The sequence below is a fragment of the Pseudomonas sp. Van50 genome (assembly GCF_055390755.1).
The window spans coordinates 4529417-4760102 of sequence record NZ_AP024343.1; the positions used below are offsets into that span (position 1 = coordinate 4529417).

The 230686-nt window shown below is 61.2% G+C and carries 202 protein-coding genes and 13 pseudogenes (1 of these 215 only partly in view); 108 read left to right on the top strand and 107 right to left on the bottom strand.

Features of this window, described 5'->3' with window-relative positions; translation table 11 throughout:
- Positions 1-259 precede the first annotated feature (259 nt).
- From ACZ5M5_RS19020 to ACZ5M5_RS19075, 12 genes and pseudogenes are all read right to left on the bottom strand, one after another.
- Positions 260-1281 (bottom strand): annotated as a pseudogene (locus ACZ5M5_RS19020) (ABC transporter permease).
- 149 nt (positions 1282-1430) lie between these two features.
- On the bottom strand, positions 1431-2984 hold the full coding sequence (locus ACZ5M5_RS19025) for a sugar ABC transporter ATP-binding protein (protein WP_060741740.1): 1554 nt from the start codon (positions 2982-2984) through the stop codon (positions 1431-1433).
- Between the two features lie 74 nt (positions 2985-3058).
- The gene (locus tag ACZ5M5_RS19030) at positions 3059-3985 is read right to left on the bottom strand and encodes a sugar ABC transporter substrate-binding protein (RefSeq protein ID WP_060741739.1); all 927 of its coding nucleotides are present in this window, start codon (positions 3983-3985) and stop codon (positions 3059-3061) included.
- A 51-nt stretch (positions 3986-4036) separates the two neighbouring features.
- Positions 4037-4189 carry a hypothetical protein gene (locus tag ACZ5M5_RS19035; protein WP_177431741.1) on the bottom strand — a complete coding sequence of 51 codons (153 nt, stop codon included), beginning with the start codon at positions 4187-4189 and terminating at the stop codon, positions 4037-4039.
- 142 nt (positions 4190-4331) lie between these two features.
- A pseudogene (locus ACZ5M5_RS19040) lies at positions 4332-5383 on the bottom strand (Gfo/Idh/MocA family protein).
- Between the two features lie 266 nt (positions 5384-5649).
- Positions 5650-6660, bottom strand: a complete 1011-nt coding sequence (iolG, locus tag ACZ5M5_RS19045) for a bifunctional inositol 2-dehydrogenase/D-chiro-inositol 1-dehydrogenase (RefSeq protein ID WP_207282997.1) — start codon at positions 6658-6660, stop codon at positions 5650-5652.
- Between the two features lie 29 nt (positions 6661-6689).
- Positions 6690-8621 carry a 3D-(3,5/4)-trihydroxycyclohexane-1,2-dione acylhydrolase (decyclizing) gene (iolD, locus tag ACZ5M5_RS19050; RefSeq protein WP_464737811.1) on the bottom strand — a complete coding sequence of 644 codons (1932 nt, stop codon included), beginning with the start codon at positions 8619-8621 and terminating at the stop codon, positions 6690-6692.
- Between the two features lie 151 nt (positions 8622-8772).
- Positions 8773-9594: a TIM barrel protein gene (locus ACZ5M5_RS19055; RefSeq protein ID WP_060741735.1), complete on the bottom strand. Its 822-nt coding sequence runs from the start codon at positions 9592-9594 to the stop codon at positions 8773-8775.
- A gap of 33 nt (positions 9595-9627) precedes the next feature.
- Positions 9628-11130, bottom strand: coding sequence for a CoA-acylating methylmalonate-semialdehyde dehydrogenase (locus ACZ5M5_RS19060; RefSeq protein ID WP_464737812.1), 1503 nt, complete (start codon positions 11128-11130; stop codon positions 9628-9630).
- 28 nt (positions 11131-11158) lie between these two features.
- Positions 11159-11968 carry a 5-deoxy-glucuronate isomerase gene (iolB, locus tag ACZ5M5_RS19065; RefSeq protein ID WP_103310799.1) on the bottom strand — a complete coding sequence of 270 codons (810 nt, stop codon included), beginning with the start codon at positions 11966-11968 and terminating at the stop codon, positions 11159-11161.
- Entirely contained in the window at positions 11965-12855 is an 891-nt protein-coding gene (gene iolE / locus ACZ5M5_RS19070; RefSeq protein WP_103310801.1) for a myo-inosose-2 dehydratase, read from the bottom strand. The genes iolB and iolE overlap by 4 nt, the downstream gene beginning before the upstream one ends.
- A 159-nt stretch (positions 12856-13014) precedes the next feature.
- Entirely contained in the window at positions 13015-14952 is a 1938-nt protein-coding gene (locus ACZ5M5_RS19075; protein WP_464737813.1) for a bifunctional 5-dehydro-2-deoxygluconokinase/5-dehydro-2-deoxyphosphogluconate aldolase, read from the bottom strand.
- 313 nt (positions 14953-15265) lie between these two features.
- Here ACZ5M5_RS19075 and ACZ5M5_RS19080 point away from each other — a divergent pair, with 313 nt between their 5' ends.
- Both ACZ5M5_RS19080 and ACZ5M5_RS19085 read left to right on the top strand, forming a co-directional pair.
- Positions 15266-16189 (top strand): MurR/RpiR family transcriptional regulator, encoded by a 924-nt coding sequence (locus tag ACZ5M5_RS19080; RefSeq protein WP_003202885.1) that lies wholly within the window; start codon positions 15266-15268, stop codon positions 16187-16189.
- A gap of 29 nt (positions 16190-16218) precedes the next feature.
- Positions 16219-16830, top strand: a complete 612-nt coding sequence (locus tag ACZ5M5_RS19085) for a glutathione S-transferase (protein WP_464737814.1) — start codon at positions 16219-16221, stop codon at positions 16828-16830.
- A gap of 225 nt (positions 16831-17055) precedes the next feature.
- On the opposite strand, the gene hcnC is transcribed toward ACZ5M5_RS19085, so the two are convergent.
- From hcnC to hcnA, 3 genes are read right to left on the bottom strand one after another with little or no spacing between them, the layout of a single operon-like run.
- A complete protein-coding gene (gene hcnC, locus ACZ5M5_RS19090) occupies positions 17056-18315 on the bottom strand; it encodes a cyanide-forming glycine dehydrogenase subunit HcnC (protein ID WP_464737815.1) in 1260 nt (419 codons plus the stop codon).
- Positions 18308-19717: a cyanide-forming glycine dehydrogenase subunit HcnB gene (gene hcnB, locus ACZ5M5_RS19095; protein WP_060741728.1), complete on the bottom strand. Its 1410-nt coding sequence runs from the start codon at positions 19715-19717 to the stop codon at positions 18308-18310. Before hcnB ends, hcnC begins: the two co-directional genes overlap by 8 nt.
- Positions 19714-20037, bottom strand: a complete 324-nt coding sequence (gene hcnA, locus ACZ5M5_RS19100) for a cyanide-forming glycine dehydrogenase subunit HcnA (RefSeq protein ID WP_072404983.1) — start codon at positions 20035-20037, stop codon at positions 19714-19716. Before hcnA ends, hcnB begins: the two co-directional genes overlap by 4 nt.
- A gap of 276 nt (positions 20038-20313) precedes the next feature.
- On the opposite strand from hcnA, the gene ACZ5M5_RS19105 reads away from it, so the two are divergent.
- Positions 20314-20997 carry a response regulator transcription factor gene (locus tag ACZ5M5_RS19105; protein ID WP_053122824.1) on the top strand — a complete coding sequence of 228 codons (684 nt, stop codon included), beginning with the start codon at positions 20314-20316 and terminating at the stop codon, positions 20995-20997.
- Positions 20975-22366 (top strand): sensor histidine kinase, encoded by a 1392-nt coding sequence (locus ACZ5M5_RS19110; RefSeq protein ID WP_464737816.1) that lies wholly within the window; start codon positions 20975-20977, stop codon positions 22364-22366. The genes ACZ5M5_RS19105 and ACZ5M5_RS19110 overlap by 23 nt, the downstream gene beginning before the upstream one ends.
- 26 nt (positions 22367-22392) lie before the next feature.
- Here the strand turns inward: ACZ5M5_RS19110 and ACZ5M5_RS19115 are convergent, their stop codons facing one another.
- The 4 genes from ACZ5M5_RS19115 to ACZ5M5_RS19130 all read right to left on the bottom strand — a co-directional run bounded on the left by ACZ5M5_RS19115 (position 22393) and on the right by ACZ5M5_RS19130 (position 27395).
- A complete protein-coding gene (locus ACZ5M5_RS19115; protein WP_060741725.1) occupies positions 22393-22638 on the bottom strand; it encodes a DUF1652 domain-containing protein in 246 nt (81 codons plus the stop codon).
- 240 nt (positions 22639-22878) lie between these two features.
- Positions 22879-24363: a PAS domain S-box protein gene (locus ACZ5M5_RS19120; protein ID WP_060741724.1), complete on the bottom strand. Its 1485-nt coding sequence runs from the start codon at positions 24361-24363 to the stop codon at positions 22879-22881.
- Between the two features lie 118 nt (positions 24364-24481).
- Complete coding sequence (locus ACZ5M5_RS19125) at positions 24482-25765, bottom strand: Zn-dependent hydrolase (protein WP_060741723.1); 1284 nt, start codon at positions 25763-25765, stop codon at positions 24482-24484.
- A gap of 151 nt (positions 25766-25916) precedes the next feature.
- Positions 25917-27395: an NCS1 family nucleobase:cation symporter-1 gene (locus ACZ5M5_RS19130; RefSeq protein WP_060741722.1), complete on the bottom strand. Its 1479-nt coding sequence runs from the start codon at positions 27393-27395 to the stop codon at positions 25917-25919.
- A 608-nt stretch (positions 27396-28003) separates the two neighbouring features.
- Between ACZ5M5_RS19130 and hydA the strand changes: the two genes are divergently transcribed.
- From hydA to preA, 3 genes are all read left to right on the top strand, one after another.
- Complete coding sequence (gene hydA, locus ACZ5M5_RS19135; protein WP_060741721.1) at positions 28004-29443, top strand: dihydropyrimidinase; 1440 nt, start codon at positions 28004-28006, stop codon at positions 29441-29443.
- 181 nt (positions 29444-29624) lie between these two features.
- Complete coding sequence (locus ACZ5M5_RS19140; protein WP_103310400.1) at positions 29625-30992, top strand: NAD(P)-dependent oxidoreductase; 1368 nt, start codon at positions 29625-29627, stop codon at positions 30990-30992.
- On the top strand, positions 30993-32267 hold the full coding sequence (preA, locus tag ACZ5M5_RS19145; RefSeq protein WP_192261074.1) for an NAD-dependent dihydropyrimidine dehydrogenase subunit PreA: 1275 nt from the start codon (positions 30993-30995) through the stop codon (positions 32265-32267).
- Between the two features lie 75 nt (positions 32268-32342).
- Here preA and ACZ5M5_RS19150 read toward each other — a convergent pair whose 3' ends face one another.
- The 4 genes from ACZ5M5_RS19150 to ACZ5M5_RS19165 form a co-directional block, all read right to left on the bottom strand.
- Positions 32343-33179, bottom strand: coding sequence for an IS3 family transposase (locus ACZ5M5_RS19150; RefSeq protein ID WP_464737817.1), 837 nt, complete (start codon positions 33177-33179; stop codon positions 32343-32345).
- Complete coding sequence (locus tag ACZ5M5_RS19155) at positions 33176-33433, bottom strand: transposase (protein ID WP_237140769.1); 258 nt, start codon at positions 33431-33433, stop codon at positions 33176-33178. The genes ACZ5M5_RS19150 and ACZ5M5_RS19155 overlap by 4 nt, the downstream gene beginning before the upstream one ends.
- Positions 33434-33658: 225 nt before the next feature.
- On the bottom strand, positions 33659-34279 hold the full coding sequence (locus tag ACZ5M5_RS19160) for a TetR/AcrR family transcriptional regulator (protein ID WP_060741719.1): 621 nt from the start codon (positions 34277-34279) through the stop codon (positions 33659-33661).
- Positions 34280-34545: 266 nt separating this feature from the next.
- Positions 34546-34881, bottom strand: coding sequence for a DUF6124 family protein (locus ACZ5M5_RS19165; protein ID WP_060741718.1), 336 nt, complete (start codon positions 34879-34881; stop codon positions 34546-34548).
- Between the two features lie 865 nt (positions 34882-35746).
- On the opposite strand from ACZ5M5_RS19165, the gene ACZ5M5_RS19170 reads away from it, so the two are divergent.
- The 7 genes from ACZ5M5_RS19170 (at position 35747) to ACZ5M5_RS19200 (ending at position 42869) form a co-directional block, all read left to right on the top strand.
- Positions 35747-36976, top strand: coding sequence for an OprD family porin (locus tag ACZ5M5_RS19170; RefSeq protein ID WP_219739276.1), 1230 nt, complete (start codon positions 35747-35749; stop codon positions 36974-36976).
- Positions 36977-37121: 145 nt separating this feature from the next.
- The gene (locus ACZ5M5_RS19175; RefSeq protein ID WP_060741716.1) at positions 37122-37943 is read left to right on the top strand and encodes an NAD-dependent epimerase/dehydratase family protein; all 822 of its coding nucleotides are present in this window, start codon (positions 37122-37124) and stop codon (positions 37941-37943) included.
- Between the two features lie 42 nt (positions 37944-37985).
- A complete protein-coding gene (locus ACZ5M5_RS19180) occupies positions 37986-38891 on the top strand; it encodes an SMP-30/gluconolactonase/LRE family protein (protein ID WP_060741715.1) in 906 nt (301 codons plus the stop codon).
- Between the two features lie 58 nt (positions 38892-38949).
- Complete coding sequence (locus ACZ5M5_RS19185) at positions 38950-39918, top strand: TRAP transporter substrate-binding protein (protein WP_060741714.1); 969 nt, start codon at positions 38950-38952, stop codon at positions 39916-39918.
- Positions 39919-39993: 75 nt separating this feature from the next.
- Entirely contained in the window at positions 39994-40521 is a 528-nt protein-coding gene (locus tag ACZ5M5_RS19190; protein ID WP_060741713.1) for a TRAP transporter small permease, read from the top strand.
- Positions 40521-41801: a TRAP transporter large permease gene (locus ACZ5M5_RS19195; RefSeq protein ID WP_060741712.1), complete on the top strand. Its 1281-nt coding sequence runs from the start codon at positions 40521-40523 to the stop codon at positions 41799-41801. The genes ACZ5M5_RS19190 and ACZ5M5_RS19195 overlap by 1 nt, the downstream gene beginning before the upstream one ends.
- Positions 41802-41999: 198 nt before the next feature.
- Positions 42000-42869 carry an aldose 1-epimerase gene (locus tag ACZ5M5_RS19200; RefSeq protein ID WP_464737818.1) on the top strand — a complete coding sequence of 290 codons (870 nt, stop codon included), beginning with the start codon at positions 42000-42002 and terminating at the stop codon, positions 42867-42869.
- A gap of 127 nt (positions 42870-42996) precedes the next feature.
- On the opposite strand, the gene ACZ5M5_RS19205 is transcribed toward ACZ5M5_RS19200, so the two are convergent.
- Entirely contained in the window at positions 42997-43797 is an 801-nt protein-coding gene (locus tag ACZ5M5_RS19205) for a sulfite exporter TauE/SafE family protein (protein WP_192261069.1), read from the bottom strand.
- Between the two features lie 207 nt (positions 43798-44004).
- On the opposite strand from ACZ5M5_RS19205, the gene ACZ5M5_RS19210 reads away from it, so the two are divergent.
- Positions 44005-44868, top strand: coding sequence for an MBL fold metallo-hydrolase (locus tag ACZ5M5_RS19210; RefSeq protein WP_464737819.1), 864 nt, complete (start codon positions 44005-44007; stop codon positions 44866-44868).
- Positions 44869-44995: 127 nt separating this feature from the next.
- Here ACZ5M5_RS19210 and bkdR read toward each other — a convergent pair whose 3' ends face one another.
- On the bottom strand, positions 44996-45484 hold the full coding sequence (gene bkdR, locus ACZ5M5_RS19215) for a Bkd operon transcriptional regulator BkdR (protein ID WP_245139237.1): 489 nt from the start codon (positions 45482-45484) through the stop codon (positions 44996-44998).
- Positions 45485-45676: 192 nt separating this feature from the next.
- Here bkdR and ACZ5M5_RS19220 point away from each other — a divergent pair, with 192 nt between their 5' ends.
- From ACZ5M5_RS19220 to ACZ5M5_RS19240, 5 genes are all read left to right on the top strand, one after another.
- Positions 45677-46912: a 3-methyl-2-oxobutanoate dehydrogenase (2-methylpropanoyl-transferring) subunit alpha gene (locus ACZ5M5_RS19220; RefSeq protein ID WP_060741704.1), complete on the top strand. Its 1236-nt coding sequence runs from the start codon at positions 45677-45679 to the stop codon at positions 46910-46912.
- Between the two features lies 1 nt (position 46913).
- Positions 46914-47972, top strand: a complete 1059-nt coding sequence (locus ACZ5M5_RS19225; protein ID WP_060741703.1) for an alpha-ketoacid dehydrogenase subunit beta — start codon at positions 46914-46916, stop codon at positions 47970-47972.
- Positions 47973-49253, top strand: coding sequence for a dihydrolipoamide acetyltransferase family protein (locus tag ACZ5M5_RS19230; RefSeq protein ID WP_464737820.1), 1281 nt, complete (start codon positions 47973-47975; stop codon positions 49251-49253).
- A gap of 3 nt (positions 49254-49256) precedes the next feature.
- Complete coding sequence (gene lpdA, locus ACZ5M5_RS19235; RefSeq protein ID WP_464737821.1) at positions 49257-50642, top strand: dihydrolipoyl dehydrogenase; 1386 nt, start codon at positions 49257-49259, stop codon at positions 50640-50642.
- Between the two features lie 257 nt (positions 50643-50899).
- The gene (locus ACZ5M5_RS19240) at positions 50900-51919 is read left to right on the top strand and encodes a branched-chain amino acid aminotransferase (RefSeq protein WP_192261066.1); all 1020 of its coding nucleotides are present in this window, start codon (positions 50900-50902) and stop codon (positions 51917-51919) included.
- Between the two features lie 83 nt (positions 51920-52002).
- On the opposite strand, the gene ACZ5M5_RS19245 is transcribed toward ACZ5M5_RS19240, so the two are convergent.
- Positions 52003-52932, bottom strand: a complete 930-nt coding sequence (locus ACZ5M5_RS19245; protein ID WP_464737822.1) for a DMT family transporter — start codon at positions 52930-52932, stop codon at positions 52003-52005.
- A gap of 109 nt (positions 52933-53041) precedes the next feature.
- On the opposite strand from ACZ5M5_RS19245, the gene ACZ5M5_RS19250 reads away from it, so the two are divergent.
- Entirely contained in the window at positions 53042-53833 is a 792-nt protein-coding gene (locus ACZ5M5_RS19250; protein WP_060741698.1) for an AraC family transcriptional regulator, read from the top strand.
- Positions 53834-53899: 66 nt separating this feature from the next.
- Here the strand turns inward: ACZ5M5_RS19250 and ACZ5M5_RS19255 are convergent, their stop codons facing one another.
- Together ACZ5M5_RS19255 and ACZ5M5_RS19260 are read right to left on the bottom strand one after the other, a co-directional pair.
- The gene (locus ACZ5M5_RS19255; RefSeq protein WP_464737823.1) at positions 53900-54667 is read right to left on the bottom strand and encodes an ArsR/SmtB family transcription factor; all 768 of its coding nucleotides are present in this window, start codon (positions 54665-54667) and stop codon (positions 53900-53902) included.
- 44 nt (positions 54668-54711) lie between these two features.
- Positions 54712-55053, bottom strand: coding sequence for an FKBP-type peptidyl-prolyl cis-trans isomerase (locus ACZ5M5_RS19260; RefSeq protein ID WP_060741696.1), 342 nt, complete (start codon positions 55051-55053; stop codon positions 54712-54714).
- 145 nt (positions 55054-55198) lie between these two features.
- Here ACZ5M5_RS19260 and ACZ5M5_RS19265 point away from each other — a divergent pair, with 145 nt between their 5' ends.
- Entirely contained in the window at positions 55199-56260 is a 1062-nt protein-coding gene (locus tag ACZ5M5_RS19265) for a M4 family metallopeptidase (RefSeq protein ID WP_464737824.1), read from the top strand.
- Positions 56260-56583, top strand: coding sequence for a protealysin inhibitor emfourin (locus ACZ5M5_RS19270; RefSeq protein ID WP_053122893.1), 324 nt, complete (start codon positions 56260-56262; stop codon positions 56581-56583). Before ACZ5M5_RS19265 ends, ACZ5M5_RS19270 begins: the two co-directional genes overlap by 1 nt.
- A 4-nt stretch (positions 56584-56587) precedes the next feature.
- On the opposite strand, the gene ACZ5M5_RS19275 is transcribed toward ACZ5M5_RS19270, so the two are convergent.
- Entirely contained in the window at positions 56588-56896 is a 309-nt protein-coding gene (locus ACZ5M5_RS19275; protein WP_060741694.1) for an RcnB family protein, read from the bottom strand.
- Positions 56897-57147: 251 nt separating this feature from the next.
- Between ACZ5M5_RS19275 and ACZ5M5_RS19280 the strand changes: the two genes are divergently transcribed.
- Complete coding sequence (locus ACZ5M5_RS19280; RefSeq protein ID WP_464737825.1) at positions 57148-58248, top strand: DNA alkylation repair protein; 1101 nt, start codon at positions 57148-57150, stop codon at positions 58246-58248.
- A gap of 6 nt (positions 58249-58254) precedes the next feature.
- Here the strand turns inward: ACZ5M5_RS19280 and ACZ5M5_RS19285 are convergent, their stop codons facing one another.
- Complete coding sequence (locus ACZ5M5_RS19285) at positions 58255-60333, bottom strand: putative bifunctional diguanylate cyclase/phosphodiesterase (RefSeq protein WP_060741692.1); 2079 nt, start codon at positions 60331-60333, stop codon at positions 58255-58257.
- A 570-nt stretch (positions 60334-60903) separates the two neighbouring features.
- On the opposite strand from ACZ5M5_RS19285, the gene pncA reads away from it, so the two are divergent.
- Positions 60904-61557: a bifunctional nicotinamidase/pyrazinamidase gene (gene pncA, locus ACZ5M5_RS19290; protein WP_103310361.1), complete on the top strand. Its 654-nt coding sequence runs from the start codon at positions 60904-60906 to the stop codon at positions 61555-61557.
- A 41-nt stretch (positions 61558-61598) separates the two neighbouring features.
- Positions 61599-62240, top strand: coding sequence for a DUF1345 domain-containing protein (locus ACZ5M5_RS19295; RefSeq protein ID WP_060741690.1), 642 nt, complete (start codon positions 61599-61601; stop codon positions 62238-62240).
- 56 nt (positions 62241-62296) lie between these two features.
- Here the strand turns inward: ACZ5M5_RS19295 and ACZ5M5_RS19300 are convergent, their stop codons facing one another.
- From ACZ5M5_RS19300 to ACZ5M5_RS19325, 6 genes are all read right to left on the bottom strand, one after another.
- Complete coding sequence (locus tag ACZ5M5_RS19300) at positions 62297-63598, bottom strand: ATP-binding protein (RefSeq protein ID WP_060741689.1); 1302 nt, start codon at positions 63596-63598, stop codon at positions 62297-62299.
- 4 nt (positions 63599-63602) lie between these two features.
- Positions 63603-64304, bottom strand: a complete 702-nt coding sequence (locus ACZ5M5_RS19305; RefSeq protein ID WP_103310362.1) for a response regulator — start codon at positions 64302-64304, stop codon at positions 63603-63605.
- Positions 64305-64632: 328 nt separating this feature from the next.
- Positions 64633-68382 carry an Ig-like domain-containing protein gene (locus tag ACZ5M5_RS19310; protein ID WP_464737826.1) on the bottom strand — a complete coding sequence of 1250 codons (3750 nt, stop codon included), beginning with the start codon at positions 68380-68382 and terminating at the stop codon, positions 64633-64635.
- 116 nt (positions 68383-68498) lie between these two features.
- Positions 68499-71645, bottom strand: coding sequence for a hypothetical protein (locus ACZ5M5_RS19315; protein ID WP_464737827.1), 3147 nt, complete (start codon positions 71643-71645; stop codon positions 68499-68501).
- Between the two features lie 117 nt (positions 71646-71762).
- Positions 71763-75149: a hypothetical protein gene (locus ACZ5M5_RS19320; RefSeq protein ID WP_464737828.1), complete on the bottom strand. Its 3387-nt coding sequence runs from the start codon at positions 75147-75149 to the stop codon at positions 71763-71765.
- Complete coding sequence (locus ACZ5M5_RS19325) at positions 75146-75349, bottom strand: hypothetical protein (protein WP_464737829.1); 204 nt, start codon at positions 75347-75349, stop codon at positions 75146-75148. Before ACZ5M5_RS19325 ends, ACZ5M5_RS19320 begins: the two co-directional genes overlap by 4 nt.
- Positions 75350-75560: 211 nt before the next feature.
- Here ACZ5M5_RS19325 and ACZ5M5_RS19330 point away from each other — a divergent pair, with 211 nt between their 5' ends.
- The gene (locus ACZ5M5_RS19330; protein WP_464737830.1) at positions 75561-79469 is read left to right on the top strand and encodes an Ig-like domain-containing protein; all 3909 of its coding nucleotides are present in this window, start codon (positions 75561-75563) and stop codon (positions 79467-79469) included.
- A 149-nt stretch (positions 79470-79618) separates the two neighbouring features.
- On the opposite strand, the pseudogene ACZ5M5_RS19335 reads toward ACZ5M5_RS19330, so the two are convergent.
- From ACZ5M5_RS19335 to ACZ5M5_RS19375, 9 genes and pseudogenes are all read right to left on the bottom strand, one after another.
- Positions 79619-80922: pseudogene (locus ACZ5M5_RS19335) on the bottom strand (autotransporter outer membrane beta-barrel domain-containing protein); the annotation flags it as partial.
- Positions 80923-82203: 1281 nt separating this feature from the next.
- Positions 82204-84174 (bottom strand): hypothetical protein, encoded by a 1971-nt coding sequence (locus tag ACZ5M5_RS19340; RefSeq protein WP_464737831.1) that lies wholly within the window; start codon positions 84172-84174, stop codon positions 82204-82206.
- A 103-nt stretch (positions 84175-84277) separates the two neighbouring features.
- Positions 84278-85222, bottom strand: coding sequence for a hypothetical protein (locus ACZ5M5_RS19345; RefSeq protein WP_464737832.1), 945 nt, complete (start codon positions 85220-85222; stop codon positions 84278-84280).
- Positions 85219-86235 (bottom strand): hypothetical protein, encoded by a 1017-nt coding sequence (locus tag ACZ5M5_RS19350; RefSeq protein WP_464737833.1) that lies wholly within the window; start codon positions 86233-86235, stop codon positions 85219-85221. The genes ACZ5M5_RS19345 and ACZ5M5_RS19350 overlap by 4 nt, the downstream gene beginning before the upstream one ends.
- A gap of 289 nt (positions 86236-86524) precedes the next feature.
- On the bottom strand, positions 86525-87706 hold the full coding sequence (locus ACZ5M5_RS19355) for a pyridoxal phosphate-dependent aminotransferase (RefSeq protein WP_464737834.1): 1182 nt from the start codon (positions 87704-87706) through the stop codon (positions 86525-86527).
- A 41-nt stretch (positions 87707-87747) separates the two neighbouring features.
- Positions 87748-88611: a methyl-accepting chemotaxis protein gene (locus ACZ5M5_RS19360; protein WP_371919228.1), complete on the bottom strand. Its 864-nt coding sequence runs from the start codon at positions 88609-88611 to the stop codon at positions 87748-87750.
- Positions 88603-89373, bottom strand: a pseudogene (locus ACZ5M5_RS19365) (MCP four helix bundle domain-containing protein); the annotation flags it as partial. The pseudogene ACZ5M5_RS19365 and the gene ACZ5M5_RS19360, both read right to left, overlap by 9 nt.
- A gap of 188 nt (positions 89374-89561) precedes the next feature.
- The gene (locus ACZ5M5_RS19370; RefSeq protein WP_060741681.1) at positions 89562-90698 is read right to left on the bottom strand and encodes a glycerate kinase; all 1137 of its coding nucleotides are present in this window, start codon (positions 90696-90698) and stop codon (positions 89562-89564) included.
- A gap of 284 nt (positions 90699-90982) precedes the next feature.
- Positions 90983-92106 (bottom strand): annotated as a pseudogene (locus ACZ5M5_RS19375) (sugar diacid recognition domain-containing protein).
- A gap of 184 nt (positions 92107-92290) precedes the next feature.
- Here ACZ5M5_RS19375 and ACZ5M5_RS19380 point away from each other — a divergent pair.
- The 3 genes from ACZ5M5_RS19380 to rarD all read left to right on the top strand — a co-directional run bounded on the left by ACZ5M5_RS19380 (position 92291) and on the right by rarD (position 95840).
- A complete protein-coding gene (locus tag ACZ5M5_RS19380) occupies positions 92291-93601 on the top strand; it encodes an MFS transporter (RefSeq protein WP_464737835.1) in 1311 nt (436 codons plus the stop codon).
- Between the two features lie 194 nt (positions 93602-93795).
- Positions 93796-94830: an aldo/keto reductase gene (locus tag ACZ5M5_RS19385; RefSeq protein ID WP_060741678.1), complete on the top strand. Its 1035-nt coding sequence runs from the start codon at positions 93796-93798 to the stop codon at positions 94828-94830.
- A 125-nt stretch (positions 94831-94955) separates the two neighbouring features.
- Positions 94956-95840 (top strand): EamA family transporter RarD, encoded by an 885-nt coding sequence (gene rarD, locus ACZ5M5_RS19390; protein ID WP_060743174.1) that lies wholly within the window; start codon positions 94956-94958, stop codon positions 95838-95840.
- 177 nt (positions 95841-96017) lie between these two features.
- Here rarD and hppD read toward each other — a convergent pair whose 3' ends face one another.
- Together hppD and ACZ5M5_RS19400 are read right to left on the bottom strand one after the other, a co-directional pair.
- Entirely contained in the window at positions 96018-97094 is a 1077-nt protein-coding gene (gene hppD / locus ACZ5M5_RS19395) for a 4-hydroxyphenylpyruvate dioxygenase (RefSeq protein WP_060741677.1), read from the bottom strand.
- Positions 97095-97344: 250 nt separating this feature from the next.
- Positions 97345-98289: a DMT family transporter gene (locus tag ACZ5M5_RS19400; protein ID WP_464737836.1), complete on the bottom strand. Its 945-nt coding sequence runs from the start codon at positions 98287-98289 to the stop codon at positions 97345-97347.
- Between the two features lie 245 nt (positions 98290-98534).
- Between ACZ5M5_RS19400 and ACZ5M5_RS19405 the strand changes: the two genes are divergently transcribed.
- The 3 genes from ACZ5M5_RS19405 (at position 98535) to ACZ5M5_RS19415 (ending at position 101764) form a co-directional block, all read left to right on the top strand.
- Positions 98535-99398, top strand: coding sequence for a LysR family transcriptional regulator (locus ACZ5M5_RS19405; protein ID WP_060741675.1), 864 nt, complete (start codon positions 98535-98537; stop codon positions 99396-99398).
- Positions 99399-99629: 231 nt separating this feature from the next.
- The gene (locus ACZ5M5_RS19410) at positions 99630-101174 is read left to right on the top strand and encodes an EAL domain-containing protein (RefSeq protein ID WP_464737837.1); all 1545 of its coding nucleotides are present in this window, start codon (positions 99630-99632) and stop codon (positions 101172-101174) included.
- Positions 101175-101398: 224 nt separating this feature from the next.
- A complete protein-coding gene (locus tag ACZ5M5_RS19415; RefSeq protein ID WP_058544518.1) occupies positions 101399-101764 on the top strand; it encodes a histone-like nucleoid-structuring protein, MvaT/MvaU family in 366 nt (121 codons plus the stop codon).
- A gap of 108 nt (positions 101765-101872) precedes the next feature.
- On the opposite strand, the gene ACZ5M5_RS19420 is transcribed toward ACZ5M5_RS19415, so the two are convergent.
- Positions 101873-102409, bottom strand: coding sequence for a DUF4946 domain-containing protein (locus ACZ5M5_RS19420; RefSeq protein ID WP_192261041.1), 537 nt, complete (start codon positions 102407-102409; stop codon positions 101873-101875).
- A 195-nt stretch (positions 102410-102604) separates the two neighbouring features.
- On the opposite strand from ACZ5M5_RS19420, the gene gloA reads away from it, so the two are divergent.
- Positions 102605-103126, top strand: coding sequence for a lactoylglutathione lyase (gene gloA / locus ACZ5M5_RS19425; protein WP_464737838.1), 522 nt, complete (start codon positions 102605-102607; stop codon positions 103124-103126).
- A 169-nt stretch (positions 103127-103295) separates the two neighbouring features.
- Here gloA and ahpF read toward each other — a convergent pair whose 3' ends face one another.
- The 4 genes from ahpF to galU form a co-directional block, all read right to left on the bottom strand.
- Positions 103296-104858, bottom strand: a complete 1563-nt coding sequence (gene ahpF / locus ACZ5M5_RS19430; protein ID WP_060741671.1) for an alkyl hydroperoxide reductase subunit F — start codon at positions 104856-104858, stop codon at positions 103296-103298.
- 124 nt (positions 104859-104982) lie between these two features.
- Complete coding sequence (ahpC, locus tag ACZ5M5_RS19435) at positions 104983-105546, bottom strand: alkyl hydroperoxide reductase subunit C (RefSeq protein ID WP_464737839.1); 564 nt, start codon at positions 105544-105546, stop codon at positions 104983-104985.
- Positions 105547-105785: 239 nt separating this feature from the next.
- Positions 105786-107141: a glutathione-disulfide reductase gene (gene gorA / locus ACZ5M5_RS19440; protein WP_103311381.1), complete on the bottom strand. Its 1356-nt coding sequence runs from the start codon at positions 107139-107141 to the stop codon at positions 105786-105788.
- 304 nt (positions 107142-107445) lie between these two features.
- Positions 107446-108285 carry a UTP--glucose-1-phosphate uridylyltransferase GalU gene (gene galU, locus ACZ5M5_RS19445; protein ID WP_003182953.1) on the bottom strand — a complete coding sequence of 280 codons (840 nt, stop codon included), beginning with the start codon at positions 108283-108285 and terminating at the stop codon, positions 107446-107448.
- A 234-nt stretch (positions 108286-108519) separates the two neighbouring features.
- On the opposite strand from galU, the gene ACZ5M5_RS19450 reads away from it, so the two are divergent.
- Together ACZ5M5_RS19450 and ACZ5M5_RS19455 are read left to right on the top strand one after the other, a co-directional pair.
- Positions 108520-108732, top strand: coding sequence for a hypothetical protein (locus tag ACZ5M5_RS19450; protein WP_060741669.1), 213 nt, complete (start codon positions 108520-108522; stop codon positions 108730-108732).
- A gap of 115 nt (positions 108733-108847) precedes the next feature.
- The gene (locus tag ACZ5M5_RS19455) at positions 108848-109129 is read left to right on the top strand and encodes a hypothetical protein (protein WP_060741668.1); all 282 of its coding nucleotides are present in this window, start codon (positions 108848-108850) and stop codon (positions 109127-109129) included.
- A 30-nt stretch (positions 109130-109159) separates the two neighbouring features.
- Here ACZ5M5_RS19455 and ACZ5M5_RS19460 read toward each other — a convergent pair whose 3' ends face one another.
- Together ACZ5M5_RS19460 and ACZ5M5_RS19465 are read right to left on the bottom strand one after the other, a co-directional pair.
- Positions 109160-109390, bottom strand: a complete 231-nt coding sequence (locus tag ACZ5M5_RS19460; RefSeq protein WP_060741667.1) for a hypothetical protein — start codon at positions 109388-109390, stop codon at positions 109160-109162.
- A gap of 109 nt (positions 109391-109499) precedes the next feature.
- On the bottom strand, positions 109500-109850 hold the full coding sequence (locus ACZ5M5_RS19465; protein ID WP_053122953.1) for a hypothetical protein: 351 nt from the start codon (positions 109848-109850) through the stop codon (positions 109500-109502).
- 202 nt (positions 109851-110052) lie between these two features.
- Here ACZ5M5_RS19465 and ACZ5M5_RS19470 point away from each other — a divergent pair, with 202 nt between their 5' ends.
- The 5 genes from ACZ5M5_RS19470 to ada all read left to right on the top strand — a co-directional run bounded on the left by ACZ5M5_RS19470 (position 110053) and on the right by ada (position 113303).
- Positions 110053-110355 (top strand): DUF1883 domain-containing protein, encoded by a 303-nt coding sequence (locus tag ACZ5M5_RS19470; RefSeq protein ID WP_003182962.1) that lies wholly within the window; start codon positions 110053-110055, stop codon positions 110353-110355.
- A 28-nt stretch (positions 110356-110383) separates the two neighbouring features.
- Complete coding sequence (locus tag ACZ5M5_RS19475; protein ID WP_177431748.1) at positions 110384-110554, top strand: hypothetical protein; 171 nt, start codon at positions 110384-110386, stop codon at positions 110552-110554.
- Positions 110555-110743: 189 nt separating this feature from the next.
- Positions 110744-111472: a 2OG-Fe(II) oxygenase gene (locus ACZ5M5_RS19480; protein ID WP_060741666.1), complete on the top strand. Its 729-nt coding sequence runs from the start codon at positions 110744-110746 to the stop codon at positions 111470-111472.
- Entirely contained in the window at positions 111462-112142 is a 681-nt protein-coding gene (gene alkB, locus ACZ5M5_RS19485; protein WP_371919232.1) for a DNA oxidative demethylase AlkB, read from the top strand. The genes ACZ5M5_RS19480 and alkB overlap by 11 nt, the downstream gene beginning before the upstream one ends.
- 87 nt (positions 112143-112229) lie before the next feature.
- Positions 112230-113303, top strand: a complete 1074-nt coding sequence (ada, locus tag ACZ5M5_RS19490; RefSeq protein WP_060741665.1) for a bifunctional DNA-binding transcriptional regulator/O6-methylguanine-DNA methyltransferase Ada — start codon at positions 112230-112232, stop codon at positions 113301-113303.
- Here the strand turns inward: ada and ACZ5M5_RS19495 are convergent.
- Positions 113267-113755: a GyrI-like domain-containing protein gene (locus ACZ5M5_RS19495; protein WP_060741664.1), complete on the bottom strand. Its 489-nt coding sequence runs from the start codon at positions 113753-113755 to the stop codon at positions 113267-113269. The genes ada and ACZ5M5_RS19495 overlap by 37 nt on opposite strands.
- Positions 113756-113903: 148 nt before the next feature.
- On the opposite strand from ACZ5M5_RS19495, the gene ACZ5M5_RS19500 reads away from it, so the two are divergent.
- The 8 genes and pseudogenes from ACZ5M5_RS19500 to ACZ5M5_RS19535 all read left to right on the top strand — a co-directional run bounded on the left by ACZ5M5_RS19500 (position 113904) and on the right by ACZ5M5_RS19535 (position 120563).
- Complete coding sequence (locus ACZ5M5_RS19500) at positions 113904-114977, top strand: NAD(P)H-dependent flavin oxidoreductase (protein WP_464737840.1); 1074 nt, start codon at positions 113904-113906, stop codon at positions 114975-114977.
- A gap of 223 nt (positions 114978-115200) precedes the next feature.
- Positions 115201-115953 (top strand): molybdate ABC transporter substrate-binding protein, encoded by a 753-nt coding sequence (modA, locus tag ACZ5M5_RS19505; protein WP_464737841.1) that lies wholly within the window; start codon positions 115201-115203, stop codon positions 115951-115953.
- Positions 115954-116634 carry a molybdate ABC transporter permease subunit gene (modB, locus tag ACZ5M5_RS19510; protein WP_060741661.1) on the top strand — a complete coding sequence of 227 codons (681 nt, stop codon included), beginning with the start codon at positions 115954-115956 and terminating at the stop codon, positions 116632-116634.
- A 3-nt stretch (positions 116635-116637) separates the two neighbouring features.
- On the top strand, positions 116638-117717 hold the full coding sequence (gene modC, locus ACZ5M5_RS19515) for a molybdenum ABC transporter ATP-binding protein (protein ID WP_060741660.1): 1080 nt from the start codon (positions 116638-116640) through the stop codon (positions 117715-117717).
- A 195-nt stretch (positions 117718-117912) separates the two neighbouring features.
- Positions 117913-118949, top strand: a pseudogene (locus ACZ5M5_RS19520) (DNA topoisomerase IB).
- Positions 118950-119082: 133 nt separating this feature from the next.
- Entirely contained in the window at positions 119083-119646 is a 564-nt protein-coding gene (locus ACZ5M5_RS19525; protein ID WP_060741658.1) for an ATP-dependent Clp protease proteolytic subunit, read from the top strand.
- A gap of 125 nt (positions 119647-119771) precedes the next feature.
- Positions 119772-119951, top strand: a complete 180-nt coding sequence (locus ACZ5M5_RS19530; protein WP_060741657.1) for a con-10 family general stress protein — start codon at positions 119772-119774, stop codon at positions 119949-119951.
- A 141-nt stretch (positions 119952-120092) separates the two neighbouring features.
- Positions 120093-120563: an arsenate reductase ArsC gene (locus ACZ5M5_RS19535; protein WP_464737842.1), complete on the top strand. Its 471-nt coding sequence runs from the start codon at positions 120093-120095 to the stop codon at positions 120561-120563.
- Positions 120564-120567: 4 nt separating this feature from the next.
- On the opposite strand, the gene ACZ5M5_RS19540 is transcribed toward ACZ5M5_RS19535, so the two are convergent.
- Positions 120568-121101: a DUF3087 family protein gene (locus ACZ5M5_RS19540; RefSeq protein ID WP_464737843.1), complete on the bottom strand. Its 534-nt coding sequence runs from the start codon at positions 121099-121101 to the stop codon at positions 120568-120570.
- Between the two features lie 217 nt (positions 121102-121318).
- Between ACZ5M5_RS19540 and ppnN the strand changes: the two genes are divergently transcribed.
- On the top strand, positions 121319-122692 hold the full coding sequence (gene ppnN, locus ACZ5M5_RS19545) for a nucleotide 5'-monophosphate nucleosidase PpnN (RefSeq protein ID WP_025213122.1): 1374 nt from the start codon (positions 121319-121321) through the stop codon (positions 122690-122692).
- Positions 122693-122875: 183 nt separating this feature from the next.
- On the opposite strand, the gene ACZ5M5_RS19550 is transcribed toward ppnN, so the two are convergent.
- Positions 122876-123544, bottom strand: a complete 669-nt coding sequence (locus tag ACZ5M5_RS19550) for an HAD-IA family hydrolase (RefSeq protein WP_060743172.1) — start codon at positions 123542-123544, stop codon at positions 122876-122878.
- Between the two features lie 171 nt (positions 123545-123715).
- Positions 123716-125062, bottom strand: coding sequence for an MATE family efflux transporter (locus tag ACZ5M5_RS19555; protein WP_464737844.1), 1347 nt, complete (start codon positions 125060-125062; stop codon positions 123716-123718).
- Positions 125063-125650: 588 nt separating this feature from the next.
- Here ACZ5M5_RS19555 and ACZ5M5_RS19560 point away from each other — a divergent pair.
- From ACZ5M5_RS19560 to ACZ5M5_RS19625, 14 genes and pseudogenes are all read left to right on the top strand, one after another.
- Positions 125651-126598 (top strand): annotated as a pseudogene (locus ACZ5M5_RS19560) (methyl-accepting chemotaxis protein); the annotation flags it as partial.
- A gap of 11 nt (positions 126599-126609) precedes the next feature.
- Positions 126610-126978, top strand: a complete 369-nt coding sequence (locus tag ACZ5M5_RS19565; RefSeq protein ID WP_464737845.1) for a response regulator — start codon at positions 126610-126612, stop codon at positions 126976-126978.
- 15 nt (positions 126979-126993) lie between these two features.
- Entirely contained in the window at positions 126994-127278 is a 285-nt protein-coding gene (locus tag ACZ5M5_RS19570) for an STAS domain-containing protein (RefSeq protein ID WP_060741653.1), read from the top strand.
- A gap of 28 nt (positions 127279-127306) precedes the next feature.
- Positions 127307-129409 (top strand): chemotaxis protein CheA, encoded by a 2103-nt coding sequence (locus ACZ5M5_RS19575; RefSeq protein WP_103310609.1) that lies wholly within the window; start codon positions 127307-127309, stop codon positions 129407-129409.
- Between the two features lie 33 nt (positions 129410-129442).
- Complete coding sequence (locus tag ACZ5M5_RS19580) at positions 129443-131101, top strand: methyl-accepting chemotaxis protein (protein ID WP_103310599.1); 1659 nt, start codon at positions 129443-129445, stop codon at positions 131099-131101.
- 39 nt (positions 131102-131140) lie between these two features.
- Positions 131141-131677 carry a chemotaxis protein CheW gene (locus ACZ5M5_RS19585; protein WP_060741651.1) on the top strand — a complete coding sequence of 179 codons (537 nt, stop codon included), beginning with the start codon at positions 131141-131143 and terminating at the stop codon, positions 131675-131677.
- A complete protein-coding gene (locus ACZ5M5_RS19590; RefSeq protein ID WP_464737846.1) occupies positions 131674-132510 on the top strand; it encodes a CheR family methyltransferase in 837 nt (278 codons plus the stop codon). The genes ACZ5M5_RS19585 and ACZ5M5_RS19590 overlap by 4 nt, the downstream gene beginning before the upstream one ends.
- The gene (gene cheD / locus ACZ5M5_RS19595; RefSeq protein WP_464737847.1) at positions 132507-133004 is read left to right on the top strand and encodes a chemoreceptor glutamine deamidase CheD; all 498 of its coding nucleotides are present in this window, start codon (positions 132507-132509) and stop codon (positions 133002-133004) included. Before ACZ5M5_RS19590 ends, cheD begins: the two co-directional genes overlap by 4 nt.
- 2 nt (positions 133005-133006) lie before the next feature.
- Positions 133007-134080, top strand: coding sequence for a protein-glutamate methylesterase/protein-glutamine glutaminase (locus ACZ5M5_RS19600; RefSeq protein ID WP_060741648.1), 1074 nt, complete (start codon positions 133007-133009; stop codon positions 134078-134080).
- An 865-nt stretch (positions 134081-134945) separates the two neighbouring features.
- Complete coding sequence (locus ACZ5M5_RS19605; protein ID WP_464737848.1) at positions 134946-136694, top strand: ABC transporter permease; 1749 nt, start codon at positions 134946-134948, stop codon at positions 136692-136694.
- 10 nt (positions 136695-136704) lie between these two features.
- Entirely contained in the window at positions 136705-138009 is a 1305-nt protein-coding gene (locus tag ACZ5M5_RS19610) for an ABC transporter ATP-binding protein (RefSeq protein WP_060741647.1), read from the top strand.
- Positions 138010-138067: 58 nt separating this feature from the next.
- Entirely contained in the window at positions 138068-139126 is a 1059-nt protein-coding gene (locus ACZ5M5_RS19615; RefSeq protein ID WP_103308640.1) for a sensor histidine kinase, read from the top strand.
- Positions 139113-139751 (top strand): response regulator transcription factor, encoded by a 639-nt coding sequence (locus ACZ5M5_RS19620; RefSeq protein ID WP_060741645.1) that lies wholly within the window; start codon positions 139113-139115, stop codon positions 139749-139751. The genes ACZ5M5_RS19615 and ACZ5M5_RS19620 overlap by 14 nt, the downstream gene beginning before the upstream one ends.
- 75 nt (positions 139752-139826) lie before the next feature.
- Positions 139827-140369 carry a hypothetical protein gene (locus tag ACZ5M5_RS19625; RefSeq protein ID WP_060741644.1) on the top strand — a complete coding sequence of 181 codons (543 nt, stop codon included), beginning with the start codon at positions 139827-139829 and terminating at the stop codon, positions 140367-140369.
- 164 nt (positions 140370-140533) lie between these two features.
- On the opposite strand, the gene ACZ5M5_RS19630 is transcribed toward ACZ5M5_RS19625, so the two are convergent.
- Positions 140534-141457: a DMT family transporter gene (locus ACZ5M5_RS19630; RefSeq protein WP_464737849.1), complete on the bottom strand. Its 924-nt coding sequence runs from the start codon at positions 141455-141457 to the stop codon at positions 140534-140536.
- 110 nt (positions 141458-141567) lie between these two features.
- Between ACZ5M5_RS19630 and ACZ5M5_RS19635 the strand changes: the two genes are divergently transcribed.
- The 3 genes and pseudogenes from ACZ5M5_RS19635 to ACZ5M5_RS19645 all read left to right on the top strand — a co-directional run bounded on the left by ACZ5M5_RS19635 (position 141568) and on the right by ACZ5M5_RS19645 (position 144367).
- Positions 141568-142434, top strand: coding sequence for a LysR family transcriptional regulator (locus tag ACZ5M5_RS19635; protein WP_158454741.1), 867 nt, complete (start codon positions 141568-141570; stop codon positions 142432-142434).
- A 779-nt stretch (positions 142435-143213) separates the two neighbouring features.
- A pseudogene (locus ACZ5M5_RS19640) lies at positions 143214-143459 on the top strand (helix-turn-helix domain-containing transcriptional regulator); the annotation flags it as partial.
- Positions 143460-143866: 407 nt separating this feature from the next.
- Complete coding sequence (locus ACZ5M5_RS19645) at positions 143867-144367, top strand: HIT family protein (RefSeq protein WP_464737850.1); 501 nt, start codon at positions 143867-143869, stop codon at positions 144365-144367.
- 135 nt (positions 144368-144502) lie between these two features.
- Here ACZ5M5_RS19645 and ACZ5M5_RS19650 read toward each other — a convergent pair whose 3' ends face one another.
- Both ACZ5M5_RS19650 and ACZ5M5_RS19655 read right to left on the bottom strand, forming a co-directional pair.
- On the bottom strand, positions 144503-145735 hold the full coding sequence (locus ACZ5M5_RS19650; protein ID WP_464737851.1) for an NADH:flavin oxidoreductase/NADH oxidase family protein: 1233 nt from the start codon (positions 145733-145735) through the stop codon (positions 144503-144505).
- A gap of 54 nt (positions 145736-145789) precedes the next feature.
- Positions 145790-146289: pseudogene (locus ACZ5M5_RS19655) on the bottom strand (MerR family transcriptional regulator).
- Between the two features lie 149 nt (positions 146290-146438).
- Here ACZ5M5_RS19655 and ACZ5M5_RS19660 point away from each other — a divergent pair.
- The gene (locus ACZ5M5_RS19660; RefSeq protein ID WP_060741638.1) at positions 146439-146819 is read left to right on the top strand and encodes a c-type cytochrome; all 381 of its coding nucleotides are present in this window, start codon (positions 146439-146441) and stop codon (positions 146817-146819) included.
- A 92-nt stretch (positions 146820-146911) separates the two neighbouring features.
- Here ACZ5M5_RS19660 and ACZ5M5_RS19665 read toward each other — a convergent pair whose 3' ends face one another.
- Both ACZ5M5_RS19665 and ACZ5M5_RS19670 read right to left on the bottom strand, forming a co-directional pair.
- Positions 146912-147544 (bottom strand): pyridoxamine 5'-phosphate oxidase family protein, encoded by a 633-nt coding sequence (locus ACZ5M5_RS19665; RefSeq protein WP_464737852.1) that lies wholly within the window; start codon positions 147542-147544, stop codon positions 146912-146914.
- A gap of 91 nt (positions 147545-147635) precedes the next feature.
- Entirely contained in the window at positions 147636-148595 is a 960-nt protein-coding gene (locus ACZ5M5_RS19670; protein WP_464737853.1) for a hypothetical protein, read from the bottom strand.
- Positions 148596-148935: 340 nt separating this feature from the next.
- Here ACZ5M5_RS19670 and ACZ5M5_RS19675 point away from each other — a divergent pair, with 340 nt between their 5' ends.
- Complete coding sequence (locus tag ACZ5M5_RS19675; RefSeq protein WP_192261009.1) at positions 148936-149208, top strand: hypothetical protein; 273 nt, start codon at positions 148936-148938, stop codon at positions 149206-149208.
- Positions 149209-149710: 502 nt separating this feature from the next.
- Entirely contained in the window at positions 149711-150361 is a 651-nt protein-coding gene (locus tag ACZ5M5_RS19680) for a hypothetical protein (protein ID WP_464737854.1), read from the top strand.
- A gap of 1013 nt (positions 150362-151374) precedes the next feature.
- Here the strand turns inward: ACZ5M5_RS19680 and ACZ5M5_RS19685 are convergent.
- The 3 genes and pseudogenes from ACZ5M5_RS19685 to ACZ5M5_RS19695 form a co-directional block, all read right to left on the bottom strand.
- Positions 151375-151935, bottom strand: coding sequence for a hypothetical protein (locus tag ACZ5M5_RS19685; RefSeq protein ID WP_103308657.1), 561 nt, complete (start codon positions 151933-151935; stop codon positions 151375-151377).
- 433 nt (positions 151936-152368) lie between these two features.
- Positions 152369-152730: pseudogene (locus ACZ5M5_RS19690) on the bottom strand (AraC family transcriptional regulator).
- Positions 152731-152952: 222 nt separating this feature from the next.
- Entirely contained in the window at positions 152953-153639 is a 687-nt protein-coding gene (locus ACZ5M5_RS19695; RefSeq protein ID WP_060741634.1) for a hydrolase, read from the bottom strand.
- Between the two features lie 274 nt (positions 153640-153913).
- Between ACZ5M5_RS19695 and ACZ5M5_RS19700 the strand changes: the two genes are divergently transcribed.
- The gene (locus tag ACZ5M5_RS19700; protein ID WP_060741633.1) at positions 153914-154375 is read left to right on the top strand and encodes a RidA family protein; all 462 of its coding nucleotides are present in this window, start codon (positions 153914-153916) and stop codon (positions 154373-154375) included.
- Between the two features lie 19 nt (positions 154376-154394).
- Here ACZ5M5_RS19700 and ACZ5M5_RS19705 read toward each other — a convergent pair whose 3' ends face one another.
- The 4 genes from ACZ5M5_RS19705 to ACZ5M5_RS19720 form a co-directional block, all read right to left on the bottom strand.
- Positions 154395-155354 carry a LysR family transcriptional regulator gene (locus ACZ5M5_RS19705; protein ID WP_371919213.1) on the bottom strand — a complete coding sequence of 320 codons (960 nt, stop codon included), beginning with the start codon at positions 155352-155354 and terminating at the stop codon, positions 154395-154397.
- Between the two features lie 276 nt (positions 155355-155630).
- Positions 155631-155936: an NIPSNAP family protein gene (locus tag ACZ5M5_RS19710; protein WP_103308658.1), complete on the bottom strand. Its 306-nt coding sequence runs from the start codon at positions 155934-155936 to the stop codon at positions 155631-155633.
- A 214-nt stretch (positions 155937-156150) separates the two neighbouring features.
- Entirely contained in the window at positions 156151-156564 is a 414-nt protein-coding gene (locus tag ACZ5M5_RS19715; RefSeq protein WP_464737855.1) for a nuclear transport factor 2 family protein, read from the bottom strand.
- Positions 156565-156704: 140 nt separating this feature from the next.
- Positions 156705-157622: a LysR family transcriptional regulator gene (locus ACZ5M5_RS19720; RefSeq protein WP_464737856.1), complete on the bottom strand. Its 918-nt coding sequence runs from the start codon at positions 157620-157622 to the stop codon at positions 156705-156707.
- A 109-nt stretch (positions 157623-157731) separates the two neighbouring features.
- Here ACZ5M5_RS19720 and ACZ5M5_RS19725 point away from each other — a divergent pair, with 109 nt between their 5' ends.
- Both ACZ5M5_RS19725 and ACZ5M5_RS19730 read left to right on the top strand, forming a co-directional pair.
- Positions 157732-158484 (top strand): SDR family NAD(P)-dependent oxidoreductase, encoded by a 753-nt coding sequence (locus ACZ5M5_RS19725; RefSeq protein WP_060741629.1) that lies wholly within the window; start codon positions 157732-157734, stop codon positions 158482-158484.
- Positions 158485-158541: 57 nt separating this feature from the next.
- Positions 158542-159108 (top strand): VOC family protein, encoded by a 567-nt coding sequence (locus tag ACZ5M5_RS19730; protein ID WP_464737857.1) that lies wholly within the window; start codon positions 158542-158544, stop codon positions 159106-159108.
- A 420-nt stretch (positions 159109-159528) separates the two neighbouring features.
- On the opposite strand, the gene ACZ5M5_RS19735 is transcribed toward ACZ5M5_RS19730, so the two are convergent.
- The 7 genes from ACZ5M5_RS19735 to ACZ5M5_RS19765 all read right to left on the bottom strand — a co-directional run bounded on the left by ACZ5M5_RS19735 (position 159529) and on the right by ACZ5M5_RS19765 (position 166999).
- Positions 159529-161232, bottom strand: coding sequence for a hypothetical protein (locus ACZ5M5_RS19735; protein ID WP_464737858.1), 1704 nt, complete (start codon positions 161230-161232; stop codon positions 159529-159531).
- Between the two features lie 11 nt (positions 161233-161243).
- The gene (locus tag ACZ5M5_RS19740) at positions 161244-161702 is read right to left on the bottom strand and encodes a hypothetical protein (protein ID WP_464737859.1); all 459 of its coding nucleotides are present in this window, start codon (positions 161700-161702) and stop codon (positions 161244-161246) included.
- Between the two features lie 218 nt (positions 161703-161920).
- Positions 161921-162352, bottom strand: coding sequence for a bleomycin resistance protein (locus ACZ5M5_RS19745; RefSeq protein ID WP_060741626.1), 432 nt, complete (start codon positions 162350-162352; stop codon positions 161921-161923).
- Positions 162353-162645: 293 nt separating this feature from the next.
- Positions 162646-165045 carry a TonB-dependent siderophore receptor gene (locus tag ACZ5M5_RS19750; protein ID WP_464737860.1) on the bottom strand — a complete coding sequence of 800 codons (2400 nt, stop codon included), beginning with the start codon at positions 165043-165045 and terminating at the stop codon, positions 162646-162648.
- Positions 165046-165176: 131 nt separating this feature from the next.
- Positions 165177-166103, bottom strand: a complete 927-nt coding sequence (locus tag ACZ5M5_RS19755) for a FecR family protein (protein ID WP_464737861.1) — start codon at positions 166101-166103, stop codon at positions 165177-165179.
- Positions 166100-166606 carry an RNA polymerase sigma factor gene (locus tag ACZ5M5_RS19760; protein WP_060741623.1) on the bottom strand — a complete coding sequence of 169 codons (507 nt, stop codon included), beginning with the start codon at positions 166604-166606 and terminating at the stop codon, positions 166100-166102. Before ACZ5M5_RS19760 ends, ACZ5M5_RS19755 begins: the two co-directional genes overlap by 4 nt.
- 147 nt (positions 166607-166753) lie before the next feature.
- A complete protein-coding gene (locus ACZ5M5_RS19765; protein ID WP_464737862.1) occupies positions 166754-166999 on the bottom strand; it encodes a hypothetical protein in 246 nt (81 codons plus the stop codon).
- 40 nt (positions 167000-167039) lie between these two features.
- Here ACZ5M5_RS19765 and ACZ5M5_RS19770 point away from each other — a divergent pair, with 40 nt between their 5' ends.
- A complete protein-coding gene (locus tag ACZ5M5_RS19770) occupies positions 167040-167192 on the top strand; it encodes a glutathione binding-like protein (RefSeq protein ID WP_263864930.1) in 153 nt (50 codons plus the stop codon).
- Here ACZ5M5_RS19770 and ACZ5M5_RS19775 read toward each other — a convergent pair.
- From ACZ5M5_RS19775 to ACZ5M5_RS19785, 3 genes are all read right to left on the bottom strand, one after another.
- The gene (locus ACZ5M5_RS19775) at positions 167186-167311 is read right to left on the bottom strand and encodes a hypothetical protein (RefSeq protein WP_464737863.1); all 126 of its coding nucleotides are present in this window, start codon (positions 167309-167311) and stop codon (positions 167186-167188) included. The genes ACZ5M5_RS19770 and ACZ5M5_RS19775 overlap by 7 nt on opposite strands.
- Positions 167312-167529: 218 nt before the next feature.
- Positions 167530-168306 (bottom strand): SDR family oxidoreductase, encoded by a 777-nt coding sequence (locus ACZ5M5_RS19780; RefSeq protein WP_464737864.1) that lies wholly within the window; start codon positions 168304-168306, stop codon positions 167530-167532.
- The gene (locus ACZ5M5_RS19785; protein ID WP_464737865.1) at positions 168300-168632 is read right to left on the bottom strand and encodes a nuclear transport factor 2 family protein; all 333 of its coding nucleotides are present in this window, start codon (positions 168630-168632) and stop codon (positions 168300-168302) included. Before ACZ5M5_RS19785 ends, ACZ5M5_RS19780 begins: the two co-directional genes overlap by 7 nt.
- Before the next feature lie 105 nt (positions 168633-168737).
- Between ACZ5M5_RS19785 and ACZ5M5_RS19790 the strand changes: the two genes are divergently transcribed.
- Positions 168738-169646, top strand: coding sequence for a LysR family transcriptional regulator (locus tag ACZ5M5_RS19790; protein WP_464739426.1), 909 nt, complete (start codon positions 168738-168740; stop codon positions 169644-169646).
- Positions 169647-169667: 21 nt separating this feature from the next.
- On the opposite strand, the gene ACZ5M5_RS19795 is transcribed toward ACZ5M5_RS19790, so the two are convergent.
- Positions 169668-171107: an HD domain-containing phosphohydrolase gene (locus ACZ5M5_RS19795; RefSeq protein WP_464737866.1), complete on the bottom strand. Its 1440-nt coding sequence runs from the start codon at positions 171105-171107 to the stop codon at positions 169668-169670.
- A gap of 86 nt (positions 171108-171193) precedes the next feature.
- On the opposite strand from ACZ5M5_RS19795, the gene ACZ5M5_RS19800 reads away from it, so the two are divergent.
- The 3 genes from ACZ5M5_RS19800 (at position 171194) to ACZ5M5_RS19810 (ending at position 175833) form a co-directional block, all read left to right on the top strand.
- A complete protein-coding gene (locus tag ACZ5M5_RS19800) occupies positions 171194-171967 on the top strand; it encodes an alpha/beta hydrolase (RefSeq protein ID WP_060741621.1) in 774 nt (257 codons plus the stop codon).
- 63 nt (positions 171968-172030) lie between these two features.
- Positions 172031-173596, top strand: a complete 1566-nt coding sequence (locus ACZ5M5_RS19805) for a GMC family oxidoreductase (protein ID WP_464737867.1) — start codon at positions 172031-172033, stop codon at positions 173594-173596.
- A 209-nt stretch (positions 173597-173805) separates the two neighbouring features.
- Positions 173806-175833, top strand: coding sequence for a hypothetical protein (locus tag ACZ5M5_RS19810; protein WP_464737868.1), 2028 nt, complete (start codon positions 173806-173808; stop codon positions 175831-175833).
- 101 nt (positions 175834-175934) lie between these two features.
- Here ACZ5M5_RS19810 and ACZ5M5_RS19815 read toward each other — a convergent pair whose 3' ends face one another.
- Positions 175935-176669 (bottom strand): substrate-binding periplasmic protein, encoded by a 735-nt coding sequence (locus ACZ5M5_RS19815; protein WP_060741606.1) that lies wholly within the window; start codon positions 176667-176669, stop codon positions 175935-175937.
- A 282-nt stretch (positions 176670-176951) separates the two neighbouring features.
- On the opposite strand from ACZ5M5_RS19815, the gene ACZ5M5_RS19820 reads away from it, so the two are divergent.
- A complete protein-coding gene (locus ACZ5M5_RS19820) occupies positions 176952-177185 on the top strand; it encodes a hypothetical protein (RefSeq protein ID WP_060741605.1) in 234 nt (77 codons plus the stop codon).
- Positions 177186-177406: 221 nt separating this feature from the next.
- Positions 177407-178360, top strand: coding sequence for an alpha/beta fold hydrolase (locus tag ACZ5M5_RS19825; protein ID WP_464737869.1), 954 nt, complete (start codon positions 177407-177409; stop codon positions 178358-178360).
- A 180-nt stretch (positions 178361-178540) separates the two neighbouring features.
- Here the strand turns inward: ACZ5M5_RS19825 and ACZ5M5_RS19830 are convergent, their stop codons facing one another.
- The gene (locus ACZ5M5_RS19830) at positions 178541-178933 is read right to left on the bottom strand and encodes a GFA family protein (RefSeq protein WP_060741603.1); all 393 of its coding nucleotides are present in this window, start codon (positions 178931-178933) and stop codon (positions 178541-178543) included.
- 33 nt (positions 178934-178966) lie between these two features.
- Complete coding sequence (locus tag ACZ5M5_RS19835; RefSeq protein ID WP_464737870.1) at positions 178967-179893, bottom strand: LysR family transcriptional regulator; 927 nt, start codon at positions 179891-179893, stop codon at positions 178967-178969.
- 133 nt (positions 179894-180026) lie between these two features.
- Here ACZ5M5_RS19835 and ACZ5M5_RS19840 point away from each other — a divergent pair, with 133 nt between their 5' ends.
- Complete coding sequence (locus tag ACZ5M5_RS19840; RefSeq protein WP_103310784.1) at positions 180027-180428, top strand: RidA family protein; 402 nt, start codon at positions 180027-180029, stop codon at positions 180426-180428.
- 188 nt (positions 180429-180616) lie between these two features.
- Here the strand turns inward: ACZ5M5_RS19840 and ACZ5M5_RS19845 are convergent, their stop codons facing one another.
- From ACZ5M5_RS19845 to ACZ5M5_RS19860, 4 genes and pseudogenes are all read right to left on the bottom strand, one after another.
- Positions 180617-181096 carry a VOC family protein gene (locus ACZ5M5_RS19845; protein WP_060741600.1) on the bottom strand — a complete coding sequence of 160 codons (480 nt, stop codon included), beginning with the start codon at positions 181094-181096 and terminating at the stop codon, positions 180617-180619.
- A gap of 68 nt (positions 181097-181164) precedes the next feature.
- Entirely contained in the window at positions 181165-182466 is a 1302-nt protein-coding gene (locus ACZ5M5_RS19850; protein WP_060741599.1) for an Nramp family divalent metal transporter, read from the bottom strand.
- A gap of 153 nt (positions 182467-182619) precedes the next feature.
- Positions 182620-182856: a hypothetical protein gene (locus tag ACZ5M5_RS19855; protein WP_060741598.1), complete on the bottom strand. Its 237-nt coding sequence runs from the start codon at positions 182854-182856 to the stop codon at positions 182620-182622.
- Positions 182849-183636, bottom strand: a pseudogene (locus ACZ5M5_RS19860) (MlaA family lipoprotein). The gene ACZ5M5_RS19855 and the pseudogene ACZ5M5_RS19860 overlap by 8 nt, the downstream one beginning before the upstream one ends.
- 343 nt (positions 183637-183979) lie before the next feature.
- Here ACZ5M5_RS19860 and ACZ5M5_RS19865 point away from each other — a divergent pair.
- The 4 genes from ACZ5M5_RS19865 (at position 183980) to kefC (ending at position 188559) form a co-directional block, all read left to right on the top strand.
- Entirely contained in the window at positions 183980-184690 is a 711-nt protein-coding gene (locus ACZ5M5_RS19865; protein WP_092197771.1) for a response regulator, read from the top strand.
- On the top strand, positions 184687-186033 hold the full coding sequence (locus tag ACZ5M5_RS19870) for an ATP-binding protein (RefSeq protein ID WP_464737871.1): 1347 nt from the start codon (positions 184687-184689) through the stop codon (positions 186031-186033). The genes ACZ5M5_RS19865 and ACZ5M5_RS19870 overlap by 4 nt, the downstream gene beginning before the upstream one ends.
- 176 nt (positions 186034-186209) lie before the next feature.
- Complete coding sequence (kefF, locus tag ACZ5M5_RS19875) at positions 186210-186731, top strand: glutathione-regulated potassium-efflux system oxidoreductase KefF (protein WP_464737872.1); 522 nt, start codon at positions 186210-186212, stop codon at positions 186729-186731.
- 1 nt (position 186732) lies between these two features.
- The gene (kefC, locus tag ACZ5M5_RS19880; protein ID WP_060741594.1) at positions 186733-188559 is read left to right on the top strand and encodes a glutathione-regulated potassium-efflux system protein KefC; all 1827 of its coding nucleotides are present in this window, start codon (positions 186733-186735) and stop codon (positions 188557-188559) included.
- A 108-nt stretch (positions 188560-188667) separates the two neighbouring features.
- Here kefC and ACZ5M5_RS19885 read toward each other — a convergent pair whose 3' ends face one another.
- Positions 188668-189531, bottom strand: a complete 864-nt coding sequence (locus ACZ5M5_RS19885; RefSeq protein WP_464737873.1) for an aldo/keto reductase family oxidoreductase — start codon at positions 189529-189531, stop codon at positions 188668-188670.
- A gap of 100 nt (positions 189532-189631) precedes the next feature.
- Between ACZ5M5_RS19885 and ACZ5M5_RS19890 the strand changes: the two genes are divergently transcribed.
- From ACZ5M5_RS19890 to ACZ5M5_RS19905, 4 genes are all read left to right on the top strand, one after another.
- Positions 189632-190585: a LysR family transcriptional regulator gene (locus tag ACZ5M5_RS19890; RefSeq protein ID WP_060741592.1), complete on the top strand. Its 954-nt coding sequence runs from the start codon at positions 189632-189634 to the stop codon at positions 190583-190585.
- Positions 190586-190813: 228 nt separating this feature from the next.
- Entirely contained in the window at positions 190814-191194 is a 381-nt protein-coding gene (locus ACZ5M5_RS19895; RefSeq protein WP_060741590.1) for a RidA family protein, read from the top strand.
- Between the two features lie 267 nt (positions 191195-191461).
- A complete protein-coding gene (locus ACZ5M5_RS19900) occupies positions 191462-192013 on the top strand; it encodes a thioesterase family protein (RefSeq protein ID WP_464737874.1) in 552 nt (183 codons plus the stop codon).
- 241 nt (positions 192014-192254) lie between these two features.
- Entirely contained in the window at positions 192255-194018 is a 1764-nt protein-coding gene (locus ACZ5M5_RS19905; RefSeq protein WP_464737875.1) for an L-lactate permease, read from the top strand.
- 164 nt (positions 194019-194182) lie between these two features.
- On the opposite strand, the gene ACZ5M5_RS19910 is transcribed toward ACZ5M5_RS19905, so the two are convergent.
- Positions 194183-194518 (bottom strand): hypothetical protein, encoded by a 336-nt coding sequence (locus ACZ5M5_RS19910; protein WP_060741587.1) that lies wholly within the window; start codon positions 194516-194518, stop codon positions 194183-194185.
- A 245-nt stretch (positions 194519-194763) separates the two neighbouring features.
- Here ACZ5M5_RS19910 and ACZ5M5_RS19915 point away from each other — a divergent pair, with 245 nt between their 5' ends.
- Positions 194764-195420, top strand: a complete 657-nt coding sequence (locus ACZ5M5_RS19915) for a polysaccharide lyase family 7 protein (RefSeq protein WP_103310624.1) — start codon at positions 194764-194766, stop codon at positions 195418-195420.
- An 18-nt stretch (positions 195421-195438) separates the two neighbouring features.
- Here ACZ5M5_RS19915 and ACZ5M5_RS19920 read toward each other — a convergent pair whose 3' ends face one another.
- The 3 genes from ACZ5M5_RS19920 to ACZ5M5_RS19930 form a co-directional block, all read right to left on the bottom strand.
- Complete coding sequence (locus ACZ5M5_RS19920) at positions 195439-196671, bottom strand: nucleoside permease (protein WP_060741585.1); 1233 nt, start codon at positions 196669-196671, stop codon at positions 195439-195441.
- Between the two features lie 219 nt (positions 196672-196890).
- Positions 196891-198003: a sugar phosphate isomerase/epimerase family protein gene (locus tag ACZ5M5_RS19925; RefSeq protein WP_464737876.1), complete on the bottom strand. Its 1113-nt coding sequence runs from the start codon at positions 198001-198003 to the stop codon at positions 196891-196893.
- Positions 197967-199142, bottom strand: coding sequence for a Gfo/Idh/MocA family protein (locus ACZ5M5_RS19930; RefSeq protein ID WP_464737877.1), 1176 nt, complete (start codon positions 199140-199142; stop codon positions 197967-197969). The genes ACZ5M5_RS19925 and ACZ5M5_RS19930 overlap by 37 nt, the downstream gene beginning before the upstream one ends.
- Positions 199143-199309: 167 nt before the next feature.
- Here ACZ5M5_RS19930 and ACZ5M5_RS19935 point away from each other — a divergent pair, with 167 nt between their 5' ends.
- Positions 199310-200314 carry a LacI family DNA-binding transcriptional regulator gene (locus tag ACZ5M5_RS19935; RefSeq protein WP_464737878.1) on the top strand — a complete coding sequence of 335 codons (1005 nt, stop codon included), beginning with the start codon at positions 199310-199312 and terminating at the stop codon, positions 200312-200314.
- A gap of 173 nt (positions 200315-200487) precedes the next feature.
- Here ACZ5M5_RS19935 and ACZ5M5_RS19940 read toward each other — a convergent pair whose 3' ends face one another.
- Together ACZ5M5_RS19940 and ACZ5M5_RS19945 are read right to left on the bottom strand one after the other, a co-directional pair.
- Positions 200488-201579, bottom strand: coding sequence for an SMP-30/gluconolactonase/LRE family protein (locus tag ACZ5M5_RS19940; RefSeq protein WP_103310630.1), 1092 nt, complete (start codon positions 201577-201579; stop codon positions 200488-200490).
- 96 nt (positions 201580-201675) lie between these two features.
- A complete protein-coding gene (locus ACZ5M5_RS19945) occupies positions 201676-202806 on the bottom strand; it encodes a sensor histidine kinase (protein ID WP_060741580.1) in 1131 nt (376 codons plus the stop codon).
- A 395-nt stretch (positions 202807-203201) separates the two neighbouring features.
- Between ACZ5M5_RS19945 and ACZ5M5_RS19950 the strand changes: the two are divergent.
- A pseudogene (locus ACZ5M5_RS19950) lies at positions 203202-204091 on the top strand (EamA family transporter).
- Between the two features lie 212 nt (positions 204092-204303).
- The gene (locus ACZ5M5_RS19955; RefSeq protein ID WP_464737879.1) at positions 204304-205164 is read left to right on the top strand and encodes a CAP domain-containing protein; all 861 of its coding nucleotides are present in this window, start codon (positions 204304-204306) and stop codon (positions 205162-205164) included.
- Positions 205165-205224: 60 nt separating this feature from the next.
- On the opposite strand, the gene ACZ5M5_RS19960 is transcribed toward ACZ5M5_RS19955, so the two are convergent.
- Together ACZ5M5_RS19960 and ggt are read right to left on the bottom strand one after the other, a co-directional pair.
- Entirely contained in the window at positions 205225-205758 is a 534-nt protein-coding gene (locus tag ACZ5M5_RS19960; protein ID WP_060741577.1) for a cysteine hydrolase family protein, read from the bottom strand.
- Positions 205759-205798: 40 nt separating this feature from the next.
- Positions 205799-207525 (bottom strand): annotated as a pseudogene (ggt, locus tag ACZ5M5_RS19965) (gamma-glutamyltransferase).
- Between the two features lie 164 nt (positions 207526-207689).
- Between ggt and ACZ5M5_RS19970 the strand changes: the two are divergent.
- Complete coding sequence (locus ACZ5M5_RS19970; protein WP_060741575.1) at positions 207690-208118, top strand: GNAT family N-acetyltransferase; 429 nt, start codon at positions 207690-207692, stop codon at positions 208116-208118.
- Positions 208119-208247: 129 nt separating this feature from the next.
- On the opposite strand, the gene ACZ5M5_RS19975 is transcribed toward ACZ5M5_RS19970, so the two are convergent.
- On the bottom strand, positions 208248-208598 hold the full coding sequence (locus ACZ5M5_RS19975; RefSeq protein WP_060741574.1) for a hypothetical protein: 351 nt from the start codon (positions 208596-208598) through the stop codon (positions 208248-208250).
- A gap of 139 nt (positions 208599-208737) precedes the next feature.
- Here ACZ5M5_RS19975 and ACZ5M5_RS19980 point away from each other — a divergent pair, with 139 nt between their 5' ends.
- The 8 genes from ACZ5M5_RS19980 (at position 208738) to ACZ5M5_RS20015 (ending at position 213040) form a co-directional block, all read left to right on the top strand.
- Positions 208738-208998 (top strand): hypothetical protein, encoded by a 261-nt coding sequence (locus ACZ5M5_RS19980; RefSeq protein WP_072406776.1) that lies wholly within the window; start codon positions 208738-208740, stop codon positions 208996-208998.
- Between the two features lie 2 nt (positions 208999-209000).
- Positions 209001-209336, top strand: a complete 336-nt coding sequence (locus ACZ5M5_RS19985; protein ID WP_060741572.1) for a DUF6388 family protein — start codon at positions 209001-209003, stop codon at positions 209334-209336.
- 233 nt (positions 209337-209569) lie between these two features.
- Entirely contained in the window at positions 209570-209962 is a 393-nt protein-coding gene (gene tusD / locus ACZ5M5_RS19990) for a sulfurtransferase complex subunit TusD (protein ID WP_060743167.1), read from the top strand.
- A complete protein-coding gene (gene tusC / locus ACZ5M5_RS19995; protein WP_192260955.1) occupies positions 209962-210324 on the top strand; it encodes a sulfurtransferase complex subunit TusC in 363 nt (120 codons plus the stop codon). Before tusD ends, tusC begins: the two co-directional genes overlap by 1 nt.
- On the top strand, positions 210324-210617 hold the full coding sequence (gene tusB / locus ACZ5M5_RS20000) for a sulfurtransferase complex subunit TusB (RefSeq protein WP_103311329.1): 294 nt from the start codon (positions 210324-210326) through the stop codon (positions 210615-210617). Before tusC ends, tusB begins: the two co-directional genes overlap by 1 nt.
- Positions 210614-210949: a TusE/DsrC/DsvC family sulfur relay protein gene (locus ACZ5M5_RS20005; protein WP_464737880.1), complete on the top strand. Its 336-nt coding sequence runs from the start codon at positions 210614-210616 to the stop codon at positions 210947-210949. The genes tusB and ACZ5M5_RS20005 overlap by 4 nt, the downstream gene beginning before the upstream one ends.
- Positions 210946-211947 (top strand): glycosyl transferase family protein, encoded by a 1002-nt coding sequence (locus ACZ5M5_RS20010; protein WP_207282863.1) that lies wholly within the window; start codon positions 210946-210948, stop codon positions 211945-211947. The genes ACZ5M5_RS20005 and ACZ5M5_RS20010 overlap by 4 nt, the downstream gene beginning before the upstream one ends.
- Before the next feature lie 88 nt (positions 211948-212035).
- Positions 212036-213040, top strand: a complete 1005-nt coding sequence (locus ACZ5M5_RS20015; RefSeq protein ID WP_103311335.1) for a glutathione S-transferase family protein — start codon at positions 212036-212038, stop codon at positions 213038-213040.
- A 473-nt stretch (positions 213041-213513) separates the two neighbouring features.
- On the opposite strand, the gene cysG is transcribed toward ACZ5M5_RS20015, so the two are convergent.
- From cysG to ACZ5M5_RS20045, 6 genes are all read right to left on the bottom strand, one after another.
- Entirely contained in the window at positions 213514-214908 is a 1395-nt protein-coding gene (gene cysG / locus ACZ5M5_RS20020) for a siroheme synthase CysG (RefSeq protein ID WP_464737881.1), read from the bottom strand.
- Complete coding sequence (gene serS / locus ACZ5M5_RS20025; protein WP_025213005.1) at positions 214909-216189, bottom strand: serine--tRNA ligase; 1281 nt, start codon at positions 216187-216189, stop codon at positions 214909-214911.
- Between the two features lie 15 nt (positions 216190-216204).
- Positions 216205-216579: a fluoride efflux transporter CrcB gene (gene crcB, locus ACZ5M5_RS20030; protein ID WP_018608522.1), complete on the bottom strand. Its 375-nt coding sequence runs from the start codon at positions 216577-216579 to the stop codon at positions 216205-216207.
- Positions 216576-217901, bottom strand: a complete 1326-nt coding sequence (locus tag ACZ5M5_RS20035) for a replication-associated recombination protein A (RefSeq protein ID WP_046064131.1) — start codon at positions 217899-217901, stop codon at positions 216576-216578. The genes crcB and ACZ5M5_RS20035 overlap by 4 nt, the downstream gene beginning before the upstream one ends.
- Positions 217902-218069: 168 nt before the next feature.
- Positions 218070-218693, bottom strand: a complete 624-nt coding sequence (gene lolA, locus ACZ5M5_RS20040) for an outer membrane lipoprotein periplasmic chaperone LolA (RefSeq protein WP_192260950.1) — start codon at positions 218691-218693, stop codon at positions 218070-218072.
- Between the two features lie 58 nt (positions 218694-218751).
- On the bottom strand, positions 218752-221157 hold the full coding sequence (locus ACZ5M5_RS20045; protein WP_060741564.1) for a DNA translocase FtsK: 2406 nt from the start codon (positions 221155-221157) through the stop codon (positions 218752-218754).
- Between the two features lie 261 nt (positions 221158-221418).
- Here ACZ5M5_RS20045 and trxB point away from each other — a divergent pair, with 261 nt between their 5' ends.
- From trxB to infA, 4 genes are all read left to right on the top strand, one after another.
- Positions 221419-222378: a thioredoxin-disulfide reductase gene (trxB, locus tag ACZ5M5_RS20050; RefSeq protein ID WP_060741563.1), complete on the top strand. Its 960-nt coding sequence runs from the start codon at positions 221419-221421 to the stop codon at positions 222376-222378.
- A 79-nt stretch (positions 222379-222457) separates the two neighbouring features.
- The gene (aat, locus tag ACZ5M5_RS20055; protein WP_060741562.1) at positions 222458-223138 is read left to right on the top strand and encodes a leucyl/phenylalanyl-tRNA--protein transferase; all 681 of its coding nucleotides are present in this window, start codon (positions 222458-222460) and stop codon (positions 223136-223138) included.
- Between the two features lie 57 nt (positions 223139-223195).
- Positions 223196-223903: an arginyltransferase gene (locus tag ACZ5M5_RS20060; protein WP_053123176.1), complete on the top strand. Its 708-nt coding sequence runs from the start codon at positions 223196-223198 to the stop codon at positions 223901-223903.
- A 122-nt stretch (positions 223904-224025) separates the two neighbouring features.
- On the top strand, positions 224026-224244 hold the full coding sequence (infA, locus tag ACZ5M5_RS20065) for a translation initiation factor IF-1 (protein ID WP_002553999.1): 219 nt from the start codon (positions 224026-224028) through the stop codon (positions 224242-224244).
- A 235-nt stretch (positions 224245-224479) separates the two neighbouring features.
- Here the strand turns inward: infA and clpA are convergent, their stop codons facing one another.
- Both clpA and clpS read right to left on the bottom strand, forming a co-directional pair.
- Positions 224480-226750, bottom strand: coding sequence for an ATP-dependent Clp protease ATP-binding subunit ClpA (clpA, locus tag ACZ5M5_RS20070; protein WP_024616766.1), 2271 nt, complete (start codon positions 226748-226750; stop codon positions 224480-224482).
- Positions 226751-226779: 29 nt separating this feature from the next.
- Positions 226780-227142, bottom strand: a complete 363-nt coding sequence (gene clpS, locus ACZ5M5_RS20075; protein WP_003180089.1) for an ATP-dependent Clp protease adapter ClpS — start codon at positions 227140-227142, stop codon at positions 226780-226782.
- A gap of 228 nt (positions 227143-227370) precedes the next feature.
- On the opposite strand from clpS, the gene ACZ5M5_RS20080 reads away from it, so the two are divergent.
- On the top strand, positions 227371-227646 hold the full coding sequence (locus tag ACZ5M5_RS20080; RefSeq protein ID WP_103308485.1) for a cold shock domain-containing protein: 276 nt from the start codon (positions 227371-227373) through the stop codon (positions 227644-227646).
- Between the two features lie 80 nt (positions 227647-227726).
- Here the strand turns inward: ACZ5M5_RS20080 and icd are convergent, their stop codons facing one another.
- Positions 227727-228983, bottom strand: coding sequence for an NADP-dependent isocitrate dehydrogenase (gene icd, locus ACZ5M5_RS20085; RefSeq protein WP_060741560.1), 1257 nt, complete (start codon positions 228981-228983; stop codon positions 227727-227729).
- 482 nt (positions 228984-229465) lie between these two features.
- Between icd and ACZ5M5_RS20090 the strand changes: the two genes are divergently transcribed.
- Positions 229466-230686, top strand: the 5' portion of a protein-coding gene (locus ACZ5M5_RS20090) for an NADP-dependent isocitrate dehydrogenase (RefSeq protein WP_103308484.1). 1005 nt of this gene lie beyond the right edge of the window; 1221 of the gene's 2226 nt are visible here — the first part of the coding sequence; it begins with the start codon at positions 229466-229468; the stop codon falls past the right edge of the window.

Consider the following 230686-nt stretch of genomic DNA (forward strand, 5'->3'; position numbering starts at 1 on the left):
CATCGGGAAAGGCGCCGTCTATTCCAAGCGCCACCCGGCACTCAATTTACGAGGGGCGGCAGTCTAAGGCCGAGTCGAGGCCTCAGCAACTGAAAACATAGGGAAAATGTCCGACAACCCCCTCAAATGTTCTCTGACAGGCTTTTGGCAGTCATCGGAGTGCGTTTATAACAAGAAATTCGGTGCAATGGCTGTATTAAGAAGACAAATGGCAACGCCACGCGGGTCAGGCGTGGCGCTTTGTCGCAACCTCAGGGGATCAACGCTTGAGTTTGCGCTTGTTCCGGTACTGGTCGATGACCACTGCCACGACGATGATCAAGCCCTTGATGATGTCCTGGATATAGGCATCGACACCGACGAAGGTAAAGCCGCTGGCCATCACCCCCAGGATCAGCGCCCCGATCACGGTCCCGGTGATGCGCCCCACCCCGCCCGCCAGACTGGTGCCGCCGATCACCGCCGCCGCAATCGCGTCCAGTTCGTAGGACATGCCCATGCCCGCCTGCCCGGTCGCCGCTCGCGCCGAAGCCACCACGCCGGCCAAGCCCGCCAGCAACCCGGCAATGCTGTAGACGATCACCAGGTGGCGCTTGACGTTGATGCCCGAGGTCCGCGCCGCCTGCATGTTGCCGCCAATGGCGTAGGTGTACTTGCCATACTTGGTGTAGCGCAGGGCAATGTGGAAGATCACCGCCACCACCAGGAAGATGATCACCGGCATGGCACCATGGCCGATCGCGGTGTAGGAATCGGACAACATGCTCACCGGCTGGCCTTCGGTGTAGTAGCGCGCCAGGCCACGGGCCGAGACCATCATGCCGAGGGTGGCGATGAATGGCGGGATGCCGGTAATGGCAATGATGCTGCCGTTGATCGCCCCGGCCAACAGCCCCACCCGAGCCCCGCCACCACCGGGATCCACACCGGCAAATCCGTCAGTGAGGGAAACACCGCCCGGGCGAAGTCCGAGGTCTGGGCCAGGCTGGCGGCGATCATCGCCGACAGCGCCAGCACCGAGCCGGACGACAAGTCGATACCGGTGGTGATGATCACCTGGGTCACGCCGATGGCCAGCAGGCCGATGATCGACACTTGCAGGATCATCAACACCAGGCGCTGGGAGTTCATCAGGAAACTCTGGTCACGCATGATCCAGCCGAACATTTCGAACACCAGGCCGATGCCGATCAGCACCAGGAAGATGCTCAGTTCCGTCGGCAGGCGCCGCCGGGACCGGGTCGGTGCTGCCGCGGGTTTATTTTCCAGTATCGCGTTCATAGCCATTCACCTTTTTATTCTTTGTCCAGGGCGCTCGTCGCCGCTGGGCGCCGCCGTTGCTCTTGAACAGGGCCGCTTCGCGCCCCAGCGGGAGCAAGCTCCCTCGCCACGGGAATATTGCTCGATGTCACTTCTCTACCAGCAGGCAATCAGGACAAGCCCGAAGCCAGTTGCATCACTCGTTCCTGGGTCGCTTCGCTGCGGTCGAGGGTGCCCATCAGGTCACCTTCGTGCATCACCATCACCCGGTCGCTCATGCCCAATACTTCCGGCAGTTCCGAGGAAATCATGATCACCGCCATGCCTTCGCTGGCGAGGTAGGAAATCAGCCGATAGATCTCGGCCTTGGCGCCCACATCGATGCCGCGGGTCGGCTCGTCGAGAATCAGGATGCGCGGGTTGGTCATCAGCCAGCGCGCCAGCAGCGCTTTCTGCTGGTTGCCGCCGGACAAGGTATCGATGCACTGTTCCAGCGACGGGGTCTTGACCCGCAGCTTCTTGCACATGTCCTCACACAAGGCGCGCAGGGCTTTCTGCTGGATGAAACCGTTGCCGACGTAATGGGGCAGCACCGCCATCTCCATGTTCTCCAGCACCGACAGGCACGGGAACAGGCCGCTGAGCTTGCGGTCCTCGGTCAACAGCGCGAAGCCCTTCTCGATGGCCATGTGGGGGTCACTGATGCGCACGGGTTGGCCGTCCAGCCGGATCTCGCCGCCAGTGCTCGGGGTCACGCCGAAAATCGCCTCGGCCACGTTGGTCCGGCCCGAGCCCATCAACCCGGCGATGCCCAGGATCTCCCCGGCATGCAGGTCGAAGGACACGCCTTTGAAAATGCCGTCCAGGCTCAGGTCGCGCACCGACAGCACCAACTCACCGATGGGTTGCTCCCGCACCGGGAACAACTGGCTCAGTTCGCGCCCGACCATCATCGAAATCAGGCTGTCGCCATCCATGCTGTCGGCCCGTTGCAGGCCGATGTAGGCACCGTCGCGAAACACCGCCACTTCATCGGCGATGGCGAACACTTCGTTCATCTTGTGGGTGATGTAGATGATGCCCTTACCCTGGGACTTGAGGTCGGCAATGATCGAGAACAGGTGGGCGACTTCGGTCTCGGTGATGGCTGAGGTCGGCTCGTCCATGATCAGGATGTCGGAGTCATACGAGACGGCCTTGGCAATCTCCACCATCTGCCGCTCGGCGATGCTCAGGTTGCCCACCTGCTCCTCGGGATCGAGCTTGATGCGCAGGCGTTCCAGCAGCCGGGCGGTGCAACGGTGCATCTCGCCATGGTCGACCATGTGCAGGCCGTTGAGCTGCTCGCGGCCGATCCAGATGTTTTCGGCGATGCTCATGTGGGGCATCAGGTTCAGTTCCTGATGGATCATCGCGATGCCGGCCTGCAACGCCGCCAGCGGCGTGTCGAACGTCACCGGCTTGCCGCGCAGGCGCAGTTCACCGGCGTCGGGCTGATAGATGCCGGCGATGATCTTCATCAAGGTCGATTTGCCCGCACCGTTCTCGCCCATCAGGGCCAGCACGGAACCGGGGCGTACCCGCAATTGAACATCGGACAGGGCCACCACACCGGGAAAGCCCTTGCTGACATTGACGACTTCCAGCAGGTACGGCTCATCAAGTGATACATCCGGCTGGAAAGTCATGGCCGGGGCGCTCGAAGCAGTCGCTGAAGCGAACATGATCAGGTACTCCCTCGGCAAGGTCGGCGTTGCAACCTTGCCTGCTTATTGTTGTGGTGGGACCGGGTTGAACGTCACTTGAACTGATCGACGTTTTCCGGCGTGATCAGGCGGTACGGCACCCAGACAGCCTGCTCGACCGGCTGCTTCTTGACCATTTTCACCGCCGTGTCGATCGAACCATCGGCCTGGCCCTTGGCGTCCTGGAACACCGAGACCGCCATTTCGCCTTTCTTGATCGCGTTCAAACCGTCCGGCGTGCCATCGACCCCGGCAATCAACACGCTTCCTTTCTCGGTGCCCGCTTGCTTGAGTGCCATCGCGGCGCCAATGGCCATCTCGTCGTTGTTGGCCACCACCGCCTGGAACTCGCGTCCCTGGGTCAGCCAGTCGTTGACCAGGGTCATGCCCTTGTCGCGCAACCAGATGCCGGTCTGTTCCTGTTCGATCTTGATGCCCGGGTACTTGGCCAGCACGTCCTTGACGCCCTTGGTGCGGTTGGCGGTGGAGTTGTTGGCCAGGTCACCCAAGAGGATCACGATGTTGCCCTTGCCGCCCATTTTTTCAGCCAGGTATTGCATCTGCATGCGACCGGCTTCCAGGTCGTCGGAGGCCACGGTGACCACGCCTTCCGGTAACTTAGGATCGTCCGGGCGGCGGTTGACGTACACCAGCGGGATGCCGGCCGCCACGGCGGCCTTGGTGATGCGCTGGGTCGCGGCGGTGTCCACCGGGTTGACGATGAGCGCATCGACCTTCTGGCTGATGAAGCTTTCCACCTGGCTCAGCTGCTTGACCACGTCGCTGCGGGCATCTTCGAACTGCAGGGTGACGCCGTCCGGCAGGGACTTGGCTTTCTTGTCCATGGATTCGCGCAGGTAGGTCAACCAGGTGTCATCAAACTGGGACATGCTGACGCCGATCTTCAGGTCCGCCAGGGCAGCGCCGCTGGTGAGCATCAACGACAGGGCCAGCGAGGCGATACGGGTCTTGGTCTTCATGAACGGTCTTTCTCCACTTTTTTGTTGGTTTTATGGATAAGGCGTAGCGGATCAGGAACGGGGCAAGCGCACGATGGGCGCGCCGGGCATGCAACAGACCACGGCGCCGTTGCGCTGGATACACAGGGATTCGAACAGAGGAAAGGCTGCGGACAGGCGCAGCAGACGTGGCAGGTGAAACGCAGAGCGGCTGAAGGTTTTCATCGACGGTACCTAGCTGTGTTTCTTGTTTTTGTTTCGTCTGTCATCCGTTCAAGGCTGGCTTGGCGGAAGACAAACAGGGTTGTCGGTAACCTGGAATCGACTTTATTGGAAAATATTTTCCATATCAACTGATTTTAGAATTTTATTCGTTTTTTATTCCATGACCCACTGGCGTGGACAACCGCACCACTTCGCCCTGCCCGGCACTCTGCCTGGCGGCGTCGAGGATGCGGGTGGTCGCCAACGCATCACGGGCCTCCACCGGCAGCGGGCCAGCGCCCTGCAACGCGGTTTGCAAGTGTTGGTAGAACGTCAGCCAGCAGCCACGCTCCGAGGTCACTCGCTCGCGCTCGGTGCCGTGTTCGAACCAGCCCCAGCGCCGATGCTCTTCAGCCCCCAGCGCTCGCCCTCGGTTGCCGGGCTCAACCCGGCCAATGCCTGAGCCTCCTGCCCGTCCAAGCCGTCGACGGTGTAGCAGCCCTGGGTGCCGTTGACCCGAAAGCGCGGGCGCGGTGCGTTTTGCACGCAATTGCCGCTCAAGTGGGAGACTACGCCGCTGGCATGAGTCAAGGACATGAAGAAACCGTTGTCGAACACCTGGTCCGGCTGTCGGTAGTCCAGCTCGGCGTAGACCCGCACCACCGGCCCGAACAGTTGCAGCGCCTGGTCCACCAAGTGGCTGCCCAAATCGCGCAGGAACCCACCACCGCTGCCTTTGCCTACCGAGGTTGGCGAATAACGTTCGACACTCGACTCGAAACGAATGACTTGCCCGAGCGCCCCGGAGGCCAATAGTTTGCGCAGGGTCAGGAAATCCGAATCCCAGCGGCGGTTCTGGTACACGCTCAAGGGCACGTTGCGACGTTCGGCGGCCAACACCATCGCCTCGGCCTGCGCGGCGTCAGGGGCGAACGGTTTGTCGCTGACCACCGCCACGCCGAGTTCGATGGCCTGCATCACAATGGCCGGGCGACCGTCCAAAGGCGTGGACACCACCACCGCATCGACACCGGCCGCTACCAATTGTTCGAGGGTGTCGAAGGCCTGGGCCTGCGGGTGATCGCTGGCCAATTGTTGGCGGCGCTCGGCGGACCGGGTCACCACGCCGACGAACGTAGCCCCCGGCAGACTGCTGATCAGCGGCGCATGAAAGAACCGCCCACCCTTGCCGTAGCCGACTAGTCCGATTCGCATGAAAGCTCCTTGTTAATCACTGAATGAATGCAATCCCTGTGGGAGCTGAGCTTGCTCGCGAAGACGGCGATACATTCAACATTGATGTCGACTGACACTACGCCATCGCGAGCAAGCTCAGCTCCCACCATTTGACCGAGTACCTTTGAGGGAACGCAGTCGACTGTGGGAGCGGGCTTGCTCGCGAAGACGGCGGTACATTCAACATTGATGTCGACTGACACTACGCCTTCGCGAGCAAGCCCGCTCCCACAAGGGATTGCGGGTTAGCCATAGAAGGGTGGGCGCTCGGGCAGCTCGACCTTGACGATCTGCCCGCTCTGCTGCGCTTCGACACAGGCATCCGCCGCCACCGCCGCCGCAAACCCATCCCAGGCCGATGGCCCACCCACTTGCCCGGCACGCACACCGTCGATGAAGGCCTGCAACTCGACGTCATAAGCGGCGATGAAGCGGTCCTTCCAATCCATCAGGATCGCATTGGACAGCTTGGCGCCGCTGCGCAGTTGCACCTGGGACGGTTCCGGCAGCTTGGCGATGCCGGTCTCCCCCACCACTTCGCACTGGATGTCATAGCCGTACTGGCAATTGACGAACACCTCGACGTCGATGCGCGTGCCCCGGGCGGTTTCCAACAGGACGATCTGCGGGTCCCGCAAGTGAGCCAGGGCCTTGCTGGTCTTGCGTGGGAACACCACCTGCACCGACACGTAGTCATCGGCCAACAACCAGCGCAACACATCCAGCTCGTGGATCAAGGTGTCGGTGATCGCCATGTCGGTCTTGTAGTTCTCGCCCACGCTCGGGTTGCGGTGGGCGCAGTGCAGCATCAGCGGCTCACCGATCTGGCCACTGTCGATCACCGCCTTGAGCGCCCGATAGCCTTCATCGTAGGGGCGCATGAAACCGACTTGCACCAGGCGCTTGCCATGGGCCACTTCGGCCTCGACGATCTTGCGGCAACCTTCGGCCGTGACCGCCAGGGGTTTTTCACAGAACACAGGTTTTCCCGCCGCAATCGCCGCCAGCACGAATTCTTCATGGCTCGGGCCCCAGGAGGTGACAAGGATCGCCTCCACGTCCGGCGCCTTGATCAACGCATGGCCGTCAGGGTAGACCTCGGCGGTCAGCTTGAGATCGGCCACGACCTTGGCCGCTTGTTGCAGGTTGATGTCGGTCACCGCCACCACCTGGCTGTTGAGCAAGGTCTGGCTGCAACGACGGATATGGTCCTGGCCGATGGCCCCGGTGCCGATGACGCCCAGCTTCAAAGACATGTGGAACTCCTTTCGTAGGGTTGGGGCAATCAGTATTGACGGGCCTTGGCCAGTCGTTCATTGAGGGTCTTGGCGACGGCATCGGTGCGGGCGCTGGTGGAGACTTGCGCCACGCCCACACGCCACCACGACAGGTAGCTGTGAATCATGGTCTTGGGCAGGACCTTGATGTCGATCAAGGTGGAGACCGTCTGGCGCCGCGCATCCGCCAGGGCCGCGCGCAGCTCCTCCAGGGTCGTCGCCTTGTAGGTCTTGCAGCCGTAGGCCGCGGCACTCATGGCGAAGTCCACCGGCACGAAGGCGCCGTCGAGCTTGCCGGTGTCCGGGTTGCGGAAACGGAACTCGGTGCCGAAGCTGTCCATGCCATTTCCCATCTGCAGATTGTTGATGCAGCCGAAGGCCATGTTGTCCAGCAGCACCACGTTGATCTTGCGGCGCTCCTGGATCGAAGTCGCCAGTTCCGAGTGCAGCATCATGTAGGAGCCATCGCCCACCAGGGCGTACACCTCTTTATCGGGCTCGGCGAGTTTCACGCCCAAGGCCGCGTTCACCTCATAACCCATGCACGAATAGCCGTACTCGACGTGATAGGTGTTCACGCCCTTGCTGCGCCAGGCGCGCTGCAAGTCGCCGGGCAAGCTGCCGGCGGCGGCGACGATAATCGCATCGTCGGCCAGAGTTTCGTTGAGGGTGCCCAGCACGCGGCTCTGGGTCAGGCAGGAACCGGTGAGTTCGATGAATTCGCGAAACACCGCCGGGTCCATGTGGTCGTCGATTTCCGGGAGGAACTCCTCGGCTTGATAATCGGCCTGGTAGATCCGATCGACCTCGGCGCCCAACTGGGCCTTGGCGTCGGCGATCTGCCCGCCCCATTCAGCGCGATAGTCGCCCAGCGCGGCGGACAGTGACTCCAGGCCCGAGCGGGCGTCGGCCAGCAGCTGCACGCCGTCGAGCTTCAAGGCGTCGCAGGGGCTGATGTTGAGGTTGAGGAACTGCACATCCGGGTGCTGGAACAACCATTTGGAGCCGGTGGTGAAATCGCTGTAGCGCGTGCCGATGCCGATGATCAGGTCGGCTTTCTTGGCCAGCAGGTTCGCCGCCAGGCAACCGGTCTCGCCGACGCCGCCGACGTTCAGCGGGTGGCTGGACACCACGGCGCTCTTGCCAGCCTGGGTCTCGGCGAAGGGAATGTCGAAACGCTCGGCGAAGGCCTGCAACGCGGCGTTGGCACCGGAGTAGCGCACCCCGCCGCCACAGATGATCAACGGTCGGCGCTTGCCCTTGAGCAGCGCCCGGGCGTCGCCGAGCATTGCCTCGGTGGCCGGACGGCGGTCAATGCGGTGCACGCGTTTTTGCAGGAAGTAGTCCGGATAATCGTAGGCTTCGGCCTGTACGTCCTGGGGCAGCGCTAGAGTCACCGCGCCGGTTTCAGCCGGGTCGGTGAGCACGCGCATGGCCTGGATCGCCGCGGTCATCAACTGCTCGGGGCGGTTGATGCGGTCCCAGTATTTGCTCACGGCCTTGAAGGCGTCGTTGGTGCTGATGCTCAGGTCGTGAAACTGTTCGATCTGCTGCAGCACCGGGTCCGGCTGGCGGCTGGCGTAGACATCGCCGGGCAATAGCAGCAGCGGAATGCGATTGGCCGTTGCGGTGGCCGCGGCGGTCAGCATATTCGCCGCACCAGGGCCCACCGACGAGCTGCAGGCGTAGATCTTGCGCCGCAGGTGCTGCTTGGCGAACCCGATGGCGGCATGGGCCATGCCCTGCTCGTTGCGGCCCTGATGGACCACCAGGTCGCCGCTGTCCTGCTCCAGCGCCTGGCCCAGGCCCAGCACGTTGCCGTGGCCAAAAATGGTAAACACCCCGGCGACGAACTTGCTCTGGACGCCATCGACCTCGACGTACTGATTATCGAGGAATTTCACCAGGGCCTGGGCCATGGTCAGTCGTGTTGTGGTCATGCTTGCACCTTTTCAAACGCAACTCGGTCAAGTGTGGGAGCGAGCTTGCTCGCGATAGCGGTGTGTCAGGCGACGCATGCATTGATTGGGGCGCCGTCATCGCGAGCAAGCTCGCTCCCACAAGGGGTTCTCCATCATTCAGGAAGTCGGGTCAGGCCTGTGAGCTTTGCAGGTGATTCATGCTCGCCCCCAACGCCTGGCGAATGTCGGCCAATTCATGGACGCTCTCGGCAAACGGTTCGAAGGACAGGTAGCCCTCGTAGCCCCCGGCCCGCAGCGCCTCGATCTGCGCGGCATTGCCAAGAATGTCAGCCGCGCCCACCAGCACCCGGTGACCGTCGCGAATCGTCGCCAAGGGCGCCTGGGCATCCTCGACCCCGGAGATGTGCACCAACCCGGTCAGTTCGGGAAAAAACGCCTGCTCCCCCGCCAGATGATGGTGAAAGGTGTCGTGCACCAGGCGGAACACATCCAGCCCGCCGATGGCCTGGATCGCGTCCACTGCCGTGCGCTTGCGCCGCAGCGAGCACTCTTCGAACCCCAGAGGCTCGATGAAACCGTAGATGCCAAAGGCGCGCAGGATCGGCGCCAGTTCGCTAAGGGCCGTACGCAGCCCTGCGGCGCGCTCGGCTTCGCTGCGCGGGTCGGCGCGGTCATTAAGCGGGCACATCACCAGCCCTTCGGCGCCGCATTCGCGGGCGTAGTCGGCCAACCTCACCGCTTGGGTCCGACGCTCCTCGTTCCACACGTCGAAGGGGTAAAGGGCATTGATCGACAACACCTTGATGCCCCTTTCCTCACATAACTCGCGCACCCGACCGGGCGGCATGCCGTCTTCGATCTCGACACCCTTCAGATCGTTGCGGATCTCGATGGCATCGGTTCTCAACGCCAGCGCCAGGTCAATGAATTCGGGCAGTGACAGGCGCGGTGCAACCATTCGGTTCAAGGCAAAACGCAGGGGCTTGTTCATTGTTATTCTCCCTCCGGCACTGTAAAAAACGGGTTATTGAGCAGTCGGCATGCTGAACTCGGGCCCCTTGGCGATGCTGTCGGGCCAGCGCTGCATCACGCTTTTGTAGCGGCTGTAGAAGCGCAGCCCTTCTTCGCCGTAGGCATGGTGATCGCCGAACAGCGAGCGCTTCCAGCCACCAAAGGAGTGCCAGGCCATGGGCACCGGGATCGGCACGTTGATGCCCACCATGCCGACCTTGATGCTGCGGGCGAACGCCCGGGCGATGCCGCCGTCACGGGTGAAGCACGACACGCCGTTGCCGAACTCATGGGCGTTGATCAGCGCCACCGCCGTGGCGAAATCCGGTACACGGACAATCCCCAGCACCGGCCCGAAAATCTCTTGCTGGTAGATGCTCATCTCGGCGGTAACCTGGTCGAACAGCGTCGCCCCGACAAAGAACCCCTGCTCGGCCCCCGGCACCTTGAAACCACGGCCATCGACGATCAGACGCGCGCCCTCGGCCACGCCGGCGTCGATGAAACCTTCCACCTTGGCCTTGTGCTCGGCGGTGACCAGCGGCCCCATGTCGGTGCCGGGCTGCTGGCCGTTGCCGATCTTCAGTTGATCAATACGGGGCAACAGTTTGGCAATCAATTCATCCCCCACATCACCCACCGCCACGGCGATGGAAATCGCCATGCAGCGTTCGCCGGCCGAGCCGTAGGCCGCACCGATCAACGCGTCTGCCGCCTGGTCGAGGTCGGCATCGGGCATGACGATCATGTGGTTCTTCGCCCCGCCCAGTGCCTGGACGCGCTTGCCGTGCGCCGTGCCTTGCTGGTGGATGTACTCAGCGATCGGTGTGGAGCCGACAAAGGAAATCGCTTCGATGTCCGGGTGCTGCAACAGCGCATCCACCGCCACCTTGTCGCCTTGGACGACGTTGAACACGCCATCCGGCAGGCCGGCTTCCGTCAGCAAGCGAGCCATCAGCAAACTGGCGGACGGGTCGCGCTCCGAAGGCTTGAGGATGAAGCAGTTGCCGGCGACCAGCGCCAGGGGAATCATCCACAAGGGCACCATCACCGGGAAGTTGAACGGCGTGACCCCGGCGCAAACACCCAGGGGCTGGCGCAGGTTCCAGTTGTCGATGCCACCGCCGATATTGTCGCTGAAATCGGTCTTGAGCAGGTTCGGCGCACCGCAGGCGTACTCGACGATCTCGATGCCCCGGGTGACTTCACCGTGGGCGTCGGACAGCACCTTGCCGTGTTCACGGCTGATGATCTGCGCCAGTTCGTCGTGATGCCGATCGAGCAATTCCTTGAACTTGAACATCACCCGCGAACGGCGCAGGGACGACTGCTCGGACCAGGCCGGGAACACCGCCAGCGCCGAAGCCACCGCTGCGTCAACGGTACTCGGTTCGGCGAGGGCCACCCGGGCCTGCACCGCACCGGTGGCCGGGTTGAAGACATTGCTCAGGCGCGCGTTGTCGCTGGCCTGAATTCGACCGTCGATGTAATGGCCTACTACCGGGGCGTCGCTCATTGCTTGTTCTCCCTGCGTATGTGTGGGGTCAGAGATCCAGCAGCCAGCTGTGCTGCGGATCGTTATGGAATTGCCAGACCCGCTTCGGGCCGGCCATGACGTTCAGGTAATACGACTCGTACCCGTAGGGCACACTGACCGGGTGATAACCCTTGGGCACCACCACCAGGTCACTGTTTTCCACGGCCATGGCCTGGTCGATGCTGCGGTCGTCGGTGTAGACCCGCTGGAACACGAAGCCTTGGGACGGGTTGACCTGGTGGTAATAGGTCTCTTCGAGGAAGCTCTGGTGTGGCAGGTCGTCGGTGTCGTGCTTGTGCGGCGGGTAACTCGAGGAGTGCCCCGACGGCGTGCGCACTTCCACCACCAGCAGCGAGTGGGCCGGTTCGCTGTCCGGCAGAATGTCGCAGACATAACGGGTGTTGGCGCCCTTGCCGCGCACGCTGCGCTTCATGCTCTCCGGGTGGATCAGTCGTGGGCCGTATTCGTTACGCGCCGAACCCGGCGCGGCACACACCGCCACCTGCACATCGCTCAGGGCAGTGACCTGGGCCTGGCTGCCCGGTGGCAGGTAAGCGGCATAGGGTGACTTGTCCTCGAACACCGACTGGCGATCACCCAGGTTGTCCCAATCGAAGGCGCCCTGCCCCGGCGCTTCGCCCTTGAGGCTGATGCGCCCGCTGAGCAGCACCAGGCACAATTCCTTGTCGCCAGCGGCCACCGGTAGGGTTTCACCGAGGCTCAAGCGATAGGCGGCGAAGCCGACGTACTCCAGTTCTCCACGGGGCAACTGGACCATGGTCTGGCCCTCTGGATGGCTTTTGATCAACAGGCTCATGACGCACTCCTTTCCAGCAAGGCACGCAGGGTGTCGTAGCCCTTCTTGGCGTAGGCATAACTCGGCGCTACGGCAGGATCCTGCTCGGCTTCCACCACCAGCCAACCTTGGTAGTCGGCGGCCAGCAGCACATCGAGCAACGCGGCGAAATCGATATCGCCATCCCCCGGCACGGTGAAGGTGCCGTTGATGATGCAGTCGGGGAAGCTCCAGAGGTTATTGCGCGCCAGTTGCACCACTGGTTTGCGCACGTCCTTGAAGTGCACATGGCAGACCCGTTCGATGTGTTTGCGCAGCACCTGCAACGGTTCGCCACCGCCCATGTAGCAGTGACCCGAATCGAACAACAGGCCCACTTCGCTGCCGGTCAGGGCCATCAATTTGTCGATGTCCGCGGGTGACTCGACATAAGCGCCCATGTGGTGGTGGTAGGCCAGGCGCACGCCTTGGGACAAGGTGAAGCGCGCCAGTTCGGTGAGTTTGTCAGCGTAGGCTTGCCAGGCTTCGTCGGTGTGAAAACGCGGCCGCTCGACCAATGGAATGCGTTGGCCTTGAATGGAATCGGCGACCTCGCCGTACACCAGCACGTTGGCGCCGTTCTGCGCCAGCAGCTCGACGTGGCTGGCGATCGCATCGATCTCCTGCGCCGCCGAACGCCGGGCCAGGCGACTGGAATACCAGCCGGAGACCAGCGCCAGGTCGTACGGCCGCAGCACATCGCCGACGCCCTTGGCGTCCTTGGGGAACTTGCCGTTGAGCTCGAAGCCTTCGTAGCCGATGGCTTTGCCTTCACTCAGCGCGGTACTCAACGGCGTCTCGCCGCCCAATGATGGCAAGTCGTCGTTGCTCCAGGAAATCGGGTTGATGCCAATTCGAATAGCGGGCATGGCTGCACCTTTTATTGTTTTTTCATAACCATTGAAGGCGGCAATGAACCCTGTGGGAGCGAGCTTGCTCGCGATAGCGGTGGGTCAGGCGACTGATTGTCAACTGTCAGTCCGCTATCGCGAGCAAGCTCGCTCCCACAGGTTCAGTATTCACAATGTCTAACTTCGCGCAGCACGCCAGGCCTCGATCAATTCCACAAACCGGCCCTGCACCTGTTGGATCAGCGTTTCATCATCGATTTCCCCGGCCAGCCAGGCCCGGCTCGGTTCCTGGAAGATCGTGCGGCCCACGGCGAAACCGCGGCAGGTGCTGCTCTGGCTGGCCTGGCGAAACCCTTCGGCCAACGCGGCGGCCGGGGCGTTGAGGCCCAGCAGGACCACGCCACGGCAATACGGGTCGCGCTGTTGGATCAGCTCATCGAGCTGCTGCCATTCATCCGCGCCCTGGGCTTCGATCTTCCACCACGCCGGGAAGATGCCCAGGTTGTAGAGGCGCTTGAGGGCGCGATAGAGCACGTCCGGGTGCGGCGATGGATGATCCTTGGGCGGAATGACTTCCAGCAGCAATTCATGGCCGCTGGCCTGGGAGGCCTTGTACAGCCCCATCAATTGCGCCTCTTGCTCCAGGCGCAGCAGCGGTTCGTCGTCCGGGTGAAATTGCACCAGGCACTTGATGATCTGCTCCTGTGGCCAGGCGATCAGGTTGCTGCCAATGGAGCGCCCATGCTCGAAGGCCAGTGGCCGCGAACCCTGCACTTCCACCGGCCGCGCCACCCACCAGCCGCGGCCGGTGGCAGCGTTCAGCGAATCCTGGCCGAAGCGCTGGTCGGCCAGCAGACCGACGTCGGCCTCGATGCCCTGGTGCCGCAGGTCGGCTTCGACCCGTGCCACCGCCTGGATGAACAGCTGCTTGAGTTCGCCGATGCTGCTCAACTCGCGGCCACCCTTCTGGGCCAGTTCCACCAGTTGTCCACGATGGTCGAAGGCGAAGATGAACAGCTGTTTCCAGGTCTTGCGGGGCACGCTGACCTGATGCAAGCGTTGCAGCACGACATCCTGGTCCGGCCGGGTGATGGGCACCGGGCTGTCGAACAAATAGTCGAGTTCGGCCCGGGTCGGCATTGCCGGGGCGCAGGCATGGCGCGACACCACCAGCCCACCGCAAGCATTGGCCAACTGGCAGCAGCGTTCATCGCTGGCGTCCTCCAGCCAGCCGGCAAGAAATCCGGACATGAACGCATCGCCGGCGCCCAGTACATTCAAGACTTCGACCCGCACGCCAGGGTAAATGGCGCCGTCTTCGAGCCGGGCCGGAATGGCACCATGGATCACCGTGCAGCCCTGGGGGCCGAGCTTGACCACCAGGGTCGCCGCCGTCAGCGAGCGCACGGTACGCAGCGCGGTCAACAGGTCTTCACTGCCGCCGGCGATGAGGAATTCTTCTTCGGTGCCGACGATCAGATCGAAACGCGGCAGGATGCTCTGCACGTGCTGGCTGACTTTCTGGTCGGCCACAAACCGCGTTTCGCCATCGGCCTTGCTCGCCAGGCCCCAAAGCACTGGTCGGTAATCGATGTCGAGGACCCGCTTGACCTGATGTTTTTGCGCATAGTCCAGCGCCTGGATACTGGCCTTGTAGACGCCGTCGGTGGAGAAATGCGTGCCGGTGATCAGCAAAGCCTTGCTCGAAGCAATGAAGGTTTCGTCGATGTCTTCGGCGCGCAGCGCCATGTCGGCGCAGTTCTCCCGGTAGAACACCAGGGGAAAGGTTTCCCGGTCCTTGATCCCCAGCAGGACCATGGCCGTCAGACGTTCGGGATCGACCTTGATGCCCCTGACATCGCAGCCTTCGCGGGCCAGGGACTCCACCAGGAAGCGGCCCATGTGGTCATCGCCTACCCGGCTCAACATCGCCGACCTGAGGCCCAGGCGCGCCGTGCCGAACGCGATGTTGGCCGAGGAACCGCCAAGGTACTTGGCGAAGCTCGAAACATCTTCCAGGCGCGCGCCGACTTGCTGCGCGTAGAGGTCGACGCCCAGGCGTCCCAGGCAGATCACATCCAATTGACGCCCACTGGCAAAACGAGTCTGGCCCATGCTGGCTCCTGTTATTTTTATCAGCCTGCGCTTGTCGCCGACACCGGCGCCAACGCTGTTGGTGAGTGCAGACTAAAACGAGCAGCGCGCAATAATCAATAATTATTCTATAAATTTTTTACGTGGAATATTTTTTCCAATACGCTATGACCCAAGCGAACCAGACGCAGTGCATCGTTTCAGCACCTGCTGCAACATTTGTCCGCCCATGATTTTCCCTGCGCCTACGCTGTAGACTGCGACCAGCCAACCTATTGTCGAGGGCCGGCCTTTTTTCGGGCCGCCCTATAAGAACAAGCCAGAAGGATTTTCTATGACCCGCCCCGATGATCTGCCGGCGCCGTCCGAGAGCGCGTCCGAACCCGCCCTCCCGAGCCCTCCGATCAATGCCGAGCGCCTGCTGCAACTGATCACCGACGAATACGAAAGCCTGCCGCGCCAGCTCAAACGCATCGCCAGCTACATGAGCCAGCAGAGCGACCGGATCATGGTCGACCGCATCAGCGACATCGCCCGGGAATGCGAAGTGCACCCCTCGGCCATCGTCAGGTTTTCCCAGCGCTTCGGCTTCAGCGGGTTCAGCGAAATGCAGGCGTTGTTCCGCGAGGCCTACACCCACAAGACCACGCCGGTGCAGAACTACCAGCAGCGCATCCGCAGCATGATCGCCAACAAGTCGCAGAAAGCCAGCGGCGGCGACCTGGCCCGCGAGTGCGTCAACGCGACCCTGTCGGGCATCGAGCGCCTGGGGTTGGAGCTGGACGACCAGGCGTTCGAAAAGGCCGTGGACCTGGTGGTCAACGCCGACAACATCTATGTGGTGGGCGTACGCCGCTCGTTCGCGGTCGCCGATTACCTGGTCTACAACCTGCAACACACCAACAAACGCATTCACCTGGTGTCCGGCCTGGGGGGCAGCTACCGCGAGCAGATGCGCAGTGTGCGGGCCAACGACCTGGTCATCGCCATCAGCTTTACGCCCTACGGCAAGGAAACCCAGCACTGCCTGCGTATTGCCCAGCATCACCAGGCCAAGACCCTGATCATCACCGACAGCAACCTCTCGCCCCTGGCCAAGCGGGCCAACGCCGTGTTGCTGGTGAACGAAGGGAGTTCGTTCGCCTTTCGTTCGTTGAGCGCCACGTTGTGCCTGTGCCAGGCGTTGTTCATCGCCGTGGCTTACCGGCTGGAACTCAAGGTCGATGAAATCCATGAACAGGTCGGGTTCGAGGACTAACGCCCACAGAATTTTCTGAAGGAGACGTCATGAAACTGATCGGCATGCTGGACTCGCCCTACGTACGACGCGTCGCCATTTCCGCCAAGTGCCTGGGGGTTGCCCTGGAACACGAGTCCGTTTCGGTGTTCAGGCATTTCGAACAATTCCAGCGCATCAACCCGGTGGTCAAGGCCCCGACCCTGATGCTGGACGATGGCAACGTGCTGATGGACTCCACGTTGATCATCGACTACCTCGAGGCCTTGGCCGCGCCGGGCAAAAGCCTGATGCCGGTCGACAGTGGCCAACGGCTGCGCGCCCTGCGCCTGATCGGCCTGGCCCTGGCGGCGTGCGAAAAGTCGGTGCAGATCTACTACGAACGCAACCTGCGGCCGACAGAAATCCAACACGCCCCTTGGGTCGAACGCGTGGAAGGCCAACTGGCGGCGGCCTATGGCATGCTCGAACAGGAACTGGTGAAACAGCCCCTGGCCACCGATGGCACACTCGATCAGGCGGGCATCACCGTGGCAGTGGCCTGGAGCTTCACCCACCTGGTGGTGCCGGACCAGGTGCAGGGCAAGTCATTCCCATCGATCAGCGCGTTCACCGCCTATGCCGAAGGGTTGGAGGCGTTTGTCAGCACGCCGATGGAATAAGCGCAGGATTCCGATTCACCCTGGATCCCTGTGGGAGCGAGCTTGCTCGCGATAGCGGTGTACCAGTCAACAGGGATACTGCCTGACCTGACGCCATCGCGAGCAAGCTCGCTCCCACAGTTTGTTCCCGGATGCCTGCTGGATAGGCACTCACCACAACTCCCACAGTTTGTTTCGGGGTGACTGCGGGATATGTATTCAGCACAGCCCCCACGCAGGATTTGCTCAGGCCAGCTCCATTTCCTTGGGCTCTACCACCGGTGCCACCTCGAAGCGGTCCGCCAGGAATGGCTTGATGTCCAGCGGCAAGGGCTCGTTGTTCACCAGTTTGTCCAGCAACACGCCGGTGATGGCCGAGGTCAGGATACCGGTGCGGAAATGCCCGCACGCGTTGAGATAGCCTTCCACCCCGCGCATCGGTCCCAGGATCGGTAGTTCATCAGGCGAACCCGGGCGCAGGCCGGCCCAGGTTCGTTTCAGGTTGATGTCGACCAACTGCGGAATGCAGCGCACCGCACCTTGCACCAACCCTTCGATCTCCGGATAAGTCGTGGTCACGTCGAAACCTTTGTCTTCGGTGGTGCTGCCGATGAGGATTTCACCGTTGTCTTTCTGCGCCACATAGCAGTCGCTGGTGGTCAGGCAGCCGTTGAGGATTTTCGGCATGCGCTCGGTCAGCAGGATCTGGCCCTTGACCGGCTTGACCGGAATCCGCACGCCGGTGGCCTGCTCGCTCAGGTCCGCCGCCCAGGCGCCGGCCGCGTTGATCAGGGTCCGGCAGTGGAAGGTCCCCGCCTCGGCGGTTTGCACCCCGGTCACCCGCGTGCCGCTGCGCAACACCTCGGTCACGTTGGTGTTGAAGAACAGGTCGACGCCGTTCTGCCGGGCGCCTTCAGTGTAGGCGTCGGCCAGGCGGAACGGGCTGAGCTGGTGATCGCAGAGAAACTCCAGGGCGCCCTGGGCCTCATGGCTCACATTCGGCTCTGCCTCGCGCAAGGCCGCCTGGTCGAGCCAGCGTACCTGGTCTGCCAGGTGGGGAATGCAGGCGACGATGTGCTCGGCGTACAAACGGTCTTCGTCGTCGTAGATCACGAACTTGAGCCCGGTCTCCTCGAACTTGAAATCCATACCATGGCGGTCGATCAATTCGCGGTGCAACTGCGGGTACATCGCATTGGACTGCAAGGCGAACTCGAAGAACGACTGCGGCAGGATGTGCGGCGTGCTGGCATCCACCGCCACGGCGGCGCCCTGGGTCTGGCGCTTGCGGTTGGCCGACATCATGCGAAAGAAGATCACCCCGCAACCCAGGCCCACCGACTCACCGATGGCCCACAGCCCACCCGCCGAGGCGCGGGTCGCGTTACCGGGGCGCTTGGCGTCGATCAGGGCGATCTTCAGGTGTTTGCGCTTGGACAGTTGATAGGCACACGAGGCCCCGATCACACCGCCCCCGGCGATGACCACGTCGTAGTCCTTAATCATGGGAAACCGCCTCCGTGCCGGCATTCTGGAACGCTGAAAAGGGAATCGGATCGATGGGGAAACGCGGCCGCAGCCAACCCACGTCGGCGCGCCCGGTGGCTTCGCGCAAGCGGTCGCTGCAGTAGCCGACGCACATCCGCCCCTGGCAATCGCCCATGCTCACGCGAGTGCGCATCTTCAGGCTGGCCATGTCTTGCACGCCTTGCTCCAGCGCCCGGTCGATGTCGGCGCGGGTGGCGTGCTCGCAGCGGCAGATCACCGTGTCGGCGGCAGGCAACGCGGTTTGCCCGGCACCACGCTGGGTGTAGCGATCCACGGCGGCGCGAAAGCGAATGATCCGCGCCAGTTGCGCCTGGTAACGCTCCCGGTGGGCCAGGGCCGTGGACGGATCCAGCACGTTGCGTTGCATGAGGATCGACAACGCCGCGATGCGCCCGCTGAGCATGGCCGCTTCACCGCCACGGATCCCGCCCATGTCGCCGGCCAGGTGAATGTGCGCTTCGCTGCTTTGTTGCCAGGCATCGGACACGGCCCGCAAATAGCCGTCGTCGCTGAAACCGTGCTCCAGGCCCATCTGCTGGCTCAATTGAGTCCGCGGGATAAACCCGTAGCCCACTGCCAGGGTCTGGGCCGGCACCTGTTCGGCGCGTTTGAGGTCCGGCTCCCAGGTCGTGGAGTACGGCGCGACGGTGACGTGGCTCAACTCACCCTCGCCGTCAGCCTGCACCACGCCCCAGCCATAGCGCACGGGAATGCGATTGAGCTTGAGGTAGGCCAGCATGCTCAGGCCGTCGAGGAACAACTGCGGCTTGTTCAGCAACGCCAGGCTTTCCTTGGCGATCCGGCCGAACCCACAGGCTTCGAAGACACCCGCCACCGCCACGCCTGAAGCGTGCAGCTGGCAGGCCACCAGTGGCAGCAACGGCCCCGTGCCGGCGATCACCACCGGGCTCGGCGGCCGGACCACGCCGCTCTTGATCTGCAATTGCAGGCCCCCGAGCATCATCACCCCCGGCAGCGTCCAGCCAGGAAACGGCACGCTGCGTTCGTGACAACCGGCCGCCAGGACCAGATGGGAATAGGCGACCTCGCCCAGGCGCTCGTCGGCATCCAGCAGCATCAACGCCCGGAAGCCTTCGGCACCGATGACACGGTTGCCCAATCGCACCTCGATCAACCCGGCATGGCGCTGGTATTCTCCGTGGAGTTTTTCCAGGGCTTCGCTGTAGCGCGGCCCCAGGTAATCCAGGCTGACGCCATCGCGCAGCGGCCCGCGGTACACGACGCCGCCGAGGCGCGGCGCCTCTTCGAGCAAGGTGCAACGCACCCCGTGGGTGGCCAGCTCGATGGCCGCAGCCATGCCCGCCGGCCCACCGCCGACAATCACCGGATCGAGGCTCATGGCGCCTCCGTTTCGGTCATGCGGTTGGCCCGGGTTTCGATCTGCATGCCAGGGCGCACCAGGGTCTGGCAGGCGCGGCGCTTGTGGCGGCCGTCGATCTTGACCAGGCAGCACTGGCACACGCCCATGCCGCAGTAGGCGCCACTGATCTGGTCGTGGTCGTTGCGGGCGACCTGGCGTTGCCCCAGGGACTGGATGACGGTGAGGACGGTTTCCCCGTGGGCGGCGTTGACGGCTTGCCCGTCCAGGCGCACCGTCATGTCGGCGCGGGTCAACGGCTGGATATCGAATGTTCGGCGTAGAACGTCTTGAGGTTGCATCATGCTGCTCTTCCTTGAAGGTTCAGTGAAGTTTCGGCTCCTTGCGGCACACATCCACCGGTTCGCGTCGGTACCCGGCAACAGCGCACCGAAGCGGGGCAACAGACGCAACATGATAGTGCGCGCGAAATTCATGTTAGGGATAATTTGTGACCAAGTGTTGATCCAGGCCAGCGAATCGGCGTGCCGGTCCATGAACTTTTTTTCAGAAAGCCGACAGGTAATTTTTGGCAGAATGCTGTGCAATCGCTCCAACTTCCCCACACGGTACCGCCCATGAACCGCATCCTGACCATCGAAGACGACGCCGTGACCGCCCGTGAAATCGTTGCCGAGCTGACCCGCAACGGCCTGGACGTCGATTGGGTCGACAACGGCCGCGAAGGCCTGGAACGGGCGGTCAGCGGCGACTACGACTTGATCACACTGGACCGCATGCTGCCTGAGCTCGACGGCCTGGTGATCGTCACCACGCTGCGCACCATGGGCGTGGCCACACCGATCCTGATGATCAGCGCCCTTTCCGATGTGGATGAACGCGTGCGTGGCCTGCGGGCCGGCGGCGACGATTACCTGACCAAGCCGTTCGCCACCGACGAAATGGCCGCCCGGGTCGAAGTGCTGCTGCGGCGCAACAATGGCACCCGCGAGCCGGAGACCGCGCTGCGGGTGGCCGACCTGGAACTGAACCTGATCAGCCGCGAAGCCAGCCGCAACGGGCAACTGCTGAGCCTGTTGCCCACCGAATACAAGCTGCTGGAATTCCTGATGCGCAACAGCGGGCAAATCCTCTCGCGCATGATGATTTTCGAGGAAGTCTGGGGCTATCACTTCGACCCCGGCACCAACCTGATCGACGTCCACATTGGCCGCCTGCGCAAGAAAATCGACCCGCCGGGCCTGGAACCGCTGATTCGCACGGTACGGGGTTCCGGCTATGTCATTGCTGAACCCCGCTAAGGGCTGGCGTTCCTCCAGCAGCCGCCTGCTGGCGCTGTACAGTTCGCTGTTCGTGATCTGGAGCGCGATCCTGATGGGGGTGATGTATTACGAAGTGTTTGGCTACCTCGACAGCCTGGCCAAACACTCCCTGATGCAGCGCCAGCATCTGTTCGCCCGGATCCACGGCGACCAACTGGAAGATGCGCTCATGGCCAGCCTGACGCTCGACGAACGCGGCGTCGACGCCTACGGGCTGTTCGATCCGCAACTGCGCCATTTGAGCGGGCCGATCCTGCGCGTGCCCACCGACCTGCCCCTTGACGGCAAGATCCACATGCTCGGCGGCTGCGTCGACTCCGATGACCCGGGCGTGCCTTCCGACAGCTGCGACGCGGTGGCGACCCGGACCCAGGACGGCCGCTGGCTGGTCCTGGCCCGGGACAACGGCTCGCTGTTCGCGGTGACACGGATCATCTTGCACGCGCTGTTCTGGGGCGTATCGCTGACCATCCTGCCGGGCATCGCTGGCTGGCACCTGCTGCGCCGCCGACCGCTACGCCGGATTCGCCAGTTGCAGGCCAGCGCCGAAGCCATCGTCGCCGGCGACCTGACCCATCGCCTGCCGCTGTCGAGCCGGCGCGATGAACTGGACATGCTGGCGGCAATCGTCAATGCCATGCTTGAGCGCATCGAGCGCTTGATGAACGAGGTCAAGGGCGTGTGCGACAACATTGCCCACGACCTGCGCACCCCGTTGACGCGCCTGCGTGCCCAACTTTATCGCATCCAGCAGCAAGCGCCGGACGGTTCCCCCGAGGCCTTGCAGATGGACCAGGTGATCGCCGAGACCGACACCCTGATGGCGCGGTTTCGTGGTTTGTTGCGGATTTCCGAACTGGAAGACCAGCAACGGCGCTCGGGCTTCGTACGCCTCGATCCGTTGCAGTTATTGCAGGAGCTGCATGATTTTTACCTGCCCCTGGCCGAGGAAGGCGAACTGACCTTCATCCTGGAGGCGCCCGACGCCCTGCCCCTGCTCAACGGCGACCGGGCCTTGCTGTTCGAGGCCGTGTCGAACCTGCTGAGCAACTCCATCAAGTTCACCCCGCCGGGGGGCACCGTGATCCTGCGTGGGGTCGACCAGGGCGACAGCACGCGCATCGAAGTGCTCGACTCCGGCCCGGGCATCCCCGAGGCGGAGCGCAAGGCGGTGTTCCGCCGTTTCTACCGCGCCGAGGGCAGCAGCCAGCACGGCGGATTCGGCCTGGGCCTGTCGATCGTCGCAGCGATCGTCAACCTGCACGGGTTTACGTTGGAGGTGGGCAGCAGCGAACACGGCGGCGCACGGTTGGTGCTCGATTGCCGGGGGACATTGTTGCAGCCGTAGGGCGTGGCGTGCTCGAGCTTTATCTATCAGGACTCACTGCGATGCAGCGGGGTGTTTTGCAGTTCATAGCGCAGCTCATCGATCAGCTTCGCGATACTTTCTTCCGAGCGGACGCTGTCGACACTCATGCCGCTCACTACCAAGTCCACCTCGCCGCTTTCACGGTGATACAGACGCACGGTGAGGGTGCCGTCGCCATTGAGGCTGCATTCGCAGGCCAGCGGCGTAAAGCTTTCTTCGAGGCGGGCACGCAAGGGGGCCAGATGGGTCATGGGATGCACCTCAGCCCTGAGGGGACAAATGAACGGGGGACAGCGCCGACCTCCTGGTCCAAATAGATATCCTGTCACGCTCGTATCGGGTTCGTTCACTGCACATCGTGGCGTATTCCTTGTGTGTTTCGTGGGGGACGCGACATCAAAAACGATGTCGCACACCCATAGCCTAAGGAACCGTCCCCCCGTGCAAAACCCGAATTTGCACCAGCACACCCGGTGCATTTGCACTGGCTATCATGGTGCCTTCATTCGCCATTCGCTGGCGAACAAACCCCGCTCTCGCGCCCAGACAATCGCCTCGCTGCGGCTGTGGACATCCAGTTTCGAATACAGTGTCGCCACGTGATTGCGCACGGTGTTGGGCGCCAGCTTCAGCCGCGCGGCGATTTCCTTGTCTGCCAGCCCCTCGCAAATCAGCCCCAGCACATCACGCTCCCGGGCCGTCAGCTCGGTAAATGATGCGCTGGGCACCTGGGCATTGATGCTCTTCACGTTGGCCAGTTTTTCAATCAGGGTCCGGCTGAACCAGGACGCGTCTTTCATCACCTCCTCGATGGCCGCCACCAGCTCCAGTTCCGAGCGCTTGCGTTCAGTGATGTTCATCAGCACCAACAGGTAACAGGGCTTGTCCTGGATGAGCACCGTGTCGGCGGCGACCTCGCAATCGATGAGTTCACCGCCTTTCTTGTGCACCTTGACGTCGATACTGGAGACTGCGGCAGCCTTTTCCAGCCGGGCAAACAGCGCGGCGCCGGCGTCCTTGTCGAGAAAACCGATCTCCTCCACGGTTTTACCCAGCAACTCTTCGCTGGCGTAACCGGTGGTCTGGAGAAACGCCTCGTTGATTTCCAGCAATTGCTGTTCGGCGCTGCACACCAGGGTGGGCACGGGCGACAGGCGGAACGACTTGGCAAAACGCTCCTCGCTCTGGCGCAGCGCCGTTTCTGCCTTGCGGCGTGGCTCCATGTCCATGAAGGAAAACAGCATGCAGTCTTCGTCGTGCAGATCCAGGGGCTGGCCGGCGACGATCACCTGCTTGGTGGTGCCATCGGGCAATTTCAACTCGGCCTGCATTTGCGGAATCGTCGCGCCCTGCCCCAGGCGCTCGACGGCCAGGTCGCGTTTTTCGGCGGCCTCGAGCACATCCAGTTCATACACCGAACGCCCGATCACCTGCTCGCGACTGTAGCCGGTCATCTCCAGGAACCCCGGGTTGACCTTGATGTAGCGCAGGTCGCTGAGGCGACAGATCACCGCCGGCGCCGGGTTGGCCCCAAAGGTTTTCTCGAAGCGCTGCTCGGCGCTGGCCCATTCGGTGGCATCGCTGAGGATCAACACGAGCAGCTCCGGCTCGCCGTTGCGGTCGGCCAGGACCATGCTGCGGATCCGATGCACCCAGGTGCGATCCGGGTCAGCCTTGGGCGTGACCTCCACCAACACATCGCTGAACTCATCGCCACGGGCAACCCGGGCGATAGGGTAATTGTCTTCCGTCAACGGATGGTTGTTGCGGTAACGCAAGTTGAACCGCCGGGCATATTGCCGGGCCGTGGTGCCCAGCTCAGAGAGGTCCTGGACCCCGTGCATGGTCAAGGCCGCTGCGTTGGCCCAGGCAATGGTCTGGTCAACCTCGATCAACATCACCCCGTCGGACAGTCCGGCAATGATCTGCAGCAATTGACGACGGTTGGTATCGGTGGTCGGGACTTGCTGATTCATTGGGTCTCCATGTGATTCAGGCGCGCATGGAAGTTACGACCACCCCCAGTGATGACACGTTCCCCGTAACAGCGGTGTAGGAGCTGTCGAATGCAACGAGGCTGCGATCTTCTACCCTTCACGCCGCCATGCGCCCCTCGGCAATCGCCTGGGAGGCCGCCAGCATCGCTCGCAGCAACACCGCGCAGCCGGCGGCGAGGTCATCCGGGGCGGCGTTTTCGATTTCGTTGTGGCTGATGCCGCCTTCGCAGGGCACGAAGATCATCCCGGCCGGGCCCAGTTCGGCGAGGAAAATCGCGTCATGGCCGGCACCGCTGACGATGTCCAGGTGAGACAGGCCCAGCCCTTGTGCGGCGCCGCGCACGGCGTCGACGCAGCCCTGGTCGAAATACAGCGGCGGGAAGTCGGCGGTGGGTTTCAAATCGAAGGTCAGGCCGTGCTGCCGGCAGGTGTCTTCGATCACTTGCTTGACCTCGGCGATCATCGAGTCCAGGCGCGCCGGTTCCAGATGACGGAAATCCAGCGTCATGCGCACCTCGCCGGGAATCACGTTGCGCGAGCCCGGATAGGCCTGCAGGCAACCGACCGTGCCGCAGGCATGGGGCTGATGACCGAGGGCGGCGCGGTTGACGGCGCCGACGATGACCGACGCGCCCACCAGGGCGTCCTTACGCAGGTGCATCGGGGTCGGACCAGCGTGAGCCTCGACACCCCGCAAGGTCAGGTCGAACCACTTCTGCCCCAGCGCGCCCATCACCACGCCGATGGTCTTGCCCTCATCTTCGAGGATCGGCCCCTGTTCGATGTGCGCCTCGAAATACGCCCCCACCGGATGCCCACTGACCGGGCGCGGGCCGGCATAGCCGATGGCATTGAGCGCCTGGCCCACGCTGATGCCCTCGGCGTCGGTCTTGGCGAGGGTTTCTTCGAGGGTGAATTTCTCGGCGAACACCCCGGAGCCCATCATGCACGGGGCGAAGCGCGAGCCTTCTTCGTTGGTCCAGACCACCACCTCCAACGGCGCTTCGGTCTCGATGTTCAGGTCATTGAGGGTGCGCAGCACCTCCAGCCCGGACAGGACGCCAAAGCAGCCGTCGAACTTGCCGCCGGTGGGTTGGGTGTCGATGTGGCTGCCGGTCATGACCGGTGGCAGGTTCGGATTGCGCCCCGGGCGACGGGCGAAAATATTGCCCACCCCATCGATGCTGACGGTGCAGCCCGCCGCCTGGGTCCATTGCACGAACAGGTCGCGGGCCTGGCGGTCGAGGTCGGTCAGCGCCAGCCGGCACACACCGCCTTTGACCGTGGCACCGAGCTGGGCCAGGTCCATGAGCGATTGCCACAGGCGGTCGCGGTTGATGTGCGGCTGGGTGGATTGCAGGACGTCGATGGCTGCGTTCATGGGGATCTCCATTTTTTCAGGCATGTTTTCGGTGTACTTGAGGCCGCTATCGCGAGCAAGCTCGCTCCCACAGGGGATCTGCTGTGAACACAGACTTTGCATCCACCCAAATCCAATGTGGGAGCGAGCTCGCTCGCGATGAGGCCCTCCCTCACACCGCGGTTTTAGCGACGGACGGGCTCGCTCGCATGCTGCACAACCCGTAATAAATCACCCCACCCAGCGCCGAGCCGGTGAACCAGCCGTAGCTGTAGAACCAGCTGAACGCGTCGCTGCCCAGGGACAACAAGGTCAGCACCACCGGCACGCCAAAGGCGATGAAGCCGTTCCAGTTCCACGCCGGGTAAATGTCGTCGCGGTACAACCCGGCCAGGTCCAGTTGCTGTTTCTTGATCAGGAAATAATCCACCACCATGATCCCGGCAATCGGCCCCAGCAGGCTTGAATAGCCCAGCAACCAATTGGAATAGACCGACTCGAGGCTGACCTCGGAGACGATCAGGCCGAGTTTCTTCAACAGTTCGTGGGCCATCAGCGCCAGCCCCACCAGCCCGGTGAGCATCACGGCCTTGGTGCGGCCGATCAGTTTCGGCGCCAGGTTCTGGAAGTCGTTGGTCGGCGAAACGATGTTGGCGGCGGTGTTGGTCGACAGCGTGGCGACGATGATCAGCACCATGGCCAGCGCCACCCACACCGGGCTCTGGATGTGCCCGATCAAGGTCACTGGGTCGGAGACGGTCACCCCCACCAGTTTTTCCGAGGCGGCAGTCATGACCACGCCGAGGGAGGCGAACAGGAACATGGTCAGCGGCAGGCCGATGATCTGCCCCACGACTTGGTCTTTCTGGCTCTTGGCATACCGGCTGAAGTCCGGAATGTTCAACGACAGGGTGGCCCAGAAACCGACCATGGCCGTCAGCCCGGCAAGGAAATAGCCGGTCACCCCGGCACCTTCGGGCCGCTTGGCCGGGACCGCCATCAGTTCAGTCAATGAAACGTTGGGCAATGCCCACACCAACAGACCGACGCCCACCAGCACCAGCAGCGGCGCAGACAAGGTTTCCAGCCACTTGATCGACTCGGCGCCGCGCAACACCACCCACAGGTTGATGACCCAGAACACCATGAAGCCGATCACTTCGCCGGTGCCGCCCAGGCTCTTCCAGCCGTCGAACACCGAGCCGAGAAACAGGTGGATCGCCAGCCCGCCGAACATCGTCTGGATGCCGAACCAGCCGCACGCCACCAAGGCGCGGATCAGGCACGGCACGTTGGAACCGATGACGCCAAAGGACGAGCGCAACAGCACCGGAAACGGAATGCCGTACTTGGTCCCGGCGAAGGCGTTCAGGGTCAGGGGGATCAGCACGATGATGTTGGCAAACAGGATCGCCAGCAGCGCCTCGCCCACCGTCAGGCCGAAATAGGCGGTGAGCACGCCGCCAAGGGTGTAGGTCGGCACGCAGATCGCCATGCCCACCCACAGCGCGGTGATGTGCCATTTGTTCCAGGTTCGCTCGTGCACCTTGGTCGGCGCGATGTCGTGGTTATAACGGGGGCTGTCGAGGACGTCGCTGCCGGCTTCAAGCTCGAACAATCCGTCGCGCTCGGTCACTGTTGATCTGGTCATGTCCGCTCCACTGTTTTCATTATTTTTGCTCATCGACGGGCGATGGCCGGAGTACTTGCACGCGTGCTACCGACCACCCCGCCAGCCCCACGACAGCACTCAATAACCGTGCCGGATAATGCGCCGAGCTGACCGGATGATCGATATAACCCTTTCAACCTTTTGATGTTTAACGTTTTAACGCCACGTTATTGCCTTGTGTCACTCCCTGCTTACCGCCCTTGAGGCTAGATGACCTTCACGCCCTGTCGAGGGGGAGATTCAAAGTGGTGCACCCCGGATCGACGCGAGGTGTCTAGACCGCACTTGCAACGCTTTCAAGCCGCTGATTTACCATGACAAATCTCGCTCAAATAACGATCCTGTCAAGTGCGTCAAAATGGTGAGCAGGCTCACCATTTTGGTGAATCAATAAATTAATACTTTAATTTCAATAAGTTAATTAACGCATAAGCTTATAAAAAATAATCTTGCTCATTTCAAAAACTCCAGCTAGCGTCTAATCCTGACAGTTGTGACAAGAACATAAACCGGCACGACTTTACCTACCGTGATCGATAAAACATAAAGAACCGGCAACAGTCGGTCATGCCTGCGAGGAACTCGGAATGTCTCTGTTGATCCGTGGCGCCACCGTTATTACCCATGATGAAAGTTATCGCGCCGATGTGTTTTGCGCCGACGGCGTGATCAAGGCCATCGGTGACAACCTGGATGTTCCGGCCGCTGTCGAAGTGCTCGATGGCAGCGGTCAATACCTGATGCCCGGCGGCATCGACCCCCATACGCATATGCAGTTGCCGTTCATGGGCACGGTCGCCAGTGAAGACTTCTTCAGCGGCACGGCGGCGGGTCTCGCCGGTGGCACCACGTCGATCATCGACTTCGTGATTCCCAACCCCCAACAGTCGCTGATGGAAGCCTTTCATCAGTGGCGGGGCTGGGCCGAGAAAAGCGCCAGTGACTACGGTTTCCACGTGGCGATTACCTGGTGGAGCGAACAGGTCCGCGAAGAAATGGCCGAGTTGGTCAGCCATCACGGCGTGAACAGCTTCAAGCATTTCATGGCCTACAAGAATGCAATCATGGCCGCTGACGACACCTTGGTCGCGAGTTTCGAGCGCTGCCTGGAATTGGGCGCGGTGCCCACCGTGCATGCCGAGAATGGCGAACTGGTCTACCACCTGCAACGCAAGCTGCTGGCCCAGGGCATCACCGGCCCCGAAGCCCATCCCTTGTCACGCCCTTCGCAAGTGGAAGGCGAAGCCGCGAGCCGCGCCATCCGCATCGCCGAAACCCTGGGCACGCCGCTGTACCTGGTGCACGTGTCCACCAAGGAAGCCCTGGACGAAATCACCTACGCCCGCAGCAAGGGCCAACCGGTCTACGGTGAAGTACTGGCCGGGCATCTGTTGCTGGACGACAGTGTCTATCGCGATCCCGATTGGCAGACCGCCGCCGGCTACGTGATGAGCCCGCCCTTCCGCCCACGCGGGCATCAAGAGGCACTCTGGCACGGCTTGCAGTCCGGCAACCTGCACACCACCGCCACCGACCACTGCTGCTTCTGCGCCGAACAGAAGGCTGCCGGGCGTGACGACTTCAGCAAGATCCCCAACGGCACCGCCGGGATCGAAGACCGCATGGCGGTGCTCTGGGACGAGGGGGTCAACAGCGGCAAATTGTCGATGCAGGACTTCGTCGCCCTCACCTCCACCAACGCCGCGAAGATTTTCAATCTCTACCCACGCAAGGGGGCGATCCGCGTCGGCGCCGATGCGGACCTGGTGCTCTGGGATCCCCAGGGCAGCCGCACGATCTCAGCCAAGACCCACCACCAGCAAGTGGACTTCAACATCTTCGAAGGCAAGACCGTGCGCGGCGTGCCCAGCCACACCATCAGCCAGGGTCGGCTGGTGTGGGCCGACGGCGACCTGCGGGCCGAGCGCGGCGCCGGGCGCTACATCGAACGGCCGGCGTACCCGGCGGTGTTCGATTTGCTGAGCAAGCGGGCGGAGTTGCACAGGCCGGTTGCCGTGAAGCGCTGAACCCAGGCCTTCGGCCTATCGCGAGCAAGCTCGCTCCCACACTGGATTTGGGTGGATGCGAAAGCCATGGGCACTGCAGATCCCCTGTGGGAGCGAGCTTGCTCGCGATGAGGCCAGTCCAGACACCGAAAAAACCACTGCCCACCAGAGGCAGCACCTCAAACACCGTGAGGCCCACTCCATGATCCAGCCCTTGAGTCACCTCCCCCATTCCCAGGAAGACCCGGCCACCCTCGCCGCCCGTTTCAGCGACCTGGCGCCGCCGCTCAACGCGCGCCAGGCCCACCTGGAAGCGTCCCGCTGCCTGTACTGCTACGACGCGCCCTGCGTGAACGCCTGTCCGAGCGAGATCGATATTCCGTCGTTCATTCGCAACATCCACCAGGACAACGTCCAAGGCGCGGCGCAGAAAATCCTCTCGGCCAACATCCTCGGCGGCAGTTGCGCCCGGGTCTGCCCCACGGAGGTCCTGTGCCAGCAAGCCTGCGTGCGCAACAACGCCCATGAGTGCGCGCCGGTGTTGATCGGCTCGTTGCAACGCTACGCGGTGGACAACGCCCACTTCAGCGAACACCCGTTCAAGCGTGCCGCCACCACCGGCAAGCGCATCGCCGTGGTCGGGGCCGGGCCGGCGGGGTTGGCGTGTGCGCACCGCAGTGCGATGCATGGCCATGACGTGGTGATTTTCGAAGCCCGGGACAAGGCCGGCGGCCTCAACGAATATGGGATCGCCAAGTACAAACTGGTGGACGATTACGCCCAACGCGAGCTGGATTTCCTGCTGGACATCGGCGGCATCGAAATCCGTCACGGCCAGAAACTCGGCGAGAACCTGAGCCTGAGCGACCTTCACCAGCAGTTCGACGCAGTGTTCCTCGGCCTCGGCCTGGCCGCCAGCAAACAACTGGGCCTGAGCGACGAGCAGGCGCCGGGGCTGCTGGCCGCCACCGAGTACATCCGCGAACTGCGCCAGGCCGACGACCTCAGCCAGTTGCCGCTGGCCGACCGTTGCATCGTGCTCGGTGCCGGCAACACCGCCATCGACATGGCCGTGCAGATGGCTCGCCTCGGCGCCCGGGACGTCAACCTGGTCTACCGTCGTGGCCTTGAAGACATGGGTGCCACCTTGCATGAGCAAGACATCGCCAAGGCTAATCAGGTGCGTCTGCTGACCTGGGCCCAACCGCAACAGGTGTTGCTCGATGACGCCGGGCATGTGCGCGGCATGCGCTTTTCCCGTACCCATCTGGAAAACGGTCGACTGGTCATCGGTGCCGAGACCTTCGACCTGGCCGCCGACGCCGTTTTCAAAGCCATCGGCCAAGCCTTCGATGACCACGCACTGGTGGACCCGCTGGCCCGGGAGCTCAAGCGCCAGGACGGGCGAATTCTGGTGGACGAACACCTGCGCACCAGCGTTCCCGGTGTCTACGCCGGCGGCGATTGCACCAGCCTGGACCAGGACCTCACCGTGCAGGCGGTGCAGCACGGCAAGCTCGCCGCCGAGGCGATCAACGCTCAACTGATGCTTAACGTGGAGGCTGCGTAAATGGCCGATCTGTCGATTGTCTTCGCCGGCATCAAAGCCCCCAACCCGTTCTGGCTGGCCTCCGCACCACCCACCGACAAGGCCTACAACGTGGTCCGCGCCTTCGAGGCCGGCTGGGGTGGCGTGGTCTGGAAAACCCTCGGTGAGGATCCTGCGGCGGTGAATGTGTCCTCGCGTTATTCGGCCCACTACGGTGCCAATCGCGAGGTCTTGGGCATCAACAACATCGAGCTGATCACCGACCGCTCCCTGGAGATCAACCTGCGGGAAATCACCCAGGTGAAAAAGGACTGGCCGGACCGGGCGTTGATCGTGTCGCTGATGGTGCCCTGCGTCGAAGAATCCTGGAAACGCATCCTGCCCCTGGTGGAAGCCACCGGCGCCGACGGCATCGAGTTGAACTTCGGCTGCCCCCACGGCATGCCGGAACGGGGCATGGGCGCGGCGGTCGGCCAGGTGCCGGAGTACGTCGAGCAAGTGACCCGCTGGTGCAAGACCCATTGCTCGCTGCCGGTGATCGTCAAGCTCACGCCGAACATCACCGACATCCGCGTCGCCGCACGGGCGGCCCATCGCGGCGGCGCGGACGCGGTGTCGTTGATCAACACCATCAACTCCATCACCAGCGTCGACCTGGACCGCATGGTCGCCCTGCCCAGCGTCGGCAGCCAGAGCACCCATGGCGGTTACTGCGGTTCGGCGGTCAAGCCCATCGCCCTGAACATGGTCGCCGAAATCGCCCGCGACCCGCAGACCCAAGGCTTGCCGATCTGCGGCATCGGCGGCATCGGCAGTTGGCGCGACGCGGCGGAATTCATCGCCCTGGGCAGCGGCGCGGTGCAGGTCTGCACGGCGGCGATGCTGCATGGGTTTCGCATCGTCGACGAGATGAAGGACGGCTTGTCGCGGTGGATGGATGAGCACGGCCACGCCAACCTCCAGGCGTTCTCCGGTCGCGCGGTGGGCAACACCACTGACTGGAAGTACCTGGACATCAACTACCAGGTCATCGCCAAGATCGACCAGGAGGCGTGCATCGGTTGCGGGCGCTGCCACATCGCCTGCGAAGACACTTCACACCAGGCTATTGCCAGTTTCAAGCAGGCGGACGGCACGCGTAAATATGAAGTGATCGATGAAGAGTGCGTGGGCTGCAACCTGTGCCAGATCACCTGCCCGGTGCAGGACTGCATCGAGATGGTGACGGTGGACACCGGCAAGCCGTTTCTGGATTGGAACCATGATCCGCGCAATCCCTATCATGTAACAGCTTGAAGGTAGGGGTGTCTGGACTGGCGCCATCGCGAGCAAGCTGAACTGGTCAACTAATTTTGGACACCAGTTACGGTTTCATGCTGCCAGTTTCTCCATAGCTACCGGCGACCGGTAGTCGTTGTAGCTATGGAGTCTGACGTTGTTGTAACGCATCACATAACGCTGCACATCCACGCGGGCTTCATGCTCCGAGCTGTAGCCATCTTCTGGCACCCACTCTGACTTCAGGCTCCCAAAGAAACGCTCCATCGGGGCGTTGTCCCAGCACTCACCTTTGCGACTCATGCTTTGCAGGAGTCCATGCTTGCGCATTTCATTCCTGAATTTGTGGCTGGTGTATTGGCAGCCTTGATCGGAATGAAACAGCACCTCTTTTGGGCAACCTCGCAATTGCACCGCCATTCGCAACGCTTCGCAGGTCAGCGAGGCATCGGAAATCATTGAAAACGACCAGCCCACGATCCGGCGAGCAAACAGATCCAGCACCGCCGCGAAATACATCCAGCGCTTGCCGACCTTGATGTACGTCACATCGCCACACCACACCTGGTTGATCGCCGTGACATCAAACTTGCGCTTGAGCACGTGCGGCGCCACCAACGCTTCCACGCCGGAAGATTTGTACCTGTGCCGCCGGCGCTGACGACTGGCAACACCGGCTTCGCGCATCAAGCTGCGAGCCATATGCCGCCCGACACGATGTCCCTTTGCTTGCAGCTCCTTGGAAAGGGTGCGAGACCCCGCGGATGCTCTGGACTCCTTGTGATGCTCGACCAGCACGGCTTTAAGTTTCTCCCGCTCGGGCTTCACTTTGCCTTGGCGCTGACGCCAGGCGTAAAAGCTGCTGCGGTTGACTCCAAACGCCCGACAGCAATTGTTAACGCCGTACTGCTCGTCCAGCTCATTGATCAACGAGAATGATCTTTGGAGTCCAAAAGCAGGAGAGCACTGGCCTTTTTTAGGATTTCAATGTCCAGGTCTTTTTGCCTGAGCAACGCTTTGAGCTGCTGAATTTCACGCTGATCAGCGGTAATCGCCTTGGCGCCCACCGGGGTCGAACCCAAGCGTTCCTTGCGAACCTGATCGACCCAGCGGCGAAGCGCCGTGGGCCCAATATCCAGGCTGGCGCAGACTTCGGGAACCGACTGTCCCTCGTCCAGCACCATGCTGGCCGCTTTGAGTTTGAACTCACTGGAGTAAGATTTACGCATAACCAAAACACCTCAGATTTGGGCGCCATCATAGCGCCCGATTGAAGTGTCCAAAATCATTAGGCCAGTTCAAGCTCGCTCCCACAGTGGATCGTGTCGTTCACAAATGTTGTGTACAGCAGAGATCCAATGTGGGAGCGAGCTTGCTCGCGATGAGGCCATCAGCCTCACCAAAAATTCTCAAGGCTCCAACCCGATCCCCCGCAAAATCACCCCGGTCACCGTCTGCACCGCCCGTTCGAATTGCATGTCGGACAGCGGCTGGTGGTCGTTGAGGATATTGATCTGGTGGTCGAAGTCGGCGTAGTGCTGGGTCGAGGCCCAGATCATGTAGAGCAGGCTTGAGGGCTCCACCGGGAGGATGCGTTTGTCCTCCACCCACTGGCGGATTTTCGCTTCCTTCATCTTGGCCCAGTCATAGAGGCTGGCATCCAGCGCCTGGCCCAGGGTCGGGGCACCGTGGATGATTTCGTTGGCCCAGACCTTGGAGCCGTAGGGCCGGCTGCGGGAGTGGTTCATCTTGGCGCGGATGTAGCTGCTGAGCACCACCCGCGGGTCGTCGAACATTTCGAAGCACAAGGCATCCTGTTTCCACACCTCCAGCAGATCGAACAGCACGGCGCTGTACAGTTCACTCTTGGTGCTGAAGTAGTAATGCAGGTTGGAACGAGGCAATTGCACTTCGGCGGCGATGTCGGCCATGGCGGTGCTGCCGAAGCCTTTCTCGGCAAAGACCTTCTCGGCGGCCAGCAGGATTTTCTCGACGTTACTGCGACGAATCTCGATCTTGTGATTGCCCATGAGGGCTCCCTGACGACAGCGTTGCTCAAGACTAGCATCCGCCCACTTTCGAAAACACTGGGGGCTCGCTTCCCATTGACCGTGCACGTTCAGGCGGATGTACACAGTGCCCTTGCGGCGAGGGAGCTTGCTCCCGCTCGGCTGCGCAGCAGTCGTAAAACCGGCTGGAGCGATGTTCCTGGAAGAACCGCGTCAGTCCATTTTGGGGCTGCTGCGCAGCCCAGCGGGAGCAAGCTCCCTCGCCACAGGGGGTTGTGGTGAGTCGGCTAGCGTGCTTCGACGTTATCCAGCGCGCGGTTCGCCAATAATCCGCTCAGTTCGATCAATTGTTGGATGCCCAAGGCGATGTGACGCCTGGGACCTTCCAGGTCGAAGGCCAGGTCATTGACCATGGCATTGGCCGAGGCCAGGTTTTCGCTGAGGTTGGCGAGCAGGGTTTCGGTGTCGACGCCATGGGCGACGGTGAACAATTGGCCGGGATCGGCCTCGGGTTTGCCGGGTTTGGGCTTGAGGTAGGAGTCGAGGATGCGGTCGGCGGCTTTGTCGAATGCCTTGGCGTTGGATGGATCTGTATCGGGTGGGTTGGGGGTTACTTTGAACATAGTTGAAGCTCCGATGCTGTAGAAGGGAGCCAACACCCTCTCGCTACCAAACGAATTAGGGTGGCGGCCATACGAAGGTTGGTAGACCGGGCATCGGAGCCGGCGCCTCCGAAGAGGCCCTGCGCATGGCCACCAAAAAGCGAAGTGCATGATTGCACTCGCAAGCGATGACGCTATGCACCGACAGCCCGGGCTACCAAACCCGATCGCTGATTCCTCAGCGACCCGGAAACGATAAAACCCGACCGCAAGGCGCACAAGCCGGCGGATTCTGGCGCAGGTGTAGGCAATGGCGCAAGACAACGTAGCCCGATCCCGAACGTTCCTACATCTGAATAAACACGGTTTCCCTGATGGACTGGGAGCCTGGGTTAACAAAACACCTGTGGCGAGGGAGCTTGCTCCCGCTGGGTGGCGAAGCCGCCCCCAAAAATTGTGCTGAAACAAAGCACTTGGGCCTGCTGCGCAGCCCAGCGGGAGCAAGCTCCCTCGCCACAAGAGACCTCACCGTCCATGAGCGCGCGGGCATTCGACTAATGTCTTAGACCAGTCATCGCACAACCAAGCACTCTCCCCGCTATCTTAAAACCACAAATCTGCCCGGCGCCACGGCCTGCGATCTTGACCTCGTCCAGCAACAGCCATTGAATCGCCTCATTTTGAAGCACGACCGAGTTGGATAATTCCGATAATGGCCAGTTGACAATGAGCAGCCGCTTCCAAATAATCCCCTCAATGTTGTACGACGACGTATGACAAAAATAAAAACAACAAAAAAGTAGGGAGCGTCATAGTGAGCACACGTGTCCGTTTTTCGCCCGACCACCGTCCAAACCGCCGTACCCTTCTCAACGCCAGCCCCGCCCTGATCCTGCTCGGTTGCAGCAGCCTTGCCGCGTTTCTGCCAACCGCCGCCAGTGCCGAAGGCTTCGTCGATGACGCCAAGGCCACGCTGAACCTGCGCAACGCCTATTTCAACCGCAACTTCACCAACCCGAACAACGCCCAGGGCAAGGCCGAAGAGTGGACCCAGAGTTTCATCCTCGACGCCAAGTCCGGGTTCACCCAGGGTACGGTCGGTTTCGGAGTGGACATACTGGGGATGTACTCGGTCAAGCTCGACGGCGGCCGTGGCACGGCGGGTACGCAATTGCTGCCGGTGCATGACGACGGTCGCCCGGCCGATGACTTTGGGCGCCTGGGCGTAGCCCTGAAGGCCAAGGTGTCGAAGACCGAGCTGAAGGTCGGCGAGTGGATGCCGGTGCTGCCGATCCTGCGTTCCGACGACGGCCGCTCCCTGCCGCAAACCTTCCGTGGCGGCCAGGTGACCTCCACCGAAATCAACGGCCTGAGCCTCTACGGCGGCCAGTTCCGTGGCAACAGCCCGCGCAACGACGCGAGCATGGAAGACATGTCCATGAACGGTCGCGGTGCGTTCACCTCCGACCGTTTCAACTTCGGCGGTGGCGAATACGCCTTCAACGAAAAACGCACCCAGGTTGGCGTGTGGTACGCGGAACTGTCCGACATCTACCAGCAGCAATATTTCAACCTGACCCACAGCCAGCCCATCGGCGACTGGACCCTGGGCGCCAACCTTGGCTACTTCATCGGTAAGGAAGACGGCAGCGCCTTGGCCGGCGACTTGGACAACAAAACCGCGTTCGCCATGCTCTCGGCCAAATACGGCGGCAACACCTTCTACGTCGGCCTGCAGAAAGTCGGCGGCGACGATGCCTGGATGCGCGTCAACGGCACCAGCGGCGGCACCCTGGCCAACGACAGCTACAACTCCAGCTATGACAACGCCAAGGAAAAATCCTGGCAACTGCGCCACGACTTCAACTTCGCCGCCGTCGGCGTGCCGGGCCTGACCCTGATGAACCGCTACATCAGCGGTGACAACGTGCACACCGCCACAGTCGACGACGGCAAGGAATGGGGCCGCGAAACCGAACTGGCCTACACCGTGCAGAGCGGTGCGTTGAAGAGCCTCAACGTGAAATGGCGTAACTCGACGATGCGCCGGGACTACAGCACCAACGAATTCGATGAGAACCGTATTTTCATCAGCTATCCGATCAGTTTGTTGTAAGGCGGTTGGGTGGGTCTGCTGGTGAGGGGGCGGCTGGGCTGGCGCCTTCGCGAGCAGGCTCGCTCCCACAAGGAAAGGTCACCCTTTGCCCGCGGTCATATGGCCTATACAACGGATATCACTCACTGTTTGCTCAGGTAATGCCATGACGACGACACCGATTCGCCAACCCCTCAATCGCCTGCTGCTGACCGGCGCCGCCGGCGGCCTGGGCAAAGTCCTGCGCGAGCGCCTCAAGCCTTTCGCCCGTCACATCCGGCTGTCGGACATCGCCAACATGGCCCCGGCCATCGATGAAAGCGAAGAAGTGGTGCCGTGCGACCTGTCTGATAAGCACGCCGTGCACCAACTGGTGGAAGGTGTCGATGCCATCCTGCATTTCGGGGGTGTTTCGGTGGAGCGCCCGTTCGAAGAGATCCTCGGCGCCAACATCAGTGGCGTGTTCCACATCTACGAAGCCGCCCGCAAGCACGGCGTCAAGCGCGTGATCTTCGCCAGTTCCAACCACGTCATCGGCTTCTACAAGCAGGACGAGGCCCTCGACGCCCTCTCCCCGCGCCGCCCGGATGGCTACTACGGCCTGTCCAAGTCCTACGGCGAAGACGTCGCCAGTTTCTACTTCGATCGCTACGGCATCGAGACCGTGAGCATCCGCATTGGCTCGTCGTTCGCCGAGCCACAGAACCGCCGGATGATGAGCACCTGGCTGAGCTTCGACGACCTCACCCAACTGCTCGAATGCTCGCTCTACACGCCCAAGGTCGGCCACACCGTGGTCTATGGCGTGTCCGCCAACCGCGACGTCTGGTGGGACAACAGCCACGCCGCGCACCTGGGTTACCAACCCAAGGACACTTCCGAGATTTTCCGCGACAAGATCGAAGCCCAGCCAATGCCAGCCGCCGACGACCCGGCCAGGATCTACCAGGGCGGTGCCTTCGTCGCAGCCGGCCCGTTCGACGACTGATTGGCCTGTTTCCATGGGATACGAACGGACAAAGGAATCACCATGCAAGCCGAATTGATTGTCGATGCACGCAACGCCGTCGGGGAGAGCCCGGTGTGGGTCCCCGAGGAAAACGCCCTGTATTGGGTGAACATCCCCAGCGGTGGCCTGCAACGCTGGAATGCCAGCAGCGGAAAAATCCAGGGCTGGGAAGCCCCCGAAATGCTTGCCTGCATTGCCCGTCACCAGGACGGCGGCTGGGTCGCGGGCATGGAAAGCGGTTTCTTCCGCCTGCACCCCCATGACGACGGCAGCCTCGACAGCGAACTCTGTGGGAGCGTCGAGCACAGCCGCGTCGACATGCGCCTCAACGATGGCCGTTGCGACCGCCAGGGCCGCTTCTGGGCCGGCAGCATGGTGCTGAACATGGCCGCCAACGTCGACGAGGGCCGGATGTACCGGTATGAAGCCGGGCAACGCAGCCCGGTCGAGGCGCAACTGAGCGGTTTCATCGTGCCCAATGGCCTGGGCTTCAGCCCGGACGGGCGGACGATGTACCTCTCCGATTCACACCCGTTGAGCCAGCAGATCTGGGCTTTCGATTACGACATCGACAGCGGCACCCCATCCAACCGGCGGCTGTTCGTCGACATGCTGCCCCTGGCCGGTCGCCCGGACGGCGCGGCAGTCGACGCCGACGGTTGCTACTGGATCTGCGCCAACGACGCTGGGCTGATTCACCGTTTCACCCCCGATGGACGTCTCGACCGTTCGCTGGAAGTGCCGGTGAAAAAACCCACCATGTGCGCCTTTGGCGGCAGCCGCCTGGACACCCTCTTCGTCACCTCGATCCGCCCCGGCGACGACAACGACCCACAGTCCCTGGCCGGTGGTGTGTTCGCCCTCAAGCCCGGCGTCAAGGGCCTGGCTGAACCGGTTTTCGGAGGGCTGAAACACGCCGCGAAATGATCTGCTTCACCGCTTTGCTGAATGAGCCATAAAAAAAACAACAAACTGGAGATTGACCATGAATTTCAAACGCACGCTTCTGATCGCAGCCCTCCCCCTGGCTTTCCTGGCCCAGGCGGCCCATGCCCTTGAACTCAAGATCGCCGACATCCATCCCAAGGGCTACCCCACCGTGATGGCCGAAGAAAGCATGGGCAAGACCCTGACCAAAGAGACCAACGGCGAGCTGACCTTCAAATACTTCCCAGGCGGTGTATTGGGTTCCGAAAAGGAAGTCATCGAGCAGATGCAAGTCGGCGCGATACAGATGTCCCGGGTCAGCCTGGGTATCGTCGGTCCTGTGGTACCGGATGTGAACGTGTTCAACATGCCGTTCATCTTCCGCGACCAGGCCCACATGCGCGCCGTCATCGACGGTGATGTGGGCGATGCGATCCTCGACCGGATCACCAACTCCGAGTTCGGCCTGGTGGCCCTGGCCTGGATGGACGGCGGCACGCGCAACATCTACACCAAGAAGCCGGTGCGCAAGCTCGAAGACCTCAAGGGCATGAAAATCCGCGTGCAAGGCAACCCGATGTTCATCGAGATGATGAACGCCATGGGCGCCAACGGTATCGCGATGGACACCGGTGAAATCTTCAGCGCCCTGCAGACCGGCGTGATCGACGGCGCGGAAAACAACCCGCCGACCCTGCTCGAACACAACCACTACCAAAACGCCAAATACTACAGCCTCACCGGACACCTGATCCTGCCAGAGCCGATCGTGATGTCGAAAATCACTTGGGAAAAACTGACCCCGGATCAACAGACAATGGTCAGGAAAGCCGCCAAGGCCGCCCAGGCCGAAGAGCGTGCGCTGTGGGACCAGAAGTCCACCGCCAGCGAAGAAAAACTCAAGGCTGCGGGTGTCGAGTTCATCACGGTCGACAAAAAACCCTTCTACGACGCCACCGCACCGGTACGGGCCAAGTACGGCGCGCCCTATGCCGACCTGATCAAGCGTATCGAAGCCGTTCAGTAACGCCTCCCGTTCTGTACTCATGAAAAGGCCCGGCACGCCTGATGCCCAAGGCGTGCCCGGTTACGGTGGAACCCGATGAAGAATTTGCTGCTGCGTATCAACGATAAGATCTACATGACGTGCATCTGGGTTGCCGGCCTTTCCGTCCTGGCGATTTCCCTGATGATTCCCTGGGGCGTGTTCGCCCGCTACGTGCTGGGCTCCGGCTCGAGCTGGCCCGAGCCCACGGCGATCCTGCTGATGATGGTGTTCACCTTCATTGGTGCCGCCGCCAGTTACCGTGCCGGTGCGCACATGGCCGTGGCCATGCTCACCGACCGCATGCCACCGCACCTGAAATCCGCGGCGTCGATCTTTTCCCAATTGCTCATGGCCCTGATCTGCATCTTCATGACGGTCTGGGGCTTCAAGCTGTGCATGTCCACCTGGAACCAGTTCATGGCTTCCCTGCCCGGCCTGCGAGTTGGCGTGACCTATTTGCCGATTCCCCTGGGCGGCTTGCTGACGCTGGTTTTCGTCCTGGAAAAACTCTTGCTCGGTGACCAGAGCAAACGGCGGGTCGTGCAGTTCGACCTGGTTGAAGAAAGTGAAGGTGCCGCTTAATGGACGCTCTGATACTGCTGGGCAGTTTTATCGTGTTGATCCTGATCGGCATGCCGGTCGCCTACGCCTTGGGCGCTGCCGCCCTGATCGGGGCGTGGTGGATCGACATCCCGTTCCAGGCCGTGATGATCCAGGTGGCGGGCGGGGTGAACAAGTTCTCCCTGTTGGCCATTCCGTTCTTCGTGCTGGCCGGTGCGATCATGGCCGAGGGCGGCATGTCCCGCCGCTTGGTGGCGTGTGCCGGGGTGCTGGTGGGTTTTGTGCGTGGTGGCCTGTCACTAGTCAACATCGTCGCCTCGACCTTCTTCGGCGCGATCTCCGGTTCGTCAGTGGCCGACACCGCGTCGGTGGGCTCGGTGCTGATTCCGGAAATGGAACGCAAGGGCTATCCACGGGACTTTTCCACCGCCGTGACCGTCAGCGGTTCGGTGCAAGCCCTGCTCACCCCGCCAAGCCATAACTCGGTGCTCTACTCCCTGGCTGCCGGCGGTACGGTCTCGATTGCCTCGCTGTTCATGGCGGGCATCGTGCCAGGCTTGCTGATGAGCGCGTGCCTGATGGTGTTGTGCCTGATCTTCGCGAAAAAGCGCAACTACCCCAAGGGCGAAGTGATCCCGATGCGCCAGGCGTTGAAAATCGTCGGCGAAGCCCTGTGGGGCCTGATGGCGATGGTGATCATCCTCGGCGGCATCCTCTCGGGCATCTTCACCGCCACCGAATCGGCGGCCATCGCGGTGCTGTGGTCGTTCTTCGTGACCATGTTCATCTACCGCGACTACAAGTGGCGTGAACTGCCGAAGCTGATGCACCGCACCGTGCGCACCATCTCCATCGTGATGATCCTGATCGGCTTCGCCGCCAGCTTCGGCTACATCATGACGCTGATGCAGATCCCGGCGAAGATCACCACGATGTTCCTGACCCTGTCGGACAACCGCTACGTGATCCTGATGTGCATCAACGTGATGTTGCTGCTGCTGGGCACCGTTATGGACATGGCGCCGCTGATCCTGATCCTCACGCCGATCCTGATGCCGGTTATCGTCGGCATCGGCGTGGACCCGGTGCAGTTCGGCATGATCATGCTGGTGAACCTGGGCATCGGGCTGATAACGCCACCCGTGGGGGCGGTGCTGTTCGTCGGCTCCGCCATCGGCAAGGTCAGTATCGAAAGCACGGTCAAGGCACTGCTGCCGTTCTACGCCGTGCTGTTCCTGGTGCTGATGCTCGTGACCTATGTGCCAGCCCTGTCGCTGTGGTTGCCGCACCTGGTGTTGTAACCATTCCATCAGCAAGCAAGCACCCTTGTGGCGAGGGAGCTTGCTCCCGCTGGACTGCGAAGCAGGCCCAAGTTATTTGTTTCAGCACAAATTTTTGGGGCGGCTTCGCCACCCAGCGGGAGCAAGCTCCCTCGCCACAACAGCGTCCACACAAAATCTGCATTTCCTCACTGCTTTTCAATCCAGCAGACAACCACCATGACCCCACCTCTTCTGCATCTCGAAGACGAACTGACCCGCCTCACGCTGGCCCCGCATCTGGGCGCCAGCCTGGTGGACTGGACCTTGCGCAGCAGCGGCGCCCCGCTGCTACGCCCGCCCGCGCCGCAAGCCCTGGAAAACGGCCTGCCCGGCAAGCTCGGTGGCTTCCCATTGATCCCCTGGTCGAACCGGATCGCCCACGGCGGTTTCGATTGCCCTGGCGGCTGGCTGGCCCTGGAGGCCAACAGCCCCAACGACCCGTTCCCCATCCATGGCAGCGCCTGGCAGCAACCGTGGCAAGTGACCGAACAGAATGCCCAGGAAGCGCTGCTGCAACTCGACAGTCAGCACCCGTTCGGTTACTGCGCCAGTTTGCGTGTCCGCTTGCGCGGCGGCCAGTTGCAGATCGCGATGCTCGTCACCCACACGGCGAAACAGCCGGCGTGGCATGGCCTCGGCCTGCACCCATACTTCCCGCGCACCGCCGGCACGCGCCTGCAAACCCGGGCGAGCGAAACCTGGCTGTGCGACGCCACGAAACTGCCGACGGAACGGATCGACCTCCCCGAACACTGGAACTTCCAGGAGGCCCGCTTACTGCCAGAGACCCTCGTGGACAACGGCTTCGGTGGCTGGGACGGGCATTGCCTGATCCAACAGCCGGACCTGGGTTATGAGCTGGAGTGCCAGGCCAGCGGCTGCGATTACTTCCTGCTCTACTGCCCCGTGGGCCTGGATTTCTTTTGCATTGAACCGGTCAGTCACCCGGTCAACGCCCACCACCTGCCTGGGCGGCCAGGGTTGCGCCTGCTGGAGCAAGGGCAATCGGTGGCGCTGGGGTTTTCGATGCAGTGCCGGTTGCTGTAGACACACACCCGTGGCGAGGGAGCTTGCTCCCGCTCGGCTGCGAAGCAGACGCCCTGGAGACCGTAGGGGCCTGCTGCGCAGTCCAGCGGGAGCAAGCTCCCTCGCCACAGATTGTGTCCAGCCGGGACTACGCCCGCACCCACATGAACAACGCCACCCCCAGGCACACCCCGGCGAACCCCACTTGCAGCGCCCGGGCCGGAACCTTGGCCGCCACTCGCCGCCCGAGCACCATCCCGACGATGCTCGCCGCAATGAACGCCATCCCTACCCGGTCGATGCTCACCCCGGCATGAAACGCGCCCACCACGCCAATCAACGAAATCAGGCTGATGACCATCAAGGACGTCGCGACGATCCCGCGCATCTGCACATCGGTCAGTTGCTTGAACGCCGGCACGATCAGGAAGCCGCCCCCCACGCCCAGCAACCCCGAGACCAGGCCAGTCACCGCGCCCAATGCCGACAGCGTGGCGGTGCAACGGGGCGTCCAGGCCAGGCGGCCGGTCTGGCGGTCGAGCATGCAGTTTTTCTGGCCCCAACTGGCGGCGCCATGATCGCTGGGCCCCACTTGCGGCGTTTCGCGACGCAACATGCGCGCCGCCACCAGCACCATCAGCAGGCTGAACAGCATCATCAGGATTTTTTCCGAGAGCTGGTGGGCGAGGTAGATGCCCAGCGGCGAAAACACCGCGCCCAGCAGTGCGATCAGCAGGGCCGCACGGTAGCGCACCAGGCCATGGCGCAGCCCGTCGATGGCCCCCACCGCCGCCGCGCTACCCACCGCGAACAACGCCACCGGCGCGGCCTGGGTCATGCTCCAGCCCAGGCCCAACACCAACGCCGGCACCGCCAGGATGCCGCCGCCCGCCCCCGTCAGGCCAAGGAGCAAGCCCATGACCACACCAAAAAAACTTGCCAGTAACATTCAGGTTCTCTCAAGCCGCGCACACCTGTTGGCAGGTGCGATCGCATTTGCAGGACGCCTTGGCCCTCACTAAGCTGCGGACCATATGTTGTAAGTCCCAAGCGTTGCAACAAGCTATTTTAGATTGGTATGTGGCGAGGGCGCTTGCTCCCGCTGGGCTGCGTAGCAGCCCCCTTTCATGAGCTCTTCCCGCACAGGTTCGCTGTCATGCCCGCGCAGATCCAAAGCTTTCTCGACCCCGCCTCAAAGACCTATACCCACGTCATTTTCGAGCACGACGATGGGCAATGCGCGGTGGTCGATCCAGTGCTCGACTACGACCCGACGTCGGGACGCACCGCCACCGAACAGGCCGACCGGGTGATCGCCTTCGTGGGCGAACACCGATTGAACGTGCAATGGCTACTGGAAACCCATGCCCACGCCGACCACTTGTCGGCCGCGCCCTACCTGCGCCAGAAACTGGGCGGCAAGATTGCCATCGGCCAGTCCATCAATCAGGTCCAGAGCGTCTTCAAGGCGCTGTTCAACCTCGAACCGCAATTCGCGGTGGACGGCTCGCAGTTCGATCACCTGTTCGCCGCCGACGAGTCCTTCTTCATTGGCAACCTCAAGGCCACCGCCCTGCACGTGCCCGGCCACACCCCGGCGGACATGGCCTACCTGATCGATGGCGACGTGATCCTGGTGGGCGACACGCTGTTCATGCCCGACGTAGGCACCGCCCGTTGCGACTTCCCTGGCGGCAATGCCCATCAGCTCTACGCCTCGATCCGCAAGCTGCTGGCCTTCCCCGCCGGGGTACGGCTGTATGTGTGCCACGACTATCCACCGGAGGAACGCGAGCCCCACTGCATGAGCACTGTGGGTGAGCAGCGCCAGCACAACATTCATGTCCGCGATGGCATCGATGAAGCTTCGTTCGTGGCCATGCGTACCCAGCGCGACAAGACGCTGGGCATGCCGACGCTGCTGTTGCCGGCGATCCAGGTGAATGTGCGGGCCGGCCATCTGCCGCCGGCCGAGGACAATGGCGTGACGTACCTGAAGATTCCGATCAATCAGCTTTAGAAGCTTGTACTGAATGTGATGGCCTCATCGCGAGCAAGCTCGCTCCCACAGGGGATTGATTAACACCACCAATCCAGTGTAGGAGCGAGCTTGCTCGCGATGGCAGTGGATCAGGCAACAATGAGCCTCAGGCTCCCAAGGTCAGCCCATTGGCCGGCAACGGCAGCGCGGTCTTGTAGCGCACCTGCTTGAGGGCAAAGCTCGAACGGATGTTCGCCACCCCCGGGACCTTGGTCAGGAAGTCCATCATGAACCGCTCCAGCGACTGGATGGTCGGCACCAGCACGCGGATCAGGTAGTCCGGATCGCCGGCCATCAGGTAGCACTCCATCACCTCCGGCCGGTCGGAAATCGCCTCCTCGAAGTGCTGCAACGCCTCCTCCACCTGCTTCTCCAGGCTCACATGGATGAACACGTTGACGTGCAGCCCCAGCAGGTCGGCATCCAGCAGCGTGACCTGCTCGCGGATCACGCCCAACTCCTCCATCGCCCGGACCCGGTTGAAGCACGGCGTCGGCGACAGATTGACCGAACGGGCGAGATCGGCGTTGGTGATGCGGGCGTTTTCCTGAAGGCTGTTCAGAATGCCGATATCGGTGCGATCCAATTTACGCATGAGACAAATAATCCTGTTTTTTATCGTTGTGCAGATTTTTTATCTGCAAATGATCTGAACAGCAAGCTAACAGAGAAAAATATTCTTCTTCGTCGAGCCTATGATTGTTGTAGGACAATTTCCCCTACCCGGGGACATTCGTCAGCTAGCGCGCCCACTACAAGAAATTCACAAGATCGAGCGTAGAAAGCCATGAACCCAGCGTACGAACCGCTACGCCTGCACGTCCCCGAACCCTCGGGCCGTCCCGGCTGCAAGACCGACTTTTCCTACCTGCATCTGTCCGATGCCGGCACAGTGCGCAAACCTCCCATCGACGTCGAACCCGCCGACACCGCCGACCTGGCCCGCAGCCTGATCCGCGTGCTCGATGACCAGGGCAATGCCTTGGGCGACTGGGCGGCGGACATTCCCGTCGAGATCCTGCGCAAAGGCATGCGCGCCATGCTCAAGACGCGTATCTACGACAACCGCATGGTGGTCGCCCAGCGCCAGAAAAAGATGTCGTTCTACATGCAAAGCCTTGGCGAAGAAGCCATCGGCAGCGCCCAGGCCCTGGCGTTGAACATCGACGACATGTGCTTCCCCACCTACCGCCAGCAAAGCATCCTGATGGCCCGCGAGGTGCCGCTGGTGGACCTGATCTGCCAACTGCTGTCCAACGAGCGCGATCCGCTCAAGGGCCGGCAATTGCCGATCATGTACTCGGTCAAGGACGCCGGTTTCTTCACCATTTCCGGCAACCTCGCCACGCAATTCATCCAGGGCGTGGGCTGGGGCATGGCCTCGGCGATCAAGGGCGATACCAAGATCGCCTCGGCCTGGATCGGTGACGGCGCCACCGCCGAATCGGACTTCCACACCGCCCTCACCTTCGCCCACGTCTACCGGGCGCCGGTGATCCTCAACGTGGTCAACAACCAGTGGGCGATTTCCACCTTCCAGGCCATTGCCGGCGGTGAAGCCACGACCTTCGCCGGACGCGGCGTCGGTTGCGGCATCGCCTCCCTGCGTGTCGATGGCAACGATTTCATGGCGGTCTACGCCGCCTCGCGCTGGGCCGCCGAACGCGCCCGCCGCAACCTCGGCCCGGCGCTGATCGAATGGGTCACTTACCGCGCCGGCCCGCACTCCACCTCGGACGATCCCTCCAAGTACCGCCCCGCCGACGACTGGAGCCACTTCCCGCTGGGCGATCCGATTGCCCGTCTCAAGCAGCACATGGTCAAGATCGGCCAGTGGTCCGAAGAGGAACATGCGGCGGTCAGCGCCGAACTCGAAGCCGAGGTGATCGCCGCGCAGAAGGAAGCCGAACAGTACGGCACCCTCGCCGGCGGGCAGATTCCCAGCGCCGCGACCATGTTCGAAGACGTCTACAAAGAGATGCCGGAGCACTTGAAGCGCCAGCGTCAGCAGTTGGGGATCTGACATGAACGATCACAACAACAATATTGCGTTGGACACCGCCATGACCACTACCACCATGACCATGATCCAGGCCCTGCGCTCGGCCATGGACGTGATGCTCGAACGCGACGACAACGTCGTGGTGTTCGGCCAGGACGTGGGCTACTTCGGCGGCGTGTTCCGCTGCACCGAAGGCCTGCAGAACAAATACGGCACCTCGCGGGTGTTCGACGCACCGATTTCCGAAAGCGGCATCGTCGGCGTGGCGGTGGGCATGGGCGCCTACGGGCTGCGGCCGGTGGCCGAGATCCAGTTCGCCGACTACGTCTACCCGGCGTCGGACCAGATCATTTCCGAAGCGGCGCGCCTGCGCTATCGCTCGGCCGGCGAGTTCACCGCGCCGATGACCCTGCGCATGCCCTGCGGCGGCGGCATCTACGGCGGCCAGACCCACAGCCAGAGCATCGAGGCGATGTTCACCCAGGTCTGCGGCCTGCGCACCGTGATGCCGTCCAACCCCTACGACGCCAAGGGCTTGCTGATCGCCTCCATCGAAAACGATGACCCGGTGATCTTCCTCGAACCCAAGCGCCTGTATAACGGCCCGTTCGACGGCCACCACGACCGCCCGGTAACCCCGTGGTCGAAACACCCCTCGGCCCAGGTGCCGGACGGTTACTACACCGTGCCGCTGGACGTCGCCGCCATCACCCGTCCGGGCAAGGACGTGACAATTCTCACCTACGGCACCACGGTCTACGTTTCCCAAGTGGCGGCCGAAGAAACCGGCATCGACGCCGAAGTCATCGACCTGCGCAGCCTCTGGCCGCTGGACCTTGAGACCATCGTCAAATCCGTGAAGAAGACCGGCCGTTGCGTGGTCGTCCACGAAGCCACCCGCACCTGCGGTTTCGGCGCCGAACTGGTGTCGTTGGTGCAAGAACACTGCTTCCACCACCTGGAAGCGCCCATCGAGCGTGTCACCGGTTGGGACACCCCCTACCCGCATGCGCAGGAGTGGGCGTATTTCCCTGGGCCGTCCCGAGTGGGCGCGGCGTTGAAACGGGTCATGGAGGTCTGAATGGGCACGCACGTTATCAAGATGCCGGACATTGGCGAAGGCATCGCCGAAGTTGAATTGTCGGTGTGGCACGTCAAGGTCGGCGACATGGTGGTCGAAGACCAGGTACTCGCCGATGTCATGACCGACAAGGCGATGGTGGACATCCCTTCGCCGGTGCATGGCCGGGTCATCGCCTTGGGCGGCGAGCCGGGTGAAGTCATGGCGGTGGGCAGCGAACTGATCCGCATTGAAGTCGAAGGTGCGGGTAACTTAAAAGAATCGGCACAACCGGCTCCCGCCGCGGCGGCTGCGCAGGCGCCGAAGCCGGCGCCGAAGCCGGCGCCAGTGGCCACGCCTGAACCGGTGCTGGAAAAGACCGCCGCCCCTCGCCCGGCGCCGCAAGCCCCGGTGGCCCGCGATCCCGACGAGCGTCCTCTGGCCTCGCCGGCCGTGCGCAAACACGCGCTGGACCTGGGCATTCAATTGCGTCTGGTCCAGGGCAGCGGCCCGGCCGGACGGGTCCTGCACGAAGACCTCGAAGCCTACCTGGCCCAGGGGCCGTCGTCCCAGGCCAAGGGCGGTTCGGGTTATGCCGAACGCCACGACGAGCAGCAGATCCCGGTGATCGGCATGCGCCGCAAGATCGCCCAGCGCATGCAGGAAGCGACCCAACGCGCGGCCCATTTCAGCTACGTCGAGGAAATCGACGTCACGGCCCTGGAAGAGCTGCGGGTTCACTTGAATGAAAAACACGGCGCCAGTCGCGGCAAGCTGACTTTGCTGCCGTTCCTGGTCCGCGCCCTGGTCGTGGCCCTGCGGGACTTTCCGCAAATGAATGCGCGCTACGACGACGAAGCCCAGGTCATCAATCGCTCAGGCGCGGTGCATGTGGGCGTCGCCACCCAGAGCGACGTTGGCCTGATGGTGCCGGTGGTGCGTCACGCCGAAGCCCGCAGCCTGTGGGACAGCGCGGCGGAAATCGCCCGCCTGGCCACAGCAGCGCGCACGGGCAAGGCCAGTCGCGATGAACTGTCCGGCTCGACCATCACCCTGACCAGCCTCGGTGCCCTCGGCGGCATCGTCAGCACGCCGGTGCTGAACCTGCCGGAAGTGGCGATTGTCGGCGTGAACAAAATCGTCGAGCGGCCCATGGTTATCAAGGGTCAGATCGTGATCCGCAAGATGATGAACCTCTCCAGCTCTTTCGATCACCGGGTGGTCGACGGCATGGACGCGGCGCAATTCATCCAGGCCCTGCGCGGCCTGCTCGAACAACCCGCCACCCTGTTCGTGGAGTAAGGTATGCAACAGACTTTGAACACCACGCTGCTGATCATCGGCGGCGGCCCCGGCGGCTATGTGGCGGCGATCCGCGCCGGGCAATTGGGCATCTCGACCATCCTGGTGGAAGGCCAAGCGTTGGGCGGCACCTGCCTGAACATCGGTTGCATCCCGTCCAAGGCGTTGATCCATGTGGCCGAGCAGTTCCACCAGACCCGACATCACAGCCAGGGCTCGGCCCTGGGCATCACGGTGGCGGCGCCAACGCTGGACATCGGCAAGAGCGTGGAATGGAAGGACGGTATCGTCGATCGCCTGACCACCGGCGTCGCGGCATTGCTGAAAAAGCACAAGGTCCAGGTCATTCATGGCTGGGCCAAGGTGATCGATGGCAAGACGGTCGAGGTCGGCGATACCCGCATCCAATGCGAACACCTGCTGCTGGCCACCGGTTCGAAAAGCGTCAACCTGCCGATGCTGCCACTGGGCGGGCCAATCATTTCCTCCACCGAAGCCCTCGCCCCCACCTCGCTGCCCAAGCACCTGGTGGTGGTCGGTGGTGGCTACATCGGCCTGGAGCTGGGCATCGCCTATCGCAAGCTCGGCGCCGAGGTCAGCGTGGTCGAGGCCCAGGAGCGGATCCTGCCCGCTTACGACGGCGAGCTGACGCAACCGGTGCACGAGGCGCTCAAGCAACTGGGCGTGAAGCTGTACCTCAAGCATAGCGTCGAAGGGTTCGATGCCCAGGCCAGCACCTTGCAAGTGCGCGATCCCAATGGCGACACGCTGAACCTGGACACCGACCGGGTGCTGGTAGCGGTCGGGCGCAAACCCAACACCCAGGGCTGGAACCTTGAAGCGCTGGACCTGGCGATGAACGGTTCGGCGGTGAAAATCGACAGTCGTTGCCAGACCAGCATGCGCAACGTCTGGGCCATCGGCGACCTGAGCGGTGAGCCGATGCTCGCCCACCGGGCCATGGCCCAAGGCGAAATGGTCGCCGAGCTGATCGCCGGCCAGCATCGGGAATTCAACCCGACCGCCATCGCCGCGGTGTGCTTCACCGACCCGGAACTGGTGGTGGTCGGCAAGACGCCGGACGAGGCCAAGGCTGCCGGGCTGGACTGCCTGGTTTCGAGCTTCCCGTTCGCCGCCAACGGTCGGGCCATGACCCTGGAATCAAAAAGCGGTTTCGTCCGGGTCGTGGCGCGCCGAGACAATCACCTGATCGTAGGCTGGCAAGCGGTCGGCGTCGGCGTGTCGGAGCTGTCCACGGCATTCGGCCAGTCCCTGGAAATGGGCGCGCGCCTGGAGGACATCGCCGGCACCATCCACGCCCATCCGACCCTGGGCGAGGCCGTGCAGGAAGCGGCGTTGCGGGCGTTGGGGCATGCGTTGCATCTGTGATTCAGGAGAGTTGATGGTGTGAGTGAGGGCCCTATCGCGAGCAAGCTCGCTCCCACATGGGATTACGTTCCCATGAACGACCGTTATCACCTGTGGGAGCGAGCTTGCTCGCGATTTTCAAGAACACCATCATTTATCTGTCTGCACCTTGTCGTGCGGGCTGCGAAACAGCCCCGGAATGAAGTATTGTTGTCCCCATCCAAAAAACGTCAGAAGCCTTGAACCGTTTCGACGGTTGTTAAGAAATAGAGGGTGTCATGGGTAACGAGAGCATCAATTGGGACAAACTGGGCTTTGACTACATCAAGACCGACAAGCGCTACCTGTCGCACTGGCGCGATGGCGCCTGGGACGCGGGCACCCTGACCGACGACAACGTGCTGCACATCAGCGAAGGTTCCACGGCCCTGCACTATGGTCAGCAGTGCTTCGAAGGCCTGAAGGCCTATCGTTGCAAGGACGGTTCGATCAACCTGTTCCGCCCGGACCAGAACGCCGCCCGCATGCAGCGCAGCTGTGCTCGCCTGCTGATGCCGCAGGTCGAGACCGAGCAGTTCGTCGAAGCCTGCAAGCAAGTGGTCCGCGCCAACGAGCGCTTCATCCCGCCGTACGGCACCGGCGGCGCGCTGTACCTGCGCCCGTTCGTGATTGGCGTGGGTGACAACATCGGCGTGCGCACCGCACCCGAGTTCATCTTCTCGATTTTCTGCATCCCGGTCGGCGCCTATTTCAAGGGCGGCCTGACTCCGCACAACTTCCTGATCTCCAGCTTCGACCGTGCCGCCCCGCAAGGCACCGGTGCGGCCAAGGTCGGTGGCAACTACGCCGCCAGCCTGATGCCCGGCTCCCAGGCCAAGAAGGCCAGCTTCGCCGACTGCATCTACCTGGACCCGATGACCCATTCGAAAATCGAGGAAGTCGGCTCGGCCAACTTCTTCGGCATCACCCACGACGACAAATTCGTCACCCCAAGATCCCCTTCGGTCCTGCCGGGCATCACTCGCCTGTCATTGATCGAACTGGCCAAATCGCGCCTGGGCCTGGAAGTGATCGAAGGCGACGTGTTCATCGACAAGCTGTCGGACTTCAAGGAAGCCGGTGCCTGCGGTACCGCGGCGGTGATCACCCCGATTGGCGGCATCAGCTACAAGGACAAGCTGCACGTGTTCCACAGTGAAACCGAAGTCGGCCCGATCACCCAGAAGCTCTACAAAGAGCTGACCGGCGTGCAGACCGGCGACGTGGAAGCGCCGGCGGGTTGGATCGTCAAGGTTTGACCTAGGCAACCGCCTGCTCAGTGCATGCATAAAAAAGCCCACCCCTGCCTCGGCAAGGGTGGGCTTTTTACTGGCGGCTTCGGCTACCCCCGCCGCAATACCAACCATCGCCCCCAGCGCTGGTGAAACCAGCCGTAACCGCTGACCAGCAAGATCCCGCCCAGCACCAGGACCGCGCCAACGATAAAGTTCGGCTCCAGCGGCTCGTCCAGCAACCAGACACCAAAACCGATGCCAAACAGCGGCGTCATGAACGACAGCACGCCCAATTGCGAGGCGAGGTAACGGCGCAGCAGCGAGAACCAGATCAGGAAACTGGCGAAGGACACCAGCAACACCTGGAACGCCAGGCTGGCAATGAGTTGCGGCGTGGGGTTGATCGTCGTTTGCGCCAACGCCACGGACATCCCGATCAACAGCACCCCGGCGCCCACCAGTTGATACAGCAGTGTCTGGCTGGCCGGCACGTCGGTCAGCCGCGAACAGCGTACCGTCACCGTGGTCGCGCCCCACAGCGCGCCGGCCAGCAAGCCCATGCCGTCACCGAGCAACGAGCTGCCGTTCGCCGCCTCCGAGCCGCCACTGAAGGCCACCACGATCCCGCCGAAGGCAACCGCGATGCCCAGCCATTGCGCCGGCTTGAGGCGTTCGCTCGGCAGTTTCCAGTGCAAACCGAGGGCGGCGAACATCGGGGCGGTATACAGGAAAATCACCATGTGCGAAGCCGTCGTATGACGCAGGCCTTCGCCCACCATCACGAACTCCAGGGCAAACAACAACCCCACCAACAGGCCTGGACGCCAACTGCCATCGGCCAGGGACAGGCGTTCACCCCGCGCCAGCACCAACAGCCAGACCAGTACCGCGGCAATGGCCGAGCGCACGCCCAGTTGCAGCATCGGCGCCATGTCGGCGGCGCTGGCCTTGATCGCGACTTGCTGGAAACCCCAGATGGCACAGAGTCCAGTCATCAGGGCACTGACCTGGCCATCCAGGGCGCGGCGGGTGGTCATGGGAAAGATCCTTGGGCAGAAATGGATGAAAGGATTGTCTGCCTGACACCTTTGCTGGATATAGTGATTACCCGACAAGCCATCCCGGTAATCCGCCATTGCGGTCGATATGCAGCCTCCAGCCCAACATCTGAAAATGCCTCCGTTCGACGCGGCCCTGCCCTCGCCGATTTTCTTTCGCAGCGCCTGCATGCCGGCCCACGCCACTTACCCCCGGCATCGACATGCCTGGGGTGAGTTCGTCTACTCCTACAGTGGAGTGATGGAAATCGAGATCGCCCAGCACCATTACCTCGCGCCACCGCAGTACGGCATCTGGCTGCCGCCGGACATGGAACACGTTGGGTTCAATCGGCATGAGGCCTGTCATTGTTCGTTGTACTTGGCGGCCGAACTGTGCGCTGCGCTGCCGGCCGTCCCCTGCGCGCTGACCTTGAGCCCACTGATCCGCGCGTTGCTGGAAGAGCTGCGCAACGAACCGCCGAGCCAACCGCAGACACCCGAGCAGCAGCGCTTGTTGCAAGTGCTGGTGGACAAGCTGACTCAGGCGCCCCATGCCGGTAGCTACCTGCCCTCCTCGGATGATCCACTGCTGGGCCCTGTATTGCGGGCCCTGGAGGCGAATCCCAGCGACCCGCGCTCCTTGCCGCAACTGGCCCGCGCCGCCAACACCACCGAACGCACGCTGATGCGCCGGGCCCAACGGGACCTGGGCATGTCCCTGGTGGAATGGCGCCAGCGCCTGAAAGTCATCGAGGCCCTGGCCCTGCTCGAACGTGGCCAGAGCGTGGAAACCATTGGCCTGGACCTGGGCTACAGCAGCGCCTCGGCGTTCATCAGCATGTTTCGCAAAATGATGGGCACCACGCCGGATGAATATCGACGCAGGCATATGGCTTGATGATGGGGGTGATGCTGAGATGGCTATCGCGAGCAAGCTCGCTCCCACAGGGTTTGTCGGTGGGTATCAACCTTGTGTTCGGCGCTGGCCCACTGTGGGAGAGAGCTTGTTCGCGATAGCGCCAGTGGGTTTGCCGTCGATTTCGACACTGACCCCAAACCGCCGCGCCAGCTCCCGGCGCCCACTGGCCGTCAACCCCAGGGCCCGGCTATCCAGGTCCTGGACCAGCCATTTGCGCTTGATCGCCAACTGCAGCAAGGCCGCCCCCAGTGCGCCGCCCAGGTGCGAACGGCGCATGCTCCAGTCCAGGCACGGGCAGGCGAATCGGCGCCGTCGCGTGGCGAGTGATTGGACGTCGATGCCAAAGCCCTCGAACAACGCCTCGCCGGACTCACTCAGGCGATAGTCCTGGCCTTGCACCGCCTCCAACCATCCGGCCTCGATCATCCGATCATGCAGCCGCACCGCCAGGGTGCCAGCCATGTGGTCGTAGCAGGTGCGGGCGAATTGCAGGCGATCCGGAGTACGTGGCGTGAAGGTCGGCGCGGCGTTCTGGCCGATCACCATCAGTGCTTCGAGGGCCTGGGCGACGCGTGGGTCCGCCAGGCTGTAATAGCGATGCCGGCCCTGGACATGCAGGCGCACCAAGGCCAGGTCCTTGAGTTTCGCCAGGTGGGCGCTGGCGGTCGAGGCGCTGACCTCGGCGATGCTCGCCAATTCGGTGCTGGTGCGGGCATGGCCATCCATCAAGGCGCAGAGCATTCGGGTACGGGCCGGCTCGGCAATCGCTGCGGCCACTTGAGACACGCCTACGTCATGACGTTCTACGTTCATCGTTCACTCCACAATGGAACAAGCGCACCGAGCGGTTTCTGCCCTCAATCGTCCCGGGTCAGCACTTCCAGCAACTCGATTTCAAAGATCAGGTTGGCGTTGGGCTTGATGTGTGCGCCCATGGACCGTTCACCGTAGGCCAGGTGGGCCGGCACCAGCAACTTGCGCTTGCCACCGACTTGCATGCCCATCAGGCCCAGGTCCCAGCCCTTGATGACACGACCGGTGCCGATCACGCATTGGAAGGGCTTGCCGCGACTGTAGGACGAATCGAATTCGGTGCCGTCTTCGAGGGTGCCGCGGTATTGGGTGGTGATCAGCGCACCTTTGACTACGCTTTTGCCGTCGCCCTGGTGCAGGTCGATGATTTGCAGTTCTTCATTCATGGCGTATCCCTCGTGTGATCCAGGCGCGAGGTTTTCGCAGAAATCAGGACGCATGGCAAACGTTGTCTGCCCTGCATCAGGGAACCGCAACGGCCTATTCGGTTCACATGGGTATCGACCCTGCATTTCAGATAAGGACTTTCTGATGATCGACTCTCGTCCGCACCACGGTTTCATTCCCCCGTACATCCTCAACCGCATCATCGCCCACGGTTCCGAACAGCAACGTTCCAGCGCCCTCGGCACCTTGACCCACGTGCGCAACCTACGACACAACCCTGGCCCGCCCAGCACTCCGCCCGTCGCGGCGGCGCTGCCCAAGTCCGGCAAGGCCGGACACCCGCAACGCAGCGTGCACGACGCCCAGAACAGCATGGAACTGCCCGGCCAGCCGGTACGCCTGGAAGGCCAGCGGGCCAGTGGCGACCCGGCCGTGGACGAGGCCTACGATGCATTGGGCGCCACCTGTGATTTTTTCTGGAAGGTCCTGGGGCGCGATTCCATCGACAACAAAGGCTTCGCCCTGGTGGGCAGCGTGCATTACGGCCAGGGCTATGAGAACGCCTTCTGGAACGGCGCACAGATGGTATTCGGCGACGGCGACGGCGAAATCTTCCAGCGCTTCACCCGCTCCCTGGACGTGGTGGCTCACGAACTGGCCCATGGCGTCACCGAAAGCGAAGCCGGGTTGATCTACGCCAACCAGTCCGGTGCGTTGAACGAGTCCATCTCCGACGTGTTCGGTGTGCTGGTCAAGCAGTTCGTGCTCGAACAGACCGCCGACCAGGCCGACTGGCTGATCGGCGCCGACCTGCTCACCGACAAGATCAACGGCGACGGCCTGCGCAGCATGTCCAACCCCGGCAGCGCCTACGATGACCCGCTGCTGGGCAAGGACCCGCAACCGGCGCACATGCGCGAATTCGTGATTACCCGTGAAGACAACGGTGGCGTGCACATCAATTCCGGCATTCCCAACCGGGCCTTTTATCTGGTGGCGACCACGCTGGGCGGATTTGCCTGGGAAAAGGCCGGCCGGATCTGGTATGAAACCTTGTGCGACCGAAGACTGGCCAATGACGCGTCCTTCAGCGCCTTCGCCCGCCTGACCGTCGAGCATGCCCGCCAGCGCTTCGGCACGCGGGAAGTGCAAGCGGTGCAGAACGGCTGGGCCCAGGTCGGCGTCGACCTGACACAGGAGAGCTGATGAAAACCCTTCCAGACCTCGACGACAAAGCCGTGGTACGGCTGTCGCGCCAGGGCGGCGTGGCCGCCATCCATGCGTTGACCCGACCACGGGAAATCGAGTTCGCCCAGTGCGACCTCGACCAGCGCACTCGCATCTGTTCGGTTCTGGAGGGCTGCCTGCCGCTGACCTCCTCCACGCCCGGGCGCGGCGACCAGCGGTTTTTCCAGATCGAGGTGCGTTATCGCGCCAACGACCAGGACGACGAGATGGTGCTGCAGGTGCCCGAGGACCGGGCACCCGGCGAGCTGGTTCACCTATGGGACAAAGGCGAAGTGCTCTGAAGATTTAACGTGTGGCCGGCACGATCTTGACGATCGCGCCGGACACGGTTTCGATCAGCAGGTACTTGTCGTCGATCTGCACCCATTGCTGCTCGCTTGTCGGCTGTTCGAGCTTCTTCTGTTTCCAGTCTTTCATGGCCCTGTCCGCGCGCTGGTAGTCCGCCGGTACCCGGTCGTTCTCCACCAGCCTGCGGCCATTGCTCGGCGAATGCTCCAGGGCGTCTCCGGTTTTCTCGACCGCTTGCGCAACAGGCCCAAGGGCTCCAAGGCCGGCAATCAGGACCAGGCTGGCGATCAGGGTGGGTTTGCGCATAGAAAAAACTCCAGTTATTCGAGGGACTGAATCTGGGACTTCGCGGGCGGCAAATCATTCCTTAATTCCTGGAAACTGTACCCCGTGGCGAGGGAGCTTGCTCCCGCTGGGCTGCGCAGCAGCCCCAATCCAGGCGACGCGGTCATTCAGTGATACGGCATTCACGGGGGGTACGACTGCTGCGCAGCCGAGCGGGAGCAAGCTCCCTCGCCACGGGATATAGTGACAAGCCCTGCACGACGGACCCAGCCATGACGACCCCGACCACTGCCTCCCCTGCCCTCAAGGAAATCTTCAACAACGCCCGCCTGGAACACATCGCCAGCGAAATGCGCGCGGTGTATCCGGCCTTCGACGCCAAGGCATTCTTGCGCATGGCCAACGACGGGTTGGCCGAGTTGTCGGTGATGCAGCGCATGGCCCGGGTCAGCGAGTGCCTGCACGCGGTGCTGCCTCTCGATTATGAAGCGTCGCTAGAGGTGCTGCGCGCCCTGGCCCCGCGCCTGAACAGCATGTTTGTCAGCATGTTCCTGCCGCACTACGTGGCGTCTTACGGCCGCAATCACTTCGACGTGTCGTTGGACGCACTGCAGTATTTCACTCGGTTCGGCTCGTCGGAGTTCGCCGTGCGGCACTTCTTGCGGGACGACCTGGAACGCACCCTCAAGGTCATGCACGGCTGGGCACTGGACGCCAACGAGCACGTGCGCCGCCTGGCCAGCGAAGGCAGCCGGCCGCGCCTGCCGTGGTCGTTTCACCTGGAGCCGATCCAGGCCAACCCCGACCTGGCCGCCGCGATCCTCGACACACTCAAGGCCGACGACAGCCTTTATGTGCGCAAATCCGTGGCCAACCACCTCAACGACGTCACCAAGCAGCATCCCGACTGGGTGCTGGACCAGATCGAAGGCTGGCCATTGCAAGACCGCCACACCGCGTGGATCGCCCGGCATGCGCTGCGTAGCTTGATCAAACAAGGCAACCCCAGGGCGCTGGGGGTCATCGGCGCCGGCGGCAAGGCGCAGGTCCAGGTGCTGGATTTGCAGGTGACGCCGGCGGTGATTCGCTTGGGAGAACAGGTCACGCTGTCCTTCACGGTGCAATCAACCCTCGGGCAGAGCCAGCGCCTGGTGATCGACTACGCCGTCGACTACGTGAAAGCCTCGGGCGGCACCTCGGCCAAGGTCTTCAAACTCAAGACCTTCGATTTGCCCGCCCAGGGGCGCGTCAACCTCAGCCGTTCGCAACATATTCGCGAGCTGACCACCCGCAAACACTACGCGGGCCGGCATGCCGTGCACCTGCTGGTCAACGGCGAGCGGCTGGGCAGCACGGCGTTCGAGATCGTCTGAGGGGCGTCAGGCTATCGCCACGGCTTTCGCCTGGCGGATTTCCTGCAGGAAACGCTCGGCCGGCAGCGGATGGCCCAACAGATAGCCCTGCAGCGAATCGCAGCCCAACTGGGTCAGGAAGTCTTGTTGCACATCGGTCTCCACGCCTTCGGCGACGATCCGCAGGCCCAGGGCCTGGCCGAGGGCGACGATGGCCGAGACGATGGCCGCGTCATCGCTGTCATGCTCCAGGTCCCGCACGAAGCCGCGATCGATCTTCAGCTCGTTGGCCGGCAGGCGCTTGAGGTACATCAGGCTCGAATAGCCAGTGCCGAAGTCGTCGATGGACAAATCCACGCCCATGTCCGAGAGCAGTTGCAACACCGTCATGCTCGCGTCCGCATCGCTCATGGCGGTGGTTTCGGTGATTTCCAGGGTCAGGCTGTTGGCCGGCAGCTTATGCGTTTCCAACGCCTTGGCCACGCTCTGCACCAGACCGGTGTGGCAGAACTGCAAGGCCGAGAGGTTCACCGCGATGCGCCAGTCGGTATAACCGAGCACGTACCATTCGCGCATCTGCCGGCAGGCTTCGTTCAACACCCATTCGCCGATGGGGATGATCAACCCGGTCTTTTCCGCCAGGTCGATGAACGTGTCGGGCATCAACAGGCCTTGGGTCGGGTGGGTCCAGCGCAACAAGGCTTCGGCCCCGACCGGACGGCCATTGGCCGCATCGAACTTGGGCTGGTAATGCAGGCTGAACTGCCGCTGTTCGACGGCCATGCGCAAGTCTTGCAACAGCTGCAATTGCTTGCGGGCGTTGCTGTTCATCGAGGCGTCGAAAAAACTGTAGCCGTTTTTGCCGGCGCCCTTGGCGTGGTACATCGCCGCGTCGGCGTTCATCAGCAGCTCTTCAGCGCTCTGGCCGTTGCCGGGGTAAAGGGCGATGCCGACGCTGGCGGAGATCTGCAAGTCATGTTCAGACACCCGGAACGTGCGCCCGATCAAGCCGACCTGGCGTGCCGCCAGTCGCAGGGCATCGTCGGGTTCGGCCAGTTGCACCAGCAGCACGAACTCATCACCACCGATCCGCGCCAGGGTGTCCTGGCTGCGCAGGTCTTCGCGCAGGCGCAGGGCCACGTCCCGCAGCAACAAATCGCCCATGTGGTGACCAAAGGCATCGTTGACCGGCTTGAAACCATCGAGGTCGATGAACATCAAGGCGAAGCAGCCGCCCTGCTCTTGCACCCGATGCATGGCCTGGTCGATCCGGTCGGCCAGCAGCACACGGTTGGGCAGTTCGGTGAGGGGGTCGTGCAGGGCCAACTGCGTCAGTTCCCGGTTGGCCCGGGTCAGGGACTGGGCCAGCTCGGCAGTGCGGGCTTCCAGACGCGCATCAAGAATCGATGTCAGCAAGGCAATGGCCAGCACCGCCAGGGTGGTGATCAACACCAGATTGTCCAGGCCCTTGCCGCTCAAGCCGTCCAGGGAACCACAGAAGCTGCCCTCGCTGAAGCGCGCCCCGGCCATGCCGGTGTAGTGCATGCCGACGATGGCGATGCCCATGACCACCGCGGCGCCCGCGCGCGCCAGACGCACGTGGGGGGTGTTCTGGCGCAGGCGAAAGGCAATCCACAGCGCCGCCGCCGAGGCGCCGACAGCAATCACCAGCGAAGCCCCGAACAGCGTCGGGTCGTAATCGATGCCCGGCTGCATCCGCAGCGCGGCCATGCCGGTGTAATGCATGGCGCTGATCCCGGCGCCCATGATCAGCGCACCGAAGGCCAACTGCCAAGCCGGCAATCGCGGCTGGCTAACCAGCCACAGGGCAAAACCGCTGGAAAGAATCGCGGTCAGCAGTGACAGCGCGGTGATCGAAATATCGTAGCCAAGCTCAACCGGCAAGGTGAACGCCAGCATGCCGATGAAGTGCATGGACCAGATACCCACCCCCATCGCCAGCGCGCCCCCAGTCATCCACCAATGCGCGGCGCGCCCCTGGGCGGTCGCGATACGCCCGGCCAGATCCAGCGCGGTGTAGGAAGCCAGCACGGCAACAAACAAGGAGATCGAAACGAGGGCGGGGGAATAACTGCCGATGAGCATGGTTTTTTCTCGTAACTGGAGAACCGGACTGCTTCCATGCCCGGTTGGAGGCCGGCGATTGTACTGAATCGTGACAGGGACGCACGAACCAAATGTCAAAAAGCCATCAAACCTGGAATATTTTCGACGAAAGACACGACCCCGCGCAGGGAGATTTTTTCTGCAAGCCATCCATCATGCGTTCACCGCAGTTCCATTGTGGGAGCGAGCTTGCTCGCGATAGCGGTGGATCAGCTTGCATCAATGTTGAATGGGCCGCCGTCATCGCGAGCAAGCTCGCTCCCACAGTGGGATTTGGGCCGGGCACAGGTTTTAGATTCACTGGAGATCCAGTTTGGGAGCGAGCTTGCTCGCGATAGCGGTGGATCAGCTTGCATCAATGTTGAATGGGCCGCCGTCATCGCGAGCAAGCTCGCTCCCACAGTGGGATTGGGGTCGGGCACAGGTTTTAGATTCACTGGAGATCCAGTGTGGGAGCGAGCTCGCTCGCGATAGCTGTGGATCAGTCTGCACACCGGCCCCGGGGCGTTCAGCTACTCTCGAAGAACCACTTCAAGGAGGATTCCACTCATGAGCGTTCCAGCCAACCGAGCCTTGACCACCGCACTCGTGGTGATCGATGTACAGAACGACTTCATCCCCGGTGGCCAACTGGCCGTGCCAGGAGGCGATGAGATCGTGCCGTTGATCAACCAGCTCGGCCAATCATTCAGGCACGTCGTCCTCGCGCAAGACTGGCACCCGGCCGGGCACGCCTCGTTTGCCTCCAGTCACCCGGGCAAGCAACCTTTCGACACCGTCCAATTGCCCTACGGCGAGCAGACACTCTGGCCCGACCACTGCCTACAGGGCAGCCACGGTGCCGCGCTGCACCCGGCACTCGGGCTTGACCATGCCAAGCTGATCATTCGCAAAGGCTGCAACCCGGACATCGACAGCTACTCGGCCTTCCTGGAAGCGGACCACCAGACCCCGACCGGTTTGACCGGCTACCTCAAGGAACGCGGCATCGACACCGTCTACCTGGTAGGCCTGGCCCTGGATTTCTGCGTGATGTTTTCGGCACTGGATGCCCGGCTGGCCGGGTTCAACGCGTTTGTGGTGCTGGACGCCTGCCGGGGCATCGACAGGGAGGGCTCGATGGAGGCGGCGATCCAGCGGATGCAGGAAGCGGGCGTGCAATTGATCGAATCCAGCGCGATAGACGGTCGCCCCTTCGCTTGATGGCCCATACTAGGCGCCTCTTTTCCGGACAGTGAGCCTCCATGCCCTTCCTCGCCCGCACTCACCCGCGCCTTTCCAGCGCCACGGTCCTTGGCCTGGCGGTGGGTATCCTGGCTCCCGTGGACTCGATCATCAGCAAGATCCTGATCGGCTGGAATGCCGGGGTCTGGACCTACCTGGTGCTGATGTTCTGGCTGACCGTGCGGGCCAAGGCGCCCGATGTGAAGCGCATCGCCGAAATCGAAGATGAAAATGCCGGGCTGGTGCTGCTGACGGTCTGCGTCGCGGCCTTGGCCAGCCTGGCGACCATCACCTTCGAGCTGGCCGGCAGCCGCGACCTGCAAGCCGCTGGCAAGCTGTTGCACTACGGCTTCACGGCAATGACCGTGATCGGTTCATGGTTGCTGATCGGAGTGATTTTCAGCGTTCACTACGCACGGCTGTATTACACCTGGGAGGGCAAGGAGCCGGCGCTGCGCTTTGCCGAAGGGCTGACCACGCCCAACTATTGGGATTTCCTGTATTTCTCTTTCACCATCGGGGTCGCGGTGCAGACGTCCGACGTGGGGGTCGCCACCCGGCAACTGCGCAAGATCGTATTGGCGCAGTCGTTGATCGGGTTTGTGTTCAACACGGCGATCCTGGGGTTTTCGATCAATATTGCGGCGGGGTTGTTTGGGTAAGGGGCCATTGGGACCGCTTCGCGCTCCAGCGGGAGCAAGCTCCCTCGCCACAGGATTCAGGGCGGTGTTGGCAGCCATAGCCTGAAACGTGCCCCGCCTAGCGGCGAGGCTTCCACCGTCAAGGTGCCGCCCTGGGCTTCCAGGGCCCGGCGGCTGATGGCCAGGCCGAGGCCGAAGCCGCCCGTGGCGCGATCGCGGCTGCGGTCCAGGCGGTAGAACGGCTCGAACACCCGCTCGCGTTCGCTGTCGGGAATGCCGATGCCGTCGTCGTCGACCCAGATCTCACAGCCTTGACCACCCACCAGCACGCCGATCTGGATGTGCTTTTCGCAATACCGCATGGCATTGCGCAGCAGGTTCTGCAACGCCCGTGCGGTCAACCGTGGGTCCAGCACAAAACGCTCCAGCGTCCCATGCAACAACACGTCGATCACCACGTCCGGCGCCGCCAGGTCCTCGTCGACGCTGCCCAGGATGCTGTCGATGAATTCGTCCAGCGCCACTTCGACCCGTTCGGGCAAGTGTTGCGGGTTTTGCAACCGGCTGTAGGACAACAGCTCCAGCACCAACTCATCCAGCTCGCGAATGTGCGCCACCAGCCCTTGCAGTCGCTCGCGGCTGGGTGCCGGCAGATCATCGGACAGCGCCAGGGCCAGGCCGAAGTCGAGCCGCGTCAGGGGCGTGCGCAGTTCGTGGGACACGGCGTTGAGCAGATCCCGCTGTTGGTTGAGCAGGTTCTCGATGTCCCCCGCCATCGTGTCGAACACATGGGCCAGGCTGCCGATGTTCGAACTGGAGGCGATGTGCGTACGCTCCCCCAGATGACCTTTGCCGAAACGCTCGGCGGTGCGCCGCAGGCGTTCCAGGTCGCGCCAGTGAGGCCGCAACCAGAGCAACAGGCAAGCCAGCATCGTCGCGCCGATCAACACGTTGATGCTCCAGTACAACCAACTGACATCGGCCGGGTCCGGCGGCACGACCATCTTCACCGCCGTGTGCTCATCCAGCGGTGCCGCCGCCAGGGTTCGCCAGGCCCAGTCGCCGAGGCGCACCACATTCTCGCCGCGCTTGAGACGCGCCTGCTCCTCGGCGCTGAAACCGTTGTCATCGATGGCGGCCAGTTCGATGCGCAGCGGGTCGAATTCCTTGTCCATCTGCGCCGCCAGCGTCGGCCACTGTGCGCTGGGCACAGCGCGGAACTGCTTGACCAACAGGGTTTGCAGGCCCCGGGAATAATCGAGGTTGTAGGTCAGGAAACGCTCGTGGAACAGGCGGACCACCAGTTCCGGCATCAGGTAGATCGCCGCGCTGTAGGACACGATGGTGACCAGGTAGAGGCGAATCAGCAGCTTCCACATCGGCTCAGCATTCCCACTCGGAACGGCTGAACAGGTAGCCCTTGCCCCACACGGTTTTGATCTTGCGGGCTTCGTCGGCGTTGTCGTCGAACTTGCGCCGCAACTTGGAAATCGCCACGTCTACCGAACGGTCGGTGCCGTTGAATTCGATACCCCGCAGGCGTTGCAGGATCTGGTCGCGGCTCAGCACTTCGCCGGAATGCCGGGCCAACACCACCAGCAGATTGTATTCGCCGCTGGACAATTCCACCGCCTGCCCGCGCCAGGTCACCGTGCGCTCGGACAAGTCGATGCACAGGTTGCCCACCAGGATGCGGTCGTTGGCCGTCTGCGGCTCGATGAGGCTGCTGCGCCGTAACAAGGTGCGCACCCGCGCCAGCAACACCCGAGGCTCGCACGGTTTGGTGACGTAGTCGTCAGCGCCCATCTCCAGGCCCAGGACCTGGTCGTGGCTGTCGTCCCGGGCGGTGAGCATCAGGATCGGCAAGGTCGCCGAATCGGCCCGCAGCAAGCGGCAGACCTGCAAGCCGTCCAGCCCCGGCAGCATCAGGTCGAGGATCACCAGGTCCGGCGGATCGACCCGCGCCCGTTCACGCACATGATCGCCACGGCTGAGGACGCTGACCTGATAGCCGTTGCGCTCCAGGTAACTGGCGATCAGTTCAGAGAGTGCGGGGTCGTCTTCGACCAGGAGGATGTTGGGCATGGTGTTTCCAGAAAGTGCTGTGGCGCCGGCAATGCCGCAATCGCGAGCAAGCTCGCTCCCACAAGGGTCGAGGGGACGACACAAAACCACTGTGGGAGCGAGCTTGCTCGCGATGAGGGCCTGCCAGACGCAGAGAATCTCAAGCGGCCAAGGATATACGCCCTCACCCACCCAGAGCCAAACCCCTTACACAATTTCACACACTGTCTACAAAGCTTTACCGGATTACCCCCTGAGATACTGAAATCGATAGCCCGCCAGAGAGCACCGCTCGCGCACGGTGTTCTCCAGAGGGGCTATGGTCCATGGGGTGTATCGGCTAGGTGGATCAACGTTGGTCAGTGTCCGGTTGCGAGTCAGGAATACTCACCAGCACCTGGCCCGCGTTGTAGGGGATCCGACAGTAGGCGCCCAGATAATCCTGAATCGCCTGCGTTCCAATCTCCCCCGTGTAGGGGTTCGCCCAGAGTGGCCACAGGGGATTGCCATTCTCGAACGCGCCGGTCCAGTGCCTGTAGTTGAACCCCGTGGGCACCACGTAATAAGTGCGAATGGCTTCCATGGTGCCGCCGTCCGGACGTGGGGGCTGGGCAAATGAGTTCGCGGCCCCTTGGGAGTTTGCCCAGTTGGCCGCCTCCCCCCCTGTGATGGTACCGATCATTGCCATCTGCCAGGCGTTCGAGCGGATCACCGAATAAGACGCTGTTTGCCCCGAAGCGTCGGCGACTGTGATCGTCGCCTGTCCGTTGGCCCACCCTTCGACCGTACCGTAGCCATCCACACGGGCGACATTACCATTCGACGTGTAGTAAGCGTATCCAGGGTTCCCCGATAGAGGGGTACGATTGAATGTTGTGCCGGCTGGCATGGGGGTGCCGTTTCGCGGCTGTCCGATGTACAGGAAAAACCCGCTGAGGTACACGGGGCCGGTATCGACCACCAACTGCTTGGCTACATTGAATCCCCGATAATCAGACTCTGGTTGATTGCTGTACAGCGCCTTGGCGTTGACGATATGGGGCCCCTCGGCGAGCCCGCTCAGCGGCAGGCTCCAGTCACCATAACCGTCGACATCGGCGATGCCCTTCAGGTCGGCACCCTCAAAGATCTGTACTTGCATACCCAGGGAGGCCCGACCGTGCAAAGTGACGCTGGTGGAGAGGGTATAACCGCCGTTGGGGATGTCGGCATTGTTGGGATCCTTGATCGCTGTAATCGTCGGCTGCACGACGGCAACCACATTAATCCCCCAGGCATCGGATATTGGATTGTTACCGTAGAGCGCCTTCGCGGTGAAGATATGAGGCGCCACGCTGAGCCCGCTGACTGTCAGGCTCCAGACACCATCGCCGTTGACATCGGCGGTGCCCTTCAAGTCGTCGCCTTCGTGAACCTCCACCTTCTGGCCCTTCGTCGCCCTGCCGCCCAGGGTGACGCTGGTTTCGACGGTATAGCCGCCATTGGTGATTGGAGCCTGATGCGGGTCCTTGGCGGAGTCGATGGTCGGCCTGATCAGTTCGAGGGTTTTGACCGTATAGGTGCGCAACGGAAAGGTCACCGCCTCACTCTGGTTACTGCTTCGGTTGAAGGTTACCTCCAGCACAACCTTGAGCTCGGAACCATCGCGCAGTTTCTCAAGCTCGACCCGCTGGATCGCCTTCGACAGCCCGGGACCCACTTCGCTCGGGATCACCTCTGAGCCGGTGTAAAGCGTAATCGTGTGGTTCGAGCCATCGCTGGCAGTGCCCTCGCAGCGCAACCAGACCCGCTGGCCGGCGGCGATCAGTGGCCAGGGCGCTGCCGTGACACGGGCATCGCCAGTAAAGCTGCCCAGATTCAGTTCGCTGCCAATGCCGCCCTGTGCCGCCTCGCGAATCAGTGGCATTGCCAGGCTGGACTCGGGCATTGCCTGCACCGCCAGCGTCAGCGGCGCCGACGGTGGCCCATCGCTGCTGTTACGGGTCACGGTGTAGGTCACCGTCACCGATCGCGCCAGGTTATAGGCGAGCACGCTGACCGGAAGATCGATCTCTCGGCTGGCAGGCAAATCGCCTGCCGGCGTGGTGTAAGACCCCCCTCCTGCAGTGCCGGCCCAGGTGACACTGACCTTATCTCCAGGCTGGATACCGTAATCAGGAATCACCACGGTCAACGCATCCTTGGCCGCCACCGGGTTCAGTTGCTGGGTCGGTGAGTTGCCGGTGGCCTGCCTGACGCTGGGCGCAGTCAACTCCATCCCCGCACCAATCCTCATCTGCAAGATTTCTGACGGACTGGTCCTGCCGTCATGGCGTCGAACCCAATACATCGCCCGCACCGTGCCGTCACGGTTGCCCTCGATCAACGGAGCGCCGATGGTGAACGGGATGTTTTGAGTCTCGGTGATTTCAGTGACCCGAATCGAGTCCCGATACCGACCGGTGTTCGACCCCCACCACAGGATATGTACCCGGTCACCAGCCTTTTGCCCACCGTATTGGCGAACGATCAGGCGCGTGCCGTCCGGTTTGTCCGCCGGGTCCAGCACGCCGTCGCTCTCGCCCTCAACCACCGGCACGGGCAATTCGGCCAGGGGGGTACCGATACGGAGCGGGTCGGCGTGCAGCGATTCATCTTCGATGACTTCCCGGCTCACTGCATCGCGCAGCAGCTTGTAGTACAGATCGAGCGTGCCCCCATTAATGGCGGTGAGGTGCTCGCCGGCCACGACGATTTCGATCGGTACAGTACCGTCCGCTTCGTTCTGGCTGAGGGGATGCAGGGGCAAGTCCGGCGTATAAGCGCTGCCGGTTTCGGTGATGCCGTTCCAGACCAAGGCAATGGCGTTGCCCTCTTCCATGGCCGGGTCCAGCGGGATTTCGATGGTCGTGCTCAGCAGTTGGGGATCGAGGGTGCCGGCGATCTCGTCCAGGGGGATCGGCGCTGCCAGGGGATTGGCCCGGCCCACGATCCGTGGGGAGAATATCTTGGAGGTCAGGTCATCACTGCCATCGGCCTTGATCAGCCGATAGAAAAAAGCCGCATGAGGACCGCCCGCCAACTGTCGTACCTCGGCGCTGGGGCGTTTGAATTCGAGGACACTCGGGACGCTGAGGATTCTTTCGGGCGTATAGATGACTTCGTCGATCTTTACCCCCTCCGCCGTGATGCCCGTCAAATGCATCTCGACCTCATCACCTACCTCGAAGTTGGCATCCACCGCGATTATCTGAAAGGTCAGGTCCGCCTCGCCGAGCCGGTCCACGTCCAGCACCAGGTTGGTCGCCTCCTTGATCAACGGCGCCACCACACGCGAGTTATCGGTCTTCACGATTACCCGCACTTCGGCACTGAAGTCTTCGGATTTGTTGTCCACTACATCATAGATTTCAAAGACCACCTTCAGGCCGTTGTCATCGGTGTCCCCAGCCCTCTCGATGATGGTTTTATCGACGGTGATCACCAGGGGCGTGTTCTGTGGCGGCAGGTGTTCTTCTTCTACCGTTTTCCAAACCTCTTCACCGCCCCAGAACAGCCTGATCCGGTCCCCTTCGACCATGATCGGGTAAGGCTCGATGGTCACCTCGACCCCTTGCTCGGCGGCTTCCTGGTCCACGTAGCCGGGGGGCAGAAACTCGACTGGGATCGTCAGTCTCAGTTCGGAGTGACCGGGCGTATCACCGTCCTGATCCTTGCCACCGGGCGGGGCATTTTCGATCTTGACGTGGATCTTCGTCACCGCTGAAGGCCCGTAGTCGACTTCCCCGAGTATTTTCACGTCATAGTTCAGGTTGAAGTCGCCATCGACCAGCCCGCCGACCGGGATGTACCGCTCAACCCACTGGCCCACCTCGGTCTCTTCATTGATAGAGCCGGTCAACACGGGGATACCGTTCAAGTTGATCCTGTAGGCATCCCCCCGCCCCATGATGTCGCCCCAGGGCGGTATACGCAACTTTAACCCCTTGAGCGGGAAAACCTGCGTAGCCGCGGCGATGTTGATGCCCACGCTACCGGCGGGAACCGGCGGATACGCCGGGTTGCCGTCGGGAATATCCAGTTCGTCATATACCAGGGGGGTGTTGTCGGCAGTGTCCATGGCAGGGTCCCAGTCGGATGAGGTCTGGGGTTATTCAATGCCTGAAAGGGGAAAGTGCCTACTGTCAGAGTTGACAGTAGGCGCACCTTTCTACCACTTGTTCATTCGGCGCGGGATCATCTCAACGTAAAATTATCGAAATGGGCTTCACCGCGTCCATGCATTAAATCAATGCGTTTGAAGGGCCTTGGGGCCGTGTATTCAACCCAACGTTTTCCACCCGTTTCAAGTGGATCAGGGACCAAGAAGCTCACGATCTGCACATCCTGCTCATCGTACAACCAGACCACAGACTGAAGCGCATAGTGATAGTGGCCGACACGGAAAAAGCTCGCAGCCCTCTCCAAATCGATTCGGACCTTTCCCCCTTCGCCGCCAATATGGAGGGCGTGATTTACGATCTCGGGCGCTTGAGTAAAGTTTCTGATTTCCACAGGCCCCGGGTACCCCTCTTTTATAGCAGTGATCGTGGCGCGCCCTGGCAACTCTAGCGATGAACCCACCGGGATGACGCCTAGTGGAACGTCCTCGAAGTCGATAAAGACTTCGCGAATAATCGTAAAGCTGCGTGCCCATGACACCGGCTCAGGTCCATAGATGCCCTTGGCGGTAAAGCTGTGGAAACCCTCTGCCATCCCGTTCTGGTGCTGGCTCCAGTCACCATCGCGGTTGACGTTGGCAAGCCCTTTTGAGGTACCGCTGTCGAAGATTTCAACCTTCTGGTTGATCGAGGCCTTGCCGAACAGCGTGACATTGACCTGGTCAGTTACGCTGCCGTCAGGCACTTCCGTGCCTGTAGCTGTTTTCACATTCGTGATCGTTGGCGTCACGATGGCGGTCACCGTCAGGGTACGTGCGGCCGAGACAGGTTCGGTACCATAGAGACCTTTTGCGGTGAAGCTGTGGCCGCCGATGGCAAGTCCGCTGATCTCCTTGTCCCAATCGCCGCTGGCGTTGGACGACGTGGTGCCCTTCGAGGTGGTGCCGTTGTCGAAAATCTCGACCTCCTGGCTGTTCGACGCTTTGCCACTGAGGATTACAGTCGTCGCGGTGGTCGTGGTGCCGTTGGGAATCTCGTTCTGCGGATCCTTCACCGAGGCGATGGTTGGCGTCATGGCCACTCCCACCGTGAATAACCGTACATTCGAATAAGGTGTCCCTGCGGTGTTGTAAAGCGCCTTGGCATAAAAACGATGCCCTCCTTCAGCAACCGCGATGTTCGCGAGCGACCAGATCCCCGTCACGGAGTCGGCTGTTGCGGTGCCTTTCAATACGGCACCTGAACCGCTGCCATCGTAGATCTCGACATCACGCCCTTTGCTGGCCGTTCCGTTCACAGAAACGGTCGTCGTGACCGTTTCTGTGCCCTCCGGAATTTCGGCGCCGTTGGCGTCCTTGACGTTATTGAGAGTCGGTATTGCCTGCACGCCGATGGTGATGTGCAAGGTCTCTGATGCAGAAGTCCCACCTCCGATCCGCCGAACCCAGTACATCGCCCGCACCGTGCCATCCCGATTGCCCTCGATCAACGGAGCGCCGATGGTGAACGGGATGTTTTGATTCTCGGTGATTTCAGTGACCCGAATCGAGTCCCGATACCGACCGGTGTTCGACCCCCACCACAGGATATGTACCCGGTCACCAGCCTTTTGCCCACCGTATTGGCGAACGATCAGGCGCGTGCCGTCCGGTTTATCCGCCGGGTCCAGCACGCCGTCGCTCTCGCCCTCCACCACCGGCACGGGCAATTCGGCCAGGGGCGTGCCGATCCTCAGCGGGTCGGCGTGCAGGGATTCCTCTTCGATGACTTCCCGACTCACCGCATCGCGCAACAGCTTGTAGTACAGGTCCAGTGTCCCCTCTTCAATGGCGGTGAGGTGCTCGCCGGCCACGACGATTTCAATCGGCACGCTGCCGTCCGCTTCGTTCTGGCTGAGGGGATGCAGGGGCAAGTCCGGTGTATAAGCGCTGCCGGTCTCGGTGACACCGTTCCAGATCAAGGCAATGGCATTGCCCTCTTCCATGGCCGGGTCCAGCGGGATTTCGATGGTCGTGCTGGGCAGTTGTGGATCGAGGGTGCCGGCGATCTCGTCCAGCGGGATCGGTGCCGCCAGGGGGTTGGCCCTGCCCACGATCCGCGGGGAGAATATCTTGGAGACCAGGTCATCACTGCCATCGGCCTTGATCAGCCGATAAAAAAAAGCCGCATGGGGACCGCCGGCCAGCTGCCGTACCTCGGCGCTGGGGCGTTTGAATTCGAGGATACTCGGGACGCTGAGAATTTTTTCCGACGCGAAGATGACTTCTTCGATCTTTTCCCCCTCCGCCGTGGTGCCCGTCAAATGCATCTCGACTTCATCGTCCACCTTGAAGGAGTCGCCCACCGCGATGATCTGAAAGGTCAGGTCCGCCTCGCCGAGCTGGTCCACGTCCAGCACCAGATTGATCGTCTCCTTGATCAGCGGCGCCTCCAGGCGCGAGTTACCGGTGTCCACGATCACCCGTACTTCGGCACTCCAGTCTTCGGATTTGTTGTCCACCACGTCGTAGACTTCAAAGACCACCGCCAGCCCATTGGTATCGGTGTCCCCGGCCTTGAGAATGGTGGCTTCATCGACGGTAATGATCAACGGCGTACTCTGCGGCGGCAGGTGCTGCGGCTCTACAGTCGCCCAAAGAATTTCGCCGCCCCAAGACAGCTTGATCCGATCCCCTTCGACCATGATCGGGTAAGGTTCGATGGTCACTTGGACACCTTGCCGGGCGGCGTCCTGGTCCACGAAGCCGGGTGGCAGGTAGTCGGTGGGGATCGTCAGTCGCAGTTCCGAGTGACCGGGCGTATCACCATCCTGATCCTTGCCACCGGGCGGAGCGTTGGTGATCTTGACGTGGATCTTCGTCACCGCTGAAGGTCTGTAGTCGGGTTCCCCGAGTATTTTCACGTCATAGTTCAGGTTGAAGTCGCCATCGTTCAGCCCGCCTACCGGGATATACCGCTCGACCCACTGACCCACCTCGGTCTCTTCATTGATAGAGCCCGTCAACACGGGGATATTGTTCAAGTTGATCCTGTAGGCATCCCCCCGTCCCATGCTGTCCCCCCAGGGCGGTAGAAGCAGCCGTAACCCCTTGTGGGGAAAGACCAGCATGGCAGCGGCGATGTTGATGCCGACGCTACCGGCGGGAACCGGCGGATGCGCCGGGTTGCCGTCGGGAATCTCCAGCTCGTCATATACCAGGGGGGTGTTGTCGGCAGTGTCCATGGCAAGGTCCCAGTCGGAGGAGGTCTGGGTTTATTCAATGCCTGAAAGGAAAGTGTGCCTACTGTCAGAGTTGACAGTAGGCACACCTTTCTACCGGTCGATCATTTCGGCGCGAGATCATCTCAAGGTAAAATTATCGAAATATGTTTCACCGCGTACATGCTTTAAATCAATGCGTTTGAAGGGCCTTGGGGCCGTGTATTCAACCCAACGTTTTCCACTGATATCAAGTGGATCAGGGGAAAAGAAGCTCACGATCTGCACGTCCAGCTCATCGTATAGCGTGATCAAAGACTCAAGACCAAAACTATAGTGTCCGACACGGAAAAAGCTCGCTGGCCTCACCAAATCGATTCTGACCTGCCCCCCTTCGCCGTCAATGCGCAAGGCTTGGTTTACGATCTCGGGCCCCAGACTAAGGCTTTTAATTTCCACAGGACCCGGGTATCCCGCATTGACAGTAGTGATCGTGGCGCGTCCCGGTAACTCTAGCGATGTACCCACCGGGATGGGTCTTAACGCAACGTCCTCGAAGTCGATAAAGAGTTCTCGAACAATCGTAAAACGCCATGGCAATGACACCGGCCCAGTGCCATAGATGCCCTTGGCGGTGAAGCTGTGAGGGCCCTCGGCGAGTCCGCTCAGCGGCAAGCTCCAATCACCATAGCCATCGACATCGGCGATGCCCTTCGGGTCGGTGCCGTCGTCTAAGATCTGTACTTGCATGCCCAGGGAAGCCCGACCGTGCAAAGTGACGCTGGTTGCGAGGGTATAACCGCCGTTGGCGATGTCGGCATTGTTGGGATCCTTGACCGCCGTGATCGTCGGCTGCGCGACGGCAACCACATTAATCCTCCAGGCATCGGATGTTGGATTATTACCATAGAGCGCCTTCGCGGTGAAAATGTGCGGCGCCACGCTAAGCCCGCTGACTGTCAGGCTCCAGACACCATCGCCGTTGACATCGGCGGTGCCCTTCAAGTCGTCGCCTTCGTGAACTTCCACCTTCTGGCCCTTTGTCGCCCTGCCGCTCAGGGTGACGCTGGTTTCGACGGTATACCCACCGTTGGTGATTGGCGCCTGATGCGGGTCCTTGACGGAGTCGATGGTCGGTCTGATCAGTTCGAAGGTTTTGACCGTATAAGTGCGCAACGGAAAGGCCAGCGCATTGGCCTCGTTGGTGGTCTTACTCAAATCCGCCTTGAACTGCACCGTCAAAGTGCTGCCGTCCTTCAGTTCCTTCAGGTAGCTATACTCGACCGGGACGTCATAAAGCCCTTGGGAGATCCAGACTGGGCTGGTCCTTGGACCACGTGGTGGCGGCGCCCAGATATTCAGGTCATAGGGAACGGTCCCGTCGGCCTTGGTGCCTTTGAGGCGCAGCCACACATCCTGATCCGGGGCAATCAACGGCCAGACAATGATCCGGCAAGTGGCATCAGCACTGATGGAGTTCAGATCCAGCTCAGGGCCAATGCCGCCCTGTGCCGCCTCACGAATCAGCGGCATTGCCAGGCTGGACTCGGGTATCGCCAGCACCGCCAGCGTCAGGGGCGCTGACGGCGGCTCTTCGCGGCCGTCACGGGTCACCGTGTAGGTCACCGTCACCGATCGCGCCAGGTTATAGGCGAGCACGCTGACCGGAAGATCGATCTCCCGGCTGGCAGGCAAATCGCCTGCCGGCTTGGTGTAAGAACCCCCTCCTGCAGTGCCAGCCCAGGTGACACTGACCTTATCTCCGGGCTGAGTCCCGTAATCAGGAATCACCACGGTCAGCGCATCCTTGGCCGCCACCGGGTTCAGTTGCTGGGTCGGTGAGTTGCCGGTGGCCTGCCTGACGCTGGGCGCAGTCAACTCCATCCCGGCACCGATCCTCATCTGCAAGATTTCTGACGGACTGGTCCTGCCGTCATGGCGTCGAACCCAATACATCGCCCGCACCGTGCCATCCCGGTTGCCCTCGATCAACGGAGCGCCGATGGTGAACGGGATGTTTTGAGTCTCGGTGATCTCAGTGACCCGAATCGAGTCCCGATACCGGCCGGTGTTCGAACCCCACCACAAGATATGCACCCGGTCGCCGGCCTTTTGCCCGCTGTATTGGCGGACGATCAGGCGCGTGCCGTCCGGTTTATCCGCCGGGTCCAGCACGCCATCGCTCTCGCCCTCGACCACCGGCACAGGTAATTCGGCCACGGGAGTGCCGATACTGAGCGGGTCGGCGTGCAGCGATTCCTCCTCAAGCACTTCCCGGCTCACCACATCGCGCAGCAGCTTGTAGTACAGGTCGAGCGTGCCCCCATTAATGGCAGTGAGATGCTCACCGGCCACGACGATTTCGATCGGGACAGTGCCCTCCGCTTCGTTCTCGCTGAGGGGATGCAGGGGCAAGTCAGGTGTATAGGAGCTGCCGGTTTCGGTGGTGCCGTTCCAGATCAAGGCAATGGCGTTGCCCTCTTCCATGGCCGGGTCCAGCGGGATCTCGATGGTGGTGCTGGGCAGTTGGGGATCAAGGGTGCCGGCGATCTCGTCCAGGGGGATCGGTGCCGCCAGGGGGTTGGCCCGGCCCACGATTCGCGGGGAGAGTATTTTGGAGACCCGGTCATCACTGCCATCGGCCTTGATCAGCCGATAGAAAAAAGCCGCATGAGGACCGCCCGCCAACTGTCGTACCTCGGCGCTGGGGCGTTTGAATTCGAGGACACTCGGGACGCTGAGGATTCTTTCAGGCACATAGATGACTTCGTCGATCTTTTCACCCTCTGCCGTGGTGCCCGTCAAATGCATCTCGACCTCATCGCCTACCATGAAGGCCTTGGCATCCGTCGCGATGATCTGAAAGGTCAGGTCCGCTTCGCCGAGCTGGTCCACGTCCAGCACCAGATTGACGAGTTCCTTGATCAGCGGCGCCTCCAGGCGCGAGTTGTCGGTCTTCACGATCACCCGCACTTCGGCACTGAAGTCTTCGGATTTGTTGTCCACCACGTCGTAGACTTCAAAGACCACCGCCAGGCCGTTGTCATCGGTGTCCAAGGCAGCGCGAATGGTGGCTTCATCGACGGTGATGATCAGCGGCGCACTCTGCGGCGGCAGGTGCTGTGGCTCCACAGTGCCCCAAACAGGTTGGCCGCCCCAGAACAGCTTGATCCGATCCCCTTCGGCCATGATCGGATAAGGCTCGATGGTCACCGGGACACCTTGCTCGGCGGCTTCCTGGTCCACGAAACCGGGTGGCAGGAACTCGGTGGGGATCGTCAGTCTCAGTTCGGAGTGACCGGGCGTTGCACCGTCCAGATCCTGGCCACCGGGCGGGGCAAAATCGATCTTGACGTGGATCTTCGTCACCGCTGAGGACGTGTAGCCGGGCTCCCCGAGTATTCGCACGTCGTAGTTCAGGTTGAAGTCGCCATCGACCAGCCCGCCGACTGGGATATACCGCTCAACCCACTGGCCCACTTCAGTCTCTTCGTCGATAGAGCCCGTCACCACGGGGATGTTGTTCAACTTGATCCGGAAGGCATCCCCCCGCCCCATGCGGTCCCCCAGGGCGGTAGACGCAACCGTAACCCGTCGTGGGGGAAGACAAGCCTGGCAGCGGCGATGTTGATGCCGACGCTGTCGGCTGGAGCCGGCGGATGCGCCGGGCCGCCGTCGGGAATCTCCAGCGCGTCATATTCCAGGGGGGTGTTGTCGGCAGTGTCCATGGCAGGGTCCCGGTCGGATAAGGTCCGGGTTTATTCAATGCCTGGAATCGATGCACGGCTACTGTCAGAGCTGACAGTAGCCGCAGGAGCGTGGCCGCTGAACAAGGTCATAACCGACCAACGGCGACTCAACCTGTCAATCCTGACAGTTGGCAAATCCCCGACCGACTAGCAGATTAGGGTTCAGCCCCCCTCTCAATGGACACTCCTCATGACCCGGTTCATGCCCTGGCTGCTTCTTCCCCTGGACCCTTCCCAAGCACCGCTGGAACTCAGGGGGATGTTCATTGCAGGTTGGACCAGTCCGGTAGCCGATGCTGACTTCGGAATCAACCGCAGCATTGTCTTCGACCTCGCCATCCCGCCCCAGACCGAAGACCCACCCAAGGACGCACTCGGCGTCATCGACCCGTGGAACGATCAGAAGGAGGGCGACCATGTCGATGTCTACCTGAACGATGAAATCATCGCCCAGGAGACTGTCCCCGTCGGAGGGCTTAACAAGCGTCTGTTTTTGCCGCTGGCACACGAAAAAATCATCCCCACCTGGGGCGAGAACTTCCACTTCAAGCTGACCCGCGTAGGCGAAACCGCGCCCAGCGACGGCTCGACACCCTGGCGCTTGCGAATCAAGCTGGATCGACCGGGCGGCAGGGATAGAGAACCTCACAACCCTGGCCATTCGGAGCTAAAGGCTCCGCTGCCTCCGCAGGATGTGATCGATAACGGGGTGGACGCCGGCTCCGCAAAGGACGGTTTCGACCTTGAGATCATGCACTATCCCGGTCGTGCGGCCCACGACACCATTCAGTTGGCCTGGGGTAGTGCTTTTGTATATCGCGAGATAACCCCGCAAGAGGCGGCTACGACCGATTCGATCTTCATCAGGATCGACCAGCACACCATTCTGGCTGGCGGAGACAGTGCCCGACTGCTGGTGCACTACATGGTGTTCGATCTGGTTTGGAACTATGCCGAAAAATATTCCCTGCGCACTTATGTGTCAGTAGACGCCGGAGCCGCGCGACTGTCCGCACCCATTATCAAGGAAGCTTCCAACGGCGTGATCGATTTGCCGACCCTGGGCAAACAACCCGTGACGATCCAGATTTTCGCGTCCGCACCCGACTTTGCCCTGAACGACACGTTGCACATGAACTGGATCGGTACGCCAGTGATCGGCCTGCCCTTGGAAAACCGTCAATCCAAAGTCATCAACAATCTACCCGCCGTCTATGAGTTCGAGATTCCCAACGCTGAAATCCGTGCCCTCGCGGGCGGATCTGGCGACGCCTTCTATACCCTGGAAAAAGCCAACGGTGATCCTCCCCTGTCGTCCAGGCACGCCTTTGCCAGCGTCGAGGGGCAGCTATCCACCCTACCCGCGCCGACACTTAGAGAACTGGTTGGGGACATACTCGAACCGGACCAGCCTTTCGCCACAGCGATCATCCATGCTTATCCGGGAATGAAGGATGGCGACCATCTCAAATTGGTCTGGTTGGGTGAAAAGGCCAACAACGCAGGCCCATACCTGCATGAAGACGAGCACATTGTCAGCAACAATGAAGTCGGCACGGACATTGTGATGTTCGTCCCCGGTGAGCACATCGAGGTCCTGCGGGGAGGCAGCCTGAAACTGAGCTACTGGGTCTCCAACGACGACGCAATCGTGTACGACGTCAGGGAGTCCGACATCCTCGATGCCTTGGTCCAGGTCATCCGTGCCGAACTCCCTGCGCCCCGGGTCGTTGAAGCGCCTGATGACAAACTGGATCCAGACATTCATACCGGCAGCGTGACACTGCGTATCGGTTACCTCGGCACCGCCCAAGGCGACATTCTCACCTACTACTGGCATGGCAACCCGGGAGACGGCAGCACCAGCGACTGGGTACCGATATCCCAAGCCAGCGCCGGCAAGGAACTGGACTTTACGATCCTGCGCAAGTACATCGAACCGAACATCAGCGACATCGTCCGGATTCGTTATGTCGTCCTGGAAAAACTCACCGGCCGGTACCGCTACTCGGGCTTGCTTGAGCTGGTCATCGGCGACCTGTTGGGCGAACTGCCCGTGCCAGTGGTGATCGAAGCCTTGCCCGCAGATGAGCTCGATCCGATGAATGCACTCGCCGGCGCCACGGTAGAGGTGCGATACGCAAGCATGGATCAGCCGCACAGGGTTCATTTGAATTGGCTGGGTACCCCCGGAGCGGGTACATCCGATGATCTGGAGTTGCCCGGCAGTACCACCGGCCGCGTTCTTTTCAACGTCCCGGCCTCGGTGGTCGGAGCCAATATCAACCGTAACGTGATGCTCGGTTATGAGGTGACGCACAAAGGCTTCGTCTTTCCTTCCGACACCCTGGCGCTGAAAGTATTGGCCTTCCAGGATCCGGAACAGCAGTTGCCCAAGCCACGGATTACCCAGGCAAACGACACGACGTTGGTGCTGAACCTGGCAACCTTCAACGGAAACGCCAACGTCATCCTTGGAAAATGGCCATTCATCGCCGCCAAACAACGCATCTGGTTCCGGCTCGAGGGCAACACTGGGATGGGAATGCCCTATTCCATTGCATTGCTGGACAGCCATGAACTGAACGACAACCAGGTCGCCAATGGCCTGAGCGAAGTGGCGTTGCGAACCGAGCTGGAACGACTCGGCCACAACACACCGTTAACCGTGGTATGCAAGGTGGGCTTCAGCGCCGAAACAGAAGAGATCTATGCGCTTACCTTTCCCCTGACCCGCTACACCTTCAAGACGCATCATGACTGGGTCGTGCCAGAGATCACCAGCGTCAGGGACTCCTGGGGCGAAGTGGGTGAAGGAGAAAACACCCTCGACAACCGCGTGACATTGAGGGGCACGGCGACACCCGACTCCAGTATCCAGCTCTATGACCGCGACGCTCCAGGAGCGATCGTGCCGGTAGACATCGACGGGGCCTGGTCGCATATCATGACCTCGCTAAGCGTAAAATCTTACCGGCTCACCGCCCACGCCCTGGACGGCAGCGGCTTTGTTTCATCACCCCGGACTTTTTCCGTAGAAGCCGCCAACGCCCCTACCATTACCAGCATCAGTGACGTCTGGCGTGAGATTGCTCATGAAGGCTACACCGCTAATCGGCAAGTCACGGTGAAGGGCCAGGCCAATCCCAGACAAAATGTAAAAATCACGGGGGTTTCAACGCCGGCTCCAGAAGAGCCGACTGATGGAAACGGTGCTTGGAGCACCACCTTCAGCGCCTTGGCCCTGCAGCGTTATAGCGTGGTGGTCGAAGCGCTTTATGGCATAGGCGTCCCGCCCTCCGCACCGCGGTCATTCACGGTGACTGGTGTTGTCAATCCGATTATCAGCAGCGTTCGAGACTCCCGCGGCGAACTCAATAATGGCGCCACCACCACCGACAATCGGGTGGCCTTGAGCGGTAATGCCAGTGCCTATCAAGTCGTGCAGATACTGGGCACCACGACGACAGCCCCGGAAATCACAGCCGATGCCGGAGGTATCTGGCACCTGCCACAGTTGGCGGTGAGCCCTGGAAACTACAGCCTGACCGCCAAAGCCTTGTACGGCGAAAACGTGCCCATTTCACAACCGCGAACTTTTACCGTACGCGCACCAACACCACCATTGAACTTCAATCAAAGCCCCGTCACCTTGAGTGGAGCGGCCTACATGCTCGTCGGGAGTGCCGCGCTGCCCAACTTCGGCGCCGGCACGTCGGTACGCCATATTGCCAGCGGCGGCACACCACCCTATTGGTACAGTTCGAGCAACCAGGCAGCCGCAGTGGTCGATCAATCCGGGCTGGTAACCGTTCGCCGCAATGGCAGCACGACCATCACCGTGACCGATTCGTCCACCCCAGCGCAGGCAAAAAGCTACAGCGTTACGGTGACAGGCGTCTGGCTGTGTCACAACCTCGGAGGCGGGCATTACCAGACGATTCGCAACGTCGCCGCTTCACGGGGCTTGAGCGTTCCGGACCTCGGTACGTTGAATACAATCAGCGCCGCCTACCGGGGACGCTGGCCTTGGGGGGCGCCTACACCTGGTCCAGCAGCGTCAAGTTTCCACTGCCGCCGGTGTATATGTATGCGCTGACCATGTCCAACGGTGCGACATGGGGGTTATGGGACCTGAACCCGATCGGCACGGGCCTGGGCATCGGGCGGTAAGGTGAGCGGCTTCAAACGCAAAGAACCCTGCACTGCGGCAGGGTTCTTTGGGTGGTTTCCAGTCGGGTCCAGGGTTTACCAGCTGTAACGCAGCCCCACATTCGCGCCGAACGGCATTTCGATATGCTTGCCATTGGCATAATCGAAATCGGCATGCAGTTGCAGACGCTCGCTGAGCTGCGCAGCTACACCCGCGCCGAGCTCACCGCGCGACCCCGAAAGATCGTTATTGAATACGTTGTTATTGACTTGCACTTCGTTGTTCTTGGCAAACTCATGGGCCATCGCCAGCCGGACATAGGGCTGCAGCACCGTGCCGTCGTCCAGCGTAAAATTACGCCCGCCGGTCATGCCGACCTTGCCAAGGAAAGAATGGGTGCGGTCGCCTTCGGCCTGCATACCATTATCCAAACCGTAATCCTGGCCCTGGATCACCACCGCGGAGAACTGGGTATAGGGTTCGATGAAATAGTCGTTGTCCAGCTTGATATGCCGTCCGAACTCCACCGAGCCGCCCAGGCCCGTGGTGTTGTAGGAGCCCTTGGCACGGCTGCTGTCACTCATCGAGACTTTCGCTTCATTATGAAAGCTGTTCAGCTTGAGCACACCGTCGAAGTAGTAGCCGGTGTCCGCGTCCAACCACGTCGTATAAGCCCCCACGTAGTAACTTTTCACAGTGCCTGAACTGCCGCGGCTCAAATCCAGGTCAGAGTTGCTGTGGCCCGCCATCGCGCCGACGAGCCATTGTCCATCGCCCACGGGCAGCGGTGCGTCGGCCCCCAGGGAGAAGCCTTGCTGAGTCTGCTTGTAACCGGTACCGGACGCCGCATCCACATTGTACTTGTTGCCATAGGTACGGCCCCACGCCCCCGCTTTGCCTCCGTTGAAACGCAACTCACCCATGCGGCTGCGCAGGCTGGTCAGCTCACCCAGCCAGACTGTCGGAGCGGTATTGAACAGGGCCATGACCGTACGGGTACCGGGGCTGACCGTCGCCGTCTCAGGATCGAGGAACCAATCGGTCCCCCTGAACCATTCGCCGCGGAAACCAATTTATACGAGTAGGTCCCGACATCCACCTGATCGCCGGCCAAGCCAAAGGTAGCGTCGCCCGCCGCCGTCTGCACCAGGGTCAGCGCCTGTGCAGACGTGGGATCGACGCCGGAACCGTTCACCAGCAACGCGTGATTCCCGCTGGCAACGCCGGTGACATTGAGCACATCGTGTTGATTGGTGGCCCAGTCGACATCCATCTTGAAGGTTCCCTCGCCCGTCAGGGTGCCCACATTCAACCGATAGAACTCATCAGCACCGCCAAAGACCACCCTTCCCCCGCTCATGGCCAAGGCGCCAACCGTATTGTCGCCCGCCATTTCCCAGTCAGAACCGCTGTTGATGGTTACGCCGGAAACGTTGGTCAGGTTACCTTTGAAGAGCGAACCGTTGGCGAGCCTCAGGGTGCCGGTACTTCCGGACTCGACAATGAAATCCCCTTCCATGCGGCCCTGATCGAACCCCAGATTGACGGTGCTGTTTCCGGAGACATCGACATTGCCTTTGAGCACGACAGCGCCGCTATTGCTCACATTCATGTTCGCCGTGACACCGTCGACAGCCTCAAGCAAATTGCCATTGCCCGCGATGAGATTCGAGCCATTGGTCAGATTGATGTTGATCGCCGTGGAGGCGGCACCGGCAGGCACGACACGGATGGCTGCACCGTTTTTTCCTTCGACGGTCGTGCCATCGAGCAATACATTGCTTTCACGGGGAAGTGGCCGATTGCCCCGCAGATCGAGTCCATTCAAGCCACCGATAATCGTGCTGTTGGTAAATGTCGCATCGGCACTGAACAACCTGACGCCGTAGCTATCGGCGCCAGTACCTTCGATATGCGAGTTGCGGATATCCAGCGTGCTCAACGCCGAAGCAAAGGCTCCGCCTTCCGATCCTCTGATAACGCTGTCGGAGACCGTCGCCGACGATCCCACACCGAGGCTTTGCAACAAATGCAGGCCAATCCCGTTGGCATTGGTCACGCTGCTGTCGTTGATCGTTCCTTGACTGGCTTCCAGTCGCACGCCAGCGATGCTTCCGGTACTCGCGCCAGTCACCGTGGCACCATCAAGTGTCACTCGCGAACCGTTACTTGCCCATATCTGCTGGGTCGTACTACCGGGGCGGACATTAATTGCGGAGTTATTTGAAATAACATCCAATATGCTGGCGCCGTTCACATTGAGCGTGGACTCCTGAATGACCTGGTAGCGATCACTCGGGGTGCCAGGAGCAACGTCCCTGACTTCGCCATTTTCTACCAGGTCGGCCTGCACCGACGTGCTTACCAACATCGACAAGACAAGGGAACAAGACACCGGAGCCATACCGGACAACAGCAATCGTGTGGAATTCGAGGAATACATAGTGATGGACCTGAAGTAAGAGTGAACGTGCACTTCTTCAAGGCTCGACGGCAATCAAAGTGCAAGGCGGCCGCAGGATACTCAAATAACCAACCACGGCATGTAGGAAAATTCCCAAATACAAACAGGAAAAATCCCATAAACGTACATCAACAGGAACTTATCGATCGCTTGGATAAATAAACGGAAAGAAAAAAGCCGGCTTTTTCCTTTCCGCTTCCTCACATTGTTTTGAACCTACGGGATTTCAGGATTTATTGGACACAGACCTGCCGCATCCTTCGAAGCGGCACGTATCTCAAGCGAGCCTGATAATGGCGACGTGCCAACCATCACCGTATAGTCGACCTTCAACGCTCCCCTGCGTCCTAGCATATCGCCAAAATGAGTGGCCCTGGGACCAACCGTTTCTACAAAACCGTCTTCTACTTGTGATTCGGTCAATGAAGGAATCGTCTTGGTCCAAGGCGTTCCCACTTCCGTTCCCGTGACAGGTGGAAAAACAGAATACCCTTGTACGGTAATTTCCATTTCCTGGCCCGCCGACAGCTTTGGATTCGGTGGTATACGCAATCGCAAGTTAGCGTCCGGCCCGCTCCAGGACGAGCAATTGATCCACCAAACAGTCCCTACAAATCTCGCATCAACAAACTCCGGCTCTTCCAGCCTGATCGGTACGGCCTCCTCGACATTCACTTCCGTAACATTAGATTTGGTGGGGTTGTTATCACCGGTTTTACCGACCTCATACCACACATCAATAACAATACCCGGTACCTGAACGATATCACTCCATAGCACATCGAATTCAACCTCATCGCCTACAGACGGCACGGGTGATACTTCAGCGACGTAATCGGGTAGGTCGCCCCAGTACAGCCTCGCCCAGTCAACACCGGTCAGGCCCGGAGGTACCTGGAAAGTCGCCTTTGCATCGAATCCAATGTCGGACACCAACAACTTGTTATCTTCTGGCGCTGAGCCACCTCCTCGGACAAGCACATCCGGCAGAATGCTAGGGTCGACGACCTGAGATAAATCGACGTTGATGTTTAGCGGACTTTCAGCGGGGTACACGTCGAAACCTCGTATCATCTCGTAGGTCACTGCCGTCGGTTTTTCGCCATTAGCCGCACCATAATCCGGTATGATCAGTTCAGTATCGCTTACATCAATGATGATCGGGTCTGATGGATTAGCTCCAACTCTGTGGGGATTTCGGACCCTCTGCGTGCCCCACGTCAGGTAAATACGATCGTTCTTTCCGGGATTCGTGTAGAGCGGCACCAATGCCCGGACACCCGTTCGAACGTCGGCCAAATCAATCAAAGTTTTGGCGTCTTCGGCCAGTGGAACTCTCAGGCGACGGTACGGCCCAACAGGAGGGGGATCGAGCAGCAAATGAGATTCGAGATCTTCCGAATCTGGACCGGTATTACCTACGATATCTTTCAGCCTGAAATTGAAAGCGATTAAACCATCATCTTTTCCCATCAAATACAAAACCGGAATCTCAACGATCCGACTGTTAGGAATCTCATCGTCATATACCTTTTTCGGGACAATATCCTCTTCTACCAAGACGTAAATCTCGATGGCGTCTTGATTACGTTTGCCTGAGTAATCAGGTACGGTCATTGGCAGCAAGCCTGTACTGAGACTTTCCAGGTATGCCCTCGTCAACCCGTGGTCTTTGGCCTCCTGATCTACGAACTGCAAGGATTCGGCGGATTGATTGTCATTTGGCGGGGTCTTATCGATAACGAATTCCTCTATTTCAGAGTACGTAGTATCCCCCGAGGCGATATCTACCGTGTACATCACCTCGTAAGTCCCTTCGTCTGCAAAAGCGGAAGCGCTCACGGTGGTATCAACGGGGAAGGAACCCGGAAGAAATGGCCCGGGAAGAAGATGTTCATCCGTATGGTCTCCCCATTCGGAATTCCCTTTGCGCCTAACGTAAATCCTGAGTATGTCTGTCTCACCTTGTTCAGCAGGCTCTGGCCACTCCTCGACTTGTAGTTCAAGATCGGTTTCCTGAAGCGCCCGAGGTACATATTTTTTGTATTCTTGATATGGAAAATATTCCGGAATAATTATCGGATCCAAGAGATCATCCAGTTGCTCGGCACGCTCGTTCAAATACCAAGTATTGTAGGCCTGACGAGCCTGCGCAGAGGTCAGTTTGCTTTTTGTCTGGTCATTCATTTTTCAACTCCGGTAGATATCAGTTAGATATATCCATGAATAGCTAAAATACTGACTACCCATTGCCTTCCAACGAGCCCGACATCGAACAGCTCGTAGACCTTCAATCCTCATGCCTTGAAGCAGCACACTGTTCTTCCGTAACGGTTTCAACGATCTTCAAATTTTCGGGTGCCGGAGACCTGCCAAATTGTCCATCCGTTTTGGTCAGTGTGTAATAGGCGCCCCACGATCCTCGCGACACCAGTTTTATGTAAGGATCGAAGGGCAGGATCCAGACGTCGACAAAACCGTCACGCATATGCTCAGGTTTTATCTCTTGCGGAAATTCGCCGTAGGTTTCCGCAATGGGATCGGTGGAATTGAATGCTCGATAGCCTTGCCAGAACACCAGGATCTGGTCGCCTGTTGCAAAATGACCGCTGTCGAATTTGATGCGGACCCTAATTCCCTCCCACGGTTTATCTTCGCAACCGATATAACCAAAGCCATCGGCATCTTCAAAAACCGGGGCAGGTAAATCATCGATAGTGGTGACCTGAACCCGCACATACGTATTTTCCGATTGCTGTTCATTCACCCCGTTACTGGTTGTGTAATAAACCGGCAATCGCGCGTTATTGGGTTCTGTATCAATCACGTCCCAAGGTACAGCGGAGAACGAAACTTCCGCACCTTCGACATCCCCTGTCTGCACGGTATAAGTGGCGACGGCTCCGCTGTATTGACCCCAATAGAGTTCAAGCACCTCCCCCGGATTGGGCGCCTCATACAGTTTCAGCTTCGGGATGACCGGAAAAGTACGGTCACTGGGCAGCAGCACATTGGGCACGCCGGAACCGCCGACAATATCGATGAGTGGTAAAAGCGGGTTGAGCAACGCCGGTGCGTTGGAATGGTCTTGCCCCGCGACCGTGAAATCGATGTTGATATCGGCCTCTTCCGAGGGACGCGAACCACCACTACGGATGAAGTTGTACCCCACCTTGACGACCGCGGGTCCTGGCCCATTGGCGATCAATACAGCCCATGGCACCGGTATGTTCAACGGAAGCACAGCGTCACGCGGGGGCAGCGCAACCCCACCCCACACCAGTTCGATCTGATCATCGGGTTGCAAGGGGGGGGAATATTATTAACGATCGCCTCCACCTGCGCCCGCGCATCGGCCCGGTGCACGAGGTTATCATCGTCGTGCAACGGCACGGTGGGCGGCGGGAGCCGGCTGGGCCAAGGTATGAGTGAAACGGTCCCGGTGGCGGGCTTCGAATAGGTCAGCGTTTCGTTTCCGGCGCGATCCCGAATTTTATAAAAAGCATGGAACGTACCGTTCTGGTTCGGCGCACGAATGTCGTCGCCCTTCAAATCCACGCGAATGTCACCGGCATCGATCTCTGCCTGGAGAATTGTCTTCGTTGTGACAAAAGTCTCGGTGGGTGGATTTGTTGGCGACCAGAACAACTCCAGCACATCATGATCCGCCGCACCGGTATAAAGGGGCAACGGCAGGCGAAACTCGACCTTGTCATTGTTGTTCGCAAGATACTCTTCGGTGATCACGTTCCCCGGCAAATTACTGGGAAACAGTAATGCCTCAAGTTGTTTATCGTAACTGGGCGGTTGGCTATCAATCGTCACGAATCGATGTTCAGATGGCGCCCCCGAACCGTTAGGAATGACAACTTCGTACCAGACCTCGAAACGACCATCGGGTTGAAGAGCGTTTCTCGGTACTTCAAGTGGATAGGGAAACATATCCTCTGTAATGGGGCCAGGAAGTGTAACTGTTTGAACGGGCACGCCAGTCCTATTGTTGGGACGCTCCCAGTACAGTTCGACAATGTCTTCTTCACCGGCAATCGCAAACTCTGGCCATCGCTCAGGCACCCAAACCGGTAATGGTTGATTCTGCGAGCCCGTGGGAAGCAGTCCTTCCGGGTCGCTGTCGTCAATAACCAAGGGAATCGATAGTTTCTCCAGATCAGCCAATATCGGGCTTCTTTTCCTTATCAGAGGCCTTTCTCCTTCACCCGAGTCTTTGCCCTCTTTCGATTCGCTCACTTGCCACTCCAAACTCGCGATGATTGAGATTATTTGCACCGCATTCAATGATGCGTAGTTCACGTCGGGTCTACGGCAGAACCCAAGTGAATCTATTCGACTCTCTATCCAATCGATTGAATACTGTCAGAGTTGACAGGTGCGGATACCGTTCGTCGCCCTGGCAAGCAGCGAACGGCAAGATCCAAGCTCGGTAAATGAAAGCGCCTTGCACGCGAACATCACCCTTTCTGGATCAGGGACACTTTTTGATTACGCTAAGAATGCGCGTGTTGAGCGCTGTGAAACTTCAGCGCATTTGCAAAGACTGACCGGCACACGAGGCAATCCGCCTACACGCCTCCGCCAGTTTCACCTGATCGACCACCAACCCGATCCGAATATGCCCCGCCGCACTCGGCCCGAACGCCTCGCCAGCCAGTACCGACACGCCATACCCATCCAACAGCCGCTCGGCAAATGCCTGGGCGTCGAGGCCGGTCTGGCGCACATCGACCATCACGAACATCCCGCCATCGGGCCGCACCGGCTTGAGGCCCGGGCAGTCATCGAGCATGGCGCAGACCAGGTCGCGGCGCTGGCGATATTCCTCGTGCATCTGCGCCACCTCAGGCAGAGCCTGCTCCAGCGCGACTTGGGCGGCGCGTTGCACGAAATCCGGCAAGCCGAACAGCATGCACAGCGACAGGTTCGCCAAGTGCCCGGCCAACGCCTGCGGCCCGATGACCCAACCGATGCGCCAGCCGGTCATGGCGTGGGATTTGGACAGGCTGTTGATCGTCGCGGTGCGCTCGGCCATGCCCGGCAGGCTGGCCGGGCTGATGTGTTCGCCTTCGTAGATCAGGTCGCTGTAGACCTCGTCACTGATCAGCCACAGGTCATGTTCGATGCACAACCGTGCCAAGGCTTGCCAGGTGGACATCGGCAGGCTGGCGCCGGACGGGTTGTTCGGGCTGTTGAGCAGCATCGCCCGGGTACGCGGGGTAATCAGGCGGGCAACGTCCGCCGGTTCGACCCGAAAACCATTCTCCGGGCGGACCGCCACCGGCACCACTTTTGCCCCGCAGGCACCGAACACCGCTTCGTAGGTGACATACATCGGCTCTGCGACGATGACTTCGTCGCCTGCGTTGAGCAGGCATTGCGCGACCGCGTACACCGCGCATTGCGCCCCCGGCAGCACAACCACATGTTCGGCGCCTACGCCTTGGCCGCGGCGCAGGCGGTGACGCCGGGCAATGCTGGAACGCAGGGTGTGCAGGCCGCGGATGTCCGAATAATGAGTGTCGCCAGCCCGCAGGCTGCCCACCGCCGCATCGACGATGGCCCGTGGCGTGTCAAAATCCGGGTCGCCCACCGACAACAGCAACACGTCCATGCCCTGTTCGCGCATGGCCAGCGCCCGGTCGTGAATATCCCAGGCAGCGGCGCCGTCGCCGGTGATGCGTTGGGTCAAGGCTGAAAAGCGCATGTACGTCTCCTGGTTGCGCGATGTCCAGCCTCAACCCTATCTCAAATCACAAACCGCGCCACCATCGCATTCAAACCCACCGCCAGGCGCGACAGTTCATGAGTGGCGTCGCTGGTCTGTTTCGCGCCGCTGGCCGATTGCGTAGCCAGGTCGCGGATGTTCACCAGGTTGCGGTCCACTTCGCGGGAGACCTGGGCCTGTTCTTCCGAGGCGCTGGCAATGACCAGGTTGCGTTCGTTGATCTGGTGGATCGACTGGGTGATCTGCTCCAGGGCCACGCCAGCGGCCCGGGCCATCTCCAGAGTGCTTTGGGTGCGCTGGTTGCTCTGCTGCATCGATTGCACGGCCTGGCCGGTACCGTTCTGGATGCCGGCGACCATTTTTTCGATTTCCTGGGTCGATTGGGCAGTGCGATGGGCCAGGGCCCGGACTTCATCGGCTACCACTGCGAAACCGCGTCCGGCTTCCCCGGCACGGGCGGCTTCGATGGCCGCGTTGAGCGCCAGCAGGTTGGTCTGTTCGGCGATGGCGCGGATCACGTCCAGCACCTTGCCAATGTCCCGGCCCTGGACCGCCAGGCCTTCGATCATCGAAGCGGTGGCTTGCACGTCGTGGGTCATGGTCTGGATCGCATCGACGGTTTCCACCACCCGCGAGCGCCCTTCCTGGGCAGCCTGGGTCGACTGGTTCGAAGCTTCGGAAGTGGACACCGCGTTGCGGGCGACCTCCTCGACGGCGGCGGTCATCTCATTGACGGCAGTGGCGGCCTGCTCGATTTCATTGTGTTGCTGTTGCAGGCCGCGGGAGGATTCCTGGGTGACCGCGCTCAGCTCTTCGGCCGCCGCGCCCAATTGGCTGGCGGAGCCGGCGATCTGCTCGATGGTCTGGCGCAGGCTGCCCTGCATCGCGGCCAAGGCCTGGAGCAAGCGACCGGGTTCATCCTTGCCATCAACCGCTATGACCTGGACCAGGTTGCCGCTGGCAATGATCCGGGCGGCCTCCAAGGCCCGGTTGAGTGGCGCGACGATGCTGCGGGTCAGCAGCAAGGCCAACACGACCGTGGCCAGCGCGGCAATGAGCGAGACGACGATAATGCCGGTGATGGCGCTGTTGTAATGCTCGCCGGCCAGGGCCGATGCCTCACCGGCACTAGCTATGTTGAGGGCAATGAGCTTATTGAGCTGCTCGCCCATCAGGTCGGTGCCTTCCTTGATCCGCGTATTGATGTGGGTACGCAGTTCGTCAGCCTTGTTCTGGCGCGACAACTCGAGCATTTCTTTCTGGGCTTGCAGATATTTGTCGAGGGTCGCCGAAAAGACTTTGTACAGCTCAGCCTCTTGCGGCGAGGCCGGCAACGCGGCGTAGCTGCTATTGGCCTTGTTCAGTTTTTCCACCAGCACACCGATGCGGCCCTCGGCCTCTGCCAGACTGGCCGGGTCGCGGTTGACCAGGATCCGGAACGAAAGAATGCGCATGCGCAACACGCTTTCCAGCACATTGGCCAGGTAGCCGACGCTGGGCACTTGGGTCTGCTCCATGTCCAGCGAAGCCTGGCGGATGACTGACATGCGATTGGCGGCGAATACGCCGAGGACAACGACGAGCAACGCGATGACGGTGAAGCCCAGAAAAGCCCGGGGAGCGATATTCAAGCTGCGTAGAGACATGGGAAGACCTCGTTGTGATGGGGTCGAGCATCCATGCCGCCAGCGTACGGGTTGGAATAATTGTGGGTACGCCTGAGGTCGTTATCGGCCAGGCTCCAGGCTTTTTGCAGGGGGATGTAAAAAAATATTTCACGAGGCTTCTGTGGCGAAGGAGCTTGCTCCCTCGCCAGGTGTAATGCGCGACCGCTTTATCGGCGCGCCACCCGCCACAACCGGGCGATGTCCTGGGCGCGCTCGCTCAGCAGGCGCGGCGCGTCGACGCAGGCTTCTTGCAGGGTCATCGGCCCGCTGGCCAGGGCGAAGGCGGCGTCGATGCCGTGTTCATACAGCGCCTGGTAGCCCTCCCCCAGCGTACCGGCGATGACCAGCACCGGTACGCCCTGCTGGCGGGCGATGCGGGCCACGCCGAAGGGGGTCTTGCCGCGCAGGGTCTGGGCGTCGAAACGGCCTTCGCCGGTGATCACCAGGTCGGCGCCCTCGATCGCATCGGCCAGCCCGGTCAATTGGGCGACGACGTCCACGCCGGTCCGGAACTGCGCCCCCAAAAAAGCCTTGGCCGCGAAACCCAGGCCGCCAGCGGCACCGCTGCCCGGTTCGTCGCGCACATCCTTGTTCAATGCCTGGGCGCACTGTTCGGCGAAATGCCCCAGGGCCCGGTCCAGTGCCTGCACTTGAGAGGCCGAGGCGCCCTTCTGCGGACCGAAGACGGCGGATGCGCCATGGGGTCCGCACAGCGGGTTATCGACGTCGGCGGCGATCTCGAAACTGACGTGGGCCAGGCGGGGGTCAAGTTCGCTCAGGTCGATGCGCGCCAGGTTCGCCAAAGCCAGTCCGCCGGGAGGAAGGGGTTGGCCCTGGTCATCCAGCAATGCCACGCCCAAGGCCTGCAGCGCACCGGCGCCGGCGTCGTTGGTGGCACTGCCGCCAATCGCCAGGATCACCCGTTCGGCGCCTTCATCGAGGGCCGCGCGAATCAGCTCGCCGGTGCCGTAGGTGCTGCTGGCACAGGCATCGCGCTGCCCCGGCGCTACCAATTGCAAACCACTGGCCTCGGCCATCTCGATGATCGCGGTGCGGCTCTCGGCCAACCAGCCCCAGCGGGCCTCGACGACGACACCCAACGGACCACGAACCCGGGTGTGGCGCCACTGACCGTTGCAGGCTGCCAGCACCGACTCCACCGTCCCCTCCCCGCCGTCGGCCATCGGGCACTTGATCAACTGCGCATCCGGCCAGACCTGGGCCAGCCCCTGGGCGATGGCATCGGCGACGCCCTGGGCGCTGAGGCTGTCCTTGAACGAGTCGGGGGCGATGATTATTTTCATATTATTCTCCGGTTCCGATGCACAGCATGCTGCCAGTTGACCGCAGGCCTGACGCCGGTCCACCGCACAAAAGACACCGCGCATTATTGTTCAATTTCACAAATACCGGTTTTCCAGGAAGATTCAGGTTGAAGCTGCCGGCCTCATCGCGAGCAGGCTCGCTCCCACGGAAGTAGGGCCGCAGATCAAACTGTGGGAGCGAGCTTGCTCGCGATAGCGGTGTGTCAGCTTGCATAGGTATTGGATGTGCCACCGTCATCGCGAGCAAGCTCGCTCCCACAGGGTTACAGCGGTGTGCTTTCGGTCTGGGGCAACAGTTGCACCCCCAGGTACAATGCCAGCATCCCGTCCAGTCGCAACGGATCCACGCCGCTGAGTTCGGCGATGCGTTCCATGCGGTAGCGCAGGCTGTTGCGGTGGATGCCCAGGGCTTCGGCGCAGGCTTGGCTCTGGCCGTCGTGCTCGCACCAACTGCGCAAGGTGGCGAGCAACTGGCCGTTGCTGTCCTTGGCGATGACCTTGCGCAAAGGGCTCAGCAATTCATCCAGGGCATCGTCGCTGCGATGGCGCCAGAGCATCACCGGCAGGCGATAACGGGCAAGCGCCAGCAGGCGTGACTGCGGCAACACATCGCGTCCGTAGGCCAACAGGTCCCCGACCCGTCGGTAGCAACGACGCAGGCCCGCGAGCCCTTCGGCCTGGCCACCCACCGCCACGCGCAGAATGCTCCAGCCCAACCCGTCGAGCTTGGCCAACAGCCGTTCGTTCTCCACCGAGGCGGTCACCGGCCGGCACCAGAGCAGGGAGGATTTGGACGACGTCAGGCACCAACTGTCCGGGTAGCGCGACATCAACCACGCGCTCAGCGTCTCGACAGTCTGGCCGGGCCCGTGCTCCAGGCCCAGTTCGAACAGATACGGCACCCGTGAGAGTTGCGGCTTGAGGCCCATCTGCCGCGCTTCGTCCAGTAAGCGTGGCGAATCCCCGGCGTCCCCAGCAGCAACGCCAACAAGTCATCGCAACGCTGGCGGCGCCATTGCTGCTCGGCCTGTTGGTTGCGCTGGCCCACCAGCATTTCAGCGGTCATGCGCACCAGTTCGGCATAGGTACGCAGTTGCGCCGGCTCGCCGGTGATGCCCAGGACGCCGATCAGCCGTTGATCGAGCATCAGCGGCAAGTTGATCCCCGGCTGCACGCCCTTGAGGTGCATCGCGGTGTGCTCGTCGATTTCCACCACCCGGCCATTGGCCAGGACCAGTTGCGCGCCCTCATGGCGCGTATTGACCCGCTCGCGCTCGCCGCTGCCGAGAATCAGCCCCTGATTGTCCATGACATTGACGTTGTACGGCAGGATCGCCATCGCCCGGTCGACGATGTCCTGCGCCAGGTCGTGATCGAGTTCGAACATGGGCGGTGTTCCTTGCAGGCGGCGTGGATTGTTGTTTCAGGCATGGGTTTGGTCAGGCGCACAGGGTCTGCCTCCAAACCCTGTGCCCAGGCACAAAGACACGGGCCCTTGGGCTGGCCGAGACTCAAGGGGCGGTCAACGTTACCCCTTGGCTCGCAAAAATCATAATAAAGAGAGACCCGCCATGTCCCAGAGCGCAACGGCCCTCCTGGCTACCCCCGACGAAAAAAATACCGTCTACAAGCGCATCACCCTGCGCTTGATCCCGTTCATTTTCATCTGCTACCTGTTCAACTACCTCGACCGGGTCAACGTTGGCTTCGCCAAGTTGCAGATGCTCGACGCCTTGAAATTCAGCGAAACCGTGTACGGCCTCGGTGCCGGGATCTTCTTCATCGGCTACGTGCTGTGTGGCGTGCCGAGCAACCTGGCCCTGACCCGGTTCGGCCCTCGGCGCTGGATCGCATTGATGATGATCACCTGGGGCACGCTGTCGACCTGCCTGCTGTTCGTCACCACCCCCACCGAGTTCTATACCTTGCGGCTGTTTACCGGCGCCGCTGAAGCCGGGTTCTTTCCTGGCGTGGTGCTGTACCTCTCGCAATGGTTCCCGACGTTCCGCCGCGGTCGGATCATGGCCTTGTTCATGTCGGCCATCCCGGTGTCCGGCCTGCTGGGCAGCCCGTTTTCCGGGTGGATCCTCAACCACTTCGCCGCGGGCCAGGGCGGCCTGGCGGGTTGGCAGTGGATGTTCCTGCTGCAAGGCATCCCGACGGTGATCCTCGGCGCTCTGGCGTTCTTCCTGCTCAGCGACACCTTCGCCAACGCCAAATGGCTGACCGCCGAGGAACGCGCGGTGCTCACCGCCGACCATGCCGAAGACCTGGCCAACAAGCCAAAAAGCACCACCGACTCGTTGCTCGCGGTGTTCAAGAACCCGGCGATCTGGGCCTTCGGCCTGGTGTACTTCTGCATCCAGAGCGGCGTCTATGCGATCAACTTCTGGCTGCCGTCGATCATCAAGAACCTGGGTTTCAGCGATAACCTGGTGATTGGCTGGCTGAGTGCGATTCCTTACCTGCTGGCAGCGGTGTTCATGTTGCTGGTGGGCCGCTCGGCGGACTTGCACAAGGAGCGTCGCTGGCACTTGGTGGTGCCGATGCTGATGGGTGCGGTCGGGCTGCTGATCGCCGTCAACTTCGCCACCACCCCGGCCATCGCCATCATCGGCCTGTCCATCGCCACCATGGGTGCCCTCACCGGCCTGCCGATGTTCTGGCCAGTGCCCACCGCCCTGCTCAGCGCCGGAGCCGCCGCCGGTGGCTTGGCCTTGATCAATTCCATGGGCCAGATGGCCGGTTTCCTCAGCCCGTATCTGGTGGGTTGGGTCAAGGACACCACCGGCTCGACCGACGCGGCGCTGTACCTGCTCGCCGGGGTGATCGTGTGTGGCAGCCTGATGGCACTGCGCATGACCCGCACCCTGCGCACCTGACGCCCTTTTTTCCCTGTGGGAGCGAGCTTGCTCGCGATAGCGCCGGATCAGTCGGCATTGATGTTGACTGTTCGACCGCCATCGCGAGCGAGCTCGCTCCCACAGTTGATTTGGAGTGTTTGAGAATTCTGTTTGATCCGTGCGGTGGTTCTGGGGTTTGATTGAGCCTTTCCCATGGATGAAAGGATCTTGTCATGAGCTACCGCACGCTAGGCCATTCCGGGTTGCAAGTCTCGACGTTGACCCTGGGCACGATGATGTTCGGCGAACAGACCAGCACCGAGGATTCGCTGCGGATCATCGACAAGGCCTGGGACCAGGGCATCAATTTCATCGACACCGCGGACGTCTACACCAACGGTCGCTCCGAGGAAATCGTCGGCGAGGCGATCGCCCGTCACCGCCACGAATGGGTGCTGGCCACCAAGGTCGGCTTCGGCCCGCCGGACGGCGTGCCCAACCGCAGCGGCCTGAGCCGCAAGCACCTGTTCAATGGCATCGAGGCCAGCCTGACGCGCCTGGGCACCGATTACCTGGACATCTATTACCTGCACCGCGAAGACCACAACACCCCGCTGCACGTCACCGTGTCGGCCATCGGCGACTTGATTCGCCAGGGCAAGATCCGCTATTGGGGCCTGTCGAACTACCGTGGCTGGCGCATCGCCGAAGTGATCCGGATCGCCGACAGCCTGGGCATCGACCGACCGGTGATCAGCCAACCGCTGTACAACATCGTCAACCGCCAGGCGGAAACCGAGCAGATCACCGCCGCGCAGAACTATGGCCTCGGCGTGGTGCCGTTCAGCCCGCTGGCCCGCGGCGTGCTCAGCGGCAAGTACGCGCCGGATGTGGCACCGGACGCCAACAGCCGTGCCGGCCGCCAGGACAAACGCATCCTGGAAACCGAATGGCGGGTCGAGTCCCTGCGCATTGCCCAGCAGATCCTGCAATACACCCAGGGCCGGGGCGTGGGTATCGTCGAGTTCGCCATCGCCTGGGTGCTGAACAACAGCGCCGTGACTTCGGCCATCGTCGGGCCGCGCACCGAGGAGCAGTGGGATTCGTACACCAAGGCACAGGCAGTGAAGATCAGCGCGGAAGATGAAGCCTTCATCGATTCGCTGGTGACACCGGGGCATGCGTCGACGCCGGGGTTCAATGATGTGAGTCATTTCGTGCCGGGGCGAGTGCCCGTGGGAGCAAGGCTTGCCCGCGATGAACGATAACGCGGTTCAACCGTTCAACCGCAGCGCGGCCATCGCGGGCAAGCCTTGCTCCCACACACTTGCTCCCCTGGATAACCTTGCCAGCCAACAGTTTGGGTTGATTGATCGCCCTCAAGAGAATCACCGTGTCCAAAGGCATCGCTCTATCGGTCTCGGCCTCTGCGCTGTTCGCCGTCATGTACTACTACACCTCATTGCTCTCACCCCTGAGCGGCGTGGAGATCTTCGGTTGGCGCATGCTGCTGACGATGCCATGCATGACCGCCTTCCTGCTGGTGACGCGGGACTGGCACCTGGTCACGGCGCTGATCCAACGCCTGGTTGCCACGCCACGGCTATTGATCGCGGCAATCGTCTCTTCGGTGCTGATGGGTGCGCAGCTGTGGCTGTTCATGTGGGCGCCGCTCAATGGCTACAGCCTGGACGTGTCGCTGGGGTACTTCCTGTTGCCGCTGTCGATGGTCCTGACCGGGCGCATCGTCTATGGCGAGCGCCTGTCCTACCTGCAGAAAGTCGCCGTGTTCTTCGCCACCCTTGGCGTGTTCAACGAGTTGTACCGGGTGGGCGGTTTTTCCTGGGCAACCTTGCTGGTGGTGATCGGCTACCCGATCTATTTCATCCTGCGCAAACGCATCAAGACCGACAACCTCGGCGGGCTCTGGCTGGACATGACCCTGATGCTGCCCGTGGCGCTGTGGTTCGTGCAAAGCGGTGAACAGGGTTTCAACGTGTTCGATCAATACCCGCGGCTGTCGCTGCTGATCCCGTTGCTCGGGGTGATCAGCGTCAGCGCGCTGGTGTCCTACATCGTTGCCAGCCGGCTGCTGCCGTTCAGCCTGTTCGGCTTGTTGAGTTACGTCGAACCAGTCTTGCTGCTGGGCGTTGCGCTGCTGTTGGGCGAAAGCATCAAGGCCGGTGAATGGCTGACCTATATCCCCATCTGGATGGCCGTGGCGGTGTTGGTGTTCGAAGGCTTCAAGCACCTGGTGCGGCAGCGGCGCAGGGCTTGAGGCCAACATCAGCCCCTGTGGGAGCGAGCTTGCTCGCGATGGCGTCGGATCAGCCAATATTGATACAAGCTGACCCACCGCTATCGCGAGCAAGCTCGCTCCCACAGGGGTCTGCGTCATTCAATAAAAAGCCCGCCTGGCATCACTGCCAGGCGGGCTTTTTTTTGCACTCAGGTGTTACTCGGTCGCCAGCACACCACGACGCACCTGGTCACGCTCGATGGACTCGAACAGCGCCTTGAAGTTGCCTTCGCCAAAGCCGTCGTCGCCCTTGCGCTGGATGAATTCGAAGAATACCGGCCCCATCAGGGTTTCCGAGAAGATCTGCAGCAGCAGGCGCTTATCACCCTGTTCGGAAGCACCATCGAGCAAAATGCCCCGCGATTGCAGTTCATTCACTGGTTCGCCGTGGTTCGGCAGGCGGCCTTCGAGCATTTCGTAGTAGGTGTCCGGCGGCGCGGTCATGAAGCGCATGCCGATGCTTTTCAAGTGGTCCCAGGTCTTGATCAGGTCATCGGTGAGGAAGGCCACGTGCTGGATGCCTTCGCCGTTGAACTGCATCAGGAACTCTTCGATTTGCCCGGCGCCCTTGGACGACTCTTCGTTCAACGGGATGCGGATCATGCCATCCGGGGCGGTCATGGCCTTGGAGGTCAGGCCGGTGTATTCGCCCTTGATGTCGAAGTAACGGATCTCGCGGAAGTTGAACAACTTCTCGTAGAAGCCGGCCCAGTAGGCCATGCGGCCGCGGTAGACGTTGTGGGTCAGGTGATCGATGATTTTCAGGCCCGCGCCCACCGGGTTGCGGTCCACACCTTCGAGGAACACGAAATCGATGTCATAGATCGAGCTGCCTTCGCCAAAACGGTCGATCAGGTACAGCGGCGCGCCGCCGATGCCCTTGATGGCCGGCAGGTTCAGCTCCATTGGGCCGGTCTCGATGTGGATCGGCTGGGCGCCGAGTTCCAGGGCGCGCTTGTAGGCCAGTTGCGAATCCTTGACCCGGAACGCCATGCCGCACACCGACGGGCCGTGCTCGGCGGCAAAGTACGAGGCCACGCTGTGGGGTTCGTTGTTGAGAATCAGGTTGATCGCGCCCTGGCGATACAGGTGCACATCCTTGGAGCGGTGGGTGGCCACCTTGGTGAAGCCCATGATCTCGAAGATCGGCTCCAGGGTGTTGGGGGTCGGGGATGCGAATTCAATGAATTCGAAGCCCATCAGGCCCATGGGGTTTTCGTATAGATCTGCCATGTCGGCGCCTCATCATTCTGGTCAATTAACAAAAAACGTTAGTTGCAGGCAATGCTGGAGACACGGGGCGGCGCGCAGGAAATGCCACGAACGCTGCGGGCGAGGAAATCGCCGTAGATCAGTTGAAACCCAAGTATCTTCATTGTCGACCCAAGGCTCTTGCGGGCGAGGCTTCTGCTGCCAGAAGACGTTATTCTTATATGCGTAAATCGATTCTACACAGCGTAACCGGATTTGTCCGCCTTCTGTATCAAATCGCCTTTTCCTTCGACCGCGCAAGGGGTTTGTTGCACAGGAAAATACCCACCAGGATCACGCCCCCGCCGACGCACATCAAGGCCGTGAGCCGTTCGTCCAGCAGCAGCGCCCCCAGCAGCACCGCCGTCAGGGGGTTGAGCGCGATGAATACGCCAGAGCGGGTCGCGCCGATCCGGCGAATGCCGTCATACCAGGCGATATAGGCCAGGGCCGAGCCCAGCACGCCGAGGTACAACAGGCTCAGCCATTGCTCCATGTCCAGCGCGCGCAGGGCATCGAACCGAACCTCGCCCGCCGCCGCGCAGGTCAGCCACAACATCAGCGTGCCCAGCAGAATCGACCAGGTCACGGTCTGCAAGGGGCCGAGGCTGTCATTGAGTTTTTTCGAAAACAGCGAATAGATGCCCCAGCCCAGCACGCAGCCAAAAATCAACAGGTCGCCGATCCAGCCTTGCGCCGCGCCTTGTAGCAAGGACGGATCACGACTGACAATCACCAACCCCGCCCCGCCGATGCACAGCACGATGCCCGTCACTTTCAGGCGGCTCAGCCGCTCCTTGAACAGCCACCAGGACGCCAGCCCGATCACCGCCGGGTTCAAGGCCACGATCAGCGAAGCCCGCGATGCATTGATGTACTGCAAGCCATAGAAGAAGCACAGGTTGTAGAAAAAGATGCCGAAGAACCCCAGCGCCGCCAATTGCAGCCCCTGCTTCACAGTGGGCCTGGCCAGCGGGATCCCGGCCAGGGCGAGAAACGCCAGCAGCGCGAGACTCGCCAGCAGGAACCGCAGGCTGGCGGCAAACATCGGTGCCAGGGCATCGGCAAGGATCCGGCCGGCCACGAAGGTCCCGCCCCAGATCATGGTGACCATGGCGAGCTTCAGGTAGACCGGCAGGTCCGACGGGATCGGGACGGTTTGTTCGAGGGTTTTCATGGTTTCACCACCGCACGCTAATGAGAACAACGCAAACCTGTGGCGGGGGGATTAATTGTGGGAGCAAAGCTTGCTCGCGATGAAGGCGGCGCGACTCAGCAGGCAAACCGAGTCATCGTTCATCGCGAGCAAGCTTTGCTCCCACAGGTTGCGACCTCGCTACAGGTGTTGTGCTGCTTCCTGATTCAAGTCAGATACCTCATTATCTGGCTCATGCATTGTCATCGTAAAATGAGCGATCACTCATGACCCTCACTCAACTCGAAATCTTCTCCCTGGTCGCCGAGCTGCGGGGTTTCACCGCCGCGGCCACGCGCTTGGGCATTGGCCAGTCCGCGGTGTCCCACGCCATCAAATCCCTGGAACAAGAGTTGGGCGTGGAGTTGCTCAGGCGCCATCAGTCGGTGGTGGAACTCAGCGACATTGGCCAGCAGCTTTTGCTGCGAGCCAGGGCCATGCTCGGGCTGGCCAACACCTTGCGTCAGGAAGCCGCCGATGCCCGGGGCATGCGCCGAGGCACCTTGCGCATCGGCTCGTTCGGGCCGACGTCATCGATGAAACTGTTGCCCGGAATCCTGCGGCGCTATCGAGCCTTGCATCCCGGGATCGAAGTGCACATCGACGAAGGGCCCGACAGGCAGATCATCCAATGGCTGGACGAACGGCGGATCGACGTCGGTTTCGTGGTGCTGCCCGAGGAGCGTTTCGATACGTTCGCGTTGCTGGAAGATCAGATGGTCGCCCTGCTGCCCGCCTCACATCCCCTCGCCGCCCAGGCCAGCCTGAGCCTCAAGGACCTGTGCAACGACCCCTTCGTGCACACCGAGGCGGGATCGTCGGAGCTGGTCACGCGCCTGTTCAATGCCGCCCGGCTGACACCGAACGTGCGCTTTCGTTGTTCGCAGTTGCTCAGCACCCTGGATGTCGTCAGGCGTGGCGAGGCGGTGAGCGTGGTGTCCGAAGGGTCATTGCCGGACGAGGGAAATCCCGGTTACGTCGCCCGGCCCTTGTCGCCGCGGGTGCCGCGCCAGATCGGCCTGGCGGTATTGGACAGCCGCCAGGCCTCGCCCGCCACCCTGGCGTTCATCGAACTGGCCCGACAGTCATGAGCCCGGCATCAAACCTGGGGGGAGCCTGGCATTGAACCTGTGGGAGCAAAGCTTGCTCGCGATGAAGACACCTCGGTTCTCCAGACCGCATGATCGTTCATCGCGGGCAAGCCTTGCTCCCACAGACTTCGCTCCCACAGTCACGCTGCGGTCAGCAAGCTCTCGGCAAGCCATCTATCATGGACGGCATCCGACGATTCCCCCTCATCCTTTTATTCTCAGGTTGTGCCGATGCCCTTGACCGCCACCCGCTCGCACACCCGGCCCCGGCGCTATCTGATCACCCTGCTTTGCGGCCTGGTGCCGATCCTGTCGGGGCTGGTCATTTTGTACATGCAAGCCGAACGGACGCTGGCGCAACACACCCGGCAGACCGCCGAGGAGTCGGTCAGGCAGATCGAACTGATGCTCGACAACACCGCGTTGGCGGCCCGTGAACTATTGCCCCTGGCCGGCCAGCCCTGCGAAGCGGTAAAGCTGGCCTTGCGCGAGCAAGTGACGCGCCGGCCCTTTGTCCGCTCGACCAACCTGATCTGGGACAACAACCTCTATTGCAGCTCGCTGTTCGGGGCGTTCGAGGAACGCGTCAACCCGAGCGACTATCACCAGGGCACGCTGTGGCTCCTGGACGGCAACCCGGTGACGCCGGACACCGCGTTGCTGATCTACCGGCTCAATGAAGGCCGGCAAGGCGCCTTGGCCACCCTTGACGGGTATCACCTGGCCAACGTCCTGCGCCTGATCGGCCGCCAGACCCGGCTGCGGTTGCAAGTCGGGCCGAATTGGCTGGCGGCGGACGGCAAGGTCCAGCCAGCCCCCTTGCCCGGGTCGCCGGTGGCCCAGACCGAACTGGGTTCAGCGCGCTACGCCTTCAATGTAGAAGCCGGATTCGACGAGGGTGAAACCTGGCGCTACATGGCCAGGGAATATCCGCCGCTGTTCAGCTTGCTGATCTTCTTCGGCGTTGTGGCCGGGACGCTCGGACACTGGCTGCAACAGCGCGCCTCGTCTCCCAGCCGTGAATTGCAACGGGCGCTGGAAGCCGGCGAGTTCGTGCCCTACCTGCAACCGGTCGTGCACAGCGACAGCAAACGCTGGGCCGGCGTCGAGGTGCTGATGCGCTGGAACCATCCCAAGGAAGGCCTGGTCCGCCCGGATCTGTTCATTCCCTTCGCCGAACACAGTGGCGTGATCGTGCCGATGACCCGCGCGCTGATGCAGCAAACCATGCACCTGCTAGCGCCGCTTGCGCCTCGCCTCGAAGCGCCGTTTCATGTCGGCATCAACATCACCGCGCGCCACTGCCAGGATCTGGCGCTGGTGGACGATTGCCGCGAGTTTCTCAATGCCTTCGCGCCGGGTGCGATGACCCTGGTGTTGGAGTTGACCGAGCGCGAGCTGATCGAACCGACCCCCGTGACCCGCCAACTGTTCGACCAACTGAGGGATTTGGGTGTCAAGATCGCCCTCGACGATTTCGGCACCGGTCATTCCAGCCTGGCGTATTTGCGCCAGTTCAATGTGGACTTCCTGAAGATCGACCAGAGTTTTGTCGCGATGATCGGTGCCGACGCCCTGTCGCGCCACCTCCTCGATAGCATCATCGAACTGTCGGGCAAGTTGGGCCTGGATATGGTTGCCGAGGGCGTCGAAACCGTCGAACAAAGCGACTACCTGAGCGCCCATGGGGTGAACTTTCTACAAGGCTATCTATTTGGCCGACCGATGAGCGGGCAGGCGTTCGTTGAGACCTTGACCGGCACTAATGGCAGTTAACTGCCGTCGATCTATTGACGATGTCCTGCCAATTGATAAAAGCGTTTACTGTTGTTACATAACGAAAAAGTTACGATTTACACTTTCTGGATTAACTACTACAATTTTTCTACCTGTGCCACATAACAGGAGAGAGTCATTAACACCGAGTCGCTTCAAGGCGCTTGGCTTATAGCTTTGTTTGCGGTTGGTATCAGCCAAATATTTTGATTGGAGTAATCATTTTGTCCAGACTCGCTGAATTTCGTGCAGCCGAAAAGGCCCTTCAAGAACAGCTCAAGCAGCTGGAATCGCTGAAGAACGATGCCGGGCTCAAGAAGGAAATCGAATTCGAGGAAAAGCTCCAGGGACTGATGAAAACCTACGGCAAGAGCCTGCGCGACATCGTCGCGATCCTCGATCCGAACCCGTCCAAGGCGAGCCTGCAATCGACCAAGCCCACCAAGACACGCCGCGCGCGAGTGGTGAAGGTTTACCAGAACCCGCACACCGGCGAGTTGATCGAGACCAAGGGCGGTAATCACCGCGGCCTGAAAGCCTGGAAAGAACAGTACGGTGCGGCGACCGTCGATTCTTGGCTGCGTGGTTGACAGTGCTTGGCTGACAACCCCCAAGACGCAAAAAAGCCCTGAATACTCAGGGCTTTTTTATGGGCTGGACTTTAGGATTAAACCCATTGGCGTATTACGCTAAAGGCGTCATAGTTTCAAACTGTTTCGCACCGACTGTATTTCATCCTGGCTTTCAACAAACACCTGCGCCTGCCCTGCATAGGACAGCACATAAGCCTTGCCCTCATTTAGTGCCGCGACGAGTGCCTGGGACAATACATGTCGTCCGTTTTGCGTGATCGTGCAAGTGGTTTCCAATGCAGTTACGCCGCCCAACATTGAGGCATGGACCTTAGTGCATACACTTTGGTAACCACCTTGGAAAAAATCCTTCTGGATTGACTTGCGCATTTCCAGCAATACGCCTTGCAAGTTGACCTGATGATCGGGCTCGACGGGGGTGGTGGTCAGTTCCATGACCATCACGGCGTTGCCTGCAGGATCACTTTTGGTTGCCCGTTGGCGCAGGGTTCCGGGGGGCGCCGAGGCCGATGCGTCCGCCGGCAGCGGTTCGACAACCCAGCCCTGGGGCCACAGGATCTGCGGTTCGGCGGCCTGGACACCACCGACACTCGCAACACTGGCAAACAGCAGGACAAACAGCGAAAGGAACGGTCGAATCATTGCGAGGCCACTCAAGGACGAATCGTAAAGTCTGAAGCCCGGGGCAGCACCAGGCAATAGCCACGTGTGGTTTGGCGATGCCGCGCCCCTTGCGTATCATGGGCGCACCTGCAAGGAAGCCGTCTGACGCAAGCCCAGGAACCGTCGCGACCACGCTTGCGACGCCGTTTGCCCCACTTATTTTCCGGAGGGCCCATGAGCCTGCACGAACTCAATACTTTCCCTGGCGTCACCGCACAACCTGACGCCGCCACGGCCAGATTCGTCTTCAACCACACCATGCTGCGGGTCAAGGACATCACCAAGTCCCTGGATTTCTACACCCGAGTGCTGGGTTTCTCGCTGGTGGAAAAACGCGACTTCCCGGAAGCCGAATTCAGCCTGTATTTCCTGGCGCTGGTGGACAAGAACCAGATCCCGGCGGACGCGGCAGCGCGTACCGAATGGATGAAATCGATCCCTGGCATCCTGGAACTGACCCACAACCACGGCACCGAAAGCGACCCGGCGTTCGCCTACCATAACGGCAACACCGACCCACGGGGTTTCGGCCACATCTGCATCTCGGTACCGGACGTCGTCGCAGCCTGCGAGCGCTTCGAAGCACTGGGCTGTGACTTCCAGAAGCGCCTGAGCGATGGCCGCATGAAAAGCCTGGCCTTCATCAAGGACCCGGATGGCTACTGGGTCGAAATCATCCAGCCTGCGCCGCTGTAAAACTCACCCCCCTGTGGGAGCGAGCTTGCTCGCGATGAGGCAGCACATTCAGCATTGATGCAAGCTGACCCACCGCCATCGCGAGCAAGCTCGCTCCCACAGAATGATGGCCGATAAAAAACCCCATGAGCCAGGGCCCATGGGGTTTTGTCTTGCCGCTTTCGGCTGTTTATGCCGGCGCGGAAGTGCGGATCAGGTGGTCGAAGGCGCTCAGCGAAGCCTTGGCGCCCTCACCCACGGCGATCACGATCTGCTTGTACGGCACAGTGGTCACGTCACCGGCGGCGAACACGCCTGGGATCGAGGTCTCACCACGGGCATCGACGATAATCTCTCCCCTCGGCGACAGCTCGACGGTGCCTTTGAGCCAATCGGTGTTGGGCAACAGGCCGATCTGCACGAAGATCCCTTCCAGCTCCACGTCCCGCACTTCACCGCTCGGACGGTCCTTGTAGCGCAAGCCATTGACCTTCTGGCCGTCCCCCGTCACTTCGGTGGTCTGGGCGTTGGTCACCACTGTCACGTTCGGCAGGCTGTGCAGTTTGCGCTGCAACACCGCGTCGGCACGCAATTGCACATCGAACTCCAGCAACGTGACGTGGGCCACGATACCCGCCAGGTCGATCGCCGCCTCGACGCCGGAGTTACCACCGCCGATCACCGCTACACGCTTGCCTTTGAACAGCGGGCCGTCGCAGTGCGGGCAGTACGCCACGCCCTTGTTGCGATATTGCTGCTCGCCCGGCACGTTCATTTCGCGCCAGCGGGCACCGGTCGCCAGGATCACGGTCTTGGCCTTGAGGCTCGCACCGCTGGCGAACTTGATTTCATGCAGGCTGCCGTCCTTGCCCGGCAGCAAGGCGTCGGCACGCTGCAGGTTCATGATGTCCACGTCGTACTGCTTGACGTGTTCTTCCAGGGCAACAGCCAGTTTCGGCCCTTCGGTTTCCTGGACCGAGATGAAATTTTCGATGGCCATGGTGTCGAGCACCTGGCCGCCGAAACGTTCGGCCGCCACACCGGTGCGGATGCCTTTACGGGCCGCGTAGATCGCCGCCGAAGCGCCAGCCGGGCCGCCGCCGACCACCAGCACATCGAAAGCATCCTTGGCGCTGATTTTCTCAGCCTGGCGTTCGATGCCGCTGGTGTCGATCTTGGCGAGAATCTCTTCCAGGCCCATGCGGCCCTGGCCGAAGTTCACGCCGTTCAGGTAAATGCTGGGCACGGCCATGATCTGGCGTTCATCGACTTCGGCCTGGAACAGCGCGCCGTCGATGGCGACGTGGCGAATGTTCGGGTTCAGCACCGCCATCAGGTTCAGCGCCTGGACCACGTCCGGGCAGTTCTGGCACGACAGCGAGAAATACGTCTCGAAATTGAACTCGCCTTCAAGGGCGCGGATCTGTTCGATGACCTCGACACTGGCCTTCGATGGGTGGCCGCCGACTTGCAGCAGGGCCAGCACCAGCGAAGTGAATTCGTGGCCCATGGGGATGCCGGCAAAACGCAGGCTGATATCGGCTCCCGGGCGGTTCAACGAAAACGACGGCTTGCGCCCATCGGTACCGTTGTCGAGCAAGGTAATCTGGTGGGAAAGACTGGCAACTTCTTGGAGTAACGCGAGCATTTCCTGGGATTTCGCACCGTCGTCGAGGGAGGCGACGATCTCGATCGGCTGGGTGACCCGTTCCAGGTATGACTTCAACTGAGCTTTAAGATTGGCGTCCAACATACGGGCGATTTCCATTTTGTGAATTCAGAAAAAAACAACGCCCGAGCGAATCTCGCCCGGGCGTTTTTTGGGGCGAAGCGGCTTACTTGATTAAGAGCGGATCGCCCTCGGATGACTCACAGACTTAGATCTTGCCGACCAAGTCCAGGGACGGAGCCAGGGTGGCCTCGCCTTCTTTCCACTTGGCTGGGCAGACTTCGCCCGGGTGAGCGGCAACGTACTGAGCGGCCTTGACCTTGCGCAGCAGCTCGGAAGCGTCGCGGCCTACACCACCGTCGTTGATCTCGACGATCTTGATCTGGCCTTCAGGGTTGATCACGAAAGTACCGCGGTCAGCCAGGCCGACTTCTTCGATCAGCACGTCGAAGTTGCGGGAGATGACGTGAGTCGGGTCACCGATCATGGTGTACTGGATCTTGCCGATGGCTGGCGAAGTGTTGTGCCAGGCGGCGTGGGCGAAGTGAGTGTCGGTGGAGACGCTGTAGATCTCGACGCCCAGTTTCTTGAATTCGGCGTAGTTGTCGGCCAGGTCTTCCAGCTCGGTTGGGCAAACGAAGGTGAAGTCGGCTGGGTAGAAGAACACGACAGACCATTTGCCTTTCAGGTCGGCGTCCGACACCTGGACGAATTCGCCGTTTTTGAAGGCGGTAGTGTTGAACGGTTTAACTTGGCTGTTGATGATAGGCATCGATGTTTCTCCATCAGGGTTGAGAAGTTGATGGAGGGAATCTTAACCACTCATCCCCCGGCTGGCTCATTGGCAAACCTGATGTGAATGATTGGTTTTGGCTATCAGGAATCTATATAGATAGAAAAAATCTGTGGGCGCTGGTGGAGGCTGCGATCTTCCGTTTGGGACTCAAGTGTCTGGGAAAGATCGCAGCCTCGTTGCACTCGTCAGCTCCTACACAACGGCTAAGGGCCGCGTCAGGCGACGGGCGTACGCATCGTCACGAACTCTTCGGCGGCGGTCGGGTGCACGCCGATGGTCTCGTCGAAGTCGCGCTTGGTGGCACCGGCCTTGAGGGCGATGGCCAAGCCTTGGACGATTTCACCGGCATCCGGGCCGACCATGTGGCAACCCAGGACCTTGTCGGTCCGGGCATCCACCACCAGTTTCATCAGGGTGCGCTCCTGGCAGTCGGTCAAGCTCAGCTTCATCGGCCGGAAACGGCTTTCGAAGATCTCGACCTCATGCCCCTCTTCCCTGGCCTGTTCCTCGGTCAGGCCCACCGTGCCGATGTTCGGCAGGCTGAATACGGCGGTGGGGATCATCCGGTAATCCACCAGTCGATACTGCTCGGGCTTGAACAGACGCCGCGCCACCGCCATGCCTTCGGCCAGGGCCACAGGGGTGAGCTGGACGCGACCGATCACGTCGCCAATGGCCAGGATCGACGGTTCGGTGGTCTCGTATTTTTCGTTGACCTTGACAAAACCCTTCTCATCCACCGCGACGGTGGTGTTCTCCAGGCCGAGATTGTCGAGCATCGGTCGCCGGCCGGTGGCGTAGAACACACAGTCGGTGATCAACGTTTTGCCATCCTTGAGCTCGACCCTCAGGCTGCCGTCGTCCAGTTTTTCGATGGATTTGATGTCGGCGTTGAATTGCAGGTCCAGGCCACGACGGGTCAGTTCTTCCGCCAGGTGCTTGCGCACCGCACCGTCGAAGCCGCGCAGGAACAGTTCGCCGCGATACAGCAACGACGTCTGCGCGCCCATGCCGTGGAAGATCCCGGCGAACTCCACCGCAATGTAGCCACCGCCTACCACGATGACGCGCTTGGGCAGTTCCTTGAGAAAGAACGCCTCGTTGGAACTGATGGCGTGCTCGCGCCCCGGAATGTCCGGGATCACCGGCCAGCCGCCGGTGGCGATCAGGATATGCCTGGCGGTATGACGCTGGCCGTTGATCTCGACCTCATGGGGCCCGGTCAGCCTGGCGTGACCTTCGTGCAGTGTGACGCCGCTGTTGACCAGCAGGTTGCGGTAGATGCCGTTGAGGCGGTTGATCTCCTGATCCTTGTTGGCGATCAGCGTGGCCCAGTCGAAACTCGCCTCGCCCGCCGTCCAGCCGTAAGCCGACGCTTGCTCGAAGTCCTCGGCGTAATGCGCGCCATAGACCAGCAGTTTTTTCGGCACGCAGCCCACGTTGACGCAGGTCCCGCCCAGATAGCGACTTTCCGCCACGGCCACCTTTGCCCCAAAACCGGCGGCGAACCGCGCAGCCCGCACACCACCGGAACCGGCGCCAATCACATACAAGTCAAAATCGTAGGCCATTTTCTATCTCCTTCGGCAGGTCATCAGCATACCTGCTGTTTTCACTTGAGGCAGCGTTGCGGTGGGTTATGGGGGCGGAAAACGAAAAAGCCAGCCGGACTGGATTGAGCGCAACTCCTGTGGGAGCGAGCTTGCTCGCGATGGCGGCGGATCAGCAGCATTGGTATTGACTGGCCCACCGCTATCGCGAGCAAGCTCGCTCCCACAGGGGGTTGCTTGTGTGATTGGTGATTGGCGAGAGACTTTTCCCCGCGCAAAAAAACGCCCCGAACCAGTCGGGGCGTTTTTCGAGGCGCGGCGGCTATCAGTAAGCCTTGCCGGTCTTGTAGAAGTTCTCGAAGCAGAAGTTGGTCGCGTCGATGTAGCCTTCGGCGCCACCGCAGTCGAAACGCTTGCCCTTGAACTTGTAGGCCATGACGCAGCCGTTCTGGGCCTGTTTCATCAGGGCGTCGGTGATCTGGATTTCGCCGCCCTTGCCTGGCTCGGTCTGTTCGATCAGGTCGAAGATGTCCGGGGTCAGGATGTAGCGACCGATGATCGCCAGGTTCGACGGTGCGTCTTCAGGCTTCGGTTTTTCAACCATGCTGTGAACACGGTAGATGTCGTCGCGGATCATTTCGCCGGCAATCACGCCGTACTTGTTGGTTTCCTGCGGATCGACTTCCTGGATCGCCACGATGGAGCAGCGGAACTGCTTGTACAGCTTGACCATCTGGGTCAGGACGCCGTCGCCTTCGAGGTTGACGCACAGGTCGTCCGCCAGGACCACGGCGAACGGTTCGTCGCCGATCAATGGGCGACCGGTCAGGATCGCGTGGCCCAGGCCTTTCATTTCGGTCTGGCGGGTGTAGGAAAACGAGCACTCATCCAGCAGTTTGCGGATGCCGACCAGGTATTTTTCCTTGTCGGTGCCTTTGATCTGGTTTTCCAGCTCGTAGCTGATGTCAAAATGGTCTTCCAGCGCGCGTTTACCACGGCCAGTCACGATGGAGATTTCAGTCAGGCCCGCATCGAGAGCTTCTTCGACGCCGTACTGGATCAGTGGCTTGTTCACCACCGGCAGCATTTCTTTGGGCATGGCTTTAGTCGCTGGCAGGAAGCGAGTACCGTAACCGGCTGCTGGGAACAAGCATTTCTTGATCATATAAGTCCTTGAAAAGGCGGTGTGTACGAGTTTCGGCGCAGTCTAATCAGGCGACGGGCACCTTACAATGCCCGCACTGGCCAACCGATGCCATCATAGAGAAATAAAAAACGGCGGATAGTTCAATCGCCTTTCGTTTCGATGGCTGCAGCGGTCCACTGTACGCCAGTGAGCACTGTTTGCGAGCATTTGACGTATCATGGCGTCCTTGATCACGCCAATTGAGGCAGTTAGATGTCGGCAAGAAACGCAAACGGTTATTCGGTCAGCCAGGGCAAGGACGGCCAGTGGTGGATTATCAACTATCACGGCGAGCAGGTCGCCGGTCCCTTGCCTAGCAAGGCCATGGCAGTGGAAGTGGCTGCGGTATTCCAGGACGAACGCGCTGCCCCAGCGACGAAAGAACGCGAAAGCGCCCCCGCACGCAGCCCCCGCCGCAAAAAATAACCAGACCGGCCTCCAGTAGATGCCACCCGGGCATCGAACGAGGCGGGTTTAGCTGTACCGGAATGGCCATTCGCTATAACCTCGCCGTTGCCCTTCCCTCCTCGATGACGATCCCATGAAGACACTTCTGGCGCTGTTCACAGTCCTGGCCCTGGCGGGCTGTGCCTCGGCCGAAAAAACCTATCTCGATAATGGCGAGCAGGGCTTGACCATCGACTGCTCAGGCGAGGCCAACTCCTGGGCGACTTGCTATGAGAAGGCCGATGCGTCCTGTGCCGGCACCGGCTACCGGATCGTCGGCACCAACGGCACACCCCAGGCCAAGGAAAGCGAGAAGACCCTGGGGGTCGACGTGGGCAACTTCAGCAGCCGCAGTGTCGTGGTGGTCTGTAAATAAGCGAGTGTCCTGTATTGGCGATACAGGACATCAGATGTGAATCTCGGCGGTCTTGATGCCCAGCCCGCGTATGGTCTCGATCAGGTCATCGAGTTGGCTGAAGGACTCGACTTCGTCCTGCTCATCCACCAGGAAAAAACTGCGCCCTGCGCTTTTCTTGAAGAACACGACCCATTCGCCCGGGCTCGCCGGGTTCTGAATCACGTGGGTGGCATAAATAAGGCCTTCTGCATGGCGCTCGCGCACCTGCTCGCGTTTCATCGACTGACTCCATGAATGACAATGCCGCCAACGTTGACCGTGGCGGCATTTTTTGTCGAGGGCCCCAGTCTATCCGATGGCCGGCCCGCTCGTCAGGCGCTGACGGTGTTCAACCGGAAATACAGGCGTTGGCCGCATCCTGCACATCGCCCGGACGCACCGGCACGTTGGACATGCTTTCGTGCAGCTTGATGCTGCTGCCACTGGAACGCTCGTCAATGTCGAACACCGCCGCCGGCAGGGTCGACAGTTTGCCCGGGACGATCAGCCGCACGCCGTTCTTGTGCGGCTCCATTTGCAGCGAGCCACGGCTGCTGGCGAGCTTGTCGGCAACGCATTTGGCATATTCGTGTGGTTTCTTTCCGGAGATGACGCTCATGGTGGGAGGCGTCTGGTTGATGTCCGATACCGATGCACATCCACTCATGGCCAATGCCAATACCCACACGCTGCGCTTCATATGTTTCCTCCAATAAAGATCCTCCGACAATGCAGACGCCGTTTTGCTCCGGTGTCGCACCGCTTTTTTTTCCCGCTACCTGCGATAAATGAACAAAGCCTGGAGCGCGGGCCGGATATTAACACTCGAGGCTGATAAACTGCGCCTCATTGCCCCTTGCTATCGTTTTGATTTTGTAGAAAAAGCCCTTCTGGAGGCGCCCATGAAATTCATTCACCAGCGCGAGCACCTGAACGAAGACGACATTGTCGTCATAGAATGCTCCCAAATGTGCAACATCCGTTTGATGAACGACGCCAACTTCCGCAGCTTCAAGAACGGTGGCCGGCACACCTATCACGGCGGCGCGTTCGACACGTTCCCGGCCAGGATCACGGCGCCGAGCACCGGTTTCTGGAACATCACCATCGACACCGTCAACCGCCGTGCAATCAGCGTCACGCGCAAGCCGACCCTGACCCACAAGATCAAAATCATCCGGCGGTCCAGCTCGAAACTGAGCTGAGCATCGCCCTTTCAAGAAAGGCAAAACCGTGGCCCAGACGACCAAATACGTCATCAAGTACAAGCTCAATGGCGAACGCCGCTTCGAATTCGCGCAACTCGTGGACGGCACCGAAGAAGAAGCCTTGGCAGCCCTGCAAGCATTGCACGGAGATACCCAGGATGTGATCAGCGACGTCAGTGTCAGTAAAGCGCTGTAAAGACTCACCCTGATAAATTTTTGTGGCACCAGGGTGGGCACGATGCGGGAGCAAGCTCCCTCGCCACAGGGGATTTGTCGTGCCTGCTGACGGGAGCGACTCAGGACATTGATGCACCGCAAGAACCGGAGTGCAGACCAACGAAGCACTCCCCAGACTGACCAATCCTTTGCACCAAGGATTGTCATCATGCCCACTCCCCCGCATCTGCCCTCATTGACCCAACGAATAAGTCACCTGGATGGGTCGGCCCTGGAACACAGCCTCGAGCAGGACGGCAGCGCGCTCATCCGCAACCTGCTGCCCGCCACGCAATGTCGAATGCTCAGCGGTCTATACGCAGAGAGCGGGCTTTTTCGTTCCCGGGTGGTCATGGCCCGTCATGGGTTCGGGCGTGGCGAGTATCAGTATTTTCGCTATCCGCTACCGGACTTCATCCAACAGCTGCGTCAGGCGTTGTACCCCATGCTGGTGCCGCTGGCGAACCGCTGGAATGAATGCATGGGCCTTGAAGGGCGATATCCCGACCAGCACGCCGACTTCATCCAGCGCTGTCACGCTGCCGGGCAATCGCGTCCGACGCCCTTGTTGTTGCAATACGGTCCGCAGGACTACAACTGCCTGCACCAGGATCTGTATGGCGAGCAGGTGTTCCCCTTGCAGGTCGCGATCCTGTTGTCGGAACCGGGCCAGGACTTTACCGGCGGCGAGTTTGTCCTCACTGAACAGCGCCCGCGCATGCAGTCGCGACCCCAGGTCATCGATCTGAAACAGGGCGACGCCGTGGTATTTGCCGTGCACCAGCGGCCGGTCGAAGGCGTTCGCGGTTATTATCGGGTGAACATGCGCCATGGCGTCAGCCGCGTGCACAGCGGCAGGCGGCACACCTTGGGAATCATTTTTCATGATGCGCAGTAGTCATGACACACCGATCACATTGGACCTGTTCGCCGACCAGGTGCCCACCACGTCCGGCCAGATCGAACAGATTGGCCAACAATCCTTCGTACTGCGCGGGTTCGCCTTGCCCTGGCTCGACCGTTTGCTGCCGGCGCTGGAAAGCGTCCTGCAGGCTGCGCCGTTCCGGCAGATGGTCACGCCGGGTGGCTTTACCATGTCGGTGGCCTTGAGCAGTTGCGGCGCGCTGGGCTGGACCACCGACCGCAGCGGCTATCGCTACACCGCCCACGACCCGCAGACCGGCCACCCCTGGCCCGACATGCCGGCGGTGTTTCGCGAACTGGCCCAGGCCGCCGCCCAGCAAGCGCAGTTCGAGCATTTCGAGCCCGACAGCTGCCTGATCAACCGCTACGTGCCCGGCGCCCGGATGTCGCTGCACCAGGACAAGAACGAACGCTCCCTCGCCGCGCCCATCGTCTCGATCTCCCTGGGCTTGCCAGCGGTGTTCCAGTTCGGCGGCTTCGAGCGCAGCGACAAGAGCCTGCGCATCCCGTTGCACCATGGTGACATCGTGGTCTGGGGTGGCGTGGACCGGTTGCGTTACCACGGCGTGCTGGCGCTCAAGGAAGGCCAACACCCGCGCCTGGGTACCCAGCGGATCAACCTGACGCTTCGCAGCGCCGGATGAAGGTGCAGAATTCAACCGCAAGACCCGGAGTGTCGTCACTTGGATGGCTCGCTACTGTAGGCAAAACGGGCCAATGGAATAACGACCATGAACAGCACTTCGAACAATCTTGCCCCTGAACTGGATCCTCGCTGGGCCGCCGTACTCGCCCGGGACCCGCGCGCCGATGGGCAATTCGTCTATGGCGTGAAAACCACCGGCATCTATTGCCACCCCAGCAGCCTGTCGCGCCTGCCCAACCCGCGCAACGTCGAATTTTTCGACACGCCGGAACAGGCCCAGGCCGCCGGCTACCGGCCCAGCAAGCGCGTGGCCCGGGACCAGACTCAGATCGCCGCCCAACAAGCGGCCCGAGTCGCGGCGGCCTGCCGGCAAATCGAGGCGGCCGAGGAACTGCCAGGCCTGAATGAACTGGCAGCAAGCGCCGGCTTGAGCCCCTTCCATTTTCATCGGGTCTTCAAGGCTGTCACCGGCCTGACGCCCAAGGGTTACGCCGCCGCCCATCGTTCACGCAAGGTGCGCGAACGCCTGGCCGATGGCGGCACGATCACCGAGGCGCTGTACGACGCCGGCTTCAATTCCAACAGCCGCTTCTATGAAGCGGCCGACAAAGTGTTGGGCATGAAACCCGCCGACTACCGCGCTGCCGGGCAGAACACCGACATCCGTTTCGCCGTCGGCCAATGCTCCCTCGGGGCAATCCTGGTGGCGCAAAGCGAGCGTGGCGTGTGCGCGATCCTGCTGGGAGACGATCCGGACGCGCTGGTGCGGGACCTGCAGGACAAATTCCGCCGGGCCAACCTCATCGGTGCCGACCGCGAGTTCGAGCAGTTGATCGCCCAGGTGGTGGGCTTCATCGAAGCGCCGGCCCTGGGCCTGGACCTGCCCCTGGACCTGCGCGGCACCGCCTTTCAGGAACGGGTCTGGCAAGCGTTGCGGGACATTCCCGCAGGGAGCACCGCCAGCTACGCCGAGATCGCCCAGCGCATCGGCATGCCCAAGGCCGTGCGCGCCGTGGCCCAGGCCTGCGGCGCCAACAGCCTGGCGGTGGCGATCCCTTGCCACCGGGTGGTGCGCAGCGACGGCAACCTATCGGGCTATCGCTGGGGCGTGGAGCGCAAGCGTCAGTTGCTCGCGCTGGAGCGCTCGGCCGGGGACTGAACGCCGATGTAGATCGCCACCGAGTCGGGGCTGCCGTAGACCTCGAAATCGGTGGTGAAGCGGCGCAGCGTCTGTGGGTTATCCGCGAAGTAGGCCCAGATCAGGCCCCAGGTCTGAACCACGCAATCGGGCATCGGCCCCTTGGCCGAAAACACCAGGTAATCCCCGCCCTCGATGTCCACGGCGGGGTAGCCTGCGCTGGTCGCATCCACCTGCACCCCGGCCGTCACGTCGAAGTGGCCGGTGGCGTCGGACTCGTAATTGGAATACACCCCGTAGACGAACGACTCCGACTGCCTGGCCGGGATCGTGTCGAACAGCCCTTCGGTGAAGAACCGTTGCCACATCGGGCCGATCCTGGCCGTGTCGGGCTGCTGCTCGTCAGTGTTGCGGGTGCGCACCTGCAAACCGGCCACGGTGAAGGGTTCGACGGTCTTGAGTTTCACGTCCATGGGTCAGGCTCCTTGATACTGAAGCACGCATGGTAACCCTCCCGCCGTCGGGATCAAGTTGCGGCGCACGATTGAAAAACTCGACTGGCCCTCCCCGGCCCACACCTGCTAAAAACGCTGTTTCCTTCTGCCGTCGGAGACCCCGCACATGAGCCAGTGGCCAGACACTCGCCTTCTTGACCTGCTCGGTATCGAGCTGCCCATCATCCAGGGGCCGCTGGCCGGGGTGACCGGGCCGGCCATGGTGGTCGCGACCTGCAATGCCGGCGGCCTGGGTTCGATGCCGGCGGCGATGCTCGATGTCGAGCAGTTGCGCCAGGCGCTGACGACCATCAGCGAACAGACCGACAAGCCGTTCAACGTGAATTTTTTCTGTCATCAGCCACCGGCCTTCGACGAGCAGCGGGCCGAGACCTGGAAACAACGGCTCAAGCCGTACTATCAGGAACTGGGCATCGACTTCGACGCACCGACCCCGGTGTCCAACCGCACGCCCTTCGATGATGCCGCCTGCCGGGTGTTGGAGGAGATGCGTCCCAAGGTGGTCAGTTTCCACTTTGGCCTGCCGGAAAAATCCCTGCTGGACCGGGTAAAGGCCACCGGTGCGAAAATTCTTTCGTCGGCCACCACCGTCGAGGAAGCCATCTGGCTCGAACAGCACGGTTGCGACGCGATCATCGCCATGGGCTATGAAGCCGGCGGGCATCGCGGGATGTTCCTCAGCGACGACCTCAACACCCAGGTCGGTCTGTTTGCCTTGCTGCCGCAGGTGGTGGATGCGGTGAAGGTACCGGTGATCGCCGCCGGCGGCATTGGCGATGCCCGCGGGATTGTCGCGGCATTCGCCCTGGGGGCCTCGGCGGTGCAACTGGGCAGCGCCTACCTGTTCACCCCCGAGGCGAAAATCAGCGCGTCCCATCACCGGGCGTTGCGCACGGCCAAGGAAAGCCAGACCGCCGTCACCAACCTGTTCACCGGCCGCCCGGCCCGGGGCATCGTCAACCGGGTGATGCGCGAAGTGGGGCCGATGAGCCCACTTGCGCCGGCATTCCCCTTGGCGGGCGGCGCCTTGCTGCCGTTGCGCGCCAAGGGCGAAGCGGACTTCAGCAACCTCTGGGCCGGCCAGGCGTTTCCCTTGGGGCGCGATCTGTCGACAGCCGAATTGACCCGGCGGTTGGCTGAAGAGGCGTTGGCCCGATTCAACAACTGGGGGCGGTCCTGACAGTCGTCATTGCCTGTCAGGCCGCCATCGCGAGCAAGCTCGCTCCCACAGAGATAGGGGCAACCGGCAAATCTGGACACACCACCGGACCTGTGGGAGCGAGCTTGCTCGCGATGGAGCCAGCCCTCGCCCCTAGCTGCCCAGGCAAAATGCCACGTTCCGTTTGTCGGCCATTCGCTATATATTCCACTATATAACGACCTGACCTTACGGAGCCTCACCTATGCGCCTCACCCGCTTCGCGCCGTTGCTGTTGATCCCGTTCCTGACTATTGGCGCCGCCCAGGCCGCCGAGGTGCAGGTGGCGGTCGCCGCCAATTTCACTGCGCCGATCCAGGCCATTGCCGCCGATTTCGAAAAAGACACCGGGCATAAACTGGTGGCGGCGTACGGCGCCACCGGCCAGTTCTACACGCAGATCAAGAACGGCGCGCCATTCGAGGTTTTCCTCGCCGCCGACGACACCACCCCGGCCAGGCTCGAAAGCGAAGGCGACACCGTCAACGGCTCGCGCTTTACCTACGCGGTCGGCACCCTGGCGCTGTGGTCGGCCAAGGACGGTTATGTCGACAACCAGGGCCAGGTCCTCAAGCGCAACGACTTCCAACACCTGTCCATCGCCAACCCGAAAGCCGCGCCCTATGGCCTGGCTGCGACCCAGGTGCTGGACAAGCTGGGCTTGACCGATCAGGTCAAAAGCAAGCTCGTCGAAGGCCAGAACATCACCCAGGCCTACCAGTTCGTCTCCACCGGTAACGCTGAATTGGGCTTCGTCGCCTTGTCCCAGGTGTACAAGGACGGCAAAGTGACGGGCGGCTCGGCGTGGATCATCCCGGCCGAACTGCACGACCCGATCAAACAAGACGCGGTGATCCTCACCAAGGGCCGGGACAACCCCGCCGCCGTAGCCCTGGTGGATTACCTCAAGGGCCCGAAAGCCGCCGCCATCATCCAAGCCTACGGTTACCAACGCTAAATGCCCCTGACCAGCGCCGACTACGCCGCCATCTGGCTGACCCTGAAACTGGCGTCCTTGACCACGGTGATCCTGCTGCTCGTCGGCACGCCCATCGCGCTGTGGCTGTCACGCACCCGCTCCTGGCTGCGCGGGCCGGTGGGGGCGGTGGTGGCGTTGCCGCTGGTGCTGCCGCCAACGGTGATTGGCTTTTACCTGCTGCTGGCATTGGGGCCGAACGGCTGGATCGGCCAGCTCACCCAAGCCCTCGGGTTGGGCACCCTCACCTTCAGCTTTACCGGGCTGGTGATCGGCTCGGTGATCTATTCCATGCCGTTTGTGGTGCAGCCGTTGCAAAACGCTTTCGCTGCCATCGGCAGTCGCCCCCTGGAAGTCGCCGCCACCCTGCGAGCCGGGCCTTGGGATACGTTTTTCAGCGTCATCCTGCCCCTGGCCCGTCCTGGTTTTATCACGGCGGCGATTCTGGGTTTCGCCCACACCGTCGGCGAATTCGGCGTGGTGCTGATGATCGGCGGCAACATCCCGGAGAAAACCCGGGTGGTGTCGGTGCAGATCTACGACCATGTCGAGGCCCTGGAATATGCCCAGGCCCACTGGCTGGCGGCAGCGATGCTGGTGTTTTCATTCCTGGTGCTGCTGGCGTTGTATTCCAGCCGCCGAACCCGTGCCGGGTGGAGCTGATCGATGATCAACGCGCGCTTGCAACTCGACCACGGGGCTTTTTCCCTGGACCTGGATGTGCAACTGCCGGGCCGTGGCGTGACGGCCCTGTATGGGCCTTCCGGCTCCGGCAAGACTACCTGCCTGCGCTGCATTGCCGGGTTGGAGCGGCCGGCCCGGGGCTTTATCGAGGTCAACGGCCAAGTGTGGCAGGACAGCGAGCACGGCGTGTTCGTGCCGCCCCACAAGCGGTCGGTGGGGTATGTGTTCCAGGAGGCGAGCCTGTTCGCCCATCTGTCGGTGCGGGCCAACCTGGCGTTCGGCCTCAAGCGCATCGCGCCGGCACAACGGCGGGTGGACATGGACCAGGCCACCGATCTGCTGGGCATCGGGCACTTGCTCGATCGCCAGCCGCACAACCTCTCCGGCGGCGAGCGCCAACGGGTGGGCATCGCCCGTGCCTTGCTCACCAGCCCGCGGCTGCTGCTGATGGATGAGCCGCTGGCGGCCCTCGATACCCGGCGCAAAAACGAAATCCTGCCTTACCTGCAACGCCTCCACGATGAACTGGACATCCCGGTGCTGTATGTCAGCCATTCCCAGGACGAAGTGGCACGCCTGGCCGATCACATCGTGCTGCTCGACGCTGGCCGCGCGCAGGCCAGCGGCCCCATCGGCGAAACCCTGGCCCGGCTCGACCTGCCATTGGCCCTGGGGGATGACGCCGGGGTGGTGATCGAGGGCAAGGTCAGCGGCTATGACCCGGCGTACCAATTGCTGACCCTGAACCTGCCCGACAGCCAACTGAACGTACGCGTGGCCCATACATCACTGGCCCTCGGCCAGCCGCTGCGTTTCAAGGTCCAGGCCCGGGACGTCAGCCTCAGCCTGGCGAACGATGCCCAGACCAGCATCCTCAACCGCCTGCCGGTGACCGTGGTCAGCGAACAGGCGGCCGACAACGCCGCCCATGTGCTGGTCCGCCTGGAAGCCGCCGGCACTCCGCTGCTGGCGCGCATCACCCGCTACTCCCGCGACCAGTTGAAACTGCAGCCGGGACTGGTGTTGTGGGCGCAGATCAAGGCAGTGGCGGTGTTGGCGTAGGCCCCGGGGCGCTTGTGGGAGCAAGGCTTGCCCGCGATGACATCGCCTCGGTCCATCAGCTACACCGAGGTGCTTGTATCGCGGGCAAGCCTTGCTCCCACAGGTTCGGCGGCGCCATCAGAATCTTGGCACGACCGCAACGGGCTGCGGTCAATCGATCACAGGCCACCGGATTCGCTGCCAAGGACTTTCTTCATGCCCGACACCCTGCCGCCGGATGCACTGCCGGCCGACCTGCATTATGTCGATGACACGGCCCCCGGCATCGCCCGCAAGAAATTGCGTGGCAAGTTCTGTTATTTCGACCCGCAGGGCCAGCGCATCACCGACGCGGCCGAGATCCAGCGCATCAATGCCCTGGCGGTGCCGCCGGCCTATACCGATGTCTGGATCTGCACCGACCCCGTGGTCATCTCCAGGCCACCGGGCGCGATGCCCGCGGGCGCAAGCAGTACCGCTACCACGCGCGCTGGCGTGAGGTGCGCGATGCGGACAAGTATTCGCGGATGCTGGAATTCGGACGGGCCTTGCCGCGCTTGCGCAAACGCCTCGAGGAGATCCTGGCCAAACCCGGGTTCAGCCGCGACAAGGTCATGGCCACCGTTATCACCCTGCTCGACCTCACCCTGATCCGAGTCGGCAACACCCAATACGCTCGCGACAATCGCTCCTATGGCTTGACGACCCTGCGCAACAAACATGTCGAAGTCAACGGCAGCGCCATCGCCTTCCAGTTCCGCGGCAAAAGCGGCATCGAGCACCAGATCACCGTGAAAGACCGACGCCTGGCACGGATCATCAAGCGCTGCCAGGAGATCCCCGGACAAAACCTCTTCCAGTACCTGGACGAGAACGGTGAGCGTCACTCCGTCAGTTCTTCGGACATCAACGCCTACCTCAAATCCCTTACCGGTGCCGATTTCACTGCCAAGGATTACCGTACCTGGGCCGGCAGCGCGGCGGCGCTGGCCGGGCTGCGGTTGCTGTCGTGGGAAACCGAGAGCGAGGCGAAAAAACACGTCGTCGAGATGGTCAGGCAGGTTGCCAGGCAACTGGGCAACACGCCGAGCGTCTGTCGCAAGTGCTACATTCATCCTGCAGTGGTGGAGGCTTTTTTGCTCGGCGCCCTGAGGCAATTGCCCAAGCCGCGGCTGCGCAAAGGCCTCAGTGAAGAAGACGCCGCACTGGCGATATTTTTGCAGCGCATGGCCGACGCTGCCCAAGCGTGCTGAACAGAAAAGGGACGTGATGGGGCCGCCCGCGCCCAACCAGGGATGAGGAACATCCGAAGGCCTGCGAACTCCCAACTGTACGGCACAGCCGATCAGCAGGTACGTCAAAGGGTGAAATCGACAGGAGTTGCAGATGTCCGAACACATTGTCCATTTCCATTGCCAGATCGATCAGGGCACCACGGAGCGCTTCCGGGACAATTGCCTGGAAGCCATTGAAAAAGGCGCCGACTCGCTGATGCTCAACCTCTCCACCGTCGGCGGCAGCACCAACTTCGGTTTTACGCTCTATACCTTCATCAAGTCCCTTCCAGTGCCGGTACGTGCGGTCAATGCCGGCAACATCGAGTCGATGGGCATCATCATGTTTCTCGCCGCCAGCGACCGCACCACCACACCCCACTCGCGCTTTCTGATCCACCCGATGAACTGGTACTTCGGTCAGAAATCCGTGGACCACTCACGCCTGCGTGAGTACCTGTCCAGCCTGGACAACGACGTGGCGCGGTACGTGGAGATCTACGTCAAGGAAACCGCCGGCGCCGCGACTCAATTGGATATCTTCAAGTGCCTGTGTGCCGAGGAACGGGTGATCCCAGCGGAAAACTCCCTGGCCTTTGGTATTGCGCACCGGGTCGAACAGGTGGTTTTTCCAACGGACGCCAAGCATTGGAAAGTCAGCGGCGGCGAGGACTGAAAGGAAGCCAACCGGCGGCTGACCATTCGTCGCCAGCAAGCGGTTTTTTTTAAACTTCACCCGGCCATTTTCTTTCACAAATAATGCGAGGCACGTTGCTCGCTCAATCACTGAGGATTATCGAAATGGCCAGTAGCGGAAACAAAAACCCAGGCAACTTCGCCAATGATCGTGAAAAAGCATCTGAAGCCGGCAAGAAAGGCGGACAGGCGTCGGGCGGCAACGTTGCCAACGACCGGCAAAAAGGCATGGGAGCCGGTAACAAAGGTAGCGAACGCAGCCAAGGAGGCGGCAGAAAATCGTAACCACCCAAATCGTTGGGGCGCAGACGTACTGCGCCCCGGCGCTGTCCGCTCTCGCCCTCGCTACAAATACGAAATTCCATATATTCGATTGTCCGCATATACTCCGGCGCAGCCCAACCTTGCGCTTATCGGAGCCGATCGATGAAAGTCCTCTTCATGTGCACAGCCAACAGTTGCCGCAGCATTCTCAGCGAAGCGATGTTCAACCATCTGGCCCCGGCCGGATTCCAGGCCGTCAGCGCCGGCAGTTTCCCCAAGGGCCACGTGCTCCCGCGCAGCCTGAACACCTTGCAAGAAGCCGGTATCAGCGTAAAAGGCTTGCGCAGCAAGGGTAACGACGCGTTCGAGGGCAGCCCGCCGGACATCGTCATCACCGTGTGCGACAGCGCCGCTCGCGATGCTTGCCCGGTGTACTTCGGTCCGGCCATCAAAGCCCACTGGGGCCTGGTCGATCCATCGACCGTCAGAGGCAGCGATGATCAGATCGGCCAGGCCTTCCATGCCACTCTGGATCGTATCGAAACCCGCTGCCGGGCCTTCTTCGCCCTGCCCTTCGACCAACTGGATGCCCAGGCCCTGAAAGCCGAGCTGGACCGCATCGGCACCCTCTGACCGCTCAACCGGCGTTATACGCCTGCTTCACCGTCTCGATCCAGCTTGGGTCCAGGCGCGACTGTTCGGTGTCCAGGCCCAGCGCCTGCATGTTCGCCAGGTGCGCGTCGGCTTCACGCGCGAGGGAGCCCTGGGCGCTGGAGTTCTCGTCCAGCTGATGCATCTGGGCCAGCCCCAGGTGATAGAAGCGCAGCAGCTTAATGGCGGTGGGGTCCTGGGCCTGCACACCGGCCTTCACCTGGTGCATCACGTTGGTGATTTTCATCAGGCTGCGCTTGAGCTGCCAGCCGTATACCGCGGCGGCCATCCACGGCTGCGACCAGAAATACTGGCGCATCAGCACAGCCATCGCCAACACCGCGACAATCACCCCGCCGAGGTTGAAGCGAAAGTTATCACCTCCCGGCGTACCCAACAGCATCACGGCCAGGCTGGACAGCAGCATCGCCAGGGCCAGGAACACCACCGCGATGATCAGGGTGCTGCGGCGGGTCTGCCTGCGGTAGGTGTCGCCATCCCACGGTTTGATCTCGAACATCGCGGCGCAATTTCCTTGTACGGCATCAAAAGAGTCACGCATTATCGCCTGCCCGGTCGATTTAGCTATGCTGGAGCTCATTTTGTATGGCCGCCGACTCGCCGGGCCCGGATCGAAGTCCATGGCGATAGCGCAAGGATCGTGCGATCTTTCGGCGTGGACGTTTTTTTCAAGATGCCGTCGTTGTGTGCATGGCATCGTTTTCAAGGAAAGCTGAATGACTCAAAGACATGTAATCAACGCCTCGGTAAGCCCCAAGGGCAGCCTGGAGACCTTGTCCCAGCGCGAAGTCCAGCAACTGAGCGAAGCCGGCTCCGGCAGTATCTATACCCTCTTTCGCCAGTGCGCCCTGGCCATCCTCAATACCGGCGCCCATGTCGATAACGCCAAGACCATCCTGGAAGCCTACAAGGACTTCGAGATCCGCATTCACCAGCAGGACCGGGGCGTACGCCTGGAGCTGCTGAACGCGCCAGCCGATGCGTTCGTCGACGGCGAAATGATCGCCAGCACCCGGGAAATGCTCTTCAGTGCCCTGCGCGACATCGTCTACACCGAGAACGAACTGGACAGCCAGCGCATCGACCTCAGCTCGTCCCAGGGCATCAGCGACTACGTGTTCCACCTGCTGCGCAACGCCCGCACCCTGCGCCCTGGCGTGGAGCCGAAAATCGTCGTGTGCTGGGGCGGTCACTCGATCAACACCGAAGAATACAAATACACCAAGAAAGTCGGCCACGAACTGGGCCTGCGCAGCCTGGACATCTGCACCGGCTGCGGCCCGGGCGTGATGAAAGGCCCGATGAAAGGCGCCACCATCGCCCACGCCAAGCAGCGCATCCATGGCGGTCGCTACCTGGGCCTGACGGAGCCGGGGATCATCGCCGCCGAGGCGCCGAACCCGATCGTCAATGAGCTGGTGATCCTGCCGGACATCGAGAAGCGCCTGGAAGCCTTCGTGCGCGTCGGCCATGGCATCATCATCTTCCCGGGCGGTGCCGGTACGGCAGAGGAGTTCCTGTACCTGCTGGGCATCCTGATGCACCCGGCCAACCAGGACCTGCCCTTCCCCGTCGTGCTCACCGGGCCGAAAAGCGCCGCGCCGTACCTCGACCAGTTGCATGCGTTTGTCGGTGCAACCTTGGGCGAGGCGGCGCAGAAGCACTATCAGATCATCATTGACGACCCGGCCGAAGTGGCTCGGCAGATGACCCAGGGGCTCAAGGAGGTCAAGCAGTTCCGCCGCGAGCGTAACGACGCTTTCCACTTCAACTGGCTGCTGAAGATCGACGAGGGCTTCCAGCGCCCGTTCGACCCAACTCACGCCAACATGGCCAGCCTGGGCCTGAGCCGTGACCTGCCCGCCCACGAACTGGCCGCCAACCTGCGCCGGGCGTTCTCGGGGATCGTGGCCGGTAACGTCAAGGACAAGGGCATCCGCCTGATCGAAGAGCACGGCCCTTACGAGATCCACGGCGACGCCGCCATCATGGAACCCCTCGACCGCCTGCTCCAGGCCTTCGTCGCCCAACATCGCATGAAACTGCCGGGCGGCGCGGCGTATGTGCCGTGCTATCGCGTGGTGACCTGACCTAGCAGAGCACCACAGATCCAATGTGGGAGCGAGCTTGCTCGCGATGGCGTCGATCATTCAGCATTGATGCAGGCTGAACCACCGCGATCGCGAGCAAGCTCGCTCCCACAGGGGGATTTGTGGTGACTGCAACGCCGGTGAACGACTTAAAAACTGTGGGAGCGAAGTGTTCTGCGGCGGTCATAGAATCGGAAGCAGCCGCATCAGGCCAGCCTCATCCACCTCAATGCCTAGCCCGAGGTAATCCTTGATCTGCGGATGAAGGGTGACCACGGGGTGCGTGTGCGTTGCCGTCACCACCATCACATCGGCCCCGGCGGCCTCGCCTGCCCGAATACCGGCCTCGGCGTCTTCAAACACCAGACACTCCCGGGGCGTCACCTGCAGGCGTTCGGCCGCCAGGCGATAGCAGGCGGGGTTGGGCTTGCCGTCATTCACATCCTCGGCGGTGACCATCACTGCCGGGCGCGGGATTCCCGCCGCTTCCATACGCCGCAAGGCCAATGCCATGGGCGCCGAGGTGACGATCGCCCATCGCTCTGGCGGCAGGCTATGCAGAAACGCAGCCGCCCCCTTCACTGGCTCCACGCCTTCCACGTCTTCGATTTCCTCGCGGGTAATCCGCTCGGCCTCGGCCTGGGCATCCACCCCTGGCAGATGCTGGCGAGCGATGGTGTCGATGGCGCGCATGCCGTGGATCGTCGGCAGGAACGTCGCCACATCCACGCCGTGGCGCAGGGCCCAGCGGGTCCAGATCCGCTCGGCGGCGGCGATGGAGGTGAGCAAGGTGCCGTCCATGTCGAACAGGAAGGCGCGGTAGGCGATGTGGGTGGTAAGACTGGCAGGCATCGGATCCTCGGTGGCGGCGTGGCGGGTGACGGCCACTGTAACATCGCCAGGCACCAAACCCTTGTGGGAGCGAGCTTGCTCGCGATGGCACCGGTACATTCAGCACTGATGCAGGCTGAACCACCGCCATCGCGAGCAAGCTCGCTCCCACAGGGTCCGGTGGTGGGTTGATTACACCAACCGCTCGATCGGCTGATGCTGCCAGACCCGCTTGTAGTACAGCGTCTGCAACAACAGCATGCTCAAGTAAGCCACCGGGAACGCCATCCACACCCCTTGCAACCCGAAGTGCGCGTCCAGCAGATACGCGGCCGGCACTTGCACGGCGACGATGCAGAAAATCGAGATGGCGACCGGCACCAGCACCGTGCCGCTGGCGCGCATGATGCCGCCGACGATCGCCTGGAAGCCGAACACCAGCAAGCTCCAGAGCATGATATGCAGCAAGTGTTCGGCCTGGACCCGGGCCGCCGGATCCGTGATGAACAGCCCCAGCAGCCAGTGGGACAACAGATAGCCCAGGAGCACCAGCCCACCGGTGAGCCAGAGGTTGAATGCCAGCCCCGTGCGCAGGATCGGCCCCAGGCGCTCCAGGCGGCCGGCACCAATGGCCTGGGCGCCGAGGATCGAGGCAGTGATGGCAATCGACAGCGCCGGAAACTGCACGTAGTTGACGATCTGCGTCACCGCGCCGTAGGCCGCCGTGGCCTGGGAGCCGTGGCGATTGACCAGCGCCAGGATCACCAACTCCGACAACGAGATCACCACCATCTGCAACCCGGTGGGCAGGCCGATGCGCAGGACCTTGCCGAGGATGTCCCGGTCCAGGCGCATCGCCGCGAACAACGCACGGTCCGGCGCCAAGGCATGCTCGCGGCGACTCAGGCGCCACGCCAGCATCAGCATTGCCGACGTCGTCCCCGCCAGCCCTGCCCATGCCGCGCTCTGGATGCCCATCTGCGGCAACCCCAGCCAGCCGCGAATCAACGCTGGCGTGAGCAGCAGCCCGACACTGGTGGACACCAGCAGCGCCAACATCGGTGACACCGTATCGCTCACCCCGCGCAGCAGTTGGGTGAACAGCACGAATACCAGCAGCATCGGCAGGATCCACAGCATGACCCGGGCATAGGAAACGGCGTCCTCCAACACATCGGCCGGCGTGCCCAGCCCTTGCAACGCCTGACGAGCAAAGACACTGCCAAGCACCGCCGCCACCAGGCCAATGATCGCCCCCAGCAACAAGGTCGAACCGGCAATCGCCTTCACCGTGCCGGTTTCGCCGGCGCCGTAGGCCTGCCCGATCAACACCCCCGCCCCCGCGCCCAGGCCGATCACCAAAGCGATAAAGAAAAACACGATGGGAAACATGCCCGACACCGACGCCAATGCCTGGGTGCCGAGCATCTGGCCGATGTAGATGCTGTTGAACGTGCCGGACATGGACTGCAGGAAGTTGGACAGGACCATGGGGATCAGGAACAGGAGATAGGTTTTCCAGAGGGGCTGGGTCGGCATGGGGACTCTGATGGCAGGTTCGAAAATCCGATGCGGGGTAATTTAGCTCAATCCATGGATTCTGTTTCAGAAGATGTCCGTTTTCGTGGCGTGCCAATACCAGGCTCGCCCCACGCCCCAGCGGGGGCGAGCGCCCTCGCCAGGAGATTTCCACAGGTCAGGCGATCTCGACAATCTCCCAATCTCGTCTATTCTTAGATATCACTGTGCCATTACTTTTATCGAAATCGGACGACTGGTCCTCAAGACCGTACCGGCCTTGCAGATAACCAGTTATTCGCAAATAACCTGTTAGCAACACTGTTCAAGGACCGAACCATGACGTCGTATTCTCACGGTCATTCCCTTTCCCAATCACAACCACGCATTCTCTGGAGCACCGTGCTGGTGGCCATCGCCGCGAGCATTGGCGTGCTGGCGCTCAATGGCACGAGTGGGCAAAACATCGGTTTGAGTGTGGCGATCGTGGTCTTGGGCGTCGGTGCTGGCGTATGGGGTGCGCGTTCGCAACGCCAGCAGTTCGACAGCGCCCTCGCCGCCGCCATGGCCCGCCACGACCTGCAAGGCAGCGAGCACCTGGCCCATAGAACCAACGCACAACTCAACGACGTCATCCTCGGTGCCATGCCGATCTGGGCCAAGCAGGTCGAAAGCTCCCGGCAGCAGACCGAGACCGCGATCGTCTCACTGACCAGCCGCTTCACTGGCATTTCGTCACGCCTGGAAGACACCGTGCAAGCCTCGCAATTGGCCGCCGGTGAACTGGCCGGCAGCAGCGGTGGCGGCGCCGTGCAGGTGCTGGCCCAAAGCGAAGGTGAACTGGTCAAGGTCATCGACTCCCTGAAGGCCACCCAGGCCAGCCGCGACGAAACCCTGGCCCAGGTGCGCAACCTGACGGCCTATACCGGCGAGCTGCGGACCATGGCCGCCGACGTCGCGGCGATTGCCGCACAGACCAACCTGCTGGCCCTCAACGCCGCCATCGAAGCCGCCCGTGCCGGCGAGGCCGGGCGTGGGTTTGCGGTGGTGGCCGACGCCGTGCGCAGCCTCTCGAGCAAGTCCAGCGAGACCGGCCAGCAGATGTCGGCCAAGGTCGACATCATCAACACCGCCATCACCCAACTGGTGCATGCCGCCTCCAGCGGCGCGGACCAGGACAGCCATTCGGTCAGTGCCTCCGAGCAAAGCATCCAGCAGGTGCTGGAGCGCTTCAAGAGTGTCACCGGCCGACTGGCCGACTCGGCCGACATGCTGCAACGGGAAAGCTTCGGCATCCGCGATGAACTCACCGAGGTGCTGGTCAGCCTGCAATTCCAGGATCGGGTCAGCCAGATCCTCAGCCACGTGCGCGACAACATAGAGGACCTGCATGTGCATCTGCAGCAGGCCAGTCAGTCGCCCGACCAGGCCGTCTCCATCGATGCCCGCCAATGGCTGGCGCGCATGGAAACCACTTATGCCACCGACGAGCAGCGCCGCAATCACCACGGCGACTCGAGCGCGCAACAGACTTCACAGGAAATAACCTTCTTTTAGGAGAGCCGCTCATGGCTAAAAGTGTATTGGTTGTCGACGACTCCGCGAGCGTTCGGCAGGTGGTCGGCATCGCGTTGAAAAGTGCCGGCTATGACGTGATCGAAGCCAGCGACGGCAAGGACGCGCTGGGCAAGCTCAACGGCCAGAAAGTGCACCTGATCATCAGTGACGTGAACATGCCCAACATGGACGGCATCACCTTCGTCAAGGAGGTCAAGAAGCTGGTCAGCTACAAGTTCACGCCGATCATCATGCTCACCACCGAATCCCAGGAATCGAAGAAACAGGAAGGCCAGGCCGCCGGGGCCAAGGCCTGGGTGGTCAAGCCGTTCCAGCCAGCGCAGATGCTGGCGGCGGTATCCAAGCTGATCCTTCCTTGATAGCCGGAGGCTCCGATGCCGTTGCACTACGAAGCACAGGATGACACCGCCCAGGTGCACATCGACGGCGAGCTGACGATCTACACCGCGGCCGAGCTGGCCGCGCAGTGGCTGCCGCACCTGGGGGCAACGCCGCGAATGGCCCTCGATCTGTCGCAGATCACCGAGATGGACGGCGCTGGCCTGCAACTGCTGCTGATGGTGCAGCGCGAGGCCTCCCGGGCCGGGACCCAACTGACACTGACCGGCCAAAGCCAGGCCGTCACGGAGACACTTGCCCTGTGCAACCTGGTTGCCTAGGACGCCGGACACGACAAAGGAAATGAGCGTGAGCATCAATCTCGATCAGGCACAACAGACCTTCATCGTCGAGGCACGGGAACAGTTGCAGGCGATGGAAGAGTCGCTGCTGCAACTGGAAACCGACCCCGGCGACGATGACGCCATCGGTGCGATCTTCCGGGCGGCCCACACGATCAAGGGTTCGGCCGGGCTGTTTGGCCTGGAACCCATCGTCAGCTTTACCCACATCGTCGAAGACGTGCTCGACCGCCTGCGCAACGGCAGCGTCGAGGTGGACGCCGGCCTGATTGCGGTGTTGCTCAAGTCCAGCGACCACATGCTGGAACTGATCAACGTGGCCGCCAACCAGGGCGGAGCGCTGCCGCCGCCGGCCCTGCAACGGGAAGTGGAGCTGTGCCAGATCCTGCAGGAATACCAGGCGCCCTCGCCGGCCGCGGCCCCAACGCCTGCGCAGGACACCGAAACCCGCGAGCCCGGCGAAACGCGCCTCTGGCACCTTTCCCTGCGCTTCGGCCAGGACGTGTTCCGCAACGGCATGGACCCGCTGTCGTTCCTGCGCTACCTGCAAACCCTGGGTGAAATCGTCGACCTCACCACCCTGACCGACGCCCTGCCCGCCGCCGATGCCTGGGACGCCGAGTCCTGCTACCTGGGCTTCGACATCGCGTTTCGCTCGGCCGCCAGCCACGGGGCGATCAACGAAGTGTTCGATTTCGTCCGGGAAGACTGCGAGATCGAGATCGTTGCCCAGGATGACGACATCGCGCCCCTGGCCAACACCGGCCTGGTGACCACATCACCGGAACCGGCCGAAGAAACCACCGCGTTGGTCGCCACCGGCGAGTTGCTGTCCGACCAGCGCAAGACGCCGCGCATGCCCGCCCAGATCGCCACCGACAAACAAGCGGTGACCAGCGACAGCAAGGCCAAGGACGGCACCTACGTACGGGTCAACGCCGACAAGCTCGACGAGTTGATCAACCTGGTGGGCGAACTGGTCATCGCCAGCGCCGGCGCCAGCCTGCTGGCCCGCACCTGCCACAACGACCCGTTGCAGGAAGCCACCTCGTCGGTCTCCGGGCTGGTGGAAGAAATCCTCGACGGCGCCCTGCGCCTGCGCATGATCCCCATTGGCGAAACCTTCAACCGCTTCCGTCGGGTGGTGCGTGATGTCAGCCAGGAACTGGGCAAGGACATCGACCTGATCATCAGCGGCGCGGAGACCGAGCTGGACAAGACCGTGGTGGAAAAAATCGGCGACCCGCTCATGCACCTGCTGCGCAACGCCATGGACCACGGCATAGAAACCGCCGAGGCCCGGCTGGCGGCCGGCAAATCGGTCAAGGGGCACTTGCACCTCAACGCGTATCACGACTCCGGCAGCATCGTGCTGGAAATCGCCGACGACGGGGCCGGCCTGAACCGTGACCGGATCCTGGAAAAAGCCCAGGAGCGTGGCCTGGTGCAGCCAGGTGCCAGCCCCACCGACCAGGAAATCTACAACCTGATTTTCGAACCCGGCTTTTCCACCGCCCAGGCCGTGACCAACCTTTCGGGGCGTGGCGTGGGCATGGACGTGGTCAAGCGCAACATCACCCTGCTGCGCGGCACCGTCGACCTGGACAGCCAGCCCGGCAAGGGCACCGTGGTGCGCATCCGCCTGCCGCTGACCCTGGCGATCATCAATGGCTTCCTGGTGGGCATCGGTCAGTCGACCTATGTGATTCCGCTGGACATGGTCCAGGAATGCATCGAGCTGAGCGAAGACGATGGCCTCACCAGCCGCGAGCAAGGCTACCTCGACCTGCGCGGCGAGGTGCTGCCCCTGGTCTACCTGCGCGATCACTTCAGCCACGAAGGCCCGGCCGCGCGCCGGCAGAACGTGGTGGTGGTGCGCTACGCCGAACTCAAGGCCGGGCTGGTAGTGGATGACTTGCTGGGTGAGTTCCAGACCGTGATCAAACCGCTGGGCAAGCTGTTTGGCGCCCTTCGCGGCATCAGCGGCTCGACCATCCTGGGCAGTGGCGCCGTGGCGTTAATTCTCGACGTACCGGCATTGCTCACCCAGATCGCCCAGACAGAAAACCGCTACACCCCGACTCAATTACAACAAGCCAACGCTCGCTGACGCTTTAGCACTTCCATGGAGAGGTACTTCCCGATGAAATGGTTCTACGATCTTAGAATCGCCACCAAACTGATCACTTCATTTCTTGTGGTGCTGGCCCTGACCGCCGTCATGGGGGTGTTCGCGATCATCCAACTGGGTGAGGTGAACAGCACCACCGTCGAGATCCGGGAAAACTGGATGCCATCCATGCGTGCTGCCTCGGGCATGCGTTTCTACGGGGCAAACTACCGCCTCAAGGAAAACCGCCACATTACCGCCGATTCCGAACAAGAACGCCTCACTGTCGAACAAGAAGCGGAAGAAGCCAAAAAGGGGTTTGAAACCCGCATGGCGACCTATGAAAAACTGCTCTCCAGCGCGGAAGATCGCCAGCTGTTCGAAACCACCCGCAATGACTGGGTCGCTTACCTCGCCGTCAGCAAGGACCTGCTTGCGCTGTCTCGGCAAAACCTGACCGAGCAAGCCCATGCACTGCTCAAGGGCGAATCCAAGCGTCAATTCGATCTGGTGGTCAACGACCTGCAAAAAATGGTGGAACTCAATGACGTCGGCGCCGGCGCCGCCAGCGAGCGTGGCGCAGCGCTGTTTGAAAAATCGCGCCTGTCGATCATCGTCGCGCTGGTTGCCGCCCTGCTGATGGGCCTGGGCCTGGCGCTGTTCATCTCGCGCATCATCTCCCGCCCCTTGAAACAGGCCGCGACCGTCGCCGAGCAATTGGCCGAAGGCAACCTGAACGCAAAAATCGAAGGCGGCTCCAAAGACGAAACCGGCATGGTGCTCAACGCCATGCAGAACATGATCGGCAAGCTCTCGCACATCATTGGCGAAGTGCGTAACGCTGCGGACAACTTGGCCAGTGCCTCCGAAGAAGTCAGCGCCACCGCGCAATCGATGAGCCAGGCCACCAGCGAGCAGGCGGCCAGTGTCGAGGAAACCAGTGCGTCCATCGAGCAGATGAGCGCCAGCATCAACCAGAACACCGAGAACGCCAAGGTCACCGATGGCATGGCCAGCAAAGCCGCCAAGGAAGCCACCGACGGCGGCGAATCGGTGCAGCAGACCGTGGTGGCGATGAAGAAAATCGCCCAGCGCATCAGCATCATCGACGACATCGCCTACCAGACCAACCTGCTGGCGCTCAACGCCGCCATCGAGGCAGCGCGCGCCGGTGAACACGGCAAAGGCTTCGCCGTGGTCGCCGCCGAAGTGCGCAAGCTGGCCGAACGCAGCCAGGTGGCCGCCCAGGAAATCGGCGAGCTGTCCTCCAGCAGCGTCGATATGGCGGAAAAGGCTGGGAACCTGCTCAACGAGATGGTCCCCTCGATCAACAAGACCTCGGACCTGGTGCAGGAAATCAGCGCCGCCTCCGAAGAACAGGCCGCCGGTGTGGCGCAGATCAACACCGCCATGACCCAGCTCAACCAGGTGACCCAACAGAACGCCTCCAGCAGCGAAGAGCTGGCCGCCACCGCCGAGGAAATGAGCAGCCAGGCCGAACAGCTGCAACAGGCCATGAGCTTCTTCACCCTGGACACACCGCCCAAGTCTGCTGTGCAAGTTGCCAGGGTCGACAACACCCCAGGCTCCTCCGGCCGCAAACCGGCGCGGGCACCGGCACCGATCATGCCCAAGGCGTTTGCCTACAACATGGCCAGCGCTCCGGACGAATCGGAATTCACCCGGTTCTGATGGCCCGGTTCCACAGGCTTGCTTAAAGGAGAAAAAGCAATGGGCGCCATCGCGACCACACGTCAAACCGCCCTCGCGGTCGAGGAAGAAGCGCAATACCTGACGTTTATGCTCGGCACGGAGATGTTTGCCATCGGCATCCTGTGCATCAAGGAAATCATCGAATACGGCAACCTGACCGTGGTGCCGATGATGCCGACCTTCGTGCGCGGGGTGATCAACCTGCGGGGCGCGGTCGTGCCGGTCGTCGACCTGTCGGCCCGTTTCGGTCGGCCGAATTCGGCGATCAGCCGGCGCTCGTGCGTGGTGATCATCGAGGCGTCCAGCGCCGACGGCCAGGCCCAGGACATTGGCCTGCTGGTGGACACGGTGTCGGCGGTGCTGGAAATCCCGGCCTCGCAGATCGAGCCGCCACCGAGCTTCGGCGCGAAGATCCGAGCCGATTTCATCAGTGGCATGGCCAAGGTCGATGGCAAGTTCGTCATCGTGCTGGAGGTGGACCGCGTGCTGTCCATCGACGAAATGTCCCAACTCGCCGAAGCCAGCCCGAACGCGCTGGAAGTGGATGCCCCGTGAACACCGATACCTGCAAGGAACGCCCGGCAAACGCGCTGGCGCTCAGTGACCGAGAATTCAGCCAGTTCCAGTCCTGGCTGTACCAGGCCGCCGGCATCAGCCTGTCCGAGGCCAAGAAAGCCCTGGTGGCCGGGCGTCTGTTCAAACGCCTCAAGCACTATGGGCTGGACAGCTACGGCGAGTATTTCAAGCTGATCATGAACGGTCAGCGCACCGATGAATTACAAGTGGCGCTGGACCTGCTGACGACCAACGAGACCTACTTTTTCCGCGAGCCCAAGCATTTCGATTTCCTGCGCCAACACGTATTGCCCCACGCAACGCCGGGCAAGACCTTCCGCCTGTGGAGCGCGGCCAGCTCTTCCGGGGAAGAACCCTATAGCCTGGCCATGACCCTGGCCGAAGGGCTGGGCACCACGCCCTGGGAAGTGATCGGTTCGGACATCAGCAGCCAGGTGCTGGCCAAGGCGCGCTCCGGGCATTATCCGATGGAACGCGCCCGCACCCTGCCCCAGCCGCTGCTGGTGAAATATTGCCTCAAGGGCACCGGCAGCCAGCAAGGCACGTTCCTCATCAACCGGGCGTTGCGCAACCGGGTCAACTTCATCCAGGTCAACCTCAACGACACCTTGCCGGAGCTGGGGGAGTTCGATGTGATCTTCCTGCGCAACGTCATGATCTATTTCGACCAACCGACCAAAAGCAAAGTGGTCGCGCGCTTGATCCCCCGGCTCAAGCCCGGCGGGTATTTCATCGTCAGCCACTCGGAGAGTCTCAACGGTGTGTCCGACGCGTTGAAACTGGTGGCGCCCTCGATTTACCGCAAACCATGAGCGCCGCCATCAGAGCAGTGGCCGAGGAGTACCTGGCGCCAGGGGAGTTTCGCTTCGCCACCTGCCCGACCCGCCTGCGCACGATTCTCGGCTCTTGCGTGGCGATCACGCTGTGGCACCCCGAACGCAGGATCGGCGCCATGTGCCACTTCATGCTGCCCAGCCGAGTGCGCTGCTCCAACGCACTGAACGGCCTCTACGCCGACGAAGCCATCGAACTGTTCATCCGTCAGGCCCGGGCGCACCACACCGACCCCGAGGACTACCAACTCAAGCTGTTCGGCGGCGGGGAGATGTTCCCCGAGCTGCAACGTCATGTGCCCTACGGCGATGTGGCGCGACTGAACGTCAACGCCGCGCTGGAAATGGCCGCCCTCTATCGCCTCGACCTGATCGCCCAGGACATGGGCAGCACCGGCCACCGCAGCATCATCTTCGACCTGCGCAGCGGCGATGTGTGGGTCAGGCACCAACCCATAAGGACCCGGCACTGACCATGTCAAAAAAGATCAATGTACTGCTGGTGGATGACTCTGCCGTGGTTCGCCAGGTGTTATTGGCGATTCTCAGCGAGACACCGGACATCCACGTCATGGGCGCGGCGTCCGACCCGATTTTCGCCATGGATAAACTGGCCAAGGAATGGCCCGATGTGATCGTGCTGGACGTGGAAATGCCGCGCATGGACGGCATCACCTTCCTGAAGAAAATCATGAGCGAACGCCCCACCCCGGTGGTGATCTGTTCGTCGCTGACGCCCCGGGGCGCGGAAACGACGTTGCAGGCGATGGCCGCCGGCGCGGTGGAAATCATCACCAAACCCACCACCGGGCTGAAGAATTTTCTGTTGGAGTCGGCGCCCGAATTGGTGTCGGCAATCCGTGCCGCCGCCCAGGTCAACGTGCGCAACCTCGGCAAACGCCCCGCCCCGACGGCGCTGGCGCCAGCGATCAAACTCAACGCCGACGCCATGCTGCCCGCCGCCAACGGCCATGCCATGGCGCAGACCACCGAACGCATCGTCGCCCTGGGCACCTCCACCGGCGGCACCCAGGCCCTGGAAGCAGTGCTCACCGCCCTGCCACGGGTCTGCCCAGGCATCGTCATCGTCCAGCACATGCCGGAAAAATTCACCGCCTCGTTCGCTGCTCGGCTCAACAGCCTGTGCCAGATCGAAGTGCGCGAAGCCCGCAACAACGACCGCATCCACCCGGGCCTGGCGCTCATCGCCCCGGGCGGCAAACACATGATGGTGACCCGCAGCGGCGCGTTCTATCACGTGCAAGTGGTGGACGGCCCGCTGGTCAACCGTCACCGCCCTTCGGTGGATGTATTGTTTCGCTCAGTCGCCAAATTCGCCGGCCGCAACGCCACCGGCATCATCATGACCGGCATGGGCGACGACGGCGCCCGCGGCCTGAAGGAAATGCTCGACGCCGGCGCCAGCACCGTGGCCCAGGACGAAGCCAGTTGCGTGGTCTTCGGCATGCCCAAGGAAGCGATCAAACTCAATGCGGCGCAACGGGTGATGGGGTTGCAGGAAATCGCGCAGGTGATCTTGCATCGGTAACAGCATTAAAAAGGCAATCGAAACCTGTGGGAGCGAGCTTGCTCGCGATGGCGGCGGCCCATTCAACACGGATGCAAGCTGAACCACCGCTATCGCGAGCAAGCTCGCTCCCACAGTGGAGTTGTGGCGAGGTGCAATCATCCGCCTAGAAAAATCGCCATCTTCGCCATGAGTACGCCTGGACCAAAAAATTGCAACAGGAGCCGTCCTGTGGCGAGGGAGCTTGCTCCCGCTGGGCTGCGCAGCAGCCCCAAAATGCTCAAATGCTAGACCGAGGTGCGGGCGTTAGGGCCGCTTCGCGCCCCAGCGGGAGCAAGCTCCCTCGCCACAAAGGCAATCAAAACCACAGTGGAGTTGTGGCGAGGTGCAATCCCTCGTCACAGAAGCTTCAGCCGCTTGTGCCTATACGGGCGAAATCGTCGCCAGCACGCCGATCAGAAGAGTCAGTGCCAAAAACCCACCTAGAAAAATCGCCATCTTTGCCATGAGTACTCCTGGACCAAAAAATTGCAGTACACGGGCAGCTCACTAGGCTAACCGCGTGGTTATTCTGGGGCCGGGCCCGGGTTCATTACAGAGGCACCTGGCGCAGAAAACTACGGATCAGATGCACGCCCTTCTACCCTCCTCGCGCAACGTCAGTGAGCAAAAAAGATAAAGCCCTACTGCATGCTTCTCTCACCGAAGGGAACGGATATACCAACGTATATTTTCATGTCCCAAGTCAGCGTGGTCATCGCCCCGGGCAACACTTAATCTTGCCGGGCACTTAACGCCCCCGTTCAAGTGCGCTTCAACTTCATCACGTCCATTGATCGCAAGTGTGGTCGCAGCCCTGGTTTTCAAAGCGTAATAGAGGTGATCCATGCGCCCTTCATTCCTTGCACCTGCATTGACGCCCTTCAAAAACAGAGAACAACTCCCTGCCCATTCCTGGCGCGCCGACATAGCGTCATTGGGCCTCCTGGTGCTCTTGGCTGCCTTTGTATTCCATGGCCTGGATCAGATGAACCAGCCCCTCGGCGTGCTGGACGCTTCGCCACTGTCCCTGGATCTGGTGCACCTGCCGGAATATGCCTTGCGCACCACGTTGCGCATGTTCATCGCCTTGTTTGTTTCATTGGTTTTTTCCTTGCTCATTGCCACCTTGGCAGCCAAAAGCCGCAAGGCGGCAATGGTGATCCTGCCGGCGTTGGATATTCTCCAATCCGTGCCAGTCCTGGGCTTTCTCACTTTTACCGTTGTGTTCTTCATGGGACTGTTCCCGGGCAAGGAAACTGGCGTGGAATGCGCGGCCATCTTCGCCATCTTCACCAGCCAAGTCTGGAACATGACTTTCAGTTTCTATCAATCGCTGAGAACCGTGCCCAACGATCTCTACGACGTCAGCCGACAGTTCTCGTTTTCGCCATGGCAACGTTTCGTCAGGCTGGAGTTGCCCTTCGCCACACCGGGCCTGGTGTGGAACATGATGATGTCGATGTCCGGCGGCTGGTTTTTCGTCGTCGCGTCCGAAGCCATTACCGTCGGCGACACCACCGTCAGCCTGCCGGGCATCGGCTCGTGGCTGGCACTGGCGATCGAGCAGCAAAATATCGCCGCGATCGCTTGGGCGGTGCTGGCCATGGTTGGGGTGATCATTGCCTATGACTTGCTGTTTTTCCGGCCGATTGTCGCCTGGGCGGACAAATTCCGCTTTGAACAGACCGCCTCCCAGAAACGCCCACGGTCCAGGGTCTATGACCTGCTGCGCTCGACTCGCCTGGTGCCCTTGGTGCTGCTGGCGCTGGGCAGCCTCAAGGCGTCGTTGTTCCTGGAAAAGATCCCCCGGCTGCCGTCCATCCGCTTCAAGACCAGCGCCCGCGTCAGCCGCGCCGCCGACCTGGCCTGGCTCGTCCTGGTTGCCGCGGCCTGCATCGCCGGCATCCTGCACTTGTCGCGCTTCATTGGCAGCACGTTGGGCTGGGATGACGTCGCCAGTACCTTCGGCCTGGGCCTGGCCACCCTGTTGCGAGTCAGCGTGCTCATCGTGCTGGCCAGCGTAGTGTGGGTGCCCATCGGCGTCTGGATCGGCTTGAACCCGCGCTGGGCCGAACGCCTGCAACCCGTCGCGCAATTGCTGGCAGCCTTCCCGGCCAACGTACTGTTTCCCTTTGCCGTGATCGCCATCGTCGCCCTGAAACTCAACCCCGATGTCTGGCTCTCGCCGCTGATGATCCTGGGCACCCAGTGGTACATCCTGTTCAACGTGATTGCCGGTGCCAGCGCGCTGCCGACGGATTTGCGCGAGGCGTCGCGCAGCTTCCACGTGCGCGGCTGGCAATGGTGGCGCCAGGTCGCGCTGCCGGGCGTCTTCCCTTACTACATCACCGGCGCCCTCACTGCAGCGGGTGGCTCATGGAACGCCAGCATCGTCGCCGAGGCGGTGTCCTGGGGCGACCAGCATCTGTATGCGTCCGGCCTGGGGGCCTTTATCGCCCAGGCCACCACGGCCGGGGATCTGCATCGGGTGGCCCTGGGCGTCGTGGTCATGTCGATTTTCGTGGTGGGTTTCAACCGGTTGCTGTGGCGCCCGTTGTACGGTTTCGCCGAACGTCGGCTTCGAATTGATTGAGGGCAATCCCATGCAAGTGATAGACAAACGCTGCCTGGTGGATGTGCAGCAAATCGGCCATGTCTACGGCACGGCCGGCGGTGCCGAGCGCCGGGTCCTGGACAATGTCTGCATGCGCCTGGACGAGGGCGAAATCGTCGGCCTGCTGGGGCGTTCGGGCTCCGGTAAATCGACCTTGCTGCGCTCCATCGCCGGCCTGATTTCGCCCACCACGGGGGTGGTGGATTTTCCGCCCAATGCCCAAGGGCTGGCGAGTTCGGTGCGCATGGTGTTCCAGAGCTTCGCCCTGTTCCCCTGGCTGACGGTGCTGCAAAACGTCGAAGTCGGCCTCGAAGCCTTAGGCGTGGCGGCGCCTGAGCGACGTCGGCGGGCGCTGGGCGCCATCGATATGATCGGCCTCGACGGCTTCGAAAGCGCCTTCCCCAAGGAGCTGTCGGGCGGCATGCGCCAGCGCGTCGGCCTGGCCCGCGCACTGGTGGTCAATCCGGATGTGTTGTTGATGGACGAGCCGTTTTCCGCCCTGGACGTATTGACCGCCGAAACGCTGCGCACCGATCTGCTGGAGTTGTGGCGTGAGGGGCGCATGCCGATCAGGTCGATCCTGATGGTCACCCATAACATCGAAGAAGCCGTGCTGATGTGTGACCGGATACTGATTTTTTCCTCCAACCCGGGGCGGGTCATGAGTGAGATCGCCGTGGACCTCAGCCAGCCGCGCAATCGCGCCGACCCGGCGTTCCAAGCCTTGGTCGAACACATTTACGTGCAGATGGCCGGCGGCGCGAATGTCGGCTCCGCACGCCAGGAGACCTTTGCAGGCAGCGGCGTGGGCATGGTCCTGCCGTCGATTTCCAGCAATGCCCTGGCCGGGCTGATCGAAGCGGTGCAGGATCAGCCGTTTGCCGGCCAAGCGGATTTGCGCGAACTCGCCGACGCATTGCGCTACACCGCCAGTGATCTTTTGCCGGTCGCCGAGGTGTTGCAGCTCCTGCGCCTGGCCGACCTGCAGGACGGCCACATCACCCTCCTGCCGGCCGGGCTGCGCTACGCCGAGTCAGCGGTGGATGAGCGCAAGCACCTGTTTGCCCGGCACCTGCTTAAATATGTGCCGTTGGTAGGGCATGTGCGTCGGGTGCTGGACGACCGCCCCACCCGCACCGCACCGGCCAGGCGTTTCCGAGACCAACTGGAAGATTTCATGTCCGAGCACGATGCCGCTATTACGCTGGACTGTGTCACGCAATGGGGGCGCTACGCCGAGTTGTTCGCCTATGACGAAGTGGCCGATCAGTTCAGCCTGGACAATCCATCCTGAGGTGCTGCGGTATAAACTGCTTGGATCGGTCATTGGAGCAATGCGCGATGGACATTCAATGAGAAGGACCCAGCTGACCCTGCGCCTGCTGCTCCTGCTGGGGTTGGCGCTCGGCATCGCGGCGATCGATACGGTCACCGACCTGGAAATCGCCGTCGGGGTCTTCCAGATCGTGGTGGTGCTGATCGCGGTGAGAATCCTGCCGGCACGTGCCGTGGCAGGGGTCGCGATCCTCTGCATGGTCCTGACGATCCTGAGCTATCGGCTGACGCGTTTTGGCGACACGGAGGCCGGGCTGATCAACGTGCTGATCAGCCTCGCGGCCATCGCCGGCACCACGTACCTGGCGCTGCGGCTCTCGGCCGCCGTGCGCACGGTGCACCAGACCCGTGCCCACCTGGCACACATCGCCCGCATCAACATGCTCGGCGAACTCGCCGCCTCGATCGCCCACGAAGTCAACCAGCCGCTGGCTGCCGTGGCCGCCAGCGGCGGTGCCTGCCTGCGCTGGATGGCGACCGAGCCGCCCAACCTGCCCAAGGCCCGCCAGGCAGTGGAGCGGATCATCGCCGACACCCACCGGGCCAGCGACATCATCGCTCGGTTGCGCGGCATGGCCCGGCATCAAGCACCGACGAAGCAGTGGCTGAACGTGGCCGACACGGTCCATGCCGCGTTGCGCCTGATGACGGGCGAGCTGAACGAGCAGAACATCACTGTGCAGGTGCAGGTCCAGGACGGACTGCCGCCGATGCTGGCGGACGAAGTGCAGATCCAGCAAGTGATCCTGAACCTGGCGATGAACGCGCTCGACGCCATGCGTCAGGTTGACGTCGACCAGCGGATTCTGCAGTTTCAGGTGACGCTCGAGTCGCCTGGGCAGCTGCTCTTTTCAGTGTCCGACCAAGGCAATGGCTTGCCGGCCAGCGACCGCGAACGGGTGTTCGACGCCTTCTACAGCACCAAGCAGGACGGCATGGGGATGGGGTTGGCCATCAGCCGCTCGATCATCGAGGCCCATGACGGACGACTCTGGGCCACCAGCCATTCGCCCTCAGGTTCGACCTTTCACTTCACCCTGCCCGCCGTCACAAGGGAATCCGATGAGCCAGACTGACATGCATGACCAGGCCGACTCGAGGGTCTTCATCGTCGACGACGACCCTTCGGTGCGGGCTTCACTGCAAGACCTGCTGGCCTCCGTGGGCCTGGCGAGCATGGCCTTCGGCTCGGCCCGTGAATTCATGGACGCCGAACGGCCGGACGTCCCGGCGTGCCTGATCCTCGACGTGCGCATGCCGGGCCTGAGCGGGCTGGATTTCCAGCAGGAAATGGCGCGTTTGAATATCCAGGTCCCGGTGGTGTTCATCACCGCCCATGGCGACATTCCCATGTCCGTCAAAGCCATGAAGGCCGGGGCGCTGGAGTTCCTGACCAAGCCGTTCCGCGAACAGGACCTGCTCGATGCAATCACCCTGGGCCTGAACCGCGACCAGGAACGGCGCAAGGCCGCGGCGAGTGTCGACGCGCTGAAACGTCGGCATGACGCGTTGACTGACGGCGAGCGCGAAGTGATGGACCTGGTCGTGTCAGGGCTGTTGAACAAGCAGGTGGCCGCCCGACTGGGCTTGAGCGAGGTAACCGTGAAAGTGCGCCGCGGGTCGTTGATGCGCAAGATGAATGCGGACTCGTTGGCAACGCTGGTGAAGATGTCGGAAAAACTCAAGGAAGCAGATCGCTAGCGGCCCATGATCACGGCTATCATTGCCGTTCGCCCTGTTGACGGGCGATGTCGCTGCCCCCTCAAGGACTCAGGTATGAACCTTCTGCCGTCACGCTCCACCCTCTTCGTCTCCAGCCTTTTGCTCAGCTCGCTGTGCTTCGCCGAAGGCGAGCCAACCGACGGCAGCCTCATCAAGGACTCGACCAAGGCAGCCGTTTCAAGCTTCATTACCGCCGGCAAGAACCTGTTGGGCGGCGTCAGCGAAGGCGTGCTCGATGGCCGCGAATCGGCCCAGGGCGCCGATGGCGCCGCGATCATTTCTTCCAATGAGCAACTGAAAGACCGCGTCACCATCGAAGTCCTGAAGCTGGAACCCGTCGACGACACCTTCAGCATCACTCTCGGCTTCAAGAACAGCACCGACACCCAACTGCGCCTGATCAACCTCGGCCAGACGGGCGCCCTGCTCGCCATCGACCAGGCCGGTTACGCCAACAAACTCGCAGGGTTTGAAAACCCGGATGAAGTCACCATTCCGCCGAAGACGGCCGTGCGGCAGAAGTTTGTGTTTGAAGGGTTGAACGAGAAAATCAACACCGTGCGCGTGTGGGGCCAGGATTATCAGGTTAAAAAATAAGGTGGCGGTGCGTTGATTGTCCCTGGTGGCATTCCCACGCACGGGAGCGATCGAAAGTTGTTGGCTCGAAACACAACCGTGGCGAGGGAGCTTGCTCCCGCTGGGCTGCGCAGCAGCCCTAAACAGGACAGCATCGAACATCATTGCCCACATCCACTACAGAATCAGCCGGCTTTCGCCACACTCGCCGGCCCGACATTCAACGCAAGCACACTCGCCAACACGATAACCGCCCCAACCATCACCATCGCCGCTGGGCGTTCGGCCAGAACTAGACCGGCCATCAACATCGCCGTGGGCGGTATCAGGTAAAGCGCCGTGGAAGCGCGGCTCACGTTGCTGTGGGCCAGCACGTAAGCCCAAGCAAGGTACGCCAGCGCGCTGGGAAAAATACCGAGAACCAACACCGCCAGGTTCACCGAAGCCGAAGCCTGTCGCGCCGCGCTCAACATGCCCGGCGCGAAAATGAACAACAGGAGCGTGCCCGACCAGACGGTGTAGCAGACCAGGGTCAAGCCGTCGTAGCGATGGGTATGGTGCTTCTGCAAAGCGAAATACACACTCCAGGACAGCGCCGCCAGGAGGATCAATAGCCCACGGGCGTCCATATCACCCAAGCCTCGATCCCCCGTGACGACCACGGCAGCGCCAAGCAAGCCGCACAGTACACAACCCCATTGCCAAGCACCGACTCTGTCCTTGAAGACAAAATGCGCCAGCAACGTGCTGAACAACGGCGTGGACTGGGCCAGGACGCTGGCCGCCCCTGCACTGACGCCCCGCTGACCGTAATTGAGGGCGATGTGGTGCAGACTCACGGCAAAGAAACCCAATACCGCCAGCAACGGCAAATCCCCGAGACGTGGCCGGGAAATACCCTTCGCTATCGCGACGACGGCCATGAACACCGAAGCGATGAGAAACCGCATCAACGCCAGCTGACCCGGTTCATAGGCCTGCAGGCCGATGCGAATACCAATCGGCGAATAAGCCCAGCAAAGAATCACGAACAGCGTCGCCAGAATCACTTTCACGCGGGGTCTGCCGGGATTCTTCAAGCCGTCAAACGGCACACAACGGGTTTCCATCCAGAGTTCCTGCGCACTGAGCGTCTGATCTATTTACGCCGCAGTATCAAAACCACCCTCCCTCAATACAAGTGACTTAAACTCAGCCAACCATTCACTTTGGGTGAGCCATGGAACTGTCCCAACTGCGCATGCTCAAGACCGTCTGCGACACCGGCAGCATCGCCCGTGCCGCCGAAGTGCTGCACTGCGTGCCGTCCAACATCACGGCACGGCTCAAATCCCTGGAGCGGGAGTTGGGTACACCGTTGTTTTTTCGTGAAGGTCGCGGCTTGCGGGTCAGTCCGGCGGGCGAGGTGTTCCTGGGGTACGCGACAAAAATCCTCGGCCTGACGGAAGAAGCCCGCCGCGCGGTCAACCCCAGCCACACGCCAAGCGGACCGCTGCGCATAGGCGCCATCGAATCCAGCGCCACCGGGCGCCTGCCCCAGTTATTGGCCAAATACCACGCGCAGTATCCTCAGGTGTCGCTGGAGCTGAGCACGGGGACTTGGGCGCAGTTGCTGGACGATACCCAGCACCACCGGCTCGACGGTGTGATCGTGGCGGTAGACGTGGAACGGCCCGGACTCAAGCGCGCGGTGATGTACCGCGAAGACCTGATGCTCATCGCCTCCGAATCCCACGGCCCGTTGCGCAACGCCGCCGACCTGCAAGGCAAGGCCATCTTCATGTGGCCCCCGGGATGTCCGTACCGCTTCGCCCTGGAGCAGTGGTTGCTGCGCCATGACCAAGTGCAACCGATCATCAGCATCGCCAGCTATGGCGCCATCGTCGGCTGCGTCAGCGCCGGTGCCGGCGTCTCGCTGGTGCCTCGCGGGATCTACGAGCAATACCGCCAGGGGGCTGGCTGGACAGGGTATGAATTCCCTGAGCTGACGGGCATCGATAACCTGTTCTACTGGCATGAAAACGCTGGCCGGCATCCTGCCAGGGAAGCGTTTTTGACGATGTTGAAGACGGAGTTCGAAGGGTAGTTGCAACACCCTCCCCATAAAAGCCATCGGACTGCGCTGAGCGGCATCCCGCTGCCCCTTCTTGTGGCGAGGGGATTTATCCCCGCTGGGGCGCGAAGCGGCCCTAAAGCTGACAACTCAGTCCACCGACCAACATAAAACCCCGTGGCGAGGGAGCTTGCTCCCGCTGGACTGCAAAGCAGTCCCGAAACCCGCCAACACGGTGTATCCAGTCAACTCCCAGCGCTTGTTAGAAGGCCGCTTCGCGGCCAGCGGGAGCAAGCTCCCTCGCCACAGGTCCTCATCGATCTAGCCTGTCAGCGCACAAACTGAAAAATGTTACACAGCTAAAGAATTGTCCTAACCGCACTACGAGACCTGCTGAAACCGGCGTGATCCGACTGTTCCTACAAAACCTGAGACCGTCGGTTCGTTTCCACATGGAAGTCTCACGACTCCTACGAAGCTCTCGGAATCCCTCACCTTGTCCGCCTTGGTTGCTCAAATCTAAAGTCATTCCCGTCGCCCCCAAAAGCGACCGGGTTTGGCGACCTTCGTATCGGATCAGCCCCCTAAACCAGCTGGAGCAATCCCATGCAAAGATACCTCCCATCACCGGCATCGACTCCCCCCGCTTCCCTGCACCTACTGCCAGCCGGAGCGACACCATCGGCTCCATGTTCGATGAAAAGAACCATGATCTGCAGCCAATCTTCCATCCATCAGGAGTAGCCATATGGCTACAAGTGAGACTATGAGCGATAAGAAAATGTACGAGATCCACCAGACGCCCGATTTTGAGTGCCGGAGTTAATCGTGAAAGCCTTTATAAGGTGCTGAAATCTGGAGCAAAAACGCGGTTTGAAACTATCAGGAAATTGATGATCGCGATGGGTGTGGAACTCACGGTACAACCGATTGCAACATTAACGGTGGCTTCCAAAGCTGCGACTCCAAAAGCTGGAAAACCATCGGTCGCTGCATCAAAACCTACAGCTAAATCCGCGGCGAGAAAATCAGCTGCGGTCAAGCCTGCCGCATCGTAAAGACCTCCAAGCCTGTCTAGTGCTGGCAGTACAAATAACAAAAGGAGGATCGATAAGGGAGCGGAACTACTTTCAAGCAAATAAATCAGCCCTCCTTTTATCCTGGTGGCGAGGGGATTTATCCCCGTTGGGGCGCGAAGCGACCCTAAAGCTGACAACTCGGTCCACCGACCAACACAACCCCCGTGGCGAGGGAGCTTGCTCCCGCTGGACTGCGAAGCAGTCCCGAAACCTGCCAACACGGTGTATCCAGTCAACTCCCAGCGCTTGTTAGAAGGCCGCTTCGCGGCCAGCGGGAGCAAGCTCCCTCGCCACAGGTCCTCATCAGCCTTGCCTGTCAGCGCACGGCTGAAAATGTTACATAGTTGACGCAATGGTCCTGACCGCACGACGACAGGGAGTCTGCCTTGGAATTACCACCACAGTTCATCCTCCACGAAACCCGCCATTGGACAGTCAATCATCACTTGGCGTCCGCCCTGCCCGGTTATCTCATGCTCGGCGCCAAGGCTCACGTGAACTCATTGGCCCAATTGCCCGCGTCGGCACTGACCGAACTAGGTGGCCTGATGGCACGCATTCAGAGCGTTCTTGAAATACAGCTCAAGCCTAAATGGCTGTACATCAGCCGATTCGGCCACGATCCCCGCTACCCCTTCCACTTCCATTTCATTCCGGTGTACGACTGGGTTGAAGAGTCGTTTTGGCAGGATGCGCGGTACAGGCTGCTGGAGACTTTCGGGCTTAAGGAAAACGCCCAGGCATTGACCGACGGCGCAGAGCTGACGTTGTTCATTTGGCGTGAATTTGGTGAGAATCCGACGCCGCCGCCCCTTCAGGGGCCGTCGATTGAGCAAGTGATCGAAAGATTGCGCCAGTCATTCGAATCATCCGGACCAGACGCCTAGTGTCTTGATCGCCTCAAGAGAGGCATCTGCGAAGCCGGGATGGTTCGACTGCTCCTGACGAATCCACCCGCTACGCACCTATGAAGACTTCGCGCGCGAGGCCGTGGCCGGGGCTTGAGCAGCCACGGCGTCGCGTCACGCTGAACGTTTTTCTATCCAGCGCCGGTACTGGCGAGTGCGGCATGCCATGCCAAGCTGCTGCAAGATCAGCGCGCGTAACGGCGATACATCAGGATCGGTCTTTCCCTGTCGACTGAGCTTGCGCAGCTGGAACTTTACGACAGCCATGTTGGCCAAGGACGCGACGGCTTTGTTCTTCCAAGTGATCGGCGGCAACTGAGGGGCATTGTCCTTGCCTTGGAGCCAATCGCGAGGCAAGTGCGGATCGATGGCCAAGGCCGTTCCGATGCCCACCATGTCCACCCCACTCTGGACGACACTTTCGGCCACCGGACGTCGACGTATGCCACCGGTGACCATGATGGGCATCTTGGCGACAGCCTGGATATCACGGGCAAACTCAACGAAATAGGCCTCGCGCGCCAGGGTGCGACCATCGCGGGCCTCACCCTGCATGGCGGGTGCTTCGTAGCTGCCGCCGGATAATTCCACCAGGTCCACGCCCAGGTTATTGAGCCGTTCGACCACCTCCCTGGCGTCATCGGCCGTGAATCCTCCCCGTTGGAAATCGGCAGAATTCAGTTTGACCGCCACTGCAAAGTCCACAGAAACCACTGCCCTCACCGCCTTGACGATCTCAAGCAACAGACGCGCCCGATTCTCCAGGGAACCGCCCCACTGGTCCGTCCTGCGATTGCTCAGCGGCGAAAGAAACTGGCTCAACAGATAGCCATGGGCGGCATGGATTTCCACGCCGTTGAAACCGGCCTGTTCACCCAGGTGCGCGGTGCGCGCAAAGCGCTGGATAACCTCTTCGATCACCTCTTGAGTCATCGCGTGCGGCGTGGCGAAGTGCTTGGACAATGTGCCCAATTCCAGCGGTATGGCTGACGGTGCCCAGGCCTTCTGCCCAAGGTTTGCCTGCATCTGACGACCGGGGTGATTGATCTGCAGCCAGAATTGAGCACCTGCGGATCGACCAATACGCGCCCAGCGCTTGAACTTGTCCAATTGCTGGTCATCCTGCAGCACCACGCCGCCCGGACCGGTCATGGCACGGCCATCGACCATCACGTTGCCCGTGATGATCAGGCCGGCCCCACCGTCGGCCCAGGCCTGGTAGAGACGCATCAGTTCTTCGGAGGGTGCCTGCTCGGCATCCGCCATGTTTTCCTCCATGGCGGCCTTGGCGATTCGGTTCTTGAGAGTGGAACCATTGGGAAGCATCAGGGCATCGAACACATTCATGGGGCGGTCCTCATTTGACGTAGGGCCACCTTAAGCTTGAAGTGAACTTTAAGGTCAACCCCCTTTTTTCAGCTCCCGCAACGAGGCCTGGTGATTTCTGGGGTTGTGTTCTGGGGCCTGGCGAGCCGCTTTTTTCTTGGCAGGCGCCACACTCTCTTCGCGCAATCGGTGCAACAACAGCTGCGTGTTGTCCGCACACCCCAAGCCTTCGGGCTTACCCTCGATACCATCAATGACCAACAAAAGCTGAGCTTTATTCTGGGCCAGTCGTTGCTGGAGGATTTCGATCTCCGCAACTTTGCGCCTGAGCCCACTGAGCAACTCTTCATGCTGCCAGCCGCTGGCATCGACCGGCAGCAATTGTCGGATTTCTTCCAATGAAAACCCCGCTGCCTGTGCGCCGGTGATGATCTCCAGGATCCACTCCGTCTCGGGGCGTAGTCCCGATAACCATTGGCCTTGCGTTCGACAGACTTGATCAGGCCGCTCGCTTCGTAAAAACGGATGCGCGAAGGCGCCAACCCACTGATTCTCGCCAGTTCGCCTATCCTCATGCCCCACCCCAAATCATCGCGTTTGTTAACCTTAGATCTAACGTGGTTTAACGGCCAAGCTGTCCTATCCCGCAGTCACGCCCAATTACATGCACAGCTGTACGCGTTCGGTGCTACCACCGATAAACGCTCGGCCATGAATAGGTCACATGAACATCAAAACATCATTCGTCGCTCTACTTGGAATCCTGTCATGCATGCAAGCGTCAGCGTCCTTCGCGGACAACGCCAATGGGAAAACGCTCTATCTACAAAGATGTGCGGTGTGCCATGGCGCGGATATCAAGGGAACAGGACCATTGGCCAGGAAAAGCAACCCTCCAACCCCCGACCTTACGACACCCGCCTTCAAGAAACGACTGACCGATTACCCGGGTGTGATTGTCTCTTCAATCATACTTCGCCCCAATGGAAACCTGATTCCAAGGACCTTGAAAGAGAATGGCGTGAAGATCCCGCCGCACCCTTGGAGCGTCAACGACCTGCGCGATCTGCATCAATACATGAGTGAGGTCATTTCAAACAAATGATCTTACGGGGAACTGCCATCTCGGCTTATCGATAACAACAGGCAATACCCAGGGCTTCTCGGGCCTGGGTATTGAAGTGTTTTATAAAACCGTCAGTAAAGCGTATTGGCAACACGCTCCGGCAGTGCCTTGTCATAAGCGTCGCCATCGACCTGTGATGGGCAGATGCGTTTGAACACCTCGCCTGCCGTGGGCAATGCACTGTGCTCGATCTGCCGCTTCACGTCCCACAACCCCGCCCTGACCACTGCCCTGCTGCACTGGAAATAAACACTGGTTACGGTGACTTCCAGAACGGTTCGAGGGAGTTGTCCTTTTACTGCGAAGCGGGACAACAGGGCTGGCTCGACGGATATCCTGGCCGTGCCATTCACGCGCAAGGTTTCCCCCACGCCGGGCACGAGGAAAAGCAGCGCGACCCGGGGATCCTCGACGATATTTCGCAGCGAATCGATACGGTTGTTGCCACGGCGATCGGGCAGATACAGCGTCTTGCTGTCATGGACATGAACGAACCCCGGCGCGTCACCCCTCGGAGACGCATCCAGCCCTCCGGGGCCTGAGGAAGCGAGGATCACAAAGGATGCCGCCTCGATGAAGGGCTGGTAAACCGGATGGATATGGTCGACTTCCTTGAGCATCGAGGGTGTCGCGACGGGGCCGTAGAGGCTTTCCAGCGCCTGGGTGGTGGTGATGTAGGCGCTGCTGTCGTTGTCGCGTTCCATGCTCATCTCCTCTGTAGCTGTTTAAAAATCGCATTCAGTTGCGCCGCGCCCTCTCAACCTTCCAACCCAACGACGACCGAATCGACCGTTTTCAGGTCTTGGAGCTCATGCGCCCCTGGATCGCCACGCGCAGGCAACCCCAGGCAATAAAGCCGACGATCACGCCCTCGGCGACACCCACCAACAAGTTGAAGGAAAAGCTCAGCGGCTGCTCGGCCCAATAGAACGTCGTCGAGCCCGTTCGAAAGCCACTGACGCGCAGCCGTCCGGTAAAAATGGCCGGCACCAAGCTCATGACGTTAGTCAGTTCCAGCACCGCAAAGAAGGCGCCCAATAGCGTGAGCAAGGCACGTGCAGGCACGCCCAGTTTCTCGGTCGGCTCAGGCGCAGGAGCGTCACCCTGTTCCCGGCGCTGACGGGCTGCCCTTACTGCCTTGCCGCTGCTAGGGGCCGGAGTTGGCCTATAGGGCACCGTCACAACCGGCGCCGCCCCCTCGACGACCTCAGTGGGCAACGCCACGCCCAGGTAATCGGCCAGCTCCCGCAGCCACACGTCCGTGCGTTGACTGCCCGGCACCACCGGAACGTTGTCGGTCGTCAGGCGCTGCGCGGTGCCATCGCGCAGTATCAGCCACAGCTGGGTGCGAGCTCGCCCAGCCTGCGGGAGGCGGCGCAGTTCGAGGGATTTGGCAGCCTCGATCCGGAAGGCCGATTGCACACGCTCGCGGCGCCCGAAAAGGTTACGAGTCAGGCGCTTGCCTTCGCCGTCGACCCGCGACAACACCAACGTTTCGTGGACGCCGGTGTACACCACCAGCAGCAGACCAAGGGCAGGAATCAGCAGCCACAGCAACATCATCAATAGAGCGGACAGTGGATCCACCTCCGCCATCAACGAGGCCCCATCAACCATCAAAAACACGGCGAACGCCATCGGCAAGATAAAGGCCACCGCCCCTATCACCCATACGACCAAGCTCTGCACCACGTTGCTCGAATGGATGTACAGGTCACCCTGCGCGGTGCGCTCGAACCGATGTCCTATCAACATGCATGTCTCCTGTTGCGTTGCTTTGCAGACTGTTCGAGAGGCCGGGATGACGATTGGAACGCCTCGGGCCGGGATGGTGTTCCAGAGGCGCAGGATACCGGATGTCGCGGCCTCGGGGTTGGGGTGGGGTTTTCTTCGGTGTGAGTAACTGCTCCTACAGAAATGGATAAAGTCGATTCGTTTCCTCGGAGAGTTCTCATCATTCCTACGAAGGCCTCGGAATCTCTCACCTTGTTCGTCTTGGGTGCGCAAATCTATAGTTCTTTCCGTCGCCAACCATGGTGATCAGGTTTGGCGACCTGCGTATCGGATAAGCCCTCTAACCAAATGGAGCAATCCCATGCAGAGATACATCCCCATCACCGGCATCGACTGCACCCCGGCCGCCCTACTCATCGATACCCAGGCGCCGCTTGACGTCCTGCACGCAACTGCCGATTACCGCATCCGCACGGTGACCCAAGTATTGGAAAACATCGCGTTTCGCTCCGAGATTGCCAGCGATACGGTGGTGCTTTCGGATTTCGCGCAGCTTTTGGTGATTCCGTTGCGGGATGGGTGTGATCTGCTGGAGGTGATTGGTCGGCGGCTTCAGGCACAGGTTGAACATTAAGGGATTACGGGCGCTTAAGGCGCCCGTTTTGATGCTGGCATTTACAGGTTGTGGCTGATGGGTAGTAATTGTGCAGGCATTCGGCAAAGGCTGCTTTCGGCCAAGACCAGACGTTTGGGAAGCGAGATTATGACGAACAGCAATAAGCCGGAATACTGCACGATTTGCAGACGCGTACTCGACGACCCAGCAGATCCGCTATCAGGCAATTGCGGCGGAGATTGCTGGGGATGCATAGGCGCTATCGAGGCGGAAATGGGATGCGCAGAGTCACTCGCCTACGTACGCAAAGAATACGAGGCAGGACTTCGGCCTGGCTGGATTGATCCATTCACGCCCTGATTTGGAAGCTGCGTTATGACCGCTTCGGGTCGTTTACCGCCTTTCGCGACAGGCAGTAATCGGCCAGAAGCGGGCATTGGGTCGCACATGGCGATATATTCCGGGCATAGCAATCCACCTTCATTCACGATACTCGCTAAAGACAATGGTCAGGAAAGACATGAGCTTCACCGACGAATTAGTGGCCGCCTTCCCGGCAAGCAATCCGGTACCTCCAGTATTACGACAGACCATGGAATTCCTGGAAGCACTAGGCTGCGTCCGGCACTATAGGACCGGGGGCCGCTACATGACTTTGCATCCCGAACCTGAATACAACAACAGCGCTATCACCGCCTTTCACGTTCCTGACTCCGCCGATACTGCTCGATGGACGGCCTGCGAAGATCCCAGAGTAAACGAGCGGCTATCAATATTCCTCAGGACTGGTGGCGATGGATCGTGGGCAGGGTTGTGGCTGGACAACCACGATCAGCAGCGAATCGTCCATCTTGGCTCGGGCTCGGGATCAGACATGCTCTGCGTCTTGACCAATAGTACGCAAGACCTGATTCGCTTACTGGCCATCGGTTACAACGAGCACTGCTGGCCAGAGGAGTTTACGAGAACACCGGCCGAACTGCGGGAGCAGCAATACGCAGATGATGACTACCCAGCGCCACCTAGGGCATTGCGGGCGTACGTGGAATGCACGCTTGGCCTCAGCGTCCCGGCGCGCGCATCAGATCTCATCTCAAGCACAACAAGCATGGACGCGCATGAATCCAGTGATCCTTTCTGGAACTGGCTCAAACAGGTAAGAAATGATTGAAAGGTCCCGTCACGATCTCGACCACCAGAAGGTCAGAGAATCGCAGATTTTTCATCAAGCCTTGGATTAATTGGCCGCTCGCAACGGGCGTAGACCAGCAAAAAATCGACGTTAGACACGTAATCGCGAGCTGCCTAATCCAAGCTTCGAAGCCACGACAGGGGAAAGATATGGCAGGAGGGAACATCATCTGTGGCACCTTCCAAAGTGCTGACAAATCCGGCTCAGCCTTGGAGGCTGTGTTAGAGGCACTCCCGTTGCAGGCGCACGAACTGGTCGAAAATGTTAAACAGCAACTCGATACAGCAGAATTTGTCCTCATAGAGGTTGAACAAGCGAAAAGCTTGCTTCCATTCTTACAGGTCTACCAGGCTCAATTGATCGCTGAGATCGGGCACGATGATTGGGCTCGCGCAACGCAGGAGGAAGAGTCTTCGCTTGAACCTGTCGCGGCAAAGTGGGGATCAGGTAAGGGATGGAGGCTTTACTGTGTGCGAGATCTCGTAGGGGCCTGTGAAAATTCGTTGGTAGAGATGGAACCAGTCTGTATCACGTTTAGTTAACTGCTTCCAGCTCGTGTTCACACAACCTGGGTCGATAGCAGCCCTTTGCCAAAGGCAGCCATCGACCAACAGCCCCCCCTGGGCTCCTTCCGCGTTGCGGGTTCAACAAAGGCGAAACCGCTTCGCGAAGACACCCAGGGTAAAGCATGGCCCTTCGGCCGATGCTTACAGACCGACCGCTATCGGCCCAGAGTGTGTAAAAACGCTTCGCCAAGATTGAAGTGCGCGCGTCTACGTTAAATCTGAAATTTATCGGCACGTGAGCAGATGTGGATTTCGCGTAGAAGCGCGATTTTAAGTCCGGTTTTGAGTACCTGTCGCGCTCAAAAATGTTTTTACACAGCCTCGGCCAGAAGCAGACGGTCACCTAAGATAAGTTTCCACCTCAAACGGCCCCCATGCTTGACATGGGGCCTCCGTAGCGGCGGGCGAAGCATGTGAACGTACCTGTTAGGACGTTGTACATTGACCTCTTTGAAGGAAATCTTTTAGCGCGGCCTTATAGAGCGTTAATGGTTGATTTTCCGCATTGAACAGGGCGAAGGGAATCATCGTGAGATGTGAGAAGGACGTGGAACTTATTGAATAAGTTCTTTGCCTGCAAAAGCTGTGGTCTTTATTCAGTATGAAATCAAACTTGAAAAGGTTTGGCCTTGAACACCAACTAGGAATTAAACCAAGACTCAAGCCCGTTAAATATTCTTGTGCGCAAGCGCCGCCAGATGAAAATTCCGAGATTTTTATTTCTAAGGTAGGAAGGGGCAAAGCTGTAAGGTTTGAGCTAGTATTTTGCGCGCCTGGAATAAATTTTAGTGTCGCTGCGTATGCGTCCCTGGCAAAGCGACTATCTTTCCATGGAGAGTTTATTTCGTAACTGAAGCTGAAGATATTTTCTTTTTCTTCGGGTTCAACGTGTTCGTTGATTGTCGGCTGGGACGAATAGGATGTGCAGCCAGAACATAATATCGCAATACTGATGAAAACAAGTCCATTTGCTATTAAGCGGTGCATACTCAGCTTCCCCAACTATTAATTAGCCGACATATCTGCCGTTTGATAACTGTATTGAATGCAACATCGCGTCTCATCCACACGCATGATTTTTGAATCAGAATAACAGAGGAGACTGGGCGCGGGACATCTGAAGGAAGAAAGATGACAACGTTTCACGCACATTCCCGGTACATTCGCTGCTTCCCCACGACCGGCTTTCGACCACAAACAGCCACATGTTCTAAATCGATAGCCAATTGGATCGGCCGCTGCTTTGTCAATGTAGGTGAAAGCCTGCTTCTGGACGATTGCTGGCCTTCCTGAAGGGCAGCTTCTGGCCGGAAGCTGACCTGTCATCTACGCCGGCCCATGGCCGCTAGCCGTCGCTCATGAGCAGCTGCTATTGGCGATTAGCAGTCCTTCGGATTCAAAATACATCTAAAAAAGGTTATCAGGCGGCAGAGCGAGCACTCCGTCTCCAGGCCAGAGGCGTCATACCTTCATTCCTTGAGAAAACTCTGCAAAAGTGTGCTGGTCGCAGAATCCGCATGCCATAGCGATCCGGGTTAGCGTCATTACTGAGGACTCAAGCAGCTGTTTGCTTTTGACTATCCGTTGTGGACGCAGCCATTCTGTAGGGGACAAACGTGTGCTTACTTTGAATTTTCGGGTGAAATGACTGCGCGAGAGTGCGCAGGCCTGCGCAAGCGTCGACACGGTAACTCCGGTCTCTAGGCTTTCCAGCATCAATTGTTTTGCAACTGTCTCCTGCCACCGTTTGAGTTTTCCCGTGGGCAGAAATACGACATTGATAAGCGTAGTGCTTCGACACCTTTCATGGTGATTCCTTTTTTCAACATGAACGACCGGAAGACTCGGTAAAGTTCGGTGCGGGACATCGCCCAGGGACAGTAGGCGGATCGGATTGCGTGACGTCGCAGGCGTACGGACGACACTGACATAGCCTCTGTCGCCGTTCCGGTTCAAATGGATAGCAATGGGGACTGGCCCCCACTTAATGAGGGCCAGTGAGTCTCAGATAGAGGCGGCCACAGGTGCCAAGGTCGGGCCGTGGTCTACACGCTCGGGAGCCTTGTGCACCATGGTGTAGGCATAGTCGACGCCCATGCCGTAAGCACCGGAGTGCTCCTTCACCAGATTCATGACGGCGTCGTAGGTGGCGCGGTTGTTCCAGTCACGCTGCCACTCCAGCAGCACCTGCTGCCAAGTGACCGGCACCACGCCGGCCTGAATCATGCGCTGCATGGCGTAATCGTGAGCCTCCTTCGTTGTGCCCCCGGAAGCATCGGCGACCATGTAGATCTCGTAGCCGGCATCGTGCATGGCGGAAAGTGCAAATGTGGTATTACACACTTCCGTCCAAAGGCCAGATACGATGATTTTGTTACGGCCATTGGTTTTCAGCGCGTCACGGACTTTCTGATCGTCCCACGAGTTCATCGAGGTGCGCTCCAGCAGAGGGGCGTCAGGAAACACAGCGAGTAATTCGGGGTATGTGTGGCCGGAGAAGCTATTGGTTTCGACCGTGGTGATAGTGGTTGGCACGTTGAAAATTTTTGCGGCCTTTGCCAGAGCGACCGTGTTGTTCTTCAGCGTCTGGCGGTCAATGCTTTGCACGCCAAAGGCCATCTGCGGCTGCTGATCAATGAAAATCAGTTGGCTGTTTTGAGGGGTCAGTACTTCGGTTTTTGGATTGTTCATGGTGGTTCCCTTTAGTGAAATGATGGTCTTCAAATCTCTTTGCGGGCCGGGCCAATCTTCTGTCTGCTGAAAATCGCGGAAGGTTGTTGGCGGTAGCTGCGGCGCCGAATTCGAGTTCAAGGTAACCGATCATTCGCAACTTTAGGGGCGCATTAATGCGTCTCCAAAGGCGCATTAATGCGCCCTTGAAAAATCATTTGCGGTGCTAGTCTCTGGCTTCCCACAACTCGGACTGCCGCGGTGCGAGCAGTCTTTTCTACGCCAGGAGAATGCAATGTCAGCTTCGCAACCGTTCGGAAAGAAAACCGCTTACTGGGGTGTCGCATGGGAAGAAAGCTACGGCTACCCGCAGGCCAGACAAGTCGGAAACGAGATCTATATCTCCGGCCAATTCAACCATGATGAGGACGGCAACCTGGTAGCTCCTGCCCCACTCGATAGCGAAGGCAAGCCCAGTGATTTCTCTTCAATGGGAGAGCAAATGCGCGCGTCCTACGACAACATCTCCAAGTTGCTTGCCCTGTATGGCGCAACACTTGAAGACGTGGTTGAAGAGACGCTTTATGTGCTGGACATGGACGCGGCGTTTGCGGTGGTAGGCAATGTTCGCAAGGCTGCGTTTGGCACCGAGCGGCCCCAGTGCGCGAGCAACATCATCGGCGTATCGAGGCTCGCGCAGCGATCGCAGTTGATCGAAATTGTCTGCAAGGCAGTCATTGGCTCCGGCACCCGCTAAGACATGCTCCCGGTTTCCTCTAGGAAACCGGGAGAGCTCGCTGACCTTCGACCAATGGCTTGAGTTCGGCAACCGCCGCTGCGCAAAACGTCATGAACGCCTTGACTCGCCATGACTTTCGAATGTCCTGGTGAGTCAGCAGCCATAGCCCATCCTGAAGTTCAGGCACAACCGGGCCGACACGCACCAATCCCGGCGTGATGTCACCCAGCATGCAGGGAAGGAACCCAAAACCAAGACCCGCCACAATCGCAGCGCTTGCAGCGGCGACGGAGTCGGTACGATACGAAATGCAATCTGGGCGAACTCTGTTATCAACGTAGCTCGTTGCTTTGAGGCCGCATAAAGCTGCCGAGTAAGACACCCACGCTTGGCCTTCTGCGAAAGGTGTCGAGGTCGGTGCGTTTTTAACACTGCCGTATGGTGCCCAGGCAATTGTCGCGAGTTTGCGCCCAACCAGGCTTTCAGCTGGTTTATTGGTCGCCCTCACCGCAATATCCGACTCATCGCGGGCAAGACTCAATGTCTGATTGCCTACCAGTACTTCAATCGCTATCCCTTCATTCAGAGCTTTGAATTCCGCAATGATAGGTGTGAGGAAGTACAGCAGCAGCGAATCGCTCGTTGTGATGCGGAGTTTTCCGAGTGGCCCCTGCCCCGTCCGTGAAACGCGCCGTGCAACACTAACGATATCCAGTTCGACACGCTCGGCGAGCTCTCGCAGCTCTACGCCTTCCGCTGTGAGCATGTATCCCGAGCGGCGGTGATCGAAGAGTGCAACTCCAAGTGTTTTCTCAAGCTGGGCCACTCGGCGCGATACCGTGGATATGTTGATCCCTAGTTTTTTGGCGGCATCAGTGCGATTTGCGCATTCACTGAGCGCTTTGATAATGCGCAAGTCGTCCCATGAGAGCTGGGCTACAGCATCACTGAAATCCGATCTGTCCCCCTTTTGCACTGCTTGGCGTGATGAACCGATGTTAGGTGGCGTATTCACGCGAGATATTCCAAATAGCATGTACGCTCATCATACGAAAAGGCTAACGGGGAACAAAGTAATGGGTGCCGGATTCGTTTGGATCGTTCGCAAGCCGTAGCGCGCGACCAGCACGCTTCGAAATAACCTGGCAATGACCACCTGTTTTCGGTCGTTCAATAGTGTCCGCTTTTGGCCGGTTTCTACCGTTCGTGACAAGCAGCAATCTGCCAAAAGCAGCCTCTTTGGCGCGCCCGAGCGCGGCTGAAAACAGTCATTTCACTCAAGAATTGGACGAAGGAAACTGCGCTCGTAGCTCAAGATGAATTTTTGCTCGGTAGCCTGCGTCACTAATTGAACGCACTCAGGATCTACTCCGGCCTCCCTACGGTACTGCTCATAATCTGCCAGGCTGGAGAAGCTGAATAGACAGTAAGCGATGTTGTTGGCGCCTTCAGCTGGCAGAAAGTAGCCGTGGTGGCTCCCTCCCATACGGTTCACCACACGAATCCAATGGCGAGAATAGTTTTCGAAAGCCGGGATCTGGTAGGGATCGATTACATACCTGACGTGGCAAGTGATCACTGGATCATTCCTTTGAATATGAGGGAAACCGCTATTCTACACATGCCATAAGCTGAGTCGTCGATGGCAGCTTTGGGTCGATAGGCCCCGCTCATGAATGGCGACTTTTGGCTGCCACTCAGCCAAGAACAAAAGGATCGAGGCTAAAACCTTTCCCACAAGACATTTGGTTTTCAGTAGAAGCGTTTCTAGCCACGAGTTTTAGTGTCGCGATTCAATAGCCTTGCGCCGGCTCAACCGGCGCGAACGCTTTGGCAGCGGCCACGGTATCCATGGATTCGCGCAGCAGCTGAATTTTGCCGTCTTTGGCCACTAGGCGGCCTGCGTACATCTGCCGGTAGATGCGGCCTGTGGCAGGCACCAGCGCCTCTACGCTGTATTCGGCAAACACTTGATCGGGGGTATCGATCAAAAAGCGCACATTGTGGAATTTGAAATCCGGCACTTTACCGAGCAATGAGCCGATAAAACCCTCGATCGCTGCAGGCCCCTTCACGCTGTGTGGAATGCCGAGCGACTCCAGGTAGGGCAGCTCCAGCACGCCGTCCTCGGCGAACAGGGCCGCTGCCAAGTAAGGCGTCTGGATGGCATCCAAGTACTGTTGAAGTAATTCCACGGCATTTTTCATGACGACTTTCTCCCGAAACGAATAATTGGATGGCACGCTGTGTTGTGCCGACCAAACCACGTTAAGGTATCCACCAGGTTTCAAAAATAGCAGTTAATGAAAGTCATCATTTCATAATTGAAAGAGCTGCCCCCATCGTCTCATAACGGCCATCGCCATACGGGCTCGCTTAAATGCTCGGCGAAGAAGTCCGACAGCGCTTTGATTTTTACCGGCCGTGTACGGGCCGAGGGGGTGACGAAGTACAGGCCACCACGGGTCATGCTCCATTCCGGTAGCACCACGACCAAGCGTCCATCTGCCAAGTATTCGCTGGCAATAAACTCCGGCAGTTCGGCGATGGCCAGGCCTTCAAGCAACACCGGCAATAACGCATCCGAGTTGGTCACTCTTAACGGGCCGCTGGGCACCACGTCTTCTTCGGTGCCGTCCTTATGGGTGAACCGCCATACTTGGCTGCGGGCTCGGTAGGCATAACTCAGGCATGTGCGGGCCGCCAGTTCGCGGGGATGGCCAGGGTGGCCATGGGCATCCAGATAAGCCGGTGAGGCGACCAGGTATTGGGTGACAGCGCAGAGACGCCGCGCAACCAGCGAGGAATCCGGCAATACGGCAATGCGTAACGCCGCATCAAAGCCCTCGGCGATCAGGTCTACCGAGGCGTCTGAAAGGTGCAGGTCAATCGACAGCTCGGGATACTGCCGGATCAACTGCGGCATCAGCGGTGCCACCCAACGCAGGCCAAACGACATGGGGATCGCAAGGCGTACTTGGCCGCGGGGCTGGACCGATAACTCCTGAGCCTCGCTTTCCACCTCTTCAGCCTGCCGATAAATCTCTCCCGCCTTGGCCGCCATGCTCGCGCCGAATTCGGTGAGTGCCAGTTGCCGCGAAGTGCGGTTGAACAAGCGCCCGCCCAGGCGTTCCTCCAGGCGCGCGACCGCCCGCGATACCGTTGGCACCGACACGCTCATGACCCGCGCCGCGCCGGCGAACGATCCTTCTTCGGCCACCTTGGCAAACATCGCCAACCCTTCGAAATCTGGAAGCTTGCTCATTTCATTTCTGCAACGATAGGTTTCAGACAATTCTATTTTGAAAGTTTTGCCCCGTCGATAAGCTTCTCCCACACCGCAACTCACTCAATCGAAATACGGGAGAAACACCATGACTAACAAACTCGAAGGCAAAATTGCATTGGTGACCGGCGGCAGTACAGGCATCGGTCTGGCCACTGCCAAACGCTTCGCTCAGGAAGGCGCCCACGTCTATATCACGGGCCGTCGCCAAGCCGAACTGGACGCCGCTGTCGCCGCTGTTGGCAACGCCACCGGCGTGCGGGTGGACTCAGCCGACCTCGATCAGTTGGACGCGTTGTATCGCCAGATTGGCGCGACCCACGGCCGAATCGATGTGCTGTTCGCCAATGCGGGTGGCGGCTCCATGCTGCCACTTGGTGACATCACAGAACAGCAGTACGACGACACCTTCAATCGCAACGTAAAAGGCGTGCTGTTCACTGTGCAAAAGGCGCTGCCACTGCTGGCCCAAAAAGCCTCGGTGATTCTCACCGGCTCCACGGCGGGCAGCTCGGGCACCGCCGCCTTTAGTGTGTACGCCGCGTCCAAGGCCGCCGTGCGCTCATTTGCACGCAACTGGATTCTGGATTTGAAAGACCGCCAGGTGCGCATCAACACCATTAGCCCTGGCGCCACCCGCACTCCTGGCCTGGTTGAATTGGCCGGCCCCGATGCCGCTCAGCAGCAGGGCTTGCTCGACTACATGGCGTCGCTGATCCCCATGGGGCGTGTCGGTGAAGCTGACGAAATTGCCAGCGCCGCGTTGTTCCTGGCCTCGGATGACGCCAGCTTCGTCAACGGTATCGAGTTGTTTGTTGACGGCGGCCAGGCGCAAATCTGACCACCCAGCGGGCGACTGCCACGGTCGCCCGCCAACCCATCTCAAGAGGAACAGGCAGTGAACCCATTGCAATCGATATTGCTGGCCGCCAGCGTGACCCTGACTGCCGCTACTCAGGCGGCGACCACGCCCCCTCAAAGCCACCCCGGTATGAACTCAGCCGCACCGCTTCAGGTTTCAGCCATCGACCATGTCGGCATCAATGTACCGGACATCGACACCGCTACCCGGTTTTTCTCCGCGCTGATGGGCGCACGGGTGGTCTCGGATATCAGCCCTGGCAAGATCCCGGATCAGTGGAAAAACCAATTCCGCTGGCATGGCTCCAGCGAGCTGCAACGCTTTGTGATGCTGCAAATGGACGGCGGCGCGAAGCTGGAGTTGTTCCAATACCAAGGCTCTGAGGTCAATCAGGTCCAACCCCATGGCGACGACGCCGGAGCCAGCCATGTGGCCTTGCGCACCGCCGATATTGACGGCAGCCTAGCGACCCTCAAGCGCCTGAAAGTGACCATTCTCAACGACCCCATCACCAACACGGACGGCGTTCGTTGGTTCTATTTTCAAGCACCGTGGGGTACGCAGATTGAGCTGGTTTCGCTGCCGCACAGCGTTGGTGGCTAACCCCGCCGCTTGCGCCGGGCTGGTGCTAATTAGCAGCCCGACTGCCACGACAAACGCCAGGCCCACAGCAGTAGCCCAAAAAAGGGCAGATTTACTATCAGAAAAATATATCTGTCCGCTTTTTCCGTTGCTGCCTCTCGTGAAGGGCTGCAATTGGCCAGAAGCGGACGTTCGCGAGTGACCGATTTAGACCCATAGCCGCCTGAATCAAACTGGTCTGCCCCGACATCATGCACCTGAGACCGAAGAGAGCGGGTCGATAGCCACATTGGCTTGATGGCATCGGTGTTCACGACATTACGTTGTGCACAGAACCCTGCATTGAAGGGTGGGAGAAAATAATCCTTCATATTTATTGTTCGTTAGCATAATAAGCGGTGAGACACATTGCCCCATCCTTCTCACCAAAACGTCTGTAACTCAGGGGTTTGCTGACCGTTTACTGAGTTTGAACAATCGATGCCCCACAATGGTCCCGATAAGTTCCTTATAACGCTCTCCAACCCCTATAATTTTTGCTTTCCTGGCTCTCAATCCGGCGACCCCAACAATATCAATTAGTTGCTCTTCAGTGAGAGAGCGCTTGAACTTTTTTACATCTGTGTTAGCTCGACATGTAAACGTGTCGATTCGCCCATATAGATCGGACTCTTCCGCCAGCCGCCTGATATTGTCAATGGTCTCCCCACTGTTTGTATTGTCGTCGAAAATCAATAACCAGTTCTCTGATTTTAGTCGCTGCTTAGTTTTCTGATCGAGGGTCGCGTCATTCGCAATTGAAGAGTAAGGGTAGTCCGACAACTTAGAGAATGAGTTCGCATTCTTCACATCATAAATTGAATACACCAGAGCTCCCGTGTTCGCCACTACCTGGCCTCCGGGAATCATTCTGGACAATGTATGTTTAGCGTACAAGCCCACCAATGCCCCGCCGTAATTAACGCTCATTGTATGCAGCACGTCTCGCATAGGGTCAAATCCTTTGAGCTTTATAACGCTTGCCGCATGCTGAGCTGTGAACAACATTACCAACGGATCATTTTCTTCACGATAAACTCGGATAAGTTTGGTCCAAGCATCTCTTCTCGCCTTGATATGAGCCCCAGACATTCTAAACGATTTGCCTCGGCTCAAATTTTTGGCTTGTTTTTGTAATTGCTGAGTTTCAAAAGCCTCACAATAGCCATTCAAGAAATCAAAAAAGTGTCCCATCAACGTTAGTGGGTCTCGCAACTCAGGCGGGCAAGGTCCATACTCACTGGGCAGCATGAATGTTTCATCCGAATAGAGTAGGCCTGCCAATCGATTATAGCTCGAGCTATTGTCATTCAATAGCACGTCCGTATATAGAGCGGTCGCCTCTTCCAGCTCAGCCAGCAGACTCAAATTCCGAAGGTTCCCCTTGGCAATTTCTTGTGACTTTTTGAAGAACTTGAAGCCGTCAGGGTGCACGGCGGCCATATTTCTGACAGTGTCTTGTCTAAAGACGAGACTTCCTGGGAAATCTGTATTTAAAAAATCCGAACCATAAAGAATCTGTGAAGCATTCTGGCAAAACGCCAGAATATTGATTTTTGCGTCAAGTAGCCCAAGGAGCAGTTTTCGATAGGCTTTGCTAGGTGCTAGCCGTAGATATTTGTTAAATATAGCATCAACATCAATGCCAAATACAACTTTGGCATGTCGAATTGCTGAGCTTCGATAAGCGACAAAGAGCATCAGTTGATTTAGTTCGAAGCCTGAACCCTTCTTGCGGTAGCTATCGACAACTTGGCGCAGCTCATCAAGCTCCTCAAGGACTTGCTCCCATTGTTGCTCAAAAAACTGATCTGTATTGTCATGCCCTACAAAATAATTTCCACTATTAGCCTTTTTGCGAAATGCCTTTAGCTTCTTCGGCGCGAGTTTATTAAGAAGTTCCTTACAAAGATCGTCTTTAACGCTTGGTATTCGAGCCCAAAGATCGTGCATCAAATGACGTGTCACAAAACATATAGAATCATTGATTTCTCTATAGTGCCTAATCAGACTCTTACAAAAAACAGGATAGTCTAGTCCGTTTACTTCATAATCATTCACTGAAGAGAAGCGCGTCTTAATGTCGACATTCAGGCCTTCAAGCATGAAGTAATAACTTACCCCCTGAATACATGGTTTCGCGCCACAGGGTATGCAAAACTTGACAAAATACGTTTAATTTCGTGCTGTGCCTCTTGCGGGCTTATGTCTGCCCCGTACGGAAGTGAAATTAGCTCCCCAACCTCACTCTCACTAATTTTAACAGCCCCGTCAACGTTGAAAGTGTTCTTAAGAAGCGCTTTTACTTCCGAAATTTCTAGAATTTCGCTGAAACTATCCTTAGTTTTCAAAATCTTCTCGAAGCGCTCCTCAAATTCCCGGTGGCAATCTTCCTTCAATGTATTTAATGTTAAAATGTGACCGTCAGCTCGAACTCCGGCCATCTGAAAAAAAACCTTCTCATTACACCAGTTTTGATTTACTGGCGCCTCAAATAGACCAATTGAAACTCCTTGTTTTTTTGCCATTGCCATGATTTCTCGCTGAAGCCATTTTGGAGCCGCATTGACATCCATGTAAATTTCAGTCTCTCTAAATGCGAATAGATTTATAGCTTTTAGCCATCATCTGTCGCGTGAGTGATTTTCGCAATGGCTGTATGACGGGAGGAGCCGAAAGCTGGCTTCTAGGAAGGACAGCAAAGGGTCGAAAGGGCACGGCAGCTACCGGGCAGCAGCGGACGCTCATAAGCGACCGCTTCCGACCCATTGCTGACGGTCGGCTTGGCTCAGATTCACATTGAACAAGCCGGTCGCTCACCCAACCGCTCTACCAACCTTACGAGATAACCGTCGGGATCCTGAACGATGAATTCGCGTTGGCCTACTTCTATGTCGTCAGCCCGATACCAGGTGTCTTTGCATTCTCGATAGAGTGGACATCCAGCCTGAACAAGTTTCTGGATGATGGGTGCGACAGCCTCTACATCAATCTGTAGGTTGATGCCTCTTCCAAACGGCTTGGTCAACGACGCAGTCAGCCATTGACCCGCGTCTGGATCAACCTGCTCAAGCATTACTTGAGCACCATTCAAATCAAGGTACGCAAATCCATCATCCGGACGTTGATAAGCTACCTTGAACCCCAGATGAGAAACCCAAAAAACTAGGCTGCTATCCAGGTTGGTGACCATTAACTCCGGAACCAGTTTGTTACGTACGAACATGAGATGACTTCCATTTCAAAAGGCTTGTTTTTGCGGGCGGGCAGGTACTGCACCTACGGCCGCGCTGCCAAGACGGGATCGTGGGGAGCATGATGATGCACGGTCGGGTGGGAACTATCGAGTCGCTTTGAGTGGCAGCTTCTGGCCGGCTCCTGCCTAGCGAAAAGCGCCAATCGCCCCAATCACAGCAATAACAACAGAGGCCACAAATACAGCCTCTCAGAGCGTCTGACAAAACCACCTTTCGCGTAATCACACAACTTGCAACGGCACCTCTTTAATCGCCAACAACCTCAGAAATCAACAGTAGCCGACACTTTCAGCGTACGCGGTGCACCTTGGGTCAGGTAACCACCGTTGGCCGAGGCCCAGTAATTCTCATCGGCAACGTTCTCCAGCATCGCGTTGAAAGTCACCCCGCGGCCATCCATTTTCGTCCGATAGCGCGCGCCCAGGTCGACGCGGGTCCAGGCGGGGATGCTGTATTCGTTGGCGCTGTCAACGAACTGGCCGCCGGTGCGCAGTAGCAGGCCGTTCAGGCTCGCCCCGGGCAAGCCGGGCACATCCCAATCGGCGCCCAGATTGAACTGGAATTTCGGCACGCCCACCGCCTGGTTGCCATCGTCGCGACCGCCGGCGGTGCCGCGCAGTTCGGCTTTGGTCCAGGTGGCACCGCTCAGCAGGCGCAGGCCATCCAGTGGCTCGCCGAACAGGCTCAGTTCCACGCCGCGATTGCGCTGCTCGGCATCCACCCGGTAGTAGCCGTCGCCGCCGAGCACGCCCTGGGGCTGCTCGATGCGGAACAGGCTGAGGCTGCCGCCGAAGGTACCCCAATCGAGCTTGGCGCCCACCTCGGTCTGCTTGGAGCGATAGGGTGCGAACATCTCGCCGTTGTTGAGTGCGGCGGCCGGCGCGGTCGGGCCCTGTTGCAGAGACTCGACGCGGTTGGCATAGAGCGACAGGTATTCGGTGGGCTTGATCACCAGGCCATAGGCCGGCGTGGTGATGCTTTCCTGATAGCTGGAGGTGCGGGCACCGCTGGCCGCGCTCCAGGCGTCGGCGCCGATGGACTGGCGGCGCACGCCCAGGGTCAGCAGCACGCGGTCGTCGAGCAAGCCCAGGGTGTCGGAGACCGCCAGGCTACGGTTCTGCACCTTGGCGGTGGTGTCCGGGTCGTGGATATCGCCGGAGACGCTGGTGGCCGGTGGCTCGGCGACGGGCTGGCCCTCATACAGATTGCCAAAGCCACGACTGCCCGCCGCGGTGGACTCGAACGCGTTGCGCTTTTCCTGCCAGATGCCGTTGGCGGCCAGGTTGATGCTGTGGCTGACCGGCCCGGTGGCGAGTTCGCCGCGCAGCCCGGTGACGGCGCTCAGGGTTTCCTGGTCCAGCGGCGAATAGAGGCGGCCGATACGCGCGTCGCCATTCGCGCCGTAGACGTAGTTGGAGGCGTAGACACCGTTCTCCCGCGTGTATTTGCCGCCTGCGCTCAGGTAGGCGGTCCACGTGGGCGACAGGTCGTACTCGGCGCTGAACATGCCATAGGTGTCTTCGAGCTGCGACCAGCTCCAGGGTTGCGCGTAGTTGTGGTCGGAGTCCGGTGCCGACGGCGTCTTGCCGTTGAGTGTGCTGGTAGGTCCCGTCGTGGTGAGGTAGACCACCGAGCGCCCCTCATTGACCCGTTGTTTCTGGTAACCGAGATCCGCGGACAGGCGCAGACGGTCACCCCGGTAGTCCAGGCCGAGGGTGGCCAGGCTGAAGCGCGAGTGCTCATCGTCCACCGCGGTCTCGCCCTCGCGCTGGGCCAGGTTCACCCGCACGCCGAAGCGGTTGTCCTCGCCAAAGCGCTGGCCCAGGTCGAGGTGCCCGCCCACTCGGCTGTCGCTGGCATAGTCCAGGGTGGCGCTGCGCGTGGGGGTGTCTTCGGCACGCTTGGAGACCACGTTGATCGCCCCGCCGACACCGCTGCCCGAAGGCGACACGCCATTCACGAAGGCGTTGGCCCCCTTGAACACCTCGACCCGCTCGACCGACTCGGTGGAGATGATCTGTCGCGGCAGAATGCCGTACAGCCCGTTGAAGGCAATATCGTCGCTGAACAGCTGGAACCCGCGCACGACGAACACCTGGGAGAAGTTGCCGAAGCCGAACGACTGACGCACGCCCGGATCGCTGGCCAGCACATCGGCCAAGGTCTGCGCCTGGCGCTTCTCGATCAGCTCGGAGGTGTAGCTGGAGAAGGCGAAGGGCACATCTTGCATGTCCTGGTTGCCCAGCACGCCGATGCGGGCACCCCGCGCCGCCTCCCCGCCGGCGTACTCGGCCGGCAGGTCGACACGGCCTTCGGCGAGCCCGCTGATGGTGGTCGGGCCCAGCTCCAGCACGCCCTGCTCGGGCAGCGGCACCAGGGTGATGGTGCCGTCGTTGCCGGTCTGGAAGGTCAGGCCGCTGCCCTCCAACAACCGCTGCAGGCCGTCGACCACCGAATAGTCGCCCTTGAGTGCCGGCACCATGGCGCTGCCACGGGTCAGGCCGGCGTCATAGAGCAGCCGCACGTCGGCCTGCTCGGCGAAATCGGTGAGCGCCGCGTCGAGCCGCTGGGCAGGCACGTCGAGTTCGACGGCTTGCGCCTGGGCGGCGGCAATGGCCAGGGGAAGAACGGCTAGCGCCGCAAGGAAGGGGGTCGACCGCATGCTGATGTCCTTGGCTATCAATACGAAGAAGTCGCATTTGCAGGAACGGAAGACGAAGGCGGCGATGATTTCTGAACCATCGCCGCCTAAATATTTTGTTTTTTCTTGAAGGCCCAGGCGCGGCGCGGGTCTCAGTGGCGGGACGTGACCAGGATCAACCCCGGGAGGCGCACCAGACGCACAGGCAAGGTGGTTTCCACAGCGCTCAAGACCGCCTGTGGGTCGTCAACGGCGAACACGCCTGTCACCTGTAGCCGGCGAGCGGCTTCGTCGACAAACAGCACTCGCGCAGACTGGCTGCGCTCAAGCTCAGCGAACACTTGCTCCAGCGGCTGGTCGCGGAAGACCAGCTTGCCGCGCTGCCAGCTCAAGCGCTGGCGCGCATCCAGTGCCTGCGGCGCCTGCAGCGTCCCGCCGCGCCACTGCACCTGCTGCCCGCCGACCACCGGCAGCGGCTCGCGCCCCTCGCTGGAGGCCAACACTCGGCCCTCGCTTACCGCCAGGTCGACACCGCCCTCCTCCAGACGCACATCGAAGCGCGTACCGGTGACGCGGATGCGCGCCTCGCCGGCCCTGACAGTGAACGGTCGAGCCGGGTCATGGGCGACCTGGAAGTCCGCCTCGCCGCGGTACAACCTGACCTCGCGGCGACCGTCGACAAACCGCCAGTCCAGCGCCGAATCGCCGTTGAGGGTCAACAGCGAACCATCGGCCAGACGCACCTCGCGCACCTCCCCCGGCTGGGTGCTGATATCGGCATACAGGCCAATCCAGGTGCCGCGCGGTAGCCATAGGGCAAGCAACAGCATCGCGGCGCAGGCCAGCGGAGCCGCCCACAGTCGACGACGGCGCAGCACGCGCACCTGAGGCTGCTCGGCCGGACGTTCTATCTGGCCGAGCAACGACCACAGCCCTTCCACCTCACGCAACGCCTGCTCGTGCTCGGGCGCCGCCTGGCGCCAGGCCTGCGCGGCAGCGCGATCGGCAGCGGTGGCGCGGCCAGAATGCAGCAGCACCTGCCATTGCCGGGCCTGATCGAGAAGCGAAGGATGAGTCACGGCTGCGGGTCCATCTGCTGCTGGCAGTGTTCGAGGGCCTTCAGGATATAGCGTCCGGCCATGCTTTCCGAGACCCCCAGGCGCTCGCCGATCTCACGCTGGGTCAGCCCGTCCAGGCGATTCCACAACAACGCCTGGCGCAGGTGCGGTGGCAAATCCTGGACCACGCGCTGCAGTCGCTCCAGGCGCTGGGCGTCGCTTGCCGCTCGCTCCGGACCCGGCTGGGCACTGACCAATTCGATGGATATCTCCTCCTCGACGGGGCGGGATTTTTGCTGACGGCGGTAGTCGATGATCAGGTTGCGCGCGATGCGATAGAGGAACGCACGAAGATTGCCGATCTCTTGCTCGGACTCGCGCCGACGAAAGCGCAACCAAGTTTCCTGGCGCAGGTCGGCCGCCAGTTCTGCGCACTTCACCTGCCGTGTGAGGAAGCGCAGCAGTTCACTCGAATGGCTCTCGAACTGGCCGTCGGTGGAATGAGGATCGGATGGCCTGGACACGCAAGCGACTCAAGCGAGGAGGAATCGCGAGAATATATCAAATGATAATGACTTTCAATTACTGAGAGCTTGCGGCATTTCGTCCCCTTTAATGGGGGTAAAAACGCCAGCCTGGTCATTCCTGGGATCCGTTCGGTACATTCCGCTCTAAGCTACTTTTTCATCGTAGAAGGCGATGCGAAGTCCGGGCCTGTCCTTGGAGACAAGGATATTGATGCGATAGCTTCGCCAACGGTCCTGTGCATCGCGCAACGTAATGTCCGTATCGTCGATGGGGAGGATTTCGGGATCATCCCACCATTCCATCGTTTGTGGGACGGCTTGAAGAACCTCGTTGAGGATGGACTTTAGAATCGGGCTCTTCCCTCCCGTCAGATAGTCGTGGCGCGCCATACTGGATGTCCTGGAGACGACGATCGGAGATAACGAGTTCCTGGCAGGAGACAGGCCTTCGATCGTGGATTGCACGGTATTTTCAATTTTTCAAACATGCCGGGAGAGATTCGACCACCCCTTCGGCTCCGCTCATCCACGCCTTGACGCCTGGTACAAGAAGTTTCGCCAGCGGCCGAGCGCCGACTACTGAGAGGTCAGTGATTTGAACACGTCCAAGGCCATGAACTGCGATTCAAAGCGACTGAAGGCAAGCGACGGCCCTGCCTTCGCTCCGATCAGCCCCTCCAGAATCAGAATGGCAATCGTCATGACTGTATTCGTTTACCCCATCGTGACACTCCTGCTCTACGCGTTGAGTCCGCTGGCCGAAGACTGGGCCGTGTGGCATCGAACACTGGTTCTAACGCCGATCACCGTCAGCCTCATTGTCTTTATTGTGAGCCCGTTGATAACAAAACACTTTGACTGGTTCCTGCGTCCTCGCTCAGCACCGGGATGCATCGTAATGTCTCGGCCGAAACAACCGCCTAGGCCGTCGGCACCGTTCCGCCGTCGATCACAAACTCACTTCCCGTGATAGATGAAGCCCGCGGCGAAGCCAGAAAGCCAATCAGGTCGGCCACCTCTGACGGGGTCGAGGGGCGCCCGAGCGGGATGCCTCCCAGGGCTTGCATGATGATCTGCTTGCCGCCTTGATAGTCAGTACCGGCTTCCTGCCCGAGTCGCTCGGCCAAGGCGACCGAGGCTTCGGTTTCCACCCAGCCCGGCGAAACCCGGACAACACGGACGCCTTTGGGCGAAACCTCTTTCGATAGGCTCTTGCTGTAAGTCGAAAGCGCAGCCTTGGCCGCTGCGTAGGCTGTCGTAGCTTCCGGCAGCGGCAGCCGACTCTGGATGGAGGTCACGTGGATGATGACCCCTTCCTTTCGCTCCAGCATTTCCGGTAGCAAGGCGCGATCCAGGCGCACGGCCGGAAACAGATTCAGATTAAGCTCACGTTGCCACTGCTCTTCGTCCAGTGCCGCGAAACCACCGCCGGGCGCCGAGGAACCACCCAGGACGTGGACGATGATGTCCACACTGCCCAGTCGCTGCCTGGTCGCGGCGACGACCGCATCACAGCCTTCCCGGGTCGAAAGATCGGCCTGGACCAAGAGGTTATCCGGCAGCGTACCGCTTGCCTTCCGAGCGGAGGTAAGCACCTGCGCGCCCTCCGCCAGGAACAGCTCGACTACAGCCTTCCCGATGCCTTTGGTGCCTCCGGTGACGAGGACTCGCTTACCACTCAAACCAAGGTTCAGCATGGCGTGATCTCCAGAGCACCTATTCGATCGCCCTCCAGCGTGAAGACGTGACTCAGATGAACCGGGCTACCAGGAAAATCGCCAGTAAGCCGTGCGATGACAGTCAACTTGCCCTCCCCCTGCTGCGCCTGCAAAGGTTGAACGTCAAAGGAGAACGCCCGCCGGACCTCCTGTTGCCAAGCTTCGATGGCCTGAATGCCCTCATGCGTCTGGTTTTCATCGAACACCGTGGCCTGTGGGCAGAAGCAGCTCGCAAGCTGTGATACGTCGCCGCCATTGCTGATATTGAAGTACGTCTCAACGACGTCGGGAAGCTGAAGGCTCATTGGCCGGTCTCCTGGATGGATTGCTGGGAGCGATCTTGCTACCTGACCGATAGTTTGCTCAACTGGAATAAACTTTATGGCCTATCCCAAAATCCAGGACAATTCATGTCAGATACTCGTCTAGGCCTGAGCGAGCTGGACGCTGTCCTAGCGGTTGCCCGCAGGGCTTCGTTCCGACAAGCCGCCATCGATCTCAATGTCTCGACCACCGCGTTAAGCAGCACCATCGCCAAGCTGGAAGCGAGCCTCGAAACGCGGTTGTTCAATCGTACGACGCGTAGCGTGGCCGTCACCGAAGCGGGCAGGATCTTTCTGCAGCAGGTGGGGCCGGCCCTGCAGGATTTGCGGACTGCGCTCGACGCGGTGCGATCTCACAATGCCGGTCCTTCGGGCACGCTGCGCATCAATGCGTTCGCCAGCGCAGCTCGAGCGGCACTGCTGCCGTTGATGATGGAATTGCTGCGGCATCATCCGAAGGTACACATCGACCTTGTCACCGAAGGCCGCCTGGTGGATATCGTCGCTGACGGCTTCGATTTCGGCGTCCGTTCCGCTAGCCTCGTACCGAGCGATATGATCGTGATCCCCCTCGGCCTGCCGCAGCGGTATGCCGTGGTCGGTACACCGGCGTACTTCGAGCAATACGGTAGGCCACGGACGCCGCCTGATCTGCTCAACCATCGGTGCCTGCGTGTTCGTTTGCCGAATGGGGCGATTTTTCCTTGGCATTTCGAACGCGATGGGGAAGTGACCAGACTCGATGTGAGCGGCCCGCTCACGCTCGATGAACCGAGCGTCGTCAAGGCAGTGGTGCAGGAAAGCATGGGGCTCGGCTTTTTCATGGAGCAGGACGTTCAGGATGAAATCGAGGCCGGCCAGTTCGAGCGAGTGTTGGAAGATTGGACACCGCCCAGGGACAAGCTTTGCCTGTACTACCCGAACCGCCGCAACCCCTCTGCCGCGGTCAAGGCATTCATCGCCCTGGCTCGCGCCAATCCGTCCGCCCAGGAATGATCGATCTGCCGCGCCTTGGCATCAGGAGATCAAGCCCAGCGTCAATGCCTTCAGGGTCGCGGCAGCTCGGGTCGAGCATTCCAGTTTGCGAAATATGCTTTCCATGTGTGTGCGAACGGTGCTCGGACTGATGTCCAGCAGCCGCGCCACCTGCTTGTTACTGGCGCCACGGCTGATTTCCAGGAGCACATGACACTCCCGTGCGGTGAGTAACGAACTCTTCGGCTGATGAGTCCGACGCTCGCCACGTGCAGCGGCGATAACCGCTTCGCATACAGCCTTGTCGAACAAACCACTGGCGGCATCCTGCTCCAGCAGTCTGGCCGCCTCCGATTCGCCGTGGGCCGCCCTCCATGGCCTGGCTTCCCTGAGTGCGACCCAGGCTACGGAAGTGGCTAGCAGCCGATGCTCGGCACACAGCGCATCCCCCATCACACCTCGAAAGTAGCCACTGCCGTTGAGCCGTTCGTAGGCATGGGCGGCAATCTCGGCAGGCACGGCCAGTTCACCGATAGGCCTCAGCGCCTGTTGCGTCCAGTAGGGAACCAGGTGCACCCGCCCCGCGGCGCTATAAGGCAGCGCCCCGGCGGTGTTCCAGAGCTGGTTGGAAACGGCTGCCCGACCCAGACCGTAGACAAGCGCCGCCTTTCCGAGCGCTGTCAGGGTGGGTTCACCTAGCCCCCACAAGCGTGCAGCCTCCATGGCGACATGCGCCACCCGCCGCGAATGCCCCGCCAGCCAGGGTAGCCTCAAGTCAATCACGTCCCCCACCAAGGTCAGCGAGACGGAGCGTTCGGCCTCCCCATGGACCGGGTTTTGAGAGCGACCATCCAGGTCTGCCAGCCACGCCCTGGCGTTATCCATGAGCAACGACGCGAGGGCAGCGGGATAGCGCCGATCCGACTGGTCGCGGATCCAGCGCAGCGCCGCGTCCAAGCCATGTGCTCGACTGAGAATGTCCAGATCACCGGCAAGCACCACCTGATAGGCGACCTCCGGAATGTGCTCATGGGTCAAGCCCAGCGGCCGGCCAGTCCCATCGTAGGTTTCGAATACGCGGCACAAGCCTGCCTCGACAGCGGCCCCCAGTTCGAGGGTTTTCGCGACTTCGCCGGAGACCTCGCAGTGCACGACGGCCAGCGGGGTCGCCTGATGCACCGCGTTCATGGCCTCTTTGCTCAGGGTCAGGTCGAGCATCGCACGGCGGCCGTCGACGTCATCACCGAGCAGATCCGCAAACCCTTCGGCGTTGGCGGTGCAGCCGGACCAGCGCAGCAAGGCGACCTGCTCCGCCACCCTCAGGTGCTCGCCATCGCCGTGTGAGGCCTGCGCCAGACTGCGCGCCAGTGCGGCAACGCGTCGCGAATGCCCGAGTGGCTGGCCCATGCTGAGGTCCCCGACCTGGCCGATCGCCTGCAGCGCTGCGCTCAATGAAATGTCCAGTTGCAACGCACTATCCATGAAAATGCCTTGGGGTCGGATAAATGACCGATGCCCACGAAGCAGGCCAGTCAGCAGAATTGAGCTCCCACACAGGAGTTCATCCCATGAAAACATTCAGATCAAAAGCCGTCACCGTCGCCTTCGCCCTCGCAAGCACATTGGCCGCCGGTATCAGCCAGGCCCAAGATACAACGCCTTCGGTGGTCATCGTACACGGCGCATTCGCCGACGGCTCCGATTGGGCCAAGGTCGTGCCGCTTCTGCAAGCCAAGGGGGTCGCCGTTTCGGTCGTGCAAAACCCGCTCACCTCGCTTGCCGACGATGTCGCTGCCACGCAAAGAACGCTGGACAATCAGCCGGGCCCGGTCGTACTGGTCGGTCATTCCTGGGGCGGCACCGTGATTACCCAGGCCGGCAGCGACAAGAAAGTCCGTGCCCTGGTGTACGTCGCCGCCTTCGCTCCCGATGCCGGTCAAACCAGCGGCGAACAAGGCAAAGGCGCGCCCACGCCCCCGGGCATCAGTCAGATCAAGGCTGACGGCAACGGTTTCCTCTACTTGACCCCGGAAGGCATGGCCAAGGACTTCGCCCAGGATCTTCCAGCGGCGCAGACCGCCGTGATGACCGCGACGCAAGGCCCCATCAAGGCATCCGCGTTCGAGGACAAAACGACCGTCTCTGCCTGGAAGACCAAACCGTCCTGGTATCTGCTCGCCACCGAGGACCGGATGATCCATCCCGATGTCCAGCGTTCCGCCGCCAAGCGTATCGGCGCCACCCTGGCGCAGGTGCACACCAGCCACGTGCCCCAGCAGTCGCAGCCGGCCGAAGTGGCCAAGGTGATTCTAGAGGCCGTGAAAAGCGTCGGCGAGCAGTGATCGCTGCGGCACGACACCCCCGATAACCCTGAGCCCAACCGCTGCATCGATATGGACGGACGCATGAATCATCGGCGTGATCGGAACTACGACTTCATCGTGTGTGGTGCGGGTACGGCGGGCTGCGTGGTTGCGGCCCGTCTTGCCCAACAGGACAACGCACGCGTGTTGTTGATTGAAGCAGGCAGCGAATACGCCGGCCCTGAAGTTGCAGAGCCGGCGCAGTGGCCGCTGAACCTCGGTTCAGAGCGCGACTGGGCATTCGCAGGGCAACCCAATCCGCACCTCAACGGGCGTCGTCTTTCCTTGAACATGGGCAAGGGACTTGGAGGTGGCTCCAGCATCAACGTGATGGTCTGGGCACGCGGGCATCGATCGGACTGGGATCACTTCGCTGCCGAGTCCGGCGACTGCGCCTGGGGATACGATTCGGTGCTGGATTACTACCGCAGGATCGAGAACTGGCACGGCAGCCCGGATGCCGCACGGCGTGGTTCAGGTGGCCCCGTGCATGTCGAGCAGCCGGCCTCGCCTCAACCCCTCGCCTGGGCAACCCTGGAAGCGGCCAGTCGTTTGGGTATCCCCCGATATGACAGTCCCAACGGAGCGATGATGGAAGGCCCCGGCGGGGCCGCGATCACCGATCTACGCATCAACCAGGGCAGGCGCGAATCCGTTTACGATTCCTATGTCCGACCACGGCTGCACCAACCGAACCTGACCGTCCTCACCGGCGCGCTGGTGGCCCGTGTCCTGCTTAGCGGCACAAGGGCGGTCGGTGTCGAAGTGATCATCGAAGGGCAACGGCACTGCTTCTATGCCGAAGCCGAAGTCGTCTTGTCCATGGGCGCGGTGAACACGCCCAAGGTGCTCATGCAGTCAGGCATCGGCCCGGAGAGTGAACTGCGCCCCCATGGCATCGTCCCGATCAGTCACCTTCCCGGTGTGGGTCAGAATCTTCAGGATCATGTTGCCTTTGGCTGTACCTGGGAGTACCTGCAACCCCAGGCGGTGGGTGGCGGCGGTTGTGAAACCACGTTGTACTGGAAAAGCGACAGTCGCCTGGACGCGCCAGACCTGCTGCACTGCCAGCTTGAATTTGCGGTGCCCTCTCCTGCTGAAGTGGGTATCCAGCCACCGCAACAGGGTTGGACGATGTTCGCAGGGCTGGCCAGGCCGATCAGTCGTGGGCGCTTGCGCCTGTCAGGCGCCGGGCCATCGGATGCTCCACTCATCGAGCCGAATTCGCTGAGCGCGCCCGAGGATATGGCGGCGGCGTTTGCATCGATCGACCTCTGCAGGGCACTCGGCAACAGCGACACCTTCAACGACCTGGTAAAGCGCGAGGTGGTGCCCGGGCCGAAAGCGCACCGCGCCATGGAGCAGTTCATCCGCAATTCTGCCGTGTCCTATTGGCACCCGTCCTGCACCGCGAAAATGGGCCGAGATGAAATGTCTGTGGTCGACCATCAGTTGCGCGTGTATGGCATCGAGAAATTGCGGATCGCGGATGCCTCGGTCATGCCCCGAATCACCGTCGGCAACACCATGGCGCCTTGTGTGGTCATTGGCGAGCGGGCAGCCGATCTCGTCCTCGCGGCCCAGGGTGTGATCACTCTGGCCAGTTAAAGCCACAAATTTCTCGAGACACCAGGGACTGTACGAAAACTGGCAGAGCCGCATGTGTAACGACATTGCGCGACTACAGGGGCTTCGCCGACGCCCGGCTCACTCGCCAAGTACAAATACCGGACTAGACTTCACAGCACCGTCACGTCACTGCACGCACAAGCGCATCACCCAAACACGACGTTGCCTCGCAGATAGGGATATCTCTCATGTTCAATCTCGACGATTCCGAGCATACGAAACGTGCCATCGCCCCTGCATTTGCCGCTGTTCCACCCACCAATGGCGGCATCGAAAGTACCGGCGTGGCGGTTGTCTGGCAGAACATTCTGCAAAGTGACGTGCTCCAGATGCTCTCGGACATCAATCCTCCGCTGACCGGCTCCTTCATCGATTACCGCTACTGGGCAAACGGCATTCTTCGTTGGGCGCTGAGCCAGCAGGATGATGACGGCAACCCGCTTTACGCGTTCGCGATCCCATCGTGGGAAACCGGCTCTGACGACAACGGCAATCCCGTCGTCGGGGCGTTTCTGTTCCCGGTGGGCACCCAGGTCACGCTGCTGCAGCCCAGCGACGACGAACTCAACGCCGCGTTGGCGAGCGCCTACGGCAATCAGCCGCCCCTCACGCTGACTTCGAACCAGACCGGCGATCCTGACGAGCGGCGTTGGGCCGCTGCCGCCCATGCCTATGCCCTGACGCAAAGCGACGCCAACGGTAACGCCTACGTGGCCGGCATCCCGAGCTGGGAGATGGCGGTCGAGAATGGGCAGAACTACCGAGGCGTCTACGTCTTCAGCAACACCCCCGGCATCCAGGTACTCAAGGCGGGTCGTGCGGCACTGATGGATCAGATCCTGGCGGGCATTCTCGAACCCTTGGACAGCGCGAACCTGATGGACTCGAACATGAGTGTTCTGGCCGTCGCGGCCAACCGTTGGGCCATGCGCTACGGTGGTGTGTGCGGCGCGGGCACCTTTGGCTATTGCTCCGCCAGGTACGACGTGGAAAGCGATTGGTACACCATTTTTACTCACGACGTCGTCATCTGCTTCGCGCCACAGCAGCCAACCATGGACTTGCTGCAATCCATCGTCGATCAACCCGCCATGGCCTGGCCTGATTTCAACAATGCCTACTCGGCGCTGTGCGTTACACTCGGCGACATCATCAATGGCGCGAATTCCAACGATCCACTCGATCCACGTGGGCTTGCGACGTCCCCGGACTGGTCCCCGAACACCGTCACCACCGAGCTCGCCACCTGGTTGCAGTTCGACGCCAGTGGCAACTACAGCTTTTCTCCCACCGCCCCCGCTGCGCCGACGGGTGTGGCCGCCGATGACTGGCTCCAGATCATCTATACGGTCTGGCAGGAAATGAGCGCTGTCGAACAACTTCAATCGCTCTACACCTACACCCAAGGCACCCTGAATACCGCCCAGAGCACGGCCAATACCCTGATAAGCGGCGCGATCGCCAACATGCAGGCCAAGACCGACGACAGCACGCTGCTGGACTTCGTCCAACTGCTCAAGGACCTCGGTTACTCGCTGGTGTGGTTTTTCCCCGAAGCCGTCGCCCCCTGGGCCAATCTTGCGGTGGTTGCCGTGACCGATGTCATCCGGGTGATCACCAGCAGCCTCGACGGAACGTCCAGCTCGATCACCATCGGCCAGTACTGGGAGCAGGTCGCCGACTCCTTCGAAGCGAGCAACACGAGCCTAAGCAACTTCTACACGACCATCGTCAGCGACCACGGGCGCCTGATGAACTTCTACCACTACGCCGACAACGGCAACCTGCCGATACCCACTGGCAACAACGGCGGCTCCTCGACCTCGGACGGCGACAGCTCCACCGCTACCGCCATGGCCAACGGGCTGATGTTGCAGGCCTACCAGAACCTGATGCCGCTCTTCTGGGCAATCGCCTGGGCCTGCCCCGACCCGCTCAGCGGCAGTGGATATGATGCTTACTCGACACTCACCATTCCCAGGGCACCCGAGGGCACCTATGTCGAGGGGACGTATTACGAGTTCGCGATCATCTGGAGCGACAGCAATATCGTCAAAAGCTATCCAACGACAGCGATGATGACGGACCTCACCGGCACACTGAACGTCAACCTGATGGACATCATGGCCCGGACCGATCCCTGGCTCGGTGTCGCCAGTTGGTTTGGCTGGTTCCTTGGCAATCAGGTGAACTTGCAAGGCCCCTATACGCGCTGATCCATCATCGCGGGCTCAGTTGCGACTGTGGTGGCTGAGTGGATCGCGGAGCGGTTTTCTGCACCCCGTCGTCAGGCGGGCATTGCGCCGGCTCCGCTCTTCTATTGCTCATACCGCCGCTGAATCCGCCCCAGCTCCCCTGATCGCCGCAACTGCTCCAAAGCCTTGGTCCATGCCGCGACCACTTCGTCTTCAGAGTCCAAGCTAAAAGCGATATACAACGACGAACGATAAAGCTCGATAGGAATTTTCCGCAGCGTGCCCGGCGCGATATTCAACTGGCGGCTGTAGTAGACCACGCCCGCATCGGTGTCGCCGACGATGATGTCGGTGCGCCCGGCAAGCAGCATGCGATAGAGCAGCTTGCTTTCGGTGGCACTTTTGTCCAGGTTGTTGAAGCCCAACGACAACAGCATCGTCGGCACCAGACCGGCATGTCGCGTGGTGATCTGTGGGGCGTGCAGCAGTTGTTCCAGGGAGTTCACCGGCGGCGCCTTGGCCAGTTGATAGGGGTGGATGGACTCTTCCACGATTGGCCCGACCCATTTGTACAACGACTCGCGTTCCGGCGTGCGAAACAGGGAGTACATGATGGTCTTGGGGCGGTGCTTGAGTATTTGGGTGGCACGCATGCTGGGTTGCAGCAACACCTCGAAGTCATCCCCGGTCAGCGCCATGATGGCCCGGACGATCTCGGTGGTCATGCCGGTGAGCCGGTTGTTTTCCAGATAGTTGTACGGTGCCCATTCTTCGGTGACGATCTGATACTGCTCGGCCCTGGCAACCGTGCCGAGCAAGAGACAAAGCAGCGCTGCAACCGATATCGAATGTCTCACGCGTACTCCTTGTGGACCGTTCGGTGTTCGTGCATGGGGGGCCTGATTCAAGAGGGGCAAGGTAAGCATAGACCCAAACACTTGCCTGACAGTTGACGCAGTCTACATTCCGCCCCTTAGCAGCCTCCGGACCTTGGTGTAGGATCAGCGCGACCGGATACGCGGCGCTCCCCTTGCGCCCTCCTCCCTGGAACCCAGCCGGTATGAATCCTATCGATCCCTGGTCGTTTCAACGCATCATCACCGCCCATGATGGCCCCCCCTTCTTATGAGCCTCGCCCCATGAAAATCTGTGATCAATGCAGGTCCGTCATTCTTGACGAAAACGCTGCTTGCCCGCGCTGCGCCGAAAAAATGAGGCTCTCGGAAGAGGCTCTCTTCCCTGCGTCCCAGCCGTCGAAAGGGTTGAAAATCCTTAAATGGGTGTTTATCAGCATTGTGGTTGCGGTGCTGGCGGCCGTAGCGGTGGTCGTGTGGATCTTTAATTCGTTGGGACCGATGCCCTCTTTTGGTTGAGGGCGACTTCAGGGCGCTTGAACAGTACGTGGTGGCGAGGGAGCAAGCGCCCTCGCCACCACTGATCACGGCAACCGAAGCGAAGTGCAGCTATCCGATTTTCCTATAGTTGCTATCGATGCCCACGCCGTTCTCGTCATCGGCCTCTCTCTCTAATCTGCCCACCAACGCGATCGATGACGATCGCCGCAGATCAAACCGACCTTATGGAGAGAGACACAATGAACACCTTCAACCGCACCCTGGCTGTCGCGACCCTGGCATTGGCTACCCTCAGCGCCGAGGCCGCATCGTCGGTCCAAGCCGCTGCAAGCGTGTCTGCGGTCGGCAGCGTGGTCCAGTCCGCCAGCTACATCACCACCAAGGATGGCGTTCAGCTGTATTACAAGGACTGGGGCCCGCGTGATGGCCAGGTCGTGACCTTCAGCCACGGCTGGCCGCTGGACTCCGACAGCTGGGAAGGCCAGATGATGTTCCTCGCCTCGAAAGGCTATCGGGTGATTGCTCACGATCGTCGCGGTCATGGTCGCTCCAGCCAGCCTTGGGAAGGCAACGACATGGACCACTACGCCGACGACCTGGCGGCGGTGATTGAAGCGCTGGACCTCAAGAACGTGACGCTGGTGGGCTTTTCGACGGGGGGTGGTGAAGTGGCGCGTTACATCGGTCGCCACGGTACCGGTCGGGTGAAGAAAGCCGTGCTGGTTTCTTCGGTGCCACCGTTGATGCTCAAGACAGACACCAACCCCGGTGGCTTGCCTATCGAGGTGTTCGACAGCCTGCGCAAGGCGTCCCTGGAGAACCGTTCGCAGCTGTACCTGGACATCGCCTCGGGCCCGTTCTACGGCTACAACCGCAAGGGTGCCAAACCATCCCAGGGGCTGATCCAATCGTTCTGGATGCAGGGCATGCAGGGTGGCAGCAAGAATACCTATGACTCGATTGCGGCGTTCTCGGCGACAGACTTCCGCAGCGATTTGAAGAAGTTCGACGTGCCGACCCTGGTCATCCATGGCGATGACGATCAGATCGTGCCCATCGACGCTGCAGGCCGGGCCTCGGCGGCGCTGATCAAAGGCGCCCGACTGATCGTCTACCCTGGTGCACCGCACGGCTTGACCGAGACGCACAAGGACCGACTGAACCAGGATCTGCTGACCTTCCTCAAGGAATAACACCTGGATCGGTTGTGAGGGGCCTGCTCGCGAAAGCGGCGGGCCCGCTTGCATGGGTGTTGAATGAGCTGCCGTCATCGCGAGCAAGCTCGCTCCCACAGGGTGAATCCGGAATTGGCGCGCACCCAAGATCAACTGTGGGAGCGAGCTTGCTCGCGATGACGGTAGAACCCGTTGCATCTATTCCTCAGACCGCCCCGTACCCTCACGATCATGGGCATAGCATCGGGTGAGCGGAAACGCCGGCAACCAGGACTCACGGCGCACGGTCCAGCTTTCGTAGGTGGGCATCAGTTGACCGGGAGCATCCAGAATCCCCAAGTGCACTTCGATTTCGTCGCCAGAGCGGGCAAACAGTGACGAGCCACAGCGAGGGCAGAAAAATCGCCCGGCGTAGTCCCGGGTTTCGCCCTCGATCGTCACCGCATCCTGGGGAAACACGGCCGCCGCGTAGAACAGTGCCCCGTGATGCTTGCGACAATCGAGGCAATGACAGACACCGACGCGATACGGGCGCCCAGCAGCTTCAAGTCGAACATTGCCGCATAGGCAACCGCCAGTGAATGGGTCCATTGCGCATCTCCTCTACAACTGGACAGATAAACTTCACGAAACCGGTCGATCAATGATAGGCGCATGCTGCGCCATCAGCTCCACCACCCAATCGATGAACACCCGCAGCTTGGCATTGACGTGACGGTTCGGAGGGTAAGCCACGTAGAGCGGCATCGGGTCGAGGTGCCAGTCTTCGAACAGCGGCACCAACTCGCCTTGCGCCTGGTGACGCCGGGACATGTACTCCGGCAACCAGAGCACGCCCAACCCTGCCAGGCCGGCGGCGAGGTAGGCGTTGCCGTCGTCGATGGCCAGGGCGTAGCGCCCTTTGACGTGAAGCAGCTCACTGCCACGGCGCATGGCGTAAGGCAGGGATTTACCGATGCGCGCCCACAGGAAACCCACGGTGCGATGGTGCGAATCTTCCAGTTCGCGCGGATGCGCGGGCCGCCCGAACCGTGCCAGGTAACTCGGGGCGGCGAAGACGCCGAGGGCAAGATCGCCGACGCGCCGGGCCACCAGCGACTGATCCATCAGCTCACCGCCGCGCACCACGCAATCGACACTTTCATCGATCATGTCGACGATGCGATCACTGACGCCCATGTCGATCTGGATGTCCGGATAACGTTCATAAAACGCCGGCAAGGCCGGTACCAGGATCATCACTGCCAGCGGGCTCGGCACGTCCACCCGCAGACGCCCGCGGGGTAGCGCCTGGGCGCTGGAGACGCTGGTCTCGGCATCGTCCATGTCGGCCAGCAAACGAATCACCCGTTCGTAATAAAGGGCACCGTCGGCGGTGACATTGACCTTGCGCGTGGTGCGGTTGAGCAGCTTGACCCGCAACCGTGCCTCAAGCTGCTGCACCAATTGGGTCACGGTGGTCTTGCTCATGTGCAGGGTTTCCGCCGCCTTGGTGAAGCTGCCCGCCTCCACGACTCGCACAAACGCTTGCATCGCATCAAAACGATCCATTTCTGCCTCGGGTATCGATCCGATTGTTTGGAATTTACAAACAGTGATCGCCAAGGTTGCTCGTTTATCCCCCGGACACAAGCCCCTAGAGTGAGTTCATCGTTTGGAACCCACTCTTTGATGGAGATATTTAATGACACAGCGCGATGTAGTTTTCCCGCCCGGACGCCAGGCACTGTATGAGCGCAATCGCTATTCACCGGCGATTCGTTCCAATGGTTTCCTGTTCGTGTCGGGGCAAGTCGGCAGCACCGCCGACGGTTCGCCGGAACCCGACCTGGAAGCTCAGGTGCGGCTGGCGTTCAACAACCTGAAGGCGATCCTGGCCGCGGCCGATTGCAGCTTTGACGATGTGGTGGATGTGACGGTGTTCATGGTCGATCCCGAGTCGACCTTCGAACGGGTATGGAGCGTTGTGCCCGAATTCTGGGGCAGCGCGCCGCATCCGACACTGACGGCGGTGGGCGTGACGTGGTTGTATGGTTTTCAGTTCGAGATCAAGGTGATTGCCAGGTTGCCTGAGGCCACCCCGTGATATCGAGTGTGGGAGCGAGCTTGCTCGCGATAGCGGTGGGTCAGCTTGCATCACTGTTGGCTGTGCCGGCGCCTTCGCGAGCAAGCTCGCTCCCACAGGGGATTCGGACAGGCCGAAAAATCGAAGCCACCAACGATCCAGTGTGGGAGCAAGCTCACTCCCACTAGGGAATGGAAGTGCTGCGCCGGCTAACCTTTCACCGCCGCTTCAATCGCCGCAATGTCGATCTTGGTCATCGTCATCATGGCCTCGAAGGCCCGCTTGGCGACGGCCTTGTCAGGACTGGCGACCGCTTCAAGCAACACACGCGGGCTGATCTGCCACGACAAGCCCCACTTGTCCTTGCACCAGCCACAGGCACTGGCCTGGCCGCCGTTGTCGATGATCGCGTTCCACAAGCGGTCCGTTTCGGCCTGGTCCTCAGTTGCAATCTGGAATGAAAAAGCCTCGCTGTGCTTGAACACCGGCCCGCCGTTGAGGCCAATGCAAGGGATGCCGATCACCGTGAAATCCACCGTGATCACATCACCCTCCTTGCCCGACGGATAATCGCTCGGGGCCTGATAGACGGCGTTCACCGCACTGTCGGGAAACGTTTTGGCGTAGAACTGCGCAGCTTCGTGGGCATTGCCGTCGTACCAGAGGCAGATCCTGTTCTTATTGTTCATTCCGCTTCTCCGAAAGGGACTGGACGATAAAGTCTAGCAGTCCCCCGAAAGTTGCAGATGGCCGGGCCTCAGGTAAACAGATCGACCCCCAGCTGGAACGCGACCCACAACGCCAGGCCCGTGGCAAACATCAGCGCGATGTTCTCGAACAGGTTGTTGCGATATTCCTTGCCCAGCAGGGACTTCTGATTGGACATGATCAGCAGGCCCAGGGAAATCACCGGCAAGCCGACGATATTCAGCGCGTTGACGCCGATGGTCAGCGTGACGAAGTCCGGCATGCCGGGGAGCGACCAGATCAGCGGCGTCACGAGAATGAACAGCATGAACCATTTGTGCATCGGATCATGGTGGAACTCTTTGCCGTAGCGCTCCCGGCGCTCGGGCCGCACGTGCTGGAAGGCATCGGTGATCAGCATCGGAAACGCCGTGGTCTTGCCGGAGATGCTGGCGAACAGCGTGGCGAACACGCCGATGAAGAACACGTACCAACCGATCGAGCCGAAGAACATTTCCAGGGCCTTGCCCAGATCGCCCAGGGTTTTGACCTCGATGCCGTTGGGTCGCAGGATTTCCGCACCGACGATCCAGATCGCCAGGTTGATGATGATCCCGACGAACACCGCAAACAGCAGGTCGTTACGCTGGATACGCTTGTGTTCAGGCCCCACCCAACCCTTCTGGCGCATGACATACGGATGGACGAAGTTGGCGATGGAGCCGGCCACCGCACCGATCACCGAAACGGCCACCAGCAGCGCGCCGTGCACGCCTTCGTCGGGCGGAATGCTGAAGCCGATGGTGCCTTTGACGATGCCCGCGACATCCGGGCCGGACATCACCGCCAGGGCCAGGAACGCCAGTGTCATGATCGCCAGCAGGCCTTTCATCACGCCTTCGATCATCGAATAGATATTGCGCCCGACGAGCATCCACACCGCCAAGACCACCGCCACCGAACACAGCAGTGGATAGTCGACCTTGAGCAACATGGCCAGGGCTTCGCCAGCACCCTTGATCATGTAGGCATTCATCAGGTGCCCCATGAGCAGCGCATACACCAGCAGGAACCAGGCGAAAAACGGATTGAGCTGGGCATAGCCTTGCAGGATGGTCATGCCCTGGTTATTGCAGAGTTGGAAGCGCGCGATGATGTTGACGATCAAGTAGCGCAGCAGCAGAGAAACCGCCAGCACCCACATCATTGCGTAGCCGTAGTTCGCCCCCGCCACGGATGAGGTGATCAGGTCGCCGGCGCCCAGCCAGGACAGTACCGCGATGATGCCGGGGCCGAGAAGCTTGAGCAGACGCACGAAACGGCCTTGCACGGGCGCCGCAGCCTTGCCTTCAGCGGAAGGAATGCTCGTCATGGATGGAATCTCCGTTTATTTTTTTTGTGAGAAACGGCCACAGTCGAACATATTAGATACGACGTCGTACAACCATTATTCATGCGTAATTATGTAAAAATGTTTCATGGCATCCGCCCCCGATGTGCCGCTGTATTCAAGAGCAAATTGCCACTAATCCTTCACCTGCTCGCCGTTATCGACCAACCAGCGCACCATCTTCGCCAGCGGCACCCGATGCTGCTGGATGGCGCACCAACTGACGTGTTCATGGCGATACAACTCGACATAACGGTTGAGCAGCACATGGCGACCATCCTCGGCCAAGCACAATTCAACTTCACGACAGTGCAATACATCCGGCTCGAGCGAGCGCATTCGCCGATGCAAGACCAGCGCCTGGTTATTCATCGGCAGCGGCTCCATCCTGGCACTGGGGTTGCCCTCCTCCACCGCTCCCAACTTGCCCTGCGCGACAAGATCGGCACGCCGCTGCGCCGTGGCATCGCGAAGCGCCGCGTAGTAATCCGGTTCGGCCTGCAGCGCGTCGGTCAGTGGCAATGCCTCGGCACGGCCATCGACAACGCCGCCGACGGTGTTGATCGTGCCCAGGGTGTCGACGGTGCTGCTGTTGTCGCCGAACGGGTCGACGGCAAAACTCAGCACTTTGCCCGTCGCGTCCCGCAGGTTGGCGCTGCCCAGCAGCGGCAGTTCCACGGTGGGCCCGGGGGCAAGGTTCCAGACGCCGAAGGTCTGGCCGAAATCGGCCTTGTGGCGCTCGATGCCCAGCTTGCCCGACACGTCGATCAGCCCGACGATGCCCGCAGTGGTGTTGATGACGAAACGGCCCAGTGTGTTGACCGAGCGTTGGCCATTGCCTTGCAGCAAGTCGTTGATGAACACCTTGGGCTCGCCGAAGTTCGCCACGAAGTTGTGGACGCCGGCCTGGAACATCTCCGGCAACTTGAGATAACCACGGGCCACCGGGGCCAGCGCATAGTCATCCACGGTTCGGTTGAAGGCGAATATGCCGCGGTTAACCGGTTCTGCGGGATCGTAAACGGTGTAGGTCGCGCTTTCGCACGAGCCCGGCGTTGCAGCGGGCGTACTGGAGCAACCGCTGGCGAGTGCCGCCAATACAACCACGACGGTGGATCGAACGAACAACGGAGCGGGCTTGGTGATCGGCATACAGGGTTATCTCGGCGAGGAATGGGATGCTGCCTGGGCCGGTCGAAAACCAAACACCGCCCCCTGTGGCGAGGGAGCTTGCTCGCGCTTGAGTGCGAAGCGCTCACCGCTTTTTTTTAGGGCCGCTTCGCGACCCAGCGGGAGCAAGCTCCCTCGCCACAGGGTTCAGTGTTGGTGGGTGGTTTAACTGACCGACATTGAGGCCATCCTGCCGCCGTTTTCTTGCCCGCAGATTTCCAGAATATTGCCCGCCGGCAACTTTATTACCGGGTTGAAATATATGACGCGGGCCCTGGATTGACCCTAGTATCCCCTCCTGTATTCATTACCCTGCGTGCCCGCCGTGAGCCATTTATTACTGGTGGACGATGACCTCGAAGTCCTCGCCCTCTTGCGCAAGTTCCTCGAACAACATGGCTACAGCGTGGATGTGGCCGCCGACGGCAATGCCCTGTGGCAGGCGGTGGAGCGCCGGGTACCGGACCTGATCATCCTCGACGTCATGTTGCCGGGCGACAACGGGCTGGTGCTGTGCCAACGGCTGCGGGCCGAGCACACGGTCGGCATCATCATGCTCACCGCCATGGGCGAGTTGAGTGATCGCGTCGTCGGCCTGGAGCTGGGGGCGGACGATTACCTGACCAAGCCCTTCGATGCGCGGGAGCTGTTGGCCCGGGTGCGTGCCGTGCTGCGGCGTACCGGTGAAGCCAGGGCCGCGTCGAGCGACGCCTCCCGGCCCATCCTGGAGTTCGAAAACTGGCAACTGGACGTCACCCGCCGCGAGCTGCGCTCACCGGACAAGGTCATGATCCCGCTGTCCACCGGCGAGTTCGAACTGCTGCTGGTGTTTGCCGAACACCCGCGCCGGGTGCTGACTCGCCAACAGTTGCTGGACCTGGCCCGCGGCGAAACCTTCGAGGCGTTCGACCGCAGCATCGACGTCCAGGTCAGCCGCCTGCGGCGCAAATTGGAGACCGACATCACCGGTGCGTCGATGATCCGCACCGTGCGCAACAGCGGCTACCTGTTCAGCCCGCACGTGGTGAAGCGATGAAACCCGCGCGCTCGGGCACTCAACGTCCACGGGACACGGTGGCGCGCTGGATCGCCCTGACCACCATGATCGCCATGCTGACCTTGCTGGCCCTCAACGAACTGTTCAGCCTGCTGGCCGGTGCCTGGGCACGCCCTCCCCTGATGGAAACCGGCCTGATGGAAAAGGCCGCCGCCATCACCCGCATCATCGACTCCGTCGCCCCCGAACAACGCCCCGCGATTGCCGCGGCCGCCAGCGACCAGGCGTTCAATGCGCACTGGTTGCAGCGACATGAAGAGGCGCGCCTGCCGGTGATCGACGACCCGGAGTTCAGCGAAGGTTCGGCGCTCCTGCGCCAGCAATTGGGCCGGCCGGACGCCAGGATCGAAGCCTACGAACCGGGCGACTGGCCGGCCGACCAACCGGATGCACGCTACGCGGTGATCATCGAACTGGCCGACCATTCGTGGGTGATCTTCTCCGTGCCGTCGCGCAGTTGGGGGCTGGGCGAATGGGCGCGCAACGGGATCATCATCGCGCTGATCCTGCTCTCGACGTTGATTGTCGCACTGATCGCCACCCGGCACCTGGCCGCACCGCTGGAACGCTTTGCCGAAGGCGCCCGACGCTTTGGCGTCGACCACCAGGCGCCACCGATTCCGGTCATCGGCCCCCACGAAATCCGCCAGGCGATCCTGGCGTTCAATGCCATGCAGGCCCAGCTCAAGCACTTCCTGCAGGACCGCACCCAGATGCTCGCCGCCATCTCCCACGACTTGCGCGCGCCGCTGACCCGCATGCGCCTGCGCGGGGAGTTCATCGAGGATGCCGAGCAGCAATCGCGTTTGTTCAGGGACGTGGACGAAATGCAGGCGATGGTCAACTCAGCCCTGGCGTTCTTCCGTGACGATGCCCGGCTCGAACATGCCACCGCGTTCGACCTGGCCGAACTGCTGCACACCATCGTCGATGACCTCAAGGACGCCGGCACCGAAGTTGGGTTCGAAGGTGCCCAGCGCTTGGTGTATGTCGGTCGGCCCATCGGCATCAAGCGCGCCTTGGTCAACCTGATCGACAACGCGATCAAATATGGCAGCGAGCCGACGGTTCGACTCGAAGCCGACGCCCACCGTGTGGACATCCGCGTCCTCGACCGAGGGCCGGGCATCGCCGGCCAATACCTTGAGCAGGTCTTCACGCCGTTCTTTCGTATCGAAGGTTCTCGCAACAAGCACACTGGCGGCGTCGGGCTCGGCCTGTCGGCGGCCCGGGCGACGGTGCTGGAGCATGGCGGGACGCTGACCCTGCGCAATCGCAAGGGTGGCGGATTGGAGGCCAGGGTCTCGCTGCCGCTTGACTGAAGGCCCCGATGTGTCGATCCACGCTAAACAATCGGCGCCTTCCTCGGTAGGATGTCCGGCCTTTCCGGCCTGACCCTGTCCCGGAAAGGCGCTCTTGTTTGTATCGCCCGACCCAGTGCCATCGTTCGCGCCCACGACAGACAAGAATCGACGGAGCCAAACCAAGGAATTCACCGATGATTCTTATCATTTACGCGCACCCCTACCCCGACAAATCGCGGGTCAACCAGCAGATGCTCAAGCGAGCATCCAGCCATCCGGACGTGGTCATACGTTCGCTCTATGCGCTTTATCCCGACTTCGACATCGACGTCGAGGCGGAACAGCGTGCGGTGGAACAAGCAGAGCTGGTCGTTCTCCAGCACCCGATGTACTGGTACAGCTCCCCACCCTTGCTGAAATTGTGGATCGATAAAGTCTTCACCCACGGCTGGGCCTATGGCAAAGGCGCCACGGTTCTCAAGGACAAGCGCCTGCTGTGGGCCGTGACCACCGGTGGCGATCAGGGGCATTTCCAGATCGGCGGCTACCCAGGCTTTGCCGCACTGACCCAACCCCTCCACGCCACGGCCATCTATTGCGGCATGCGCTGGCTGGAGCCGGTCGTCGTGCATGGCGCCTATGCCGCCGAAGCGGATGCCCAGCACGCCCAAATCGAACACTATGCCGCTCGCCTGGCCGCCTGGAAGGAAGATTGAAGTGGAAACTCACAGCCTGATTGAAATGCTCATCTACCTGGCCTCGGCGACACTGATCGTACCGATTGCCGTTCGATTCGGCCTGGGCCCGGTGTTGGGTTATCTACTGGCCGGGTGCATCATCGGCCCGTGGGGGCTGAAGCTGATTACCGATGTCAAGGCCATCCTGGAGTTCGCTGAAATCGGCGTGGTGCTGATGCTGTTCATCATCGGCCTCGAGCTCGACCCCAAACGGCTCTGGGCCCTGCGCCGGATGGTGTTTGGTGGCGGTGCCCTGCAGATGCTCGCCTGTGGCGCTGCCATTGGGTTGTTCTGCACGGCTTTGGGCCTGAACTGGACGGCAGCGTTGCTGGTCGGCCTGACCCTGAGCCTGTCTTCCACGGCCATCGCCATGCAGGCCATGAGCGAACGCAACCTGACCGCCACCGCGGTCGGGCGCAGCAGCTTTGCCGTGCTGCTGTTCCAGGACATCGCGGCCATTCCGCTGGTGGCGATGATCCCGTTGTTGTCGGCCCACGGCGACACACCTTCGGGCACCGCGCTGCTGCTATCGATTGGCAAAATCGTCGCCGCCATCGCCATCGTCGTGCTGTTGGGGCGCTACCTGACGCGACCGCTGCTACGCTTCGCCGCACGCTCAGGCTTGCGGGAGATTTTCAGTGCCGTCGCGCTTTTTCTGGTGTTCGGCTTCGGCTTTCTGCTGGAGGAAGCCGGCCTGTCGATGGCGATGGGCGCGTTCCTCGCCGGGGTGCTGCTCGCCAGCTCCGAATACCGACATGCCCTGGAGAGCGACATCGAGCCGTTCAAGGGCCTGCTGTTGGGTCTGTTTTTCATCGGCGTCGGCATGTCGATCGATTTCGGCACCCTGGTCAACGCACCGCTGAAAGTCATCACCCTGACCCTGGGTTTCATCCTGATCAAGCTGCTGGTGATCAAGATGGCAGGCCGATTCCTCAACGTCCCCGCCGGCCAGCGCTCCTGGCAGGCGGTGTTGCTGGGCCAAGGCAGCGAGTTCGCCTTCGTGGTGTTCGGCGCGGCGACCGTGGCCGGCATCTTGACCGATCAATGGGGCAAGAGCCTGACCCTGGCGGTGGCCTTGTCCATGTGCCTGACGCCCTTGCTGATCCTGCTGCTGGATCGCTTCGAGTCCGTCACCCGGAAAAACAAACGCGAATCCGACCTCGTTGACCAACAGAACCCACGGGTGATCATCGCCGGGTTCGGCCGCTTCGGGCAGATCGCCGGACGCCTGTTGATGTCCTGCGGCGTCGAGGTGGTGGTATTGGATCACGACCCTGACAACATCGAGACGCTGCGCAAGTTCGGCGTGAAAGTCTTTTATGGCGATGCCACCCGCCTGGACTTGCTGCATGCGGCCGGCGCGGCCCAAGCGGTGGTGTTGATCAACGCGATCGACAATCAGGAAGACAACCTGACGCTGACCCGGCTGGCCCAGGAGCACTTCCCCGCGTTGCAACTGATCGTGCGGGCGCGGGACATGGGTCACCTCATCACCCTGCGGCAGATGGGCGTGGAGGCGGCCGAGCGGGAAACCTTCGAGAGTGCGCTGGCATTGGGTCGCAGTGCGCTGGAGCACATGGGGGTCGGGGCTTACGAAGCGCGTGAACGGGCGGATCAGTTCCGGCGGCTGAACCTCAAGATGCTGGAGGAGATCGTCGCCCAGCCGGAAGACGACCTCGCGTTCCGCCACGACGCCTACCGACGTGCCAATGCGCTGCTCACGGAGATGTTCAACGAAGACCGTGCCCACCCCGTCGACAGCTGGCCGGAACACCATCGCAACGAAACCGACAAGACGCCGGGTTGACCGGCGTCATACACGCCCGAACTTGCGCCGGACATCGGCTGCCAGTTGGCGCTGGCGCTGAAACCCAGCTCAGCGCCGATGCTGGCGAGACGCTGGTCTTTCAGGCCACTAGACCAATGCGTCCAGCTCGGCGAGCATCGGCGCAGGGATCTTCAGCTCACTCGCCGTGAGGTTTTCCCGCAGGTGCGCCAGGGACGATGTGCCGGGAATCAGCAGCAGATTCGGCGCACGTTGCAGCAACCACGCCAGGGCCACGCACAGCGGTGACGCCTGCAAGCGCGCCGCCACGCTGGAAAGGGTTTCCGACTGCAGCGGTGTGAAGCCGCCCAGGGGGAAGAACGGCACATAGGCGATGCCCTGCCGGCCCAGGTCGGCGATGAGCTGTTCGTCGTCGCGATGGGTCAGGTTGTAGTGGTTCTGCACGCAGACCACCTTGGCAATGCCCTGGGCCTGCTTGACCTGCGCGGCCGTGACGTTGCTCAGGCCCAGGTGACGGATAAGGCCCTGGCTCTGCAACTGCGCCAGTGTCGTGAACGATTCTTCGATGGCGTCTTCCGTGGGCGAATGCATATCGCCCCACACCCGCAGGTTGACCACGTCCAGGACCTCCACGCCCAGGTTGCGCAGATTGTCGTGGACCGCCCGGGTCAGCTCGGCGGGGCTGTGGGCCGGGTTCCAGGACGCATCGGCGCCGCGCACGGCGCCGACCTTGGTCACGATGACCAGGTCCTGGGCATAAGGGTGCAGCGCTTCACGGATCAGCCGATTGGTGACATGGGGCCCGTAGAAATCGGCGGTGTCGATGTGGTTGACCCCGCTCGCCAAGGCTTCGCGCAGCACGGCGATGGCGGCCGCTGGGTCTTTGGGCGGGCCGAACACGTTGGACCCCGCCAGTTGCATCGCGCCGTAGCCCATGCGATTGACCGTGCGATCGCCCAGTAAAAAGCTGCCTGCCTTGCCTGCAATGTTCATCTCGTGCCCCTCGGATCAATGTGAGTGGGCCGACTATAGGCGTTGACCATTCCCTTGATAATCAGGTGCAATCGGCACGGGCTGTACGGCGGAGAGAACAATGGCAACGGATATTCAAGATTTGCTGGCCTTTGTGGCCGTGGTCAATGCCGGGGGCTTTCGTGAAGGCGCGCGGGTAAGCGGCAAGTCCGCGTCGAGCCTCAGCGATGCCGTACGCCGGATGGAAAGCCGGCTCGGCGTGCGCCTGCTCAACCGCACCACCCGCAGCGTGGTACCGACCGAGGCCGGTGCCCGGTTGATGGAACGCATCGTCCCGGCCCTGGGCGAGGTCGAGGCGGCGATGGACGTGGTCAACGACTTTCGCGACCGTCCTTCGGGCACCCTCAGGCTGAACGTGCCGGTCAGCGCGGCCCGGCTGGTGTTGCCGGCGATCATCACGCCGTTCCTGAACAGCTATCCCGACATCCGCCTGGAAGTGGTCACCGAAGAGAGCTTCGTCGACATGCTCGCCGCCGGCTGTGACGCTGGCATTCGCTACGACGAACGCCTTGAGCAGGACATGATCGCCCTCCCCATCGGCCCCCGCTTCCAGCGCTTCGCCACGGCCGCCGCACCGGCATACCTCGATGCCCGGGGCAGGCCGGAACATCCCAGAGACCTGCTGGAACACGCGTGCCTGCGGGGCAAGTTCCCCAGCGGCGCCATGCCGCTGTGGGAGTATGAGCGTGGCGGCGAAACCATCAGCGTCGACCCGAGCGGCCCGTTGATCACGCGCATTGGCGGTGCGGTGGACCTGTCGGTGCAAGCCGCTGTAGACGGTCTGGGCATCGTCTACCTGTTCGAAGACTGGCTGCGACCCTACCTGGACAGCGGCGCCCTCGAACCGGTGCTCGAACCCTGGTGGCAGCGCTTCACCGGGCCCTTCCTCTACTACCCCGGTCGCCGCTACCTGCCCTCGCCGCTGCGGGCGTTCGTGGACTTCATCAATGCACAACGGTATGGGAGCGAGCTCGCGCGCGATGGCGTCAGCACAGCCAACACCCCCGCAAGCTGATACACCGCTATCGCGAGCAAGCTCGCTCCCACAGGGGTTCGGCTGTGTAGCTGAAAATCCCGCCCCACCACAAATCCATTGTGGGAACGATGCCGCTGCTGACGCCTCTGGTTTTGATTCGCAGCCCCGCGGCGGCGCAGTCCTATGCGGATAAAGGAATGCAGGAACGACGCAGCAAGGGACGGTAAACTGCGGCGGTTCTTTTTCTTTTCCAGCATGAGGCTTTGCATGAGCAACCCAGACATCACGTTTATTCCAGATCCGGATGCGGACTCCATTTCCTCCGACGTCGCCGGTTTCGGCGGCCTGCTGGTTTCCACGCAAATCCCCACCCACGCCGACGGCAGCCTGGAACTGGGTGACATCACCCTGCAGAGCGAATGCACACTGCAAGCCCTCAAGAAGGCCCTGGAGGGCGCCGGCAGTTCCATGGACCGGGTCCTGCACCTGACCATCTACCTGACCGACATGGCTGACCGCGCCGCGTTCAACGAGGTCTACAAACGCTTCTTCGCCAAGCCTTGGCCGGTGCGTGCGGCGGTGGGTGTGGCGGCGCTGGCGGTTGAAGGCATGAAAGTGGAAGTGACCGCGATGGCGGCGAAGGGCTGAACGAGCGCCTTGCACCTTTGTAGCGCTGCAGCGCTTTTGTGGCGAGGGAGCTTGCTCCCGCTGGACTGCGCAGCAGGCCCAGGTTCTTTGTTTCAACACAAACTCTTGGGACGGCTTCGCCACACAGCGGGCCCAAGCTCGCTGCCACAAAAGCCGCTCGAACATGCCCCAAATGCGCGATTGCCACGCAAATCGTCATTTTCGCACCTAGCCCGCTCCCTGCAGGGGGTCTAGAGTGCGCCGCTTTCCCTCTTCACGGCCCTGCTCATGAATCTCTGGTTCCGACTGTTGCTGATGCTGTTCCGCCGCCCGTGGCGCAAGCCGGCGGCGCCCTTGGGCACCACGGTGGTGCGCATGCAGGTATGGCCGCTGGACCTGGACTTCAATCGCCACGTCACCAACGGACGCTACTTCACGTTGGCCGATGTGGGACGCATGGATTACGTGCTGCGCAGCGGCGCCTACAAAGTGGCGTTGCGCAACCGGGCGGTGCCGATCGTGGGGGATGTCTGGGGCAAGTTCAGGCGGGAATTGAAACTGTTCGAGGCGTTCGAGGTGCACACCCGCCTGCTCGGCTGGGACGAAAAATGGACGTTCATGGAGCACCGTTTCATCAGCCAGGGACGTGTGGTCGGGGTGGTGATCATGCGCGGCCTGTTCCGCTCGGCCAAAGGCACGATTGCACCGGCTGAGTTCATCCGCGAGCTGGGCCTGGCCGAACAATCGCCCGCCATGCCCGACTGGCTGGCCGCCTGGTCGCAAAGCTGCGATGACTTGAGCCTCGGGCTTCGCCTGGAGGAAGGTGAGCCCCCACGCTAGCCAGCACACCACTTACCCTGTGGCGAGGGAGCTTGCTCCCGCTGGGTGGCGAAGCCGCCCCAAGAATTTGTGCTTAAACAAAAAACTTGGGCCTGCTGCGCAGTCCAGCGGGAGCAAGCTCCCTCGCCACAGAGTCTTACCCCAGGCCTCTGCGCCATTCCCCTCGTCAATCCCCGCCTATACTTCTCTGCCAATCCCCCCTGGGGCCTGCACTTCCAACAATAAAAAGCAGAGGTGGAACATGGTCTGGCAACAAGTCTACGATCCCTTCGGTAATGCGGTGCTGTCCACGCTCCTGGCGGCGGTTCCGGTGGTGGTGATGTTGGCGTCCCTGGCGTTCTTTCATGTCAAGGCACACCTGGCGGCCTTGCTGGCCCTGGCCTCGGCCTTGCTGATCGCGATTTTCGCCTTCGGCATGCCCGCTGGCATGGCCGGGTCTGCGGCGCTGTATGGCGCGGCCAACGGCCTGCTGCCCATCGGCTGGATTGTGCTCAACATCATTTTCCTGCACCGGCTGACCACCGAGAACGGTTCGTTCAAGGTCCTGCAGGACTCCCTCGCGCGCATCACCGACGACCGGCGCCTGCAACTGCTGTTGATCGCCTTTTGCTTCGGTGCGTTTTTCGAGGGCGCGGCGGGTTTCGGCACGCCGGTGGCGGTGACCGGGGCGATCCTGATCGGGCTGGGGTTTTCCCCCTTGGCCGCTTCGGGTCTGGCGCTGATCGCCAACACCGCGCCCGTGGCCTTCGGCGCCCTGGGCACGCCCATCATCACCTTGGCCAAAGTCACCGGGCTGGATGAAATGGAGCTGTCGATGATGGTCGGTCGGCAGTTGCCGTTTTTCTCGGTGCTGGTGCCGTTCTGGTTGATCTGGGCCTTCGCCGGCTGGCGCAAGATGCTGGAAGTCTGGCCGGCGATCCTGGTGGCCGGTGTCAGCTTCGCCATCCCGCAGTTCCTGGTGTCGAACTACCACGGGCCGATGCTGGTGGACGTCATCGCCGCGCTGATTTCCATGGCCTGCCTCACCGGTTTCCTCAAGGTCTGGAAACCGGCCACGGTGCACACCTCCGCCGCGCTGTCCGGGCGGGTCGACAACTCGAAGATCGACGCCAGCGAGGATGAAAAACCCACCGCCAGCGCGGCGTTTTCCAACGACGCCCGCCCCGCCGTGGGACGGGCCTGGATGCCGTGGATCATCCTCACAGTGTTCGTCTTCGCCTGGGGCACCCAGGGTTTCAAGAACCTGTTCGACACCCGTCCGGCGCTGGACCCGCAGACCCAATCAGCCAAGCTTGACCCCCAAGGCAAGCCGATGCGCGAGGCCAACCCGATCTTCTCGCCCCTGGTGACCTTCGGCACCATTCACCAGCAGATCGAAAAAGTCCCGCCCGTGGTGCCCCAGCCTAAAACCGAGGAGGCGGTCTACAAGTTCAACTGGTTCACCGCCACGGGCAGCGGCATTTTCCTGGCCGCGATTCTCGGTGGCTTGCTGATGGGCTATTCCATTCCGCAACTGGTGCACCACTACCTGCGAACGCTCTGGGTGGTGCGCTACTCGCTGATCACCATCGTCGCGATGTTGGCCCTGGGGTTCCTCACGCGGTATTCGGGCCTGGACGCGACCATGGGCCTGGCCTTCGCCGCCACGGGCATTTTCTACCCCATGTTCGGCACCCTGCTGGGCTGGCTCGGCGTGGCGCTGACCGGCTCGGACACGGCCTCAAACGTGTTGTTCGGCGGCTTGCAACGGGTCACGTCCGAGCAGTTGGGCATCAGCCCGGTGTTGATGGCCGCCGCCAACAGTTCCGGTGGGGTGATGGGCAAGATGGTCGACGCTCAGTCGATCGTGGTCGCCTCCACCGCGACCCGTTGGTACGGTCACGAAGGCGAAATCCTGCGCTACGTGTTTTTCCACTCGGTGGTGCTGGCGATTCTGGTGGGCGGGCTGGTGACATTGCAGGCGTATGTGGCGCCGTTCACGCATATGGTGGTGGGAGGACAGTGATCGAGGAGCCGGCATGATCGGGTTGTTGTGGCGAGGGAGCTTGCTCCCGCTGGGCTGCGAAGCGGCCCTTTTGCGATCGCTGCGCGATCGAGCGGGAGCAAGCTCCCTCGCCACAGGCAAGCACCTTTACAACCGGCAGGCTCGCTTGCCTTTCAAGCAGGGTGTTACTGAACGCTTTTCAGCTTGACCACATCACCGGACACCGAGGTGGTGTAGCCGGTCAGGACCCAGGCCCAGAACCAGTTTTCCTGGACTTGGGTGTTGATCATGGCGTCGCCGCCCTTGGCCTTGATCGCCGCGGTCTGGGCGCGCACGAAACGGTTGTTCTGCTGGATCGGGATCAGGCCGAACAGCAGCAGGCCGGTGGCCTTGGCTTCACTGTGGCCGACAACGGTGTACTGGGTGCTGTCGTATTGCTGGGTTTTCATCGGGGTGCCGGTGCAACCCGCCAGGGCCAGGCCGAACAGTGCGCAGGCGACAACTTTGCTGATGTGGTTCATTTAACGCTCCATGGGAAGACGCCCGGGATCCGTCTCTCGGGCGGCGCGTACTCTAACCGATCAGTCATAAATTGACACACCCTATCCGCCCAATTCAGTGCCTGAAAGGCTCGCCGCAGAGCCATCCGTCAGGTGCGCCTCCAGCGAGACAGCCCCTTGTCGATAACATGAAAACTGCGCCACGGAAGGCCGTTTCTGTCTTGACGGCCGCCAGGTAGCGGCCGATCCCGTTGGAGGGTTTTCTCGTGATTGACCTGACTGTCTGGAACATTACCCTGCCCGTGCAAACGCCGGCGCAGGTCGTGGCGACCAAAGCCATGCCGACCCTGAAAAACAAGTATTTCGACAATAACGGCCAGCGGATCGTTTTCTGGGCGCCGGTGACCGGTTCCCATACCGGCAAAAGCGAATACCCGCGCTCCGAGCTGCGGGAAACCGGCAAGGACGGCAAGCTGCGCAACTGGCGCTACAACAGCGGCACCAATACCCTCAAGGGCACCCTGGCGGTGAACCAGGTGCCTTCCGAAGGCCGGGTGGTGGTGGCGCAGATCCACGCCAAGGACGCCCCCACGCCGTTGTTGAAACTGGTGTACCGCTACGCCAAGGGCACCGGCAATATCGACGTGGAATACCGGGTCAAGCCTAAGGACAAGAAGAGCCCGGTGATCTACACCGTGCCAAACGTGCCGCTGAACAAGGCCTTCTCCTATTCGCTGCAAATGGACAAGCAAGGCAAGCTCTCGGTGCTGATCGGCAACACGGGCAAACAGGTGAAGTTGGACTCGTCCTGGTACAGCTATAACTTCTACTTCAAGGCCGGCGTCTACACCTTGGACAACAAGGGTTATTCCAACGAAGGCGGGAAAGTGACCTACACCAAACTGGACGTCAGCCACAAATGACTGACGCCCAGCCCTGCTTCAAGCCTTTGACGGCGCAACGAGCGCCTGCTGGCCACGGAAGGTAAACAGGAAGCAGACCAATACCAGCAGCGCGAAACCGGCCGGGAACAGCCAGATGCTCTGCCAGTCATGACCGCCCGCCACGACAAAGTGATCGGTCACCTGCCCCGCCACCCAGAAGCCGATCAGCATCCCCACACCATAGGTCGCCAGGGTAATCAGGCCCTGGGCCGAGCTGCGAAAGCGCTCCGGCGCCTTGGCGTCGGTGTAGATCTGCCCCGAGACAAAAAAGAAGTCGTAGCAGATGCCGTGCAAGGCAATGCCGGTGAACAGCATGAACGCCAGGTCGCCGTTATTGCCGTAGGCGAACAACACGTAGCGCAGCGCCCACGCCAACATGCCCACCAACAGTGCCAGCTTGATGCCGAAGCGCTGGATGAACAGTGGCAACAGCAGCATGAACAACACTTCCGAGACCTGCCCGATGGCCATCTTCGCCGTTGGGTTGGTCATCCCGGTTTCGGCCAGGAACGGGTTGGCATTCTGGTAATAGAACGCCAGGGGAATGCAGATCAGGATCGAAGCGATGAAGAACACCAGGTAGCTGCGATCCTTCAACAGACCCAACGCGTCCAGCCCCAGCAGTTGCTTGACGCCGCCCGCGCTGGCCTGTTCCTTGAGCGGCGCCGTGGCCGGTAGCGTGAAGCTGTAGAGCCCCAGGACCAGGGACGCGATGGCCGCCATCAGGAACGTATTGCGCAAGCCGCCTGCCGAGATCGCTTCGCGCGAATCCCAGGCGAACACGAAGCTGATCACCACGCCCGCGACGATCCAGCCAATCGTGCCCCACACCCGGATGCGGGAGAACTCCAGCGCCGGATCGCGCATCTGGCGGAACGCCACGGAATTGACCAGGGCCAGCGTCGGCATGTAGACCACCATGTACACCAGCACGTACGGGTAGAACACGCTGAAATCCGCCGCCGAATACAGCTGATACAGCAACACCGCGCCGAGCAGGTGCAACACCGCCAGGATCCGTTCGGCGTTGAAGAAGCGGTCGGCGATCAGGCCGATGACGAACGGCGCAATGATCGCACCCCACGATTGCGTGGAGAACGCCATGCCGATCTGCCCCCCGCTGGCGCCCAGCGTGCTGGACAGGAAGGTGCCGAGGGTGACGAACCAGCCACCCCAGATAAAGAACTGCAGGAACATCATCACGCTGAGGCGTGCATTCATCGTGGTCATGAGCGTCACCGTTTTATTGTTGTTCTTGTGGAAAAAAATTCCTTGCACAGCTTTTGTGGCCTGCTTTGTGGCGAGGGAGCTTGCTCCCGCTCGGCGGCGCAGCCGTCGTAAACCAGCTGACACGGTCTGTCTGGGAGATCGCATCCATCCATTTTTGGGGCGGCTTCGCCACCCAGCGGGAGCAAGCTCCCTCGCCACAGGGTTTTTGGGGTGGAGCGGCTACCTCAACAAGCCCAACAACCGCCGGTTGGAATCCTCATCCGCCGTAACGCTGGCAAAATCATCGAACGCCTTACGGGTCTTGCTGATCATGTGCCGCTGGATGAACGCCGCCCCTTCTGCGGCGCCCTGTTGCAAATCCTTCAAGCAACATTCCCATTCCAGGACCGCCCAACCGCTGAAATCGTATTGGGTCAGCTTGCTGAAGATCGATTTGAAATCGATCTGGCCATCCCCCAACGAACGGAACCGCCCGGGACGATCGACCCAGCCCTGGTAACCGCCGTACACCCCGGAACGGGCATCGGGGCGGAACTCGGCGTCCTTGACGTGGAACATGCGGATCCGTGCGTGGTAACGGTCGATGAAGCCCAGGTAGTCCATCTGTTGCAGCAACAGATGACTGGGGTCGTAGAGAATCGCCGCCCGTGGGTGATGATCGACCGCCTCCAGGAAACGTTCGAACGAGGCGCCGTCGTGGAGGTCTTCGCCGGGGTGGATCTCGTAGCACAGGTCCACACCGGCCGCGTCGAAGCAATCGAGAATCGGCAACCAGCGCCGGGCCAGTTCGGCGAAACCCTGCTCCACCAGGCCCGCCGGCCGCTGCGGCCAGGGATAGAGATACGGCCACAGCAGCGCGCCGGAAAACGTCGCATGGGCCTTGAGACCCAGCCGCTGGCTGGCGCGGGCGGCCAGCTTGAGTTGCTCGATCGCCCACTCGGTCCGCGCCTGGGGCTGGCCGCGCAAATGGGCCGGGGCGAAGTCATCGAACAGCGCGTCGAACGCCGGATGCACCGCCACCAACTGGCCTTGCAGGTGCGTCGATAGCTCGCTGATCTCGACACCGGCCTGGGCACAGGTGGCCTTGAGCTCATCGCAATAGGCCTGGCTCTCGGCGGCCCGGGCCAAGTCAATGTATTGCGTGCCCGATGTCGGCAGTTGAATGGCCTTGTAGCCTTGTGAAGCGGCCCACTGGGCGATGTTGGCCAGGGTGTCGAACGGGGCTTCGGCGGACATGAACTGCGCCAGGAAAATACCTGGGCCGCGCAGGCCGCTCGGGGTCTTGTCGAGGGTATTCACAACAGGGATGCTCCGGTTTGCACGGCGGTCCATTTCGCGTCGCCACGGTGGTTGAGGATGGCGGCCTCGATGAATGCCATGCCACGCAAGCCGGTCTCGATGCCAGGTACGCCCGGGGCGTCGGGGCCTTGGACATGGCTGCGAATGGCGTGGGCGAAATCACCGTAGAGGTTGGCCATGGCTTCCAGGTAGCCCTCGGGATGCCCGGCCGGCAGACGCATGCGCCGCGTGGCCGCCTCGCACAGCCACGGCTGGCCGAGGCCGCTACGCAGGGTGCGCAACGGCTGGTCGAAGGCGCGATGGATCAGGCTCGCCGGTTCTTCCTGGCGCCACTCCAAGGCGCCCTTGTCGCCGTAGACGCGAATCTTCAGCGGGTTCTCTTCGCCGGTGCAGACCTGGCTTGCGATCAGCACACCGCTGGCGCCACCCGCCATCTTGAACAGCATCGCCGCATCGTCATCCAGTTGCCGCCCCGGGACGTGCGTGCCCAACGCAGCGCATAGCTGCTGGATCGGTTGGTCCGCGACGAACTCGGCCAGGGAAAACGCATGGGTACCAATGTCGCCGATGCAACCGCCCAGGCCGGACTGGCCGGGATCGTCGCGCCACTCGGCCTGCTTATTGCCCTGGGCGGCGACATCCTGGCTGAGCCAGCCTTGGGGGTACTCGACCAGCACTTTGCGCACCTGGCCGATCACGCCCGAGCGCACCATGTCCCGGGCCTGCCACACCATGGGATAGCCCAGGTAGGTGTGGGCCAGGCCATAGAGGCAACGGCTGCCCTGCAGCACCTCGCGCAGGGCCAGCAATTGCTTGAGGTCCAGCGCGGCGGGCTTCTCGCTGAACACATGGAAACCGGCTTTCAAGGCCTCGCTGGCGATGGGTGCATGAAGATGATTGGGGGTGACGATGACCAGCAATTCCATGCGCTGATCAAGCGGCAGCAGCGCTTCGGTGTCGAGCATGTGCTGCCAGTCGTGATAACACCGGGACGCGGCCAGGCCCAGGGCCGTGCCCGTCTGCCGAGCGTTGTGCGGGTCGCGGCTGAACGCGCCGCACACCAGTTCGAAACCGCCGTCCAGGCCCGCGGCCTGACGGTGAGCCTGGCCGATGAAAGCGCCCTCTCCACCGCCGACGAAGCCCATTCTTATTTTCGGTGCTACAGGATTCATCGCGATTCTCTTCCTGTCAGGATGATGATGTAACCGGTTACATCATGGCGGAAATCTAGGCTCAGTTTCCCCGCGTGTCAAACCCAACGGGTTCACCGCGGAATATTTGTGAGGCGCTCAACCTGCGGTAAGCTCCCCCACCGTACCCCCTGTTCCCCGAGGTGATTTTGTCCAACATTCGTGAGGTGGCCCGGCTGGCGGGTGTTTCGGTGGCCACGGTGTCCAGAACCCTGAAATCGCCCGAGCGGGTACTCCCCGAAACACGGGACAAGGTCAACGCGGCGGTGGAACAGGCCGGCTATCGGCCCAACCTGATGGCGGTGCAATTTCGCTCCCGCCGGACCGGCAACCTGGTGATCCTGGTACCGGCCATCGCCAACACGTTTTTCGCCCGGGTCATCAGTGGCGCGCAACAGGCGGCGCAGGCGGCGGGTTATCGATTGCTGTTGTGCGACACCCAGGGCCGGGCGCAGATCGAGCGGGAATTCGCCGCCCTGGTCTACGCCCACCAGGCCGACGGCGTGATCCAGTTGCGTGCCAGCGATCCGTTCGAATCGATGCCCACTGGCGCCGACAGCCTGCCGCTGGTCAACGCCTGCGAAGTGGTCAAGGGTGCCCCCTACCCGACCATCAGCCTCGACAACCGGGCCGCCGCCCAGGCCATGACCGAACACCTGATCGGCCTCGGCCATCGCCGCATCGGCATCATCAAGGGACCGCGCAGCAGCCCCCTGACCCTGGACCGCGTGGCCGGCTACCAGGATGCCCTGCACCAGGCCGGCATCGCCATCGACCCCAGCCTGATCTGCCATGGCGACTTCACCTTGAAGGCCGGTGACGACGGTGCCGAGGCGATGCTGGCGTTGGCCGATCGCCCCAGTGCGCTGTTCTGTGAAAACGACGAAATGGCCATCGGCGCGCTCAGGCGCATCAAGCGAATGGGCCTGCGAGTGCCCGAGGACATTTCCCTGGTGGGCTTTGACGACATCCCGTTCGCCGCCTACTGCGACCCGCCCCTGACGACCATTTCGCAGCCTGCCGAGATGTTTGGGCAAAAAGCGGTGCAGATGCTGATTGCCCTGATCGAGAAAAAGCCGATTGCCGAACGGCATGTGGTGCTGCCGTTTGAGTTGACGGTGCGGGGCAGTACGGCCCCTAGAGCCAGACAGTAAGTGGAACCCGTGGCGAGGGAGCTTGCTCCCGCTGGGGCGCGAAGCGGCCCCGAATGAAACGGCTTGAATCCACCAGACACACCGCGCTGCCTGATGGAGGGGCTGCTACGCAGCCCAGCGGGAGCAAGCTCCCTCGCCACAAAGTCCATCAACGCCAAGGGTGAGTGGTTCACTCAGGCAAACGTCGCCCCCCGTGTATTCACGAACAGCGAATACAACGAGTGGCTGCCGGCCATGAACAACCGATTGCCTTCCCGGCCGCCGAAGCAGACGTTGGGGCAACGCTCCGGCAGGGAGATGTGCCCGATGGCCTTGCCTTCGGCGTTGAACACCCGCACGCCGTCGAGTTTTTCCAGGTCGGCCTTGGGGTCGCCATTGCCGCCCCAGCCGCACCAGAGGTTGCCGCTTTCATCGCACTTGATCCCATCGATCGCCGCGTAATCCAGGCCTTCGATGTGCTTGCGCCGCTCGCCCAGGGTGCCGTCGTCTTTGACGGCGATGGCCCAGATCAAGCGGTTGGGCTTGGCCCGGCCTTCGACCACATAGAGGATTTTTTCGTCCGGGGAAAAACACAACCCGTTCGGCCCCGCCAGGTCGTCGATCACCCGGCTGACCTTGCCGGTTTCGCCGTCGATGCGGTACACCGCGTGGGGCTGGACGGGCGTGACTTTGTGCCCCTCGTAGTTGTTGCCGGTCTGGAACGGCGGGTCGGTGAACCAGACCGAACCGTCCCGCTTGCAGACGATGTCGTTGGGCGAGTTGAATGGCTTGCCCTCGAAACTGTCCGCCAGCACGGTGAGGGTGCCGTTGTGCTCGGTGCGGGTGATGCGCCGGCCTTCGCTGGAGGTGGTGGAGCCTTCGCACACCAGCAGCCGCCCCTGCCGATCGCGGCACATGCCGTTGGAGAAATTGGCATTTTCTCGGTACACCGACAGCCCGCCGGTGATTTCATCCCAGCGGACGATGCGGTTGTTGGGAATGTCACTGACCAGCAGGTAACGCCCGTCACCGACCCACACTGGCCCCTCTGCCCAACGCAGGCCGGTGGCGAGCTTCTCCACGCTGGCGTTGAAGATGCGCAAGTCCATGAAGCTGGGGTCAAGGATGTTGATCAGCGGGTCTGGGTAACGCTGGCTCAAGGGCTCGGCCTGGGCGAGCCCGGGCAAGTTGCCAAGGGTGGCGGCGGCGGCCGAGACCACCAGGGATTTTTTCAGGAACACTCGGCGGCCCTGATCGGCGGCGGTTGCAGATTGCGAAACATCCATCGTGCGTCTCCGTTAATTATTATTGGACGGGACGACAGTTTTACTCCGTGATAAGACATCGTACAAGTATACGAAAAGGCTCATCCGCACAATCGATCAGTCCGGGTGCAGGGGTATACGCACGGTAAAGGTCGTACCGACTCGCGCCTTCGAGTGAACCTCGATGGTGCCCTTATGGGCCGATACGATCGCCGAGGCGATGTGCAGGCCCAGTCCGAGCCCGGCCGTGGAACCGTACTGCATCTCACCACTGCGTAGATGCCGGATCATCGGGTTGAAAATGCTGGCCATGGCATCTTTCTCGATGGGTTTGCCCTGGTTGTTGATCGCGATCACTGCCACATCCTCTTCAGCGCTCATCGAAACGGTAATCGGCGTGCCTTCGGTGCCGTGCTGCACGGCGTTGCCAATCAAGTTGGCGAAGACCTGCTCCATGCGCGCCGGATCAAAAAGCCCCTCCAGCGCGCTGGTCGTTTCAAAAAGGATTTCGCTTTCCGGATGATAGGCCCGCGCCTCCTCCACCATGCCTTCGCAGGCCGCCACCAGATCGCCGTTGAAGCGCTGCACCGGAATGCCCGAGCCGAGTTGGGTACGGGTGAAATCCAGCAGATCGCCGACGATTTTGTTGGCCCGCTTGACGCTGGTGTAGATGCGCGAAGTGATCTTGGTGGCTTTGGCGGGCAGGTCCCCCGCCCGCAGCAGCACTTCGGAACTCAGCAGGATCGCGCCCAAGGGGCTGCGCAGGTCGTGTCCGAGAATCCCGAGAAAGATGTTGCGCGATGCATCCACCGCCCCGGAGTAGCTGACGACAGACTCGGCCAAGGCCTGGTCCACGGCCTCGTTGAAGCGAATCAGATCGTCCATGACCTGCTTGTGATCCAGCTGCGTATGCGGCATCCAGAGCATGAGCACACTGGTGCGCAGGGCCCGGTATTCGGAGACCATTTGCTCCACGGTAAACCCCGAGGACTGGCGGATGACCGCATGGGTTTCGGCGGCGGTTTCGGTATCGGTCGCCGGCGCCTCCCCATGGGACTTGGCAATCGCCTCCTTGCGCGTTTGCGAAGTGCGCAGGTCGGCGGCGATGGTGCGCAGCATCTGTTCGGCATGGTCGCGCAGGGCAATGGAATCCATGCCAATGGACGCGGGGGTGATGGTTTTGGCGAAGTCTTCCCACGCCTGAAGAATCGGCTCGATATTGTCGAGAATGAAATCAGCCAGGCGCATGAGTTGTTCCGTAAAAAGGGCAAGGCTGTAAACGACACAGCGGCCAGGTTTGTTTTACAGCAAAGCACCGGACAATGTGCGAGACATGCGATGTGGCGAGGGAGCTTGATCCCGCTGGAGTGCGAAGCGCTCATAAAAAAGGGCCGCTACGCAGCCCAGCGGGAGCAAGCTCCCTCGCCACAGGTTTTCCGACGCTCTTGAGTGGACCTTGTCTGTTACCACCCCATGGGGTAAAAAGCCCTTAGTCGTACGACAACCTATAACTAAAAATAACCGCTCCGAGGCCTTTGGCCTTGGCGGCCGCCTTCGAGACACCTGCCATGACCCGCTCCACTGTCACACCTGATACCCCCACGCCACTACCCCGCCATCTCGCGGTGCTCGTCCTGCTGTGCATGGGCTGTGCCTTCGCCGGCAACCATGTCGCCGCCCGGGCCGCCTTCGACGACGGTGCCGGGGTGCTGCTGGCGATCCTGCTGCGCTCGGGCGGGACGCTGCTGGTATTGGCGGCGATGGTGCTCTGGCAGCGCCAGCGTCTGCGCCTGCCGCCCGGGGCGTGGCGTTGGCAATTGGCCCTGGGGTTGTTGATCGGCGCCCAGAGCCTGTGCCTGTACTCCGCCGTGGCGCGCGTGCCAGTGGCGTTGGCCTTGTTGGTGGGCAACGTGTTTCCGATCCTGCTGGCCTTGCTGACCTGGGCATTGGGCGGCCCCCGCCCGACGGCGCGCACCGCCGCGTTGATGGGCATGATCCTGGTGGGGCTGGTGTTCGTGCTGGAAGTGCCGGCTCGCTTATCCTCCGCACAGGACGTCGGCCCGCAATGGTTGCTCGGGGTGGGCCTGGCCTTCTGCGCCGCCTGCGTGTTCGCCTGCGCGCTGTGGATCACCGACCACAAGTTGTCCCAGGTGCGCGGATCGGTACGCAGCCTGTTGACGATTTTCATCGTGTTCAGCAGCGTCAACCTCGCCGGCCTGACCGGTGCCCTGCCCGGGGTTTCGACCTGCCGGCCAGCAGCACCGGCTGGCTCGCCCTGGCGACCCTGGTGGTGCTCTATGGCACCGGGTTCATCGTGCTGTTCATTTCCGTGCCCCGCCTGGACATGCCGCGCAACGCTCCGGTGATGAACATCGAACCGCTGGCGACACTGCTGATCGGCTGGCTGGTGCTGGACCAGATGCTCAACCCGGGCCAGGTGATGGGCGGCGCGATTGTGGTGACCGGCATCGTGTTGCTGACCTATCGCAAGGTTGAGCGAGCCAAGGTGCCTGTGGCTGAAACGGCGAATTGAACTGACTGAACTCTTTATGGCGAGGGAGCCTTTCCCCTCGCCACAATGAGTTGTGCCAGCTCGCAGAGAGTCTTCGTCTTCCGGAAACTTGTTTCTAAACCCACAGTCATACCCCAGCCGTGAAAACCTCGCCAACCTGCAGCCACGGGTTTTCCAGCTGATCGGCGCCAAGCCTGGCGCTAAAGTAATTCCCCTCTTGAGCCGTTCGCCCCATGCGCCACCTTGTTCGCTCTTGCCGTTTCGTTTCGCTGTGCCTGCTTGCCCTGTTTCCCTTGTTCGCCAGCCCCGCCCATGCGCGGGGCGAAAGGCAACTGGTGGACGCCATCAACGACTTCCGTAGCCAGTCCCGCCGTTGTGAGTGGCGCACGGTGCGCGCCACGCAGCCGCTGGTGCTGCGTTCGAACCTGGGCTTGCCGATCGGCTTTCGCGGTGGCCTGCGGGAAACCTTGCAAGACGCCGGCTATCAAGCCCGGGCCGTGCGCAGCATCCGCCTGACCGATGCACGGGATGCCGAAGAGGCCTTCGAGATGTTGGCGGACGAGCATTGCGCAGCGTTGCTGGACAACCAGTACGCCGATATCGGCGTCAATCGGGTCGGTGACGAGTGGCGCCTGGTATTGGCGCAGCCCATGGGTGGCACGCGGATGAGCGACGTGGGGGCGGCGGACAAGACGCTGCTGGCCCAGGTCAACGCCGCCAGGGCCAAGCCACGGATGTGCGGGCGCCAGCGCTTCGCGGCGGCTCGGCCGCTGAGCTGGAACGCCGCGTTGGGAACGGCCGCCCAAGGCCACAGCCGGTCGATGGCCCAGGACAACTATTTCGCCCATCGCGACCCGGACGGTCGCTCCACCTCCGATCGCGCCAGGAGCGCCGGCTTTCGCGGACGTAAATTGGGTGAGAACATCGCCGCCGGCCAACGCTCACCGAGCCAGGCCATGCACGATTGGCTCGCCAGCCCCGGACACTGCGCCAACCTGATGAACCCGATGTTCACCCAGATGGGCGCAGCGTCGGCCAGCGACTCGCGCAGCGATGCGGGGGTGTACTGGACGATGGTGCTTGGCGCGCCGTGAAGAACCATCCTCGAGGCTGAGCCATAGGTCTCCTGCTCCAGCCCAAACAGTGAGTATCGGCTACAGACGGATTTCAGCAGCCGGCATTACATCAATCCGCGATACAGCACTGCTCAGTCGCCCCAGCCGGTTGTTGTGGTTGGCGATGATCTGCTCGGCCGCCATGCTGCCGTTGTCCACGGTGGAGTGGGCATCGGCCGCCAGGACCACGTCGTACCCCAGGGCATGGGCCTGACGCACGGTGGCATTGATGCAATAGTCGGTTTGCAGCCCGCAGATCACCAGGCGGTCGATGCCTCGGGCCTGCAACAACGGTTGCAGGTCGGTCTGGTAGAAAGCATCGGCCGTGGTCTTGCGCACCCGCAGGTCATCCGCCGCGGTCGACAGGCCGACGGCCAGTTGCCAGCCGGTGGCGCCATGGGTCAGCGCCCCATCCAGCTCTTCATGCTGGATCAGGATCACCGTCCGGCCGGCAGCCCTGGCCCTGGCACCGAGGTCACTGATGGTCCGGATGATGCGCTGGCTGTCGAAGCATTCCTCTTCGCCGCTGCACAGCGCGTTCTGGACATCGATAATCAGCAATGCGGTGTTCATGACCTTCCCTCTTCAAACCGTGTCGCAGCCGTGCAACTCATCAATAACCCAGCGACAACCCGGTGTTGCGACGGGGGTCGTTGGCGCCATAGAAGCGGTTCTTGCCCACTGGCTTGCCGCCCAATGACGGCGCGCCGACCAGGATCGCGGCGATGTGGTTGGGGTCTTGCGGGCCGGCAAACTTGTGTCCCCAGCTCTCCAGAATCTTCTGGGTATCGGGGCTGGCCGCGAACGTCTCCAGGTTGGTTTCCTCCGGCATCCATTGCTGGTGGAAACGCGGCGCATCGACCGCTTCCTGGAGGTTCATGCCGTAGTCGATCACGTTGAGGATGGTCAGCAACGTCGCGGTGATGATCCGGCTGCCGCCCGGGGTGCCCACCACCATGACCGTCTTGCCGTCCTTGGTGACGATGGTCGGGCTCATGGATGACAGTGGTGCCTTGCCCGGCGCGATGGCGTTGGCCTCGCCCTGCACCAGGCCATACATGTTGGGCACACCGACCTTGGCGGTGAAGTCGTCCATCTCATCGTTGAGGATCACCCCGGTCTTGCTCGCCATGACGCCCGCGCCGAACCAGTCGTTCAAGGTGTAGGTAACCGAAACGGCGTTGCCCCACTTGTCGACGATGGAGTAATGGGTGGTGTTGCTGCCCTCATGGGGCGCCACGCCGGGCTTGATCTTCTGCGAGTCGCCGGCCTTTTGCGGCTCGATCGCGGCCCGTAGCTTGGCGGCGTAGGTCTTGTCCAGCAGATGGTCGATGGGGTTCTTCACGAAATCCGGGTCACCCAGGTAGCTGTTGCGGTCCACGTAGGCGTGGCGCATGGCTTCGATCTGATAGTGCATGCCCTGGGCCGAATGGAACCCCAGCTCCTTCATCGGATAGCCGTCGAGGATATTCATGATCTGGCACAGCACCACCCCGCCAGAACTGGGCGGCGGCGCCGAGATGATGTGGTAGCCACGGTAGTCGCACTCCACCGGGGCGAGTTCGCGGGTCTTGTACTTGTCCAGGTCGGCCTGGGTGATGATGCCTTTGTTGGCCTGGCTGGAGGTGACCAGGGCATCGGCGACCCAGCCCTTGTAGAAACCGTCGGCGCCCTTGGCGGAGATTTCCCGCAGGGTCTTGGCGAGATCCTTTTGCACCAGCTTCTGGCCGACCTGCATGGGCTCGCCGTTGTGCAGGAAGATCGCACCGGAATCGCGCATGTCCTTCTTGAACACATCGGTGGCGGTTTCCAGCAGATCGACATCACCCTGCTCCAGGGCGAAGCCTTCTTCGGCGAACTTGATGGCCGGGGCAATCAATTCCGCCCGCGGTTTGCTGCCGTACTTGCTCAACGCCAGCTCCATGCCGGACACGGTGCCGGGCACGCCGACCGCCAGGTGGCCGCGGGTGCTGAGTTCGGGCACGACGTTGCCGTCCTTGTCCAGATACATGTTGGCAGTGGCGGCCAGGGGGGCCTTTTCGCGGAAATCCAGGAACGTCTTGCGACCGTCGGCCAATTGCAGGGTCATGAAACCACCCCGCCCAGGTTACCCGCCGCCGGATACACCACCGCCAGGGCATACCCCACCGCCACCGCCGCATCCACGGCATTGCCACCGTTCTTGAGCACGTCGACGCCGACATGGGTCGCCAGGTGCTGGGCAGTAACCACCATGCCGTTCTCGGCCGCCACCGGCGCCTGGGAAGCGGCGTACGCCGATAAACAACCGAGGGTCAGTGACGTCGCGATGAGGGTCCGGGCCAAGGATTCGAACTTCATGAGTCGGTCTCTTCTTGTTTTTTGGGATAGGGATCGCTTCAAAAGCATTAGGCAGTATGGCTTGGTTTGCGTAATGCGCCTGTTTCCCCGCCGACCGGATGACGTCACGCCAGCCTTTGGGATAGGCTCCTGCGCTTGATCTTGACTGAATAGGGACATCGCCGATGACGCTACGAATCGAACGCACGGACACGCCCACCGACGAAGAACGCCAAGCCATCCTCGCCCCGCTACGCGCCTTCAACACCGCCAAGACCGGTGGAAGTGCACCTGAACTGGTGGCCTGGCTGGTGCGGGACGAACAGGGCGAAATTGTCGGCGGGCTCTACGGCCGAGTGTTTTTTCGCTGGCTGTATATCGAGCTGCTGGTGGTGCCGGAACAGGCCCGGGGCCAGGGCACCGGCTCGACCCTGATGCAGATGGCCGAAGCACTGGCCCGGGAGAAAAACTGCGTGGGCATCTGGCTGGACACCTTCGACTTCCAGGCCCCGGCGTTCTACCGCAGACACGGTTTCACCGAGTGCGGCCTGATCGACGACTACCCGCCGGGCCACCAGCGTTTCTTCTTCCAGAAGCGCCTGGACACGGCTTGAAACGCAGCCCCTGTGGGAGCGAGCTTGCTCGCGATAGCCATTTAACGGTCAACATTTCTGTCGTCTGACCCGCCGCTATCGCGAGCAAGCTCGCTCCCACATAGGATCCGGGGCGTTAGTGCGAGCTGCTTACAAGCAAGTCGCCAACGCCGCCAACCGGCGCTTGGCCACGAAATCGTCATGCTTGGCGTAATAACTCAACTCGGTGCCCGTCGCACCGGCGTGCAAATCGACAAACGATTCGGCGGAGCGGGTGTATACCGTAGAGCCACCTTTCTTGCCCGGTTGCAGGTAGGCGCCGGCATCGACACCGAATACCGCTTCGTCCTGCCAGGAAAACTGCACGCACTGGGCCACGACCTGTTCCGGCTTGTCCGAGGTCAGGGTCTTGTAAGGGGCCTGGGTCCGAGCCTCGTTCATCGCCGAACCCGCGCAGCCGACCAGCAAAGTGGCGGCCAGGGCCACCGTCAACATTCGCATTGCGTTCACTCATCGAAAAAAAACGGACTGTAGCACTGCGGCCCGAGCCATCGTGCTGCTTTACTGAAATTTACCCGCGACAGCGAGCACCGATTCACGCAATCTGTCGCGCCATCGCCACCAGCCACGCGGAACCCCCATGACCCCCAACGCCGAGTTCTACAAGCCCACCCCGGAATATGCCGACAAACTGATCAGCCAGATCGGCCAGACACCTTCGTGGATCGCCAAGCGAATCGGCGTCACCGACAAGCGGATTCGCTACATCCTCGACGGCGAACGCACTGTCAAGGGCGAAACCACGCCGATCCAGATGACCTACACCGAACAATTCGCCCTTGAATGCCTGGCGGCTGCGGCCAAGGCCAGCAAGAAGCAGTCTGCATCCCCCAAGGAGTGACCATGGCGGCAACCGAACAGCAACACGAACGGGCCCTGGAAAAATTTCTCGATGAGCGCCCCGAACTGCGCCACGAACTGGACCACCTCAACCCGCTGCTGGCCCAGGCCAAGGGCGAGACCGCCGCACAGTACCGTGCCGAGCGCTTGCACGAAGCGTTCGAAGCCGAGGCCGAGCGCCTGGGCCTGTTTGCCTGGGAACTGACTTTGCAACTGACCGCCGCCTCGCCCGAGGAGTACCAGGCCCAGCGCCTGGAGGTGCATAAGGAAGTGGCGGAGATGGCGGGGATGGCGTGGGCGGAGTATTGCGAGTTGCATGGCCTGAAGGCTAAGCCCTGACCCCTGTGGCGAGGGAGCTTGCTCCCGCTGGGCTGCGAAGCAGCCCCCTTTCATTTTCCAGGGTTCGCCAGACACACTCCCTTGGCAGGTTTTTGGGGCCGCTGCGCGCCCCAGCGGGAGCAAGCTCCCTCGCCACAAGGTGAGCCTCATCGAGAGGCCTCGCTCTTTCCTGGCAATCGCCCCACCGCCCATAAAGCTTTATCATGGCCGCAGTTTTGCTGATCGGGTCTGTCATGAAGTTCGCCATTGCGCTGTTTTCCGCCGCCCATGCGCCCTCCTCGCGTCGTGCCTTGCTGTTTGCCCAGGCGGCGCTGGCAGGTGGGCATGAGATCGTGCGGCTGTTTTTCTATCAGGACGGCGTCTATAACGCCTGCGCCAGTGTCGTCACGCCCCAGGACGAACAGGACCTGCCCCAACAGTGGCGCGCATTCGTCAGCGACAACCGGCTCGACGGCGTGGTCTGCATCGCGGCGGCGTTGCGTCGTGGCGTGTTGAACGAGGAAGAAGCCCAGCGTTACCAGCGGGCGGCGGCCAGCGTCGAAGCGCCCTGGGCCTTGTCCGGGCTGGGCCAGTTGCACGATGCGATCCAGGACGCCGACCGCTTGATCTGTTTTGGAGGCGCGTAATGGCCAAGTCTTTATTGCTGATCAGCCGCCAGGCCCCCTGGTCCGGCCCCGGCGCCCGTGAAGCCCTGGACATCGTCCTGGCCGGCGGTGCGTTCGACCTGCCCATCGGCCTGCTGTTTCTCGATGACGGCGTGTTCCAGCTCACCGCCGGCCAAAACGCCAAGGCGGTCCAGCAAAAGGACCTGAGCGCCAACCTGCAGGCGTTGCCGATGTTCGGCGTCGAAGACCTGTTCCTCTGCGCCGACAGCGCCGCCGAACGCGGCGTTACCAGCGCCGCCCTGGCGCTGGGCGAGGTGAAAGTACTGAGCGCGCCGGACATCGCCGCGCTCATCGACCGTTACGACCAGGTGATCACCCTCTGATGTCGACTTTGCATGTGTTGTCTCATTCGCCCTTCGGCGATAACCGCCTCGCCAGTTGCCTGCGGGTGCTGGGCAATCAGGATGCGCTGCTGCTGTGCGGCGACGCGACGTACGCGTTGCAACCGGGCAGCCCACCGTTCGAACGGCTGCAGGCCGCCGGCGTGAACCTGTTCGTGCTCGCCGAAGACCTCCAGGCCCGCGCCCTGGACACCCCAGACTGGGCCGAAGCCATCAACTACTCAGGTTTCGTCGAGCTATCGATCGAGCACGACAAGGTCAACACCTGGCTATGAACACGCTGAACGTGGGCGACCGCACCATCGCGCTAGACAAGGACGGCTACCTGGCCGACCTGGACGACTGGTCGGCCGAAGTCGCCACCGCCCTGGCCAGCGCCGAGGACATCGAGTTGAGTCCCGAACACTGGGAAATCCTTGAACTGCTTCGCGGTTTCTACGACGAATTCCAGCTCTCCCCCGCGACCCGGCCGCTGATCAAGTACACGGCGCTGAAACTGGGGGCGGACAAAGGCAACAGCCTGCACCTGAACCGATTGTTCAAAGGCACTCCCGCCAAACTCGCCGCCAAGCTGGCGGGCCTGCCCAAACCGACGAATTGCTTATGACCGACTTTCCAGCACTGACCCTTGAGACCCCGGCCGAACACCCGTTCGCCCAGTTCGTGCGCATCCTTGGCAAAGGCAAGCGCGGCGCCCGCAACCTGACCCGCGAAGAAGCCCGTGAGGCCATGGGCATGGTGCTCGATGAAAAGGTCGAGGACACCCAACTGGGCGCCTTCCTGATGCTGCTGCGGCACAAGGAAGAAAGCGCCGAGGAAATGGCCGGATTCACCGAAGCCCTGCGTGAACGCCTGGTGGTCCCGGCGTTGACAGTGGACCTCGACTGGCCGACCTACGCCGGCAAGAAGCGCCATTTGCCGTGGTACCTGCTGGCGGCCAAGTGCCTGGGCCAGAACGGCGTGCGAATTTTCATGCACGGCGGCGGCGCTCACACGGCGGGTCGCCTCTATACCGAACAATTGCTGGGCTTGCTGCAGATCCCGCTGTGCCGGGATTGGCAACAGGTCGGCAGCGCGCTGGACAACGGCGGCCTGGCCTTCATGCCGCTGGTGGACTGGGCGCCGCAAATGCAGCGGATGATCGACCTGCGCAACACCTTGGGCCTGCGCTCGCCGATCCATTCCCTGGCCCGGATTCTCAACCCACTGGCCGCCCGCTGCGGCCTGCAAAGCATCTTCCATCCGGGCTACCAGGCCGTGCATCGCGATGCCAGCGGCCTGCTCGGTGACACCGCCATCGTGATCAAGGGCGACGGCGGCGAAATCGAGATCAACCCGGACGCCGACAGCCACCTGTACGGCACCACCGGCGGCACCAGTTGGGACGAAGAATGGCCGCGCCTGGCCGAGCAGCGCCATGTCAAACCGGAGAGCCTCGACCCCGAGCATTTGAAGGCGATCTGGCGTGGTGACGTCGAGGACAGCTACCCGCAACTGGCGCTGATCGCCACCATGGCACTGGCCTTGCGCGGCCTGGGCCTGGCTCGCGAAGAAGCGTTCGATAAAGCCCGGCAGTATTGGGACGCGCGGGATCGTTCGATTTAACCGATCATTAACGCCCAACCTTTGCGCTTTTAGTTCGAACCTATGGGAATAGACTCGTCTCCAACGATTATTGAGCGAGGATATCCAGATGGGTTTGTTGGTCGAAGGCCGCTGGCAGGACCAGTGGTATGAAAGCAAGGACGGCACCTTCCAGCGCGAACAGGCGCAGCGCCGTCATTGGGTGACCGCCGACGGCAGCGCCGGCCCCTCGGGCGAAAGCGGGTTTGCCGCCGAGGCCGGGCGCTACCATTTGTATGTCTCCCTGGCCTGCCCCTGGGCCCACCGCACGCTGATCGTGCGCAAGCTCAAGGGCCTGGAGGCGCTGATCGATGTCTCGGTGGTCAGCTACCTGATGCTGGAAAACGGCTGGACCTTCGACAAGACCCACGGCTCCACAGGCGACAAACTCGACCCTCTGCAATTCCTGCATCAGCGCTACACCGCCGACACGCCGGACTACACCGGCCGCGTCACCGTGCCAGTGCTGTGGGACAAACGCCAGCAGCGCATCGTCAACAACGAATCGGCGGAAATCATCCGCATGTTCAACAGTGCCTTCGATGGTTTGACCGGCAACGACCTGGACCTGTATCCCGAGCACCTGCGCCGCGATATCGATGCCTTGAACGAGCGGATCTACCCGGCGGTCAACAACGGTGTGTATCGCGCCGGGTTCGCCACCACCCAAGCGGCCTACGAAGAAGCGTTCGACGGTTTATTCGCCGAACTGGACCGGCTGGAGACCTTGCTTGCGACCAAACGCTACTTGGCTGGCGAATACCTGACCGAGGCGGATATCCGCCTGTTCACCACGATCATCCGTTTCGACGCGGTGTATTTCGGTCACTTCAAATGCAACCTGCGGCGCATCGCCGATTATCCGAACCTGTCGAACTGGCTGCGGGAGCTGTACCAGTGGCCGGGCATTGCCGAAACCGTGGACTTCACCCATATCCAGGGCCATTACTACGGCAGCCACAAGACCATCAACCCTAACGGGATCGTGCCCAAGGGGCCGAAGCAGGATTTCACGGTTGCCCATGATCGGGAAAGGTTGAGTGGGAAAGGGATCTGGCGGCAGACTGAGGATTGATCCGGAAAATCCGTTGTAGCTGAGGGCCTCATCGCGAGCAAGCTCAGCTCCCACATTGGATCTGCAGTGCGCCAAAGGTCCCTGTGGGAGCCGAGCTTGCTCGCGATAGCGGTGGGTCAGCAGAGGTCATGTTGAGTGGGCCGCCCGCATCGCGAGCAAGCTCGCTCCCACACTGGATCTTCAGTGCGCCAAAGGCCCCTGTGGGAGCGAGCTTGCTCGCGATAGCGGTGGGTCAGCAGAGGTCATGTTGAGTGGGCCGCCCGCATCGCGAGCAAGCTCGCTCCCACACTGGATCTTCAGTGCGCCAAAGGTCCCTGTGGGAGCGAGCTTGCTCGCGATAGCGGTGGGTCAGCAGAGGTCATGTTGAGTGGGCCGCCCGCATCGCGAGCAAGCTCGCTCCCACACTGGATCTTCAGTGCGCCAAAGGTCCCTGTGGGAGCGAGCTTGCTCGCGATCGGGGCGACTCGGTCTTCCTAGACCTGCCCCTGAGCCCCTTCAAACCAGGCCAGTTTCTCGCGTAACTGCACCACTTCCCCCACGATCACCAGCGTCGGCGCATGCACCTCATGCTCGGCCACCAGCCGTGGCAAGTCCGCCAAAGTGCCGGTAAAGACCCGTTGGTTCGACGTCGTGCCCTGCTGGATCAACGCCGCTGGCGTATCCGCCGCGCGACCGTGCTTGATCAGCTCGTTGCAGATCATCGGCAGGCCGACCAAACCCATGTAGAACACCAGCGTCTGCGCCGGCGACACCAGGTCGGCCCACGGCAAGTCGCTGGTGCCGTCCTTGAGATGGCCGGTGATGAAACGCACCGATTGGGCGTAGTCGCGATGGGTCAGCGGGATCCCGGCGTAGGCCGCGCAACCACTGGCGGCGGTGATGCCCGGGACGACCTGGAACGGAATGCCATGGGCCGCCAGCTCTTCGATCTCCTCGCCACCACGGCCGAAAATGAACGGATCGCCGCCCTTCAACCGCACCACGCGCTTGCCCTGGCGAGCCAGGTCGACCAATTGCTGGTTGATCTGGTCCTGGGGTACGGCGTGGTCGGCGCGGCGCTTGCCAACGTAGATGCGTTCGGCGTCGCGTCGGCACAATTCCAGAATCGCCGGCGCCACCAGGCGGTCGTACAGCACCACGTCCGCCTGCTGCATCAAGCGCAAGGCGCGGAAGGTCAGCAGGTCCGGATCTCCCGGCCCGGCCCCCACCAGATAAACCTCGCCCGGCGCGCTCGGCGCCTGGCCGTCGATCTTGTCCCGCAGCAAGCGCTCGGCTTCGCCGCCCTGCCCGGCCAGTTGGCGGTCGGCGATAGGGCCTTGGAACACCTCTTCCCAGAATGCCCGGCGCTGCTGGACATCGGGAAACAGTTGCTTGACCTGATTGCGAAAACGCGCCGCCAGCCCGGCCAACTGCCCATAGGTCGAGGGAATCCAGGTTTCCAGCTTGGCCCGGATCAGCCGCGCCAGCACCGGCGCGTCGCCGCCACTGGACACTGCGATCACCAAGGGCGAGCGGTCGACGATCGCCGGGAAGATCACGCTGCACAGGGCCGGCGCGTCCACCACATTGACCGGCACGCAACGCTTGTGGGCGTCGGACGAGACCTGGGCATTGAGCGGTTCGTCGTCGGTGGCGGCAATGATCAGCCCGCAACCGTCCAGATCCGCCTCAAGGTAACCGCGCTGGATACACTCGCCGCCGCTGCCACTGACCAGTTCCCGCAACTGCGGTTCGATGTCGGGTGCAACCACCCGCAGCAACGCGCCGGCATCGGCCAGCAGGCGGGACTTGCGCAAGGCAATTTCCCCGCCGCCGACCACGAGCACGCGGCTGCCGCGCAGGTTGTGGAACAGTGGCAAATAGTCCATTTAGCCGATGACCTCGATGCCGCCCATGTAGGGTTTCAACACCTCGGGCACACGGATCGAACCGTCGGCCTGCTGGTAGTTCTCCAGCACTGCCACCAGGGTACGCCCCACCGCCAGGCCAGAGCCATTGAGGGTGTGGACCAGTTCCGGCTTGCCGGTTTCCGGGTTGCGGAAACGCGCCTGCATGCGGCGGGCCTGGAAGTCGCCGCAGTTGGAGCACGACGAAATCTCGCGGTACTTGTCCTGGCTCGGAATCCAGACTTCCAGGTCGTAGGTCTTGACCGCGCTGAAACCCATGTCGCCGGTGCACAGCGCCAGGGTGCGATACGGCAGTTCCAGCAGTTGCAGGACCTTCTCGGCGTTGGCGGTCAGGCTTTCCAGCGCCTCCATGGATTTAGACGGCTCGACAATCTGAACCATCTCGACCTTGTCGAACTGGTGCTGGCGGATCATGCCGCGGGTATCACGGCCCGACGCCCCGGCTTCACTGCGGAAGCACGGCGTGTGGGCGACGAACTTGATCGGCAGTTGCTTGGCGTCGACGATCTCGCCGGCCACGATGTTGGTCAGCGACACTTCGGCGGTCGGGATCAGGTACAGGTCGGCCTCGCCGTCGCGGCTGATCTTGAACAGGTCTTCCTCGAACTTCGGCAACTGACCGGTGCCCTGCAGCGCCGGGGCCTGGACCAGGTACGGGGTGTAGGCTTCTTCGTAGCCGTGTTCGGTGACATGCAGGTTGATCATGAACTGCGCCAGGGCCCGATGCAGGCGCGCGATCGGCCCGCGCAGCAGGGCGAAACGGGCGCCCGACAGCTTGGCGGCGGTTTCGAAGTCGAGCCAGCCGAATTTCTCGCCCAGGGCCACGTGGTCCTGCACCGGGAAATCGAAGGTTGTCGGCGTGCCCCAGCGGCGCACTTCGACGTTGCCGTCTTCGTCTTCACCAACCGGTACCGATTCGTGAGGCAGGTTCGGGATGCCCAGCAGGATCGAATCCAACTCGGTCTGGATCGCGTCCAGCTCGACCTTGCCCGCGCTCAATTCGCCCGCCATGCGCTCGACATCGGCCATCAGCGGTGCGATGTCTTCGCCACGCTGCTTGGCCTGGCCGATGGACTTGGAGCGCGCGTTACGTTCAGCCTGCAGGGCTTCGGTGCGGGTCTGGACGGTCTTGCGCTGTTCTTCCAGCGCTTCGATGCGCGCGACATCCAGGGCAAAGCCACGGGAAGCCAGGCGGTCCGCTACGTCCTGGAGGTTGCTACGTAACAGTTTGGAATCGAGCATGTCGGTCTCTCGTTATCAAAGTTTGGTCAAGGACAGGCCGGCCCAGGTGGCGAGCAGCCCGCCGAATACGCTGATGGCTGCATAGCCCAGGGCCAGCGGCACCTGCCCGCTTTCCAGCAGGCGCACCGTATCCAGTGAAAAGGATGAAAAAGTCGTCAGGCCGCCGAGAAAGCCAACCATCAACCCGGCCCGCACCTCGATGGGCACTTCCGGGCGAATCAAAAACAGACCGTATAGAACGCCGATCAGCAGACAGCCCACGATATTAACGGCCAGCGTCGCGGTATAGAAGTGCCGGGGCCAATTTGCGTTGATCCAGTTGCCCGTGGCGAAACGCAACAGCGTGCCGGCGACACCGCCAGCGGAAACGGCAAGTATCAGGGGGATCAAGGTTTTCTCCGCTGCCGTGGGCTCAAGCGATCCAGTTGTGCCAAGTGGTTGAGCTTCTCGCCGATCTTCAGCTCAAGGCCCCGCGGTACTGGCTGGTAGAAGCGCTGGGGTTCGAGTTCATCGGGGAAATAATCTTCGCCGGCGGCATAGGCGTCCGGCTCATCATGGGCATAACGGTATTCTTCGCCATAGCCCAGTTGCTTCATGAGCTTGGTCGGCGCGTTGCGCAGGTGCAGCGGCACTTCGAGGGAGCCGTGTTCGGTGGCGCTGCGCATCGCCGCCTTGAAGCCCATGTACACCGCGTTGCTCTTCGGCGCACAGGCCAGGTACGTGATGGCCTGGGCCACGGCGAGCTCACCTTCCGGGCTGCCGAGGCGCTCCTGCACATCCCACGCCGCCAGGCACAGGCTCAGGGCCCGGGGGTCGGCATTGCCGATGTCTTCGCTGGCCATGCGCACGACGCGCCGCGCCAGGTACAGCGGATCGCAACCGCCGTCGATCATGCGCGCAAACCAGTACAAGGCCGCATCGGGGTTGGAACCGCGGATGGATTTGTGCAGCGCCGAAATCTGGTCGTAGAACGCTTCGCCGCCCTTGTCGAAGCGGCGCCGGGTATCGCCCAGCAGGCTTTGCAGCAGCTCGACGCCAATCTCGCTGTCGTCTTCGGCCAGGTCCGAGGCGTTTTCCAGCAGGTTGAGCAAGCGCCGGCCATCGCCATCGGCGGCGGAAAACAGGATCTGGAAGCCTTCATCGCTGAGGCTCAAATGCCGCTTGCCCAGGCCGCGCTCCTCGGTCAGCGCCCGATGCACCAGCTTGCGCATCGCCGTCTCGTCGAGGCTCTTGAGCACATAGACCCGCGCCCGCGAGAGCAAGGCGTTGTTGAGTTCGAACGAAGGGTTTTCGGTGGTGGCACCGATGAAGATCAGCGTGCCGTCTTCGACGTAGGGCAGGAATGCGTCCTGCTGGGACTTGTTGAACCGGTGCACTTCGTCGACGAACAGGATCGTGCGCTTGCCGTACTGCCCAGCCTGCTGCTTGGCCACTTCCACCGCCTGGCGGATTTCCTTGACCCCGGCCAGCACCGCCGACACCGTTTCGAAGTGAGCGTCCGAGACTTCCGCCAGCAGCCGCGCCAGGGTGGTCTTGCCCACGCCCGGCGGGCCCCAGAAGATCATCGAGTGCAGGGCGCCCTGCTCCAGGGCCTCGCGCAGAGGCTTGCCGCGAGCGAGCACATGCTCCTGGCCGACGTACTCATCCAGGTTGGTCGCGCGCAAGCGGGCGGCCAATGGCTGGGCAATCGGGGCGCTTCGAAACAGGTCCATGATTACTACAAAACCTCCGCTGGGTCCTGTTGCCGACTCTATTGAACACTACAGCACCCTGTGGGAGCGAGCTTGCTCGCGATGGCGTCGGATCAGTCGAAATGGATGTGACTGACCCACCGATATCGCGAGCAAGCTCGCTCCCACATTAGGTTCTGAGATGCCCCCTTATTCCTGGATCACATCGGCACCCTTGGGGATGTCGAACTTGAACTTGGACGCGGCGATCCGCTCGTTGGCCTTGACCCCGGTGAACAGGATATTGGTGCGCTGGCCGACACTGTCGATCAACTGCATGTCGTTGACCAGGCCGTTGCGGAACGACAGGCGCAGGCTGTCGAACAGGCTGTCCTTGGTCTTGGGCTTGAGGGTGAAGTCAATCACGCCACCGGCCTCCTTGGAGGTGATCTCGAAGCTCTGGCTGATCTCGGAGATGTCACCGGACAGCAACAGCGCCGGCGTCTGGGTCAGGCGCTGGTCGAGGGTCTTGATGGTCACCTGTTCCAGGTCCGGGTCCCACAGGGAGACTTTCTTGCCGTCGGACACCATCAGTTGTTCGGCTGGTGCATCCGTGTGCCAGTAGAACAGGCCCGGGCGCTGCAGGGCCATGTCGCCAGCGGTTTCCTGCAATTGGGTGCCACTGCCATCGAGGGTCAACTGGGAAAAACGTGCGGTCAAGGTCTGGGAGCCCCCCAGCAATTGGGTCAGGCGAGCCACGTCCTTTTCGCCGGCGTGGGCCGACAAGGTAGACAAGGCCAGTACGGGCAACAGCAACATGCGAATCAGGCGCATGGGAGTCCTCATGAAGTCGTGGGGGTTCGAGCGGCGCTTCGGCAGGCCGCCCGGGTCATTAGTCGCGCATCGGGCCCGGCGCCAGTACTTCGCGCGAGCCGTTGGTGTTCATGGCCGTCACCACCCCGGCCATTTCCATGGCTTCGATCATGCGGGCGGCGCGGTTGTAGCCAATCTTCAGCTTGCGCTGGACGGCGGAAATCGAGGCCCGGCGGCTCTCCAGGACAAACTGCACCGCTTCGTCATAGAGCGCATCGGTTTCAGCGTCGTCGTCACCGCCGCCACTGCTGCCCTCGAAACCGCTGCCGGCCTCTTCGACACCGTTGAGGATGTCGTCGTTGTATTCAGGCGCGCCACGCAACTTCCAAGCTTCCACCACGCGGTGCACTTCGTCATCGGAAACGAACGCACCGTGCACACGAATCGGCAGGCTGGTGCCCGGCGGCATATAGAGCATGTCACCATGCCCCAGCAACTGCTCGGCGCCACCCTGGTCGATGATGGTCCGCGAGTCGATCTTGCTCGATACCTGGAACGCCATGCGGGTCGGGATGTTGGCCTTGATCAGGCCGGTGATCACGTCCACCGACGGCCGCTGCGTGGCGAGGATCAAGTGGATACCGGCCGCACGGGCCTTCTGGGCGATACGGGCGATCAGTTCTTCGACCTTCTTGCCGACGATCATCATCATGTCGGCGAATTCGTCCACCACCACCACGATGGTCGGCAGCTTGTGCAGCAGCGGCGCTTCGTCGTGGATGCTCTCGCGGTGATACAACGGATCGCTCAATGGCGTACCGGCCTCTTCGGCCTCCTTGACCTTGGCGTTGAAGCCCGACAGGTTGCGCACGCCCATCTTCGCCATCAGCTTGTAGCGGCGCTCCATCTCGGCGACGCTCCAGCGCAGGGCGTTGGCGGCGTCCTTCATGTCGGTGACCACCGGGCACAGCAGGTGCGGAATGCCTTCGTAGATCGACAATTCGAGCATTTTCGGGTCGATCATGATCAGCTTGGCGTCTTCCGGGCCGGACTTGAACAGAATCGACAGGATCATCGCGTTCACGCCCACCGACTTACCGGAACCGGTGGTACCGGCCACCAGCAGGTGAGGCATCTTCGCCAGGTCGGTGATGACCGGCTTGCCGCCGATGTCGTGGCCCAGGGCCAGGGTGACCGGCGACTTGTGGTTGTCATACTCAGGCGTCGACAGCACTTCGGAGAAGCGCACGATCTGGCGGTCTTCGTTGGGAATCTCGATACCCACGGTGGTCTTGCCGGGAATCACCTCCACCACCCGCACGCTGGTCACGGCCAGGGAACGCGCCAGGTCTTTCGCCAGGTTGGCGATGCGACTGACCTTCACGCCGGCAGCGGGCTGGATTTCGTAGCGGGTAATCACCGGGCCCGGGTGGATCGAATCCACCGACACCTCGACCCCGAACTCCTTGAGCTTGATCTCCAGCAAGTGGCCGACGGCCGCCAGGGATTCGGGGGAATAATTGAGCTGTTTCTTCTCGGCCGGGTCCAGGATCGAGATCGGCGGCAAGGTGCCTTCCACCGCACTGTCGACGAACAGCGGCGCCTGTTTCTCTTTCTGTACGCGCTTGCTCTGCTCCGGCGGCTTGGCCGGGGCCATGGTGATGACCGGCGGCACCTGTTTTTCGCGCTCGGACATGTGTTTGCTCAAGGCCTGCTCACGCTCGATCAGGCGCTCCTTGACCTTGGCCTGCTCGCGCTTGTCCGGCGTCGTCGGGGCCACCACGTCGTGGACGCGGTCGTCGACTTCACGCAGTTGCGCCACCAGTTGCTTGCGCTCGGTGCGCGCCGCCCACCAGCGGTTCATGGCGCCCTGGATCAGTTCGATCAGGTCGAGGGTGATCTTGCCCGTGACGTCCATGACCTTGAACCAGGACAGGTCGGTGAACACCGTCAGGCCAAACAGGAACAGGGCGATGAACAACAACGTGCTGCCCTGGATGTTCAGGGCATTCCTGGCCAGATCGCCGAGGCTTTCCCCCAAGGCACCACCCGCCCCGGCCGGCAAGCCGGTGGGCGCATGGAAATGGATATGGGCCAGCGCGGCCCCCGACAACACCAGGAACACCAGGCCGATCAGGCGCCAGGAGAACAACCAGCCGCTCCACTGCCACGGCTCGTGGCGCTGGCGGAAGATCTGGTAGGCCTTGATCGCCAGCAGCAACGGGAAAATGTAGGCGAAATAGCCCAGCACCATGAACAGGATGTCGGCGCTGTAGGAACCGGCCGGACCGCCAAAATTCTGCACGTCGTCGATCTTGCTGTTATGGCTCCAGCCCGGATCGTCCTTGCCGTAGGTCAGCAAGGCCATCATCAGGAACAGGCACAGGGCACCGATGGCGATCAATGCACCTTCCTTGAGCCGGTAGTGCAGTTGCTGGCGCCAGAGCGGAACGACTGGTTTGGGTGCTGCGGTGGATTTCTTCAAAACGCTTCTTTTCCTGCGCCAACGGCGCGTCCATCTGTTGAATGACTATAAAAAACTGCCCATGACGAGCAGGTAAAAAAGTGAATGTGCACAACCGGTACTACTTTTACCACTGTGAGGCGCATCCAGAAAACTGCAGGCGTGGCCGAAAATTCTGATCTTTAGCCTATCCCGCGTTCAAAACCCAGGCATTGTACGGGTTTGTCTGCACCAATTGGACCATGCATTCTCTTTTGTGACAAAGGCTTATGAGGTGTTTTTATGAGCGAAGTGAAGCATTCACGCCTGATCATTCTGGGTTCCGGCCCTGCGGGGTACAGCGCGGCCGTCTATGCCGCCCGCGCCAACCTCAAACCCGTTGTCATTACTGGCCTGCAGGCCGGTGGCCAGCTCACCACCACCGTGGAAGTCGATAACTGGCCCGGCGATGTCGAAGGCCTGACCGGCCCGGTACTGATGGAGCGCATGCAACGGCACGCCGAGCGTTTCGACACGCAGATCGTCTACGACCATATCCACACCGCCAAGTTGCAGCAGCGCCCGTTCGAATTGATCGGCGACAGCGGCATCTATACCTGTGATGCGCTGATCATTGCCACCGGCGCCTCGGCCCAGTACCTGGGGCTGCCCTCGGAAGAAAGCTTCGCCGGCAAAGGGGTTTCCGCGTGCGCGACGTGCGATGGCTTTTTCTATCGCAACCAAGTGGTAGCGGTAGTCGGCGGCGGCAATACCGCGGTCGAGGAAGCCCTGTATCTGTCGAACATCGCCAGGGAAGTGCACCTGATCCACCGCCGCGACAAGCTGCGCGCCGAGAAAATCCTCCAGGACAAACTCTTCGAAAAGGCCACCAACGGCAATATCAAGCTGCACTGGAACCAGAACCTGGATGAAGTCCTGGGCGACGCCAGCGGCGTGACCGGCGCACGCCTGCGACACAGCGAGACCGGCGAAACCAGCACCCTGTCCCTCGCCGGGGTGTTCATTGCCATCGGTCACAAACCCAACACCGATCTGTTCCAGGGCCAGTTGACGATGCGCGACGGCTACCTGCTCGTGCATGGCGGCAGCGAAGGCAACGCCACCGCGACCGATATCGAAGGCGTATTCGCCGCAGGCGATGTGGCCGACCATGTCTATCGCCAGGCGATTACCTCCGCCGGCGCCGGCTGCATGGCCGCACTCGACGCGGAGAAGTATCTCGATGACATCCCTGCCGTTTGACGGTTAACCTTCCAGGCGGGGCCTCGCTGACCGGCGAGACCCGCACCTGCCGCCCTCCCCTTCTACAAGCCGGACGCCCATGCTGACCTGGTTACAACGCAACAGCCTCGAATTTCCGCCATTGGCAAAAGCCATGCGCGATCCCAACGGATTATTGGCCGCCGGTGGCGATCTATCCGCCGACCGGCTGATCCAGGCCTACCGCCACGGCTGCTTCCCATGGTTTTCCGAGGGGCAACCGATCCTGTGGTGGTCGCCGGATCCACGCACGGTGTTGCTTCCCGACGAACTGCACATATCCCGCAGCCTGGGCAAACTGTTGCGCAAGCAGCGCTATGACGTGACGTTCGATCAGGATTTTGCCGCGGTCATCCAGGCCTGCGCGGCGCCGCGCGACTATGCCGAGGGCACCTGGATCACCGACGCCATGCAAACCGCTTATCTGGAACTGCACCGACGCGGTTTCGCCCATTCAGTGGAAGTCTGGGACCAGGGGGTGCTGGTGGGCGGCCTGTATGGCTTGGCCATGGGCCAGTTGTTTTTTGGCGAGTCCATGTTCAGCCGGGCCGACAATGCGTCGAAATTCGGCTTCGCCACCCTGGTCCAACACCTCAAGGCCGCCGGTTTCGTGCTGATCGACTGTCAGATGCCCACCGAGCACCTGCACAGCCTGGGCGCTCGGTCGATTCCACGCACCGAATTTGCGGGCTATCTAAAGGCACATCTGGACCTGCCCAACCAGGCAACATGGGTTTGCTGAGCGACATTCGCGCTCCTGGCTTACAATTAAATCCAAAGCTTATTCCGAGGGCCGATCATGACCGAGTTGGCGCGTTTGAAGTTCTATGCCACTCAGCCCCACTCTTGCAGTTATCTGCCGGAGGAGCAGGCCACGACGCTGTTCCTCGACCCTAGCCAGCCCATGGATGTGCATGTCTACGCAGACCTGTCGGAAATGGGCTTTCGTCGTAGCGGCGATCATCTCTACCGGCCCCATTGCCAGCATTGCAACGCCTGCGTCCCGGCGCGCATTCCCGTGGCGCAATTCTTGCCCAATCGCCAGCAGAAACGCATTTTCAAGCGCAACGCCGACCTTCAGGTCCGCCCGGCCAAGCCGCAGTTCACCGAGGAATACTTCGACCTGTACCAACGCTACATCGAACAACGCCATGCCGATGGCGACATGTACCCACCCAGCCGGGATCAGTTCTCGACCTTCCTGGTGCGTGACCTGCCGTTTTCCCGCTTCTATGAATTCCGGCTGGAGGGACGGCTGGTCGCCATCGCTGTCACGGACCTGCTGCCCAACGGCCTTTCAGCGGTGTACACCTTCTATGAGCCGGAGGAAGAACGGCGCAGCCTGGGGCGCTTTGCCATTCTCTGGCAAATCAACGAAGCCCGGCGCCTGGGACTGGAAGCGGTGTACCTGGGCTACTGGATCAAGAACTGCAAGAAAATGAACTACAAGACCCAATATCGGCCTATCGAATTGCTGATTAACCAGCGATGGGTCGTCCTGAGTTAGAAGCCTTTGGCTTAAAAGTTAGAACCCCTTGGCTTGAACCCCCTTTTTCGGGCACAATGCACGCCGCTTTTGCCTGGCGCAGTTGCACCGGGCCATTCACTGGATACCGAGGGCTTTACTGCATGTCGAAAGAAGACAGCTTCGAAATGGAAGGCACTGTCGTCGACACCCTGCCCAACACCATGTTTCGTGTGGAGTTGGAAAATGGGCACGTCGTAACCGCGCATATCTCCGGCAAGATGCGCAAGAACTACATTCGTATTCTTACCGGTGACAAAGTGCGCGTCGAGCTGACGCCCTATGACTTGAGCAAAGGGCGCATCACTTACCGCGCTCGCTAACAAGTCAATACAAGACGCCCGGCTAGATGCCGGGCGTTTTTGTTTGCCTGCGATTTGATGCGCCCCGCCCTCCTTGTGGGAGCGAGCTTGCTCGCGATAGCAGAGGGTCAGCTTGCATTGATGCCGGATGTGCCGCCGCCATCGCGAGCAAGCTCGCTCCCACAGAGATTGGCGGTGGCGCCAGTAACAGCAAAAAGGCGCCTTTCGGCGCCTTTTGCTTTGTTGCAGTCAACGGTCAGGCCATTTCGGCCGTAGTTTCGAAGTCGAAGGTCAGTTCGCCGTCCTTGATGTCGATGTGAACCACACCGCCATGCTCGGCCAGCTCGCCAAAGAGAATCTCCTCCGCCAGCGGACGCTTGATCTTGTCCTGGATCAAGCGAGCCATCGGCCGCGCGCCCATCGTCACATCGTAACCACCTTCGGCCAGCCAACTGCGGGCTGCATCGGTGACCTCCAGCAACACACGCTTGTCTTCGAGCTGCGCCTGAAGTTCGGTAAGGAACTTGTCCACCACGCTCTTGATGACTTCATGACTGAGGCGACCGAACTGGATAATGGTGTCCAGGCGGTTGCGGAATTCAGGCGTGAAGCTCTTCTTGATCACTTCCATCGCATCGGACGAGTGGTCCTGATGGGTGAAACCGATCGAAGCGCGAGCTGCGGTTTCGGCGCCGGCGTTCGTGGTCATGATGACGATCACGTTGCGGAAGTCCGCCTTGCGCCCGTTGTTATCGGTCAGCGTACCGTGGTCCATCACCTGCAGGAGCAGGTTGAAGACTTCTGGATGCGCCTTCTCGATTTCGTCGAGCAGCAATACGCAGTGCGGTTGCTTGGTGATGGCTTCGGTCAACAGGCCGCCCTGGTCGAAACCGACATAGCCCGGAGGCGCACCGATCAGACGCGATACGGTGTGGCGCTCCATGTACTCGGACATGTCGAAGCGCACTAGCTCGATACCCATCGCCTTGGCCAACTGCCGTGCCGCCTCGGTCTTGCCGACACCGGTAGGACCGGCGAACAGGAACGAACCCACCGGCTTGTCCGGCGACTTGAGACCGGCACGGGACAGCTTGATGGCGGTCGACAGCGAGTCGATGGCCGCATCCTGGCCGAACACCGTCAGTTTCAGGTCACGCTCCAGGTTACGCAGCAGTTCCTTATCGGAACTGGTGACGTGCTTGGGCGGGATCCGCGCGATTTTCGCCACGATGTCCTCGACCTGAGGCACTTCGATGCGCTTGACGCGTTTCTCCACAGGCTGCAGGCGCTGGTAGGCACCCGCTTCGTCGATGACGTCGATGGCCTTGTCCGGCATGTGCCGGTCGTTGATGTAGCGCGAGGCCAGTTCAGCGGCCGCGCGCAGGGCTTCATCGCTGTATTCGATGTTGTGGTGCAGCTCGAATCGCCCCTTCAGGCCGCGCAGGATGCCAATGGTGTCTTCCACCGAAGGCTCCGACACATCGACCTTCTGGAAACGCCGGGCCAGGGCACGGTCTTTCTCGAAGATCCCGCGAAATTCCTGGAACGTGGTCGAGCCGATGCAACGGATATCACCCGAAGACAGCAGCGGCTTGAGCAGGTTCGACGCATCCATGACCCCGCCCGACGCCGCCCCGGCACCGATAATGGTGTGGATTTCGTCGATGAACAGGATCGCCTGCGGACGTTTTTTCAGTTCGCCGAGCAACGCCTTGAAGCGCTTCTCGAAATCACCGCGGTATTTGGTACCGGCCAGCAAGGCACCCAGGTCGAGGGAGTACACCACGCTGTTGGCCAACAGGTCCGGCACCTGGTTGTCGACGATGCGTTTGGCCAGGCCTTCGGCAATCGCGGTCTTGCCCACGCCTGCCTCGCCCACCAGCAATGGGTTGTTCTTGCGCCGCCGGGCCAGGATCTGGGCCACGCGCTCGACTTCCGCCTCGCGCCCGACCAGCGGATCGATCCGGCCCTGGCGTGCCAGTTCGTTCAGGTTGCTGGCATAGGCATCCAATGGGTTGCCTGAAGAAGAAGACTCACCGCCCTCGTCGTCCTGCATATCCTGCTCACCCTCGGAATGATCGCCATGCCCAGGCACCTTCGAGATGCCATGGGCGATGTAGTTGACGACATCGATACGCGCAACGCTCTGCTGCTTGAGCAGGAACACTGCCTGGCTTTCCTGCTCGCTGAAGATGGCAACCAGCACGTTGGCGCCGGTGACTTCGCGCTTGCCCGAGCTCTGTACGTGGAAGACAGCACGCTGCAGGACACGCTGGAAGCCCAGGGTTGGCTGGGTTTCACGATCCTCGTCATGCACGGGGATCAATGGCGTGGTGGAGTCGATGAACTCCTGCAGATCATGCTTGAGTTTATCGAGGTTCGCGCCGCAGGCACGCAAAACGGTGGCGGCAGCCTCGTTATCCAATAGGGCCAGCAGCAGGTGCTCGACGGTCATGAATTCATGACGCTTCGAACGAGCCTCCTTGAAGGCAAGATTGAGGGTGACTTCGAGCTCGCGGTTTAACATAGCTTCACCTCATACCCAAGTGGTCGGCGTTAACCGTCCTTCTCGATTTCACAGAGTAGCGGATGCTGGCTTTCCCGGGCGTACTGGTTGACCTGCATAGCCTTCGTCTCGGCGATGTCGCGGGTAAACACGCCACATACTGCCCGTCCCTCTGTATGGACGGCCAGCATGACCTTGGTCGCCAGCTCCCGATTCAGGTTAAAAAACACCTCGAGCACTTCGACGACGAAATCCATCGGTGTGTAGTCATCGTTGAACAAAACCACCTTGTACATCGGTGGCGCCTGTAATGCGGGCTTTGCTTCCTGAACAGCAATGCCTGCGGAATCGTCGTCGTGTAGATCCGGGCGATCCTGATTGAATGTTAGTCGAATCTGGCTGACTGCATGCATGGAAAGAAAGGTTCGTTTAGTTGGCGAATACAGTGATGGGGGCGCTTGTGGGCGATTTCAACCACGACCACCGGAGCCACCTTGACTATCGGGAAAACGGTGTTACAACCAATAGAGCCCATCGTGGGTTAAAAAGGTCCGTGGAATCTATCCTGTACAAGAAGATTAACCTGCGGATGGACTGGATGATACTCCAGTGATGGAGTGCGTTGCAGAGGGAAATGGGTTATGTCGGTCGTCAAGATGAAAGGTAAGGTGAAATGGTTCAATAATGCCAAGGGTTACGGTTTCATTCTTGCGGACGGCAAGGATATTGGAGACCTGTTCGCCCATTTTTCGGTGATCGAGATGGACGGCTACAAGACCCTGAAGGCCGGGCAACCGGTGACATTCAACGTCATCCAGGGGCCCAAGGGCCTGCACGCGATCAACATCAAGGTTGTCCTCGCCGAAGACGCGCCCGCCCCTGCCAATGTCATTGTCAGGGTCACCGAGACCCACTGACCGGCAGTCGCCACCCCGCCTGAATGAAAATGCCCGGCTCGATCACTCGAGCCGGGCATTCGCGTTGAGCGCCGATTCGCTTACATGTGCGAGATCAGGGCATCACCGAAGCCCGAGGACGATACCAGCTTGGCACCCTCCATCAGGCGTTCGAAGTCATAGGTCACGGTCTTGGCCGAAATCGCGCCGTTGGTGCCCTTGATGATCAGGTCGGCCGCTTCGGTCCACCCCATGTGGCGCAGCATCATTTCCGCCGACAGAATCAGCGAGCCCGGGTTGACCTGGTCCTTGCCGGCATACTTGGGCGCGGTACCGTGGGTGGCTTCGAACATCGCCACGGTGTCGGACAGGTTGGCGCCCGGCGCGATACCGATACCGCCCACTTCCGCCGCCAGGGCGTCGGACAGGTAGTCACCGTTCAGGTTCAGGGTGGCGATCACGTCATACTCTGCCGGGCGCAACAGGATCTGCTGCAACATCGCATCGGCGATGGCGTCCTTGACGATGACGTTCTTGCCGGTCCGCGGGTTCTTGAACTGCATCCACGGCCCGCCGTCGAGCAGGGTCGCGCCGAACTCTTCGGCTGCCACTTCGTAGGCCCATTCCTTGAAGGCACCTTCGGTGAACTTCATGATGTTGCCTTTATGCACGATGGTCAGCGAATCGCGGTCGTTGTCGACCACATATTGCAGGGCCTTGCGAGCCAGGCGCTTGGTGCCCTGCTTGGAAACCGGCTTGACGCCGATGCCGCAATCCTCGTCGAAACGGATCTTGGTCACGCCCATTTCTTCTTTCAGGAACTTGATGACCTTGGTGGCTTCGGGCGAGCCGGCTTTCCACTCGATGCCCGCGTAAATGTCCTCGGAGTTCTCGCGAAAGATCGTCATGTCCACGTCGCCAGGCTTCTTGACCGGGCTTGGCACACCTTCGAACCAGCGCACCGGACGCAGGCAGACATACAGGTCGAGCTGCTGGCGCAGCGCTACGTTCAACGAACGGATACCGCCACCCACCGGCGTGGTCAGCGGGCCCTTGATGGAAACCACGTAGTCCTTGACCGCATCCAGGGTTTCCTGGGGCAACCAGGTGTCCTGGTCGTAGACCTGGGTCGCTTTCTCACCGGCATAGACTTCCATCCAGGAAATCTTGCGCTTGCCGCCATAGGCCTTCTGAACCGCAGCGTCCACAACCTTGATCATGACCGGACTGATATCGACGCCAATGCCGTCGCCTTCGATGAAGGGGATGATCGGGTTGTCGGGAACATTAAGAGAATGGTCTGCATTGACGGTGATTTTGTCACCGACGGCTGGAACCTGAATCTTTTGATACCCCATGCTGAACTCCATTGCTTGGATTGAACATCTGGCTGCGTTCGAGCGTACCCCAGTTGAATCGGCACGCAAACCCTACGTTAGGCCCATCGGCGGCAAAGCGTTGCACTTCGCCGCGTACAACCCTGAAAACCAAGGGAAAAGCGCCAAACATGAGCATAGTCCGCCCTAGGGGGACTGCGACGTTTAGACCAATGGACGTGTACGGAAGTCTATGAACCATCGGCAGATCGCCAGCTACCTATGTATAATGCCGCCGCTGACCACAGGGTCACGACGGCTGACGGCTCTATCACAGGACTTTCCGCCAACTTAAAAGCCGGACCGTTACCGCGGCCCAACCGCTTGACGCTCGACTGATGCACCCAACATCACCGCGAAGAAACCTCGACATTCGGTTCACGGATGACTTTGAACGAACGCGCTTACCCGGCGCCCCTCGAGTTTCTGCGCATGCTTTAGCAAAGAAGAGAGTTAATCCGAATATGCCCACCCGCTCGAAGATCATCTATACCTTCACCGACGAAGCGCCTGCCCTCGCCACCTATTCGCTGCTGCCGATCGTCGAAGCCTTTACCGCTTCGGCCGATATCGCCGTGGAAACCCGCGATATCTCCCTCGCAGGGCGCATCCTGGCCAGCTTCCCCGAGCAACTGGGTGACAAAGCCGTAGCCGACCACCTCGCCGAACTGGGCGACCTGGCCGTTACGCCTGAAGCCAACATCATCAAGCTGCCGAACATCAGCGCCTCGGTGCCGCAACTGCAGGCCGCGATCAAGGAATTGCAGGCCCAGGGCTACGCACTGCCGGACTACCCGGAAACCGTGACCACCGACGCCGAGAAAGACGCTCGCGCCCGTTACGACAAGGTCAAGGGCAGCGCCGTGAACCCGGTCCTGCGCGAAGGCAACTCCGACCGCCGCGCACCGTTGTCGGTCAAGAACTACGCACGCAAGCACCCGCACAAGATGGGCGCCTGGGCCGCAGACTCCAAGTCCCACGTAGCCCACATGAGCACCGGCGATTTCTACGGCAGCGAAAAAGCCGCCCTGATCGACGCCGCCGGCAGTGTGAAAATCGAGCTGATCGCCCAGGACGGCACTGCCACTGTCCTGAAGGAAAAAACCACCGTACAAGCCGGTGAGATCCTCGACTGCGCCGTGATGAGCAAAAACGCCCTGCGCGACTTCATCGCCGCTGAAATCGAAGACGCCAAGCAAAAAGGCGTGCTGCTGTCGGTTCACCTCAAGGCCACCATGATGAAGGTCTCCGACCCGATCATGTTCGGCCAGATCGTTGCCGAGTTCTATAAAGACGCCCTGGCCAAGCACGCACAAGTGCTGGAGCAGATCGGCTTCAACCTGAACAACGGCATCGGCGACCTGTACGCCCGCATCAAGGCCCTGCCGGCCGAGCAGCAGGCGCAGATCGAAGCCGACATCCAGGCGGTCTACGCGGCGCGCCCATCCCTGGCGATGGTCAACTCCGACAAAGGCATCACCAACCTGCACGTGCCGAGCGACGTGATCGTCGACGCCTCGATGCCGGCCATGATCCGTGACTCCGGCAAGATGTGGGGCACCGATGGCCAGTTGCACGACACCAAGGCCGTGATCCCGGATCGCTGCTACGCCACCATCTACCAGGCGGTGATCGAAGACTGCAAGCAACACGGCGCCTTCGATCCAACCACCATGGGCAGCGTG

Excerpts from the sequence above, each read along its gene's own strand:
- ACZ5M5_RS19025 (WP_060741740.1), bottom strand. The coding sequence starts at position 2,984 with ATGTTCGCTTCAGCGACTGCTTCGAGCGCCCCGGCCATGACTTTCCAG.
- ACZ5M5_RS19030 (WP_060741739.1), bottom strand. The coding sequence starts at position 3,985 with ATGAAGACCAAGACCCGTATCGCCTCGCTGGCCCTGTCGTTGATGCTC.
- ACZ5M5_RS19035 (WP_177431741.1), bottom strand. The coding sequence starts at position 4,189 with ATGAAAACCTTCAGCCGCTCTGCGTTTCACCTGCCACGTCTGCTGCGC.
- iolG (WP_207282997.1), bottom strand. The coding sequence starts at position 6,660 with ATGTCTTTGAAGCTGGGCGTCATCGGCACCGGGGCCATCGGCCAGGAC.
- iolD (WP_464737811.1), bottom strand. The coding sequence starts at position 8,621 with ATGACCACAACACGACTGACCATGGCCCAGGCCCTGGTGAAATTCCTC.
- ACZ5M5_RS19055 (WP_060741735.1), bottom strand. The coding sequence starts at position 9,594 with ATGAACAAGCCCCTGCGTTTTGCCTTGAACCGAATGGTTGCACCGCGC.
- ACZ5M5_RS19060 (WP_464737812.1), bottom strand. The coding sequence starts at position 11,130 with ATGAGCGACGCCCCGGTAGTAGGCCATTACATCGACGGTCGAATTCAG.
- iolB (WP_103310799.1), bottom strand. The coding sequence starts at position 11,968 with ATGAGCCTGTTGATCAAAAGCCATCCAGAGGGCCAGACCATGGTCCAG.
- iolE (WP_103310801.1), bottom strand. The coding sequence starts at position 12,855 with ATGCCCGCTATTCGAATTGGCATCAACCCGATTTCCTGGAGCAACGAC.
- ACZ5M5_RS19075 (WP_464737813.1), bottom strand. The coding sequence starts at position 14,952 with ATGGGCCAGACTCGTTTTGCCAGTGGGCGTCAATTGGATGTGATCTGC.
- ACZ5M5_RS19080 (WP_003202885.1), top strand. The coding sequence starts at position 15,266 with ATGACCCGCCCCGATGATCTGCCGGCGCCGTCCGAGAGCGCGTCCGAA.
- ACZ5M5_RS19085 (WP_464737814.1), top strand. The coding sequence starts at position 16,219 with ATGAAACTGATCGGCATGCTGGACTCGCCCTACGTACGACGCGTCGCC.
- hcnC (WP_464737815.1), bottom strand. The coding sequence starts at position 18,315 with ATGATTAAGGACTACGACGTGGTCATCGCCGGGGGCGGTGTGATCGGG.
- hcnB (WP_060741728.1), bottom strand. The coding sequence starts at position 19,717 with ATGAGCCTCGATCCGGTGATTGTCGGCGGTGGGCCGGCGGGCATGGCT.
- hcnA (WP_072404983.1), bottom strand. The coding sequence starts at position 20,037 with ATGCAACCTCAAGACGTTCTACGCCGAACATTCGATATCCAGCCGTTG.
- ACZ5M5_RS19105 (WP_053122824.1), top strand. The coding sequence starts at position 20,314 with ATGAACCGCATCCTGACCATCGAAGACGACGCCGTGACCGCCCGTGAA.
- ACZ5M5_RS19110 (WP_464737816.1), top strand. The coding sequence starts at position 20,975 with ATGTCATTGCTGAACCCCGCTAAGGGCTGGCGTTCCTCCAGCAGCCGC.
- ACZ5M5_RS19115 (WP_060741725.1), bottom strand. The coding sequence starts at position 22,638 with ATGACCCATCTGGCCCCCTTGCGTGCCCGCCTCGAAGAAAGCTTTACG.
- ACZ5M5_RS19120 (WP_060741724.1), bottom strand. The coding sequence starts at position 24,363 with ATGAATCAGCAAGTCCCGACCACCGATACCAACCGTCGTCAATTGCTG.
- ACZ5M5_RS19125 (WP_060741723.1), bottom strand. The coding sequence starts at position 25,765 with ATGAACGCAGCCATCGACGTCCTGCAATCCACCCAGCCGCACATCAAC.
- ACZ5M5_RS19130 (WP_060741722.1), bottom strand. The coding sequence starts at position 27,395 with ATGACCAGATCAACAGTGACCGAGCGCGACGGATTGTTCGAGCTTGAA.
- hydA (WP_060741721.1), top strand. The coding sequence starts at position 28,004 with ATGTCTCTGTTGATCCGTGGCGCCACCGTTATTACCCATGATGAAAGT.
- ACZ5M5_RS19140 (WP_103310400.1), top strand. The coding sequence starts at position 29,625 with ATGATCCAGCCCTTGAGTCACCTCCCCCATTCCCAGGAAGACCCGGCC.
- preA (WP_192261074.1), top strand. The coding sequence starts at position 30,993 with ATGGCCGATCTGTCGATTGTCTTCGCCGGCATCAAAGCCCCCAACCCG.
- ACZ5M5_RS19155 (WP_237140769.1), bottom strand. The coding sequence starts at position 33,433 with ATGGTGCTGGACGAGGGACAGTCGGTTCCCGAAGTCTGCGCCAGCCTG.
- ACZ5M5_RS19160 (WP_060741719.1), bottom strand. The coding sequence starts at position 34,279 with ATGGGCAATCACAAGATCGAGATTCGTCGCAGTAACGTCGAGAAAATC.
- ACZ5M5_RS19165 (WP_060741718.1), bottom strand. The coding sequence starts at position 34,881 with ATGTTCAAAGTAACCCCCAACCCACCCGATACAGATCCATCCAACGCC.
- ACZ5M5_RS19175 (WP_060741716.1), top strand. The coding sequence starts at position 37,122 with ATGACGACGACACCGATTCGCCAACCCCTCAATCGCCTGCTGCTGACC.
- ACZ5M5_RS19180 (WP_060741715.1), top strand. The coding sequence starts at position 37,986 with ATGCAAGCCGAATTGATTGTCGATGCACGCAACGCCGTCGGGGAGAGC.
- ACZ5M5_RS19185 (WP_060741714.1), top strand. The coding sequence starts at position 38,950 with ATGAATTTCAAACGCACGCTTCTGATCGCAGCCCTCCCCCTGGCTTTC.
- ACZ5M5_RS19190 (WP_060741713.1), top strand. The coding sequence starts at position 39,994 with ATGAAGAATTTGCTGCTGCGTATCAACGATAAGATCTACATGACGTGC.
- ACZ5M5_RS19195 (WP_060741712.1), top strand. The coding sequence starts at position 40,521 with ATGGACGCTCTGATACTGCTGGGCAGTTTTATCGTGTTGATCCTGATC.
- ACZ5M5_RS19200 (WP_464737818.1), top strand. The coding sequence starts at position 42,000 with ATGACCCCACCTCTTCTGCATCTCGAAGACGAACTGACCCGCCTCACG.
- ACZ5M5_RS19205 (WP_192261069.1), bottom strand. The coding sequence starts at position 43,797 with ATGTTACTGGCAAGTTTTTTTGGTGTGGTCATGGGCTTGCTCCTTGGC.
- ACZ5M5_RS19210 (WP_464737819.1), top strand. The coding sequence starts at position 44,005 with ATGCCCGCGCAGATCCAAAGCTTTCTCGACCCCGCCTCAAAGACCTAT.
- bkdR (WP_245139237.1), bottom strand. The coding sequence starts at position 45,484 with ATGCGTAAATTGGATCGCACCGATATCGGCATTCTGAACAGCCTTCAG.
- ACZ5M5_RS19220 (WP_060741704.1), top strand. The coding sequence starts at position 45,677 with ATGAACCCAGCGTACGAACCGCTACGCCTGCACGTCCCCGAACCCTCG.
- ACZ5M5_RS19225 (WP_060741703.1), top strand. The coding sequence starts at position 46,914 with ATGAACGATCACAACAACAATATTGCGTTGGACACCGCCATGACCACT.
- ACZ5M5_RS19230 (WP_464737820.1), top strand. The coding sequence starts at position 47,973 with ATGGGCACGCACGTTATCAAGATGCCGGACATTGGCGAAGGCATCGCC.
- lpdA (WP_464737821.1), top strand. The coding sequence starts at position 49,257 with ATGCAACAGACTTTGAACACCACGCTGCTGATCATCGGCGGCGGCCCC.
- ACZ5M5_RS19240 (WP_192261066.1), top strand. The coding sequence starts at position 50,900 with ATGGGTAACGAGAGCATCAATTGGGACAAACTGGGCTTTGACTACATC.
- ACZ5M5_RS19245 (WP_464737822.1), bottom strand. The coding sequence starts at position 52,932 with ATGACCACCCGCCGCGCCCTGGATGGCCAGGTCAGTGCCCTGATGACT.
- ACZ5M5_RS19250 (WP_060741698.1), top strand. The coding sequence starts at position 53,042 with ATGCAGCCTCCAGCCCAACATCTGAAAATGCCTCCGTTCGACGCGGCC.
- ACZ5M5_RS19255 (WP_464737823.1), bottom strand. The coding sequence starts at position 54,667 with ATGAACGTAGAACGTCATGACGTAGGCGTGTCTCAAGTGGCCGCAGCG.
- ACZ5M5_RS19260 (WP_060741696.1), bottom strand. The coding sequence starts at position 55,053 with ATGAATGAAGAACTGCAAATCATCGACCTGCACCAGGGCGACGGCAAA.
- ACZ5M5_RS19265 (WP_464737824.1), top strand. The coding sequence starts at position 55,199 with ATGATCGACTCTCGTCCGCACCACGGTTTCATTCCCCCGTACATCCTC.
- ACZ5M5_RS19270 (WP_053122893.1), top strand. The coding sequence starts at position 56,260 with ATGAAAACCCTTCCAGACCTCGACGACAAAGCCGTGGTACGGCTGTCG.
- ACZ5M5_RS19275 (WP_060741694.1), bottom strand. The coding sequence starts at position 56,896 with ATGCGCAAACCCACCCTGATCGCCAGCCTGGTCCTGATTGCCGGCCTT.
- ACZ5M5_RS19280 (WP_464737825.1), top strand. The coding sequence starts at position 57,148 with ATGACGACCCCGACCACTGCCTCCCCTGCCCTCAAGGAAATCTTCAAC.
- ACZ5M5_RS19285 (WP_060741692.1), bottom strand. The coding sequence starts at position 60,333 with ATGCTCATCGGCAGTTATTCCCCCGCCCTCGTTTCGATCTCCTTGTTT.
- pncA (WP_103310361.1), top strand. The coding sequence starts at position 60,904 with ATGAGCGTTCCAGCCAACCGAGCCTTGACCACCGCACTCGTGGTGATC.
- ACZ5M5_RS19295 (WP_060741690.1), top strand. The coding sequence starts at position 61,599 with ATGCCCTTCCTCGCCCGCACTCACCCGCGCCTTTCCAGCGCCACGGTC.
- ACZ5M5_RS19300 (WP_060741689.1), bottom strand. The coding sequence starts at position 63,598 with ATGTGGAAGCTGCTGATTCGCCTCTACCTGGTCACCATCGTGTCCTAC.
- ACZ5M5_RS19305 (WP_103310362.1), bottom strand. The coding sequence starts at position 64,304 with ATGCCCAACATCCTCCTGGTCGAAGACGACCCCGCACTCTCTGAACTG.
- ACZ5M5_RS19310 (WP_464737826.1), bottom strand. The coding sequence starts at position 68,382 with ATGGACACTGCCGACAACACCCCCCTGGTATATGACGAACTGGATATT.
- ACZ5M5_RS19315 (WP_464737827.1), bottom strand. The coding sequence starts at position 71,645 with ATGGACACTGCCGACAACACCCCCCTGGTATATGACGAGCTGGAGATT.
- ACZ5M5_RS19325 (WP_464737829.1), bottom strand. The coding sequence starts at position 75,349 with ATGGACACTGCCGACAACACCCCCCTGGAATATGACGCGCTGGAGATT.
- ACZ5M5_RS19330 (WP_464737830.1), top strand. The coding sequence starts at position 75,561 with ATGACCCGGTTCATGCCCTGGCTGCTTCTTCCCCTGGACCCTTCCCAA.
- ACZ5M5_RS19340 (WP_464737831.1), bottom strand. The coding sequence starts at position 84,174 with ATGAATGACCAGACAAAAAGCAAACTGACCTCTGCGCAGGCTCGTCAG.
- ACZ5M5_RS19355 (WP_464737834.1), bottom strand. The coding sequence starts at position 87,706 with ATGCGCTTTTCAGCCTTGACCCAACGCATCACCGGCGACGGCGCCGCT.
- ACZ5M5_RS19360 (WP_371919228.1), bottom strand. The coding sequence starts at position 88,611 with ATGCAGGGCAGCCTGCGCCAGACCATCGAGCAGATCGCCGGCTCCGCC.
- ACZ5M5_RS19370 (WP_060741681.1), bottom strand. The coding sequence starts at position 90,698 with ATGAAAATAATCATCGCCCCCGACTCGTTCAAGGACAGCCTCAGCGCC.
- ACZ5M5_RS19380 (WP_464737835.1), top strand. The coding sequence starts at position 92,291 with ATGTCCCAGAGCGCAACGGCCCTCCTGGCTACCCCCGACGAAAAAAAT.
- ACZ5M5_RS19385 (WP_060741678.1), top strand. The coding sequence starts at position 93,796 with ATGAGCTACCGCACGCTAGGCCATTCCGGGTTGCAAGTCTCGACGTTG.
- hppD (WP_060741677.1), bottom strand. The coding sequence starts at position 97,094 with ATGGCAGATCTATACGAAAACCCCATGGGCCTGATGGGCTTCGAATTC.
- ACZ5M5_RS19400 (WP_464737836.1), bottom strand. The coding sequence starts at position 98,289 with ATGAAAACCCTCGAACAAACCGTCCCGATCCCGTCGGACCTGCCGGTC.
- ACZ5M5_RS19405 (WP_060741675.1), top strand. The coding sequence starts at position 98,535 with ATGACCCTCACTCAACTCGAAATCTTCTCCCTGGTCGCCGAGCTGCGG.
- ACZ5M5_RS19410 (WP_464737837.1), top strand. The coding sequence starts at position 99,630 with ATGCCCTTGACCGCCACCCGCTCGCACACCCGGCCCCGGCGCTATCTG.
- ACZ5M5_RS19420 (WP_192261041.1), bottom strand. The coding sequence starts at position 102,409 with ATGATTCGACCGTTCCTTTCGCTGTTTGTCCTGCTGTTTGCCAGTGTT.
- gloA (WP_464737838.1), top strand. The coding sequence starts at position 102,605 with ATGAGCCTGCACGAACTCAATACTTTCCCTGGCGTCACCGCACAACCT.
- ahpF (WP_060741671.1), bottom strand. The coding sequence starts at position 104,858 with ATGTTGGACGCCAATCTTAAAGCTCAGTTGAAGTCATACCTGGAACGG.
- ahpC (WP_464737839.1), bottom strand. The coding sequence starts at position 105,546 with ATGCCTATCATCAACAGCCAAGTTAAACCGTTCAACACTACCGCCTTC.
- gorA (WP_103311381.1), bottom strand. The coding sequence starts at position 107,141 with ATGGCCTACGATTTTGACTTGTATGTGATTGGCGCCGGTTCCGGTGGT.
- galU (WP_003182953.1), bottom strand. The coding sequence starts at position 108,285 with ATGATCAAGAAATGCTTGTTCCCAGCAGCCGGTTACGGTACTCGCTTC.
- ACZ5M5_RS19450 (WP_060741669.1), top strand. The coding sequence starts at position 108,520 with ATGTCGGCAAGAAACGCAAACGGTTATTCGGTCAGCCAGGGCAAGGAC.
- ACZ5M5_RS19455 (WP_060741668.1), top strand. The coding sequence starts at position 108,848 with ATGAAGACACTTCTGGCGCTGTTCACAGTCCTGGCCCTGGCGGGCTGT.
- ACZ5M5_RS19460 (WP_060741667.1), bottom strand. The coding sequence starts at position 109,390 with ATGAAACGCGAGCAGGTGCGCGAGCGCCATGCAGAAGGCCTTATTTAT.
- ACZ5M5_RS19465 (WP_053122953.1), bottom strand. The coding sequence starts at position 109,850 with ATGAAGCGCAGCGTGTGGGTATTGGCATTGGCCATGAGTGGATGTGCA.
- ACZ5M5_RS19470 (WP_003182962.1), top strand. The coding sequence starts at position 110,053 with ATGAAATTCATTCACCAGCGCGAGCACCTGAACGAAGACGACATTGTC.
- ACZ5M5_RS19480 (WP_060741666.1), top strand. The coding sequence starts at position 110,744 with ATGCCCACTCCCCCGCATCTGCCCTCATTGACCCAACGAATAAGTCAC.
- alkB (WP_371919232.1), top strand. The coding sequence starts at position 111,462 with ATGCGCAGTAGTCATGACACACCGATCACATTGGACCTGTTCGCCGAC.
- ada (WP_060741665.1), top strand. The coding sequence starts at position 112,230 with ATGAACAGCACTTCGAACAATCTTGCCCCTGAACTGGATCCTCGCTGG.
- ACZ5M5_RS19495 (WP_060741664.1), bottom strand. The coding sequence starts at position 113,755 with ATGGACGTGAAACTCAAGACCGTCGAACCCTTCACCGTGGCCGGTTTG.
- ACZ5M5_RS19500 (WP_464737840.1), top strand. The coding sequence starts at position 113,904 with ATGAGCCAGTGGCCAGACACTCGCCTTCTTGACCTGCTCGGTATCGAG.
- modA (WP_464737841.1), top strand. The coding sequence starts at position 115,201 with ATGCGCCTCACCCGCTTCGCGCCGTTGCTGTTGATCCCGTTCCTGACT.
- modB (WP_060741661.1), top strand. The coding sequence starts at position 115,954 with ATGCCCCTGACCAGCGCCGACTACGCCGCCATCTGGCTGACCCTGAAA.
- modC (WP_060741660.1), top strand. The coding sequence starts at position 116,638 with ATGATCAACGCGCGCTTGCAACTCGACCACGGGGCTTTTTCCCTGGAC.
- ACZ5M5_RS19525 (WP_060741658.1), top strand. The coding sequence starts at position 119,083 with ATGTCCGAACACATTGTCCATTTCCATTGCCAGATCGATCAGGGCACC.
- ACZ5M5_RS19530 (WP_060741657.1), top strand. The coding sequence starts at position 119,772 with ATGGCCAGTAGCGGAAACAAAAACCCAGGCAACTTCGCCAATGATCGT.
- ACZ5M5_RS19535 (WP_464737842.1), top strand. The coding sequence starts at position 120,093 with ATGAAAGTCCTCTTCATGTGCACAGCCAACAGTTGCCGCAGCATTCTC.
- ACZ5M5_RS19540 (WP_464737843.1), bottom strand. The coding sequence starts at position 121,101 with ATGTTCGAGATCAAACCGTGGGATGGCGACACCTACCGCAGGCAGACC.
- ppnN (WP_025213122.1), top strand. The coding sequence starts at position 121,319 with ATGACTCAAAGACATGTAATCAACGCCTCGGTAAGCCCCAAGGGCAGC.
- ACZ5M5_RS19550 (WP_060743172.1), bottom strand. The coding sequence starts at position 123,544 with ATGCCTGCCAGTCTTACCACCCACATCGCCTACCGCGCCTTCCTGTTC.
- ACZ5M5_RS19555 (WP_464737844.1), bottom strand. The coding sequence starts at position 125,062 with ATGCCGACCCAGCCCCTCTGGAAAACCTATCTCCTGTTCCTGATCCCC.
- ACZ5M5_RS19565 (WP_464737845.1), top strand. The coding sequence starts at position 126,610 with ATGGCTAAAAGTGTATTGGTTGTCGACGACTCCGCGAGCGTTCGGCAG.
- ACZ5M5_RS19570 (WP_060741653.1), top strand. The coding sequence starts at position 126,994 with ATGCCGTTGCACTACGAAGCACAGGATGACACCGCCCAGGTGCACATC.
- ACZ5M5_RS19580 (WP_103310599.1), top strand. The coding sequence starts at position 129,443 with ATGAAATGGTTCTACGATCTTAGAATCGCCACCAAACTGATCACTTCA.
- ACZ5M5_RS19585 (WP_060741651.1), top strand. The coding sequence starts at position 131,141 with ATGGGCGCCATCGCGACCACACGTCAAACCGCCCTCGCGGTCGAGGAA.
- cheD (WP_464737847.1), top strand. The coding sequence starts at position 132,507 with ATGAGCGCCGCCATCAGAGCAGTGGCCGAGGAGTACCTGGCGCCAGGG.
- ACZ5M5_RS19600 (WP_060741648.1), top strand. The coding sequence starts at position 133,007 with ATGTCAAAAAAGATCAATGTACTGCTGGTGGATGACTCTGCCGTGGTT.
- ACZ5M5_RS19605 (WP_464737848.1), top strand. The coding sequence starts at position 134,946 with ATGCGCCCTTCATTCCTTGCACCTGCATTGACGCCCTTCAAAAACAGA.
- ACZ5M5_RS19610 (WP_060741647.1), top strand. The coding sequence starts at position 136,705 with ATGCAAGTGATAGACAAACGCTGCCTGGTGGATGTGCAGCAAATCGGC.
- ACZ5M5_RS19615 (WP_103308640.1), top strand. The coding sequence starts at position 138,068 with ATGAGAAGGACCCAGCTGACCCTGCGCCTGCTGCTCCTGCTGGGGTTG.
- ACZ5M5_RS19620 (WP_060741645.1), top strand. The coding sequence starts at position 139,113 with ATGAGCCAGACTGACATGCATGACCAGGCCGACTCGAGGGTCTTCATC.
- ACZ5M5_RS19625 (WP_060741644.1), top strand. The coding sequence starts at position 139,827 with ATGAACCTTCTGCCGTCACGCTCCACCCTCTTCGTCTCCAGCCTTTTG.
- ACZ5M5_RS19630 (WP_464737849.1), bottom strand. The coding sequence starts at position 141,457 with ATGGAAACCCGTTGTGTGCCGTTTGACGGCTTGAAGAATCCCGGCAGA.
- ACZ5M5_RS19635 (WP_158454741.1), top strand. The coding sequence starts at position 141,568 with ATGGAACTGTCCCAACTGCGCATGCTCAAGACCGTCTGCGACACCGGC.
- ACZ5M5_RS19650 (WP_464737851.1), bottom strand. The coding sequence starts at position 145,735 with ATGAATGTGTTCGATGCCCTGATGCTTCCCAATGGTTCCACTCTCAAG.
- ACZ5M5_RS19660 (WP_060741638.1), top strand. The coding sequence starts at position 146,439 with ATGAACATCAAAACATCATTCGTCGCTCTACTTGGAATCCTGTCATGC.
- ACZ5M5_RS19665 (WP_464737852.1), bottom strand. The coding sequence starts at position 147,544 with ATGGAACGCGACAACGACAGCAGCGCCTACATCACCACCACCCAGGCG.
- ACZ5M5_RS19670 (WP_464737853.1), bottom strand. The coding sequence starts at position 148,595 with ATGTTGATAGGACATCGGTTCGAGCGCACCGCGCAGGGTGACCTGTAC.
- ACZ5M5_RS19675 (WP_192261009.1), top strand. The coding sequence starts at position 148,936 with ATGCAGAGATACATCCCCATCACCGGCATCGACTGCACCCCGGCCGCC.
- ACZ5M5_RS19680 (WP_464737854.1), top strand. The coding sequence starts at position 149,711 with ATGAGCTTCACCGACGAATTAGTGGCCGCCTTCCCGGCAAGCAATCCG.
- ACZ5M5_RS19685 (WP_103308657.1), bottom strand. The coding sequence starts at position 151,935 with ATGCACCGCTTAATAGCAAATGGACTTGTTTTCATCAGTATTGCGATA.
- ACZ5M5_RS19695 (WP_060741634.1), bottom strand. The coding sequence starts at position 153,639 with ATGAACAATCCAAAAACCGAAGTACTGACCCCTCAAAACAGCCAACTG.
- ACZ5M5_RS19700 (WP_060741633.1), top strand. The coding sequence starts at position 153,914 with ATGTCAGCTTCGCAACCGTTCGGAAAGAAAACCGCTTACTGGGGTGTC.
- ACZ5M5_RS19715 (WP_464737855.1), bottom strand. The coding sequence starts at position 156,564 with ATGAAAAATGCCGTGGAATTACTTCAACAGTACTTGGATGCCATCCAG.
- ACZ5M5_RS19720 (WP_464737856.1), bottom strand. The coding sequence starts at position 157,622 with ATGAGCAAGCTTCCAGATTTCGAAGGGTTGGCGATGTTTGCCAAGGTG.
- ACZ5M5_RS19725 (WP_060741629.1), top strand. The coding sequence starts at position 157,732 with ATGACTAACAAACTCGAAGGCAAAATTGCATTGGTGACCGGCGGCAGT.
- ACZ5M5_RS19735 (WP_464737858.1), bottom strand. The coding sequence starts at position 161,232 with ATGCTTGAAGGCCTGAATGTCGACATTAAGACGCGCTTCTCTTCAGTG.
- ACZ5M5_RS19740 (WP_464737859.1), bottom strand. The coding sequence starts at position 161,702 with ATGGATGTCAATGCGGCTCCAAAATGGCTTCAGCGAGAAATCATGGCA.
- ACZ5M5_RS19745 (WP_060741626.1), bottom strand. The coding sequence starts at position 162,352 with ATGTTCGTACGTAACAAACTGGTTCCGGAGTTAATGGTCACCAACCTG.
- ACZ5M5_RS19750 (WP_464737860.1), bottom strand. The coding sequence starts at position 165,045 with ATGCGGTCGACCCCCTTCCTTGCGGCGCTAGCCGTTCTTCCCCTGGCC.
- ACZ5M5_RS19765 (WP_464737862.1), bottom strand. The coding sequence starts at position 166,999 with ATGGCGCGCCACGACTATCTGACGGGAGGGAAGAGCCCGATTCTAAAG.
- ACZ5M5_RS19775 (WP_464737863.1), bottom strand. The coding sequence starts at position 167,311 with ATGACGATTGCCATTCTGATTCTGGAGGGGCTGATCGGAGCGAAGGCA.
- ACZ5M5_RS19780 (WP_464737864.1), bottom strand. The coding sequence starts at position 168,306 with ATGCTGAACCTTGGTTTGAGTGGTAAGCGAGTCCTCGTCACCGGAGGC.
- ACZ5M5_RS19785 (WP_464737865.1), bottom strand. The coding sequence starts at position 168,632 with ATGAGCCTTCAGCTTCCCGACGTCGTTGAGACGTACTTCAATATCAGC.
- ACZ5M5_RS19790 (WP_464739426.1), top strand. The coding sequence starts at position 168,738 with ATGTCAGATACTCGTCTAGGCCTGAGCGAGCTGGACGCTGTCCTAGCG.
- ACZ5M5_RS19795 (WP_464737866.1), bottom strand. The coding sequence starts at position 171,107 with ATGGATAGTGCGTTGCAACTGGACATTTCATTGAGCGCAGCGCTGCAG.
- ACZ5M5_RS19800 (WP_060741621.1), top strand. The coding sequence starts at position 171,194 with ATGAAAACATTCAGATCAAAAGCCGTCACCGTCGCCTTCGCCCTCGCA.
- ACZ5M5_RS19805 (WP_464737867.1), top strand. The coding sequence starts at position 172,031 with ATGAATCATCGGCGTGATCGGAACTACGACTTCATCGTGTGTGGTGCG.
- ACZ5M5_RS19810 (WP_464737868.1), top strand. The coding sequence starts at position 173,806 with ATGTTCAATCTCGACGATTCCGAGCATACGAAACGTGCCATCGCCCCT.
- ACZ5M5_RS19820 (WP_060741605.1), top strand. The coding sequence starts at position 176,952 with ATGAAAATCTGTGATCAATGCAGGTCCGTCATTCTTGACGAAAACGCT.
- ACZ5M5_RS19825 (WP_464737869.1), top strand. The coding sequence starts at position 177,407 with ATGAACACCTTCAACCGCACCCTGGCTGTCGCGACCCTGGCATTGGCT.
- ACZ5M5_RS19830 (WP_060741603.1), bottom strand. The coding sequence starts at position 178,933 with ATGGACCCATTCACTGGCGGTTGCCTATGCGGCAATGTTCGACTTGAA.
- ACZ5M5_RS19835 (WP_464737870.1), bottom strand. The coding sequence starts at position 179,893 with ATGGATCGTTTTGATGCGATGCAAGCGTTTGTGCGAGTCGTGGAGGCG.
- ACZ5M5_RS19840 (WP_103310784.1), top strand. The coding sequence starts at position 180,027 with ATGACACAGCGCGATGTAGTTTTCCCGCCCGGACGCCAGGCACTGTAT.
- ACZ5M5_RS19845 (WP_060741600.1), bottom strand. The coding sequence starts at position 181,096 with ATGAACAATAAGAACAGGATCTGCCTCTGGTACGACGGCAATGCCCAC.
- ACZ5M5_RS19850 (WP_060741599.1), bottom strand. The coding sequence starts at position 182,466 with ATGACGAGCATTCCTTCCGCTGAAGGCAAGGCTGCGGCGCCCGTGCAA.
- ACZ5M5_RS19855 (WP_060741598.1), bottom strand. The coding sequence starts at position 182,856 with ATGAATAACCAGGCGCTGGTCTTGCATCGGCGAATGCGCTCGCTCGAG.
- ACZ5M5_RS19870 (WP_464737871.1), top strand. The coding sequence starts at position 184,687 with ATGAAACCCGCGCGCTCGGGCACTCAACGTCCACGGGACACGGTGGCG.
- kefF (WP_464737872.1), top strand. The coding sequence starts at position 186,210 with ATGATTCTTATCATTTACGCGCACCCCTACCCCGACAAATCGCGGGTC.
- ACZ5M5_RS19885 (WP_464737873.1), bottom strand. The coding sequence starts at position 189,531 with ATGAACATTGCAGGCAAGGCAGGCAGCTTTTTACTGGGCGATCGCACG.
- ACZ5M5_RS19890 (WP_060741592.1), top strand. The coding sequence starts at position 189,632 with ATGGCAACGGATATTCAAGATTTGCTGGCCTTTGTGGCCGTGGTCAAT.
- ACZ5M5_RS19895 (WP_060741590.1), top strand. The coding sequence starts at position 190,814 with ATGAGCAACCCAGACATCACGTTTATTCCAGATCCGGATGCGGACTCC.
- ACZ5M5_RS19900 (WP_464737874.1), top strand. The coding sequence starts at position 191,462 with ATGAATCTCTGGTTCCGACTGTTGCTGATGCTGTTCCGCCGCCCGTGG.
- ACZ5M5_RS19905 (WP_464737875.1), top strand. The coding sequence starts at position 192,255 with ATGGTCTGGCAACAAGTCTACGATCCCTTCGGTAATGCGGTGCTGTCC.
- ACZ5M5_RS19910 (WP_060741587.1), bottom strand. The coding sequence starts at position 194,518 with ATGAACCACATCAGCAAAGTTGTCGCCTGCGCACTGTTCGGCCTGGCC.
- ACZ5M5_RS19920 (WP_060741585.1), bottom strand. The coding sequence starts at position 196,671 with ATGACCACGATGAATGCACGCCTCAGCGTGATGATGTTCCTGCAGTTC.
- ACZ5M5_RS19925 (WP_464737876.1), bottom strand. The coding sequence starts at position 198,003 with ATGGACCGCCGTGCAAACCGGAGCATCCCTGTTGTGAATACCCTCGAC.
- ACZ5M5_RS19930 (WP_464737877.1), bottom strand. The coding sequence starts at position 199,142 with ATGAATCCTGTAGCACCGAAAATAAGAATGGGCTTCGTCGGCGGTGGA.
- ACZ5M5_RS19940 (WP_103310630.1), bottom strand. The coding sequence starts at position 201,579 with ATGGATGTTTCGCAATCTGCAACCGCCGCCGATCAGGGCCGCCGAGTG.
- ACZ5M5_RS19945 (WP_060741580.1), bottom strand. The coding sequence starts at position 202,806 with ATGCGCCTGGCTGATTTCATTCTCGACAATATCGAGCCGATTCTTCAG.
- ACZ5M5_RS19955 (WP_464737879.1), top strand. The coding sequence starts at position 204,304 with ATGCGCCACCTTGTTCGCTCTTGCCGTTTCGTTTCGCTGTGCCTGCTT.
- ACZ5M5_RS19960 (WP_060741577.1), bottom strand. The coding sequence starts at position 205,758 with ATGAACACCGCATTGCTGATTATCGATGTCCAGAACGCGCTGTGCAGC.
- ACZ5M5_RS19970 (WP_060741575.1), top strand. The coding sequence starts at position 207,690 with ATGACGCTACGAATCGAACGCACGGACACGCCCACCGACGAAGAACGC.
- ACZ5M5_RS19975 (WP_060741574.1), bottom strand. The coding sequence starts at position 208,598 with ATGCGAATGTTGACGGTGGCCCTGGCCGCCACTTTGCTGGTCGGCTGC.
- ACZ5M5_RS19980 (WP_072406776.1), top strand. The coding sequence starts at position 208,738 with ATGACCCCCAACGCCGAGTTCTACAAGCCCACCCCGGAATATGCCGAC.
- ACZ5M5_RS19985 (WP_060741572.1), top strand. The coding sequence starts at position 209,001 with ATGGCGGCAACCGAACAGCAACACGAACGGGCCCTGGAAAAATTTCTC.
- tusD (WP_060743167.1), top strand. The coding sequence starts at position 209,570 with ATGAAGTTCGCCATTGCGCTGTTTTCCGCCGCCCATGCGCCCTCCTCG.
- tusC (WP_192260955.1), top strand. The coding sequence starts at position 209,962 with ATGGCCAAGTCTTTATTGCTGATCAGCCGCCAGGCCCCCTGGTCCGGC.
- tusB (WP_103311329.1), top strand. The coding sequence starts at position 210,324 with ATGTCGACTTTGCATGTGTTGTCTCATTCGCCCTTCGGCGATAACCGC.
- ACZ5M5_RS20005 (WP_464737880.1), top strand. The coding sequence starts at position 210,614 with ATGAACACGCTGAACGTGGGCGACCGCACCATCGCGCTAGACAAGGAC.
- ACZ5M5_RS20010 (WP_207282863.1), top strand. The coding sequence starts at position 210,946 with ATGACCGACTTTCCAGCACTGACCCTTGAGACCCCGGCCGAACACCCG.
- ACZ5M5_RS20015 (WP_103311335.1), top strand. The coding sequence starts at position 212,036 with ATGGGTTTGTTGGTCGAAGGCCGCTGGCAGGACCAGTGGTATGAAAGC.
- cysG (WP_464737881.1), bottom strand. The coding sequence starts at position 214,908 with ATGGACTATTTGCCACTGTTCCACAACCTGCGCGGCAGCCGCGTGCTC.
- serS (WP_025213005.1), bottom strand. The coding sequence starts at position 216,189 with ATGCTCGATTCCAAACTGTTACGTAGCAACCTCCAGGACGTAGCGGAC.
- ACZ5M5_RS20035 (WP_046064131.1), bottom strand. The coding sequence starts at position 217,901 with ATGGACCTGTTTCGAAGCGCCCCGATTGCCCAGCCATTGGCCGCCCGC.
- lolA (WP_192260950.1), bottom strand. The coding sequence starts at position 218,693 with ATGCGCCTGATTCGCATGTTGCTGTTGCCCGTACTGGCCTTGTCTACC.
- trxB (WP_060741563.1), top strand. The coding sequence starts at position 221,419 with ATGAGCGAAGTGAAGCATTCACGCCTGATCATTCTGGGTTCCGGCCCT.
- aat (WP_060741562.1), top strand. The coding sequence starts at position 222,458 with ATGCTGACCTGGTTACAACGCAACAGCCTCGAATTTCCGCCATTGGCA.
- ACZ5M5_RS20060 (WP_053123176.1), top strand. The coding sequence starts at position 223,196 with ATGACCGAGTTGGCGCGTTTGAAGTTCTATGCCACTCAGCCCCACTCT.
- infA (WP_002553999.1), top strand. The coding sequence starts at position 224,026 with ATGTCGAAAGAAGACAGCTTCGAAATGGAAGGCACTGTCGTCGACACC.
- clpA (WP_024616766.1), bottom strand. The coding sequence starts at position 226,750 with ATGTTAAACCGCGAGCTCGAAGTCACCCTCAATCTTGCCTTCAAGGAG.
- clpS (WP_003180089.1), bottom strand. The coding sequence starts at position 227,142 with ATGCATGCAGTCAGCCAGATTCGACTAACATTCAATCAGGATCGCCCG.
- ACZ5M5_RS20080 (WP_103308485.1), top strand. The coding sequence starts at position 227,371 with ATGTCGGTCGTCAAGATGAAAGGTAAGGTGAAATGGTTCAATAATGCC.
- icd (WP_060741560.1), bottom strand. The coding sequence starts at position 228,983 with ATGGGGTATCAAAAGATTCAGGTTCCAGCCGTCGGTGACAAAATCACC.